The sequence below is a fragment of the Serratia sp. K-E0102 genome (assembly GCF_029962625.1).
GTDB lineage: Bacteria > Pseudomonadota > Gammaproteobacteria > Enterobacterales > Enterobacteriaceae > Serratia > Serratia sarumanii.
On sequence record NZ_CP124754.1, the window covers coordinates 3504977 to 3732401 of the forward strand.

Annotated in this window: 206 protein-coding genes, 7 tRNA genes, 1 other RNA gene and 1 pseudogene (2 of these 215 cut by a window edge); 77 read left to right on the top strand and 138 right to left on the bottom strand. The window is 60.6% G+C overall.

Annotated elements, in window-relative coordinates; genetic code table 11:
• From nrdA to yfaE, 3 genes are all read left to right on the top strand, one after another.
• Positions 1–127 carry the 3' portion of a class 1a ribonucleoside-diphosphate reductase subunit alpha gene (gene nrdA / locus SSARUM2_RS16755; RefSeq protein WP_033635301.1) on the top strand. 2162 nt of this gene lie to the left of the window's left edge, so only the last 127 of its 2289 coding nucleotides appear in the window; its start codon lies beyond the left edge, outside the window; the stop codon is at positions 125–127.
• A 67-nt stretch (positions 128–194) separates the two neighbouring features.
• Positions 195–1325 (top strand): class Ia ribonucleoside-diphosphate reductase subunit beta, encoded by a 1131-nt coding sequence (gene nrdB, locus SSARUM2_RS16760; RefSeq protein ID WP_019453694.1) that lies wholly within the window; start codon positions 195–197, stop codon positions 1323–1325.
• A 3-nt stretch (positions 1326–1328) separates the two neighbouring features.
• Positions 1329–1589, top strand: coding sequence for a class I ribonucleotide reductase maintenance protein YfaE (gene yfaE / locus SSARUM2_RS16765; protein WP_033653779.1), 261 nt, complete (start codon positions 1329–1331; stop codon positions 1587–1589).
• A 59-nt stretch (positions 1590–1648) separates the two neighbouring features.
• On the opposite strand, the gene SSARUM2_RS24375 is transcribed toward yfaE, so the two are convergent.
• From SSARUM2_RS24375 to SSARUM2_RS16780, 3 genes are all read right to left on the bottom strand, one after another.
• Positions 1649–1801: a Hok/Gef family protein gene (locus SSARUM2_RS24375; RefSeq protein WP_033648029.1), complete on the bottom strand. Its 153-nt coding sequence runs from the start codon at positions 1799–1801 to the stop codon at positions 1649–1651.
• A gap of 230 nt (positions 1802–2031) precedes the next feature.
• Entirely contained in the window at positions 2032–2154 is a 123-nt protein-coding gene (locus SSARUM2_RS16775) for a helix-turn-helix domain-containing protein (protein WP_230199872.1), read from the bottom strand.
• A 136-nt stretch (positions 2155–2290) separates the two neighbouring features.
• Positions 2291–3487 (bottom strand): nicotinamide mononucleotide deamidase-related protein YfaY, encoded by a 1197-nt coding sequence (locus tag SSARUM2_RS16780; RefSeq protein WP_060438460.1) that lies wholly within the window; start codon positions 3485–3487, stop codon positions 2291–2293.
• A gap of 245 nt (positions 3488–3732) precedes the next feature.
• On the opposite strand from SSARUM2_RS16780, the gene tyrP reads away from it, so the two are divergent.
• The gene (gene tyrP, locus SSARUM2_RS16785) at positions 3733–4941 is read left to right on the top strand and encodes a tyrosine transporter TyrP (protein WP_015378562.1); all 1209 of its coding nucleotides are present in this window, start codon (positions 3733–3735) and stop codon (positions 4939–4941) included.
• 47 nt (positions 4942–4988) lie between these two features.
• On the opposite strand, the gene SSARUM2_RS16790 is transcribed toward tyrP, so the two are convergent.
• Positions 4989–5528 (bottom strand): YfaZ family outer membrane protein, encoded by a 540-nt coding sequence (locus SSARUM2_RS16790; RefSeq protein WP_016926923.1) that lies wholly within the window; start codon positions 5526–5528, stop codon positions 4989–4991.
• A 338-nt stretch (positions 5529–5866) separates the two neighbouring features.
• On the opposite strand from SSARUM2_RS16790, the gene katA reads away from it, so the two are divergent.
• Positions 5867–7303, top strand: a complete 1437-nt coding sequence (gene katA, locus SSARUM2_RS16795; RefSeq protein ID WP_060419155.1) for a catalase KatA — start codon at positions 5867–5869, stop codon at positions 7301–7303.
• A 43-nt stretch (positions 7304–7346) separates the two neighbouring features.
• Here the strand turns inward: katA and menE are convergent, their stop codons facing one another.
• Genes menE through menD form a run of 5 tightly spaced genes read right to left on the bottom strand, consistent with a single transcriptional unit; the run spans position 7347 to position 13015 of the window.
• Complete coding sequence (gene menE, locus SSARUM2_RS16800) at positions 7347–8732, bottom strand: o-succinylbenzoate--CoA ligase (RefSeq protein ID WP_060452522.1); 1386 nt, start codon at positions 8730–8732, stop codon at positions 7347–7349.
• Positions 8720–9703: an o-succinylbenzoate synthase gene (menC, locus tag SSARUM2_RS16805; RefSeq protein ID WP_033653773.1), complete on the bottom strand. Its 984-nt coding sequence runs from the start codon at positions 9701–9703 to the stop codon at positions 8720–8722. The genes menE and menC overlap by 13 nt, the downstream gene beginning before the upstream one ends.
• On the bottom strand, positions 9703–10560 hold the full coding sequence (menB, locus tag SSARUM2_RS16810; RefSeq protein ID WP_033635308.1) for a 1,4-dihydroxy-2-naphthoyl-CoA synthase: 858 nt from the start codon (positions 10558–10560) through the stop codon (positions 9703–9705). The genes menC and menB overlap by 1 nt, the downstream gene beginning before the upstream one ends.
• 11 nt (positions 10561–10571) lie before the next feature.
• A complete protein-coding gene (gene menH, locus SSARUM2_RS16815; protein WP_060438459.1) occupies positions 10572–11342 on the bottom strand; it encodes a 2-succinyl-6-hydroxy-2,4-cyclohexadiene-1-carboxylate synthase in 771 nt (256 codons plus the stop codon).
• Positions 11339–13015 (bottom strand): 2-succinyl-5-enolpyruvyl-6-hydroxy-3-cyclohexene-1-carboxylic-acid synthase, encoded by a 1677-nt coding sequence (menD, locus tag SSARUM2_RS16820; RefSeq protein WP_060452521.1) that lies wholly within the window; start codon positions 13013–13015, stop codon positions 11339–11341. Before menD ends, menH begins: the two co-directional genes overlap by 4 nt.
• A gap of 541 nt (positions 13016–13556) precedes the next feature.
• Here menD and SSARUM2_RS16825 point away from each other — a divergent pair.
• Positions 13557–22214 (top strand): glycoside hydrolase family 94 protein, encoded by an 8658-nt coding sequence (locus SSARUM2_RS16825; protein WP_053091954.1) that lies wholly within the window; start codon positions 13557–13559, stop codon positions 22212–22214.
• Positions 22215–22250: 36 nt separating this feature from the next.
• On the opposite strand, the gene elaB is transcribed toward SSARUM2_RS16825, so the two are convergent.
• The 3 genes from elaB to idnO form a co-directional block, all read right to left on the bottom strand.
• Positions 22251–22562, bottom strand: coding sequence for a stress response protein ElaB (gene elaB, locus SSARUM2_RS16830; protein WP_025303653.1), 312 nt, complete (start codon positions 22560–22562; stop codon positions 22251–22253).
• 82 nt (positions 22563–22644) lie between these two features.
• A complete protein-coding gene (gene idnD, locus SSARUM2_RS16835) occupies positions 22645–23676 on the bottom strand; it encodes an L-idonate 5-dehydrogenase (protein WP_033653769.1) in 1032 nt (343 codons plus the stop codon).
• 22 nt (positions 23677–23698) lie between these two features.
• Positions 23699–24463 (bottom strand): gluconate 5-dehydrogenase, encoded by a 765-nt coding sequence (gene idnO / locus SSARUM2_RS16840; protein WP_033648038.1) that lies wholly within the window; start codon positions 24461–24463, stop codon positions 23699–23701.
• Between the two features lie 268 nt (positions 24464–24731).
• Here idnO and SSARUM2_RS16845 point away from each other — a divergent pair, with 268 nt between their 5' ends.
• Positions 24732–25715 carry a LacI family DNA-binding transcriptional regulator gene (locus SSARUM2_RS16845; RefSeq protein WP_060452520.1) on the top strand — a complete coding sequence of 328 codons (984 nt, stop codon included), beginning with the start codon at positions 24732–24734 and terminating at the stop codon, positions 25713–25715.
• On the opposite strand, the gene SSARUM2_RS16850 is transcribed toward SSARUM2_RS16845, so the two are convergent.
• Entirely contained in the window at positions 25695–26204 is a 510-nt protein-coding gene (locus tag SSARUM2_RS16850) for a DUF1097 domain-containing protein (RefSeq protein WP_060452519.1), read from the bottom strand. The two genes, SSARUM2_RS16845 and SSARUM2_RS16850, sit on opposite strands and share 21 nt — an antisense overlap.
• 130 nt (positions 26205–26334) lie before the next feature.
• Positions 26335–27570, bottom strand: coding sequence for an MFS transporter (locus tag SSARUM2_RS16855; RefSeq protein ID WP_060452518.1), 1236 nt, complete (start codon positions 27568–27570; stop codon positions 26335–26337).
• Between the two features lie 288 nt (positions 27571–27858).
• On the opposite strand from SSARUM2_RS16855, the gene SSARUM2_RS16860 reads away from it, so the two are divergent.
• A complete protein-coding gene (locus SSARUM2_RS16860; RefSeq protein WP_033653764.1) occupies positions 27859–28734 on the top strand; it encodes a LysR family transcriptional regulator in 876 nt (291 codons plus the stop codon).
• Between the two features lie 59 nt (positions 28735–28793).
• On the opposite strand, the gene nuoN is transcribed toward SSARUM2_RS16860, so the two are convergent.
• The 14 genes from nuoN to lrhA all read right to left on the bottom strand — a co-directional run bounded on the left by nuoN (position 28794) and on the right by lrhA (position 45512).
• Entirely contained in the window at positions 28794–30251 is a 1458-nt protein-coding gene (gene nuoN / locus SSARUM2_RS16865) for an NADH-quinone oxidoreductase subunit NuoN (protein ID WP_033635324.1), read from the bottom strand.
• A 6-nt stretch (positions 30252–30257) separates the two neighbouring features.
• Positions 30258–31787: an NADH-quinone oxidoreductase subunit M gene (gene nuoM, locus SSARUM2_RS16870; protein WP_033648043.1), complete on the bottom strand. Its 1530-nt coding sequence runs from the start codon at positions 31785–31787 to the stop codon at positions 30258–30260.
• A 95-nt stretch (positions 31788–31882) separates the two neighbouring features.
• Positions 31883–33730 (bottom strand): NADH-quinone oxidoreductase subunit L, encoded by a 1848-nt coding sequence (gene nuoL / locus SSARUM2_RS16875; protein WP_125460716.1) that lies wholly within the window; start codon positions 33728–33730, stop codon positions 31883–31885.
• Complete coding sequence (gene nuoK / locus SSARUM2_RS16880) at positions 33727–34029, bottom strand: NADH-quinone oxidoreductase subunit NuoK (RefSeq protein WP_004936014.1); 303 nt, start codon at positions 34027–34029, stop codon at positions 33727–33729. The genes nuoL and nuoK overlap by 4 nt, the downstream gene beginning before the upstream one ends.
• The gene (nuoJ, locus tag SSARUM2_RS16885) at positions 34026–34583 is read right to left on the bottom strand and encodes an NADH-quinone oxidoreductase subunit J (protein ID WP_019453717.1); all 558 of its coding nucleotides are present in this window, start codon (positions 34581–34583) and stop codon (positions 34026–34028) included. The genes nuoK and nuoJ overlap by 4 nt, the downstream gene beginning before the upstream one ends.
• Positions 34584–34596: 13 nt before the next feature.
• Positions 34597–35139: an NADH-quinone oxidoreductase subunit NuoI gene (gene nuoI, locus SSARUM2_RS16890; RefSeq protein ID WP_025160170.1), complete on the bottom strand. Its 543-nt coding sequence runs from the start codon at positions 35137–35139 to the stop codon at positions 34597–34599.
• A 14-nt stretch (positions 35140–35153) separates the two neighbouring features.
• Positions 35154–36131: an NADH-quinone oxidoreductase subunit NuoH gene (gene nuoH / locus SSARUM2_RS16895; protein ID WP_004936022.1), complete on the bottom strand. Its 978-nt coding sequence runs from the start codon at positions 36129–36131 to the stop codon at positions 35154–35156.
• On the bottom strand, positions 36128–38866 hold the full coding sequence (nuoG, locus tag SSARUM2_RS16900) for an NADH-quinone oxidoreductase subunit NuoG (protein ID WP_049234003.1): 2739 nt from the start codon (positions 38864–38866) through the stop codon (positions 36128–36130). Before nuoG ends, nuoH begins: the two co-directional genes overlap by 4 nt.
• A gap of 76 nt (positions 38867–38942) precedes the next feature.
• Positions 38943–40289 (bottom strand): NADH-quinone oxidoreductase subunit NuoF, encoded by a 1347-nt coding sequence (gene nuoF / locus SSARUM2_RS16905; protein WP_033648045.1) that lies wholly within the window; start codon positions 40287–40289, stop codon positions 38943–38945.
• Positions 40286–40837, bottom strand: coding sequence for an NADH-quinone oxidoreductase subunit NuoE (gene nuoE / locus SSARUM2_RS16910; RefSeq protein ID WP_033635327.1), 552 nt, complete (start codon positions 40835–40837; stop codon positions 40286–40288). Before nuoE ends, nuoF begins: the two co-directional genes overlap by 4 nt.
• A gap of 2 nt (positions 40838–40839) precedes the next feature.
• Positions 40840–42636 carry an NADH-quinone oxidoreductase subunit C/D gene (nuoC, locus tag SSARUM2_RS16915; protein WP_004936036.1) on the bottom strand — a complete coding sequence of 599 codons (1797 nt, stop codon included), beginning with the start codon at positions 42634–42636 and terminating at the stop codon, positions 40840–40842.
• A 96-nt stretch (positions 42637–42732) separates the two neighbouring features.
• Entirely contained in the window at positions 42733–43407 is a 675-nt protein-coding gene (locus SSARUM2_RS16920; protein WP_004936039.1) for an NADH-quinone oxidoreductase subunit B, read from the bottom strand.
• 15 nt (positions 43408–43422) lie between these two features.
• Positions 43423–43860, bottom strand: a complete 438-nt coding sequence (nuoA, locus tag SSARUM2_RS16925) for an NADH-quinone oxidoreductase subunit NuoA (RefSeq protein ID WP_025303663.1) — start codon at positions 43858–43860, stop codon at positions 43423–43425.
• Between the two features lie 707 nt (positions 43861–44567).
• Complete coding sequence (gene lrhA, locus SSARUM2_RS16930; RefSeq protein WP_033653761.1) at positions 44568–45512, bottom strand: transcriptional regulator LrhA; 945 nt, start codon at positions 45510–45512, stop codon at positions 44568–44570.
• Between the two features lie 855 nt (positions 45513–46367).
• Here lrhA and SSARUM2_RS16935 point away from each other — a divergent pair.
• Together SSARUM2_RS16935 and yfbR are read left to right on the top strand one after the other, a co-directional pair.
• On the top strand, positions 46368–47582 hold the full coding sequence (locus SSARUM2_RS16935; RefSeq protein ID WP_004936047.1) for a pyridoxal phosphate-dependent aminotransferase: 1215 nt from the start codon (positions 46368–46370) through the stop codon (positions 47580–47582).
• Between the two features lie 107 nt (positions 47583–47689).
• Positions 47690–48289 carry a 5'-deoxynucleotidase gene (yfbR, locus tag SSARUM2_RS16940; RefSeq protein ID WP_025303666.1) on the top strand — a complete coding sequence of 200 codons (600 nt, stop codon included), beginning with the start codon at positions 47690–47692 and terminating at the stop codon, positions 48287–48289.
• A gap of 27 nt (positions 48290–48316) precedes the next feature.
• Here yfbR and SSARUM2_RS16945 read toward each other — a convergent pair whose 3' ends face one another.
• The 4 genes from SSARUM2_RS16945 to yfbV all read right to left on the bottom strand — a co-directional run bounded on the left by SSARUM2_RS16945 (position 48317) and on the right by yfbV (position 52012).
• Positions 48317–50149, bottom strand: a complete 1833-nt coding sequence (locus SSARUM2_RS16945; RefSeq protein WP_049213525.1) for an SLC13 family permease — start codon at positions 50147–50149, stop codon at positions 48317–48319.
• Between the two features lie 97 nt (positions 50150–50246).
• On the bottom strand, positions 50247–50903 hold the full coding sequence (locus SSARUM2_RS16950) for a sugar phosphatase (protein ID WP_049213527.1): 657 nt from the start codon (positions 50901–50903) through the stop codon (positions 50247–50249).
• 17 nt (positions 50904–50920) lie between these two features.
• Entirely contained in the window at positions 50921–51415 is a 495-nt protein-coding gene (locus tag SSARUM2_RS16955; RefSeq protein WP_016926898.1) for a YfbU family protein, read from the bottom strand.
• A gap of 141 nt (positions 51416–51556) precedes the next feature.
• Entirely contained in the window at positions 51557–52012 is a 456-nt protein-coding gene (gene yfbV / locus SSARUM2_RS16960) for a terminus macrodomain insulation protein YfbV (RefSeq protein WP_004936061.1), read from the bottom strand.
• 358 nt (positions 52013–52370) lie between these two features.
• Here yfbV and ackA point away from each other — a divergent pair, with 358 nt between their 5' ends.
• Both ackA and pta read left to right on the top strand, forming a co-directional pair.
• Entirely contained in the window at positions 52371–53573 is a 1203-nt protein-coding gene (gene ackA, locus SSARUM2_RS16965) for an acetate kinase (protein WP_025303669.1), read from the top strand.
• A gap of 74 nt (positions 53574–53647) precedes the next feature.
• The gene (gene pta / locus SSARUM2_RS16970) at positions 53648–55804 is read left to right on the top strand and encodes a phosphate acetyltransferase (RefSeq protein ID WP_033635332.1); all 2157 of its coding nucleotides are present in this window, start codon (positions 53648–53650) and stop codon (positions 55802–55804) included.
• 65 nt (positions 55805–55869) lie between these two features.
• Here the strand turns inward: pta and SSARUM2_RS16975 are convergent, their stop codons facing one another.
• The 5 genes from SSARUM2_RS16975 to SSARUM2_RS16995 all read right to left on the bottom strand — a co-directional run bounded on the left by SSARUM2_RS16975 (position 55870) and on the right by SSARUM2_RS16995 (position 59907).
• Positions 55870–56829 (bottom strand): transketolase family protein, encoded by a 960-nt coding sequence (locus tag SSARUM2_RS16975; protein ID WP_039564982.1) that lies wholly within the window; start codon positions 56827–56829, stop codon positions 55870–55872.
• A complete protein-coding gene (locus SSARUM2_RS16980; protein WP_033635336.1) occupies positions 56822–57673 on the bottom strand; it encodes a transketolase in 852 nt (283 codons plus the stop codon). Before SSARUM2_RS16980 ends, SSARUM2_RS16975 begins: the two co-directional genes overlap by 8 nt.
• A 13-nt stretch (positions 57674–57686) precedes the next feature.
• Positions 57687–59066 (bottom strand): PTS ascorbate transporter subunit IIC, encoded by a 1380-nt coding sequence (locus SSARUM2_RS16985; RefSeq protein WP_060438453.1) that lies wholly within the window; start codon positions 59064–59066, stop codon positions 57687–57689.
• A gap of 23 nt (positions 59067–59089) precedes the next feature.
• Positions 59090–59371: a PTS sugar transporter subunit IIB gene (locus SSARUM2_RS16990; protein ID WP_025303676.1), complete on the bottom strand. Its 282-nt coding sequence runs from the start codon at positions 59369–59371 to the stop codon at positions 59090–59092.
• 92 nt (positions 59372–59463) lie between these two features.
• On the bottom strand, positions 59464–59907 hold the full coding sequence (locus SSARUM2_RS16995; protein WP_047571198.1) for a PTS sugar transporter subunit IIA: 444 nt from the start codon (positions 59905–59907) through the stop codon (positions 59464–59466).
• Positions 59908–60217: 310 nt separating this feature from the next.
• Here SSARUM2_RS16995 and SSARUM2_RS17000 point away from each other — a divergent pair, with 310 nt between their 5' ends.
• Positions 60218–61237, top strand: a complete 1020-nt coding sequence (locus tag SSARUM2_RS17000) for a LacI family DNA-binding transcriptional regulator (protein ID WP_004936083.1) — start codon at positions 60218–60220, stop codon at positions 61235–61237.
• 54 nt (positions 61238–61291) lie between these two features.
• Here the strand turns inward: SSARUM2_RS17000 and yfcD are convergent, their stop codons facing one another.
• Positions 61292–61837 carry an NUDIX hydrolase YfcD gene (gene yfcD, locus SSARUM2_RS17005; protein ID WP_004936086.1) on the bottom strand — a complete coding sequence of 182 codons (546 nt, stop codon included), beginning with the start codon at positions 61835–61837 and terminating at the stop codon, positions 61292–61294.
• A 99-nt stretch (positions 61838–61936) separates the two neighbouring features.
• Positions 61937–62488 carry a phosphodiesterase gene (gene yfcE, locus SSARUM2_RS17010; RefSeq protein ID WP_033635338.1) on the bottom strand — a complete coding sequence of 184 codons (552 nt, stop codon included), beginning with the start codon at positions 62486–62488 and terminating at the stop codon, positions 61937–61939.
• Positions 62489–62721: 233 nt separating this feature from the next.
• Here yfcE and yfcG point away from each other — a divergent pair, with 233 nt between their 5' ends.
• From yfcG to SSARUM2_RS17025, 3 genes are all read left to right on the top strand, one after another.
• Positions 62722–63351 (top strand): GSH-dependent disulfide bond oxidoreductase, encoded by a 630-nt coding sequence (gene yfcG, locus SSARUM2_RS17015; RefSeq protein WP_033653754.1) that lies wholly within the window; start codon positions 62722–62724, stop codon positions 63349–63351.
• 111 nt (positions 63352–63462) lie between these two features.
• Positions 63463–63834: a dihydroneopterin triphosphate 2'-epimerase gene (gene folX, locus SSARUM2_RS17020; RefSeq protein WP_033635340.1), complete on the top strand. Its 372-nt coding sequence runs from the start codon at positions 63463–63465 to the stop codon at positions 63832–63834.
• A gap of 16 nt (positions 63835–63850) precedes the next feature.
• Positions 63851–64765 (top strand): TIGR01777 family oxidoreductase, encoded by a 915-nt coding sequence (locus SSARUM2_RS17025; protein ID WP_033648057.1) that lies wholly within the window; start codon positions 63851–63853, stop codon positions 64763–64765.
• Between the two features lie 7 nt (positions 64766–64772).
• On the opposite strand, the gene hisP is transcribed toward SSARUM2_RS17025, so the two are convergent.
• The 15 genes from hisP to SSARUM2_RS17100 form a co-directional block, all read right to left on the bottom strand.
• The gene (gene hisP, locus SSARUM2_RS17030; RefSeq protein WP_004936098.1) at positions 64773–65546 is read right to left on the bottom strand and encodes a histidine ABC transporter ATP-binding protein HisP; all 774 of its coding nucleotides are present in this window, start codon (positions 65544–65546) and stop codon (positions 64773–64775) included.
• Positions 65547–65567: 21 nt separating this feature from the next.
• Positions 65568–66272 carry an ABC transporter permease gene (locus SSARUM2_RS17035; protein ID WP_033635343.1) on the bottom strand — a complete coding sequence of 235 codons (705 nt, stop codon included), beginning with the start codon at positions 66270–66272 and terminating at the stop codon, positions 65568–65570.
• Positions 66269–66955 (bottom strand): histidine ABC transporter permease HisQ, encoded by a 687-nt coding sequence (locus SSARUM2_RS17040; protein WP_033635345.1) that lies wholly within the window; start codon positions 66953–66955, stop codon positions 66269–66271. The genes SSARUM2_RS17035 and SSARUM2_RS17040 overlap by 4 nt, the downstream gene beginning before the upstream one ends.
• An 82-nt stretch (positions 66956–67037) precedes the next feature.
• Complete coding sequence (gene hisJ / locus SSARUM2_RS17045) at positions 67038–67820, bottom strand: histidine ABC transporter substrate-binding protein HisJ (protein WP_033635346.1); 783 nt, start codon at positions 67818–67820, stop codon at positions 67038–67040.
• A gap of 304 nt (positions 67821–68124) precedes the next feature.
• Positions 68125–68697, bottom strand: a complete 573-nt coding sequence (locus SSARUM2_RS17050) for a UbiX family flavin prenyltransferase (RefSeq protein WP_033635347.1) — start codon at positions 68695–68697, stop codon at positions 68125–68127.
• 131 nt (positions 68698–68828) lie between these two features.
• Positions 68829–70346 carry an amidophosphoribosyltransferase gene (gene purF / locus SSARUM2_RS17055; protein ID WP_019453742.1) on the bottom strand — a complete coding sequence of 506 codons (1518 nt, stop codon included), beginning with the start codon at positions 70344–70346 and terminating at the stop codon, positions 68829–68831.
• A 21-nt stretch (positions 70347–70367) separates the two neighbouring features.
• Positions 70368–70868, bottom strand: a complete 501-nt coding sequence (gene cvpA / locus SSARUM2_RS17060; RefSeq protein WP_004936119.1) for a colicin V production protein — start codon at positions 70866–70868, stop codon at positions 70368–70370.
• Positions 70869–71102: 234 nt separating this feature from the next.
• On the bottom strand, positions 71103–71840 hold the full coding sequence (gene dedD / locus SSARUM2_RS17065) for a cell division protein DedD (RefSeq protein ID WP_033648058.1): 738 nt from the start codon (positions 71838–71840) through the stop codon (positions 71103–71105).
• Complete coding sequence (gene folC / locus SSARUM2_RS17070; RefSeq protein WP_033653750.1) at positions 71841–73106, bottom strand: bifunctional tetrahydrofolate synthase/dihydrofolate synthase; 1266 nt, start codon at positions 73104–73106, stop codon at positions 71841–71843. It lies immediately after the preceding gene.
• 191 nt (positions 73107–73297) lie between these two features.
• Positions 73298–74206, bottom strand: coding sequence for an acetyl-CoA carboxylase, carboxyltransferase subunit beta (gene accD / locus SSARUM2_RS17075; RefSeq protein WP_025303691.1), 909 nt, complete (start codon positions 74204–74206; stop codon positions 73298–73300).
• A 232-nt stretch (positions 74207–74438) separates the two neighbouring features.
• A complete protein-coding gene (locus tag SSARUM2_RS17080) occupies positions 74439–75101 on the bottom strand; it encodes a DedA family protein (RefSeq protein ID WP_019453745.1) in 663 nt (220 codons plus the stop codon).
• 78 nt (positions 75102–75179) lie between these two features.
• Positions 75180–76001, bottom strand: a complete 822-nt coding sequence (gene truA, locus SSARUM2_RS17085; protein ID WP_033635351.1) for a tRNA pseudouridine(38-40) synthase TruA — start codon at positions 75999–76001, stop codon at positions 75180–75182.
• Entirely contained in the window at positions 76001–77011 is a 1011-nt protein-coding gene (locus SSARUM2_RS17090) for an aspartate-semialdehyde dehydrogenase (RefSeq protein WP_033635352.1), read from the bottom strand. The genes truA and SSARUM2_RS17090 overlap by 1 nt, the downstream gene beginning before the upstream one ends.
• Before the next feature lie 110 nt (positions 77012–77121).
• On the bottom strand, positions 77122–78243 hold the full coding sequence (gene pdxB / locus SSARUM2_RS17095) for a 4-phosphoerythronate dehydrogenase PdxB (RefSeq protein ID WP_041036078.1): 1122 nt from the start codon (positions 78241–78243) through the stop codon (positions 77122–77124).
• Between the two features lie 53 nt (positions 78244–78296).
• Positions 78297–79070, bottom strand: coding sequence for a helix-turn-helix transcriptional regulator (locus SSARUM2_RS17100; RefSeq protein ID WP_033635354.1), 774 nt, complete (start codon positions 79068–79070; stop codon positions 78297–78299).
• 117 nt (positions 79071–79187) lie between these two features.
• Here SSARUM2_RS17100 and SSARUM2_RS17105 point away from each other — a divergent pair, with 117 nt between their 5' ends.
• Positions 79188–80108 (top strand): DMT family transporter, encoded by a 921-nt coding sequence (locus tag SSARUM2_RS17105; RefSeq protein WP_060438452.1) that lies wholly within the window; start codon positions 79188–79190, stop codon positions 80106–80108.
• Here SSARUM2_RS17105 and SSARUM2_RS17110 read toward each other — a convergent pair.
• The 3 genes from SSARUM2_RS17110 to SSARUM2_RS17120 all read right to left on the bottom strand — a co-directional run bounded on the left by SSARUM2_RS17110 (position 80105) and on the right by SSARUM2_RS17120 (position 82681).
• Entirely contained in the window at positions 80105–81523 is a 1419-nt protein-coding gene (locus tag SSARUM2_RS17110; RefSeq protein ID WP_033635356.1) for a sensor histidine kinase, read from the bottom strand. The two genes, SSARUM2_RS17105 and SSARUM2_RS17110, sit on opposite strands and share 4 nt — an antisense overlap.
• Positions 81510–82184 carry a transcriptional regulator TctD gene (gene tctD, locus SSARUM2_RS17115; RefSeq protein ID WP_033648064.1) on the bottom strand — a complete coding sequence of 225 codons (675 nt, stop codon included), beginning with the start codon at positions 82182–82184 and terminating at the stop codon, positions 81510–81512. Before tctD ends, SSARUM2_RS17110 begins: the two co-directional genes overlap by 14 nt.
• 167 nt (positions 82185–82351) lie before the next feature.
• On the bottom strand, positions 82352–82681 hold the full coding sequence (locus tag SSARUM2_RS17120; protein ID WP_033648065.1) for a hypothetical protein: 330 nt from the start codon (positions 82679–82681) through the stop codon (positions 82352–82354).
• A gap of 276 nt (positions 82682–82957) precedes the next feature.
• Between SSARUM2_RS17120 and SSARUM2_RS17125 the strand changes: the two genes are divergently transcribed.
• The 3 genes from SSARUM2_RS17125 to SSARUM2_RS17135 are packed head-to-tail and all read left to right on the top strand — an operon-like array spanning position 82958 to position 85914.
• A complete protein-coding gene (locus SSARUM2_RS17125) occupies positions 82958–83938 on the top strand; it encodes a tripartite tricarboxylate transporter substrate binding protein (RefSeq protein WP_033635359.1) in 981 nt (326 codons plus the stop codon).
• 15 nt (positions 83939–83953) lie between these two features.
• Positions 83954–84385: a tripartite tricarboxylate transporter TctB family protein gene (locus tag SSARUM2_RS17130; protein ID WP_033635360.1), complete on the top strand. Its 432-nt coding sequence runs from the start codon at positions 83954–83956 to the stop codon at positions 84383–84385.
• 11 nt (positions 84386–84396) lie between these two features.
• Entirely contained in the window at positions 84397–85914 is a 1518-nt protein-coding gene (locus SSARUM2_RS17135) for a tripartite tricarboxylate transporter permease (protein ID WP_033648067.1), read from the top strand.
• Positions 85915–85948: 34 nt separating this feature from the next.
• Here the strand turns inward: SSARUM2_RS17135 and SSARUM2_RS17140 are convergent, their stop codons facing one another.
• Together SSARUM2_RS17140 and SSARUM2_RS17145 are read right to left on the bottom strand one after the other, a co-directional pair.
• The gene (locus SSARUM2_RS17140; RefSeq protein ID WP_033653746.1) at positions 85949–86578 is read right to left on the bottom strand and encodes a CatB-related O-acetyltransferase; all 630 of its coding nucleotides are present in this window, start codon (positions 86576–86578) and stop codon (positions 85949–85951) included.
• Positions 86579–86734: 156 nt separating this feature from the next.
• Positions 86735–87730: a DMT family transporter gene (locus SSARUM2_RS17145; RefSeq protein ID WP_048321839.1), complete on the bottom strand. Its 996-nt coding sequence runs from the start codon at positions 87728–87730 to the stop codon at positions 86735–86737.
• 172 nt (positions 87731–87902) lie between these two features.
• Here SSARUM2_RS17145 and SSARUM2_RS17150 point away from each other — a divergent pair, with 172 nt between their 5' ends.
• Positions 87903–89369: a PLP-dependent aminotransferase family protein gene (locus tag SSARUM2_RS17150; protein ID WP_060438451.1), complete on the top strand. Its 1467-nt coding sequence runs from the start codon at positions 87903–87905 to the stop codon at positions 89367–89369.
• On the opposite strand, the gene SSARUM2_RS17155 is transcribed toward SSARUM2_RS17150, so the two are convergent.
• From SSARUM2_RS17155 to SSARUM2_RS17170, 4 genes are read right to left on the bottom strand one after another with little or no spacing between them, the layout of a single operon-like run.
• A complete protein-coding gene (locus SSARUM2_RS17155; RefSeq protein ID WP_033648071.1) occupies positions 89366–89866 on the bottom strand; it encodes a protein disulfide oxidoreductase in 501 nt (166 codons plus the stop codon). The genes SSARUM2_RS17150 and SSARUM2_RS17155 overlap by 4 nt on opposite strands.
• The gene (locus SSARUM2_RS17160; protein WP_033648072.1) at positions 89859–90575 is read right to left on the bottom strand and encodes a DsbA family protein; all 717 of its coding nucleotides are present in this window, start codon (positions 90573–90575) and stop codon (positions 89859–89861) included. Before SSARUM2_RS17160 ends, SSARUM2_RS17155 begins: the two co-directional genes overlap by 8 nt.
• Positions 90572–92446: a protein-disulfide reductase DsbD domain-containing protein gene (locus SSARUM2_RS17165; protein WP_282488500.1), complete on the bottom strand. Its 1875-nt coding sequence runs from the start codon at positions 92444–92446 to the stop codon at positions 90572–90574. Before SSARUM2_RS17165 ends, SSARUM2_RS17160 begins: the two co-directional genes overlap by 4 nt.
• 49 nt (positions 92447–92495) lie before the next feature.
• Positions 92496–92858, bottom strand: coding sequence for a hypothetical protein (locus SSARUM2_RS17170; protein WP_060438450.1), 363 nt, complete (start codon positions 92856–92858; stop codon positions 92496–92498).
• A gap of 205 nt (positions 92859–93063) precedes the next feature.
• Between SSARUM2_RS17170 and flk the strand changes: the two genes are divergently transcribed.
• Entirely contained in the window at positions 93064–94092 is a 1029-nt protein-coding gene (gene flk / locus SSARUM2_RS17175) for a flagella biosynthesis regulator Flk (protein WP_039564954.1), read from the top strand.
• 4 nt (positions 94093–94096) lie between these two features.
• Here flk and SSARUM2_RS17180 read toward each other — a convergent pair whose 3' ends face one another.
• Positions 94097–94552: a rhodanese-like domain-containing protein gene (locus SSARUM2_RS17180; protein ID WP_060438449.1), complete on the bottom strand. Its 456-nt coding sequence runs from the start codon at positions 94550–94552 to the stop codon at positions 94097–94099.
• Positions 94553–94645: 93 nt separating this feature from the next.
• Between SSARUM2_RS17180 and SSARUM2_RS17185 the strand changes: the two genes are divergently transcribed.
• Entirely contained in the window at positions 94646–96079 is a 1434-nt protein-coding gene (locus SSARUM2_RS17185; protein WP_060438448.1) for a PLP-dependent aminotransferase family protein, read from the top strand.
• 27 nt (positions 96080–96106) lie between these two features.
• Here SSARUM2_RS17185 and SSARUM2_RS17190 read toward each other — a convergent pair whose 3' ends face one another.
• Positions 96107–97003 carry an endonuclease/exonuclease/phosphatase family protein gene (locus SSARUM2_RS17190; RefSeq protein WP_060438447.1) on the bottom strand — a complete coding sequence of 299 codons (897 nt, stop codon included), beginning with the start codon at positions 97001–97003 and terminating at the stop codon, positions 96107–96109.
• 217 nt (positions 97004–97220) lie between these two features.
• On the opposite strand from SSARUM2_RS17190, the gene pepT reads away from it, so the two are divergent.
• A complete protein-coding gene (pepT, locus tag SSARUM2_RS17195) occupies positions 97221–98468 on the top strand; it encodes a peptidase T (protein ID WP_060452517.1) in 1248 nt (415 codons plus the stop codon).
• Here the strand turns inward: pepT and SSARUM2_RS17200 are convergent.
• Positions 98465–99577, bottom strand: a complete 1113-nt coding sequence (locus SSARUM2_RS17200) for an SLC13 family permease (protein WP_060452516.1) — start codon at positions 99575–99577, stop codon at positions 98465–98467. The genes pepT and SSARUM2_RS17200 overlap by 4 nt on opposite strands.
• A 154-nt stretch (positions 99578–99731) precedes the next feature.
• Here SSARUM2_RS17200 and apbE point away from each other — a divergent pair, with 154 nt between their 5' ends.
• Positions 99732–100763: an FAD:protein FMN transferase ApbE gene (apbE, locus tag SSARUM2_RS17205; RefSeq protein WP_060452515.1), complete on the top strand. Its 1032-nt coding sequence runs from the start codon at positions 99732–99734 to the stop codon at positions 100761–100763.
• Between the two features lie 62 nt (positions 100764–100825).
• On the opposite strand, the gene SSARUM2_RS17210 is transcribed toward apbE, so the two are convergent.
• Both SSARUM2_RS17210 and fabB read right to left on the bottom strand, forming a co-directional pair.
• Positions 100826–101047, bottom strand: a complete 222-nt coding sequence (locus tag SSARUM2_RS17210) for a hypothetical protein (RefSeq protein ID WP_004936201.1) — start codon at positions 101045–101047, stop codon at positions 100826–100828.
• Between the two features lie 212 nt (positions 101048–101259).
• Positions 101260–102480, bottom strand: coding sequence for a beta-ketoacyl-ACP synthase I (fabB, locus tag SSARUM2_RS17215; RefSeq protein WP_039564934.1), 1221 nt, complete (start codon positions 102478–102480; stop codon positions 101260–101262).
• A 170-nt stretch (positions 102481–102650) separates the two neighbouring features.
• Here fabB and mnmC point away from each other — a divergent pair, with 170 nt between their 5' ends.
• On the top strand, positions 102651–104672 hold the full coding sequence (mnmC, locus tag SSARUM2_RS17220; RefSeq protein WP_060438805.1) for a bifunctional tRNA (5-methylaminomethyl-2-thiouridine)(34)-methyltransferase MnmD/FAD-dependent 5-carboxymethylaminomethyl-2-thiouridine(34) oxidoreductase MnmC: 2022 nt from the start codon (positions 102651–102653) through the stop codon (positions 104670–104672).
• Between the two features lie 40 nt (positions 104673–104712).
• On the opposite strand, the gene SSARUM2_RS17225 is transcribed toward mnmC, so the two are convergent.
• The 6 genes from SSARUM2_RS17225 to prmB form a co-directional block, all read right to left on the bottom strand.
• A complete protein-coding gene (locus SSARUM2_RS17225) occupies positions 104713–104994 on the bottom strand; it encodes a YfcL family protein (RefSeq protein ID WP_060438443.1) in 282 nt (93 codons plus the stop codon).
• 32 nt (positions 104995–105026) lie between these two features.
• A complete protein-coding gene (locus SSARUM2_RS17230; protein WP_060424372.1) occupies positions 105027–105584 on the bottom strand; it encodes an elongation factor P hydroxylase in 558 nt (185 codons plus the stop codon).
• An 80-nt stretch (positions 105585–105664) separates the two neighbouring features.
• A complete protein-coding gene (locus SSARUM2_RS17235) occupies positions 105665–106471 on the bottom strand; it encodes a sulfite exporter TauE/SafE family protein (protein WP_033635385.1) in 807 nt (268 codons plus the stop codon).
• A 3-nt stretch (positions 106472–106474) separates the two neighbouring features.
• Positions 106475–107302, bottom strand: coding sequence for a penicillin-insensitive murein endopeptidase (mepA, locus tag SSARUM2_RS17240; protein WP_060424374.1), 828 nt, complete (start codon positions 107300–107302; stop codon positions 106475–106477).
• Between the two features lie 5 nt (positions 107303–107307).
• Positions 107308–108393 (bottom strand): chorismate synthase, encoded by a 1086-nt coding sequence (gene aroC, locus SSARUM2_RS17245; protein ID WP_033635387.1) that lies wholly within the window; start codon positions 108391–108393, stop codon positions 107308–107310.
• A 65-nt stretch (positions 108394–108458) separates the two neighbouring features.
• A complete protein-coding gene (prmB, locus tag SSARUM2_RS17250; protein ID WP_033648158.1) occupies positions 108459–109391 on the bottom strand; it encodes a 50S ribosomal protein L3 N(5)-glutamine methyltransferase in 933 nt (310 codons plus the stop codon).
• Positions 109392–109561: 170 nt separating this feature from the next.
• Between prmB and smrB the strand changes: the two genes are divergently transcribed.
• Positions 109562–110092, top strand: coding sequence for an endonuclease SmrB (smrB, locus tag SSARUM2_RS17255; protein ID WP_004936226.1), 531 nt, complete (start codon positions 109562–109564; stop codon positions 110090–110092).
• Positions 110093–110159: 67 nt separating this feature from the next.
• Here smrB and sixA read toward each other — a convergent pair whose 3' ends face one another.
• From sixA to SSARUM2_RS17275, 4 genes are all read right to left on the bottom strand, one after another.
• Positions 110160–110642, bottom strand: a complete 483-nt coding sequence (gene sixA, locus SSARUM2_RS17260) for a phosphohistidine phosphatase SixA (RefSeq protein ID WP_004936230.1) — start codon at positions 110640–110642, stop codon at positions 110160–110162.
• Positions 110643–111030: 388 nt separating this feature from the next.
• A complete protein-coding gene (fadJ, locus tag SSARUM2_RS17265) occupies positions 111031–113196 on the bottom strand; it encodes a fatty acid oxidation complex subunit alpha FadJ (RefSeq protein ID WP_060438804.1) in 2166 nt (721 codons plus the stop codon).
• Complete coding sequence (gene fadI / locus SSARUM2_RS17270) at positions 113196–114506, bottom strand: acetyl-CoA C-acyltransferase FadI (RefSeq protein ID WP_041036112.1); 1311 nt, start codon at positions 114504–114506, stop codon at positions 113196–113198. The genes fadJ and fadI overlap by 1 nt, the downstream gene beginning before the upstream one ends.
• A 196-nt stretch (positions 114507–114702) precedes the next feature.
• Positions 114703–114999, bottom strand: a complete 297-nt coding sequence (locus SSARUM2_RS17275) for a YfcZ/YiiS family protein (RefSeq protein WP_072265018.1) — start codon at positions 114997–114999, stop codon at positions 114703–114705.
• A 405-nt stretch (positions 115000–115404) separates the two neighbouring features.
• Here SSARUM2_RS17275 and fadL point away from each other — a divergent pair, with 405 nt between their 5' ends.
• Positions 115405–116727 carry a long-chain fatty acid transporter FadL gene (fadL, locus tag SSARUM2_RS17280; RefSeq protein ID WP_033648086.1) on the top strand — a complete coding sequence of 441 codons (1323 nt, stop codon included), beginning with the start codon at positions 115405–115407 and terminating at the stop codon, positions 116725–116727.
• 116 nt (positions 116728–116843) lie between these two features.
• Here the strand turns inward: fadL and mlaA are convergent, their stop codons facing one another.
• The 10 genes from mlaA to ccmA all read right to left on the bottom strand — a co-directional run bounded on the left by mlaA (position 116844) and on the right by ccmA (position 124696).
• Complete coding sequence (mlaA, locus tag SSARUM2_RS17285; protein WP_033635394.1) at positions 116844–117602, bottom strand: phospholipid-binding lipoprotein MlaA; 759 nt, start codon at positions 117600–117602, stop codon at positions 116844–116846.
• A 28-nt stretch (positions 117603–117630) separates the two neighbouring features.
• On the bottom strand, positions 117631–118845 hold the full coding sequence (ccmI, locus tag SSARUM2_RS17290) for a c-type cytochrome biogenesis protein CcmI (RefSeq protein WP_049233951.1): 1215 nt from the start codon (positions 118843–118845) through the stop codon (positions 117631–117633).
• Positions 118845–119312 (bottom strand): cytochrome c-type biogenesis protein, encoded by a 468-nt coding sequence (locus tag SSARUM2_RS17295; protein ID WP_049233953.1) that lies wholly within the window; start codon positions 119310–119312, stop codon positions 118845–118847. Before SSARUM2_RS17295 ends, ccmI begins: the two co-directional genes overlap by 1 nt.
• Positions 119309–119860, bottom strand: a complete 552-nt coding sequence (locus SSARUM2_RS17300; protein WP_015378623.1) for a DsbE family thiol:disulfide interchange protein — start codon at positions 119858–119860, stop codon at positions 119309–119311. Before SSARUM2_RS17300 ends, SSARUM2_RS17295 begins: the two co-directional genes overlap by 4 nt.
• Positions 119857–121827, bottom strand: coding sequence for a heme lyase CcmF/NrfE family subunit (locus SSARUM2_RS17305; RefSeq protein ID WP_060438441.1), 1971 nt, complete (start codon positions 121825–121827; stop codon positions 119857–119859). The genes SSARUM2_RS17300 and SSARUM2_RS17305 overlap by 4 nt, the downstream gene beginning before the upstream one ends.
• Positions 121824–122318 carry a cytochrome c maturation protein CcmE gene (ccmE, locus tag SSARUM2_RS17310; RefSeq protein ID WP_004936264.1) on the bottom strand — a complete coding sequence of 165 codons (495 nt, stop codon included), beginning with the start codon at positions 122316–122318 and terminating at the stop codon, positions 121824–121826. Before ccmE ends, SSARUM2_RS17305 begins: the two co-directional genes overlap by 4 nt.
• A complete protein-coding gene (ccmD, locus tag SSARUM2_RS17315; RefSeq protein WP_060438440.1) occupies positions 122315–122551 on the bottom strand; it encodes a heme exporter protein CcmD in 237 nt (78 codons plus the stop codon). The genes ccmE and ccmD overlap by 4 nt, the downstream gene beginning before the upstream one ends.
• The gene (locus tag SSARUM2_RS17320) at positions 122548–123285 is read right to left on the bottom strand and encodes a heme ABC transporter permease (protein ID WP_004936270.1); all 738 of its coding nucleotides are present in this window, start codon (positions 123283–123285) and stop codon (positions 122548–122550) included. Before SSARUM2_RS17320 ends, ccmD begins: the two co-directional genes overlap by 4 nt.
• A gap of 119 nt (positions 123286–123404) precedes the next feature.
• The gene (ccmB, locus tag SSARUM2_RS17325; protein WP_025303731.1) at positions 123405–124064 is read right to left on the bottom strand and encodes a heme exporter protein CcmB; all 660 of its coding nucleotides are present in this window, start codon (positions 124062–124064) and stop codon (positions 123405–123407) included.
• Positions 124064–124696 (bottom strand): cytochrome c biogenesis heme-transporting ATPase CcmA, encoded by a 633-nt coding sequence (ccmA, locus tag SSARUM2_RS17330; protein ID WP_033653721.1) that lies wholly within the window; start codon positions 124694–124696, stop codon positions 124064–124066. Before ccmA ends, ccmB begins: the two co-directional genes overlap by 1 nt.
• Positions 124697–124916: 220 nt before the next feature.
• Here ccmA and SSARUM2_RS17335 point away from each other — a divergent pair, with 220 nt between their 5' ends.
• Positions 124917–125843, top strand: a complete 927-nt coding sequence (locus SSARUM2_RS17335) for a formate/nitrite transporter family protein (protein ID WP_033648092.1) — start codon at positions 124917–124919, stop codon at positions 125841–125843.
• A gap of 129 nt (positions 125844–125972) precedes the next feature.
• Positions 125973–126047: transfer RNA gene (locus tag SSARUM2_RS17340), tRNA-Arg, on the top strand.
• 94 nt (positions 126048–126141) lie between these two features.
• Here the strand turns inward: SSARUM2_RS17340 and SSARUM2_RS17345 are convergent.
• The 4 genes from SSARUM2_RS17345 to SSARUM2_RS17360 all read right to left on the bottom strand — a co-directional run bounded on the left by SSARUM2_RS17345 (position 126142) and on the right by SSARUM2_RS17360 (position 130136).
• Complete coding sequence (locus tag SSARUM2_RS17345) at positions 126142–127416, bottom strand: lactonase family protein (protein ID WP_225369080.1); 1275 nt, start codon at positions 127414–127416, stop codon at positions 126142–126144.
• 20 nt (positions 127417–127436) lie between these two features.
• Positions 127437–128237 carry a helix-turn-helix domain-containing protein gene (locus SSARUM2_RS17350; RefSeq protein ID WP_033635401.1) on the bottom strand — a complete coding sequence of 267 codons (801 nt, stop codon included), beginning with the start codon at positions 128235–128237 and terminating at the stop codon, positions 127437–127439.
• 704 nt (positions 128238–128941) lie between these two features.
• The gene (locus SSARUM2_RS17355) at positions 128942–129163 is read right to left on the bottom strand and encodes a hypothetical protein (RefSeq protein ID WP_004936288.1); all 222 of its coding nucleotides are present in this window, start codon (positions 129161–129163) and stop codon (positions 128942–128944) included.
• Position 129164: 1 nt separating this feature from the next.
• Positions 129165–130136 carry a hypothetical protein gene (locus SSARUM2_RS17360; RefSeq protein ID WP_041036124.1) on the bottom strand — a complete coding sequence of 324 codons (972 nt, stop codon included), beginning with the start codon at positions 130134–130136 and terminating at the stop codon, positions 129165–129167.
• Positions 130137–130363: 227 nt separating this feature from the next.
• Here SSARUM2_RS17360 and SSARUM2_RS17365 point away from each other — a divergent pair, with 227 nt between their 5' ends.
• The 3 genes from SSARUM2_RS17365 (at position 130364) to dsdC (ending at position 133645) form a co-directional block, all read left to right on the top strand.
• Positions 130364–131860, top strand: coding sequence for a helix-turn-helix transcriptional regulator (locus SSARUM2_RS17365; RefSeq protein ID WP_033653717.1), 1497 nt, complete (start codon positions 130364–130366; stop codon positions 131858–131860).
• Between the two features lie 134 nt (positions 131861–131994).
• On the top strand, positions 131995–132246 hold the full coding sequence (locus SSARUM2_RS17370; protein WP_033648096.1) for a CsbD family protein: 252 nt from the start codon (positions 131995–131997) through the stop codon (positions 132244–132246).
• A gap of 469 nt (positions 132247–132715) precedes the next feature.
• Entirely contained in the window at positions 132716–133645 is a 930-nt protein-coding gene (gene dsdC, locus SSARUM2_RS17375) for a DNA-binding transcriptional regulator DsdC (RefSeq protein ID WP_039564894.1), read from the top strand.
• Between the two features lie 11 nt (positions 133646–133656).
• Here dsdC and SSARUM2_RS17380 read toward each other — a convergent pair whose 3' ends face one another.
• Both SSARUM2_RS17380 and SSARUM2_RS17385 read right to left on the bottom strand, forming a co-directional pair.
• A complete protein-coding gene (locus SSARUM2_RS17380; protein ID WP_041036126.1) occupies positions 133657–133959 on the bottom strand; it encodes a hypothetical protein in 303 nt (100 codons plus the stop codon).
• Between the two features lie 213 nt (positions 133960–134172).
• Positions 134173–134463 carry a hypothetical protein gene (locus SSARUM2_RS17385; protein WP_015378635.1) on the bottom strand — a complete coding sequence of 97 codons (291 nt, stop codon included), beginning with the start codon at positions 134461–134463 and terminating at the stop codon, positions 134173–134175.
• A 397-nt stretch (positions 134464–134860) separates the two neighbouring features.
• Between SSARUM2_RS17385 and SSARUM2_RS17390 the strand changes: the two genes are divergently transcribed.
• A complete protein-coding gene (locus tag SSARUM2_RS17390) occupies positions 134861–136012 on the top strand; it encodes an autotransporter domain-containing protein (protein WP_033635409.1) in 1152 nt (383 codons plus the stop codon).
• 56 nt (positions 136013–136068) lie between these two features.
• Here SSARUM2_RS17390 and mltB read toward each other — a convergent pair whose 3' ends face one another.
• Complete coding sequence (gene mltB / locus SSARUM2_RS17395; RefSeq protein ID WP_033648101.1) at positions 136069–137157, bottom strand: lytic murein transglycosylase B; 1089 nt, start codon at positions 137155–137157, stop codon at positions 136069–136071.
• A 279-nt stretch (positions 137158–137436) separates the two neighbouring features.
• Between mltB and SSARUM2_RS17400 the strand changes: the two genes are divergently transcribed.
• Positions 137437–137892, top strand: a complete 456-nt coding sequence (locus SSARUM2_RS17400) for a DUF805 domain-containing protein (RefSeq protein WP_041036129.1) — start codon at positions 137437–137439, stop codon at positions 137890–137892.
• On the opposite strand, the gene pgaD is transcribed toward SSARUM2_RS17400, so the two are convergent.
• Genes pgaD through pgaA form a run of 4 tightly spaced genes read right to left on the bottom strand, consistent with a single transcriptional unit; the run spans position 137889 to position 144130 of the window.
• Entirely contained in the window at positions 137889–138329 is a 441-nt protein-coding gene (gene pgaD, locus SSARUM2_RS17405) for a poly-beta-1,6-N-acetyl-D-glucosamine biosynthesis protein PgaD (RefSeq protein ID WP_019453806.1), read from the bottom strand. The genes SSARUM2_RS17400 and pgaD overlap by 4 nt on opposite strands.
• Positions 138326–139660: a poly-beta-1,6-N-acetyl-D-glucosamine synthase gene (gene pgaC, locus SSARUM2_RS17410; RefSeq protein ID WP_033653713.1), complete on the bottom strand. Its 1335-nt coding sequence runs from the start codon at positions 139658–139660 to the stop codon at positions 138326–138328. Before pgaC ends, pgaD begins: the two co-directional genes overlap by 4 nt.
• The gene (gene pgaB / locus SSARUM2_RS17415) at positions 139657–141663 is read right to left on the bottom strand and encodes a poly-beta-1,6-N-acetyl-D-glucosamine N-deacetylase PgaB (RefSeq protein WP_033653711.1); all 2007 of its coding nucleotides are present in this window, start codon (positions 141661–141663) and stop codon (positions 139657–139659) included. The genes pgaC and pgaB overlap by 4 nt, the downstream gene beginning before the upstream one ends.
• A 10-nt stretch (positions 141664–141673) precedes the next feature.
• Positions 141674–144130 carry a poly-beta-1,6 N-acetyl-D-glucosamine export porin PgaA gene (pgaA, locus tag SSARUM2_RS17420; protein ID WP_072270115.1) on the bottom strand — a complete coding sequence of 819 codons (2457 nt, stop codon included), beginning with the start codon at positions 144128–144130 and terminating at the stop codon, positions 141674–141676.
• A gap of 581 nt (positions 144131–144711) precedes the next feature.
• Here pgaA and SSARUM2_RS17425 point away from each other — a divergent pair.
• Complete coding sequence (locus tag SSARUM2_RS17425; protein ID WP_060452513.1) at positions 144712–145149, top strand: antitoxin HicB; 438 nt, start codon at positions 144712–144714, stop codon at positions 145147–145149.
• Positions 145150–145706: 557 nt separating this feature from the next.
• Positions 145707–145781 (top strand): membrane protein YpdK, encoded by a 75-nt coding sequence (ypdK, locus tag SSARUM2_RS17430; protein ID WP_099782600.1) that lies wholly within the window; start codon positions 145707–145709, stop codon positions 145779–145781.
• Between the two features lie 66 nt (positions 145782–145847).
• Here ypdK and SSARUM2_RS17435 read toward each other — a convergent pair whose 3' ends face one another.
• The 3 genes from SSARUM2_RS17435 to SSARUM2_RS17445 form a co-directional block, all read right to left on the bottom strand.
• The gene (locus SSARUM2_RS17435) at positions 145848–146372 is read right to left on the bottom strand and encodes a cytochrome b (protein ID WP_033653709.1); all 525 of its coding nucleotides are present in this window, start codon (positions 146370–146372) and stop codon (positions 145848–145850) included.
• Between the two features lie 110 nt (positions 146373–146482).
• Positions 146483–147712, bottom strand: a complete 1230-nt coding sequence (gene alaC, locus SSARUM2_RS17440; protein WP_016926818.1) for an alanine transaminase — start codon at positions 147710–147712, stop codon at positions 146483–146485.
• 119 nt (positions 147713–147831) lie between these two features.
• Positions 147832–148371 (bottom strand): GNAT family protein, encoded by a 540-nt coding sequence (locus tag SSARUM2_RS17445; protein WP_060419919.1) that lies wholly within the window; start codon positions 148369–148371, stop codon positions 147832–147834.
• 168 nt (positions 148372–148539) lie between these two features.
• Between SSARUM2_RS17445 and SSARUM2_RS17450 the strand changes: the two genes are divergently transcribed.
• The 3 genes from SSARUM2_RS17450 to SSARUM2_RS17460 all read left to right on the top strand — a co-directional run bounded on the left by SSARUM2_RS17450 (position 148540) and on the right by SSARUM2_RS17460 (position 152306).
• Entirely contained in the window at positions 148540–149784 is a 1245-nt protein-coding gene (locus tag SSARUM2_RS17450; RefSeq protein WP_060452512.1) for a DUF1479 domain-containing protein, read from the top strand.
• A 99-nt stretch (positions 149785–149883) separates the two neighbouring features.
• Positions 149884–151575, top strand: coding sequence for a sensor histidine kinase (locus SSARUM2_RS17455; RefSeq protein WP_033635418.1), 1692 nt, complete (start codon positions 149884–149886; stop codon positions 151573–151575).
• Positions 151572–152306: a LytTR family DNA-binding domain-containing protein gene (locus tag SSARUM2_RS17460; protein WP_060452511.1), complete on the top strand. Its 735-nt coding sequence runs from the start codon at positions 151572–151574 to the stop codon at positions 152304–152306. The genes SSARUM2_RS17455 and SSARUM2_RS17460 overlap by 4 nt, the downstream gene beginning before the upstream one ends.
• Before the next feature lie 4 nt (positions 152307–152310).
• On the opposite strand, the pseudogene SSARUM2_RS17465 reads toward SSARUM2_RS17460, so the two are convergent.
• Positions 152311–152643 (bottom strand): annotated as a pseudogene (locus SSARUM2_RS17465) (DUF2502 domain-containing protein).
• A 397-nt stretch (positions 152644–153040) separates the two neighbouring features.
• Here SSARUM2_RS17465 and SSARUM2_RS17470 point away from each other — a divergent pair.
• Entirely contained in the window at positions 153041–154270 is a 1230-nt protein-coding gene (locus tag SSARUM2_RS17470; protein ID WP_033653703.1) for an OFA family MFS transporter, read from the top strand.
• 71 nt (positions 154271–154341) lie between these two features.
• Here the strand turns inward: SSARUM2_RS17470 and glk are convergent, their stop codons facing one another.
• Complete coding sequence (gene glk, locus SSARUM2_RS17475) at positions 154342–155304, bottom strand: glucokinase (RefSeq protein ID WP_033653702.1); 963 nt, start codon at positions 155302–155304, stop codon at positions 154342–154344.
• A 310-nt stretch (positions 155305–155614) separates the two neighbouring features.
• On the opposite strand from glk, the gene SSARUM2_RS17480 reads away from it, so the two are divergent.
• On the top strand, positions 155615–156862 hold the full coding sequence (locus tag SSARUM2_RS17480) for an ion channel protein (protein WP_033648113.1): 1248 nt from the start codon (positions 155615–155617) through the stop codon (positions 156860–156862).
• Here SSARUM2_RS17480 and SSARUM2_RS17485 read toward each other — a convergent pair.
• Together SSARUM2_RS17485 and SSARUM2_RS17490 are read right to left on the bottom strand one after the other, a co-directional pair.
• On the bottom strand, positions 156859–157551 hold the full coding sequence (locus SSARUM2_RS17485) for an aspartate/glutamate racemase family protein (protein WP_033653701.1): 693 nt from the start codon (positions 157549–157551) through the stop codon (positions 156859–156861). The genes SSARUM2_RS17480 and SSARUM2_RS17485 overlap by 4 nt on opposite strands.
• 67 nt (positions 157552–157618) lie before the next feature.
• Entirely contained in the window at positions 157619–158071 is a 453-nt protein-coding gene (locus SSARUM2_RS17490) for a multidrug/biocide efflux PACE transporter (protein ID WP_033635424.1), read from the bottom strand.
• 99 nt (positions 158072–158170) lie between these two features.
• On the opposite strand from SSARUM2_RS17490, the gene SSARUM2_RS17495 reads away from it, so the two are divergent.
• Positions 158171–159040: a LysR family transcriptional regulator gene (locus tag SSARUM2_RS17495; RefSeq protein ID WP_060452510.1), complete on the top strand. Its 870-nt coding sequence runs from the start codon at positions 158171–158173 to the stop codon at positions 159038–159040.
• Here the strand turns inward: SSARUM2_RS17495 and SSARUM2_RS17500 are convergent.
• Positions 159037–160698, bottom strand: coding sequence for a thiamine pyrophosphate-binding protein (locus SSARUM2_RS17500; RefSeq protein ID WP_049212433.1), 1662 nt, complete (start codon positions 160696–160698; stop codon positions 159037–159039). The two genes, SSARUM2_RS17495 and SSARUM2_RS17500, sit on opposite strands and share 4 nt — an antisense overlap.
• A gap of 189 nt (positions 160699–160887) precedes the next feature.
• Between SSARUM2_RS17500 and mgrA the strand changes: the two genes are divergently transcribed.
• Both mgrA and SSARUM2_RS17510 read left to right on the top strand, forming a co-directional pair.
• Positions 160888–161877 carry an L-glyceraldehyde 3-phosphate reductase gene (mgrA, locus tag SSARUM2_RS17505; RefSeq protein WP_060452509.1) on the top strand — a complete coding sequence of 330 codons (990 nt, stop codon included), beginning with the start codon at positions 160888–160890 and terminating at the stop codon, positions 161875–161877.
• Positions 161878–162101: 224 nt separating this feature from the next.
• The gene (locus tag SSARUM2_RS17510; protein ID WP_049195598.1) at positions 162102–162512 is read left to right on the top strand and encodes a DUF2502 domain-containing protein; all 411 of its coding nucleotides are present in this window, start codon (positions 162102–162104) and stop codon (positions 162510–162512) included.
• Positions 162513–162553: 41 nt separating this feature from the next.
• Here the strand turns inward: SSARUM2_RS17510 and SSARUM2_RS17515 are convergent, their stop codons facing one another.
• Positions 162554–163789 carry an Nramp family divalent metal transporter gene (locus SSARUM2_RS17515; RefSeq protein ID WP_060452508.1) on the bottom strand — a complete coding sequence of 412 codons (1236 nt, stop codon included), beginning with the start codon at positions 163787–163789 and terminating at the stop codon, positions 162554–162556.
• A gap of 377 nt (positions 163790–164166) precedes the next feature.
• Here SSARUM2_RS17515 and SSARUM2_RS17520 point away from each other — a divergent pair, with 377 nt between their 5' ends.
• A complete protein-coding gene (locus SSARUM2_RS17520) occupies positions 164167–165354 on the top strand; it encodes a NupC/NupG family nucleoside CNT transporter (protein ID WP_004936373.1) in 1188 nt (395 codons plus the stop codon).
• A gap of 269 nt (positions 165355–165623) precedes the next feature.
• On the opposite strand, the gene SSARUM2_RS17525 is transcribed toward SSARUM2_RS17520, so the two are convergent.
• Complete coding sequence (locus SSARUM2_RS17525; RefSeq protein WP_060438433.1) at positions 165624–166688, bottom strand: FAD-binding oxidoreductase; 1065 nt, start codon at positions 166686–166688, stop codon at positions 165624–165626.
• A 470-nt stretch (positions 166689–167158) separates the two neighbouring features.
• On the opposite strand from SSARUM2_RS17525, the gene SSARUM2_RS17530 reads away from it, so the two are divergent.
• The 5 genes from SSARUM2_RS17530 (at position 167159) to SSARUM2_RS17550 (ending at position 173481) form a co-directional block, all read left to right on the top strand.
• Entirely contained in the window at positions 167159–167689 is a 531-nt protein-coding gene (locus SSARUM2_RS17530) for a fimbrial protein (RefSeq protein WP_060438432.1), read from the top strand.
• A gap of 65 nt (positions 167690–167754) precedes the next feature.
• Positions 167755–168432, top strand: coding sequence for a molecular chaperone (locus SSARUM2_RS17535; protein WP_072269745.1), 678 nt, complete (start codon positions 167755–167757; stop codon positions 168430–168432).
• Positions 168433–168454: 22 nt separating this feature from the next.
• Positions 168455–170926, top strand: a complete 2472-nt coding sequence (locus SSARUM2_RS17540; protein ID WP_060452507.1) for a fimbria/pilus outer membrane usher protein — start codon at positions 168455–168457, stop codon at positions 170924–170926.
• A 223-nt stretch (positions 170927–171149) separates the two neighbouring features.
• Positions 171150–172274 (top strand): fimbrial protein, encoded by a 1125-nt coding sequence (locus SSARUM2_RS17545; RefSeq protein WP_080437544.1) that lies wholly within the window; start codon positions 171150–171152, stop codon positions 172272–172274.
• 232 nt (positions 172275–172506) lie between these two features.
• Positions 172507–173481 (top strand): fimbrial protein, encoded by a 975-nt coding sequence (locus SSARUM2_RS17550; RefSeq protein WP_060452505.1) that lies wholly within the window; start codon positions 172507–172509, stop codon positions 173479–173481.
• Positions 173482–173606: 125 nt separating this feature from the next.
• On the opposite strand, the gene SSARUM2_RS17555 is transcribed toward SSARUM2_RS17550, so the two are convergent.
• Both SSARUM2_RS17555 and SSARUM2_RS17560 read right to left on the bottom strand, forming a co-directional pair.
• Positions 173607–173682 (bottom strand) — tRNA-Ala (locus SSARUM2_RS17555).
• Positions 173683–173742: 60 nt separating this feature from the next.
• Positions 173743–173818 (bottom strand) — tRNA-Ala (locus SSARUM2_RS17560).
• Between the two features lie 308 nt (positions 173819–174126).
• Here SSARUM2_RS17560 and SSARUM2_RS17565 point away from each other — a divergent pair.
• The gene (locus SSARUM2_RS17565; RefSeq protein ID WP_041036155.1) at positions 174127–174912 is read left to right on the top strand and encodes a formate/nitrite transporter family protein; all 786 of its coding nucleotides are present in this window, start codon (positions 174127–174129) and stop codon (positions 174910–174912) included.
• Positions 174913–174978: 66 nt separating this feature from the next.
• On the opposite strand, the gene gltX is transcribed toward SSARUM2_RS17565, so the two are convergent.
• The gene (gene gltX, locus SSARUM2_RS17570; RefSeq protein ID WP_047571089.1) at positions 174979–176394 is read right to left on the bottom strand and encodes a glutamate--tRNA ligase; all 1416 of its coding nucleotides are present in this window, start codon (positions 176392–176394) and stop codon (positions 174979–174981) included.
• Positions 176395–176688: 294 nt separating this feature from the next.
• On the opposite strand from gltX, the gene SSARUM2_RS17575 reads away from it, so the two are divergent.
• The 9 genes from SSARUM2_RS17575 to SSARUM2_RS17615 all read left to right on the top strand — a co-directional run bounded on the left by SSARUM2_RS17575 (position 176689) and on the right by SSARUM2_RS17615 (position 181609).
• Positions 176689–176764: transfer RNA gene (locus SSARUM2_RS17575), tRNA-Val, on the top strand.
• A gap of 28 nt (positions 176765–176792) precedes the next feature.
• Positions 176793–176868, top strand: a tRNA-Val gene (locus SSARUM2_RS17580).
• A 38-nt stretch (positions 176869–176906) separates the two neighbouring features.
• Positions 176907–176982 (top strand) — tRNA-Val (locus tag SSARUM2_RS17585).
• 7 nt (positions 176983–176989) lie between these two features.
• Positions 176990–177065: transfer RNA gene (locus tag SSARUM2_RS17590), tRNA-Lys, on the top strand.
• Positions 177066–177140: 75 nt separating this feature from the next.
• A non-coding RNA gene (locus SSARUM2_RS17595) (RtT sRNA) lies at positions 177141–177264 on the top strand.
• 205 nt (positions 177265–177469) lie between these two features.
• Positions 177470–178477, top strand: a complete 1008-nt coding sequence (gene fepB / locus SSARUM2_RS17600) for a Fe2+-enterobactin ABC transporter substrate-binding protein (RefSeq protein ID WP_033649828.1) — start codon at positions 177470–177472, stop codon at positions 178475–178477.
• A gap of 215 nt (positions 178478–178692) precedes the next feature.
• Positions 178693–179748 carry a Fe(3+)-siderophore ABC transporter permease gene (gene fepD / locus SSARUM2_RS17605; RefSeq protein WP_033635435.1) on the top strand — a complete coding sequence of 352 codons (1056 nt, stop codon included), beginning with the start codon at positions 178693–178695 and terminating at the stop codon, positions 179746–179748.
• Entirely contained in the window at positions 179748–180785 is a 1038-nt protein-coding gene (gene fepG / locus SSARUM2_RS17610) for an iron-enterobactin ABC transporter permease (protein WP_060452504.1), read from the top strand. Before fepD ends, fepG begins: the two co-directional genes overlap by 1 nt.
• Positions 180785–181609: an ABC transporter ATP-binding protein gene (locus SSARUM2_RS17615; protein WP_225369082.1), complete on the top strand. Its 825-nt coding sequence runs from the start codon at positions 180785–180787 to the stop codon at positions 181607–181609. The genes fepG and SSARUM2_RS17615 overlap by 1 nt, the downstream gene beginning before the upstream one ends.
• A 37-nt stretch (positions 181610–181646) precedes the next feature.
• Here SSARUM2_RS17615 and fes read toward each other — a convergent pair whose 3' ends face one another.
• Positions 181647–182930, bottom strand: coding sequence for an enterochelin esterase (gene fes / locus SSARUM2_RS17620; RefSeq protein ID WP_049213199.1), 1284 nt, complete (start codon positions 182928–182930; stop codon positions 181647–181649).
• 276 nt (positions 182931–183206) lie between these two features.
• On the opposite strand from fes, the gene SSARUM2_RS17625 reads away from it, so the two are divergent.
• Positions 183207–185369 (top strand): TonB-dependent siderophore receptor, encoded by a 2163-nt coding sequence (locus tag SSARUM2_RS17625; RefSeq protein ID WP_060430752.1) that lies wholly within the window; start codon positions 183207–183209, stop codon positions 185367–185369.
• A gap of 35 nt (positions 185370–185404) precedes the next feature.
• Here SSARUM2_RS17625 and SSARUM2_RS17630 read toward each other — a convergent pair whose 3' ends face one another.
• From SSARUM2_RS17630 to budA, 3 genes are all read right to left on the bottom strand, one after another.
• Complete coding sequence (locus SSARUM2_RS17630; RefSeq protein ID WP_060452503.1) at positions 185405–186991, bottom strand: ABC transporter substrate-binding protein; 1587 nt, start codon at positions 186989–186991, stop codon at positions 185405–185407.
• Positions 186992–187133: 142 nt separating this feature from the next.
• On the bottom strand, positions 187134–188819 hold the full coding sequence (gene alsS / locus SSARUM2_RS17635) for an acetolactate synthase AlsS (protein WP_060424414.1): 1686 nt from the start codon (positions 188817–188819) through the stop codon (positions 187134–187136).
• A gap of 32 nt (positions 188820–188851) precedes the next feature.
• Entirely contained in the window at positions 188852–189631 is a 780-nt protein-coding gene (budA, locus tag SSARUM2_RS17640; protein ID WP_033635443.1) for an acetolactate decarboxylase, read from the bottom strand.
• 451 nt (positions 189632–190082) lie between these two features.
• Between budA and SSARUM2_RS17645 the strand changes: the two genes are divergently transcribed.
• The gene (locus tag SSARUM2_RS17645; RefSeq protein ID WP_060452502.1) at positions 190083–190985 is read left to right on the top strand and encodes a LysR family transcriptional regulator; all 903 of its coding nucleotides are present in this window, start codon (positions 190083–190085) and stop codon (positions 190983–190985) included.
• On the opposite strand, the gene eutC is transcribed toward SSARUM2_RS17645, so the two are convergent.
• Together eutC and SSARUM2_RS17655 are read right to left on the bottom strand one after the other, a co-directional pair.
• The gene (eutC, locus tag SSARUM2_RS17650; RefSeq protein ID WP_033654983.1) at positions 190964–191755 is read right to left on the bottom strand and encodes an ethanolamine ammonia-lyase subunit EutC; all 792 of its coding nucleotides are present in this window, start codon (positions 191753–191755) and stop codon (positions 190964–190966) included. The two genes, SSARUM2_RS17645 and eutC, sit on opposite strands and share 22 nt — an antisense overlap.
• Entirely contained in the window at positions 191752–193137 is a 1386-nt protein-coding gene (locus tag SSARUM2_RS17655) for an ethanolamine ammonia-lyase subunit EutB (protein WP_060452501.1), read from the bottom strand. The genes eutC and SSARUM2_RS17655 overlap by 4 nt, the downstream gene beginning before the upstream one ends.
• Before the next feature lie 160 nt (positions 193138–193297).
• Between SSARUM2_RS17655 and SSARUM2_RS17660 the strand changes: the two genes are divergently transcribed.
• Both SSARUM2_RS17660 and SSARUM2_RS17665 read left to right on the top strand, forming a co-directional pair.
• Positions 193298–193846 carry a nucleotidyltransferase family protein gene (locus SSARUM2_RS17660; protein WP_060452500.1) on the top strand — a complete coding sequence of 183 codons (549 nt, stop codon included), beginning with the start codon at positions 193298–193300 and terminating at the stop codon, positions 193844–193846.
• Between the two features lie 52 nt (positions 193847–193898).
• Positions 193899–194366 (top strand): FlxA-like family protein, encoded by a 468-nt coding sequence (locus tag SSARUM2_RS17665; protein WP_033649835.1) that lies wholly within the window; start codon positions 193899–193901, stop codon positions 194364–194366.
• Between the two features lies 1 nt (position 194367).
• Here SSARUM2_RS17665 and SSARUM2_RS17670 read toward each other — a convergent pair whose 3' ends face one another.
• Complete coding sequence (locus SSARUM2_RS17670) at positions 194368–195288, bottom strand: LysR family transcriptional regulator (protein WP_033654986.1); 921 nt, start codon at positions 195286–195288, stop codon at positions 194368–194370.
• 96 nt (positions 195289–195384) lie between these two features.
• Here SSARUM2_RS17670 and SSARUM2_RS17675 point away from each other — a divergent pair, with 96 nt between their 5' ends.
• Positions 195385–196383 (top strand): bile acid:sodium symporter family protein, encoded by a 999-nt coding sequence (locus SSARUM2_RS17675; protein WP_041036174.1) that lies wholly within the window; start codon positions 195385–195387, stop codon positions 196381–196383.
• Positions 196384–196409: 26 nt separating this feature from the next.
• Here SSARUM2_RS17675 and SSARUM2_RS17680 read toward each other — a convergent pair whose 3' ends face one another.
• The 3 genes from SSARUM2_RS17680 to zipA all read right to left on the bottom strand — a co-directional run bounded on the left by SSARUM2_RS17680 (position 196410) and on the right by zipA (position 199742).
• Positions 196410–196625, bottom strand: coding sequence for a DUF3820 family protein (locus SSARUM2_RS17680; protein WP_004936441.1), 216 nt, complete (start codon positions 196623–196625; stop codon positions 196410–196412).
• Positions 196625–198646 carry an NAD-dependent DNA ligase LigA gene (ligA, locus tag SSARUM2_RS17685; RefSeq protein WP_060452499.1) on the bottom strand — a complete coding sequence of 674 codons (2022 nt, stop codon included), beginning with the start codon at positions 198644–198646 and terminating at the stop codon, positions 196625–196627. The genes SSARUM2_RS17680 and ligA overlap by 1 nt, the downstream gene beginning before the upstream one ends.
• 79 nt (positions 198647–198725) lie before the next feature.
• Positions 198726–199742, bottom strand: coding sequence for a cell division protein ZipA (gene zipA / locus SSARUM2_RS17690; protein WP_060452498.1), 1017 nt, complete (start codon positions 199740–199742; stop codon positions 198726–198728).
• A 221-nt stretch (positions 199743–199963) separates the two neighbouring features.
• Between zipA and cysZ the strand changes: the two genes are divergently transcribed.
• The 5 genes from cysZ (at position 199964) to crr (ending at position 204865) form a co-directional block, all read left to right on the top strand.
• Complete coding sequence (gene cysZ / locus SSARUM2_RS17695; protein WP_033635453.1) at positions 199964–200722, top strand: sulfate transporter CysZ; 759 nt, start codon at positions 199964–199966, stop codon at positions 200720–200722.
• Between the two features lie 185 nt (positions 200723–200907).
• Positions 200908–201876: a cysteine synthase A gene (gene cysK, locus SSARUM2_RS17700; RefSeq protein ID WP_033635454.1), complete on the top strand. Its 969-nt coding sequence runs from the start codon at positions 200908–200910 to the stop codon at positions 201874–201876.
• A 398-nt stretch (positions 201877–202274) separates the two neighbouring features.
• Complete coding sequence (gene ptsH / locus SSARUM2_RS17705) at positions 202275–202532, top strand: phosphocarrier protein Hpr (protein WP_033635455.1); 258 nt, start codon at positions 202275–202277, stop codon at positions 202530–202532.
• A gap of 46 nt (positions 202533–202578) precedes the next feature.
• Positions 202579–204306 (top strand): phosphoenolpyruvate-protein phosphotransferase PtsI, encoded by a 1728-nt coding sequence (ptsI, locus tag SSARUM2_RS17710; RefSeq protein ID WP_004936461.1) that lies wholly within the window; start codon positions 202579–202581, stop codon positions 204304–204306.
• A 49-nt stretch (positions 204307–204355) separates the two neighbouring features.
• Positions 204356–204865: a PTS glucose transporter subunit IIA gene (gene crr, locus SSARUM2_RS17715; RefSeq protein WP_004936467.1), complete on the top strand. Its 510-nt coding sequence runs from the start codon at positions 204356–204358 to the stop codon at positions 204863–204865.
• A gap of 76 nt (positions 204866–204941) precedes the next feature.
• Here crr and SSARUM2_RS17720 read toward each other — a convergent pair whose 3' ends face one another.
• From SSARUM2_RS17720 to SSARUM2_RS17765, 10 genes are all read right to left on the bottom strand, one after another.
• Positions 204942–206267: an ATP-binding protein gene (locus tag SSARUM2_RS17720; RefSeq protein ID WP_049233571.1), complete on the bottom strand. Its 1326-nt coding sequence runs from the start codon at positions 206265–206267 to the stop codon at positions 204942–204944.
• A gap of 6 nt (positions 206268–206273) precedes the next feature.
• Positions 206274–206954, bottom strand: coding sequence for a response regulator transcription factor (locus SSARUM2_RS17725; RefSeq protein WP_033635459.1), 681 nt, complete (start codon positions 206952–206954; stop codon positions 206274–206276).
• A 257-nt stretch (positions 206955–207211) separates the two neighbouring features.
• The gene (gene cysM, locus SSARUM2_RS17730) at positions 207212–208093 is read right to left on the bottom strand and encodes a cysteine synthase CysM (RefSeq protein ID WP_049213203.1); all 882 of its coding nucleotides are present in this window, start codon (positions 208091–208093) and stop codon (positions 207212–207214) included.
• Positions 208094–208174: 81 nt separating this feature from the next.
• Positions 208175–209263, bottom strand: a complete 1089-nt coding sequence (gene cysA / locus SSARUM2_RS17735; RefSeq protein ID WP_033635460.1) for a sulfate/thiosulfate ABC transporter ATP-binding protein CysA — start codon at positions 209261–209263, stop codon at positions 208175–208177.
• A complete protein-coding gene (cysW, locus tag SSARUM2_RS17740; RefSeq protein WP_033635461.1) occupies positions 209253–210128 on the bottom strand; it encodes a sulfate/thiosulfate ABC transporter permease CysW in 876 nt (291 codons plus the stop codon). Before cysW ends, cysA begins: the two co-directional genes overlap by 11 nt.
• On the bottom strand, positions 210128–210967 hold the full coding sequence (cysT, locus tag SSARUM2_RS17745) for a sulfate/thiosulfate ABC transporter permease CysT (protein WP_004936486.1): 840 nt from the start codon (positions 210965–210967) through the stop codon (positions 210128–210130). The genes cysW and cysT overlap by 1 nt, the downstream gene beginning before the upstream one ends.
• Entirely contained in the window at positions 210968–211990 is a 1023-nt protein-coding gene (locus tag SSARUM2_RS17750) for a sulfate ABC transporter substrate-binding protein (protein WP_043147795.1), read from the bottom strand.
• 200 nt (positions 211991–212190) lie between these two features.
• Complete coding sequence (locus tag SSARUM2_RS17755; protein ID WP_033635464.1) at positions 212191–213090, bottom strand: Dyp-type peroxidase; 900 nt, start codon at positions 213088–213090, stop codon at positions 212191–212193.
• A 182-nt stretch (positions 213091–213272) separates the two neighbouring features.
• Positions 213273–213860, bottom strand: coding sequence for an RpoE-regulated lipoprotein (locus SSARUM2_RS17760; RefSeq protein WP_033635465.1), 588 nt, complete (start codon positions 213858–213860; stop codon positions 213273–213275).
• A 156-nt stretch (positions 213861–214016) separates the two neighbouring features.
• Positions 214017–214481: a DUF2919 domain-containing protein gene (locus SSARUM2_RS17765; protein ID WP_041036188.1), complete on the bottom strand. Its 465-nt coding sequence runs from the start codon at positions 214479–214481 to the stop codon at positions 214017–214019.
• Positions 214482–214659: 178 nt separating this feature from the next.
• Here SSARUM2_RS17765 and SSARUM2_RS17770 point away from each other — a divergent pair, with 178 nt between their 5' ends.
• Positions 214660–215058: a YgiW/YdeI family stress tolerance OB fold protein gene (locus SSARUM2_RS17770; RefSeq protein WP_049233576.1), complete on the top strand. Its 399-nt coding sequence runs from the start codon at positions 214660–214662 to the stop codon at positions 215056–215058.
• Between the two features lie 42 nt (positions 215059–215100).
• Here SSARUM2_RS17770 and SSARUM2_RS17775 read toward each other — a convergent pair whose 3' ends face one another.
• On the bottom strand, positions 215101–215526 hold the full coding sequence (locus tag SSARUM2_RS17775) for a GNAT family acetyltransferase (RefSeq protein ID WP_004936504.1): 426 nt from the start codon (positions 215524–215526) through the stop codon (positions 215101–215103).
• Between the two features lie 204 nt (positions 215527–215730).
• On the opposite strand from SSARUM2_RS17775, the gene amiA reads away from it, so the two are divergent.
• The 3 genes from amiA to SSARUM2_RS17790 all read left to right on the top strand — a co-directional run bounded on the left by amiA (position 215731) and on the right by SSARUM2_RS17790 (position 218053).
• Positions 215731–216612 (top strand): N-acetylmuramoyl-L-alanine amidase AmiA, encoded by an 882-nt coding sequence (gene amiA / locus SSARUM2_RS17780; RefSeq protein WP_049213183.1) that lies wholly within the window; start codon positions 215731–215733, stop codon positions 216610–216612.
• Positions 216613–216677: 65 nt separating this feature from the next.
• Positions 216678–217598, top strand: coding sequence for an oxygen-dependent coproporphyrinogen oxidase (gene hemF, locus SSARUM2_RS17785; protein WP_047571066.1), 921 nt, complete (start codon positions 216678–216680; stop codon positions 217596–217598).
• Positions 217598–218053 carry a YaiI/YqxD family protein gene (locus SSARUM2_RS17790; RefSeq protein ID WP_004936514.1) on the top strand — a complete coding sequence of 152 codons (456 nt, stop codon included), beginning with the start codon at positions 217598–217600 and terminating at the stop codon, positions 218051–218053. Before hemF ends, SSARUM2_RS17790 begins: the two co-directional genes overlap by 1 nt.
• A 30-nt stretch (positions 218054–218083) precedes the next feature.
• On the opposite strand, the gene SSARUM2_RS17795 is transcribed toward SSARUM2_RS17790, so the two are convergent.
• From SSARUM2_RS17795 to SSARUM2_RS17810, 4 genes are all read right to left on the bottom strand, one after another.
• Positions 218084–220324, bottom strand: a complete 2241-nt coding sequence (locus tag SSARUM2_RS17795; protein ID WP_060424426.1) for a TonB-dependent receptor — start codon at positions 220322–220324, stop codon at positions 218084–218086.
• Positions 220325–220445: 121 nt separating this feature from the next.
• The gene (locus SSARUM2_RS17800; RefSeq protein ID WP_120151024.1) at positions 220446–222572 is read right to left on the bottom strand and encodes a S9 family peptidase; all 2127 of its coding nucleotides are present in this window, start codon (positions 222570–222572) and stop codon (positions 220446–220448) included.
• 54 nt (positions 222573–222626) lie between these two features.
• A complete protein-coding gene (locus SSARUM2_RS17805) occupies positions 222627–223430 on the bottom strand; it encodes a TonB family protein (RefSeq protein WP_060424427.1) in 804 nt (267 codons plus the stop codon).
• 102 nt (positions 223431–223532) lie between these two features.
• The gene (locus SSARUM2_RS17810; RefSeq protein ID WP_060452496.1) at positions 223533–224372 is read right to left on the bottom strand and encodes a ChaN family lipoprotein; all 840 of its coding nucleotides are present in this window, start codon (positions 224370–224372) and stop codon (positions 223533–223535) included.
• A gap of 177 nt (positions 224373–224549) precedes the next feature.
• Here SSARUM2_RS17810 and mmuP point away from each other — a divergent pair, with 177 nt between their 5' ends.
• Both mmuP and mmuM read left to right on the top strand, forming a co-directional pair.
• Positions 224550–225959 carry an S-methylmethionine permease gene (mmuP, locus tag SSARUM2_RS17815; protein WP_033654998.1) on the top strand — a complete coding sequence of 470 codons (1410 nt, stop codon included), beginning with the start codon at positions 224550–224552 and terminating at the stop codon, positions 225957–225959.
• Positions 225949–226887 (top strand): homocysteine S-methyltransferase, encoded by a 939-nt coding sequence (gene mmuM / locus SSARUM2_RS17820; RefSeq protein ID WP_060452495.1) that lies wholly within the window; start codon positions 225949–225951, stop codon positions 226885–226887. Before mmuP ends, mmuM begins: the two co-directional genes overlap by 11 nt.
• Positions 226888–226937: 50 nt before the next feature.
• On the opposite strand, the gene maeB is transcribed toward mmuM, so the two are convergent.
• Positions 226938–227425 carry the 3' portion of an NADP-dependent oxaloacetate-decarboxylating malate dehydrogenase gene (maeB, locus tag SSARUM2_RS17825; RefSeq protein ID WP_033635475.1) on the bottom strand. 1792 nt of this gene lie beyond the right edge of the window, so the window shows 488 of its 2280 coding nt (coding positions 1793–2280); its start codon lies off the right edge, out of view; it ends in the stop codon at positions 226938–226940.

Genomic DNA, 227425 nt, shown 5'->3' on the forward strand with positions numbered 1-227425 from the left:
CTACAAGTTCGGCGTGAAAACGCTGTACTACCAAAACACCCGCGACGGTGCGGAAGACGCCCAGGAAGATTTGCAGCCTGCCAAGGCCGGCGATGACGACTGCGAAAGCGGCGCCTGCAAGATCTAAAGTTTGACCTAGCGGGCCGGAATTTTCCGGCCCCTTCATTTAGCCACGTTACGATGGATTCAGGCTTATGGCTTACACCACTTTTTCTCAGACCAAAAACGACCAGCTGCAAGAGCCGATGTTCTTCGGCCAGTCGGTAAACGTTGCGCGTTTCGACCAGCAAAAGCATGAAATCTTCGAAAAGCTGATCGAAAAACAGCTCTCCTTCTTCTGGCGCCCGGAAGAAGTTGACGTCTCCCGCGATCGCATCGATTACCAGGCGCTGCCGGAGCACGAGAAGCATATCTTCATCAGCAACCTGAAGTATCAGACGCTGCTGGATTCCATCCAGGGCCGCAGCCCTAACGTCGCTCTGCTGCCGCTGATCTCGATCCCTGAGCTGGAAACCTGGGTGGAAACCTGGTCATTCTCCGAGACCATCCACTCCCGTTCTTACACCCACATCATCCGCAATATCGTCAACGATCCGGCGCTGGTGTTCGACGACATCGTCACCAACGAAGAGATCAAAAAGCGCGCGAAAGACATCTCCGGCTACTACGACGATCTGATCGAGATGACCAGCTACTATCACCTGCTGGGTGAAGGCACCCACCAGGTGAACGGTAAAACCGTCACCGTCAATCTGCGCGCGCTGAAGAAACAGCTGTACCTGTGCCTGATGAGCGTGAACGCGCTGGAAGCGATCCGCTTCTACGTCAGCTTCGCCTGCTCCTTCGCGTTCGCCGAGCGCGAACTGATGGAAGGCAACGCCAAAATCATCAAGCTGATCGCCCGCGACGAAGCGCTGCACCTGACCGGCACCCAGCACATGCTGAACCTGATGCGTTCCGGCGCCGACGATCCGGAAATGGCGGAGATCGCCGAGGAATGCCAACAGCAGTGCTACGATCTGTTCGTGCTGGCTGCCCAGCAGGAAAAAGAGTGGGCGGAATACCTGTTCCGCGACGGCTCGATGATTGGCCTGAACAAAGACATCCTGTGCCAGTATGTGGAGTACATCACCAATATCCGCATGCAGGCGGTCGGCCTCGGTCTGCCGTTCGAAACCCGCTCCAACCCGATCCCGTGGATCAACGCCTGGCTGGTGTCCGACAACGTGCAGGTGGCGCCGCAGGAAGTGGAAGTGAGCTCCTACCTGGTTGGCCAGATCGACTCGGAGATCAACGCCGACGACCTGAGCGACTTCGAACTGTAAGCGATGGCGACGCCAATCGTAACGCTGCGCGCCGCCGGCACGCAGCTCTCCTGCCCCAACAGTGAAAACTGCCTGCTCGACGTGCTGGAACTGCACGACGTGCAGGTGGAGTACCAATGCCGCTCCGGCTATTGCGGCGCCTGCCGCCTGAAGCTGGTGAAAGGCGAAGTGGCCTACCGCCAACAGCCGCTGGCGTTTATCAACGCCGGCGAGATCCTGCCCTGCTGCTGCATGCCGCTGACGGATATCGAGCTGGAAATGTAAAGTCGGGTGCCGGAAACCGCGCCTGGAGACCAGAAGGCGGGGTTGCCCCCGCCCTATGATTACCGCTTCACCTCACACGCCAACCTGATCAGGATAGTGATATTTTCCTGGTAGATTTTCAGCTCGCACAACGAGTCTCTTATCATCCAGATAAATAACAAAACCGTAATACATACAACGGTTAGCGAATGAAGCACATGCCTTAAGCGCATGCTTGCCTCCTTGCTGTGAAGGGGCTACCATAACGGTGTCTAGGCGTTAGGGCAGCCCCATTCTGATTGAGAGTCAGTTTGGGGCTTTCATCTATCCGCCTTGTCACACAATGCCCAAGACGAACAGTCTCAAGCACCCGCCAAAAGAGTAACAGCATTCCCTCGCCGCGAATATCCCCTATAAGATTATGATTAATCAGGGATATATAACTATCCTCAAAGTATTTCGCTTAACGCCCCTTTCCTGCCGACGCGGAAAAATAACGCGCCGGGGGATCGCCAAAGGCTTTGCGAAACATGGCGATAAAATTACTCGGCGAGGCATATCCCAGCGTTTCCGCTATCTGCAGCACGGTTTCGCCGCGCAGGCGCTCAAGGACTATGGTGCAAGATCTGCAAACGCGGGGCGCGGCGGCGATACACCTTTCACGTCTGGCGTCCGAACGGCTGCTGCAAAGCCGTGACGCCGGCAACTCGGCGCCATGACCGTCACTCGATAATTTCCACCACCTCCAGCCAGGCGTTTTTACCGCACGCCTGGCCCCCATTCAGCCAGCGGCGCAGCATATCCAGCGCCAGCATCGCCACCGACTCCTGACGCAGCCGCAAGCCGTGGCGCGACGCACGATAACGAACGGTCTGGCCAATCCCGCCGCGCGGCGTATGCAGCGCAATGCTCACCTGATCGTCGCACATGGCGCTGACCGCCAACGCCAACGGCGCGCCGGTCAATTCCGCCAGAGAGCGGGCGCGCGCCAGCGTGGTTTCCAGCGTTTCGATGCAGTGCGCCGGCAGCAGTTCTCCCCCCGCCAGCGGCGCTCCTTCGCTCTGCAACTGCAGATTGATCAACCCGGCGCTGAACTGCTCGCTCAACGCCAGCTTCAGCCCTTGCTGATTCAGGCGCTGCGTCAGCGTCGACGGCAACCCGATAGTGCCTTCAAAGATGCAGTTGTCCCCCGCCACCTCGCGCACACGCCGCCAGGCCAGCTCCATTTCCGCACGCCGGCTTTCCGGCCCGGTCAGCTTCAGCTCGATGATCGGGCTGGAGGAACGGTAACCCAGCACCACATCCGGCGGCAGCGGCATACCGTCCAGTTCGGCGGCCAGATCGCTCTCGGAGGTGCCGAAGGTGGTCAGGCGCAGGCAGAGTGGCGGCGTCGGCAAGGTGAAGCGCTGGCGTAGACGCGGCACGATCTGCTGTTCGACCATCACTTTGAATTCCGACGGCACGCCGGGGGTGAAGAACATCTGACATCGGTTCAGCTGCAGCGCGAACCCGCAGGCGGTGCCCACCGGGTTATCCAGCATTTCCGCGTTGGCCGGGATCTGCGCCTGCTTGCGGTTGGAAGGGGCCATCGGCCGCCCGCGCTCGGCGAAATAGGCTTCCATGCGCGCCAGCCAGTCGGCCCGTTCGACCAGCTCTACGCCACAGGCTTTGGCGGCGGCCAGCGCGCTGAGATCGTCGCTGGTCGGCCCCAGGCCGCCGTTGACGATCAGCACATCGGCGATATGGCTTCTTTCCTGCAGGATCTCGATCAACGCAGAGAGGCTGTCCCCGACCGTTTCCCGCCCGCTCATCGGCACTCCCTGCTGGAACAGGTAGTCCGCCAGCCAGGCGGCGTTGGTATCAATAATTTGCCCGTGCAGCACCTCATCGCCGGTGCTGAGCATCTCCACCCTTAACATTGATCTCTCCCACATTTTTTGGTCATTCCACTATAGAAGCCCGTAAATAACTTTTCACTAGCCGCCTGCGGATAATTTCAGCCATGGGTCCGTTCCTCATGTGCCATGTAGCTCGCCGCAATGTAAACATTACTGTACACCATGCGTAACGTCGATTTGACACAAATTAGGGCTTCCACTATCCTGCCATCCTCATAAATCGTTACCTATAATTTTCAAAATCTTTCGGCTGGTAGAGAAAAAACGTGAAGAATCGCACTCTTGGCAGTGTTTTTATCGTGGCGGGCACCACCATTGGCGCCGGGATGCTGGCGATGCCGCTGGCGGCGGCCGGCGTCGGCTTCGGCGTCACGCTGGCCTTACTGGTCGGGCTGTGGCTGTTGATGTGTTACACCGCGCTGCTGCTGGTAGAGGTTTACCAGCATGAGCAGGCGGATACCGGTCTGGGCACCCTCGCCAAACGTTATCTCGGCGGCGGCGGCCAGTGGCTGACCAGCTTTAGCATGATGTTCCTGATGTACGCCCTCACCGCCGCCTACATCAGCGGCGCCGGCGAACTGCTCGCCACCAGCATCAGCCAGTGGACGTCGCAGGACTTCCCGGTGTCGCTCGGCGTTCTGCTGTTCACCCTGGTGGCCGGCGGCGTGGTGTGCATCGGCACCCACTCGGTCGATTTGTTCAACCGCATCCTGTTCAGCGCCAAAGTGGTATTTCTGGTGGTGATGCTAGGCCTGATGTTGCCGAATATCCACCAAACCAACCTGATGACGCTGCCGCTGGAGCAAGGCCTGGCGCTGTCGGCTATTCCGGTGATCTTCACCTCTTTCGGCTTCCACGGCAGCGTGCCGAGCATCGTCAACTATATGGGCGGCAACATTCGCAAACTGCGCTGGGTGTTTATCATCGGCAGCGCTATCCCGCTGATGGCCTACATCTTCTGGCAGCTGGCAACGCTGGGCAGCATCAGCTCCGACACCTTCGTCGGCATTCTGGCGCAGCAGGCCGGGCTGAACGGTCTGTTGCAGGCGGTGCGCGACGCGGTGGCTTCGCCGCACGTTGAACTGGCGGTGCACCTGTTCGCCGATCTGGCGCTGGCGACCTCGTTCCTCGGCGTCGCGCTCGGGCTGTTCGATTTCCTGGCCGATCTGTTCAAGCGGCAAGACAACGTGCGTGGCCGCCTGCAAACCGGTGCCATCACCTTCCTGCCGCCGCTTGCCTTTGCACTGTTTTATCCTCGCGGCTTCGTGCTGGCGTTGGGATTCGCCGCCATCGCTCTGTCGGTGCTGGCCCTGCTGTTGCCTTCACTGCTGGTATGGAAAACGCGCCAAAAACATCAGGCACAGTATCGCGTCTGGGGCGGTACGCCGGCGCTGGCGTTGGTGTTTGTCTGCGGGGTGACGGTGATCGCCATTCAACTGGGCATCGCCAGCGGCATGCTGCCGGCGGTAGGGTAAGCGGAACAGAAAGAACAAAGGGGCCTGAAGGCCCCTTTTTCACAGCGTCAGAAGCTCAGACCCACGCCGACGTAAGGGCCATCGGCCAGCGTGTTGTCGCGACGCCCGTCTTTGCCTTCCATTTGCATGTAACGGTAGCCCACGTCCACGCTCAGCGGACGGAACTTCCAGCGCAGGCCGCCGCTGGCTTCGTTATAGGCTTTCACGCCGCTGGTGAAGGATTCAGGGGCAAAGTACCCTTCGCCGTGCAGGCTGAAGTAACGGTTGATCTCCCACTCAAGGCCGCCGCCCAGCGCCACCGCCCCGCCGCTCTTCCCGTCTTTCGGGCTGAGGTACAGCGCTTTGGCGCCCACGGTCGCCGTCAACGGCCCCAGCGGCACGCCGAAGTTCAGCCCCAGGCTGCCGACGTTACCGTCGTGGTCGCTGCGCGCCCAGTTGCCGGTCAGGCCCAGACCAGAAGAGCCGGTGCTCATGCCAACGCCCAGGTTGGTGTAGTGCTGCCCGGCTTCGCCCGACACGCTGATGGCGTTCGCCGCGCCGGTCACCAACAGCAATCCTGCCGCGCACGCGACCCAAGTCTTTTTCATCATCTTTCCCTCTGGTTTGTCATCCGTACCGAATGATCGAATCAACGCATAATAATAACGTCACGAGTCTATACCAAAGCGCAATGAGTATTTAAGGGATAAAAGCGAAAAAATTCTTCAATAATCAAATAAATGTAAATATTTGCAAACAAGATTCTATATTCGTCAAGGCAATGCCAACGATAACCGAGACCTATTTGCCGCCGCTCGGCAATAGAGCTACAACTAGTAGTGGCTTTGACCAAGGTCAGGGGAAGAAGCCCCGCCAAAGGACTATGCTGATGAACGCTTAAACCGCCCGAGTCTTTACTTAACTGCACTACGATAAGGAGCAAGTGATGAGCAAGAAAGGACTGACCACCGCAGCCGGCGCCCCGGTTGTCGATAACAATAACGTAATCACCGCAGGCAAACGCGGCCCGATGCTGTTGCAGGACGTGTGGTTCCTGGAAAAACTGGCCCACTTCGACCGTGAAGTCATCCCCGAGCGCCGCATGCACGCCAAGGGATCCGGCGCTTACGGTACCTTTACCGTCACCCACGACATCACCCGCTACACCCGCGCCAAGATCTTCTCCGAGGTCGGCAAACAGACCGACATGTTCATCCGCTTCTCCACCGTCGCCGGTGAACGCGGCGCCGCCGACGCCGAACGCGACATTCGCGGCTTCGCCATGAAGTTCTATACCGAAGAAGGCAACTGGGATTTGGTGGGTAACGATACGCCGGTGTTCTACCTGCGCGATCCGCTGAAATTCCCCGATCTCAACCACGTGGTGAAACGCGATCCGCATACCAACCTGCGCAACCCGGTCTACAAATGGGACTTTTTCTCCCACCTGCCGGAATCGCTACACCAGCTGACCATCGACTTCAGCGATCGCGGCATTCCGAAGTCCTATCGCCACATGCACGGCTTCGGCAGCCACACCTTCAGTTTTATCAATGCCGCCAACGAACGTTTCTGGGTGAAATTCCACTTCCGCTGCCAGCAAGGCATTGAAAACCTGATGGATGACGAAGCGGAAGCGATCATCGCCAAGGATCGCGAAAGCTCACAGCGCGATCTGTTCGACGCGATCAAACGCGGCGACTTCCCGCGCTGGAAGCTGCAAATTCAGATCATGCCGGAACACGAAGCCTCGCAGACGCCATACAACCCGTTCGATCTGACCAAGGTGTGGCCGCACGGCGACTATCCGTTGATCGACGTCGGCTATTTCGAGCTGAACCGCAACCCCGACAACTATTTCTCCGAGGTTGAGCAGGTGGCGATGAACCCCGCCAACGTGGTGCCGGGCATCAGTTTCTCGCCGGATAAAATGCTGCAGGGCCGTCTGTTCTCCTATGGCGATGCGCACCGCTATCGCCTGGGCGTCAACCACCACCAGATCCCGGTGAACGGTGCCAAATGCCCGTTCCACAACTACCATCGCGACGGCGCGATGCGCGTGGACGGCAACAGCGGCAACGGCGCCACCTACGAACCAAACAGCTTCGGCCTGTTCCAGGAGCAGCCGGACTTCAGCGAGCCGCCGCTGAGCATTGAGGGCGCGGCCGACCACTGGAACCATCGTGAAGACGACGATTACTACAGCCAGCCACGCGCGCTGTTCAACCTGCTGAGCGCCGAAGAGCACCAACGCATGTTCACCCGCATCGCCGGCGAACTGTCGCAGGTGCCGGAGCAAATCCAGCGCCGTCAGGTCGAGCTGTTCACCAAGGTGCACCCGGACTACGGCGCCGGCGTCGCCAAGGCGCTGGGGCTGAAATAACCCCCTGCCGTCATCCACTCAGCCGCCCTTTCGGGCGGCTTTTTTATGCCTGAGAGAGGCGCTGCGCCACCCATTGCTGCAACTGGCGGCGCGAAATCTTGATGCCGCCGTTTTTCAGCTCGTCAGGCAGCGGGAGCAGCGCCGCCGGGCGTTGGAAATTGGCCAGCTTGTCCTGCGACCAGGCGAGCAACGCCGCCAGCGACAGCGACGGATCGCCGTCGATTACCGCCACCGGCCGCTGGCCGAACTCGACGTCCGCCGCCGGCACCACAAACGCCTGCGAGATCTGCGGGTGCGCCGCCAACACGCGTTCGATATCCTCCGGCTGCACCCCTTCGCCGCCGCTGAAAAACAGGTTGTCCAGCCGGCCCAAAATGCGCAGTTCCCCCTCGGCCATCGCGCCGCGATCGCGGGTCGCGAACCAGCCCTGTGCATCCGCCAGCGGCTGCAGCTGGCCATGACACCAGTAGCCGAGCGCCAGGCTGTCGGCGCGGATCCAGACCTCTTCGTCCACCAGTTTTACCTCGCGGCCGCTGAGCGGCAGGCCGACGCCCGGCCGCGCATCGGCGCGCTTGGCGCACACCGTGGAAGCCAGTTCGGTCAGCCCATAGCCGCACCAGCAGTGGATCCCCGCCGCTTCCGCCCGTTCGGTCAGCGCCACGGGGATCATCGCACCGCCGAGCAGCACCTCTTTCAGCGTCATGCCCGTCAGCGGTTGCGCCAGCAGCCGCCAGAGCTGTGTCGGCACCAGCGAGGCGTGCGTGCAGCCTGCCAATGCCTCGGCCAGCGGATGCATCTCGCGCACCGCCAGCCGCGCACCCGCCGCCAGCCAGCGCCAGACGATACCCTGGCCGGAGACGTGAAACAGCGGCAGTGACAGCAGCCAGCAATCCTCGCGCTGAAAATCCATCAGCCGCAACACCCCGGCGGCGCTGGCCAGATGGTTGGCGTAGCTGTGCGCCGCCGCCTTCGGCAGGCCGCTGGAGCCCGAGGTCAGCGTCAGCGTCGCCAGACGTTGCGCATCCCACATCGGCAAGTTCGGCCAGCGCGGCTCGGTCGAGGGCGGCGTCAATCGAATCACCTCTTCCGGCAGCGCCGGCAACGGATCCGGGCCGAAGGCAAAGGTGATGTCCAATTCGGGTAGCAGCTGTGCCAGCAGCGGCGTCGGCAAGGCAGGATTGAGCGGCAACAGGCGCGCGCCGCATTGCAGCAGCGCCAGATAGGCCAACAGCAGCGGGTAGCTGTTTTTACCGCACAGCGCCACGCCGCAGCCCGGCTCCACGCCCTGGTGCTGAAAATCCGCCGCCAGCTCATCCACCTGGCCTTGCAACGCCAGCCAGCTCAGCGGCTGTTCGCCGAGCAGCAACGCCGTCGCCTGCGGCTGAAGGCGTGCCCAGTGTCGCCACGGCCAATCGCTTAACGGCGCCATAGGCACTCCAGCGCCGAGGCATCCAGCAGCGGCAATGCGCTGCCCGGCCAAGGCCGCAGCACCTGCGCCTGCATCAACCCCAGCGTATCCAGCCCCGGCACGGTGTCCGGCGTCAGCCAGCGGGCGATGCGCGCCAGCTGGGTTAACCCCAGGCTGGACTCGATGCTGGAGCTGATCACCGCCGTCAGCCCCGCCGCGTGCGCCTGCGCCACCAGCGCCTGGCAGCGCGCCAGGCTGCCGACCAGCGTCGGCTTGATCACGATGGCTGCCACGCCCGGCTCGGCCTGGACTACAAAGTCCGCCTCGCGCACGCTCTCATCCCAGGCGATGGCGATGCCGGTCGCCCGGGCGAAATCGCGCGATTCATCACGGGTCTTGCAGGGCTCTTCCAAAAAGGCAATGCGATCGCGCCACGCCGGGTTGACATATTTGGCGAAGCCGTCGGCTTTGGCGCGGGTCCAGCTGCGGTTGGCGTCCAGCCGCAGCCGCAGATCCGGCAGCGCCTCCAGCAGCACGTTGACGATCATGCCGTCGCGCACCGCCTCATACAGCCCCACCTTCACCTTAGCGACTTTCTCGCCCGGCAAGGCGCTCAATGTCTCGAACAGCTCGTCCGGATCGCCGGTACACAGCGGCGCCTTGCGGAAATCCGCCTGCGTCGGCAAGCGCTGCTCCAGCTCGGCCTGCGCGCAGCTGAGCCCAAAGGCCACCGAGGGCAGCGCGCTGTCATCCGGTTCGTTGCCCGCCAACCAGGCCTGCAGCCAGTCCAACGCGGCCTGTTCGGCCTGCGCCAGCGTTTCCCGGCTGAATTCCGGCAGCGGCGCGATCTCGCCCCAGCCTTCACGCTCGCCCTGACGCAGCTGCACCACCCATCCGTCACGCGTTTTCAACCGCTGATTGCGCAGCACCACGCCCGCCTCCATCGGCAGGCTGTAACGGTAAAGCGCCGCGCTGCGGTTTACCCCGTTCATTACGGGTTACGCTTGAATTTGCTGAAGTCCGGCTGACGCTTCTCGTTGAACGCGTTGCGCCCTTCCTGCCCTTCGTCGGTCATGTAGAACAGCATGGTGGCGTTGCCCGCCAGCTCCTGCAAACCGGCCTGGCCGTCGCAGTCGGCGTTCAGCGCCGCCTTCAGGCAGCGCAGCGCCATCGGGCTGTTCTGCAGCATTTCGCGGCACCAGCGCACCGTCTCTTTTTCCAGATCGGCCAGCGGCACCACGGTATTGACCAGCCCCATGTCCAGCGCGGCGGCGGCATCGTACTGGCGGCACAGGAACCAGATTTCGCGCGCCTTCTTCTGGCCGACGATGCGCGCCATGTAAGACGCGCCCCAGCCGCCGTCGAACGAGCCCACTTTCGGGCCGGTCTGGCCGAAGATGGCGTTATCCGCCGCGATGGTCAGATCGCACATCATGTGCAGCACGTGACCGCCGCCGATCGAATAACCGGCCACCATCGCCACCACCGGTTTCGGGCAGGTGCGGATCTGGCGCTGGAAGTCCAGCACGTTGAGGTGATGCACGCCGCTGTCGTCGCGATAGCCGCCGTAATCGCCGCGCACTTTCTGATCGCCGCCGGAGCAGAAGGCCTTATCGCCGGCGCCGGTCAGAATAATGACGCCGATGCCGTCGTCGTAACGGGCGTTGGCCAGCGCGTCGATCATCTCTTTAACCGTTTGCGGGCGAAACGCGTTGCGCACCTGCGGCCGGTTAATGGTGATTTTGGCGATGCCGTCGGCGGACTTGTGATACAGAATGTCTTCGAAATCGCCGGTGCAATCCTGCCAGGCGATAGCGGCATACAGCTGTTCTTCATTCGGATAAAGCATGTTCGGTTCCTTTAACCAGGGTTAACGAGAAAGGTCTGCAGCTCGGCGACGAAATCCTGCGGATTGGCCAGGTGCGCGTTGTGCCCGGCCTGCGGCACGATGCGCAACGGCAACCCGGCGTCGCGCGCCAGCCGTTGAAATTTGGGGTCGTTCTCACCGCACAGCACCCGCAGCGGCACGGTCAGTTGGCGCAGCTGCGGCGCCAGATAGGGCTGCCGCCCGAGCGACGTGGCTTCGAGCATGTCGGCGATCGCCGGGCCGCTGTTGACCGAGCGCGCGGCGATCAGCGCCTGGCGGTGCACGTGGCTGAGCTCTTTGAACACCGGTTGCTGATACCAGTCCGCCAGGACCTCGGCGATCGGCTCACTGCGAAAACGCACCGCCCACAGCGCATCCTGTTCGCAGCGCCGGCGGCGCTGTTCTTCGTCCTCCAGCCCCGGATTACCGCCCTCGACGATCACCCCCTGGAGGCCGGCATGGTGGCCGTGGCAGGCGTGATACATGGCGATGCGCCCGCCGAGCGAGTAGCCCACCAGCCAATAGCGTTCGATATTGCGCAGCTGCAGCGCGGCGGCGATCTGCGCGCTGATGTCGTCGAAGCCGTGGCAGCTCACCGCCACGGAATCGCCGTGGCCGGGCAGATCGATGGCCAGCGACGGCCATTCCGGGCTACGCGCGGCGATCACCCGCCATTCATTGTTGTTGCCAAGCAGGCCATGCAGCCACACCAGCCACGGGCGGCCCGCCTCGCCCTGTTGCAAAATTCGCGTCGCCAGCATCATTGCACCGCCATCTGTTGCACCAGGTATTGCAGGCTTTCGGCCCCCGCGCTCGGTGGCACCTGCAGTTCGACAAGCGTGGCGCCGCCGCGCCGCCAGCCTTGTTCAACCGCCTGTTGCAGCTGGCTCCAGTTCTCCGGCCGCGCGTAACCCAGCTGGAACATCGCCGCCGCGTGGCTGAACTCGACGTTCTGCGGCATGCAGTAAAAGCGCTGACGATCCTCTTCCGGCGTCGGCAGCAGCGAGAAAATTTGGCCGCCGTTGTTGTTGACGACGATCAGCACCGTCGGCGCCGAGCTCTGGCGCAGCAGCGCCAGCGCATTGAGGTCATACAGAGCGGAAAGATCGCCCACCACCGCCAACGTCAGTCTGGCGGTGGCGCGCTGCACGCCGGCAGCGGTGGAGATCAGGCCGTCGATGCCGCTGGCACCGCGGTTGCTGAATACCGGGTAGGCGACGGGCAATGGCGTTAGCGCGTCGATGAGCCGCACTACCAGGCTGTTGCCGAGAAACAGTTGGCCGTTCTCCGGCAGCAGTTCCGGCAGGCGATGCGCCAGCTGCGCTTCGCCAAAGTAATCGTGCAGATGCGTGGATGCCGCCGTCAGCGCTTTATCCGCCAGCACGGCCAGCCCGGCGGCCCAAGGCTGGCGCGGCTGCGCCGGGTGCTGCGCCAACCACTGAGCCACGCCGGCACGCAGGCGCCGCCCCCGGTGCTGGGCCGGATCGAGCCGCCCCGGCAGCTCGTCGATGATCCAATACTCTTCAGGCCGGCACTGCGCCTGCCACTGCAGCAGGCGTTTGCCGGTCAGGCTGCCGCCGAACTGCACCACCAGCTGCGCATCTTGCAGTACGCGCTGCGCCTGCGGGTGAGCGAGCCACAAATCGGCGCAGGGCAGCGGTTGCCCGGTCTGCGACAGCACGTCGCCGATCAGCGGCCAGCCCAGCGTTGCGGCCCATTCGGCCACCTGCGCGCCCTCTTGCGCGCTCATGCGCCCGGCCAACACCACGCCGCGCTTTTGCCGCCAGAAGAACCAGTCCGGCTGCGGCAATGGCGCCGTACGCGTCTCGCTTTCCTGCAGCCACGGGCGATCGCTCTGCCACCAGTCGCCCAGCGCGGCGGACCAATCGGCATAGTGACGTTCGTCGCCGCCGTACAGCGGCTCGGCGAACGGGCAGTTGATGTGCAAAGCGCCGTGTTGCAGGCGCGCCATCGCGCTGTCGACGCTGGAGGCCAGCCACGCGGCCGGAATATCCGGCGTAGGACGCGGCAGATCGATCGCCAGCGTCGGGTGGCTGCTGTAGAGGCCGTTTTGACGGATCGCCTGATTGGCACCGCAGTCGATCAACTCCGGCGGCCGATCGGCGGTGAGAAACACCAGCCGCTCACCGGTCAGGCCGGCTTCGATCAGCGCGGGATAAAGGTTGGCCGCCGCGGTGCCGGACGTGACGATCACCGCCACCGGCTCACGCGCCGCCTTCGCCAGCCCAAGCGCCAGATGGCCGAGCCCGCGCTCGTCAAAATGGGTATGACAGATAAACGATCGGTTAGCCGCGGCGGCCAGCGTCAGCGGCGTGGAGCGCGATCCCGGAGCGATACAAACATGCCGCACCCCATGGCGGGCCAGCGCCTCGAGCAGCACAGCCGCCCACCGGCGATTAAAAACACTTGTCGACATAGTTCGCTCACAAGTCAGTTAACAGAGATCGTCTCCGGCGCAGCCGACGGACGCCGCGCCTGTAGTTACGCTCTGTATTATATGAGGTGTTATTTTCACGGCTTTTGCGCCAGCGCAAGAACGCCGTATATCCCTGGGCGTTTACACCAGATAATTATTTGATTTAGAACAAAAAACAAACAATAAAAACACAAATACTTTACACCTGCGACATTCTGAGCTCAATCCGCCCATACAAAAATCAGGGAAATACCCAGTGAGTTTATCCTGACGGATCTTCCCGCCACAGCAAGTCAACCTCCATGACATACCGTTGCTGATCGGGCATAGGTCAGAACGCCCCGCCTCGACAAATGTTTATTAAAATTAAACAATACGATTAAAAAACAGACACATCTCATTCTGAACAGCTATACTGGAAAGGTCTGTTCCTTCCTGCAACAAATCCACGCCATATGTTCCCGGCGCCAGATACAGGATGTTCACGCACTCCCAGCGGGTTTACCGGCTGCCCTTTTGGTCAGAAGTGAGGAGCTTTTGTGTGAAAGAAAAACTTATCAATTGGTTAAGAAGTCAACGCAAAAACAGCAAAATAAAGCCGCTCGCCGCCAGAAGCGCTAAAGGCGAACCGGAACCGCTCGGCGGCACCATCAAGGCCGAGCTGTTTTCCGTCGATCAGATGGAACGCTACGGCCAGCGTCTGGCACGCTCTCACAAACTGGCGACGCGTAAGACCCCCTACTATTTGCTGAAGCGGCTGGATCACAACGAACGGGTGCTGGCTGAGAGCTGCCGCCAGCTCAGCAACGGCAAAAAAAGCAGCATGACGCCCGCCGGGGAGTGGTTGCTCGATAATTACTATTTGATCGAAGAGCAAATCCGCGTGGTGCGACATCACTTGCCTAAGACCTTTGGCCGCGGCTTGCCGCAGCTGACTGCACCGCACAACTGCCCGCGCATTTACGACATCGCCGCCGAAGCCATCACCCACGGCGACGGGCGCTGGGACGCAGAGAGCCTGACGCGCTATATCGCCGCCTATCAAAAGGAAACCAATCTGACGCTGGGTGAACTGTGGGCGCTGCCGGGCATGCTGCGTCTGGCGCTGATAGACAACCTGCGCCGCGTCAGCGTCGAGGTAGCGCAGGCTCAGCGTGAACGCAACCTGGCCGATGACTGGGTCAATAAAATGCTCGAATCGGCGGAAAACGATCCGGCCAATTTGATCATCGTTATCGCCGACATGGCGCGATCCAATCCGCCGCGCACCAGCGCCTTCGTCGCCGAGCTGGTGCGCCGTCTGCAGGGCCACGGCACCATGCTGGCGCTGCCGCTCACCTGGGTGGAACAGCGTCTGGCGGAGGTCAGCATGACCTCCGATGAACTGATCCACCGCTTCAACCAACAGTTGGCGGTCAGCCAACTGTCGGTCAGCAACAGCATCGCCGGCCTGCGCCAGCTGAGCGAAATGGATTGGGCGGAATTTGTGGAAACCATGAGCCTGGTAGATCAAACGCTGCGTCAGGATCCGGCTGGGGTGTATCCGATGATGCACTTCGACACCCGCGATCACTATCGCCACGTGATCGAAATGCTGGCCCGCCACAGCCCGCACGACGAGGTACAGGTTGCGCGACACGTGCTCAACATGGCGCGAGTGGCGGCGGAAGATCCCGTCGGCGATGCGCGCAACCATCACATCGGCTACTACCTGATCGACGACGGCAGACCGGCGCTGGAACAGCAGTTGGCGGTACGCCTCAGCCGCATTACCCGGGTGCGCCACGCGCTGAACCAGGCGCCGCTGCTGTCCTGGCTCGGCAGCCTCAGCCTGCTCACCACCGCCAGCTGTGCGGAACTGTTGCGCCACGCGGCGGGCAGCGGCATCAGCTGGTGGGGATTGGCGCTGCTGTTTTTCCCGTTGGCGATCGTCGTCAGCCAATTCGTGCTTAACCTGCTCAGCGAAGTTACGACCCGCAGTCGGGAACCCCGACCTTTGCCGAGGCTCGATTTCTCCTGCGGCATTCCGGCCGAGTTCCGCACATTGGTGGTGATCCCCACCCTGCTCGACGAGAAAACCGGCATCGACCGGCTGCTCAACGCGCTGGAGGTCTGTTATCTGGGTAATGCGATGAAGCACCTGCATTTCGCGCTGCTCACCGACTTTAACGACGCCCCGCATCAGCGGCAGGCTGACGACGCCGCGTTGCTGGCTTACGTCAGTGAAAAAATCGGCGCGCTGAATGCACGCTATCCCTGTGAAGGGCCGGGCCACTTTTTCCTGTTCCACCGCGATCGGCAGTGGAATGACAAACAGGGCGTGTGGATGGGGCTGGAGCGCAAACGCGGCAAGCTGAATGCGCTTAACGACTGGCTACGCAACCGCGACAACGCCTTCTCCAGCCTGGTTGGCGCCGGCCTTGAGGCTCTGAAAAACGTCAAATACGTCATCACCCTCGACAGCGATACCGTATTGCCGCGCGACACCGCTCACCAGCTGATCGCCGCCATGGCGCATCCGCTCAACCAGCCGCAGTATGACGAAAACAGACAGCGCGTGGTGGAAGGCTACGCCATTTTGCAGCCGCGCATGGCCGAAGAGATCCCGCGTTTTGGTCAGGGACGTTACGCCGCCTTATGCAGCAGCACGCCGGGCAACGATCCCTATACGCGCATGGCGTCGGACATTTATCAGGATCTGTTTGGCGAAGGCTCATTCATCGGCAAAGGCATTTACGACGTGGACGTGTTTGCGCGCAGCCTGCAAGGCACCTGCCCGGAGAATTTAGTGCTGAGCCACGATCTGCTGGAAGGTTGCTATGCCCGCTCGGGGCTGTTGAGCGATGTGCTGTTGTATGAGCAATATCCCAGCAACTATCTGGTCGACGTGGCGCGCCGTTCGCGCTGGATCCGCGGCGACTGGCAGTTGCTTAACTGGCTGCTGCCGCGGGTGAAAAAAGCGGACGGCTCACGCTGCGCCAACCCGCTGAGCGCGCTGTCGCAGTGGAAGCTGTTCGACAACCTGCGCCGCAGCCTGGTGGCCCCCAGCCTGTTGCTGCTTTTATTCTGCTGCCTGACAGGGTTGCCCAACACCGGTTACTGGCTGGCGGTGGTCTTTATCCTTCTGCTGCTGCCTTCCGCGCTGGCGCTGCTGCAGGACATCGCGCGCAAACCGCCACGCCGCCCGTTTCTCCAGCATGTGCGGCTGGCGCTGAAGGGCACGCTGCACCGGTTGGCACAAATCGGCCTGCGCCTCGCGGCACTCCCGCACGAAGCGCTGTACAGCCTGAAAGCGATCGCCGTTACCCTATGGCGCCTGCTGTTCAGCCAACGCAATCTGCAAGAGTGGACCAGCTACGCCCAGAGCAAAACGCGCCTGCGGGTGACGCCGACCAATTTCTATCGCGCCATGTGGGTCAATCCGCTGGCCGGGGCGGGGTTGCTGCTGCTCACCGCGTGGCATAACCCGATGGCGCTCGTCGTCGCCTTGCCGCTTTCCGCGCTGTGGGTATTCGCGCCGTTCTTGCTCTACTACCTGAGCCGCGAGCCGCAGCGCAGCAAAACGGCGATCGATGAGGAGCAACGGCGTTTCCTGCGCCATACCAGCCGCCAGACCTGGGACTTTTTCAACACCTTCGTCAATGCTCAGGAGAACTGGCTGCCGCCGGACAACTATCAGGAAATACCGGAACCGGTGATAGCGCACCGCACCTCGCCGACCAATATCGGTTTGTCGCTATTGGCCAACCTCACCGCCTGCGATTTCGGCTACCTGACGCTGTGCGAGGCGCTGCGCCGCATTGAACTGACGCTCGATACGCTGGATCGCATGGAGCACTATCGCGGCCATCTGTACAACTGGTACGACACGCGCACCTTAGAGCCGTTAAACCCGCGCTATATTTCCAGCGTCGACAGCGGCAACCTGGCCGGGCATCTGCTGACGCTCTGCGCCGGGCTGCCGGCGCTGGCCCAACAGCCGGTCATCGATCCGCAGCGGATAGTGGCCGGTCTGGGAGACAGCCTGGAACTGCTGGAACAGCAGTGGGGAAACGCAGCGCCGAAAAACCTGGCCAAACTGCGCCAACATTGGCAACAGGCGCAAAACAGCCCGTACGCCGCGCTGCTGCTTGAATTGGACGCCATGCGCAACTACAGCAACGGGTTGCAGGAGCCGGCGTTAAACCACGGCGAAGAAACTAAACGCTGGGCCGGCGCGCTCCATCAGCAACTTAATGAACTCTGTGCGGAATGGGCGCAATGGTATGGCTGGCTGAGCGATGCGCCGCCGGATCTGGCGCAGCCGCCCAGCCTGCGCTGGTTGGCCGACGCCCCGGCGAACCTGGGGCTTTCGGCCGAGCAACAAAGCCGGCTCGATGCCGCCGCCGCGCTGGCGCAACAGCGCCTGGCGCAACTCGGCAGCCTGCGGCAGCGGCTGGAAAAAATGGCGCAGATGGACTTCCACTTCCTGTATGACGAATCGACCCACCTGCTGAGCGTCGGCTTCAACTGCGACCATAACCGCATGGACAGCAGCAAATACGATCTGCTGGCGTCGGAAATCCGTCTGACCAACTACGTGGCCATCGCGACCAATCAGGTGCCGCAGCGCAGCTGGTTCGCCCTTGGCCGGCTGTTCACCGTCATCGACAAGGAGCCTGCGCTGATGTCGTGGAGCGGGTCGATGTTCGAATACCTGATGCCGCAGTTGGTTATGCCCGCCTATCCCGATTCGCTGCTGGTGCAGATGTGCCGCGCGGCGGTGGCGCGCCAAATCGCCTGGGGTAAGGAGCGCGGCGTCCCCTGGGGCGTTTCCGAATCCGGCTATTTCGGCTTCGACGCGCAGCAAAATTATCAATATCACGCCTTTGGGGTGCCCGGTTTGGGGCTGCGGCGCGGCCTGGCCGACGATATGGTGATCGCCCCTTACGCGACGCTGATGGCACTGATCGTTGAGCCCGTCGCCGCTTGCAATAACCTGCTGACGCTGGAACACAACGGCGCCAAAGGGCGATACGGTTTTTACGAAGCGCTCGATTACACCACCGCACGCCTGAGCCGCGGGCAACTGTACACGATCGTCCGCTCCTACATGGCACACCACCAGGGCATGGGGTTCCTGGCGCTGTCGCACCTGCTGCTGGATGCGCCGATGGTGGCGCGTTTCGCCCGCTATCCCGCCTTCCAGTCAGCGCGCCTGCTGCTGCAGGAACGCGTGCCGGACGCAGTCGAGCTCTATAGCCCGCGTCGTCATTTCGAAACCCACGAAGGCACCATCCAGCCGGCCAGCTTCAGCGCGCGTGAATTCACCCGCGTCGATACGCCGATACCCGAAGTGCAACTGTTGTCCAACGCCAACTATCATCTGATGCTGTCGCAGGCCGGCGGCAGTTACAGCCGGTGGCAAAACCTGGCGCTGACCCGTTGGCGCGAGGACGCCACCCGTGATAACTGGGGCGCTTTCTGCTACCTGCGCGATCCGCAAACCGGCGAAGTGTGGAGCAATACCTGGCAACCGATCGGCGGCGGCGGCGCCAAAGACTATCGCGCGGTGTTCAACGACGCCGGCGCCGAATTCCAGCGCCATCTGGGCACGCTTTCGGTCAAAACGCAGGTGGTGGTTTCGCCGGAAGATGATATCGAACTGCGCCGCCTGACGCTCATCAACCGCGGTAAACAGCCGCGCATCCTTGAGATCACCAGCTATGCCGAAGTGGTGCTGGCACCGGCCGGGAACGATCTGGCGCACCCGGCCTTTAGCAATCTGTTCGTGCAAACCGAGCTACTGCCAGACCAGGAAGCGATCCTGTGTCATCGCAGACCGCGCGAGCCCAAAGAGACGTGCCCGTGGCTGCTGCACATGATGACGGTACAGGGAAACAGCGCGCAAACCTCGTTCGAAACCGATCGCGGCATATTTATCGGCCGCGGCCGCACGCCGGCCAATCCGCAGGCGTTGTACCACAATGCGCCGCTGACCAACAGCGCCGGGCCGGTTATCGATCCGATCATCGCCATCCGCCAGCGCGTGGTGCTGGAACCCAACGTTCCGCTGACGCTGGATGTGTTTTACGGCGTTTGCGAGGATCGCGCCTCCTGTCTGGCGATGCTGGAAAAATATCGCGATCGCCACTTGGCGGATCGCGTCTTCGAACTGGCCTGGTCACACAGCCAGGTGGTGTTGCGCCAACTGAACGCCAATGAGGAAGACGCCAATCTGTTCAACCGTCTGGCCGGCGCCGTGGTGTTCCCGGCGCAGGAAATGCGCGCCGGCGGCGGTGAAATCATCAGCAACCGCCGCGGCCAGTCCGGGTTATGGGGGCATTCGATCTCAGGCGATCTGCCGATCGTGCTGCTGACGGTCAGCGACGCGGAGAATATCGCGTTGGTGCAGCAGCTGATCCAGGCACACAACTATTGGCGCCTTAAGGGGCTGCAGGTGGATCTGGTGATCCTCAACGAAGACGTCGGCGGCTACCGCCAGGATCTGCAAAATCAGATCATGGGCTTGATCGCCGCCGGCATGGAATCCACCCTGACCGACAAGCCGGGGGGCATTTTCGTGCGGACCAGCGAACATATGTCGCCGGAAGACCATCGTCTGCTGCTCAGCGTGGCGCGCATCTATCTCGACGACCGACGCGGCGGTTTGGCGGAGCAGCTCAACCAACGCCTGCAGCTGCCGCAAACCCTGCAACAGCCGCTGTCTCCGGTCACCGCGTCGTCGAAGCTGGCGACGGTAGACAACCTGCCGCGCAACCTGCATTCGCCGCAGTTGCCCGCCATCGAAGACCTGCAATTCTTTAACGGGCTGGGCGGATTCTCCAGCGACGGACGCGAATATGTCATTGCGATGAACGAGAACAAGATCACTCCGGCACCCTGGTCAAACGTTATCGCCAACCCGCTGTTTGGCACGGTTATCTCAGAAAGCGGTCAGGCCTATAGCTGGTACGAAAACGCTCACGAGTACCGGCTGACGCCGTGGGATAACGATCCCATCAGCGATCGCGGTGGCGAAGCGTTTTATCTGCGCGACGAGGAAAGCGGCCACGTCTGGTCCCCCACGCCGCTGCCGGCCCGCGGTCGCGGCCACTATTTGACGCGCCACGGCTTTGGCTACAGCGTGTTCGAGCACCGCGAAGGCGGCATCGACAGCCAGCTGACGATGCTGGTGGCGCAGGACGCGCCGGTGAAGCTGTTTTTGCTGACGCTGACCAACGGTTCAGGCCGCACGCGCAAACTCTCCGCCACCGGCTACATGGAATTCATCCTCGGCGATTTGCGCAGTAAAACCGCCATGCACGTCGTGACACAGGCCGCGACGACGACGGGCGGCTGCGGCATTCTGGCCACCAACCATTACGGCGGCAACGGTTCCGAGCGCACCGCCTTTTTCGGCGTTACCGGCGCCCACTGTTCCATCAGCGGCGATCGGCGTGAATTCCTCGGCCGCAACGGCACGCTGGCCAATCCGGCGGTGCTGAAACTGCGCCGGCTTTCCGGCAGGGTCGGCGCCGGGCTGGATCCGTGCGGCGCGGTACAGTCGGCGCTCAGCCTGATCGACGGCGATCAGCGCAGCCTGGTGTTCGTCCTGGGACTGGGACAAAACGCCGACGAGGCCGACATGCTGCTGCAGCGCTACCTGGATGAAGATCGCCTGCAAGACGAACGGCAACAGGTCGCCGCCTATTGGGACGGCATCCTGAATAAGGTGCAGATCGGCACGCCGCATCCGGCGGTCGATCTGCTGGCTAACGGCTGGCTGCTGTACCAAACTCTCTCCTGCCGCATTCAGGCACGCAGCGGCTACTACCAATCCGGCGGCGCCTTTGGCTTCCGCGATCAGCTGCAGGACACGCTGGCACTGACCCACGCCGCGCCGCAACGGCTGCGCGAACAGATCCTGCTGTGCGCCTCACGCCAGTTTATCGAGGGCGATGTGCAGCACTGGTGGCATCCGCCGCAGGGCAACGGCGTGCGCACCCGCTGTTCCGACGACTATCTGTGGCTGCCGCTGGCGATGTGTCATTATTTGGACGCCACCGGCGACGAGAGCATTTTGACCGAACAGGTGGGCTATCTGGAGGCGCGCCAGCTGGCGCCCGGCGAAGAGTCCGCCTATGAACAGCCGGCGCAGAGCGCAGTGCGGGAAAGCCTGTACCAGCACGGCGCGCGCGCGCTGAAACACGGCCTGACCTTCGGCGAGCACGGGTTGCCGCTGATGGGGGCCGGCGACTGGAACGACGGCATGAACAGGGTCGGGCTGGAAGGCCGCGGCGAAAGCGTCTGGCTCGGCTTCTTCCTGTTTTCCATCCTGCAGCGCTACGGCGATCTGGCGGAACGCCACCACGATGACGACCTGGCCGCACAGTGCCGCCGCCAGGCCGCCGCCCTGAAGGACAACCTGCACAACCATGCCTGGGATGGCGAATGGTACCGCCGCGGCTATTTCGACAACGGCGAACCGCTCGGCTCACACCTGGCCGCAGAGTGCCGCATCGACGCCATTGCGCAAAGCTGGTCGGTGCTGTCCGGCGCCGGCGATCCGCAGCGCAGTCGGCAGGCGATGCAGTCATTGGATACACATCTGGTCGACCCGCAGGCCAGGCTGATCAGACTGTTGACGCCGCCGTTCGACGGCAACGGTCCCGATCCCGGCTATATCCGCGGCTATCTGCCCGGCGTGCGGGAAAACGGCGGCCAATACACCCACGGCGCGGTATGGGCGGTGATGGCCTTCGCCGAAATGGGTGACATCGAACGCGCCTGGCAGCTGATGGCGCTGATCAACCCCATCAACCACAGCCTGGACAGCGCCGCCGCCGAACGTTACAAAGTCGAACCTTACGTGGCGACCGCTGATGTCTACGCAGTTGAGCCGCATATCGGCCGGGGTGGCTGGAGTTGGTATACCGGCTCGGCAGGCTGGATGTATCGCTTGATTCTCGAGTCGTTGCTGGGCCTGAAACGCCGCGGCGATCGGCTGACGATCGATACGCGTCTGCCGGCCGACTGGCCGCAATTCACGATCAACTACCGCGAAGGCGCCAGCGAATATCAGCTGGTCGTGCGCCAGGGAGAAGGCGAAACGCAGATCATCGTTGACGGCATCCCTCAGTCGGAGCCGACGATCGCGCTGCGGGACGACGGCAGGATCCATCAGGTGGAAGTGATTTTGGGGAAAGAAGATACGTAGCTGTCGGGCGGCGGCGCAGGCCGCCGCCCGACGTCGTTATTTTCTGGCCAGCAGCAGCCCCAGCACCAGCCCTACGGTGGCGCCGATGCCTACGCTGTGCCAGGGTTTATCCCGCACGTAGTCGTCGGTGCGGTGTACCGCTTCTTTGGCGCGCGCATAGTAGGATTCGCCGGTGTTCGCCCAGCGCGCCTTAACCTCACTCAGCGCCTGCTCGGCGTGCGACTTGATGTCGATGTAGGCCTGATCCGCGCGATCGCCGGTATATTGCAGCACTTCTTCCAGCGTCTCGGTCAGCATTCTCAGATCGTCATCCAGCGTAGTTTGCTCAGCATCCGTATGTCTTGCCATAGTGAGATCTCCGTGGTTGAAAAAATTAAGCGTTCCTACACTATAGACAAGGATCGCCGCCTGCGGCCATCGGACTTTTACCCTAAAACACCAATTGCACCTTGGCGGCCTGGCGCTTATCGCCGGCAAACTCCAGCGCCTGCGCCAGTTGCCCGCTGGCGAACTCCGCCGACAGCAACGGCAGCGGATCGACCACGTCGTCGGCCAGCCACGCCACCGCCAGCGCAAACTCCGCCACGAAGCGGAAGGATCCGAGCAGGTTCAACTCCTTGGCGATCAACAACATCAGCGGAAAATCGGGGAAGCTGGCGCCCATCCCCACCTGCACCACGGTGCCTTTGGCGCGGGTGATCTCCAGGCAGCGCTGCAGCGACTGCGGATGCCCCGCCACTTCGAAGGCGACGTCGAAATACCCTTTGTCCTGCTGATAACCGCTAACATCGTCGTCCGCAGCATGCAGGCACCGATCGGCCCCCATTTGCCTGGCGATCGCCAGGCAGCGCGGGCTGAGATCGGCACAGACAATCTCGGCGGCGCCCAGCGCTTTCAGCGCCGCCACCAGCAGGCAGCCGATCGGGCCGACGCCGGACACGAAGATCTTTTTCCCCGTCACGTCGCCGGGCTGCTTCGCCGCGTGGATCGCCACCGCCAGCGGTTCAGCGAACACCATTACCCTGTCGTCGCGATCGGCGCCGTAAGGAATGCACTGCGCGCTATCCACCACTTTGTATTGGGTAAAGGCCCCGTCGACGTGCGGAAAATACATCGCGCTACCGAAAAAGCGCATCTCGACGCATTGATTGCTTTGCTGCGCCAGACAGTATTTGCACTGCCCACAGGGTTTGCTGGGATTGAGCGCCACCTTCTGCCCGACCGGCAGCTGCGGCGAATCGCTGGCGACCACCTCGCCGATCACCTCATGGCCCAGCACCATCGGCTGGCGCACCTGAAAATTGCCGACCCTGCCTTCCTGAAAGTAATGCAGATCCGAGCCGCAGATGCCGCCGCGGCTGATTTTCACCAGCGTTCCCTGCCCACGGTAATCCACTTCTTGCGCAATCACCGCCACGTCGCGTTTGCCATTGACCACGCAGGACTGGGTTTGAATTTTCATCTCAACACTCCACGAAAAAAGGTTACACCGCCGCCGACATGCCGCCATCGACAAACAGCAGTTGCCCGTTGACGAAGGCGGAGGCGTCGGCGGCCAGGAACACCGCCGCGCCGATCAACTCCTGCGGATCGCCCCAGCGTGCGGCGGGCGTGCGTTGGGTCAGCCAGGCGGTGAAGGCCGGATCGTCGGCCAGCGCCTGTGTCATCTCGGTTTTGAAGTAGCCGGGGGCGATGCCGTTGACCTGAATGTTGTAGCGCGCCAGCTCCACGCACATGCCGCGCGTCAGCATTTTCACCGCGCCCTTGGAGGCCGCATAAGGGGTAATGGTGTCCCGCCCCAGCTCGCTTTGCATCGAGCCGATGTTGACTATCTTGCCGCGCCGGCGCGGCACCATATAACGCGCCACGGTTTGCGACACGATGAAAACCGCCTTCTGGTTGACGGCGATGATGTCGTCCCAGTCTTGCTCCGGAAACTCGGTGAACGGGTGGCGGCGCTGGATGCCGGCGTTGTTGATCAAGACGTCTATCGCGCCGATATCCGCTTCGATACGATCGATGGCGGCATGCACCGCCTGGGAATCGGTGACGTCGAACGCCGCCGCATCGGCGCGCAAGCCCTCTTCGCGCAGGCGATCGGCGGCGTGTCGGGCATGTTCGTCGGTGGTGGCGTTGACCAGAATATGCGCGCCTTGCTGCGCCAGGCCGCGCGCCAGCAGAAAACCGATGCCGCGCGAGGCGCCGGTGATCAAGACAATTTTGTTATCCAGTGAAAACAGGTTGTTCATGGTGATTCCCGGCCATCAGGCCTCCAATCGGACAGGCCTCTATCTCAGCCGATTGTTACCGGTAAAAACGTGATGGAAATCACTGAACATCATGTTACGAAACCCTGTTACCCTTAACGTGATCTCACGCAGGCAGCAAGCGGGCAAAAAGCAGTTATCCAATTGAAAAATAGCTATTTTTAATAGGATCGCATTCATTGTTATCGCCAAATCGATTTGTTAACATACCGCTATCCGCCCTTGCCGCGCCGCCCGTGAAGGCCACCGAATGAAACACCCTCGCGTTACGCTACAGGACATTGCGCAATTGGCCGGCGTGACCAAAATGACCGTCAGCCGCTTCCTGCGCACGCCGGAAAAAGTGGCGGCCGACACCGCCGAACGCATTGCGCAGGTCATGCGGGAGCTGAACGTCACAGATGCCGATGCCGCACAGGCCGGCAGAAAACCGCGCATCGGCGTGCTGATCCCCTCCTTCAACAACCAGATCTTCGCCGATCTGCTGGCCGGCATCGAATCCGTTACCCAAGCGCGGGGTTACCAAACGCTGGTGGTGAACTACGATTACAGCCCGCAGCGGGAAGAAGAGCAGATCGCACAGCTGTTGAGCTACCCGATCGCCGGGCTGATCCTCACCGACTCTGCGCATACCTTGCGCGCAGAGACCTACCTCGGCGCCGCCAAAATCCCCCTCGCGCAGGTGATGGATCTCGACGCGCCGCCGGGGCGGATTGCGGTGGGGTTTGATAATGAACAGGCGGGGTATGACATGACCGAAGCGCTGCTCGCCAGCGGCAAACGGCATATCGTTTACTTTGGCGCCATGTCGGACGCCCGCGACAATAAACGCTATCGGGGGTACTGCCGCGCCATGGCGGCTCAGGGGCAAACACCGCGCCAGATCACGCCGCATCGGGTCTCTTCGGTTTCGATCGGCGCCGACATGCTGGCGATGGCGCGCGAACGCTACCCGCAGTTGGACGGTATCCTGTGCACCAACGACGATCTGGCGGTGGGCGTGTTGCAGGCCTGCCTGCGTCTCGGCGTGCGCGTGCCGCAGGAGATTGCGCTATCGGGTTTTCACGGCCTGGATATTGGCCAGGCGACCACGCCGGGCATCGCCAGCGTGATCACGCCGCGCTTTGACATGGGGAAAACCGCCGCTGAAATGCTGCTGCTGCGGATCGCGGGCGAACCCTGCGCCGAGCGCCACGATCTGCACTACCGCCTCTCACTCGGCGGCACCGTTTGAGCCGGCATTCGGGCTGACCGGCTGTGCGGCACGGGCTTTTTCGCTGCGCGCCGCCCACCACAGACCGCTGTTTTTCATCGCATAGCCAAACAGCAAGCCCACCAACAGAGAAAGCGTCACCAGCGGCCAATCTCCGCCGCCGGCGAAGGTCGCACAGGCGCCGATAAAGGTGCCGGGCACAAACCCCAGCCACTGCTGTTTGGCCTGAATGCACATCAGGAATGCCACGACGCCGGTCAGCAGATACCCCAGCAAATTCCACTGCGGCGCCAGTTCGCTGCCGTGGATGATCGCCATTGCCCAGAAGACGCCGCTGCAACAGGTCAACGCGCCGATCACCAGCCCTTTCAACCCACCCTGCGGGCAGGCGAAATACGCCGTGCAGCCGAGAAAACCGGCCCAACCGATCAGCCCCAGGCTGACGGCAACCCAGCCCCACACGCCGGAGAGGATCCCGGTAGTAACGGCAATGGCGAAAAGAACGTTCATAAAGTGACCCGCGACAAAAAGAAAGCGCGCAGTTTACCCGAAAGCCGGTTATTTCATGTGATTAAAATCACAATATAAATGCAATTAAAGAATAATTAATTAAATAAAAGAGACTTAAATCACAAAATTATTAACGTGGGAACCCTACACGTACCGTCATCCATGCCAACAACAGGCATACCGTGGTGCTGCTCAGGAACAGCAGATGGGTTGCCTGCTGCAGATCGACACGGTCGACCACGATCCCCAGCAAGATCGGCACCCAGTTGGCGATATAAGCGATAACGTAAAACAGTGAAAGCAAACGCGCATGGCTGGCCGGCGGCGAAATCAGGTTTACCAGGGTCGCGCTGCCGACGAAAATGGCGCCGTAAGCATAGCCGGCCACCACCAGGCCCGCAGCCGCCAGCCACAGTGAATGCCATTGGATCGCCGCAGCGAATACCACCGCCGCCAGCACCTGCGCCAGGCAACCGAACAACAGCGAATGACGGGCGTTAAGGCGGCGGCTCAGGATCTGGCTAATACCGGCGATCAACAGATACACCGCAATCGCATAGCCAAAGACGCCCCGCTGGTGCATGCCTAACAGCGTTTCCGCCACGCTGGGGCCAATAGCCAAAATGCTGGCGGCCAGAGCCCAACAGATAAACAGCGCCCCGGCACAGACAAAGAATTTACCGCCGGTGATACGCAGGCCATCGAGCAGCGTGCTTTTTTCTGTCGCCGTCGGCGCAGCGCGGGTCGGCGCCGCGACCACGCCACGCGGCCACGAGAACATCACGCCCAACGCCGCCACAGCGGCAATGACCATGATGAAAACGAACGGCAGCGTCGTGGGATGAAAACCGGTCTGCAAAGCGATGCCGCTGAAGATCGGGCCCAGCGCCAACCCTGTGGTAAAGGACAACGTGGCGATCAGCGCGGCGTTTTTACCGCCGTCTTGTGGCCCAAAACGCACCAGGGCGATGTTTGCCGCCCCGGTCAATGCCCCGGTGCCCACCCCGGCCAGCAGTCGCGCCATGAGCATCATGACAAAGGTATCCGCCAGCGCAAACAGCAGCGCACCGCTCAACACCACCAGCAATGCCGGCACGATCACGCTGCGCAAATCCTTTACTTTGCCGGCCAGATTGCCGACGCCGAACAAAGAGATCAGTACGCCGGCGGCGTAGGCACCGTAAACGACGGTCAGGCTGACGGAACTCAGCGCAAACTGCTGCTGATACAGCGGATAAAGCGGCGTCGGCGCACTGCTGTTCAGCAATGCCGACATCAAAGCCAGCGCCAAGAACAATAAAATGGTCCTGCGCGACGCCTGAGCATTTTGCGGCGCCGCGATCTGGCTGGCGGTATTTTCTGACATGTTTCAACTCCCAAAGTCGGCAGACGGCGGCCTGCCATCGACATCTTTCTCACCCGGCGGGCCGGGAACGGCGCTTATCATAGCGTTACGGCGGCGGGCGAAGTATCGTCAAGAATGAATCACCCTGATGCATTCTTGCATCACCGGAGAAATAACCGCCGATGTGCAGGCCGCTAGCCGCCTTTCTCTCCCCCAGGGCAGAGCAACGCTTTATGATATAACCCGTTATCATTCGTCCGGCCCGGCCTGTTTCCTACGGCGCCGACAAATCTGCAGAGAGGAAATGGCATGATAAATTGGGACGACGCGCGCTTCTTTTTGGCCGTCGCGCGCTGCGGCACGCTACGCAAAGCCGCCAGCCAGCTGCATGTCGATCAGGCGACCGTCGGTCGACGGCTGTCCGCTTTCGAGGATGCGCTCGGCTCCAAGCTGTTTATCCGCACGCCGAAATCCTTCGCCCTCAGCCCGCTGGGGGAGCAAATGCTGGCGGACGTGATGAAGATGGAAAATGCGGTGCAGGCGATCAACCGCAAAGCCGCCAGCGGTGACGAAAGCCTGTGTGGCAACGTGCGCATCGCCACCACCGATACCCTGGCCGAAGCCTTCGTGATGCCGGCGCTGCAAGATCTGCGGGAACGCTACCCCGCCATCACCGTCACGCTGTTGACGGCGGTCAACATCGCCGATATTTCTTACCACGGCGCGGATCTGGCGATCCGTGGCGCCCGCCCCGATGACGATGAGCTGATCATCAAACGCTTAGCCACCATCGAAATGGGTCTGTACGCCAGCCCACACTATCTGGCACGGCGCGGCATGCCGCTCAGGGGCGAGCAGCTGCGCGGCCACGATCTGCTGATGTTCCCGCGCGATCTGGTGCCGCGCCACTGGAACAATTTCTGCGGCGAGGCCCTGCACGAGCCCAACGTGGTGCTGCAATGCAATTCGCAGCTGCTGCTGCGTTCCGCCACCCGCAGCGGGCTGGGCATCGGCCTGCTCTCCGCGTTTTTGGCGGACAAAGACCCGGAACTGGTGCGCCTGTTGCCGGAGAACAAAGACTGGGTGGATATCTGGCTGGTGTTGCATCCCGATTTGCAACGCGCCGCCCGCGTGCGCGCGGTAGTGCAGGCGCTGGAAACCTCGTTTAGCGCCCATTACGGCTGAGTGCCGTTTCCCCATAAAAAAAGGCCGCCGAAGCGACCTTTTTATCGTTTGAAGCGTTGTCAGAATGTCGGCTGCGCCATCTGCACCAGCGAAATCAGCGGCTGCGGGTAGACGCCCAGCAGCAGCACCAGCGCGGCGGAGATCAGCACCACGACGCCACCGGCGGTCAACGCCCAGTTGTTCGGGGTATCGCGCTGCAGCGATTCCGGCGCGCTGAGGAACAGGCTGACGGTCACGCGCAGGTAGTAGTACAGGCCGATGGCGCTGCCTACCACAACCGCGCCGGTCAACCACCACAGGTGTGCGCTGACGCCCATCGCGATCACGAAGAACTTACCGATAAAGCCCAGCGTCATCGGGATACCGGCCAGCGACAGCATCATCACCGTCATCACCGCGGACAAGATTGGCTTATGCCAGAACAGACCGCGATAAGAGAACAGTGAATCCGCATCCGGGCCGCGGTACGGGCTGGACATCAGGCTGACCACGCCGAAGGCGCCCAGGCTGCTGAACAGGTAACCGGCCAGGTAAACGCCGGCGGTTTCCAGCGACAGCTGATGGGTTTGCACCGCAATCAGCGCCACCAGCAGGTAGCCCAGGTGAGCGATCGACGAGTAGCCCAGCAGACGCTTGATGTTGGTCTGGCTGATGGCCATCAGGTTACCGAACAAGATAGAGCAGAACGCGATGATCGACAGCACCATGCGCAGCGCTTCGTTGTCGGCGGCCGGGGCATACAGGAACAGACGCATCACGACCGCGAAGATCGCGATCTTGCTGGCGGTCGCCAGGAAGGTCGAGACCGGCGCAGGCGCGCCCTGATACACGTCCGGCGTCCACAGTTGGAACGGCACCAGCGACAGCTTGAAGCCCAGACCGACGATCATCATGCCCATACCGGCCAGGATCAGCGGTTGGTGCATCATGTTTTCCTGCAGGCTCTTGCCGAGGCCGGCCAGCGACAGATCGCCGGATTCGGCATACAGCAGCGCCATGCCGAACAGCAGGAACGACGACGCGGCGGCGGACAGCAGCATGTACTTGATGGCGGCTTCCAGCGGGCGCTTCTGGCGGTAGGCGTAGCCCACCAGGCCGAACAGCGGCAGCGAGATCAGCTCGATACCGATGAACAGCGAAGCCAGATGGTTGGCGCTCGCCAGCAGGATGCCGCCCATGGCGGCGATCAGCACCAGCAGGTAGAACTCTTCGCGGTTATCCGGATAGCCGACCAGCCACGGATAGGCGAAGGTGCAGGTCGCCAGACTCGCCAGCAGCACCAGCCCGGTGTAGAACATCGAGTAACCGTCAACCCGCAGCAGCGGGGTGACGTCCATTGGGCCTGCCTGGCCGACAAAGTACAGCGAAAGCAGCGCCAGGTTGAGACCGATCACGGTCAGGGTGGCGTTGATAAAGTGGTCGCGTCGCCACGCAATGCCTAGCATCACAACCACCACCGTCAATCCGACGATCAACAGCGGCAGCAGTGCGATCAGTTGTTGAGGAGTTATTGTCATGGCGAATTACGGCCTTGTTGTTGAAATTGCTGAAACTGACGAACCAAACCAGTGTTGCACGTTGCTCATCGCCGCGTTGGAAGTATCCAGAATCGGCTGCGGGTAAACCCCCAGCAGAACCAGCAACACCACCAGCAGCAGAATGATGAACAGTTCGCGCGCGGTCATGCCCTGCAGCGGCTGGTCGGATTTAGGCGCACCGTAGTAAGCGCGCTGCATCATGATCAGCGAGTAAACCGAAGCGAACACCAGACCGAAGGTAGAAATCACGGTGATCACCGGCACCACCTGGTAGCTGCCGAACAGAATCATGAATTCGCCGACGAAGTTACCGGTACCCGGCATCCCCAGCGTAGCCACGGCGAAGAACAGCGACAGCGCAGGGATGAACTTGATACGCCCCCACAGGCCGCCCATCTGACGCATGTCGCGGGTATGCAGGCGCTCATACAGCTGGCCGCAGATGATAAACATACCGGCGGCGGACAGACCGTGCGCGATCATCTGGATCACCGCGCCCTGATAAGCCAACTGGCTGCCGGTGTAGATGGCGATCAGCACGAAGCCCATGTGCGAAACCGAGGTGTAGGCGATCAGACGCTTGATGTCGGTCTGCGCGAACGCCATCCAGGCGCCGTAGAAGATGCCGATCACGCCCAGCCACATGGCGATTGGCGCAAACTCGTGCGAAGCCTCAGGGAACAGCGGCAGGCTGAAACGCAGCAGGCCGTAGGCCGCGGTTTTCAGCAAGATGCCCGCCAGATCGACGGAACCTGCGGTCGGCGCCTGGCTGTGCGCGTCCGGCAACCAGCCGTGCAGCGGCACCACCGGCATTTTCACCGCGAAGGCGATGAAGAAGCCCAGCATCAACAGATATTGCACGTTGTGGGACATCGGCGTTTGCAGCAGGTCTTCGTAATCGAAGGTCCACACGCCGGTGGCGTTGTAGTGCACGAACACCAGGCCCAGGATCGCAATCAGCATCACCAGACCGCTGGCCTGGGTGTAGATGAAGAACTTGGTCGCCGCGGTGATGCGGGTTTTACCGTCCGACGCCTTGTGGCCCCACAACGCGATCAGGAAGTACATCGGCACCAACATCATTTCCCAGAAGAAGAAGAACAGGAACATGTCGATGGCGAGGAACACGCCGATAACGCCGCCCAGGATCCACAGCAGGTTGAGGTGGAAGAAGCCCTGATACTTCTGGATTTCACGCCAGGAACAGAGGATCGCCAGCACGCCCAGCAGACCGGTCAACACCACCATCAGCAGCGACAGGCCGTCCAGCGCCAGGTGGATGGAGATACCGAAGCGCGGGATCCACGGCAGCAGGAATTCGCTCTGCCACTGCGGAATGCCTTTCGGCGTGGTCAAGGTATAGCCGCCCTGCAGCCACAGCTGCAGAGAGAGCGCCAACGTCAGCCCCATTGCGATCAGCGCTATCCAGCGCGGCACCTTAGTACCGAAGCGCTCAAGCTGCCAGCACAGCAGACCGCCGATAAAGGGGATAAGAATTAGCCAAGGTAATAGCATGGCGTTTTGTGTCCCTTATACGAATAATTTCAAACTTTGTACGTAGCGCCTGCCCGGCGCTACGCCCGAAAAATGCGTCTGTTTAAATTATTCAATTAAACCAAAATCAACAGAGCCAATACGACCACTGCACCCACACCCATAGACGCTATATACCAACGCACCTGACCGTTCTCGCTCACCGTCAGACCGCGGTTCCCCCAGCGGGAGAAGACGGCCGGCAGGTTCATCAGCGAGTTCAGCGGATCGCGCTGCAGCAGCTTCGCAATGCCCAGGTACGGCTTGACGAACACTTTGTCATACAGCCAGTCGAAGCCCCAGGCATGGAACCACCAGGTCGAGAAGAAACGCCCCGGCGCGCTGTTGGCGATGCTGTTGACCAGGCTGCGTTTGCCCAGCCACAGCGCGGCCGCCAGCAGAATGCCGACGATAGCCACCACGCCGGAGGTGATTTCCAGCGTCAGCACGCTGCCGTGCGCCAGCTCGGTCGTGTCCGGCAGCACGCCCTGCAACGGCGGCACGATCATCGCGCCGACGAAGGTGGACAGCACCAGCAGAACCAGCAGCGGCAGGTGGTGAGTGATGCCTTTACCGGCATGCGCTTTGATTTTCTCTTCGCCGTGGAACACGATGAAAATCATACGGAAGGTGTACAGCGAGGTCATGAACGCACCGACCAGGCCGGCCACCATCAGATTGATGTGGCCGTTGGCCATCGCGCCCGCCAGGATCTCGTCCTTACTGAAGAAGCCGGCCGTGACCAGCGGCAACGCAGACAGCGCCGCGCCACCCACCAGGAAGCAGACGTACACCAGCGGGATGCTCTTGCGCAGGCCGCCCATCTTGAAGATGTTTTGCTCGTGGCGGCAAGCCAGGATCACCGAACCGGACGACAGGAACAGCAGCGCCTTGAAGAACGCGTGGGTCATCAGGTGGAAGATCGCCGCGTCCCATGCCTGCACGCCCAGCGCCAGAAACATGTAACCGATCTGGCTCATGGTGGAGTAAGCGAGCACGCGCTTGATGTCGGTCTGCACCAGCGCGGCGAAGCCGGCCAGCAGCAGGGTGACCGCACCGACGATGCCCACCAGGTGCAGCACTTCCGGCGCCATCAGGAACAGGCCGTGCGTACGGGCGATCAGATAGACGCCCGCGGTCACCATGGTCGCCGCGTGGATCAGTGCGGAAACCGGGGTTGGGCCCGCCATCGCGTCCGCCAACCAGGTTTGCAACGGCAGCTGCGCCGATTTACCAACCGCGCCGCCCAGCAGCATCAGGGTTGCCCAGGTGATGGCCGTATCGCCCACCGCCAGTTTCTGCGGCGCCAGGATCATCAGCTCGCGGATGTTCAGCGTGCCCAGCTCGTTGTAGAGAATGAACAGCGCGAACGCCAGGAACACGTCGCCCACGCGGGTCACGATGAAGGCTTTCATCGCCGCCGCGCCGTTGGCCGGATCTTTGTAGTAGAAGCCGATCAACAGGTAGCTGCACAGGCCCACGCCTTCCCAACCCAGATACATCAGCAGCAGGTTGTCCGCCAGCACCAAGACCACCATGCTGGCGATAAACAGGTTGGTGTAAGCGAAGAAGCGCGAGTAGCCCTCTTCACCGCGCATGTACCAGGAGGCGAACATGTGGATGAAGAAGCCGACGCCGGTGACCACCGACAGCATGGTCAGCGACAGGCCGTCCAGCACCAGGGTCACGCCGATATTGAAGTTGCCGACGGCCATCCAGGTCCAGAGGCTTTGCTCAAACAGCTGCACGCCGGCGGCTTTCTGGGCGAAGAAATCCATCGCCACATACACCGTGACCAGCGCAGCCAGGCCGATAGAGCCCACGCCGACGGTAGCCGCCGTGTTCTCAGACCAACGACCGCGGGAAAATGCCAACAGCAGGAACCCGATCAGCGGTAGCAGAATTGTTAAATATAATAGGTTCATCCGCGCATCTCACTGACAGTATCAATATTCAGGGTATGACGACGACGGTAGAGCTGCAGCAGCAGCGCCAGGCCGATACTGGCCTCGGCTGCCGCCAGACTGATCGCCAGGATGTACATCACCTGCCCGTCCGCCTGGCCCCAGTAGCTTCCCGCCACGATAAACGCCAACGCCGCAGCGTTGATCATCACTTCCAGGCTGATCAGCATAAACAGCAGGTTGCGGCGCACCAGCAGCCCGGTCAGCCCGAGCACAAACAGGATAGCCGCCAGGATCAGGCCGTGTTGAAGAGGGATCATGCTTGCTCCTCCGATTTTCTTCTCGCCATTTCGCCACTCGCCGGCGCGTTGCTCAGCACCTCGCCAGGCTTGTGCTCGCGGCCGATATGGAAGGCGACAACCAGACCCGCCAACAGCAGCATTGAAGCCAGCTCAACCGCCAATACGTAAGGCCCGAACAGGCTGATGCCCACCGCCTTCGCGTCGACCATCTCGCCGCTGATACCCTGGTCGGATACGCTGCGGATCGCGACGATCAATACCACCAGCAGCGCCAGCGACAACAGGCCAGGCCCGATCCACACCGTCGGCTTCATCCAGTCGCGCTCTTGCTGCTGCACGTTGCCGAGGTTCAGCATCATCACCACGAACACGAACAGCACCATGATGGCGCCCGCATAGACGATGATTTCCAACGCGGCGGCAAAGTAGGCGCCGAGCGAGAAGAAGACTGCCGAGATCGCCAATAACGAGACGATCAGATACAGCAGCGCATGCACAGGGTTGGTATGGGTGATCACGCGAATCGTCGCGGCCACCGCAATCAAACCTGCCAGGTAAAATGCAATTTCCATGCTTGCTGGCTCCTTAGGGCAACAGACCTTTGACGTCGATCGGTTTGGCTTCGTTTTCGGCTTCGCCTTTGGCTTTGCCGTCAATCGCCATACCGGCCATCCGGTAGAAGTTATATTCCGGATATTTACCCGGCCCCGAGATCAACAGATCTTCTTTTTCGTACACCAGATCCTGACGCTTGTACTCACCCAGTTCGAAATCCGGCGTCAGCTGGATAGCGGTGGTCGGGCAAGCCTCTTCGCACAGGCCGCAGAAGATGCAGCGCGAGAAGTTGATGCGGAAGAACTCCGGATACCAACGGCCGTCTTTCTGCTCCGCTTTTTGCAGCGAGATACAGCCGACCGGGCAGGCAACCGCACACAGGTTACAGGCGACGCAGCGCTCTTCGCCGTCCGGATCGCGCGTCAGCACGATGCGGCCACGGTAGCGCGGCGGCAGGTAAACCGGTTCTTCCGGATACATCTGGGTTTCGCGCTTGGCGAAGGCATGCATGCCAATCATCCAAATGCTGCGCACCTGGGTGCCGAAACCAACCACTAACTCTTTCAATGTCATGGTTTATTCACCCCTTATTGAGCGTTGTACAAAATGACCGCGGCGGTTGCCAGCAGGTTCAGCAGCGTCAGCGGCAGGCACACTTTCCAGCCGAAGGACATCACCTGGTCATAACGCGGACGCGGCAGCGCGGCACGGATCAGGATGAACATCATCATGAAGAAGGCCGTTTTCAACGCGAACCAGATGAATGGCGGCAGGAACGGACCCTGCCAGCCGCCGAAGAACAACGTCACAATCAGGGCGGACACGGTGACGATACCGATGTATTCCCCCACGAAGAACAGACCGAACTTCATGCCGGAATATTCGATGTGGTAACCGTCGGCCAGTTCCTGCTCGGCTTCCGGCTGGTCAAACGGGTGACGGTGACACACCGCCACGCCGGCGATCGCGAAGGTCACGAAGCCGAAGAACTGCGGAATGACGTTCCAGACGTGCGCCTGGGATTCAACGATGGCCTGCATGTTGAACGAATCCGCCTGCATCACCACGCCCATCAGCGACAGGCCGATGAACACTTCGTAGCTCAGGGTTTGCGCGGAGGCGCGCATCGCGCCCAACAGCGAGTATTTGTTGTTGCTCGACCATCCGGCGAACAGCACGGCGTACACCGCCAGGCCGGCCATCATCAGGAAGAACAGAATACCGATGTTGAGATCGGACACCGCCCAGGTCGGGCTGACCGGCACGATGGCAAATGCCAGCAACAGGGAAGTAAAGGCGATCATCGGCGCCAGGGTGAAGATCACCCGGTCGGAGAATCTCGGCACCCAGTCTTCCTTGAAGAACATTTTGATCATGTCGGCGACCAGCTGCAGCGAGCCGCCCCAGCCTACGCGGTTCGGTCCGTAGCGGTTCTGGAACAGGCCGAGCAGGCGGCGTTCGCCAAAGCTCATGAATGCCCCGCACGCCACGACCACCAACAGGATCACGACCGCTTTAAGAATGGCGATCAGAATGTCGATCACCTCAGGGGTAAACCAGCTCATCGTGCCGCCTCCCGCAGATTGTCTACCTTAGCACCCACCAAGATCGGCGGGATCCCTGGCAAGCCGAGCGGCAAACCAACCTGGCCCTGGGTCAGGGTTTCACTCAGACGCACCGGCAGACGCAGGGTCTGGCCCGCACAGCTGAACTCCACCAGGCTGCCCGCGTTGACGCCAAGCGTCGCCGCGTCGGCCGGGTTGACCATCACGTAGGCTTCCGGCATGCGCTGCTGGATCACGTGAGAGCGCTGCGACATTTCGTCGCTGCCGAACAGGTGGTAGTACGGCGCGACACGCCAGCCGTCGTTCGGATTGAACGCGGCAGGCACGCGGTCGAAGTAACCGAGGCTGCCCTCCCCCGCTTCGATCAGGCGCACGCCCGGATCACCGTGGCGCAGTTTGCCGCCCACTTCTGCCTGGAACTTGTTCCATGCCTGCGGTGAGTTCCAGCCTGGCGCCCAGGCGAACGGGATCTGCTGACGATCGGCCAGCGGGCTGTTGTTCCCTTCCATCGAGAAGGCGAACATGGTGTCTTTATCCTGCGGCTGACGCGGCTCGTGCACGCTGATGTTGGCGCGCATGGCGGTACGGCCGCTGGAGCGGTGCGGCGAACGCGCCAGCTTCTGACCGCGAATGCGGAAAGTCGCGTCCGGCGCGGCGTCGACGATGCCCTGCAGCTGCGGCAACGCGGCGACGCAAGCGGCGATCACGTCATCGAGCTGGGTCCAGTCCACGTGGCGGCTGGTGTAGGTGGAGTGCAGCGAGTGCATCCAGCGCCAGCTTTCCAGCATCACGGTGAACTGATTTTTCTTGGCGTCGTCGTAGTAAGCCGGATCGTATACCTGGAAGAAGCGCTGCGCGCGGCCTTCCTGGTTGATCAGCGTACCGTCACTCTCGGCGAAGCTGGCCGAGGAGAGGATCAGGTTGGCTTTGTCCATGATCGCGGTGCGCTGGTGGTCGGCGACGATCAGGTTATTAACCTTGGCCAGCGCCGCGTCCACCTGCGCCGCCGGCGCATGACGATAGAGATCGTTTTCCATCACGATGGCGGTATCGGCTGCGCCGCTCGCCAGCTGTTCCAGCGCCTGATCGAGCGAACCGCCGCCGATCATCGCCAGGCCCATGCTGTTGGCTGCGCCCGCCACGAAGGTGATGCCGACGTCGGAACCGCGGCCCTTCAACGCTTTGGCAATGTTGGCCGCCGCTTCGATGATGGCTTCGCTGCCGGCGTTGCTGCCGGTAATAATCAGCGGTTTGCGTGCGCCGGTCAGCGCCTGCACGATGATATCGACTTTCTTGTTCAGGCCTTCAGCCAGATCGTTCACCGCCGGCGCCGCGCTGTCCAGCGCGTGAGCGATGGCGAAGCCGAAGCGCGCCTGCTCGTCTACCGGCGCGCGGTAGTTCCAGGCGGCGATGTCGTCCAGGCGGGTGTTGTCGACGTTGGTAGTGAACAGCGGGTACTTGGCGTGCTGGCCGATGTTCTGCACCGCCGCGATCTGCCAGTCGGCCACGCGTTGCGCCGCCGCCATCGCGCGGGCTTTGCCCTTGACGGCCTGGCGCACGGACAGCGCGATGCGCGCGCCGGTTTGCGTCAGGTCTTCGCCCAGCACCAGCACCGCGTCGTAATCTTCGATCTCACGCAGCGCCGGCGTATGGACACCGCCGTTCTTCAGCACGTTCAGCATCAGCGCCAGGCGCGATTGCTCCGCCTGAGCGATACCGGTGTAGTAGTTCTCGGCGCCGACCAGCTCGCGTAGTGCGAAGTTGCTTTCCAGGCTGGCGCGCGGGGAGCCGATGCCGATGGTTTTCTTCGCCTGACGCAGGATGTCCGCCGCGCCCTGCATCGCCTGCTCGGCGTTCAGGGTGATCCAGTCATCGCCGCGCAGCTGCTGCGGTTGACGCGGACGATCTTTCTGGTTGACGTAGCCGTAACCGAAGCGGCCGCGGTCGCACAGGAAGTAGTGGTTCACGCTGCCGTTGTAACGGTTTTCGATACGGCGCAGCTCGCCATAGCGCTCGCCCGGGCTGGTGTTACAGCCGATGCTGCACTGCTGGCAAATGCTCGGCGCGAACTGCATGTCCCATTTACGGTTGTAGCGCTCGGAGTGCGTTTTGTCGGTGAATACGCCGGTCGGGCACACTTCCACCAGGTTGCCGGAGAACTCGCTTTCCAGCGTGCCGCTTTCCGGGCGACCGAAGTAGACGTTGTCGTGCGCGCCGTACACGCCGAAGTCAGTGCCGTCCGCATAGTCTTTGTAGTAACGCACGCAGCGGTAGCAGGCGATGCAGCGGTTCATCTCGTGCGAGATAAACGGCCCCAGCTCCTGGTTGTTGTGGGTGCGCTTGGTGAAGCGGTAGCGGCGGAAGCTGTGGCCGGTCATTACCGTCATATCCTGCAGGTGACAGTTACCGCCTTCCTCACAGACCGGGCAATCGTGCGGGTGGTTGGTCATCAACCACTCGACCACGCTTTCACGGAACTGCTTCGCTTCGCCGTCATCGATGGAGATGAAGGTGCCATCGGATGCCGGGGTCATACAGGACATCACCAAACGGCCGCGCGTATCTTCCGCGTTTTGGTATTGCTTTACCGCACATTGGCGGCAAGCGCCGACGCTTCCCAGCGCCGGATGCCAGCAAAAGTAAGGAATATCAAGGCCGAGGGAAAGACAAGCCTGCAGCAGGTTGTCCGCTCCGTCTACCTCATACTCTTTGCCGTCTACATGAATCGTAGCCATAGTCAGCATGCTTCCAAGTGGCCTGCCTTGCGGCAGGCGTTAATCAAAAATTCTGGCCGTGTTCGGGCGAGTCGGCTTACCAGCGCTGCTTCAGCAGATTGTTCGGCTGAATGCCGCCAATCGCATGGGCGTTGCTGAAGTGCTGCACGGCGATGCCCGCCTCGAACTCTTCACGGAAATATTTAATCGCGCTTTGCAGTGGCTCTACGGCACCTGGCGCGTGGGCGCAGAAGGTTTTGCCCGGGCCGAGGGAACGGCACAGCTGTTCGAGGGTTTCGATATCCCCCGGCTGCCCTTCGCCGTTTTCCAACGCACGCAGGATCTTCACGCTCCACGGCAGGCCGTCGCGGCATGGCGTACACCAGCCGCAGGACTCGCGGGCGAAGAACTCTTCCAGGTTACGCACCAGCGGCACCATGCCGATCTCGTGGTCTACCGCCATCGCCAGCGCGGTGCCGAGACGGCTGCCGGCTTTGCCGATTGCGCCGTATTCCATCGGCAGATCGAGGTGATCGGCGGTCAGGAAGTCGGTCCCCGCGCCGCCTGGCTGCCAGGCTTTGAAGCGCAGACCGTCGCGCATGCCGCCGGCGTAGTCTTCCAGGATCTCGCGCGCGGTGGTGCCGAACGGCAGCTCCCAAACGCCCGGATTTTTCACCCGGCCGGAGAAGCCCATCAGCTTGGTGCCTTTGTCCTCACTGCCGGAGATGCCGGTGTACCACTCCACGCCGTTCGCCAAAATGGCCGGCACGTTGCACAGCGTTTCGACGTTGTTGACGCAGGTCGGCTTGCCCCACACGCCGGCGCTGGCCGGGAATGGCGGCTTGGAGCGCGGGTTGGCGCGGCGGCCTTCCAGCGAGTTGATCAGCGCGGTTTCTTCGCCGCAGATGTAACGGCCGGCGCCGGTGTGCACGATCAGCTCGAAATCAAATCCGGTGCCGAGAATGTTTTTGCCCAGATAGCCGGCTTCGGTGGCTTCCGCGATGGCGCGACGCAGATGCGCCGCCGCTTCGATGTACTCACCGCGCAGGAAGATGTACCCACGGTAGGCTTTCAGCGCGAACGCGGAGATCAGCATGCCTTCCACCAGCAGGTGCGGCAGCTGCTCCATCAGCAGGCGGTCTTTATAGGTGCCCGGCTCCATCTCATCGGCGTTACACAGCAGGTAACGGATGTTCATGGATTCGTCCTTCGGCATCAGGCTCCACTTCAAACCGGTGGAGAAGCCCGCGCCGCCGCGGCCCTTCAGCCCGGAGTCTTTCACCAGGCCGACGATCTCGTCCGGTGCCAGGCCTTTGAGGGCCTTTTCCGCGCCGGCATAGCCGTTTTTGCTGCGGTATTCGTCCAGCCACAGCGGCTGCTTGTCATCACGCAGCCGCCAGGTCAGCGGATGCGTTTCGGGAGTGCGTACAATGTGCTTGGTCATTGATACTGCTCCAGTAGCGTCTCGATATCTTCAGGCTTCAGCTGACTGTGAGTGTCGTCATCAATCATCATGGTCGGCCCTTTATCGCAGTTGCCCAGACAGCAGGTCGGCAGCAGCGTGAAGCGGCCATCAAAAGTGGTTTGACCCGGCTTGATGTTCAGCTTCTTCTCGATAGCGGCCTGAATGCCCTGGTAACCGGTGATGTGACAAACAACGCTGTCACAATAACGGATCACGTGACGTCCTACCGGCTGACGGAAAATCTGGCTGTAGAACGTGGCCACGCCTTCTACGTCGCTGGCGGGGATGCCCAGCACTTCCGCGATGGCGTAAATCGCACCGTCCGGAACCCAGCCGCGCTGCTTCTGCACAATTTTCAGTGCTTCGATGGAAGCGGCGCGCGGATCCTCGTAATGATGCTTTTCGTGCTCGATCGCATCACGTTCTTCCGCACTCAGTACAAATGCATCAACGCCGCTCTGAGGAGCGGCTGCGTTGATGGGCTCGAGCGCATCATTGACTGCGTGATTGTCTTTTTGAGAGTGCATAATTAGCGGTCCACATCTGACATAACAAAATCGATACTACCCAGATAGACGATCAGGTCGGAAACCAGGCTGCCACGGATGACCGATGGGATCTGCTGCAGGTGCGCAAAGCTCGGCGTACGTACCCGGGTGCGGTAGCTCATGGTGCTGCCGTCGCTGGTCAGGTAGTAGCTGTTGATCCCTTTGGTGGCTTCAATCATCTGGAATGATTCGTTGGCTGGCATCACCGGGCCCCAGGAAACCTGCAGGAAGTGGGTGATCAGCGTTTCAATGTGCTGCAGCGTGCGCTCTTTCGGCGGCGGCGTAGTCAGCGGGTGATCGGCCTTGAACGGGCCTTCCGGCATGTTGTTCAGGCACTGTTCGAGGATGCGCAGGCTCTGGCGCAGCTCTTCCACCTTCAGCATCACGCGGGTGTAGCAGTCGCTGGTGCCGTCGCCGACCGGCACTTCGAAGTCGAAGTTCTCGTAGCCGGAGTACGGACGCCATTTACGCACGTCGAACTCGACGCCAGTGGCGCGCAGGCCGGCGCCGGTCACGCCCCACTCCAGCGCTTCTTTGGCGTTGTAAGACGCTACGCCGATGGAACGGCCTTTCAGGATGCTGTTCTTCAGCGCCGCTTTCACGTAGGAGTCCAGACGCTTCGGCATCCAGTCGAGGAATTCACGCAGCAGGCGATCCCAGCCGCGCGGCAGATCGTGCGCGACGCCGCCGATGCGGAACCAGGCCGGGTGCATACGGAAACCGGTGATCGCTTCCACCAGATCGTAGATTTTCTGACGGTCGGTAAAGGCGAAGAACACCGGGGTCATCGCGCCGACGTCCTGAATGAAGGTGGAGATGTACAGCAGGTGGCTGTTGATGCGGAACAGCTCGGACAGCATCACGCGGATGGTGTCGACGCGCTCCGGCACCTTGATGCCGGCCAGCTTCTCGACCGCCAGCACGTAAGGCATTTCGTTCACGCAGCCGCCGAGGTACTCGATACGGTCGGTGTACGGAATGTAGCTGTGCCAGGATTGGCGCTCGCCCATCTTCTCGGCGCCGCGGTGGTGATAGCCGATATCCGGCACGCAGTCGACGATCTCTTCGCCGTCCAGCTGCAGAATGATGCGGAACGCACCGTGCGCGGACGGGTGGTTCGGGCCGAGGTTGAGGAACATGAAATCTTCGTTCTCGGTGCCGCGCTTCATGCCCCAGTCTTCCGGCTTGAAGGTCAGCGCTTCCATCTCCAGATCTTCTTTCTGCTTGGTCAGCACGAAAGGATCGAATTCGGTGGCGCGCGCCGGGTAGTCCTTGCGCAGCGGGTGCCCTTCCCAGGTCTGCGGCATCATGATGCGCGACAGGTGCGGGTGGCCGTCGAAGGTGATACCGAACATTTCCCAGGTCTCGCGCTCGTACCAGTTGGCGTTCGGGAACACCTTGGTCGCCGTCGGCACGTGCAGGTCTTTTTCAGACAGCGCCACCTTCAGCATGATGTCGCGGTTGCGTTCGATGGAAATCAGATGGTAGAAAACGGAGAAATCCGCAGCGGGCAGGCCATCGCGGTGGGTGCGAAGACGTTCGTCCACGCCATGCAGATCGAACAGCATGACATACGGCTTCGGCTGTTTTCTCAGGAACGTCATTACTTCCAGCAACTGGTCAGGTTTAACCCATACCACGGGCATGCCGGTACGGGTGGCCTGAACAGTAAAGGCTTCCGGCCCAAAACGGTTGCGCAGTTCGCCGATCACCGGGTCGTCAAGGTGATCTCGGGTCTGCCAGGCAGGCAAGGCGTCGTGCGTCGTCAAATCTGTCATAATTTTTTTTCACCACACTAAAGGGTTATTCGCCGCAAGTTTCACTTTTCGCTGTGTTAACCAATAGCGCACTAAGATGGACGTTAAATGAACGTCTTAAATCTCGTCAGGCGTCCGGAGGTTGGTCACCGCGATGCGCTCGCCGTGTTTACGCTCTCTTTCAGACTGCATATTGGCGCGGTAAACGCCCTGATCGCCGACAACCCACGACAGCGGGCGACGTTCTTTGCCGATGGATTCCTGCAGCAGCATCAGCGCTTGCATGTAGGCTTCCGGACGCGGCGGGCAGCCGGGAATGTACACGTCGACCGGCAGGAACTTGTCCACGCCCTGCACCACGGAATAGATGTCGTACATGCCGCCGGAGTTGGCGCAGGCGCCCATCGAGATCACCCACTTAGGTTCCAGCATCTGCTCGTACAGGCGCTGGATGACCGGGGCCATCTTGGTGAAGCAGGTACCGGCCACCACCATCAGGTCAGCCTGACGCGGGGAGGCGCGCAGTACTTCCGCACCGAAACGCGCCACGTCGTGAACGGCGGTAAACGACGTCACCATCTCCACGTAACAGCACGAAAGGCCGAAGTTATACGGCCAAATAGAGTTTTTACGCCCCCAGTTCACCATGTCATGCAGCGCATGTTCGAGTTTACCCATGTAAACCGTGCGGTGGACCTGTTGTTCCAGGGGATCGGCGACGATCTCCTGTTTTTGCAGGGGATAACGGTCGTTCTCACCGTTCGGGTCTATGCGGGTGAGCGTATAGTCCATCTTAATGCCTCGCTGTTACTGCGGATGACTGTTGGTGTTAGTGATCGTGCTCGGTTTGCTGCGGCGTTGGGAACGCGCCGGAGTCCAATCCAACGCGCCGATGCGCACCAGATAAACCAGACCGGCCAATAGCACCAAAATGAAAATGGCGGCTTCGATAAAGCCTACCCAGCCGCTCTCGCGAACCGAGACCGACCAGGCGTACAGGTATAAGGCTTCAACGTCGAAAATAACGAAGAACATGGCCACCAGGTAGAACTTGGCGGACAAGCGCATGCGCGCCGTACCGACCGAGTCGATGCCTGATTCAAACGGGGTGTGTTTGGCGCGCGCCCGGGCTCTCCCGCCCAAGAAGAACGCACCCAGCAGCATTAAGCCGCAGAGCCCGATAGCCACGACGAGAAATACGGCGAGCGCCCAGTGATGAGCGATAACTTCAGTGGTTGTTGACATACTCTATGCTTACTCATCAAAAGTGGCGTCGATCGCGCTGCTCTTGTCACCGGCAGTTAGTGCGCCACATCGATTTAAGGGAAGGATAAATAACCACACAAACAAACTGCTTTTACAGCGAGTTAGGCAGCGTTTTTCTGTGGGCTTTTTACTCCTTTCTATAACCTTTTGTCAACTTTGACAAAAGTATCTACACACTAGTTTACATACGTATCATTTGATTAACATTTGATGCGCCAGGGGCTGGCTAAATCGTGTCAGTTAATTTTTGTGTAGAAACAGATAGATATAAACCAACGTGCACATTTCAGTTTTACTATACCATTGTCTCAGGAATTCCCTGTTCTTCCACTCACTACCTAGGGGTATTTTTTTGATCCAGGACACGTTTTCAGCATAAATCCTCAAAAAAAGTGTGGCCCTTTAACAATTTTCCTCAAATTAAGCCGCAAAAACGGCCGCTATAAGCTAACAAAATAACCCTGCTATTACCATGCCTTTAACCCATTCAATCTTATTGCTCAAAAAACAAACTCAGCGTCTTAAACCCGGCCAAACTCTCTTTTCAGTAACGCTTAAAAGTTAATAAAACAGTCAACTCATAACAAAATCGTCATTAAATCCCTATAACAGTAAAAATCGCCAAAAAAAGGACAAAAAAAACCTCCGCCGAAGCAGAGGTTTTCATCAGATCTAACGCCGCGGCGTTATTCTTCCTCGTCCACCAGGCTGGCGTCATCCTGATCGCCCTGGAGACCGGCTTCCGCGCCGTTGAAGCCATAACCGTCATTGCCGCCCTGCATGGCGCTGAAGATGGCCATCGCCAATTCGTTGCTGCACTGCGCATTTTTGCACAGCGCATACTGGGTATCCGGCAGCGGCGGCAAACCTTCCACCGCCCCCAGCACCCGCAGGTCGGGGCTCATCATCTCGATCGGCCGCGCGGTCACGCCCAGGCCGGCCTTACAGGCCGCCCGCACCGCGGACAGCGTGGAGGCAACGTAGGCGATGCGCCACGGGATACCGGCTTCGTCCAACTGCTTGATCGCCAGCGCACGGAACGGGCTTGGCTCATCCATCACCACCAGCGGGATCGGTTCGCCGGCCTGATAGTGATAATCGGCGGCGCAGTACCACAGCGTCGGCGATGTGCGCAGCACGATGTGCGGGTGCCCGGCCGGATCGGCCGTGGTCACCGCCAGATCGATCTCGCCCTCTTCCAGCAGATCGACCATCGTCGTGCTGCGCTTTACGCGCACGTCAATGGACAGCTTCGGATAGATGGCGGTCACGCGGTTCAGCAGGAAAGGCAGAATGGTATCGGCGGTGTCGTCGGAAGCGCCGATGGTCAGAACACCTTTAATATTGTTGTACATCAGCGAGGTACAGGCTTCGTCGTTAAAGCGCAGGATCTTCCTGGCATAACCGAGAAGCTGAATACCATGCTCAGTCAGGAGTTTGTTGCGCCCATGGCGGGCAAACAGTTCTTTGCCGACCAGTTGCTCTAATCGCTGCATTTGTTGACTGACGGCTGATTGAGTACGGCATACGGCGACGGCCGCCGCCGCGAAGGTATTCAAATCAGCAACCGCAACAAAGGTTCTTAGCAGATCGAGGTCGAGATTAAGTATCGGACGATTTGCAGTTGTCATAGTGTATTCTTCACTTTTTTAAATTCTAATTTACGAACTACTACCCTGGTGTGTTTCTCAGACGCCGTTGAAAAGGACGGAGCCTGTTATGACAGTACCCCACTCATAAGTGGAGGGCAAAAAAATTACTTATGATTCGTTACCTCTATCGCTTTTTAAAATGCGATCTATCGATGGTGCTTATAGAACGCGGGGGGCTGAATATCGGTAGAAAGGGAAAACCCCCACCGAACCTGAGATTTTACTCATTCATACTGCCTAATTTCCACTCCATTCGTGCTACTGAGAACCCTTATCAACCGGCGTTCAGACTGCATTACAGAGCAAAACAGATAAATAATTAACGCTACCGACTTCGTGTTACTACTCAATGAATTTAATAAATTCAATCAGTAAGATTTTTACTTTAAATAATAATCCTATAACCACATAAACAATGCTTAAGCTAAAATATAAAGTAAAGCTAATGTAAATATGCCATTTTCTTAGTGTGGTGCGCTAACCGACAACCCGCTATCAGACAACTCCGGTATTATCGTTCCTTTACAGTTTATTGAAGCCCATTCTCACTTTCGGCTTATCAGTTCACTGCTGCCGGCCGCGATCGCCGGCACGTCGCGTTTATCGATGCGGGATTTTACAGAACAAAACCCTAGTAAAATTATAGTTCATGAAATTATGAACCACAAAATAACTTTACCTTTGCTTATCATAACTAAAATCTCCCGTTACGACATGCATTTGCACCAAAGGCGTGCAAAACCCTTCAAAAGCAACTACGCCAGGAGTACATTGGGCGGGTTGCGGCGTCCCATGGTAGGAGCGCCCCTATCCCAGCAAAAGGCTCAACTTTTTATGTCCCCCATTGAGAAATCCAGCAAACTGGACAACGTCTGCTATGACATTCGCGGCCCGGTGCTTAAAGAAGCTAAACGTCTTGAAGAAGAAGGCAACAAAGTCCTGAAACTGAACATCGGCAACCCTGCCCCGTTCGGTTTCGACGCCCCTGACGAAATCCTGGTCGACGTGATCCGCAATCTGCCCACGGCGCAAGGCTATTCCGACTCCAAGGGCCTCTTCTCGGCGCGTAAAGCGATCATGCAGCACTATCAGGCGCGCAACATGCGTGACGTGACCGTTGAGGATATCTACATTGGCAACGGCGTCTCGGAACTGATCGTCCAATCCATGCAGGCGCTGCTCAACAGCGGCGACGAAATGCTGGTGCCGGCGCCGGACTACCCGCTGTGGACCGCCGCGGTATCGCTGTCCGGCGGCAAGGCCGTGCACTACCTGTGCGATGAGCAGGCCGGCTGGTTCCCGGATCTGGACGACATCATCAGCAAGATCACCCCGCGCACCCGCGGCATCGTGATCATCAACCCGAACAACCCGACCGGCGCGGTTTACAGCAAAGCGCTGCTGGAACAGATCGTCGAGATCGCCCGTCAACACAACCTGATTATCTTCGCCGACGAGATCTACGACAAGATCCTGTATGACGAAGCCGAGCACCATTCGATCGCCGCGCTGGCGCCGGATTTGCTGACCGTCACCTTCAACGGCCTGTCGAAAACCTACCGCGTGGCGGGCTTCCGCCAGGGCTGGATGGTGCTGAACGGGCCGAAGAAGCACGCCAAAGGATATATCGAAGGGCTGGAGATGCTGGCTTCGATGCGCCTGTGCGCCAACGTGCCGATGCAGCACGCCATTCAGACCGCGCTGGGCGGTTATCAGAGCATCAGCGAGTTCATTCAGCCCGGCGGCCGCCTGTACGAACAGCGCAACCGCACCTGGGAGCTGCTCAACGACATCCCGGGCGTCTCTTGCGTGAAGCCGCAGGGCGCGCTGTACATGTTCCCACGCATCGACGCCAAGCGCTTCAACATCCACGACGACCAGAAACTGGTGCTGGATCTGCTGCTGCAGGAAAAAGTGCTGCTGGTGCAGGGCACCGCGTTCAACTGGCCTTATCCGGATCACGTGCGCATCGTCACCCTGCCGCGCGTAGACGAACTGGAAATGGCGGTCGGCAAGCTGGGCCGCTTCCTGGAAGGCTACCACCAGTAATCGCCTGGGGCGCAGCGCCTTGTTGCGCCCTTCTCTCACTGCCCGGTTGCAAAATTCGCCGTCACTGCTTCACAATGGGGCCCTCACTTGCCGTTAAAGAGAGCACCATGAGCCAGAGCCATTTCTTCGCCCATCTGTCCCGCCTGAAACTGATCAACCGCTGGCCGCTGATGCGCAACGTGCGTACCGAGAACGTTTCCGAACACAGTCTGCAGGTGGCTTTTGTCGCCCACGCGTTGGCGGTGATCAAAAACCGCAAATTCAACGGCAACCTCAACGCCGACCGCGTTGCGCTGCTGGCGATGTACCACGACGCCAGCGAAGTGATCACCGGCGACATGCCAACGCCGATCAAGTACTACAATCCGCAGATCGCCCACGAATACAAGAAGATCGAAAAAATCGCCCAGCAAAAGCTGCTGGACATGATCCCGGCGGAGCTGCGCAACGATTTTCGCACCATTCTCGATGAGCACTACTACAGCGAAGATGAAAAGCAGGTGGTGAAGCAGGCGGACGCGCTGTGCGCCTACCTGAAATGCCTGGAGGAACTCTCTGCCGGCAACAACGAATTCACCCTGGCCAAGGCGCGGCTGGATAAAACCCTGGAACAGCGCCGCAGCCCGGAAATGGACTACTTCATGGACGTGTTCATCCCCAGCTTCAGCCTGTCATTGGACGAAATCAGCCTCGACAGCTCGCTGTAACCCCGCCGGCGCAGCCTCGCTGCGCCGTTAAAAGCCGTAGAGCCACGGCACCACAATCACGCTGACCGCCATCACCAGCAGGGTGAACGGCACGCCGAGACGCACGAAATCGCCGAACTTGTAATTGCCCGGCCCCAGCACCAGCGTATTGACCGGTGAAGAAACCGGCGTCATAAAGGCGGCGGACGCGGCGATGGCGATAATCATCGCGAACGGGTATGGCGAAACGTCCATTTCGCGCGCGGCGGCGATGGCGATCGGCGCCATCAGCACCGCCGTCGCGGTGTTGGAAATAAACAAGCCGATGGTGGCGCACAAGACGAACAGGCACAGCAGCATCACGCGCGGCCCCGCGCCGCCGGCGACGTCCATCAGCCCGCTGACGATCAGATCCACCCCGCCGGTCTTTTGCAGCGCCTGCGCGAACGGCATCATGCCGACGATCAAAATGATGCTCGGCCAATGGATCGATTTATAGGCGCTCTCCATATCGATACAGCGGAACTTGCCCATCAGCAGACAGGCGATCAGCGCCGCGATCGGGTTGGGGATTTCGTCGGTCAGCATCATCGCCACCATCAGCGCCAGGCAAAACAGCGCGTGCGGCGCCTGCGTGATGGCCGGCGCCACTTCGTCCACCTCGGCCGGTAGATTGAGCACGATAAAGTCGTGGGTTTTGGCCTGCAGCTGACGGATCGCCTTCCAGTCGCCGATCACCAGCAAGATGTCGCCCAGCTCCAGCGGCTCGTCCACCAGCTTGCCGCCCAGCGTCTCGCCGTGGCGGCGGATGCCCACCACGTTGAGATCGTAGCGGCTGCGGAACGCCGCTTCGCGCAGGCTTTTGCCCAGCAGCGCCGAGTCCGGGATCAGCGACACCTCCGCCATGCCGACGTTGCGCGACTGTTCAGAGAAGTAATCACCGCGCAGCACCATCGGCTCCAGCCGCTGCTCGCCGCAGAATTCGCGCAGATCGACCTGGCTGTCCGACATGTCGATCAAGAGGACGTCGCCCTCGCGCAGCTCGGTGCTGCCGGAAGCGCTGACCATCACCCGCCGGAAGCGTTTCCAGCGCTCAATGCCCACCACGTTGGCGCCATAGCGCGCGCGCAGGTGCAGCTCATCCAGCGAACGCCCGATCAGCGGCGAAGCGCTGCGGACAGCCAGCCGCCGCGCGCGGCCGGTCAGCTTGTAGTCGCGGATCAAATCGCGGAAGGTTCGGCGCTGCCAGTCATCGCCGGCTTTGCCCGTGTCACCGCTACCCAGCCAACGCCGAGCGATCAGCATGTAACCGACGCCCAGCGCCAGCACCGCCAGACCGATGGGCGTCACGCTGAAGAAACCGAAACCATGGATGCCTTCACGCACCAGTTCGCTGTTGACCACCATGTTGGGCGGCGTGGCCACCAGCGTCATCATGCCGCTGATGAGCCCGGCGAAGCTGAGCGGCATCATCAGCCGCCCCGGCGCAATCTTCATTCTCGCCGTCACGCTGAGCACCACCGGGATAAAGATCGCCACCACGCCGGTCGAGCTCATGAACGCGCCCAGCCCGGCGACCGTCACCATCAGCAGCATCAACATTTTGGTTTCGCTGCTGCCGGCCACTTTCACCAGCCAGTCGCCGACCTGATAGGCCACGCCGGTGCGCACCAGCCCTTCGCCGATCACGAACAGCGCGGCGATCAAAATCACGTTGGGATCGCTGAAACCGACCGTCGCCTCCTGCAGGCTGAGCGTGCCGCTCAGCACGAAGGCGATGATCACCAACAGCGCCACCACGTCCATACGCAGCTTGTTGGTGGTAAACAGCACGATGGCAATCAGCAGTAAACTCAGCACCCACAGTAATTCGCTGTTCAAAACGGCCTCATCCGGCAAATGTCCAAGGGCCTAAAAAATAGCATAAAAAAACCCCGCCGAAGCGGGGTCTAATCAATTAGGGTAAAGATAATGCCGCTCAGGCCAGCCGGCGAACGATCGCGCCCTGCGCCGTTTTATCGACGGCGATCTGCGCCAGCGAATCCAGCCGCAGGTCGACCTGCTCCAGCTTCGGCGCATCCGCCGGCGCGTTGACCGCGATCACCTGGCAGCCCGCGGCCAGGCCGGAGAGAATGCCGGCCGGCGCGTCTTCAACCACCACGCACTCGTGCGGCGCCAGCCCCAGGCGCTCGGCGCCCAGCAGATAGGCGTCGGGCTGTGGCTTACCGTGTTTAACCTGCTCGGCGGTGATGAACACCTCCGGCTGCGGCAAACCGCCGGCCTGGCGGCGAGCGCTGGCCACCGGCACCGAACCGGAGGTGACGATCGCCCAAGGGATGCCGAGCGCGTTCAGGCGCTCCAGCAGCGCAATCGCGCCCGGCAGCGCGCGAACGCCGTCGGTATCCTGCGCTTCCACCTGCTCTAGCAACTCGAACTCGCGCTGAATTTCCGCTTCGCTTTCGCCCGGCATAAAGTGGCGCAGAGAAGTAATGGCCTGTTTACCGTGAATGAAGTCCAGCACCGCTTGCGGGTTGACGCCGCGGCGTTCGGCCCAGTGCGTCCAGGCGCGCTCTACCGCCGGCAGCGAATCCACCAGGGTGCCATCAAGATCGAACAGAAAACCCTTACACTCCACAGAAAACCTCTTCTTAATCAAGCATTGATGATTTGCGCTATCTCAACGGCGCTCAAGTGATACTGGCGCGGACAGGCCAACCAGATCGCCAGCATGCGCTGGTATTTTTCCCACATTTTGGTCTGGGCGTTGAAACCGTGGCTGCCGGAATCGAAGTGAGTATAGCGCCCCTCGGTGCTGACCAGGAAACGCACGTAGCTCAGGTAGCGCGCCTCGGTGGCGGCGTCGAAGCCGAGAAACGCCAGGCGGCGCTCGTCCAGATCCTGCTTCTCTTTCAGGTTGCCCCAGGAAACCTGCAGCGCATGGTGCATCTCCATCACGTTGATGATGGTGCGGCACACCTCTTCACTCAGTTCGCCGAAGTCGCGATCCAGTTCGCGCATTTGCAAACCGAAGCCGCGTTCGACGATGGTTTGCAACCGGCGATAACGGTCGCCGTTGTCCGGATCGAGCAGGGTCATCATCTTGTACTGGTTCGACAGGATCAGCCGCTGGGCGTTGGTCATTTCCATCAGGATTTCCTCATTTCTGTGTGATGGCGGGAGCATCGCACAGCGCAAGAACGCAGGAAATCACAACTCGACCGTTCTTTGATTTAAACCGGGGTTATTGGCGCTTTGACGAGAAAGGCCGCACAACGCGGCCTTTTTCATTTACAGATCGTCGAGGAAAGTTTTGTCCAGCTGCTTGAAAGCGCGCTTGAGCAGATCGGCCAACGTCTGATAGGTCGGCGTGCCTTCGAGCGGCGCCACCGCCTGCCCGGCTTCCGTCAGCTTGTTGCGCACCTCATGGAACCATTGCAGCAGCGTCGGCGGCAGCGGCGTGACCGAACGACGCCCCAGCCACCACAGCCCCTGCATCGGCAGGCTGCAGGCGAACAGCGCGGTGGCGATCGCCGGGCCGAGCTGGCCGCCGAGCGCAATCTGCCAGGTCAGCGTGAAAATCGCCAACGGCGGCATGAAACGGATAGCGAAACGGGTGGCACGCGCAACGCGGTTCTCCGGAAAGACCGGTGCCAGACGTTTGTCCGACGGCCAGGTTTTCATATAATGCTGCCCGCGCTGGAAGACCTGAAACCAGCTTACGGAACCGGACGGTTTGCTCGTCATTGCGTACCTCAACGTCACGTAAAGAAACTAAAAGCGTGCTGCCAGAGACCATACTAAAAAATTTGAAGCTTTAAATTTATTTTGTGTTTACACCGGGCTATCGGTATCCTAAGCCGGCCTTGTGGCCGGTAGAAGATGACGCAAACTTTGTCAACTTTTAGCCCTATAAAAATCAAGATTATTTAAACCGCAGAGAAATCATCAGTTTTTCCATCATCCTGTGATTTGTGCACGTCACATGATGTTAATCATAAATGTCATCGGCACTATGCGCTACGCTTGTTGTCTGATTGACGATTAATTCACCACGTGTTTTCGATTTTCTTTTAACAACACGACTATTTAAGTAGGTACTTCCATGTCGAGTAAGCTAGTACTGGTTCTTAACTGCGGCAGTTCTTCTCTGAAATTCGCCATCATCGATGCCGTTAACGGCGACGAATTCCTCTCCGGTTTGGCCGAGTGTTTCCACCTGCCTGAAGCTCGCATCAAGTGGAAAATGGACGGCGCCAAACACGAAGCTGCCCTGGGGGCCGGCGCTGCACACAGCGAAGCGCTGAACTTCATCGTTAATACTATTCTGGCACAAAAACCAGAGCTTTCCGCGCAGCTGACCGCCATCGGCCACCGCATCGTGCACGGCGGCGAGAAGTTCACCGCTTCCGCCGTGATCAACGACGAAGTTCTGCAGGGTATCAAAGATTCCGTGCCGTTTGCACCACTGCACAACCCGGCTCACCTGATCGGCATCGCGGAAGCGCTGAAATCCTTCCCTAACCTGGCCGACAAGAACGTTGCCGTGTTCGACACCGCGTTCCACCAGACCATGCCGGAAGAATCTTACCTGTACGCCCTGCCGTACAGCCTGTACCGCGACCACGGCGTTCGCCGCTACGGCGCGCACGGCACCAGCCACTTCTACGTGACTCAGGAAGCCGCGAAGATGCTGAACAAGCCGGTGGAAGAAGTGAACGTGATCACTTGCCACCTGGGCAACGGCGGTTCCGTTACCGCAGTGCGCAACGGCCAGTGCGTTGACACCTCGATGGGCCTGACCCCGCTGGAAGGCCTGGTGATGGGCACCCGCAGCGGTGACATCGATCCGGCTATCATCTTCCACCTGCACGATTCTCTGGGCATGAGCGTTGACCAGATCAACAAGATGCTGACCAAAGAATCCGGCCTGCTGGGCCTGACCGAAGTCACCAGCGACTGCCGTTACGTTGAAGACAACTACGACAGCAAAGCCGACGCCAAACGCGCCATGGACGTGTTCTGCCACCGTCTGGCCAAATACGTCGGCGCATACAGCGCGCTGATGGAAGGCCGTCTGGACGCGGTGATCTTCACCGGCGGCATCGGCGAGAACGCCGGCATGGTGCGTGAGCTGACCCTGAACAAACTGGGCCTGCTGGGCTTCGAAATCGACCACGACCGCAACATGGCCGCTCGCTTCGGCAAATCCGGCGCCATCACCAAAGACGGCAGCCGCCTGGCGCTGGTGATCCCGACCAACGAAGAGTTGGTCATCGCGCAGGACGCATCCCGCCTGACCGCGTAATGCTCTCAAAACACCGTCAGCCCAGGCTGACGGTGTTGTTTTAGCCTCATGTTAATCGTGAAGAGGACTATTCTGTGTCACGTACTATTATGTTGATCCCCACCGGCACCAGCGTCGGCCTGACCAGCGTCAGCCTGGGTGTCATCCGCTCCATGGAGCAAAAAGGCGTTCGTCTGAGCGTGTTCAAGCCTATCGCTCAACCGCGCACCGGCGACAACGCGCTCGACCAGACCACCACCATCATCCGCAGCAACTCCACCATCCCGGCGGCCGAACCGCTGCGCATGGACTACGTTGAGGGCCTGCTGAGCTCCAACCAGCAAGACGTGCTGATGGAAGAGATCGTGGCGCGTTACCACGAGAACACCAAAGACGCGGAAGTGGTGCTGATCGAAGGCCTGGTGCCGACCCGCAAGCATCAGTTCGCCAACGCGCTGAACTACGAGATCGCCAAAACCCTGAACGCCGAGATCGTCTTCGTGCTGGCGCTGGGCAACGACTCCCCGGCGCAGCTGAAAGAGCGCATCGAACTGGCGCGCACCAGCTTCGGCGGCAGCAAGAACAAAAACATCACCGGCGTGATCATCAACAAGCTGAACGCACCGGTCGACGATCAGGGCCGCACCCGTCCTGACCTGTCCGAAATCTTCGACGACTCCACCAAAGCCAGCATCGCCCACGTCGATCCTGCGCAGCTGTTCGCCAACAGCCCGCTGCCGGTTCTGGGCTGCGTGCCGTGGAGCTTCGATCTGATCGCCACCCGCGCCATCGACATGGCTCGCCACCTGAAGGCCCGCGTGGTCAACGAAGGCGACATCATGACCCGCCGCGTGAAGTCCGTGACCTTCTGTGCGCGCAGCATCCCGCACATGCTGGAACACTTCCGCCCGGGCTCTCTGCTGGTGACCTCCGCAGACCGTCCTGACGTGCTGGTCTCCGCCTGCCTGGCGGCGATGAACGGCGTGGAAATCGGCGCCATCCTGCTGACCGGCGGCTACGCCATCGACGAGCCGATCAAGAAGCTGTGCGAACGCGCCTTCCAGACCGGCCTGCCGGTGTTCATGGTCGATACCAACACCTGGCAGACCTCGCTGAGCCTGCAGAGCTTCAACCTCGAAGTGCCGGCGGACGACCACCAGCGCATCGAGAAAGTGCAGAACTACGTGGCCAGCCACATCAACACCGAATGGATCGACTCGCTGACCGCCACCTCCGAGCGTTCACGCCGTCTGTCTCCACCGGCGTTCCGTTACGAGCTGACCGAGCTGGCGCGTAAAGCCGGCAAGCGCATCGTGCTGCCGGAAGGCGACGAGCCGCGCACCGTGAAAGCGGCGGCCATCTGCGCCGAACGCGGCATCGCGGAATGCGTGCTGCTCGGCAACCCGGAAGAGATCCAGCGCGTCGCGGCAGCGCAAGGCGTTGAGCTGGGCAAAGGCATCGAAATCGTCGATCCGGTCGCCGTGCGTGAAAACTACGTGCCGCGTCTGGTTGAGCTGCGTAAGAGCAAGGGCATGACCGAAGTGGTCGCGCGCGAGCAGCTGGAAGACAACGTGGTGCTTGGCACCCTTATGCTGGAACAAGGCGAAGTCGACGGTCTGGTCTCCGGCGCGGTTCACACCACCGCCAACACCATCCGCCCGCCGTTGCAGCTGATCAAAACCGCGCCGGGCAGCTCGCTGGTGTCCTCCGTGTTCTTCATGCTGCTGCCTGACCAGGTACTGGTCTACGGCGACTGCGCGATCAACCCGGATCCGACCGCCGAGCAGCTGTCTGAAATCGCCATCCAGTCTGCGGATTCCGCCGCGGCCTTCGGCATCGAGCCGCGCGTGGCGATGATCTCCTACTCCACCGGCAACTCCGGCGCGGGCAGCGACGTCGAGAAAGTGCGAGAAGCGACCCGTCTGGCGCAGGAAAAACGCCCGGATCTGATCATCGACGGCCCGCTGCAGTACGACGCCGCCATCATGGCCGACGTTGCCAAGTCCAAGGCGCCGAACTCACCGGTAGCCGGCCAGGCGACCGTGTTCATCTTCCCGGATCTGAACACCGGCAACACCACCTACAAAGCGGTACAGCGTTCCGCTGACCTGGTCTCCATCGGGCCGATGCTGCAAGGCATGCGCAAGCCGGTGAACGACCTGTCGCGCGGCGCACTGGTTGACGATATCGTCTACACCGTCGCGCTGACGGCGATCCAGTCTTCCCAGGCTGACGCTGCCGCCAAGGCCTGATACCCTTCGGGGTAGGTGATAAAAAAAACGCCGGTCATTGACCGGCGTTTTTCTTTTTATCCTCTCTAACGCGCCAGCAGCTGCCCGGCGGCCTCCAGAATATGCTCGGCGGTCAGGCCATACTCCTGTTGCAAGAACGCTTGGGTGCCCACCTGGCCGTAACGCTCCTTCACCCCCACGCGCCGCATCGGCGTCGGGCACTCTTCCGCCAGCACCTCCGCCACCGCCGATCCCAGCCCGTTATGAATGCTGTGGTTTTCACAGGTGACGATGCGCCCGGTCTTGGCCGCGTAAGTTTTGATCAGTTCACGGTCGATAGGCTTGAGGGTGAACATATCGATCACCGCCGCGCTGACGCCCTGCTGCGCCAGCCTCTGCGCCGCCTTCAGCGCCTCCGCCACCATGATGCCGTTGGCGATCAGCGTAATGTCGTCGCCGTCGCGCAGCAGGTTGCCCTTGCCGATGGTAAAGCGCGAGCCCTCCTGATAGATGCGCGTCGCCTGCTTGCGAATGGTGCGCACCCAGTAGAAGCCGCGCAGATCCATCAGCTGGCGCAGAATGTCGGCGAACATGGTGGCGTCGGTCACCTCCAGCACCACCGAATGCGCCAGCCCGCGCACGATGCCCATGTCCTCGAACGACATGTGGGTGCCGCCGTTGTGGCAGGCGCTCACCCCGGCGTCGGAGGCGATCACCTTGACGTTGTTGCGCTGATAATCCAGCGACATGAACAGCTGATCGAAACAGCGGCGGCTGGCGAAGGCGGTAAAGGTATGCACGAACGGCACCCGGCCGGTGAGCGACAGCCCGGCGGCGACGCCGATCACATTGGCCTCCATGATGCCGCAGTTGATCACGTGCTGCGGGTGATCCTTGTGTACGCCGTCCATCGCCATCGAGCTCATCAGATCCGCCTCCAGCGCGATGATCGGTGCGCCCGCCTCAATCTGCCGACGCACCGCGCCGGCGTAGACTTTGCGCATTTCGACGGCGTCGTTTTCCAACTGCGTCACTACGTTAAACATGGGCGGCCTCCAGTTCGGCGATGGCTTTTTCGATTTCCTGCTGCACGTCCGGCGTCAGGCGCAGGTGGTGAGAGTTCGACAGGTTTTCCAGATAGGCAACGCCCTGCCCTTTGATGCTGTCGAGCACGATCGCCAGCGGCCGCTGTTCACCGCCGCGCGCCGGCGCCACCGCCGCCAGCAGCGCCGCGATGTCGTCACCCTTGATGGTCTGCACCTCAAAGCCGAAGGCGCGGAACTTGGCGGCCAGATCGAACGGTTGGATCACCTCGTCCAGCGCGCCGTCCAGCTGTTGCTTGTTGTAATCGATGAACAGCGTCAGGTTGTTCAGATTGTGGTGGGCGATAAACTGGAACGCCTCCCAGCACTGCCCTTCGTTCAGTTCCCCATCGCCGAGGATGCTGAACACCCGATTGCGGCGCCCCGCCAGCCGATGGGACAACGCCATGCCGGCGGCGATCGACACGCCCTGCCCCAGCGAACCGGTGGTGGCGTCCACGCCGCGCGTGCGCAGCCGGTCCGGATGGCTCGGCAGACGCGTGCCGTTCTGGTTGAGGGTCTTCAGCTCCGCCAGCGGGAAGTAGCCCTTGATCGCCAGCGTGCTGTACAGCGCCGGGCCGGCGTGTCCTTTCGACAGCACAAAGTCATCGCGCTCCGGCCAGTCCGGATCCGCCGGATCGATGCGCATCACGCTGCCATACAGCACCGCCAGCGTCTCCACCACCGACATGCAGCCGCCGTAGTGGCCGAAGCCCAGCCCGGTCAGCGCTTTCAGCGTTTCCAGGCGGATCGCGCGCGCCAGGGCATGCAGCTCTTCAATTTCCGTTTCGCTCGTTGTGTAGTTCATCAGTCTGCCCTCGTTATTTCTCGACGCGGTCAGCGGCCGGCGCGCCTTTGCGTTTTCTCAGGAAGTTATGCGCCACCAGCAGCGCGAACACGGCGACGATCGCCAGCATGATCATCTCTTTCGACATAAAGCGCGCCATATTGCCCAGCAGGATGCCGATCGCGCCGAAGTCGGCGTCGGAGAAGGTGGTGTTGGCAAAGCCCAACGCCCCCAGCACCGGCAGCAGCAATACCGGCAGGAAGGTGATCAGCAGCCCGTTGGCGAAGGCGCCCAGCATCGCGCCGCGCCGCCCGCCGGTGGCGTTGCCGAACACCCCAGCGGTAGCGCCGGTGAAGAAGTGCGGCACCACACCGGGCAGGATCAGCACCATCTTCAGCTGCCCCAGCAGGAACAGCCCGGCCAATCCGCCAAGGAAGCTGAACAGGAAGCCGATCAGCACCGCGTTGGGGGCATAGGGATAGACCACCGGGCAATCCAGCGCCGGCCGCGCGTTAGGCACCAGCTTTTCCGAGAAGCCGGTGAACGCCGGCACGATTTCCGCCAGAATCAGGCGCACGCCCTGCAGGATGATGAACACCCCGGCGGCGAAGGTGATGGCCTGAATGATCGAATACACCAGGTAGTTCTGGCCGCCGCTGAGATCGCTTTCCACATAGGCCCGCCCGGCGCAGATCGCCAGGATCAGGTAGATGACGATCATGGTCATCGAGATCGAAATGGAGCTGTCGCGCAGGAAGCTGAGGTTTTTCGGCAGGTTCATCTCTTCGGTCGAGCGCGAGTTTTTACCCACCTTCGAGCCGATCCAGCCGGACAGCACGTAGCCCAGGGTGCCGAAGTGGCCGAAGGCGATATCGTCATTGCCGGTGATGCGGCGCATATAGCGCTGGGCGATCGCCGGGAAGAACGCCATCACCAGCCCCAGGGTCAGCGCGCCGGTAAACACCAGCTGCACGCCCTCGAAGCCCGCCACCGTCAGGATGATGCCGATCATGCAGGCCATGTAGAAAGTGTGGTGGCCGGTCAGGAAGATGTATTTCAGCCGGGTGAAGCGTGCCACCACGATATTCGCCACCATGCCGAACGCCATGATCAGCGCGGTGGAGGCACCGTATTTCTCCAGCGCGATGGAGACAATGGCTTCGTTATTCGGAATGATGCCCTGAATATTGAACGCATGTTCGAACATGCCGCCCAGCGGATTGAGCGACCCGACCAATACCGTGGCGCCGCCGCCTAAAACGATAAAGCCGAGAATGGTTTTTACCGTGCCTTTCACCACGTCGGAAAACGATTTCTTTTGCGCCAGCAAACCGATCAGCGCAATAAGCCCGACCAGCACCGAAGGCACCTTTAATATATCCACCACAAACTTAAGCGTTTCCTGGATAAACATATCCACCTCGCCAATCGTTTTATTCAGATGATTGAGTGGGCTTCGAAGTAAGCGCGCAGCTTGGCTTCCAGCTCATTAATGTCGATGATGTTGCTGATCACCACCAGCTGCTCGGCCGGTACGCTGGCGCTGTCGGCGATGTCTTTCGCCATCACGAACACGTCAGCGGCGCCGGGGGTGGCGGACGACAGATCGGAGTGTTCGACCTCGGCCTCCACGCCCATCTTTTTCAGCACCTTTTTAATGTTCATTTCCACCATAAAACTGCTGCCGAGACCGGAACCGCAAATCGCCATGATTTTCATAATATCCACCTGTTGAATTTAGCGTGTAGGGTAGTGCCGCCGGTCATATTCCCGGCGTTGTTAGCATTAATCGTGTTCCTGGTGATTAAACGTTAATAGCGGGCGATAATATCCTCGATTTGCCGTTTATCTTTGGCGTGAAATAACGCCGCCATGGCCTGATTGTCTGAGAATAATTCCGCCAGTTGCGAAATCAATTCGATGTGGCTGTCGCCGTCGGGCGCCGAAAGCATCACCACCACCTGAACCGGATCGTTATCTGCGGAATGAAAGTTCACCCCCTGATGGATCTTCAACAGCGATAATCCCAACGCGTTGGCGCCCTCTTCGGGCCGGGCGTGCGGCATGGCGATGCCCGGTGCCAGGACGAAGTAAGGGCCGAGCTTCTCCTGCTGATCAAAGATCGCCGTCAGGTAATTCGGCGTGATCACGCCGTCTTGCAGCAGCGGCTGCGCGCTCAGCGTGACCGCCTGGCGCCAGTCCTCCACCCGTTCGCACAGCTGTATATGATCGGCGGTCAGCCACTCTTTCAGCACGTTACCCTCCTAAAGGTTGATGGTTTCGGCCGGTGATTAATTCACCGACGACGGTAAAACTTTAATCAACCCCTCCCGGCCACACAGTGATGGATATCACAAAGATAGCGCTACCAAAGCGCTATCATGCAGATCTGTGATAGCGCTATCAAAACGCCGCGCCGCGGCATGGCGTTAACCACAATTTTTTCTCGCTCTTTCGGGTAACGGGGTAGAATGTGCCGCATACGGGGATCGTCGAAGCCGCGCCGTCGGCTTCCCGCCCTCACCATTTTTATGCGCCGCGCGCGCATTTCAGTCGGGATTAGGCATGTCGATCGGTAAAAAACGACGCAGCACGGGCAGGGTGACGTTGGCTGACGTAGCGCAGCTGGCGGGCGTCGGCACCATGACGGTGTCGCGCGCGCTGCGCACGCCGGAGCAGGTTTCAGACAAACTGCGCGAGAAGATTGAAGCCGCGGTAAGCGAACTGGGGTATCTGCCCAACCTGGCCGCCAGCTCGCTGGCGTCGGCCTCGTCCTACACCATCGCCATGGTGGTGCCCAGCCTGTCCGAATCCGGCTGCGCCGAGATGTTCGCCGGCCTGCAGAAAGTGCTGCAGCCGGCCGGTTATCACATCATGCTGGCGGAATCGCAGCATCACCTCGAACGGGAAGAGAAATTGCTGGAGACCCTGCTCTCTTACAATCTGGCGGCGGCGGTGCTGCTCAGCGTCGAGCATTCGCAAAACGCCCGCAACGCGCTGATCGCCGCCAACATTCCGGTGGTGGAGATCGGCGCCGTACGCGCCGATCCGATCGACATGAGCATCGGCATCGACTACGTGGCGGCCATGTATCAGCTGACGCAAACGGTGATCGCCAGCGGCTATCAGAACATCGGGCTGCTGTGCGCCAACCAGGAACAGTGGATCTTCCAGCAGCACCTGCAGGGCTGGCACAAGGCGCTGCTGCGCAACCATATGTCGCCGCATCGGGTGATCAACGCCGCGCAGCCCGCCAGCTTCAGCACCGGCGCGCAGCAGCTGCCGGAATTCTTGCTGGCCTGGCCGGAGCTGGACGCGCTGGTGTGCGCCTCGGACGAACTGGCCGGCGGCGCGCTGTATGAATGCCAGCGGCGGCGCATCAAGGTGCCGGACAATCTGGCGGTGGTGGGGTTCGGCAACAGCGAGTTCAGCCGGGTGTGCCAGCCGCCGCTGACCACCATGACCATTCCGCATCGCGACATCGGCATTCAGGCCGGCCAGGCGCTGCTGGCGCGGCTGAACGAGCAGCCCTGGCAGCCGGCAGGCTCCCTGCCCGCCACGCTGTGCCGCCGCGACAGCTGCTGAATCCGCACCATAAAAAAAGCCGGTCGATGACCGGCTTTCTTACGCGTTGGCGTCTCAGTGGTTGTCGAGCGGCTTGCCGTAATCCTGTTCGTTGTTGCGCGTCAGCCACAGCGACAGCGCCTTCAGCGAATCCGGAGTAAACTCGTCGCAGCGCGCGGTGATCTCTTCCGGCGTCAGCCAGCACACCTCGGCCACTTCTTCTTCCTGCAGCGCGAACGGGCCGTGCGATACGCAGCTGAACAGCGCGCCCCACACCCGGCACTGCTCTTCTTCGAAGTAGAACAGACCGTGTTCGGCGAAAGGCACGCCGGCGATGCCCAGCTCTTCTTCCGCCTCGCGGCGCGCCGAGTCCAGCACGTTTTCACCGCTTTGCACCACGCCGCCCGCCGTCGCGTCCAGCCAGCCCGGGTAGAAGTCTTTGATCTCGGTGCGACGCTGCACCAGAATTTTTCCCATCCCATCATGCACCACAATATAGGTAGCACGATGACGCAGCCGCTCCGCCCGCATCTGTTGACGACTGGATTGCGCAATCACCTCGTTTTGCTCGTCGACGATATCAACCCATTCGGTATCTGCAGCCTGACCCTGTTCCGCCATCCTCTAAAACCTTCTATTTTGGCGCGATGCATCCCGCGCGCTGGTTAATCAATGAGTGCTTTTCAAAGATTTTTATTGTGTGTGTATAAATTAGTGCGTTTAGCGTGTTAACGCCACTTCCGCGACGACCTTGCCGTCGTCGAGCGTCAGCACGCGCAAAGTGCCCCGATCCAACATGCCGTAGCTGGCCGGAAAGCCCCCTTTGGGGATGCTGACCGAGCCCGGATTGAAGCAATAGATCTCACCCTGCCGCTCCGCCTGCGGCAGATGCGTATGGCCGTAGGCCAGGACGTCACCGCGGGATAACGGCGGCAGTGCCGAGGGATGATAAAGGTGACCGTGGGTCAAAAACAATCGTCTTTTTTGCAGTAAAACCTGTTGCCAGGGCGCCTCGATGGGAAACGTCAGCAGCATCTGATCGACCTCGCTGTCGCAATTGCCGCGAACGGCGATGATCTTGTCGCTATAGCGATTCAATCGTTCGGCAACCTGAGCAGGCTGATAGCCGGCGGGCAGCGCGTTGCGCGGGCCGTGATTCAGCAAATCACCCAGAAGAATCAGCCAGTCGGCGCCGTTTTGTGCGAACAATTCCAGCACGCGTTCGGTGGCCGGCAGCGAGCCGTGGATATCCGAGGCGAACATCAGCTTCATAACCTTGTCCTATAGAGGGAAATAAGCGCCATTTTACCGCGCCGGCGCCGTGCGGCAAACCGCCGCCCGCCCCGATGGAGAATTGTGATCCAGCCGCGCAGATAGCATCGGACGAATCCCACATAGCCTGCTATCCTTAGCTGCTATTGTTGGATCTCTGATATACCTTTGTGCGCGGCGAAGACCGCAGCAACGTGTAATGAATTACAGATCACCTTACCGCAGGAGGCAACATGATTGACCTGTATTACGCGCCTACTCCCAATGGTCACAAGATCACCTTGTTTTTGGAAGAGGTCGGCTTACCCTACCGTATCCATCGCGTAAACATCAGCGCCGGCGAGCAGTTCAAACCGGACTTTCTGAGCATTTCTCCCAACAACAAAATCCCGGCGATCGTCGATCAGCAACCGGTGGACGGCGGCGAGCCGATCAGCCTGTTCGAGTCCGGTGAAATCCTGCTGTATCTGGCGGAGAAGACCGGCAAACTGCTGAGCAAGGGCCTGCGCGAACGCGCCGCCACCCTGCAGTGGCTGTTCTGGCAGGTGGCCGGGTTCGGGCCGATGCTCGGGCAGAATCATCACTTCAACCACTACGCGCCGCAGCCGGTGCCTTACGCCATTGAGCGCTACCAGCTGGAAACCAAACGGCTGTATGGCGTGTTGGAAGCCGAACTGCAAAAACATCCGTACCTGGGCGGCGACAACTACAGCATCGCCGATATCGCCACCTACCCGTGGGTGGTGTCGCATCCGCGCCAGCGCATCGATCTGGCGGATTACCCGGCGGTGCGCAACTGGTTCGAACGCATCAGCAACCGCCCGGCGACCGAGCGCGCCTATAAGCTGGCCGAACAGGGCTAATCCCGCTCCCCGACTCCCCGTCGACCGGGGAGTCACATCGTCCCTGCGTTATCATTTCCCTACTTTCCGTGTATTCTGAACGCCAATAATCAGACCTATGGAGAATCTCTGATGTCTTTCAGTCAACCCGACGCCGTTATTCGCATTAAAAATCTGCGGCTGCGCACGTTCATCGGTATCAAGGAAGAGGAAATCAACAACCGACAGGACATCCTGATCAACGTGGTGATCCACTACCCGGCGGACAAGGCGCGCAACAGCGAAGACATCGCCGATGCGCTCAACTACCGCACCATCACCAAAGCGATCATCCGCCATGTGGAAGATAACCGTTTCGCGTTGCTGGAAAAATTAACGCAGGATGTGCTCGATATCGTAAAAGAACACGCCTGGGTGACCTATGCTGAAGTGGAGATAGATAAACTTCTGGCTCTGCGCTACGCCGATTCTGTCTCCATGACCATGAGCTATCGCAGGGACTAACTCAGGGAGGTCGACCATGCGGATCCTGATCACCGGCGCAACGGGATTGATCGGCAGCAGCCTGACGGCCAGGCTGCTGGCGCTTTCTCACCATATTACGGTACTGACGCGAGACGAACGGCGGGCCCGGGCCCGGCTCGGCGACCAGCCGAGCTATTGGCGCACGCTGGACGACCGGCAGTCGCTGGATGACTTCGATGCGGTGATCAATCTGGCGGGCGAACCTATCGCCGACAAGCGCTGGAGCGCACAGCAGAAGCAGCGGCTGTGTCATAGCCGCTGGGATCTGACCGAACGCTTGGCGCAGTTGATCAAGGCCGGCAGCACGCCGCCCGGCGTGCTGATTTCCGGTTCCGCCGTCGGCTACTACGGCGATCAGGGGCAGGCGGTGGTCACCGAAGAGGAGCCGCCGCACGACGAATTCACCCACCAGCTGTGCCAACGCTGGGAAGCGCTGGCGCTGCAGGCGCAGAGCGACGCTACCCGCGTCTGCCTGCTGCGCACCGGCGTGGTGCTAGCGCCGCAGGGCGGCGCGCTGGCCAAAATGCTGCCGCCGTTCCGCTTCGGGCTGGGCGGCCCGATCGGCGACGGCCGCCAATACCTGCCGTGGATCCATCTCGACGACATGGTCAACGGCATTATTTATCTGTTGGATCACGCCACGCTCACCGGCCCGTTCAACATGGTCGCCCCCTACCCGGTGCATAACGAGCAGTTCGCCGCCCAATTGGCCAACGTGCTCGATCGCCCGGCGTTTCTGCGGGTGCCGGCGTTCGTCATGCGTTTGTTGATGGGGGAAGCGGCGGTGCTGGTGCTCGGCGGCCAGCGGGCGGTGCCGAAGCGGCTGGAGGAGGCCGGCTTCCACTTCCGCTATCTGGAGCTGGAGCAGGCGCTGGATGACGTGATTAATCAGCGGGCCGAAGCCCGCTGATCTGAAGTTACTTCAACGCGCCGGACAGGAACTGCTGCAGGCGCGGGCTTTTGGGGTTGCCGAACAGCTCGGCCGGCGGCCCCTGTTCTTCAATCAACCCTTTGTGCAGGAAGATCACGTGGTTGGAAACGTGGCGCGCAAACTCCATTTCGTGCGTCACCACCACCATGGTTTTCCCCTCCTCCGCCAGCTTCTGCATGATGCGCAGCACCTCGCCCACCAGCTCGGGATCCAACGCTGACGTCGGTTCGTCAAACAGCAGCACTTCCGGCTCCATCGCCAACGCGCGGGCGATAGAAACGCGCTGCTGCTGGCCGCCCGACAGGTGCACCGGGTATTTGCCGCGCGCCCGCTCATCGATGCCCACCTTATCCAGATAACGCACCGCGCGCTCGTGCGCGTCGGCCTTGCTCAGCCCCAGCACCTGCACCGGCGCCTCCATCACGTTCTCCAGCACCGTCATGTGGCTCCACAGGTTGAAATGCTGGAACACCATGGTCAGGCGGGTGCGCAGCAGCTGCAGCTGCTTCTTGTCGAACACCTTCAGCTGGCCGTCTTTGTCGCGCACCATGCGGATGTCTTCGTTGTTCAGGCTGATCGAGCCCTCGCTCGGCTTCTCGAGGAAGTTGATGCAGCGCAGAAAGGTGCTTTTGCCGGAGCCGGAGGAGCCGATGATGCTGATCACATCCCCGGCGTTGGCCGCCAGCGAGACGCCCTTCAGCACTTCGTGGTCGCCATAGCGTTTGTGCAGTTCCGTGACGGCTAATTTATTCTCAGACATGGTTTTTCTTCCCGTCATTTATCAGTGACTAACGTGTGCCATCCAGCGTTTTTCAGCCTTGCGGAACAGGCTGATTAACACGTAGGAGATGATCAGGTACAGCACCGCCGCGATGCCGAAAGCGTAAAACGGCTGATAGGTCGCGGCGTTGATGTCGCGCGCAATCTTCAGCAGATCCGGCACGGTGGCGGTAAACGCCAGCGCGGTGGAGTGCAGCATCAGGATCACTTCGTTGCTGTAGGCCGGCAGCGCGGTGCGCAGCGCCGAAGGCAAAATGATGCAGCGATACATCTTGAAGCGCGAGAAACCGTAGGCGTTGGCGGCCTCGATTTCACCGTGCGGCACCGAGCGGATCGCCCCGGCGAAGATCTCGGTGGTATAGGCGCAGGTGTTGAGCGTCAGCGCCAGGATGGTGCAGTTGAGCCCGCTGCGGAAAAACGCATTGAGAAACTCGCTACCGCGCACGATCTCAAGGCTGTACATGCCGGAGTAGAACACCAGCAGCTGCACGTACAGCGGCGTGCCGCGAAACACGTAGGTATAGAGCCACACCGGGAAACGCACCCAGCGGATGGAAGAGACGCGCGCCACCGCCATCGGGATCGCCAGCAGCCCGCCCATCACCACCGAAGCGATCAGCAGCCACAGCGTTACCGCCACGCCGGTGAAACGGTAGCCGTCGCTCCACAGCAGCGACTGCCAATACTGTTGCAAAATCTCGATCATAGCTCGGCCCTCTTGACGCCCAGTGAGTAACGCCGTTCAAGCCACAGCAGCACGCCGTTGGAAACGGTCGTGAAGATCAGGTACACCACGCCGGCCACGATGGCGAAGAAGAACGGCTGATAGGTGCCTTTCCCCGCCAGCTGAGTGGCTTTCACCACGTCGTTCAGGCCGAGGATCGACACCAGCGCCGTCGCCTTCAGGATCACCTGCCAGTTGTTGCCGATGCCCGGCAAGGCGAAACGCATCATCGCCGGGAACAGAATGCGCCGGAAGATCTGCGCGCCGCTGAAGCCGTAGGCCGTCGCCGCTTCGATCTGCCCTTTCGGCACCGCCAGATAGGCGCCGCGGAAGGTCTCGGTAAAATAAGCGCCGTAGATAAAGCCGAGGGTAATGATGCCGGCGCCGAGCGGATCGATATCGATCTGCGAGAAGCCCAGCAGCGTAGTGATATTGTTCAGCGCGATTTGCAGACCGTAAAAGATCAGCAGCATCAGCACCAGATCGGGCACGCCGCGGATCAGCGTGGTGTAAGCGCCGAACAGGCCGGAAATAAGGGGGTTGTGGGAGAGTTTGCCGCCGGCGCCGATCAACCCGATCACCACCGCCAACAATACGGAACTGAGGGCCAACTCCAGCGTCACCAGAGCCCCCTCGAAAATCAGTTGGGAATAGCCTTGCAGCATCTACTTCACCCTGTGGTCTAGGATCCGAACCATCGGGGCCGGCGCACCGGCCCCGCAGTCACAGCATGGAACGGTTAGCGGATTACCCGCCGTAGACGTCAAAGTCGAAGTACTTTTTCGCGTATTTATCGTAGGTGCCGTCTTTGCGCATTTCGGCGAAGGCTTTATCCAGCGCGGCTTTCAGCTCGGTATCGGCTTTGCGCAGCCCCATGCCGGTGCCGACGCCGAAGAATTTGTCATCCTTCACCGATTCGCCGGCGAACGCGTAGTCTTTGCCCGGCGGCTGTTTCAGGAAGCCGTCGCTGCCCGCCACTTCATCCTGGAAAGCGGCGTCGATGCGCCCGGACGCCAGATCGGCGTAGACCAGATCCTGGTTCTGGTAAGGCACCACCGTGACGCCCTTCGGCTGCCACATGGCGTTGGCGTAGGCTTCCTGGGTGGTGCCCTGCAGCACGCCCACGCTCTTGCCTTTCAGGGCGTCCACGGTAGGCAACAGCTTGGAGCCCTTCGGCGCGATCAGACGCGCGTTGGCGGCATACAGCTTGTCGGTAAAGGCGATTTCCTGCTGGCGTTTTTCAGTGATGGACAGCGAAGAGATGATGGCGTCGATTTTCTTCGCCTTGAGTGATGGGATCAGCGCGTCAAAGTCGCTCTCCACGAAGGTGCATTGGGTATTTATGCGTTTGCACAGCTCTTTGGCCAAATCGATATCGAAGCCGACCAGCTCGCCTTTGGCGTTTTTGGATTCAAACGGCGCATAAGTCGGATCGGTGCCGATCTTCAATGTCGATGGGATAGCGGCGAATGCGCTGTTTGCGGCCGCCAAAGCCAAGACTAAAGGAAGAACCTTAACCAGCTTTTTCATAAATTACCCTCAAATTGATTTTTTTGATGCCACTACGGGCATTACTTTTCCCCACCAAATCAATTTGCAGTAATCGTGCCACATTAGGTGCTACGGGCGGAGGGAACGGCTCCGGCCTTCACAATACTGTTTCCTGGGACGATAACCGCAAAATTAAATCGGCCGCTCGGGGCCGCGCCACTGGCAGCCGCGACAAGGCGGCACCATGAAACAGTGAACGTGATGAAGTAGGATCATTATGGTGCATGCGCCGCCCTAATTCAGTGCGGTGTTGCACAAATGTGCCAATTTGGGGATGAAAATGTTAACTAACGCCCTGCCAACGGGTGAACAGATCGGCAGGCAGTTCGATATCAAACTGATCGATCACCCGATTGACGGTCTGATCGATGATGTCTTCCACGCTTTTCGGCTGGTGATAAAACGCCGGCACCGGCGGCATGATCACCGCCCCCATCTCCGCCGCCTGGGTCATCAACCGCAGGTGACCCAAATGCAGCGGCGTTTCACGCACGCACAATACCAGGCGACGGCGCTCTTTGAGCACCACGTCGGCGGCGCGGGTCAGCAGCCCGTCGCTGTAGCTGTTGACGATGCCGGACAGCGTTTTGACTGAGCAAGGTAAAATCGCCATGCCCAGGGTTTTGAAGGAGCCGGAGGAGATGCCGGCGGCGATGTCGCGCGCATCGTGCACCACGTCGGCCAGCGCCTGCACTTCACGCAGGCTGTACGGCGTTTCCAGCGCCAGCGTTTGTCTTGCCGCGTTGCTCATCACCAGATGGGTTTCCACCTCTGCGACGTCGCGCAAAACCTGTAACAGGCGCACGCCGTAGATGGCGCCGCTGGCGCCGGAAATGCCGATGATGAGTCGTTTCATGGAAAATGGCCTCTGCCGTAAAAAGTAAGATCAGGCAGACTTTGCCGCAATGGCGAGGGATAAGCAAGTCAGAGGAGCAAGGCGCACCGCCGCAGACGCGGCGATGCACCCTGATGGATCAACGCAGGCGGTTAGCCTTCGTTATGCAGTTCCAGATTTTCCGCTTCGGTTTGCACCCGCAGCGCCTTGGCGTCGTCGCTACGCAGCGACTCCAGGTATTCCAGATAGCTTTGATCGACGTCTTTGGTCACGTAGATACCGTTGAACACCGAGCATTCGAACTGGGTGATGTCCGGGTTCTCTTCGCGCACCGCTTCGATCAGATCGTCCAGATCCTGGAAGATCAGCCCATCGGCGCCGATAATCTGGCGGATTTCATCCACTTCTCGCCCGTGGGCGATCAGTTCGTTGGCGCTCGGCATGTCGATGCCGTAAACGTTCGGGAAACGCACTTCCGGCGCGGCGGAAGCCAGGTACACCCGCTTGGCGCCCGCTTCGCGCGCCATCTCGACGATCTGTTCCGAGGTCGTGCCGCGCACGATGGAGTCATCCACCAGCAGCACGTTCTTGTCGCGGAACTCGGCGCGATTGGCGTTCAGCTTGCGGCGCACCGACTGACGACGCGCCTGCTGGCCCGGCATGATGAAGGTGCGGCCGACGTAGCGGTTCTTCACAAAGCCCTGGCGGTAGGGCTTCTCGAGAATGCGCGCGATCTCCAGCGCGATGTCGCAGGAGGTTTCCGGAATCGGGATCACCACGTCGATATCCAGATCTTCCCACTCGCGGGCAATCTTCTCGCCCAGCTTCTGGCCCATGCGCACGCGGGCGCTGTAGACCGAGATCTTGTCCATAAAGGAGTCCGGGCGCGCGAAATAAACGTATTCGAACAGGCACGGGTTAGTTTTCGGGTTCTCTGCGCACTGGCGAGTGAACAGCTGGCCCTTGGTGGTGATATACACCGCTTCGCCCGGCGCCACGTCGCGCAGGAACTCAAAGCCCAGGGTATCCAGCGCCACGCTTTCGGAAGCCACCATGTACTCGCTGCGGCCATCCTCCAGCGTGCGCTTGCCGATCACCAACGGGCGAATGCCGTTCGGATCGCGGAACGCCAGCAGACCGTGGCCGATGATCATCGCCACGCAGGCGTAAGCGCCGCGCAGTTGCTGATGCATGGCGGCGACCGCGGTAAAGATGTTGTCGGCCTCCAGCGGGTAGTGCGGGAAACGGTCCAGCTCGCTGGCCAGCACGTTCAGCAGGATTTCCGAGTCGGAGGTGGTGTTGACATGGCGGCGGCCGCTTTCGAACAGCTTTTGGCGCAGCTCATGGGCGTTGGTCAGGTTGCCATTGTGGGCCAGCGTAATGCCGAACGGCGAGTTGACGTAGAAAGGCTGGGCCTCAGAGGCGCTCGAGCTGCCGGCCGTCGGGTAACGCACATGGCCAATGCCCATGTTGCCCTGCAAGCGTTGCATATGGCGCGCCTCAAACACATCCTTCACCAGGCCGTTGGCTTTACGCAAACGGAACCCGTTATGGGCGTCAATGGTGACGATGCCTGCGGCATCCTGGCCACGGTGCTGAAGCACCGTCAGCGCATCATAAATCGACTGGTTTACCGGCATGAAACCGGCGATACCGACAATACCGCACATGTTGTCTTTTCCTCATCAGCGCTACCGCCCCGGCAATTGGGTCGGCAAGAAACTCGACGTGCTCTGCAGGTAGTCAAAGAACCACCTGATGACGTAACTGAACTGGGGAATGAGCTGCGACTGTTTCCAGTCGGCACTCTGTGAAAAGCCAGTAAAGGTATCCAGGAAGAACAGGATCGCCGCGACGATCAATACTCCGCGCAGCGCGCCGAAGCAGATGCCCAGCACCCGATCGGTGCCCGACAACCCGGTTTTCTCTACCAGTGAGCTAATCACATAGTTAACAATAGCCCCTACGATCAAGGTCGCGATGAACAAAATCGCGATCGCGATGCCGTTTCGCACCAGTTCATCTTCAAAACGAGTGAAATAGACCGCAAGGTAAGAGTAGAAATGGCTGGCAACAAAAAACGCACATCCCCATGTCACAAGTGACAATGCTTCGCGAACAAACCCTCGGATCAGGCTCACCAGAGCCGAAAATCCAATTACCGCTATAATGACGTAATCAATCCAGACCATGAACTATTCCAATGATGAATCGCCCCTGCATCCAATTCGCGGCGAATTCTAACAGAAAAAGAAAACGTTTGCGTAGGGGATTTCCTACCACGTTACAAATAAAAAGCGGCGATCAAAAAATTCTCAATCGCCGCGCCTACATAGGTGATTTCGCCTGTAAAAGGCGCGGTTTTTCTCGCTTTCTCTCCACCACTCCTTCATTCAGGGGCGCATCGTGCTGCGCCCCTGCGGGGTTTAACGGCCGTACGGCTTCACCTGCCCGCTCAGCCCGCTGATCGAGTTCAGCGACGGCAGCGCCGCCTGCAGCTTCTGCCTGGAGGCGTCCGGGCCGACGTAGATACGGGTTATCTGCCCCTGCACCGGCGTTGACGGCACGGTAAAGGCGCGGTAGCCCGAGAGGCGCAGCGAGGCGACAATCTCGTTCGCCTTGGCGGCGTTCTTCAGCGCCCCGAGCTGCACGACATAGGCTTGCCCTGCCGGCGCTTTTTCTTCCGCCGGTTTCGGCTGCGGCGCCGGCTCAGGTTTCGGCGTCGGCTCCGGCTTCGGCACCGGCTTCACTTCCACCGGCTTCGGTTGCGGTGCCGGTTTCGGTTTCACTTCCACCGGTTTGGTTTCCACCGGTTTCGGCTTGGGCTGCGGCACCGGCTGAGGACGCGTCTCGACCGGCGGCGGCGCCACCTGCGTCGGCTGCTGAGCGCTCTGCCGTACCGCCTGTTGCGCCGCCGCTTCATTGGCCGCCTGCTGCTCGACCAGCGCGCCCGCCCCTTCCGGCGGCTGCGCCGGCAGCGGTTGCGTCACCGGCGGCAGCACGTCGTTCTCCTCGACGTCGCCCGGTTTCGGCACCAACGGAATGGCCGCAAATTCATCCTCGTAATGCTTCTTTTTGCCGTCCAGCAGCCCTGGCAGGATGATCACCCCCAGCGCCACCAGAATCACGGTTCCGACCAGTCGGTTCTGAAATTTACTCGCCACTCACACTCCCCGCATCTCGTCTAACGCCGCCATCACCTGCGCCACGGTGTGGAACGATCCACAGACGATCACAATATCCTGTTTATCAGCATCCTGCATAGCCTGCCGCCAGGCAGTTTCGACATCATTAAAGCGGCGCGGTTCCTTCAGATGTTGCGCCAGCTGTTCGACGCTGGCGCCGCGCGGCCCGTCGAGCGGCGCGCAGTACCATTCATCCACCTGCTCGCTCAGGCAGGCCAGCGTGCCGGCGATATCCTTATCCGACAGCATGCCCACCACCGCGCGCACCTTGCCGCCTTCGCGCGGCAGTTTGGCCAGACGCCCGGCCAAATAGCCGGCGGCGTGCGGGTTGTGCGCCACGTCGAGGATCAGCGTCGGCTCTCGCCGCACGATCTGGAAACGCCCCGGCAGCGTCGCCTGCTGCAGCCCGGTGAAGATCGCGCGTTCGTCGATTTCCAGCGGGGAGCAGTTCAGCGCCGCCAGCGCGGTAGCGGCGTTGGCCAGCGGCACATTCGGCGTCGGCAGATCGGTCAGCAGCGTGTCGCCGCCCTGCCACTGCCAGCGATCGCCCTGCTCGCTGAAGCTCCAGGCTTCGCCGCGGCGATACAGCGGCGCGCCCAGCGTTTCGGCGACCTGACGAATGCTCTCCGGCATGTCGGGTTCGCCCACCACCGCCGGCTTGCCGCTGCGGAAAATGCCGGCCTTCTCGCGGCCGATGCTTTCGCGATCGTTGCCCAGCCAGTCGGTGTGATCGAGCGCGATGCTGGTAATCACCGCCACGCTCGGATCGACGATGTTGGTGGCGTCGAGACGCCCGCCCAGGCCCACTTCCAGGATCACCACGTCGAGCCGCGCCTGTTTGAACAGCTGCAGCGCCGACAGGGTGCCGAATTCGAAATAGGTCAGCGACGTTTCGCCGCGGCCGGCCTCAATGGCGGCGAACGAGCGGCTGTGCTCCGCTTCGCTCAGCTCTTCCCCCTGAATGCGCACGCGTTCGGTATAGCGCACCAGATGCGGCGAACTGTAGACGCCGACGCGCAGGCCAGCGGCCAGCAGAATGGCTTCGAGGGTGCGACAGGTGGTGCCTTTGCCGTTGGTGCCGGCAACGGTGAACACCGTGGGGGCGGGGGTCAGTAAATCCAGATGCGCCGCGACGCGCTGTACGCGCTCAAGGCCGAGTTCGATCGCCTGGCTGTGCAGACGTTCCAGATAATAAAGCCACGAGCTCAATGGCGACGTGGCTTGGGGAATTTGGTGGTTTTGCATGAGTCCCATCACTGAACTTGGGTTCATTAATCCATCAGGGCACCACCCTCACCGCGGTAAAGGCGATGCGCTTCGTGACTGCCGCCAGCCTGCAAACCGCAGCGAGATAGGCCACGGCCGGCAGGGAACGGGCATCAGCCGTCACTTAGCCACAAAGTGGCGGCTGAACCCGGGCGGGATCTGTCTTTGCCTCAGGCGTCGGCCTGCGGCTCCGGCTCAATGACCGGCGCGGCCTCATCGAAATGCGGCTGCGGCTGGTTGGTCAGCTTGGACAGAATGCTCGCCAACGTTTGGCGCATTTCCGGACGGCGAACGATCATGTCGATCGCGCCTTTTTCGATCAGGAACTCGCTGCGCTGGAAGCCCGGTGGCAGTTTCTCGCGCACGGTCTGCTCGATGACGCGCGGGCCGGCAAAGCCGATCAGCGCTTTCGGCTCGGCGATGTTGATGTCGCCCAGCATCGCCAGGCTGGCGGAAACGCCGCCCATGGTCGGGTCGGTCAGCACGGAGATGTACGGCAAGCCGCGCTCCTGCATCTTGGCCAACGCCGCGCTGGTTTTCGCCATCTGCATCAGCGACATCAGCGCTTCCTGCATGCGCGCGCCGCCGCTGGCGGAGAAGCACACCAGCGGACAGTTGTCCTCCAGCGCCTGCTCAACCGCACGCACGAAACGCGCGCCGACCACGGAAGACATCGAGCCGCCGATGAAGGCGAATTCGAAGGAGGCCGCGACGATCGGCATGCCGTACAGCGTGCCCTTCATCACCACCAGCGCGTCTTTCTCGCCGGTCGCTTTCTGTGCGGCGACCAGACGATCTTTATAGCGCTTGGAATCCTTGAATTTCAGAACGTCCTTCGGCTCCAGATCGCTGCCCAGCTCCACTTCGCTGCCTTCGTCCAGCAGGGTATGCAGACGCGCGCGCGCGCCCATGCGCATGTGGTGGTCGCACTTCGGACACACTTCCAGATTACGCTCCAGCTCGGCGCGGTAGAGGACCTGGCCGCAGCTGTCGCATTTGGTCCAGACCCCTTCAGGAATGCTCGCCTTACGGGTTTGTGTGATATTGCTCTTGTTAAGAATTCGTTCAATCCAGCTCATCGATGACCTTTCTGTTTGAACCTGGCACACGCCAGTCCGCTGTTCATGCTTTAACAATCCCCCTGAAAACACCCCAATGAAAAAATGCCCGTTCGCGGCGCGGCAAGCGCGGCGACTGAGGCATCGGCTTCAGGGTTGTTCGCAGGAACAGACCATAATGTCGCTCATTAAACCATATCGGCCCGACGCTGTGGACAAAAAACTGGTCGAACCGACAGGTTAAGCGATGTTTTTACTGTTTTTGCTGGCGGGCGGCCGCGCGCTTGTGGCGCCAAATTTCAATCACGCCCGGCAGAATCGAAACAATGATGATCCCGACGATCAACAGTTTCAGGTTCTCCTGCACCACCGGCAGATCGCCGAACAGGTAGCCAGCATAAGTGAAGAGCAGCACCCAAACCAGTGCGCCAATCACGTTGTAGGCGGCGAAGTGGCGATAGGACATATGCCCCATACCGGCGACGAACGGCGCAAAAGTACGCACGATCGGCACAAATCGCGCCAGAATAATCGTTTTTCCACCGTGCTTCTCATAGAACTGGTGCGTCTTGTCCAGGTAGCTGCGGCGGAAAATTTTCGAGTTCGGGTTGCTGAACAACTTCTCGCCGAACAACCGCCCGATAGTGTAGTTCACCGCATCGCCGAGGATCGCCGCCACCACCATCAACGCCACCATGGTGTGCACGTTCAGATCGTTGGTCGGCAACGCCGCCAGCGCGCCGGCGACAAACAGCAAAGAATCCCCCGGCAGGAACGGCGTTACCACCAGACCGGTTTCGCAAAACAGGATCAGGAACAGAATAGCGTAGACCCACATGCCGTATTGTGCGACCAGTTCGGCCAGGTGCACATCAATATGCAGAATGAAATCAATAATAAACTTGATGATGTCCATAAATTCTCTCATTGATACCGGGTGTTTCAATCACCCGGCAGAAGCACAAGGGAGCGACGCGTTCAGGCGTGCCGGCGTTTAATCGTCGGGCAAAAACAGCGGCCCCATCGGCGGCCGCGGTAGACCAAAGTGGTCGGGATAATCCACGGCAACCAGATACAGCCCCTCGGCTCGCGCCGTCGCCGCCGCCAGATTGCGATCCTTCAACGCCAACAATTCGGCCATCCAGTTCTCATCCTGATTGCCGCAGCCGATCTCCATCAGGCTGCCGACGATGTTGCGAACCATGTGATGCACAAAGGCATTCGCCTTGATATCTACCACAATATATTCGCCGTAGCGCGTAACCTTAACGTGTTTTACGCAGCGCCACGGGGTGCGCGACTGGCACTGCACCGCGCGAAACGAAGTGAAGTCGTTCTCGCCCAGCAGCGCCTGCGCCGCCCGGTGCATGCGATCGGCGTCCAGCGGGTGATAAAAGTGCGTCACCCCCTGTTGCAGCACCGCCGGCCGGTAGCGATGGTTGAAAATAATATAGCGGTAGCGGCGCGCGGTGGCGCTGAAGCGCGCATGGAAATCGTCGGCGACGGGGCTCACCCAGCGCACCGCGATGTCCGGCGGCAGATGGGTGTTCACCCCCATCGTCCAGGCGGCGTCCTTGCGGCGCGCGGTGGTTTCGAAATGCACCACCTGCCCGGTGGCGTGCACTCCGGCGTCGGTGCGCCCGGCGCACAGCACGCTAATCGGCGCATCCGCCACCTTGCTCAACGCCTGCTCCAGGCGTTGCTGCACGCTGGCCACTTCTTGCTGCCGCTGCCAGCCGTAGTACCGGCTGCCGTCATATTCGATGCCCAGCGCGATCTTCAGCGTCGGCTGAGCGGGCGAGACCACCTCAGACATCAGTACATCTGCTCCTGCACCAGACGCTCGGCGGTTTCGACAGCCATCAACGCGCCGCCGAAGCGCACGTTGTCCGCCACCGTCCAGAACTGCAGCAGCTCGGGGATGCCGTAATCGTTACGCAGACAACCGATGCTGAGCGCATCGCTGCCGGAGGCGTCGGTGACCTGAGTCGGGTAATCGTCCTCTTCGCTCAGCTGAATGTCCTCGACCTCTTCCAGCTCGCTGCGCGCCTCTTCGGCGGACAGAGGGCGCAGCGCTTCCAGGTGCACCACCTGCGCGTGGCCGTAAAACACCGGCGACTGAACGCAGCTCACCGAAATCGGCAGCCCTTCATCCTGCAGCACCTTGCGCACCTGATCGACGATCAGGCGTTCTTCGCGCACGCTGCCCTGCTCGTCGGCAATCAGCGGCAACAGGTTGAACGCCAGCTGCTTGCCGAAAACGCCTTCCTCCGCCGGGATGCCGTTCAGCAGGCGCGCGCTCTGGCCGGCCAAGTCGTCCACCGCCGCCTTGCCGCGCGACGATACCGACATCAGCGTGGTGACGTGCAAACGCGACAGCCCCGCCTGTTCGGTCAGCGGCTTGATCGCCGTCAGCAGCTGGCTGACCATGCTGTCGGCCACCGCCACAATGTTGCGGTTGCGGTAATCCGCCAGCACCTGCGGGTTGACGCCCGGCACCACCAGCGGCACATCCGGCTCCATGGCGAACAGGCCGCTGGTGTCGATCACCAGGCAGCCCATGTTGCCGGCTTCTTCGGCATAGCGCGCGGAAGCGTCGCTGCCGGCGACGAAGAAGGCCAACTGCGCCTGCGACCAGTCGAACTCTTCGGCGTTTTGCACCAAAAGAGACTTGCCGTTGAAGCGCACATTGGCGCCCGCGCTGCGTTCGCTTGCCAGAGGATAGAGCTCACCCACCGGGAACTGGCGATCCTGCAACAATTCCAGCAACGCTTCACCTACCGCGCCAGTGGCGCCGAGCAGCGCGATATTCCAGCCGTCAGACATCGGGTTTTCTCCAGAGTATTTCATTCATAAAAGCAGACGGGCAGTGCAGCCACCGCCCGATAATCTTTGCCGCTCACTGTAGCGGCGTTGGCTTAAGACAACCTTACGCGCTATGCCACGCTGAAGCCCAGCTTGCCGAGCAGCTCGGCGCTGGCGCTGTCATCGCATTGCACGGCCAGCGAAGACCACTCGCGGCGCTCCTGGTAGTGCTTGCGCAGGCGATCGAATTCGCCCGGTTGCCCGGCGACTTTGCGCAGCGGCGCATCATCGCGGCGCACATCATACACCAAGTGCATCAATCGTTTTAACCGCGCTTCATCCAGCGGCCCGTTGAGTCGGATCTGGCTGAACTCCGGCACCGGCAGCAGCGAGGCCAGCGCCACCTGCTGCGGCTGCCCCAAATGGCGGCTGAACGCCTCGAACACTTGGGTGGTGCCGCGCGCCTTGCCTTCCAGCGTATACCCGGCGATGTGCGCGGTGCCGATATCCACCCGCGCCAGCAGCGGCAAGGAGAGATCCGGCTCCGGTTCCCACACGTCCAACACCGTGCTCAGCTTTTTGCCTTTTTCCAGCGCCTGCAGCAGCGCGGCGTTGTCCACCACCGGCCCGCGGCAGGCGTTGATCAGAATGCGGTTGTCAGGCAGCGCCGCCAACAGCTCGGCGTCCGCCAGATGCAGCGAATGGTATGGGCCGGATTTATTCAGCGGCGTATGGAAGGTCAGCACGTCGGCCTCGGCCACCAGCTTCTCCAGCGGCCAAAACTCCCCGGCGTCGCCGCGATCGGCACGCGGCGGATCGCACAGCAGCGTGCGCACGCCCAGCGCCTTGAGGCGCGCGTCCAGGCGGGAACCGACGTTGCCCACGCCGATGATGCCGACGGTTTTATCCCGCAGGTGGAAGCCGTCGCGTTCGGCCAGCAGCATCAAGGCAGAGAACACATACTCGACCACCGCAATGGCGTTGCAGCCCGGCGCGGCGGAAAAACCGATGCCCTGCCGTTGCAGCCAGGCGTCATCGACGTGATCGGTGCCGGCGGTGGCGGTACCGACAAAGCCGATGCGGCTGCCGGCCAGCAAGGCTTCATTGACCTTGGTGACCGAACGCACCATCAGCGCATCGGCATCCGCCAGCGCCTCGCGCGGGATCGGGCGGCCCGGCACCGCCTGCACGTCGCCCAGGCGGCTGAACAGCTCGGCCGCGTACGGCATATTTTCATCAACCAGAATTTTCACTGCGTTCTCCGACGGTTTACGGCTATTTGTCTGCGAAATAGTGTGCCACTGAATCATGCACGGCGAAAGCGCTCAGGGGTGGTGCCGGCGATCTGCTGGAACATGACGATAAAGGCCGACGCGGAGCTGTAGCCGACGTCCAGCGCCACGTCCTGCACCGTCTTGCCCTGCTCGAGCAGCGACACGGCGTGCAGGAAACGCAGACGCTGGCGCCATTCGCTGAACGACATGCCCAGATCCTGCTGGCAGCGGCGCGACAGCGTACGCTCGGTGGTGTAGACCCGAGCCGCCCACGCCGCCAGCGAGGTGTTGTCCGCCGGGCAATGTTCCAACGCTTCCAGCACCGGCGCCAAAAACTTGTCGTCCGACGACGGCAGATAGGTTTGCTGGCGCGGCGACAGACGCAGCTGGTCGATCAGCACCTGACACAGGCGCAAATCCTCCTCCGCCTGCGGAATGTACTGTTTGCGCGCATAGAAATCCTCGGCGATGGCACGGAAGATTGGCGTCACGCTCACCAGGCAGGGATCGGCGGGCATGCCGGCGCACAGTGCCGGCGTGATGTCCACCATGCGGCACTGCGCCAGCCGTTGGTTGTAACAGGAGTGTTCGATGCCCGCCGGCGCCCACAGCACGAACTCCGGCGGCGCCAGAAAGCGCTGCCCGCCGATGCGCAGCACCATCACCCCGGCTTTAACCCACATCAACTGGCCCCAGGTGTGGCTGTGCGGCTGGAATTCGGTGCGCGCATTGAACTCCTCGCAGCGGAACTGCACCGGGTTGGGTGCCGGGATCAGCGACTCGGGAAAATGGCGGATTTCTGGCATGGTTTCGTCCCGTGATTTGTCTTGTTTACGCCAATTTTTGTCTGGATATCGCTATATATGATAAACCGGACACGCGTAGACTAGCCAGCATGTTGGACGTTATTGAGAATAATTATCATGAATATGCTTTTCCCGCTGTTGGCCGTGCTGATTTGGTCGATTAACGCCGTCGTCAGCAAACTCTCCGCCACCGCCATCGATCCGGCGGCCATCTCGCTCTACCGCTGGCTGCTGGCGTTGATTGCCCTGACGCCGTTCGTGCTGCCGGGTGTGCTGCGCAACTGGGCGCAGGTGCGCGCCAACTGGTGGAAATTGATGATCCTCGGTTTGCTGGGCATGGTGCTGTACCAAAGCCTGGCGTATTACGCCGCACACAGCGTCAGCGCGCTGTTTATGGGCATCATCGTATCGCTGATCCCGCTGCTGACCATCCTGATCAGCATCGTACTGCTGCGCATTGCGCCAACCGTCGGCGTGCTGCTCGGCAGCATACTCTCCTTCTGCGGCCTGATCTGGCTGGTCAGCGGCGGTCAGCCCGGCGTGCTGCTGCAGCACGGTATCGGCAAGGGGGAATTGATGATGCTGCTCGCCACCGCCTCTTACGCGCTGTATGGCGTGTTGACCAAACGCTGGGCCATCGCGCTGCCGAACTGGCAATCGCTGTACGTGCAGATCCTGTTCGGCGTGCTGCTGCTGCTGCCTAATTTCCTGATGGCGCAGGATGTCGGCTTGAACGGCCATAACCTGCCGCTGGTGCTGTTCGCCGGCATTCCGGCTTCGATCATCGCCCCGTTCCTGTGGATCCAGGGCGTGATGCGCCTGGGCGCCAACACCGCCTCGATCTTCATGAACCTGGCGCCGGTGTTTACCGCCGCTATCGCCGTGCTGTTCCTGCATGAGCAGCTGCACGGTTACCACCTGATCGGCGGCGGCATCACCCTGCTGGGCGTTATCCTGTCGCAGCGGCTGCGCACGCCGCTGACGCGTAAAGCCAAAGCCCCGGCGGCCAACGTCGAGTCCTGCAAAGAACAGGCTTAAGGCAGCAGCCTAAATCGCACCCGCACCAACAGGCCGCCCAGCGCGGCGGAGCTCAGCAGCTCCGGGCGGGTGCCGTGATAGGCGGTGATGTCCTTCACCAGCGCCAGCCCCAGGCCGGCGCCCGGCTGATCGCCCACGTTGTCCAGCCGGTGAAACGGCTGCAGCGCCAGCGCCTTATCCTGCAAGGCGATGCCGGGGCCGCTGTCTTCAATCTCCAGCACGCCTTCCCCCGCCGCCTTATCCTGAGTGAGGCGGGCGGTCACTATCCCCTGACGCGGCGTGTATTTCAGCGCATTGTCCAGCAGATTGGCGCACAGTTCGGCCAACAGCAGCGGCTCCCCCGCCACCTGACACGCCGCCTCGCCTTCGAAACCCAGATCGATCTGTTTGCTGCGCGCCTGCGGCAAGCGGGAAAAGCAGGCGTCGCGCAGCACCTGCGCCAGATTGACCGGCTGCAGCTGGCGCTCGGCCTGGTGCTCGCTGGCCTTCAGGCGTGAGAGGTGCAGCAGGCGATCGGTCAGCGCCACGGTATTATCCAGCGTCGCGCTCATCGCCTGCAGGCTTTCACGCCACTGCTGCGGCCGATCGCTGGCCAGCGCCACCCCGACCTGAGTCTTCAACACCGCCAGCGGCGTGCGCAGCTGGTGGGAGGCGTCGGCGCTGAAACGTTCCTGACGCGCCACCATCAGCCGCAGCCGTTCGATGTAACGATTGAACGCCACCAGCAGCGGCTGCATCTCCGACCACGGCAACACCCGCGGCAAGGGCGTCAGCTCGCCCGGATCGCGCCGCAGCATGATGCCGGAGAGTTTACGCATCGGTTTCAACACCCGCTTGAGCAGCGCGAACGCCAGGATCAGGGTCAACACCACCACCGTGCCCTGGCTCAACAGCGCCGCGATCATCATCTGCCGCGCCAGGTAACGGCGCGACTCCAGGGTTTCCGCCACCAAAATGGTCGCCATGCCGCTCACCCCCGACTCGTTGACCGGTTGAAACAGCGCCGCCACGCGGATCGGCCGGCCGAGGTATTCCGCATCGTAAAAATGCACCAGCGCCGGGTAGAGCGTGGAACGCGGGATATGGGGCGGCAAAGGCGGCAAATCGTCATAGCCCGAAATGCTTTTCCCCTGCGGCGAAATCACCTCGTAATACAGCTGATCGTTCATGTTGCGCTCGAAGCTGTCGAGCACCACATAGGGCACATCGACCGCCAGCTTGCCTTCGCGCACCACCAGCCGCTCCGCCACGGTGCGCGCCGACGCCAGCAGCGTGCGATCGTAGGCCAGGGTGGCGGCGCTCATGGCGCTGAAATAGTGGGTGTAGATAGAGATGCCGCCCAACGCCAGCAACGGCAGGCCAAAAAACAGCAGCAGTTGATAGAACAGCGAACGCGGCGCGTTAAACCACCGCATTGCACAGCTCCAGGCTGTAGCCCAGGCCGCGCAGCGTGACGATCGCCACGTCGCTGCCCTGCAGCTTTTTCCGCAGGCGGTGTACGTAAAGCTCGATGCTCTCCGGGTTGGCTTCGTCGGACAGCGTGAACACCTGTTCGAACAGCTGTTGCTTGGCCACCGGGCGGCCGCGCCGGTGCATCAGCGCGGTCAGCACCGCCAGTTCGCGCGGCGTCAGCGCCAGCGGCTTGCCCTCCAGCAGAAAATAGCCTTCGTCGTGATAGGTCAACGCGCCGTATTGCAACGCCGGCTGCGGGGCGCCGACGCTGCGGCGCAGCAGCGCCCGGATGCGCGCTTCCAGCTCGTCCAGTTCGAACGGCTTGGTGAGGTAATCGTCCGCCCCCAGATTCAGGCCTTTCACCCGGTCGGCCACGTCGGTGCGTGCCGTCAGCAGCAGCACCGGCAGATCCTGCCCGCGCTTGCGCAGGCGCGCCAGCAAATCCAGGCCGTTCATACGCGGCAGCGCCACATCCAGCACCGCGAGCGCATAGCGTTCGTTGAGCAGCAGGTGATCCGCCGCCACGCCGTCCGGGGCGACGTCAACGGCAAAGCCGGCGCCGGTCAGCGCCTTTTGCAACCAGTGAGACAGCTCGGGGTGATCTTCAACCAATAACAGTCGCATGTTCCCATTCCATTGATTTACCTGAACAACCTGGCGCCGACACGGCGCCTGTTAACAGGCCGATAACAGAGAATGGCATGGAAAATAAGGGGATAAAAGAGCGCCGCGCCGCCAGTTTTGGGAGCTGGCACACAATTATGCGTATGGGGCGCGATCGCAGGGCGGTGTCAGATCAGCGGAATGGGGCTATCGGCAACGGCAATGTCCAGCACCGGGCGCAGTTTGTCGGCTGTAAACGGTGAAGATACCAGCACGGAGCGGTTGTTGACGGCAAACACCAGATCGATGCCGGTCACGCAGGCGGTCATCTGGCAAGCATATTTTTCACCGTCGGCGTTGACGAAATGCAGCTCAAAAACGCCAACGTCGGCACGCAGTCGCTTTAAACGGCACTGCCCGGCTTTTCCCGTCATTTCAGCGTAAACCTCAGGCAACCGTTTAATCGCACCTACTTTGGCGCTGTCCCTGCCACCAAACAATTTCCCTAACGAAAACATATCACTGCGTCTCTATTCATTTCACCGATCGTGATTTTATCGCGAAAGCAGAACGGCAAACCTGATATTACGCAGGATTTTGCCCGGTTTTGCGCCCTGTTCTTGCCTGCTTTTCTATGGTAGCGCATCCGTTATTCGCCGGCGACAAGAGACCCTAATCACAGACTGGAAACTTTTCCGGCCACTGAAAGGTAAATGAAAGGTTGTTGTTTTAACAATCCTGCAACCGCACCCGGCGGGATTTCACAATCAGAACAATACCGAGGGCAAGTCACAATGAAAAAAATAATGACCCGTACCTTTACCGCCGCCGCCCTGCTGCTGGCAGCCAATCAGGCCTTTGCCGTGGAAGCGCCCAAACGCACCGAATGCATCGCGCCGGCCAAGCCCGGCGGCGGCTTCGATCTGACCTGCAAGCTGATTCAGGTGTCGCTGCAGGACACCAAGGCCATCGATAAACCGATGCGCGTCACCTATATGCCCGGCGGCGTCGGCGCGGTGGCCTACAACGCCATCGTCGCGCAGCGCCCGGCGGAGTTCGGCACCGTGGTGGCCTTCTCCGGCGGTTCGCTGCTCAATCTGGCCCAGGGCAAGTTCGGCCGCTACAACGTGGACGACGTGAAATGGCTGGCGGCGGTCGGTACCGACTACGGCATGATCGCGGTGCGCGCCGACTCGCCTTACAAAACCCTGAAAGACCTGATGGACGCCTTCCAAAAAGATCCCAACAGCGTGGTATTCGGCGCCGGCGCCTCCATCGGCAGCCAGGACTGGATGAAAACCGCGCTGCTGGCGCGCGAAGTCGGCGTGGATCCGCGCAAGATGCGCTACGTGGCGTTCGAAGGCGGCGGCGAGCCGGTCACCGCGCTGCTCGGCAACCATATCCAGGCGGTCTCCGGTGATCTGAGCGAGATGGTGCCTTACCTGCAGGGCGACAAGATCCGCGTCCTGGCGGTGTATGCCGAGCAACGTTTGCCGGGCCAGCTGGCCGACATTCCGACCGCCAAAGAACAGGGATACAGCCTGGTGTGGCCGATTATTCGCGGCTTCTACGTCGGGCCGAAAGTCAGCGATGAAGAGTATCAGTGGTGGATCGACACCTTCCAGAAAATGATGGCGACCGACGAATTCAAGCAGCAGCGCGATCTGCGCGGCCTGTTCGAATTCAACATGACCGGCAAAGAGCTGGACGCCTACGTGAAGAATCAGGTTGCCCAATACCGTGAGCAGGCGAAAGTGTTCGGCCTGGCCAAATAACCGCAGGGGAAAACCATGAGCGATCGTATTTTTGCCGGCTTTTGGCTGCTGCTGTGTATCGGCGGGCTGTTCATCGGCTGGGGCATCCAAAGCGAATACAGCTATGAACCGCTGGGGCCGCGCCCGTTCCCGCTGGCGATCCTCAGCCTGATGGCGCTGTGCTCGGCCCTGCTGTTGCTGCGCCGCCCGCAGGCGGTGGAGTGGCCGCACAACAAGGTGCTGCAGCGGCTGTTGGTGCTGGTGATCACCCTGGTGCTGTATGCCTGGGGCTTTGAATGGCTGGGCTTCCCGCTGGCGACCGCGCTGCTGACGTTCAGCATCGGCCTGCTGTTTCAGGCCAGCCTGCCGGCGGCGGCGATCTCCGGCGTCGTCATGGGCGCAGTGCTGTATTACGCCTTTGACCGCCTTCTTGATGTCACACTGCCGCTCGGCGCCTGGCTGAGCTAACGGGAGCGATGATGGATACCTGGATGTATTTGACCCAAGGGTTCGAAGTGGCGCTGGTGCCGCAGAACCTGATTATCGCCCTGATCGGCTGCTTCGTCGGCACCATCGTCGGCCTGCTGCCGGGCCTCGGGCCGATCAACGGCGTGGCGATCCTGCTGCCGCTGGCGTTTGCCCTCAAGCTGCCGGCCGAATCGGCGCTGATCCTGCTGGCGACGGTGTATATCGGCTGCGAATACGGCGGGCGCATCTCGTCGATTCTGCTCAACGTGCCGGGCGACGCGGCGGCGATCATGACCGCGCTGGACGGCTACCCGATGGCGCAGCAGGGGCGCGCCGGCGTGGCGCTGTCCATCTCGGCGGTCAGCTCGTTCGTTGGCTCGATGATCGCCATCGGCGGCATCATCCTGTTCGCGCCGCTGCTGGCCCGCTGGTCGCTGGCCTTCGGCCCGGCGGAGTATTTCGCCCTGATGGTGTTCGCCATCGCCTGCCTCGGCAGCATGATGAGCCAGAACCCGCTGAAATCGCTGCTGGCGGCGCTGATCGGCCTGGGGCTGGCGACGGTGGGCGTCGACGCCAATACCGGCGTTTACCGCTTTACCTTCGACAGCGTGCACCTCTCCGACGGCGTGCAGTTTATCGTGGTGGTGATCGGCCTGTTCTCGGTCAGCGAAATCCTGCTGATGCTGGAAAGCACCAGCGCCGGACAAAAGCTGGTGCGTAAAACCGGCCGGTTGCTGTTCAACCGCAAAGAGGCGGCGCAGTGCGCAGGCCCTACCCTGCGCTCGTCGGTGATCGGCTTCTTCGTCGGCATTCTGCCGGGCGCCGGCGCCACTATCGCCAGCGCGCTGACCTACATGACCGAGAAGAAAATCAGCGGCAACAGCGACACCTTCGGCAAGGGCGACATCCGCGGCGTAGCGGCGCCGGAAGCGGCCAACAACGCCTCTGCCTGCGGTTCGTTCATTCCGATGCTGACGCTGGGGGTGCCGGGTTCCGGCACCACGGCGGTGATGATGGGCGCGCTGACGCTGTACAACATCACCCCCGGCCCGGCGATGTTCACCGAACAGCCGGATATCGTCTGGGGGCTGATCGCGGCGCTGCTGATCGCCAACGTCATCCTGCTGATCATGAACCTGCCGCTGGTCGGCCTGTTCACCCGCATGCTGACCATCCCGCTGTGGTTCCTGGTGCCGGCGATCGCCGCGGTTTCGGCGGTGGGGGTTTATGCGGTGCACAGCACCACCTTCGACCTGCTGCTGATGGTCGGGTTGGGCGTGTTCGGCTACATCCTGCGGAAAATGCACTTCCCGATGTCGCCGCTGATTCTGGGCTTCGTGCTGGGTGAGATGCTGGAGCAGAATCTGCGTCGCGCGCTGTCGATCAGCAACGGCGAGTTCGGCATCCTGTGGAGCAGCAGCATCGCGCAAACGCTGCTGGTGCTGGCGGTCGCGGTACTGGCGCTGCCGCCGCTGCTGCGCCTGATGCGCAAACGCCGCCAATCGGCGATCGAGGCCAAGGCCGAGTAACGCGAAACGGGCGGGGAATCCCCGCCCGTTGCGTTTAACGGCGCAAGGCCGCAATTCCCCTTTCCAACGCATCGATATCGCCATCGGCGAGCAGGGGCTGAATCACCGTAAAGTCCGCCTCGGACAAGTCATAGAGGCGCAAGGCAAGCAACCGCGCGATGACTTCCGGCGCGAACCGCCAACGGATAAACCTCGCCGGATTACCGCCGACGATGGCATAAGGCTCAACATCGCCGGCCACCACGCTGCCGGCGGCGACGATCGCCCCCTCACCTATCGAGATTCCCGGCATCAGCATCGCCCGCATGCCGATCCAGCAACCGTCGCCCAGCCGGGTATCGCCTTTGGGGCGGTACGCCTGCTTGATGGTTGCCATAAACGGATACAGGCTCAGCCAGTCGATGCGATGGGTATGGTTGCCGCCCATCAGGATCACCGCTTCGGCCGCGATGCACACGTAATCGCCGATCAGCAGGCGGTCTATGTCGCCCAGCGGCTGCCATTGCCGGCTGACCGCGTCGCCGTGCAGATAGCGCACTACCGAGCGTTCGAAGCCGTTATCCCAACAGTCGCTGTAGTAGCTGTGGGTGCCTTTGACGATAATGTTCGGGTTGGTCACCGTCTGATGCAGCAGCTCGGTGTTGGACCAGTGTTTTTCGGACATGGCGTATTCTCTGGTTACGGGAATAAAAGCCACGGAACGGAATGTCTGTGGCCGTGTTGTCGTTCACTCAACACGGCCATTCAAGCGATAAGCGCTCGTTTCAATCTCGGGTTATTCATCATTACGGCCTCTCTTGCGAGGCGTAATGGTAGCCGATCACGCCTCGGCGGTCTTGCTTTTCAACAGCAGCACCCCGCCCATCACCAGCGCGCTGCCCAGCAGCTGCAGCTGATTCATGCTCTCCCCCAGCAGGAAATAGGCGATCACCGCGGTGAACACCAGCTCCAGCGACAGGATCAGGTTGGCCACCGCCAGCGGCAGCGTTTTCAGGCTGATATTGTACAGCCCGAAGCCCAGCAGCGTCGGCCCGGCGGCCAACGCCAGCAGCAACAGCCAGCCGCTCCATTGAATGCCCTGCGCACCGTGCGACAGGAACCACAGAGAGCCGGCCATGCCGTGGAACGCCGCCAGCGGGAACGCCGTCAGCGCCGCGTTGAACACCAATTGGTACAGCGCCGAAAAACCGAACACGTACAGGATGGTGTTCCACACCGGATAGCCGCGTTCGCTGGCCACCCGCCCGCCGAGGGTATACAGGGTATAGCCGATGCCCGACAACATCCCCACCAGCAGCCCCAGCAGATCGAAGTGGCTGTTCCCCATACTGTCGCCGTTGCTGACCAGGAAGCAGCCGCCCAGGCTGATGGCGATCACCAGCAATTGGCGCAGCGTCAGGCGTTCGCTGTACATCACCCAGCCGAGGAACACGGTAAAACCCACCGAACAGTAGGTCAGAATGGTCGCCACCGATGCGCCGTTCAGCGCCACCGACAGCGTCCACAGGCTGTTGAACAGCGCCAGCAACAGCCCGTAAAGCGCGTAGAAAGCCACCTGTTTACGGCGCAGGCGCGCCCACTGCGGTTTCACCAGCAACAGCAGCGGCAACAGCACCAGCGCCACCAGCGCCGCGCGCCAGAACGCCAGCACGAAGGTCGGCAGGTGATAGTACTCGGTCAGCGCGCGGATGATGATGGCGGTAAAGGCCAGCAGCATCGCGCTGATAATGGCGATGGCGTAACCCTGGCTGCTGCCCTGAAAAAGACGCGCGCCGGGCAGCGCCGGCCGGGCGGAAACGCCTGACGGTAATGACATGAGATCCTCGGAAAAATGGCGACATAAATGCTCAGGCGCACAGTGTAACGCGGCCATTTTTTCTCACTATAGCCACTTTGCGGCGTTGTCATGCAGGCCACTTTTCTGCGCTTGAAGCCCTGTTGACATGGGGTATAGTAAAAACCTCTCTCCATAACCGGGCCAATTTCCCATGCATATCCCGTTGGATCGCGAGCAGGACGTTCCGCTCTATTTACAGATCGAAGAAGCGCTGCGGCGCGCCATCCTCACCGGCGTGTTTGTCGATGGCGACAAACTGCCCTCGACGCGCACGCTGGCGGCCGAACTGGCGGTCAGCCGTTTAACGGTGGATAACGCCTACGCCGAACTGGCGGCCAAGGGCTTTTTGCATCAGCGGCGCGGCAGCGGCGCCTATGTCGCGCATCCGCAGATGCAGGCACGCCCGGCCCGGCCGAGCAGCGATGCCCCTTTCCCGCTGGAAAGCTTCACCACCCTCACCTCGCGGCTGGACGGCTACGCCGACGCCCCGCTGCCGGAGGGGCTGATCAACTTCGCCGCCGGCGTCGGCAGCCCTAAGGTGTTTCCGCTGGAGGCGTTTCGCAAAGTGCTGCTGTCGGTGCTCAGCCGCCACGCGGAAGAGGCCTTCAGCTACGGCGAATACTGCGGCTACTACCCGCTGCGCGATACGCTGAGCCGCATTCTCAGCGCGCAGGGCATCCCCACGCAGGCGGAACAGGTGCTGATCACCAACGGCTCGCAGCACGCCATCAGCCTGGTGGTGCAAAGCCTGCTGGCGCCGGGCGATACGGCGATCGTCGAAGAGCCGACCTACGCCGAAGCGCTGGGCCTGCTGCGCCAGCACCGCGTCAATATCGTCACCGTACCGGGCGACCGACACGGCATGCGGGTGGATTTGCTGCCGGAATTGTTAGAACGCCACCGTCCCAAACTGATCTACACCATCCCCAATTTCCACAACCCGACCGGCCGCTGCCTGAGCGAGGCGCGTCGGCGACGCCTGCTGGCGATCGCTCAACAGGCCGGCGTGGTGATCCTGGAAGACGACTTCGTCGGCGATCTGCGTTATCAGGGCAAACAGCTGCCGTCGCTGCGCGCGCTGGCGCAGCCGGGCGCGGTGATCTACGTCAGCACCTTCTCCAAAATGCTGCTGCCCAGCATGCGCATCGGCTATCTGGTGGCGGACAGCGAACACTATCAGCGCTTCGCAAGGCTGAAGCACGTCGACAGCTTCACCAGTTCCAGCCTGATCCAGCGGGCGCTGGACGCTTTCGTCACCGTCGGCCGTTACGACAAGCAGCTGCGGCGCGCCGGGCGCGTCTACCGCCGCCATCTGGAGGTGATGATTGACGCCTTGCAACGGCGGCTGCCGTCGGGATGCCGCTTTGAAACGCCGCAGGGAGGCTTGTTTATCTGGCTGACGCTGCCGGCATCAATGACCACCGCCGAGCTGATGCCGGTCGCCTGGCGATACGGCGTGACCTTCGCGCGCGGCGAATGCTTTTATGCGCAGGAACATTTGGGCGCGCACGGCCTGCGGCTGAATTTCGCCGCCAACTCGCCGCCGCAGATTGAAGAAGGTATCGCCCGGCTATGCCGGGCGATTGAGGAGGTGATAACGGAGAAAAACGCCGGTTAGACGGCGGCCCACCACAGCCGCAGCTTCATCCCCCAGTAGCTGGTCCAGCCGGTGGTGGTCTGCACCACCTTGCCCTGCGAGACCACCACGAAGGTCGGCGTCACGCCAATCTGCCACTGCGCCGAGAGCGTACCGGCCGGATCGTTGACCACCGGCAGCGCCAGCCGTTTGCGCGCCAGCCATTGTTTCACCTGGGCATCGTCGCCCGAGCGCAGCGCGACGGTCAGCACGTTGCCGCCCGCCGCCTGCAAACGGGCGACGTCCGGCGTGGTGAAACGGCAGACGCCGCACCAGCTGGCCCAGAAGTAAACCAGCAGCGGCCGCTCATGGCTGAGCTGCGCCAACGACACACTCTCGCCATCCAGCGTGGTCAGGGTCTGGGCATCGAAGGCCGGCGGCGCCTGCGGCGCGTTCAGCCAATCCATCACCGTCACCACCGCCAGCGCGATCAGCGCCAGCAGCAGCAACTCGCGCCCCCAGCGCTTGAGCTTAGCCATTGTTGGCCTTCGCCAACTGCTGTTTCACCATCGCTTCCAGCTCTTCATAGGATACCGCCCCCGGCAGCATCCGATCGCCGATCAGCGTCGCTGGCGTCCCCTGCACGCCCAGTTGCTCCGCCAATTCCATGTTGGTGCGCAGCGTGGTCATGCTCTGCTCGCTGGGCGCCACCGCCTTGACGCCGGTTTTCTCTTGCGCGGCGGCGATGCTGGCGTTGTCGTGGAAGCCCTTTTTCGCCATCAGCCGCTGGTGCAGGGCCCAGAATTGATCCGGATGTTGCTGCCAGGTGGTGAGCGCCACGCGCGCCGAACTGACCGAGCTTTCGCCCTTGAACGGCAGCAGTTTCACCACCAGCGCCACGTCCGGGTATTGCTTGACGATCTTCTCCAGCATCGGATCGAAACGCTTGCAGTACGGGCAGTTATAGTCGGTAAAGGTCACCAGCGTCAGCTTGGGGTTGGCGGCGCCCAGGCGCGGGCTGGCCGGATCCTGATACAGCGTTTTGGCGTTCTGCTTGATAGCCTGGCTGATCTGCTGGCCGGCGGTTTGCTGCTGCCAGGCGTCCACCGCCTGCGCCAGAATGTCCGGGTTAGACACCAACGTTTCGCGGATCATCTCTTTGATACGCGCCTCTTGTGCCGGAGTGAAAGGCTCGGCGGCCCACACCGGGGCGGCGATGATCATCAGTAAAATCAGTAGCTTTTTCATTGTTCGGTTCCTTTGGCATGGGAAAGGGATTGCAGCACGGCGTCACGGGTCAACAGCGGGGATAACACCTCGCCCTCCGGACTGCCGGGGCCATAGATTTGGTTGAAAGGCACGGCGACGCTGCCGCGCTTTTGCAGGAAGGCGCTGATGTCGGCCGACGGGCGGCTCCAGTCGCCGCGCAGCGCGACCACGTCGTCGGCGCTCAGCGCGCGCTGCACGTCATCGCGCAACAGCACATTGAATTTGTTGGCTTTACAGGTCACACACCAGTCGGCGGTCACGTCGACGAACACCCGCTTATGCTGGGCCAGCGCTTCGGTAATCGCCTGTTCGCTCAGCGGTTGCCACTGCACCCGATCCTGCAACGGCTGGCGCCACAGGCCGGCGGTCAGCGATCCGGCCAGCAAGGCCACGCCCGCCAGCACCAACGTGCCCGCCGCCAGCTTGGCCGCCAACCGTGCGCCCTGTTGACGCCACACCGCCAGCAGCAACGCCAGCAGCGCCAACGCCCCCAGCCACAGCGTGGCCTGCACGCCGATATGGTTACTCAACAGGCTCAGCAGCCACAGCGACGACGCCAGCATCAGCAGCCCCATCGCCAGCTTGACGGTATTCATCCAGCGGCCGGGGCGCGGCAAGCGCAGCGCCAGCGACGGCCAGGCGGCGATCAGCAGCCACGGCAGGCTCATGCCGATGCCGAGCGCGATGAACATGCCCCACAGCACCGGCAGCGACGCCGCCAGCGCGAAGGCCACCGCCGTGCCGAGAAACGGCGCCGAGCACGGCGTCGCCAACAGCGTGGCGAACGCGCCCTGCCAGAAATGGCCGCTCAGCCCCTGCCCGTTATGGGTGGCCAGCGACGTGTTTAGATCGGACGAGAGGCGCAGGTGGAACAGGCCAAACAGGTTGGCGCTGAACAGCAGCGTCACCAGCACCATAAAACCGATAAACCACGGATTCTGGAACTGAATGCCCCAGCCGAGCGCATGGTTGCCGAGCCGCAGCAGCGTCATCAACAGGGCCAGCGCCATAAACGAGGCGACGATACCCAGCGACGACGCCAGGAACTGCAAACGCACGCTGCGCCGATCGCGATGCTCCACCTGCAGGATGGAGCCGAGCTTGATGCCCAGCACCGGCAGCACGCACGGCATCAGGTTGAGGATCAACCCGCCCGCCAGCGCCATCAATACCGCCTGCCACAGCGGGAACGCCGCACCGACGGGCGCGGCCAACGGATCGCCAATCGGCAGCGTAATCTGCTGCGCCATGCCGCCGTCGTCGATCACCAGCGTCAGCGTTTTGCCGCGCAGATCCGGCGCCGCATCGCCCCAACCGTCGCTGACCGGCACCCCGGCGGCGATCGGCACCTGCCCCATCGCCTGCGCGAAGTCGTGGTTAAACTGCGGATCGTTCGGCGTCGTCAGATCCAGACTGAACGGGTAGTCGGTCAGAATGCAGACGTTGCTGCAGGTGGACAGCGTCAGGGTGCCCGCCAGCGGGCCGGATACCGGGCCTGACATCACGATCGGCAGCGTGACCCGATCGTGATAGCCCTGGGTGGAAATGCCGGCCACTTCGAAACGCTGCGGCGTCGGCCAGTGCCAGGTCGCCGGCGGCGGGTTGCCCTGCCAGACGATAGCCGGCGCGATGCCGCCTTCGCCAGGGGAACGCCAGTAGGTTTTCCAGCCCTTTTGCAGCTCGACCGACAGCAGCAGGCGGGTCTCCCCCGGCTGTGACGTGTCGGCGCGCAGCCGCACCTTGGCATGATCGTTGGCCGGATTTTGCAGCCAGCCGCTGTCCGCCGCCTGCAAGGCAGGTAGCCACAGCATAAACAGGCAAGCGCAGGCCAGCCTGATAATTTTCAACATGTTAATTCTCCATAAATGATTAAATCACCGCGAAAAACGGGCGATTAACTCATTCACGGAAGACGCATAATCGAAGGTGCACCCTGAGGGTGGGGGGTGAAATGGCGCGGAGAGGAGGAATGCGCAGGCGCGCGGCGATGGTCGGCGCCAACAGCGCCAGCAGCAGACCCAGCCCGAACAGCACGGTTTCGAACATCACCGGCGGCGCGGCCAGCAATGACTTGGCGCTCAGCTCACAGGGCGTCGGCTGCGCTTCGGCGGCGGTATCACCGGACTGAACGGCAGTGGCCGCCGGGATCCCCAGCGTTTGCTGCAGCGCATGCAGGCCCGCCATGCGCTGGGTCATGCACGTCAGCACCACCAGGCAAGCCAGGCATAAAAACCATTTTGCAATCCGCTGCCGTTTAACCATGCCATCCTCACGTTCGGGTCTGGGGCTATCTTAGCGGCGCGGGCGCGATTAGCAACGTTTTGTCGGTAAAGAAATGTCTGAGCGGCGGTATTGATGGCGGCGATTTACAGGTATCATAGTGGGTAAGCCTGCGCTTTTCGCCGGGTACGATGATGATTCTCTCCTCCAGGCATTCTGCGGGGATACACAGCGAAGGACTGGTGATATGCAACCTTTGAGTGGGCCGGGCACCCCAATCGCCGGCGAACGCCCTCCCTCCCCGGGCAAAACGGCGGCCACTGACGATCAACCCCTCTCTCCGGCGCAGCGCACGACGCTGGAAAAGCTGATCGTGAAAATCATGACGCTCAGCCCGGCAAAGCCGGCGGAGATCTGGGCGACTCTGCGTCACGATCTCGGCGCCGATAACGGCGGTGAACTGCTGGCGCGTCATTTTCAACCGGCGGAACAGCTGCTGCAAACGCGCCTGACGCAGGCGCAGCAAAACCATGCCGGGCGCCAGCTGTTGCAACAGCTGGCCGAATTGCTGCCGCAGGGCAACAATCGCCAGGCGGTCAGCGACTTTATTCGCCAGCAGTTCGGCCACACGGTACTGAGCCAGCTGAGCCCACCACAGCTGCAGCAGGTGCTGAATCTGTTGCAAACCGGCGGCCTGGCCATTCCCCAGCCGCAGCAAACCGCCACCAGCGATCGCCCGCTGCTGCCCGCAGAGCATCAAAGCCTGCAGCAGCAGGTCACCAAACTTAGCGCGGCCACCGGTGAAGCGCCGGCTAAAATCTGGCAAACGCTGTTTGATTTGGCGGGCGTGAAAACCAACGATCCGCTGCCGGCGCGCCACTTCCAGCTGCTGAACCAATTCTTGCAGGTGAAGGTGGCCCTCAGCCCGCAGAGCGCGCCGACGCTGAACAATCTGCTGGCGGCACTCAAGCAGCCGGCGGACGAGCAAGAGCTGCAGCAGATGAACGACTATTGCCAGACGCGCTTCAACTGCGGCGCCAATGCGCCTCTGACGCATCCGCAAATGAGCGACGCCATTCATCAGCTGTTTGCCCGCCGCCTGGAGAAGGCCGGCCAGGCGCAGCCGATCGTCAGCCAGCCCGTCGAGCCGCAGCCGCTGCTCAACCCGCTGATCGCCGCCCTGCCGCTGCCGCTGCAAAAAGCGCTCAGCAAGCCTGCCGCGGCGCTGATCCTGCTGCTGGTGGCGCTGGCGATCGTACTGGCGCTGGTGTTTTAACACCTCAGGCGCAGCCGCAGTCCTCAGCAGCCGCCCGATCGCGCAGCGATCCCGGCTGTTCGTCGATGGCCAACGGATGGCCGTCGCGCAGCCAGAAATCCAGCCCGCCGATCAGCTCCTTCACCCTGAATCCCTGCTTCGCCAGTTTGTAGGCGCCTTTGGTGGAACCGTTGCAGCCGATGCCGTCGCAGTAGGTCACATACACCTTTTGGCGATCCAGTTGCGCCGTGCCGGCTTCATCCATCAGGCGATGCGGCAAGCTGATCGCCCCGGGGATATGCCCGGCGGCGTACAGCGCCTCTGCGCGGGTGTCGATCACCACTATCCCGTCCACGCCGTTGCGCAGATCTTCCGCCACGTCCCAGGCATCCGCATAGCGGCTCAGCTTGGCCGCCAGGTAAGCCAGGCTCTCTTCCGGCGCCGCCGGTGGAAAAGCCAGCACCAATGATTCTTTCGACATACCACTCACTCCCGTGCATCAAGACAGATGACAATAGTGCCTCATTTTGGTCTTATGATTGATACCCATTTTCCATAAATCATAAGGCCAATTATGCGGCACTCGCTGGTCACGCTGTTTCAGCAATCGCCCCACACCGCCGGCACGCTGCGCGATCGCCTGTGCGGCGCACTGCGGCAGGCCATCCATCAAGGGGCATTGAACGTTGGGCAACGCCTGCCTTCCAGCCGGGTGCTGGCCAGCGATCTGGGCCTCTCGCGAGTGACCGTCGAAGCGGCCTACGGTCAGTTGGAGGCGGAGGGATATCTGCAGCGCCGCGTCGGCCAGGGCACCTTTGTGGCGATTACCATCGCCAAATCACCGCCGCCGGCAGCCGGATCCGGCATGCCGCGCCTTTCGCAGCGCGGCCAACAGATCGTGCAAACCGGCGGCTGCCGCGATCCGCAGCAGCCACAGGCGTTCGCCGCCGGTTCACCGGACCTGCGCGCGTTTCCGCTGGCCTTGTGGAAGCAGCTGACCGCACAGCGCCTGCGGCTACAGGGAGAAAGCCTGCTGCGCTACGGCGACCCGCAGGGCTATTTACCGCTGCGTGAGGCGATTGCCGCCCACGTCAACCAAACGCGCGGCGTGATCTGCGATGCACGTCAGGTTATCGTGCTGACCAGTTCGCAGCAGGCGCTGCAGCTGATCGCCACGTTGCTGCTGGACAGCGGCGACAGCGTCTGGATGGAAGAGCCGGGTTACACCGGGGCAAGAAACGCCTTTATCAGCGCCGGCGCCGCCCTGACGCCGGTCGCGGTGGACGGCGACGGCCTGCGTGCTGAATCCTCCTTGCCGGACCCACGTTTGATTTATCTGACCCCCTCACACCAATACCCGACCGGCGCCGCGCTCAGCCTGGCGCGCCGATTGGCGTTGCTGGCGCTGGCAGAGCGGCAACAGGCCTGGATCATCGAGGACGATTACGACAGCGAGTTTCATTACGACGGCCTGCCGATACCGGCGATGCAGGGCCTGGATCGCCGTGGGCGGGTGCTGTACCTCGGCACCTTCTCCAAGTCGCTGTTCCCTTCACTGCGGTTGGCGTATCTGATCGCCCCGCCCGCGCTGGTTGAAGCGTTCGTCACCGCGCGTACGGTGTATGACGGCCACAGCGCGCAGCTGATGCAGGCGGTCACCGCCGAATTCATCCACCAGGGGCACTTCGCCGCGCATATCCGCTACATGCGCCAGCTCTACCGCAGCCGGCGCGATGTGTTGCTGGCGGAAGTACGCGAAAAACTCGGCCACTTCGCCACGCCCGCTCCCGCCACCGGCGGCCTGCAGCTCAGCGTCTGGCTGCCGCCCGGCCAGGAGGCGGCGCTCAGCCGACAGGCGCGGCGGCTCGGCATCCTCACGCCCAGGCTGAAGGCGCAATACCAGACGGCGCAGGCGCAGCGCGACGGCTGGCTGCTGGGCTTTTCGGCCCTGACGCCGGGCGAGATCCGCAGCGCCGTCGAGCGGCTGGCGCAGATCGCCGTGGCTTAACGCGGCCTCAATGGGATGCCCATCCGCTTATTGCTCGGTCAGGCGCATCTCCGCCACCAGCGGCAGGTGGTCGCTCACCGCCGGCCAATGCACGCCGTTCCAGTCGCCGCTGGCGTTCGGCACCGTCAGGCTGTCCAGATGCCAGCGCTGCGCGTTACCGGTGAAGATGTAATCCACCTTGATCTCGGCGTTTTCCGCCGGCCAACTGCGGCCATCCTGGCCGTCAGGCATGATGTCGTTCCAATAGCGGCTCAGCTCCAGCCAGGTCACGCTGCCCGGCACATCGTTCATATCGCCGAACAGCAGCTTGATGCCGCGCACTTCGATGGCGCGATCGTTCAGCTCCCGCACCTGATCCAGGCGCATCGTCGGATCTTCCTTGGTATCGAGGTGGGCGTTGAACAGGGTGATCGGCGCCGGGAACTCCGGCACGTCGACCTTGGCGCTGAAGGCGATGCGCTGTTCGCGCTGGCCGGACGGCAGCGGATAGATCACGGCATCGTGCAGCGGATACTTCGAGAGAAACGCCAGGCCATATTCGCCGCCGTCGTAATCGATCGCCCGGCCAAACACCGCCTGCATGCCGGTCAGCTTCGCCAGCTCCGCCGCCTGATCGACCCGGCCGCTGCGGGCGGTGAGTTTATCCACCTCTTGCAGCGCCACCACGTCGACGTTCATCGCGCGAATTGCCTTGGCGATGGCGGTCATGTCGCTGACCTTGCCGGCGGCGATATTGAAGCTGGCGACGCGGATCTTCGGCGCCTGTTCTAGTTCATAGGTTTTATTTTTCAGGCCACCCAACGCGCTGGCCACTTCGCGGCTGTTGGCGTTGCTGTTGGCATGGCCGGCATCGGCAGAGGCCCAGGCGCTGTGAGAGAGGCCCAGGGACAGTAAGGTGATAAGCAGAGCGTGACCGGTGTGCATGAATTCTCCTTGAGGGACAGATAAGTGTTATGTAGGCGCTTCCCGGCCCACAGCTAACACCGATTTTGCCGCAGAAACCTGCGACTATTTCCTAGTTGCACCGCTATTTTTCGTTTCTGCGCGATGCTTCGCATTCTGGCGGTTTACGCATTGCACCGTTGGACAAACGGCTGATTTCGTTTTAAAACCGGTAGATTGCCAACCGCGAGGAGTTCCGATGACCAGCCCGATTGCCGAACAGCTTACCGAACGTTTCTTCCGCTACCTGGCGGTCACCAGCCAGAGCAACGCCGCCGCAACCGTCCTGCCCAGCACGCCGGGGCAGCATGAAATGGCGCAGCTGCTGGCGGAAGAGCTGCGCCGGCTCGGCCTGGCCGACGTGCAGATAGACGACCACGCCACCGTCACCGCCCGCAAGCCCGGCACCCAGCCCGGCGCGCCGCGCATCGGCTTCATCACCCATATCGACACCGTGGACGTCGGCCTGTCGCCCGAGATTCGCCCGCAGCGCCTGCGCTTCACCGGCGAAGATGTATGCCTGAACGCCGAGCAAGACATCTGGCTGCGGGTCGCCGAACACCCGGAGATCCTGCCCTACCGCAACGAAGAGATCCTGTTCAGCGACGGCACCAGCGTGCTGGGCGCCGACAACAAGGCGGCGGTCACCGTGGTGATGACGCTGCTGGCCAACCTGGCCGCCGCCGATCGCCACGGCGATATCGTGGTGGCGTTCGTGCCGGATGAAGAGATCGGCCTGCGCGGCGCCAAGGCGCTGGATCTGCAGCGTTTCCCCGTCGATTTCGCCTACACCATCGACTGCTGCGAACTGGGTGAAGTGGTTTACGAGAATTTCAACGCGGCGGCGGCGGAAATCCGCATCGAGGGGGTGACCGCGCACCCGATGTCGGCGAAAAACGTGTTAATCAACCCGATACGCATCGCCAACGACATCATCAACCGCTTCGACGTGCAGGATACCCCGGAACACACCGACGGGCGCGAGGGCTATTTCTGGTTCACCGATCTGGCCGCCAATGCCAATCAGGCGACGCTGAAGGTGTCGATTCGCGACTTCGATAGCGCGGCGTTCGAGGCGCGCAAAGCCCGCCTTGAGGAGACGGTGCGTCAGGTGGCGGCCGGCTATCCGCGCGCCAACGTCAGCTGCAGCATCAGCGACATCTACAGCAACATCAGCAACGCCATCGGCGAAGATCGGCGCGCCATCGATCTGATCTTCGGCGCCCTTGCCGCCCACGGCATCCCGCCGAAGGTGATCCCGATGCGCGGCGGCACCGACGGCGCGGCGCTCTCGAGCCGCGGCATCCTGACGCCCAATTACTTCACCGGCGCGCATAACTTCCACTCGCGCTTCGAGTTTTTACCCGTCAGCGCCTTCGTGAAATCCTACCAGGTGACCCGCAGCATTTGCCTGCTGGCCGCCCGGCAGAGCGGTAATCAGAGTTAGCTCAATAGCCAGCCGACCAGCGCGGCCCACGCCAGCAGCGGCAGCGAGTAATAGTGGAAGCGCAACCAGATCTTGCGCTCCCCCGCCATGCGCAGCGCAATCAGGTTGGCGAGCGATCCGATCGCCAACCCGAAGCCGCCGGCATTGACCGCATAGGCCAGTTGCGTGCTGGAGGGCGCATAGTTAAGCAGCAAAATGGTGGCCGGCACGTTGCTGACGATCTGCGACAGCCCAACGCCCAACGCATACACCACACCGTCGCTCAGCCCGGCGATGGCGGCAAACGCCGGCTGAAGCGGCGGCAGGCGGGTAAACAGGCCAACATCGATAAACATGGCGGCGAACACGAAAATCAGGCTCCAGTCGATCTGCAACAGCACCCGGCGCGCCAGCAACAAAAAGCCGGCGAACACCGCCAGCAACCCATACAGCGGCAGGCCGATATCCAGGCACAGCAGGAAGATCGCATACAGCCCCACGCAGCTCAGCAACAGCGGCCGTTGATAGGGGTAGCCCTCGGTATTCGGCGTTTTCACGATGCCGCGCGCCGGGAAACTGAACCAGGTCAACGCCAGCAGGCTCAGCATCATCGCGGCGCCAAACGGCGCCATCTGGCCGATGAAGCCGAGGAAAGAAAGGCCGGAGCGGCTCCACAGCAGGATATTTTGCGGGTTGCCGATCGGCGTCAGCAGCGAACCGGCGTTCACCGCTAGCGCCTGAAAGATGATCAAACGGCCAACCGGCAGCGCCGACAGCTTTTTCAGCGTGATGGTGAGCGGAATGACGATAAACAGCGCCACGTCGTTGGTCAGAAACGACGACAGCAGCGCGGCGGAAAACACCAGGAACAGCGCCAGCCGCCGTTCGCTGTGCAACCGGTTGATAATCTTGCGGCCAACGAAGTCGAAGTAGCCGCTGACCTCGACGCCTTTGGTCAGCAGCATCAGCCCCAGCAGAGTAATGAGGGTGCGGACGTCGATGAAACCGCCCAGCGCCGCCAGCGGCTGCGGATCAAAGGCGAACATCGCTGCGCCGGCCAGCAACAGCACGTGCAGGAAACGGTCTTTGACAAAGGGGTGGATAAGCCGGGAAATGGCGGTTGAACTCATGGTGGCAGCTTGAAACCTCAGCGAAAAGCATGAGCGAGACGTTAGCTCAGGCGCAGCATCTACGCCAGCAAAATGCTATTTTACCTTTATCCGCTTTCCATTTGCCGCGCTTTACTTTATTTGTAGCGGCTTTCTCGTTTTCAAAGGACATGTTATGGCTTCCCTGTTCGCCAAAGGAGCGTTGCTCAGCGCCTTATGCGCCCTGCTCGCCGCCTGCGACGATGCCGCCTCCCGCCCGCAAATCGATATCGACGGCAAGACCATGGGCACCTTCTACAGCGTTAAAGTCAGCGGTGACGTCGCGATCGGCAAGCAAGAACTGCAGCGGCAGATCGACGCGGTGCTCGAACGGGCCAACGACGATATCTCCACCTACCGCGCTGACTCGGTGCTGTCGCAATTTAACCGCAGCACCGGCCTCGAACCGCAGCCGATCCCGCGTGGCATGGCAGACATCGTGCTGATGGCCCAGCGCATCGGCCGCGATACCGGCGGCGCCATGGACATCACCGTCGGCCCACTGGTGAACCTGTGGGGGTTCGGCCCCGACAAGCACCCGGTCAAAGTGCCGGAACAGGCGCAGATCGACGCGGCGAAGCAGCGCACCGGCCTGCAGCACCTGAAGCTGATCAGCGACAATCGCGGGGAGTGGCTGCAAAAAGATCTGCCGGACATGTATGTCGATCTCTCGACGCTGGGCGAAGGCTACGGCGCCGATGAACTGGTGCGCCTGATGAACCGCAACGGCATTACCAACTACCTGGTGTCGGTCGGCGGCGCGGTCTCTTCACGCGGCGTCAACGGCCAGGGCAAACCCTGGCGGGTGGCGATCCAAAAGCCGACCGACAGTGAAAATGCGGTGCAGGCGCTGGTGGATCTGCACGGTTACGGCATCAGCACCGCCGGCAGCTACCGCAACTACTTCGAACAAAACGGCCAGCGCTACTCCCATGTCATCGATCCGACCACCGGCAGGCCGATCAACCACCGCCTGGTTTCCGCCACGGTGATCGCCCCCACCGCGCTCGAGGCCGACGGCTGGGATACCGGCCTGATGGTTCTGGGCACGGAGAAAGCGTTGAAACTTGCCGAAGAGAAAGGGCTGGCGGTCTACCTGATCAGCAAAACCGACGACGGTTTCAGCGCCGTGATGACGCCGCAGTTCAAGGCGTTTTTGGTGCAGTGAAATTAAAAAGCCCGGCGCGCGATGGCCGGGCTGGTTGCATGCGCCCGCAGGCGCTGCGCCAATCACTTGGTCAGCGCGATGATGCCGAGAGTCAGGCCGGCAACCGCCGCCGCGCCGCCGGCGATCGCACCCGCGGTTTCCCAGTTATCCTGAGTGGTGCCCTTCATGCAGGTGTTGGTGTGCACCAGGCGCCCCTGGTCATCGTAGACCGGCACGCAGGGAGAATCGGTGGCGCATCCGGCCAACACGGCCGACAGTAACCCAACCGCAATTAACTTTTTCATACTTCGTGCCTCAATGTTCGATCACTTTGGAAAACTACGCCGAGCGATAATCACGCTACCCGGCTATTGTATGCCCAACGCGTGTAATGGCGAGGTAATGATGTGTCAGGGGATGTGATTTGGGAAAACTCCGAACGCCCGGCCGGCGGGCTTCGGCCAGTAAAAAGCCCGCGAAAACGCGGGCTTGATAGCGAGGTGAGACTCAGGAGGGATTATTTCGCCAGTTTGCGCATCACCAGGGTGGCGTTGGTGCCGCCGAAGCCGAAGCTGTTGGACATCACGGTGGTCAGCTCGCGCTGAGTCGGCTGAGTCACGATGTTCATGCCGGCCGCCTGCTCATCCAGGGTTTCGATGTTGATGCTCGGCGCGATAAAGCCGTGCTCCAGCATCAGCAGGCTGTAGATCGCTTCCTGCACGCCTGCGGCGCCCAGCGAGTGACCGGTCATCGCCTTGGTGGAGGAGATAGCCGGGGTATTGTCGCCGAACACTTCGCGAATCGCGCCCAGCTCTTTCACGTCGCCTACTGGCGTGGAGGTGCCGTGCACGTTGATGTAGTCGATCGGCGCATCCAGATCCTGCATCGCCATCTTCATGCAGCGCACCGCGCCTTCGCCCGATGGCGCTACCATGTCGGCGCCGTCAGACGTTGCGCCGTAGCCAACGATTTCCGCGTAGATGTGCGCACCGCGCGCCAGCGCGTGTTCCAGTTCTTCAACCACCACCATACCGCCACCGCCGGCGATGACGAAACCGTCACGATCGGCGTCGTAAGTACGGGAGGCTTTTTCCGGCGTGTCGTTGTACTTGGTGGACAGCGCGCCCATCGCGTCGAACTCGCAGGCCATTTCCCAGCACAGCTCTTCGCCGCCGCCGGCGAACACGATGTCCTGTTTGCCCAGCTGGATTTGCTCAACCGCGTTACCGATGCAGTGTGCGGAGGTCGCGCAAGCGGAGCTGATGGAGTAGTTCACGCCGTGGATTTTGAACGGCGTCGCCAGGCAGGCGGAAACGCCGGAAGCCATAGCTTTGGTGACCACGTATGGGCCAACCGCTTTCAGGCCGCGCGGGCTGCGCATCGCATCGGCGCCGAACACCTGGAAGCGCGGAGAACCACCGCCGGAACCGGCGATCAGGCCCACGCGCGGGTTGTTTTGATACTCTTCTTCCTTCAGGCCGGAAGAAGCGATCGCTTCTTGCATCGCCAGGAAGGCATAGATGGAAGCATCGCTCATGAAACGCACCACCTTGCGGTCGATCAGGCCGGTCGTGTCGAGCTTAACTTGCCCCCATACGTGACTACGCATGCCGGAATCTTTCAGCTCCTGGGAGAAAGTGATCCCAGAACGTCCTTCCTGCAGGCTCGCCAGGACCTCCTGCTGGTTATTACCAATGCTGGAGACAACTCCCAGGCCAGTAATCACTGCACGTTTCATTCAATACCTCTTCCACTATTTACCTACGGGATTTTGCATCGCACTTTAGCGTACAGATGTAAGCCGAACAAGTCCGATCAGCGTTTTTCAGCTTTATTGTTGTCCAGTTTGCGCCAGGGCGCCAGCGCCGTTAGAATTCGCGGCATCCCTTGAATTTCGAGCTATTGACCGTGAACCACGCCCCCATCCAAACCGCAACGCTAACCTGGAACGAACAGGGTACACCTGTTTCGAAACAGTTTGATGACGTCTATTTTTCCAATCAGGATGGGCTGGAAGAAACCCGCTATGTCTTTCTGCACGGCAACCGGCTGCCGCAGCGTTTCGCCACTCACCCGCGCCCGCTGCTGGTGGTGGCGGAAACCGGCTTCGGCACCGGGCTCAATTTCCTTACGCTGTGGCAGGCCTTCGCGGGCTTCCGCCAGGCCGAGCCGGACGCCGCGCTGCAACGCCTGCACTTTATCAGCTTCGAGAAATTCCCCCTGCAGCAGGCCGATCTGGCGGCGGCGCATGCGCGCTGGCCGGAGCTGGCTCCCTATGCCGATGAGCTGCGCGCCCAATGGCCGCTGCCGCTGCCGGGCTGCCATCGCCTGCTGTTGGCCGAAGGCCGCATTACGCTCGATCTGTGGTTCGGCGACGTCAACGAACTGCTGCCGCAGTTCGACGCCAGCATGAATAACCAGGTCGACGCCTGGTTCCTCGACGGCTTCGCACCGGCCAAAAATCCCGACATGTGGACCGAGCAACTGTTCGCCGCCATGGCGCGTTTCGCCCGGCCGGAAGGCAGCTTCGCCACCTTTACCGCCGCCGGCTTCGTGCGCCGCGGCTTGCAACAGGCCGGTTTTCAGGTCAACCGTTGCAAAGGCTTCGGCCAAAAGCGTGAGATGCTCGCCGGCTGTCTGCCGGCCGATGCGCAGCCCACGCGCCACCCGGCGCCCTGGTATCGGCGTCCGGCGGCGGACAACACCGCCGACATCGCTCTGATCGGCGGTGGCGTCGCCAGCGCGCTCACCGCGTTGGCCCTATTGCGGCGCGGCGCCACCGTCACGCTGTACTGCGCCGACGAGCAGCCGGCCGCGGGCGCATCCGGCAACCGTCAGGGGGCGATTTACCCCCTGCTGAACGGCAGCGGCGACGCGCTGGAGAGTTTCTTCAGCGCCGCGTTTCCTTTCGCCCGCCGCCAATACGACGCCCTGTTGCAACAAGGCGTCGCCTTTGATCACCAGTGGTGCGGCGTCAGCCAGCTGGCCTACGACGAAAAGAGCGGCGCCAAGATCGCCAATATGCTGAAAACCGACTGGCCGCCGGCGCTGGCGGCGGCAGCCGACCGCGAAACGCTCAGCGAACTGTGCGGCGTCGATACCGGCTTTGGCGGCATCACCTACCCGCTAGGCGGCTGGCTCTGCCCGGCCGAGCTGACGCGCGGCGCTATCGCGCTGGCGCAGCGTCAGGGCTTGGTCTGCCAATACCGGCACGATGCACAGAGGCTGACGCAGGAAGAAAACGGCTGGCGCATCGATTTCGCCCACGGCGAAAGCCGCCGCCATGCGACGGTGATCCTGGCCAACGGCCACCGGTTGGCCGAGCTGGCGCCGACGCAAGCCCTGCCGCTGTATGCGGTGCGCGGGCAGGTGTCGCACATCCCAACCTCGCCGGCCCTCGGTCAACTGAAACAGGTGTTGTGCTACGACGGCTACCTGACGCCGGTCAACGCCAACAACGGCCAACACTGCATCGGCGCCAGCTACCAGCGCGGCGACACCGCCACCGACTACCGCGAGCAGGAGCAACAGGAAAACCGCGAGCGCCTGCTGCGCTGCCTGCCGGAGCAGGCCTGGCCACAGCAGGTGGACGTCAGCGCTCATCAGGCGCGTTGCGGCGTGCGCAGCGCCACCCGCGATCATCTGCCGATGGTCGGCGCGCTGCCGGACTATCAGGCCACGGTGACGCAGTATCAGGATTTGCAGCGGCGAAACCAGCGCGGCGAAACCGTCGCCGATGCGCCGGTCTATCCCGGCCTGTTCGCTATCGGCGGGTTGGGATCGCGCGGGCTGTGCTCGGCGCCGCTGGCAGCGGAAATTCTGGCGGCGCAGCTGTTCGGCGAACCGCTGCCGGGCGATGCGCGCCTGCTGGCGGCGTTGAATCCAAATCGGATGTGGGTGAGGAAGCTGCTGAAAGGACGTACGGTTTAATCAACCTTGAGGGGCGCGGCGGCGCGCCCCGGCATGGCGGTCAGACGGCAGGGGTAGCGGCCTGATAAAGGTTTTCCCACATGCCGCGCACCAGGATCTGATCCGGCGGCGAGAGTTCCCCGGCGGCAATCGCTTTGTGCAGGCTCTCTTCCACCCGCGCTTTCAGCGCTTCGGCAGTGTGCTCGCCCTGCTCTTCCGCTTCGGCCACCGCCAGCGTCAGATGACCGCGCAGGTAGCCACCGGCAAACAGTTCATCATCGCTAGCGTGCTCTACCATGTCATCAATCAGCGCCAAAATGCGCGCTTCGAATTCTGCGATCATCAAATTTCCTCATTAAATAACGGGCTGTGGCGTCAGTTGAGATCTTCCGGATACGGAAAATGCTCGGCCGCCAACGGTGGCGTATTGTAGAACGATTGCAACGCCTGAATAAAGCGCGCAGGCCGTGTGGGTATTCCCTGCTCCAGCAGCGTCAATACCCGGTCGCGCACCTTGCGCTGGAACGCGATGCGATCCGGCTCGCAGTCGCCGTTCAGGTTGTCGCAGCTGACGTTAAACGGGAAACCGGCCGCCACGCAGAACATCCACTCCAGCGCCTGCGGTTTGATCTCTACCGCTTCGAATTCACTCTGGGTTTGCGCGTCGCGCCCGTCCGGGCAATACCAGTAACCGAAGTCCACCCGTTGGCGGCGCGCTTCGCCGGCGATGCACCAGTGCGAGATTTCGTGCAGGCCGCTGGCGTAGAAGCCGTGGGCGAATACGATGCGGTGATACGGCAGTTCGTCGTCGGCCGGCAGGTAGATCGGCTCGTCGTCGCCCTTCACCAGGCGGGTGTTGTAGTCATCGCTGAAGCATTGATTGAAGATCTCGATCAGTTGCTCATAGTGATGGCGGGTCTGTGTGTCTGACATAAAAACTCTATAACCACAAAAATAAAGAGGCCATTATACCCGATAAGACAGGGCGCGTAAGCAACGCCCTCTCTTCATCTTTAACCGTGCACCAGGGCGCTCAACCACTGCTGAATTTCCGCGCCGTGATTGTCGTACAGCAGCTTGAGGCTCATCACCAGCGAGACGATCACGATCATCGGCCGAATCAGCTTCTGCCCGCGGGTCAGCACCATGTGGGCGCCCAAACGCGCCCCCAGCACCTGCCCCACCAGCATCACCAGACCGATGCTCCACACCACCTTGCCGCCGATGATGAACAGCGCCAACCCGCCGACGTTGGAGGTGAAGTTAAGCACCTTGGCGTGCGCCGTGGACTTGGCAAGGTTGAAACCGCACAGCGTCACATAGGCCAGCGCGTAAAACGATCCGGCGCCGGGGCCGAAGAAGCCGTCGTAAAACCCGACGCAGCCGCCGGCCACCAGCCCGAACGGCAAGGCGCCGAGACGGCGTTGACGATCTTCCTCACCCAGCCGCGGCATCAGCAGGAAGTAGAGGCCGATGCCGATCACCAGCAGCGGCAACATCTGCCGCAGCAAATCGGCGCGCATATGCTGCACCAGAATGGCGCCGGCGATCGAACCGATCAGCGTCAGAAAGATCGTCAGCTTCTGGTCGTTGAGGTTCACCGCCCGCCGACGAATAAAGTACAGGCTGGCGGAGAAGGAACCGCCGACCGACTGCAGTTTGTTGGTCGCCAGCGCCTGCGCCGGGGGAACCCCCACCGCCAGCAGGGCCGGTACCGTCAGCAACCCGCCACCGCCGGCGATGGAGTCGATAAACCCCGCCAGCAGCGCTACTGCAAACAACACCCCGAGCATCTCGGGGCCGATGACGAACCAGTCCATGTATTATTCCGCTGCGAAGTGATTATCCAGCAATGCCTGACAGGTCGGCGGTAACGGCGGCGGCACCGGTTTACCCGGTTTGGCGTTCGGTTGATGCGGCACGAACCAGCTCGCCAGTTCGGCGCCGCAGCCGTCGCCCGGCGGCGGCGTATCCTGCTCTTTACATTCAAGGCTGTCGGCCGGGCAACGCAGGCGCACGTGCATGTGCGCGCGATGGCCGAACCACGGCCGCACCTTGTGCAACCAGGCGCGATCGGCGCCGGCGTCCAGGCACAGGCGCTGTTTGATGGCCGGGTTGACGAAGATGCGCGTCACGTCCGCATCCTGCGCCGCCAGCTTGATCAGCGACTCGATCTGCGGCTGCCATTGGCGCGCCACTACCTGCTTGCCGTCCCCTGACACCAGATCGATCGGCTGCGGCTTCAGCAGCTGCTGCGCGCTCCAGCGTTGACGCGGCAGCTGCAGCCAGATGTCGACGTCGAGCCCCGACTGGTGGCTGGCGTGGCCGCTGCTGAAGCGCCCGCCAGCCGGCATCGCCATATCGCCGATCAGCACCGTGCCCAGCGCTTTCTGATTCGCCTGGCTGCTGAGGCGCTGAATGAACGCCAACAGATCCGGGTGGCCGAAATAACGGCGCTGGTCGGTACGCATCACCTGGTAGTTCGGTGAGTTCAGCGGCAACGGCTGGGCGCCGATGACGCAGCCGTTGGCGAAACCGCCCACCGCCTGCGGCGCGCCGGCCACCGGATGATCGATTTTCTGCCACGGCGTCAGCGCCATGGCGGAGGCGGAGGCCGTCAGGGCCACCAGGCCCAACATCCAGTTTCTCATGGCGATTACCAGCGCGGCACGTCGGAAACCACATCACCGTTTTGCGCACGCTGGCGCAGCAGGTGATCCATCAGCACGATCGCCATCATCGCTTCGGCGATCGGCACGGCGCGGATACCCACGCACGGATCGTGGCGGCCGCGGGTGACCATTTCCACCGCTTCGCCCTGGCGATTGATGGTGCGGCCCGGCACCATGATGCTGGAGGTCGGCTTCAGCGCCAGATGCGCCACCACCGGTTGGCCGCTGCTGATACCGCCGAGAATGCCGCCGGCATGGTTGCTCTGGAAGCCTTCCGGGGTGATTTCATCGCGGTTTTCGCTGCCGCGCTTGGTCACCACGGCAAACCCGTCGCCGATCTCCACGCCTTTCACCGCGTTGATGCTCATCAGCGCGTGCGCCAGATCGGCGTCGAGGCGGTCAAACACCGGCTCGCCCAGGCCAACCGGCACATTTTCAGCAATCACGCTGACCTTGGCGCCGATGGAGTCGCCCTCTTTTTTCAGCGCGCGCATCAGTTCGTCCAGCGCTTCCAGCTTGTCCGGATCCGGGCAGAAGAACGGATTCTGCTCAACCTGATCCCAGTCTTTCAGCTCGCAGGTCACGTCGCCGATCTGCGCCAGATAGCCGCGCACCTGCACGCCGAACTTCTGCTGCAGGTATTTCTTGGCGATAGCGCCCGCCGCGACGCGCATCGCGGTTTCACGCGCCGAAGAACGGCCGCCGCCGCGGTAATCGCGCAGGCCGTATTTCTGTTCGTAGGTGTAGTCGGCATGCCCCGGGCGGAACACGTCTTTGATGGCGCTGTAGTCTTGCGAGCGCTGATCGGTGTTTTCAATGATCAGACCGATGCTGGTGCCGGTAGTCACGCCTTCGAATACGCCGGAGAGAATGCGCACCTGATCCGGTTCGCGACGCTGGGTGGTGTAACGCGAGGTGCCCGGACGACGGCGGTCCAGATCGTGTTGCAAATCGGCTTCGGTGAGCGGGATGCCGGGCGGCACGCCGTCGACGATACAACCCAGCGCCACCCCGTGAGATTCACCGAAGGTGGTGACGCGGAAAATCTGCCCAATACTGTTTCCTGCCATCACGGCTCCTTACCGTTAGTCTTTTATCGTTATGAGGCCCGCCGTGCGGGCCCTGGAAATGCGGTTTAGCTGCGGTAGAGGCTGAAGTGTTCCTTGCAATCCACCAGCTGCTGTTTGGTCAGCATGAACACGCCGTCGCCGCCGTTTTCGAACTCCAGCCAGGTGAACGGAATGTCCGGATATTGATCCATCAGGTGTACCATGCTGTTGCCCACTTCACAAATCAGCACGCCGTCGTCGGTCAGGTAGTCCGGCGCGCAGGCCAGGATGCGGCGCACCAGCTTCAGGCCGTCGCTGCCCGCCGCCAGGCCCAGCTCCGGCTCAAAGCGGAACTCCTGCGGCAGATCGGACATGTCTTCCGCATCGACGTACGGCGGGTTGGTGACGATCAGATCATACTGGATCGCGGGAACGTCGCGGAACAGATCGGAACGGATCGGGATCACCTGGTGTTCGACGCCGTGCGCCTGAATGTTGCGCTCGGTCACCGCCAGCACCTCGCTGGAGATGTCCACCGCGTCCACTTCCGCCTCCGGGAAAGCGTAGCCGCAGGCGATGGCGATACAGCCGCTGCCGGTGCACATGTCGAGGATATGGCGTGGCGGGTGTGGGATCAGCGCGCTGAAGCGATCGTTGATCAGCTCGCCGATCGGCGAACGCGGCACCAGCACGCGCTCGTCGACGTAGAATTCCATGCCGCAGAACCAGGCCTTGTTGGTCAGGTAGGCGACCGGGATGCGCTCGTTGACGCGGCGGATCACACGCTCAACGATGCGATGGCGCTCGCTGGAGGTCAGACGGGCGGTGTGCATGTCCTCCGGAATATCCAACGGCAGGAACAGGCTTGGCAGCACCAATTGCACCGCTTCGTCCCACGGATTATCGGTTCCGTGACCATAATAGATATTGGCGGCGTTGAAACGGCTTACCGTCCAGCGCAGCATATCTTGAATGGTGTGCAGTTCGTTCACTGCTTCGTCGACGAAAATTTTGTCCAATTTGCCCTCCGGCAGGCGCTGTGTTTCATGATTTAGCCGCATAGTTTGCCATGAAGCCCGCGACAAATCACGCTTGCCCCTCGCGCTTTTCACTCTGGCCCGAGTTTTGCGTCGACAGCGCTCGTTCACAAGGTAAACTAGCGAAATAAACGATTTCCGGTGAATGAAGCATGAAGAACAAGCCCCCTCTGAGCAAAGACGAACAACAGCTCTTCAGAGAGTCGGTGGCGGGCGCGAAAAAGCTGCGCCAGGACACCATCGTCCACCGCCCGCCGAAGCCCAAGGTCAAACAGATTGCCCCGCAGCGGCTGCTGCAGGAGCAGGTCGATGCCAGTTATTATTTTTCAGATGAATACCAGCCGCAGCTGGAAGAAGAAGGCCCGACGCGCTACGTGCGCCCCGGCAGCAGCCCGTATGAGCTGAAGAAGCTGCGACGCGGCGATTACTCGCCGGAGCTGTTTCTCGATTTGCACGGCCTGACCCAGCTGCAGGCCAAGCAGGAGCTGGGGGCGCTGATCGCCGCCTGCAAACGCGAACACGTGCACTGCGCCTGCGTGATGCACGGGCACGGCAAGCACATTCTCAAACAGCAAACGCCGCTGTGGCTGGCGCAGCATCCCGACGTGCTGGCGTTTCATCAGGCGCCGAAGGAATGGGGCGGCAACGCCGCCATCCTGCTGTTGGTGGAGCTGGCCGAGTAGACCCGCAGAAACGACTCAGGGCGATGTCAGACATCGCCCTGAGTTTATTCCGCACCGCATCCGCGGTTCACACTTTGGCCATCACCTGCGACGGGCTGACCTGCCATTCAAACTTGCCGTAGCTGCCGTCCGCCGGCAGATCGACGTTGGCAATCGCCGAGGTCGCGAACATCGGCGGGCACTCGCCCGGGCACAGTTCGGCCACCAGATAGCCCACCAGCGGCAGGTGCGACACGATCAGCACCGAGCTCACCCCTTGCATCGCCAGCGCCTGCAGATAGCTGCCGACCTGTTCGGCGTTGCCGCCCGGCGTCAGCTCGGGCAACACTTCTTCGCCCTCCGGCAGCGTCAAGGCTTCACGCACCGTCGCCAGCGTCTGTTCGGCCCGCAGATAGGGGCTGACCAGCACGCGTTCAATATCCACAGACTTGGTGTTCAACCAGGCCGCCATCTGACGGGACTCGTCGCGGCCGCACAGGGTAAGGGGCCTTACCGCATCGCTGGCTGCCTCGAGCGCCGCCTCTCCGTGACGCATAATCAAAACTTGCATATTGCACCGCTGTTGTTGACAAAGTAACGCTATACAGAAACGCCGTGCGTGCTGTACCGCCGAGTTTTACAACCCAAAGCCAAAGCTTTAAAACGATAACGCGCCGTCTCTTTATGGCGGCCGGGCATTTTGCCTGAAAGTTTGCCTAAAGAAAACGCTGTTTTTTACAGCAATCCTCCCCGGGCAAACCTCGATTGCTCACAGAACAATCAATTCAACGGGTTAAATTTTAACCTTTCCGCCATGAAATTTATTGATGGCGGTCAAGCTAACTTACCGCTGCCGCAGCCTCGCTGTACAGCCTCACCGGCTGACGCTGTCGCAAGGAGTGATGGCGATCACAACGCGACCCTGTTGCAACTATAGTGCAAATCGGGCCGCCCTGCGTTCAGCTCCCCAGCGGGTAAAAGCGCTCGCCCAGCTGCGCCATGCGCTGCAGGCGTTCGCACGGGGCGAAATGCTCGCCGTGCTGCTGACGCAGGTAGTCCAGCGTCTTCACCACTTTCTCGGCGCCGAGCTCGTCCATATAGCGGAACGGGCCGCCGAGGAACGGCGGGAAGCCGATGCCGAACACCGCGCCGATGTCGCCGTCGCGCGCGCTGCGGATCACGCCTTCGTCCAGGCAGCGCGCCGCTTCGTTCAGCATCATCATCACGCAGCGTTGAGCGACGGTCGCCGGCAGCATGTGCGCCTTCGGCGTGACGCCGAGCAGCGTATACAATGAGGTATCCGCACGTTTGCGCCGCTGCCGCTGCTGCCCTTCGCTCGGGTAGAGATAGAAGCCGCGGCCGTTCTTGCGCCCTTTGCGCCCGTCTTTCAGCACCGCATCGAACGCGGCAGGCGCGGCGAAGCGCGGCCCCAGCGCCTCGACCAGCACGGGAATGATCTTGGTGCCGACGTCGATGCCCACTTCATCCAGCAGGGTGATCGGGCCGACCGGGAAACCGAAGTCCACCAGCGCCTTGTCCAGCGACTCAATCGGCTCGCCTTCCAGCAGGCAGCGCGCCGCTTCGTTGATGTACGGCGCCAGGATGCGGTTGACATAAAAACCGGCGCTGTCGCCCACCACGATGGCGGTTTTACCCTGCTTGTGCGCCAGCGCCACGGTGGTGGCGATGGTCTCTTCGCTGGTGCCGGCGTGCGGGATCACTTCCACCAGCGGCATCTTGTCCACCGGGCTGAAGTAGTGCAGGCCGATCACCTGCTGCGGCCGCTGGGCCTTTTCGGCGATGCGGCCGATAGGCAGCGAGGAAGTATTGGAGGCGAACACGGTATGCGGCGCGCAGTTGGCTTCTACCTCGGCCACCATCTGCTGCTTCAGCGCCAGATCTTCGAACACCGCCTCGACCACGATATCCACCTGTTCAAAGCCGGTGTAATCGGTAGAGCCGGAGATCAGCATCATCTGCTTTTGCCGTTCCGCCGGGCGCATGCGCTTGCGGCGCACCCGCTTGCCGAGCACGTCCCAGCTGTATTTCAGCGCATGGTTGATACCGGTTTCATTGATGTCTTTGATGCGAACCGGCAATCCGCCGCGGGTGGCGGTGACGCAGGCGATGCCGCCGCCCATCAGGCCGCCGCCGAGAATGCCGACGCGATGCAGGGCGTGCGGCTGGGCATTGCCGCCCCGCTCCTTTTTCAGCGCGGTGGAAGCGAAGAACAGGCTGCGCAGCGCCGCCGACTGCGGCGTCATCGCCAGCTCGCCAAAGGCGCGCGCTTCAGCCTCATAGCCGCTGGCGCTGCCGTGATCCAGCCCGGTGCGCACCACCTGAATGATGCGCTCCGCCGCCGGGTAGTTGCCGTGGGTTTTCGCCAACGTTTTCTTGCGCACGATGCTGAACAGCAGACTTCTGCCCAGCGGGCCGTTGAGCAGGCGATCCTGCCACGGCAGCTCGCGCTGATGCTTCCAGCCCTGCTTCACCCGCTCGATGGCGGTCTGCAACAGAATCGACTGCGGCACGGCGTCGTCCACCAACCCCATGCGCAGCGCCTGGCGGGCGCGAATGTGCTTGCCGGTCAGGATCATGTCCAGCGCCTTGGCGGCGCCGACCAGGCGCGGCAGGCGCTGCGTGCCGCCGGAGCCCGGCAGCAGGCCCAGCTGCACTTCCGGCAGCCCGAGCGCGGTTTTGTCATCCAGCGAACAGACGCGGCCATGGCAGGCCAGCGCCAGCTCCAGGCCGCCGCCCAGGCAGGCGCCGTGAATGGCCGCCACTACCGGCACCGGGAACGCGGCGATCTGCGCCAGCGTGCTCTGCCCTTTCCTGGCCAGCGTTTCCGCCTCTTTGGCGCTGGTGCAAGCGGCAATCATAGTGATGTCGGCGCCGGCGATAAACGAGTCCGGCTTGCCGGAAACGATCACCAGCCCTTCCAGCGCGCTATGCTGCTGCGCCCGGATCAGCACGTCGTTGACCTGTTCGACGAACTCGGCCTTGAGCGTGTTCACCTTGTCGCCCGGCACGTCGATGGTGATCACGCCGATGTTGTCGGGGCGAATCGTCAGCTGAAAGGCCGACGGTTTGGCGCGCTGTTCATGCAATGCGTTTTCGAAGCTCATCATTCCACCTCCACGATCATCGCGGCCCCTAACCCGCCGGCGGCGCAGGCGGTGGTCAGGCCCAGCCCGCCGCCGCGGCGTTTCAGCTCATGCAGCGTCTGGGTGATCATGCGCGCGCCGGTGGCGGCGAACGGGTGGCCATAGGCGATGGAACCGCCCAAGACGTTGAATTTGTCCATGTCCACCTCGCCGATCGCCTGGCTGCGGCCAAGCTTCTCGCGGGCGAACTCTTCGCTGGCGAACATCTTCAGGTTGGCCAGCGTTTGCGCAGCGAAGGCTTCATGCATGTCGATGAGCGTCAGATCGGCCAGACCGATGCCGGCGCGATCCAGCGCCAGCGGCGTAGCGTAGGAAGGCCCCAGCAGCATGTCTTCCCACACGTCGATGGCGGCGAAGGCGAAGCTGCGCAAATAGCCCAGCGGCTGCAGCCCCAGCTCTTTGGCGCGCGATTCGCTCATCATCAGCACCGCCGCCGCGCCGTCGGTCAGCGGCGTGCTGTTGGCCGCGGTGACGCTGCCATGCTTGCGATCGAACGCCGGCTTCAGCTTGGCGTAGGAAGCCAGGCTGGAATCTTTACGGATGTTGTTGTCTTCAGAAAGCTGCGCGCGGTAAGGCGGCACATAGGCGGTCATCACCTCGTCGCGCAACCACCCTTCCCGCCAGGCCTTGGCCGCCAGCTCGTGGGAACGGTGCGCCAGCGCATCCTGCGCCTCGCGGGTGATGCCGTGGCTCTTCGCCATCTGCTCGGCGGTATCGCCCATGCGCAGGCCGGTGGAATACTCCGCCACCGCCGGCGGCACCGGCATCAGATCGCGGAATTTCAGCCGGCTGAACAGTTTGAGGCGCTGCGACAGCGTGCGCGCCTTGTTGACGTCCACCAGCGTGCGCGCCAGCGCCTTGCTGACGCCGATCGGCAAGACGGAAGAAGAATCCGCCCCGCCGGCGATGCCAACGCTGATGCTGCCGGCCATGATGCTCTCCGCCACGTTGGCGATCGCCTGGAAGCTGGTGGCGCAGGCGCGCGACACGCTGTAGGCGTCGGTATGGACGCTCATGCCGGTGCCGAGCACGATTTCACGCGCGATGTTCGGCGCCTCGGGCATTTGCACCACCTGGCCGAACACCAGTTGTTCGATAAGCTGCGGATCGATGCCGCTGCGCGCCAACAGCTCGCTCACCGCCGTTTTCCCTAAATCCACCGCCGGAATGCCGTGATAGGCAGTCGCCTGTTTGGCAAAGGGGGTACGCAGTCCATTCACAATCGCAATGCGGTCACCATGACGGGTCACCAACGGCAGTGCCTTACTCATAAATGCTCCTGAAGAAAATAACGTCAGCGCAATGGGCAGAAAGAGGTCTGACCTGATGAGGTCATTGTTAACCAAACGGTTACATTTGGCAAACCGGCAGAGATCAAAACTGCGAGCAGGCGCACTTTCTATCGGGGGCGGTGTGGGGAAAGGCAATCCCCGGCACGCGGCAGGCGGCGCCGGGGTAAAACGGGGATTAACGCAGGCCGAGCTGGAAGATCAGGGTTTCCGCCTGGCAGGCGAAGGTAAAATCGGCCGCCAACTGCACGCCGCCGTCAACCGGTTTAATGCTACTGCTGATGTCACAAGGGTCGGATTCTACCGCGCGCGCCTTTTCGCTCAGGGCGGCCAGCATCGCCTCCGCATCTTGTTGATTGCTGAACACCTGGCTGTAGGACGCGGTGCAATCGGTGTTATCCATCACGGTGCCGACATCCACACAGCAACACGCGGCGGTTTCCTGGGCGCTGCATTTATTAATTGCATCTGACATGATTGGTTCTCCTCAAAGGCCTCGGTTATCAGCCCAAATTGCCGTTTTACTCACCGGCACAAAGCCACAAAATTCTGCAGGTATTTTACGCTTCCACGCCGGCAATCACTAGCACTTACTTTTAATGGGTGTTTTAAGTGATGGAAATCACAAATAAAAATGAGCGCCTGCTAAGGAATGGTAAGAATTTTGTTATTTACCGCTGGCGTTTTGTTAAGCAGATCTCTTTTTTGATATCAGGTTGGAAATATTTCAAAAACAAACTTGCAACATTTTCACAGGTCAGACCTATACTTCAGCCACTGGTCTGATTTGTCTGAACGATAACGGACCCTACAATCCCGCGCTCCTTGTTACTTCGTGTAACAATAGTTTAAATAATAAACACATAATGAGGTTTTGGTCATGAGCCAGAAAAACCTATTGACTAAATCAGCTCTCGCAGCTGCAGTGGCAATTATCTCTTCAAACGTGTCTGCCGCAGGATTCCAGCTGAATGAGTTCTCATCAGCTGGTTTAGGACGTTCGTATTCTGGCGAAGGCGCCATGGCGGATACGGCGGCCTCGGCAAGCCGCAACCCGGCGTTGCTGATGATGTATACCCGCCCGGAACTTTCTTTCGGCGCGGTCTTCATCGACCCGGACGTTGACATTACCGGTCAATCCCCTTCCGGCGCCAGTTTGGATTCGAAAAACATCGCGCCGACCGCCTGGGTGCCGAACCTGCATTATGTTCACCCGATTAACGATCAGTTCGCCGTAGGCGGCTCGGTCACCAGCAACTACGGTCTGGCGACAGAATTCAACGACGGCTATACCGCCGGCGCTTACGGCGGCAAGACCGATCTGACCACCCTCAACCTGAACCTCAGCGGCGCATACCGTCTGAATCAACACTTCAGCTTCGGTCTGGGCTTCGATGCGGTGTACGCCAAAGCCAAACTGGAACGTTACGCCGGTGAACTGCCGAAGCTCATCGCCGGTTCCGGCCAATTACCGCCGCAGCTAGCCGGCCCTGTTTCGCAGATCCCGGCAGATACCCAGATTTCGCACCTGAAAGGCGACGAATGGGGCTTCGGTTGGAACGCCGGTATTCTGTACGAAGTGGATGAAAACAACCGTTACGGCCTCACCTACCGCTCTGAAGTGAAAATCGACTTCGACGGTGACTACAAGAGCAGCCTGCCTTCAGCCTTCAACCCGCTGCTGGCCTCTCAAGGTCTTCCGTGGGGCACCAACGGCAACACCATTCCGGGTTCTCTGAGCCTGCACCTGCCGGAAATGTGGGAGCTGTCCGGTTACAACAAAGTGGCGCCGCAGTGGGCCATTCACTACAGCCTGGCCTACACCAGCTGGAGCCAGTTCCAGGAGCTGAGAGCCACCGGCAACAACGGCCAAACGCTGTTCGAGAAGCATGAAGGCTTCAAAGACGCTTACCGCATCGCGCTGGGTACCACCTACTTCTACGACGACAACTGGACCTTCCGTACCGGTATCGCCTTCGATGACAGCCCAGTGCCAGCACAGAACCGTTCGATTTCCATTCCGGATCAGGATCGCTTCTGGCTGAGTGCCGGTACCACCTATGCGTTCAACAAAGACGCGTCGGTCGACGTCGGCGTTTCCTACATGCACGGCCAGAAAGTCACCATCAAAGAAGGCCCTTACACCTTCAACTCTGAAGGTAAAGCCTGGCTGTACGGCGCCAACTTCAACTACCGCTTCTAATCTCGCCTGAGATGGATGCCAAAGCGCCCCGCGGGGCGCTTTTTCTTTGCCTGCCGCGTGCCGCCGGCATAAAAAACCCGCCTGCCGGCGGGTTTTCATTGGCGTGACGCCCGTGATTACTGCGAGTCGATCTCGTCCAGTTCGCCCTGAATCGCCTTGGCGTTCGGGTTCTCTTCCGGCTTGAGCGAGCCGCCGTTGGCGATGAAGTCGTGGCGCTGGAAGTAAGCTTCGCGCACCATGATGTAAGGATCGGAGGAGTTGCGCAGCAGGCCGTCGGAATCCAGCAGCTGGGCGCGGGTTTCGATCCCCTCGACGACCCATTTGCCCGCCGACATCCAGAAGGTGAGGTAGCTCAGCATCGGATACAGCGTATCCGCAAAGTCGCCGCCGTCTTCACGCAGGGTGAAGCTGCCGTAGCCCGGCAGCATCACGTACGGGCCATAACCCACATCGTAATGCCCCAACGTGCTGCCGAAGCGGTTCGGCTCTTCGCGCGCCAGTTTCGGGTTGGCCATGCCGGCCACATCGATCAGGCCGCCCATCCCGAGCAGGGTGTTCAGGAAGAAGCGGTTGAAGTGAATCATCCCGCGGTAAGGGTCGCCCTTGAGGAAGGCGTTGACCATGCTGGCCGGCTCTTCCAGGTTGGAGGTGAAGTTGCTGATGCCGTTACGCGCCGGCATCGGCACGTAGTCACGCCAGGCCACCGCGACCGGACGCAGGATATAGGGATCCAGGACGTTGTAGTTGAAGTCGAACATCGTCCGGTTGAATCCTTCCAGAGGATCGGAACGCCCTTGCGGATCGTTGTCTGGCGCGCTGGCACAGCCCACCAGTAATACCGTTGCGAATGCCACCCCAGTCAGGCGAAAGTTCATATTTTTCTCCATAAAAACACGTTCGGTCTTATTTTTCAGTGACCTGCTTGTTTATCTGAACGCTAACCTGCTCTTTACCGCTGAATGTCTGCAGCGAGCTTTCGCCGAACCAGTCCCCCGGCTGCGGCGTGGCCAATCCGTCCTGTGAGAGGCGCACACGCACCTGCACCTGATGCTGCGCCGAGAGCAGACGCTCGGGCATCATGGCGTTGCCGTCATCCAGTGAGAAAGACAGCGGAAAACGGCTCAGCGGCAATTGTTTTACCGCCACCGGCACCGGGCTAACGCCGTCAGTGACCGAAATGACCAGCGTCCCCTGCGGCGGCAAGGCTTTCGCCGCCTGCGGTGACAGCGAAACGGTCACATTCAGTTTAACATTTTCTCCGCCTGCCTGGGCTTTTGCTTGTGCAATGCTGCGCTTTATCACTTCCGCGCGCGGATCGTTGGCCGGCAGCAGCTGCAGCATCACCTGCCAGGCACCGATCGCCTGCTTGAAATCGCCCTGTTCGAAGGCATTGAACGCCAACAGGCTCAGCACCCGCGGATCGCCGTGGTTTTCCGCGATCATGCGCCGCAGCAGCTGCGTCGCCTGCTTGTTATCCTCCGGATCGTTGGAGCGCGTCAAGACCTCGGCATAGCCGAGCCGCACTTCCAGACTATTCGGATCCAATTGATAAGCATGGGCAAACGCCTGCGTGGCGGTGGTGGCGTTGTTCAACGCCATGCCGACGCGCCCCAGCATCATCCAGTCGTTGATGTTGCGATCGTCCTGCTGCAGCGCGGTGCGCAGCCCCAGCCCGAGGCGGGCGATCTCTTCCATGCTCAGCGGTTTGGCGCGCTCATTGGCAACGCGCTCGCGCAATTCCGGCATTTGCGCCTGCACCAGACGCCAGTCCAGCACCTGCGCCAATCCGCCGGTTTTCAGATAAAAGCCAACGGTCACCGCCAGCAATAACAGCACGCCCGGCACCAGCGCCCAACGATTGATCGGTTTCGCCTGCGCCGCTTGCTCGGCCGGGATGTCGTTCAACAGGTTCTGTTGCAGCTCTTTCACCAGCTCCGGGCGCTCGGCCACCACGCCCTGCTGCTCGTCCTGCGCCAGCTCGCTAAGACGATCCTGATAAAAAGCCTTGTTCAACGCATCGCGCGTGGCGGCGCTCTGCTTGCCGTGGCGCATTGCCGGCACCACCAGCAACGCGGCGGCGCCGGCCAGCAACACGCAAATAATCAGCCAAAAAGCCATTAGGGTTTCTTCCTGTCAGTCTCTTGCAACAGCGCCGCCAGGCGCTGCCGTTCCCGTTCGGAGAATGCATCGTCCACTGCCGCGTCGGGCCGGCGCCGGGTGCGCAGGATCACCACCGCCCCGCCGATCAGCACGAACAGCAGCGGGCCGATCCACAAGATCAGCGTCGCCGGCGTTACCGGCGGCTCGTAGGTGACGAAATTGCCGTAGCGCGCCACCATGTAATCGATGATCTGCTGCTTGCTTTGCCCCTGCATCATCAGCTCGTACACCTTGGTGCGCATGTCGGCGGCGATAATGGCGTTGGAATCGGCAATGCTGTTGTTTTGGCATTTCGGGCAGCGCAGCTGTTCGGTCAACTCGCGATACTGCTGCTCCTGCTCGACGGAGTTGAAGCGATAGGTATCGATCGCCGCTGCGGCGCTCCAGCTCAGCAGCGCGGCGCACAGCAGGACAATCAGCCTCATGCCTCACCTCCGTACTTTTTATACAGCGGCAGCACTTCCTGCTGCCAGACGCGCTCGTTCATGTCGCCGGCGTGGCGATAGCGAATAATCCCCTGGCCGTCGATGAGAAAGGTCTCCGGCGCGCCGTACACCCCGAGATCCAACCCCAGCATGCCGTCGCCGTCGTACAGGCTGAGGGCATAGGGATTGCCGAGGGAATTCAGCCAGGTCACCGCCTTGGCGCGATCGTCTTTGTAGTTCAGGCCAACCACCCGCACGCCGCGCGCCGCCAGCGTGTTGAGATACTGGTGTTCCGCGCGGCAGGTCGGGCACCAGGTGGCCCAGACGTTGAGCAATATCGGCTTGCCGTCGCGCAGCACCGCCTGATCGTAGGTTTTGCCGGGCTGATCCAGCGATTCCAGCCTGAAGGTCGGCACCGGTTTGCCGATCAGCGCCGATTCCAGCATGGTCGGATCTTCGCCGCCGGCGTTGCGCGTCAGCTGCACCATCAGCGCCGCCACCAGCAGCAGGAAGAGTACCAACGGGATAAACAGCAGCTTGCGCTTCATGGTTGCGTCTCCAGCTTGCCTTCGCGCTTGAGTTTTTTGCTCATGCGGTAACGCGGGTCGAGGATGCACAGCAGGCCGCCGATCGCCATAAAGACGCCGCCGAACCAAATCCAGCGCACAAAGGGTTTGTAATACAGGCGCACCGCCCAGGAACCGTCCTCCAGCTCCTCGCCCAGCGCCGCATACAGATCGCGGCTGAAACCGCCGTCGATCGCCGCCTCGGTCATCATGCTGCGCGCCACGCTGTAATAGCGTTTCTCCGCGCGCAGCGTCGCCTCCGGCTTGCCGTTGCGCGTGACGTCGATGATGCCGACGCCGCCGCTGTAGTTCGGGCCGCGAATGTCGTGCACGTCGCGGAACACGAAGTGATAGTTGTGGATATCCACGCTGTCGCCGGCCTTCATCCGCACGTCGCGCTCCACGCTGTAGTTCTGGCTGAAGGCGATGCCGATCACCGTCACCGCCACGCCGAGGTGGCCGAGCACCATGCCCCAGTGGCTGCGGGACAGCTGCCGCAGGCCGCGCCAGAAACCGTGACGGTGGGTGGCACGCTCATGCAGTTCCATCAGCGTCAGAATGATCACCCACAGCGCCATGATCAGGCCCACCACCGTCATGCCGGCGATACTGTCCTGCAGCAGCCACGGCAGCAGAATCGACAGCGCCAGCGTCGCCAACAGCGCCACGCCGAGGCGGCGCCACAGCTTGCTCGGCTCATCGCGGCGCCAGCGCACCAGCGGGCCGATGCCCAACAGCAGCGCCAACGGCGCCATCAGCCAGGTGAACATGGTGTTGAAGAACGGCTCGCCGATCGAAATGCTGCCCAGCCCCAGCTGTTTGTGCACCAGCGGCAGCAGCGTGCCCAACAGCACCACCAGCATGGCGGCGATCAGCAGCACGTTGTTGCCCAGCAGGAAGGTCTCGCGCGAGAAGGTCTCGTGCTGCACCCGGCTTCGCACCTGGCCGCCCTTGACCGCGTACAGCAGCAGCGAACCGCCGATCACAATCACCAGATAGGCGAGGATAAACATGCCGCGCGCCGGATCGGAGGCGAAGGAGTGCACCGAGACCAGCACGCCAGAACGCACCAGGAAGGTGCCCAGCAGGCACAGCGAAAAGGCGGTGATCGCCAGCAGCACCGTCCAGGCTTTGAAGGTGCCGCGTTTTTCGGTCACCGCCAGCGAATGCATCAGCGCAGTGCCGGCCAACCACGGCATAAAGGAGGCGTTTTCCACCGGATCCCAGAACCACCAGCCGCCCCAGCCCAGCTCATAGTAGGCCCAGGCCGATCCGAGCACGATGCCCAGCGTGAGGAACACCCAGGCGGCGGTGGTCCACGGGCGCGACCAGCGCGCCCAGGCGGTGTCGAGCCGGCCGGCCATCAGCGAGGCGATGGCGAACGCGAAGGCGACCGAGAAGCCGACATAGCCCATATACAGCAGCGGCGGGTGGAAGATCAGGCCGATATCCTGCAGCAGCGGGTTGAGATCGCTGCCGTCGATCGGGAAGTTCGGCAGCGTGCGGGTGAACGGATTGGAGGTCATGATGATGAACAGCAGGAAACCGGCGGTGATCATCCCCATCACCGACAGCACCCGCGCCACCGCATCCTGCGGCATCGCCCGGCTGCACAACGCCACCGCCAGCGACCAGCAGCTCAGCAGCAGCACCCACAGCAGCAGCGAACCTTCATGCGCCCCCCAGGTGGCGGCGATGCGGTAATACACCGGCAGTTGGGTATTGGAGTTGGTGGCCACGTAGGCGACGGTAAAATCGTTGACCACGAAAGCGTGCACCAGGCACAGGAACGCCAGCGCAATCGCGGCGAACATGCCGTAGGTCAGCGGCCGGGCCACCGCCATCATGCGGCTGTCCTGCCGCGCCGCGCCCCACTGCGGGTAAATGCTCAGCAGCAGCGCGATCGCCAGCGCCAGGCACAGCAGAAAACTGCCCAGTTCCGGTATCATGACTTGGCGCCCTCCGCCTGCGGCGCGTTATACGCTTCCGCCGGGCCTTTGTGGTTCTCTTTCATCGCGTCGGCCACTTCCGGCGGGGTGTATTTCTCGTCGTGTTTGGCCAGCACTTCGCGCGCGTTGACCACGTTGCCCTCACCCAGCACGCCCTGCGCCACCACGCCCTGCCCTTCGCGGAACAGGTCCGGCAGAATGCCGGTGTAGGTCACGCCGATCGCGCCGCGCGCGTCGTAAATCTTGAAGCTGACCTGCAGCGTATTGGGATCGCGTTTCACCGAGCCCGGCATCACCATGCCGCCGATGCGCAGCCGCTGGCCGACCTCGGGCTTCTCATGATTTTCGCCCTTGCCCTGCAAAATTTCACCCGGGGTATAGAACAGATCGATATTGGAGCGCAGCGCGTACAGCATCAGGGTCGCGGTCAGCGCGATGCCGATCAGCACAACGATCGCCAGATAAAGGCGGCTTTTACGACGTGGATTCACAATGATTTCTCCCGCGGTGCGGCGGATTCTTGTTTTGATTGTTGCGCATGGCGAATGCGCCGCTCGCGCGCCTGACGGCGGCCGATCTCGGCGAGCAGCTGGCGCCGTTGCCAGACGGTGTGCGCCACCAGCCCCAACAGCGAAATCAGCGTGGCGGCGACCGCCAGCCAGACATAGAAGGCGTAACCGCCCATGGCGAAAAACGCCGACCAGGAATCGAATGCGGCATTCATGACTGACGCTCCTTATTCACCAGCCCGGCGACCCACGGGCGCTGGCGTTCCTGGAACAGGATCAGATTGCGCAGGCGCATCAGCGTCAGCGTGACGAACAGCAGCAGGTAGCCGAGGATCGCCCAGCGCAGCGGGGTGCGCATGCTGGGCGCGATGGACTGCTGCATGTTGGTCGAGCCCTGATGCAGCGTATTCCACCATTCGACCGAGAAATGGATGATCGGGATATTCACCACACCCACCAGCACCAGAATCCCGGCGGCGCGGCCCGCCAGGCGGCGGTCTTCGAAAGCGTTGTACAGCGCGATGACGCCCATATAGAGGAACAGCAGCACCAGCTCGGAGGTCAGACGCGCATCCCACACCCACCAGGTGCCCCACATCGGCTTGCCCCAGGCGGAGCCGGTCACCAGCGCGATAAAGGTGAACACCGCGCCGATCGGCGCCATCGCCGCCACCACGGTATCGGACATTTTCATCTGCCACACCAGGCCGATAAACGCCGCCACCGCCATCGAGGCGTAGATGCCCATCGACCACATGGCCGCCGGCACGTGAATATAAATGATGCGGAAGCTGTCGCCCTGCTGATAATCCTTCGGCGCGAAACCAAAGCCCCATGCCCAGCCAAGCAGCAGGCAGGCCGCCGCCGCCAGCCCCAGCCAGGGGATAAAGCGGCCGCAGACGTGATACAGCCGTTCAGGCCGCGCCAGTTGATGTAACCATTTCCACATTGTCGTCAGTGCTCACGGTAATTTTTATGCGTCGGCCGCCCCGAGGGTTCGAAACGGCGAAAATCTTCTGCGGGGTACGCTCTTGTCGGCCTTGCCCGTCTGTTCATTCAATACGTTAGCTAGTGCACGCTCACTCGCAGCGCCGCCGCGGTGGCAAACGGCGCCAAAGTCACGCTGCCCGCCAGCATCGCGCCGAGTATCGCCAGGTAACCGTCGATCGGCATGCCCATCGAAGCGGCGTCGATCGCCCCGGTGGCGAAGATCAGCACCGGAATATACAGCGGCAGCACCAGCAGGCTGAGCAGCACGCCCCCTTTGCGCAGGCCGACCGTCAACCCCACGCCGATAGCGCCGATCAGGCTCAGCGTCGGCGTGCCGAGCAGCAGCGTCCCCGCCACCGCCAGCCAGGTCTGCATATCGAGCGACAGCAGCAGCGCCACCAGCGGCGACAGGATCAGCAGCGGCAGACCCGTCACGACCCAGTGAGCACACACTTTGCCCAGCACCGTCATCGGCAGCGGCGTCGGCAGCAGCAACAGCTGCTCCAGCGAGCCATCGAGGAAATCATCGCGAAACAGCCGCTCCAGCGACAGCAGCGAGGCCAGCAGCGCCGCCACCCACACGATGCCCGGCGCAATGCGCGCCAGCAGCTGCGGCTCCGGGCCAATCCCCAACGGGAACAGCGTGATCACTATCAGGAAAAACCACAGCGGGTTGACGATCTCCGAGCCTTTACGGCAGGCGATCTTCAGTTCGCGGCGCACCAGGGTCAAAAACATCACAAACTCCCCGCGTCGTGTTCCGCCAAACGAACTTTGCCCACCGTTTGGCCGACGCCGGCCAAATCCTGATGGGTGGTCAACAATACCATGCCGCCCCGCTGCGCATGTTGTTCAAAAAGGCTAATCAACTCGGCCACGCCCTGTTTGTCGATCGCCGTCAGCGGTTCATCGAGGATCCACAGCGGCGCCGCGCTGAGCCACAGCCGCGCCAGCGCCACGCGCCGCTGCTGCCCGGCGGAAAGCTGCGCCACCGGCAGATCTTCGTAACCCACCAGCCCCACCTGCTCCAGCGCGCGCCAGATGGCCTGATGCTCGGCCGCGCCGCGCACCGCTTGATAAAACTGCAGATTTTCGAAGGGCGTCAATACGGCTTTGATGCCGGGCTGATGGCCGATAAACAGCAAATCTTGCTGGTAATTCGCGCGATCGCGCAGCGTGTTGCGCCCGCGCCAGCACACCTCGCCGCCGTCCGGCCGCGCCAGGCCGGCGAGAATGCGCAGTAAACTGGTCTTGCCCGCGCCGTTCGGCCCTTCTACCTGAATGATATCGCCCGGCTGAACTGAAAAGCTTAGCTCGCTAAACAGGATGCGCTCATCGCGCACGCAACTCAGACTTTTGGCTTCCAGCATCGGGGAACTCATATTTTTCTTTGGGATAGCGAATCATAGCATAAGCCTTTCCCCGCACGCAGCCCGCGGCGGGCGCGCCGACGGGCCAATATGGCGAGCAGGATCAAGAATGCGTGGAAAAAATCGGCGGATTTTAACTCTTGTTACCTTTTTCTGTATTTCGCCGCATTTAACTACGCTTAATGACGTGAACTCACCCTTATGAAGCAGGAGCGACAGCATGAACGAACAGCGACGCCAGGAGCACGAGCCGGATGAGACGATGCAGGTAGAGAGCAAAGAACAGGAACAGGGCAAGCGCGAAATCGAAGTCAGGGAAGAAAATCTGCCGTCGCGCGCGGCGGCGGTGCATGAACAGATCCGGATGGAAGGCGAAAAAGAGCTGGAGCGCGACTGGCTGGCATTGCTGTGGTCGGCGATCGCCGCCGGGCTGTCGATGGGTGCCTCGCTGGCGGCAAAGGGCATTTTCCACGCCCGCCTGCCGGACGATCCCAGCCGCTTTTTCATCGAGAACCTCGGCTACACCTTCGGTTTCATCATTGTCATCATGGCGCGCCAGCAGCTGTTTACCGAAAATACCGTCACGGCGGTATTGCCAATCATGCATAAACCCACGCCGCGCAACCTGCTGATCCTGCTGCGCCTGTGGGGCGTGGTGCTGCTCGGCAACCTGATCGGCACCGGGCTGGCGGCGCTGGCGTTTACCCATATGCCGCTGTTCGACGCCGAGACGCGCGGCGCCTTCATCAGCCTGGGCGAAGAGGTGATGCGCCATACGCCGGGAGAAATGTTCGCCAACGGCATCCTGGCCGGCTGGATCATCGCCACCATGGTGTGGATGTTCCCGGCCGCCGGCGCGGCGAAAATCTGGGTGATCGTGCTGATGACCTACCTGGTGGCGATTTGCGATCTGACCCATATCGTGGTCGGTTCGGTCGAGATCCTCTATCTGGCGTTCAACGGCGCGATTGAATGGCAAGAATTCATTTACCCGTTCGCCCTGCCGACGCTGGCGGGCAACATCATCGGCGGCACCTTTATCTTTGCGCTGATAAGCCACGCGCAGATCCGCAACGATTTGAGCGCCAAAAATCGGGCGGCGCGCCTGCAAGAGGAAAAACGGCGCCACGGCGGGGAAAAACCGTGATCGCCGTCGGTTAGCCGAGGAAATTTCGGCATGAACTGGCGAGGTATTGAGCAAACGCGCCGCTAAGCGCTTATTCTGCGGGTAAAAAAAGGTATAATGCCCCGGCAGCTTCGGTTGCCGGCCCGCAGCGTCCCCGTAGTTAAACGGATATAACAAGCCCCTCCTAAGGGCTAGTTACTGGTTCGATTCCAGTCGGGGACGCCATTCTTTCTCATCCAGCCATTCCCCGTCATCTGCACCCGCAATCCGCCCTTTTCCCCCGTTCAGATTCGATTTCCCCCGAGCGTTATGATTGGCATTAATTAAAAAACTTAATATCCGTCGGAGTAGAAACCGTCGTCGCCTGCCCTCTGGCCTGCAACTCGCCCTTTTCATCATCGAAATCGAACAACATAACGGTATTGGTAAACACATTCGTCACATAGAGATGGTTACCGCCGGCATCGAAAGCGAGCGCACGCGGTTCAATACCGCCGGCTTCATAGCGCGTTGGCACATCTGGCAGCCCATCCTCGCCAATTTTTAATACCAGCAGGTGGTTATCGGCACCGCGATTGGTGGCAATAAGATATCTGCCGCTCGGGCTGAGGATTATTGCCCCACCGCTTTTCGCCTCCGCTGAATCCTGCCCGCCGTTCAGTTTCACCTTCCCTTGCCGCGTCAATCGATGGTCGCTGACGGCAAACACCTCGATTTCACTCGCCATTTCAGTGATGACGTAGGCGTATTCCCCTTCTGGCGAGAACGCCATGTGCCGTGGGCCGGCGCCGGGTGCGAAGGCGACATCGCGCGAAGCATCCGCTTGCAAAGGCTGCGCGTTGCCCGAGCGATAGCGGTAGGCGCGCAGCTTGTCCCCGCCGAGATCCGCCGCGTACAGATATTGGCCATCGCGGCTGAAGGTGGTGGAGTGCGCATGGCCCCCTTCCTGGCGCCCCTGCACGACGCCGGAGCCGGGCGTGAACGGAAAATGCTGCCCCCGTTCCCCCAGTTTGCCGTCGCCGCCAATCGGTAATACCGTCACCCCCGCGCCGCCTTTGGCGACGGAGTAGTTGGCGACAAACAGAAACTTGCCATCCGGGCTGAGGGTGGCATGCGTCGGCTGCCGGCCCGCGCTGCTCACCGTATTCAGCACCCGCACGGCGCCGTCTTTGTCTATCGCCAAGGCAGTGACCGTTCCCGCGTTCTCCTCATTGGTGACATAGGCGAAACGGCCATCGCGAGATTTTACGATCCATGACGGGCTTTTCATTTTAATCACGTCGAGCAGCGTTAATGTGCCGTCGCCATTAACCGCCAGACGATAGAGGCCTTCACTGGGGTGCGCCGGTTTCTGCACCGCAGGCGCATCCGGAATATGGGTCCAGGTGCCGACTAACGCTATTTGCTGATGCTCCCGATTATTTGCCATCGCATTTCCTGAAAACATGAAAAGAGTTAATGCCAACGCGAATTGAATGGCCTGTCTGGCTAAACCGGCCACGCTCGCTCCGCCAGACACAGACAATGTCAAAGGTAGCATACGGCGCGCATAATGACGCTTATTCATCGAATCGGTGGATTTCTCTATACTCATGATGTTTCCTTTTCTCAACGCTACGCCACAGGAATAAGTATATCGACATTGACGACGCGACTGTGTAAATGCTCATGTCTATATAGTTCGATAAAAAAACTTTCTCTCACCTTGACATTGATAGCCGGCAGATAGGCGTCATAGATATCTGCAAAAAAATCAATGTACTCAGACAACTCACCCATAAAGGGGATGACAATATATTTCCCTCTGGGTATGTAGAAATTGAAGATAGAATGAAAAACCTCTTGCTCCTTACCGTTTGAATGCCATTTTCCCGCTCTGTTGTTTTCCGCACGATAAGCCTTCCCATGCTTGCTTAACCATTTCTCATTAGTCTGCGTAATGTCACCGGCATCTCTGTATTTCCTTATGGAGTGGAAGATCAATGCCTTGTACTGCTTTAACAGCTCGATATCATCCGGCATGACCGTGTGATAAAAATAGGGTTTCTTGTCAATGCCATACGGTGGGATCTGGGTGGAAAAATCCCATCCCCGGCTGTTCCTAAAGCTGTTGGGCGTTTCGCCAAAGAAACGTTTAAACGCCCGCGTGTAACATTGCTGAGAGGCAAAGCCCGATGCCAAGGCGACATCCAATATGTTCCCTTGATGTTGTTTAAGCAAGATTGCGGATCGGCTCAGCTTTCTGTTTCTGATATAAGTCCCTAACGTAATGCCAAAATAATGTTTAAACAGCCGCTGTAAATGCCATTTAGAGTAACCCGAGATAATAGACACTTTCTCAACGGAAAGTCCCTCTATAATATTCTTCTCCATATACTCTAACACCTGTAAAAGAATATCTTTTCGATAGTCCATGCGCGCTCCTTGCTTTTATAAAAATCGTGTCCTTTTCATTAAAATCGTTAACCAACCAAATCAAGTCATTAAGATTAATCCTAAAAAAAATCACCCTGACAACGCCATTTTTACGGCATGGGAAAAGTCATCATATAAATAACTGAAAATGATCATGTTATATAAATACGCTTGCGAAAAACACGTGAATAAAAAATGTGCCACGCAAAGTGCATCCATTAAAGATGCATTTGCCCCGCCGTGGAAAATCACACTTTATGTTAATTGTTTTATCTTAAAGTGTTTTTTTGCATCCCAATTGCATGACCAAATAGGAATTTCATCATTGCAAATTAAAATGCATTTTATAATCAGGCTGACTGATAAAACTTATTGAGACTAATAAATAAAATCATGAGCAGCGTTTGAAAAGAAGATAGGGACAGGCTCATTTTCTGAACATCGGGCCAGAAAATCACAGATCGTAATAGGGAGCCTCTTTTATCTTTTTCCTGCGCTGAGAAGAACCGATGTTTTAACACATCTTGCTCGATGCCCTATTTTACCCTCCACGCCAATTGGGGCGCTACTTTGCCCACCGTGAACCGCCGGCCCTCCAACGTAAAAGCCTCATGCCGACTCGCACCGTGCGTTGTTGCCAGAATAGCCTGATTGCCCAGTAAAAAGCCCAGCCTATAAGGCCGGGCCTTTCATTAACGGCCTGATTAATCAGCCAGGTTGTCGATCTCTGCGGATCTGTGCTTGCGCAACAGATACAGCAGCAAAGATACCCGCCGCTCGGTGCGTTCCGGGGTATCCGGCGGCAGGTTGTAGCGCAGGGTGTAGCGCTCGTTATTCTCGTTGCAAAAATCGATGACGAGCACGGGAGCAGAGGCCCCCGCTACTTTTCGATAATTCAGCGAGATGCACGACAGGTTTTTTTTCATCTCAACTTACCGCGACAGTGCGGCGGGTTGATTCGGCAATCCGCCCCACGCCGGCGCTCAGCGCAGCGCCCAACAGCAGCATCAACAGCGAACCCCAAGCGGCGCGCGACAGCTGTTTGGCCGCTTCGTCGGCCGCTTCACGCGCTTTCTGCTCGGCCTCGGCCTTGAGTTTTTCCACTTTCTGCACCGCCTGCTGGTAAGCCTGAGCATAGTTATCGACGATTTGGCTCGCTTCATCGCGGCTTTTGCCGGTGCGCGCCGCAACGATATTCACCAGCGCATCCTTGTCGGCGGCGCTCAACGTCGGCTCACCGGACTGCTTGACGCGGTCGAACCACTGCTTGAGCTCGGAGGCGGCCTGCGCCGGATCGGCAGCCGCGTCCATGGCCGATTGCTTGCCGTCGGCGGTCGCCCTATCGGCCTTCTGTTCCAACCGAGCCGGATCCAGTTCCGGCTTGCCGGTCTGCTTGAGCGTGGCGTTCAACTGGTTTTCCAGGCTTCCCCAGTCAAGGCTGATGCCCTTTTTATCCAGCTGTTGCTTGAGGCCTTCGCCCACGTTTGGCGCCGCCGCCGCCAGGCCGCTGCCCGCCAGCGAAAGCCCTTTGCCCACCGCGCTGCCCGCCAGCCCCACCACGCCACTCGCCAATGAAACCACCAGCCAGGTGGTCAGCAAGGTGGTGATCGCCCAGCTCAGCAGGCCATGCAAGCCGCCGCGGTTCGGTGCGGTGCGGCCGGCGACGAACGCGCCTGCGGCCAGCGACGCCAGCGTTGAAACCAGCAGCCAGATCCCGGTGCCGGTGCCAAAGCCGCTCAGCGGGTTACCCTTTTGCATCATATCCACGGCCTGGGCGCCGATAGCCGTGCCCAGCACGCTGAAGATCAGATAAGTCACCAGCGCCACGGCACTCCCGGCCAATATCGAGCCCCATGACACCTGAAACGCAAAGCGATTTGATTCATAGACAGTGGTCATCGTTGTTCCTTATATTTTCTGGACAAGTGATTGCACGCACGGCGGATAACCGCGCAGACAGATGCAGTCTGCCGCGCGGCGTCGTCGGCCGTCCCGGTTCATTTGCGCCAGAATGACTAGTGCATTCACACCCTGCGAATACGCACGTTATGCACTAAGCTGCTCAGCGAGTAGCGTAACCCGCGGCCCCGGTCAGAGGCCGCTCCCTTCTGTCTAGCGGAGAACACATGAGCCAATCCGTCCTGGCCAGCGAAACCCACCGCGGCCACCTGCAGCAAATCATCTCCGGCTTGTCCGACGGCGTGATCCTGACGGATACCGATCGAACGCTGCTCTGGGCCAACGAGGCCGCGTTGGCCATGCATGGCGTGAGTCATCAGAAAGCCCTGGGGGCCAATGCCGGCGAGTACGCGGCGCGTTTTGCCCTGCGCTATCGCAACAATCATCCGCTGGCTTTGGAACAGTATCCGCTGAACCGGGTTGCCGATGGCGAGACCTTCACCGATGTGGTGGTGGAGGTTCGGCAGGCCGACGATCCGGACAGCTTCTGGGTGCACCGCCTACGGAGCCTGATTATCACCGATGCGCAGGGGCAACCGGAGCTGCTGGCGCTGATCCTGAGCGACGCGACGGAGTGGGCCAGCGCCGAACAGCGCTTTGAAAAAACCTTCAACGCCAATCCGGCGCCGGCGGTCATTTGTCGGCTAAGCGACCTGCGCTACGTCAAGGTCAATCAGGGGTTCCTGGATATGACCGGTTACCAGCGTGAACAGGTCATGGGGCGTTCGGTCTATGAACTCGACGTGTTGGAACAGGCGGAGCACAAAGATCTGGCGATACAGCGCCTGGGGGAAGGCGCCACCATTCCGCAAATGGAGGCCGAGCTGAAACTGCCCGGTGGCGGAAGCAAGCTGGTGGTGGTTGCCGGCCAACCGCTGGACATCAATGAAGACGACTGCATGCTGTTCACTTTTACCGATCTCGAACCCCGGCGCCAGGCGGAATCGGCGCTGCGGGAAAGTGAAGAGCGGTTCGCCAAGGCATTTCGCCTGAGCCCGGTGCCGACGTTGCTGTGTACCGCGCACGAGCGGCGCGTGCTGGACGTCAACGAAGCCTTTACCCGCACCACCGAGTACGACGCCGAAGCCTTGATCGGCAAGACGATCGATGAGATCCCGTTTATTGACGATCCCGAGGCGAACCGCCGTTTGTTTGCCGCGCTGGAAAAAAGCGGCAACGTCGAAGGGCTGGACATCCGGGTACGCAAGAAAGGGAGCGAGTCGATCGACTGCGTGGCCTCGGCGGATGCCGTCAGCATCCACAATGCGCCCTGCTACCTGCTGGTGCTCATGGACATTACCGAACGCAAACGCTCGGAGCTGGAGCTGGTCAGCGCCATCGAAGAAGTGATGCAGGACGCCTCCTGGTTCAGCCAAACCCTGATTGAAAAACTGGCCAACGTGAAAAGCATCAACCGGCCCGACCAGGCCGGATTGACCGCCAGCGATCTCACGCCGCGCGAGCGCGATGTGCTGGAATTGATTTGCGAGGGGCTGCCGGACAAGAAAATCGCGGCGCGTCTCAATCTGGCGCTCAACACCATTCGCAACCATGTCGCGACGGTCTATTCCAAGCTTGGCGTGCACAGCCGCAGCGAAGCCATCGTCTGGGCCAGAGAACGCGGGCTGTTTACCGGCGGGCTGGCCGCCAGGAACGGCAAGTAGCCTGCAAATGCACTATCCGCACCGATGCAAACGCCCCTTATAGGCTCAAAGTGAAGTGCATAACATGGAGGTGCAAATGCAGGCTTTCGCCCTGTGCGGAAGCCAAACGGATCGAACCTTAGGAGCGCATCACAATGAACAGCGAAAAAGCCAATGGCATGATGGAAAAAGTGGCGGGCAAGGCGCAGGAAATGGCGGGCGACGTCACCGGAAACCCACGTTTGCAGGCCGAAGGCGCCACGCGCTATGCAGCGGGCGCGCTGCAAGAAAAATACGGCGACGCCCTGAGCTGCGCCGGCAGCATGATGAAGAAAAACCCCCTCGCCGCATTAGCCCTCATTGCCGGCGCTGGCCTGTTGACCGGCCTGCTGCTGCGCCGCCGTTGATACGCGCCGGCGAGCAAACCGCTTTTCCCTGAGCGCCGCGCCCGGTTAACAGCAACCGGGCGCGGTGCCATCGGCCAACGGGCAATGCCGTGCGGGCATATGGCCTTATCGATTTATTCATCCGTTACGCCGACAATGATGATTAACGGCTATTCAGCGGCATCGGATTATTATGGCGAAACGGCGATATCCCTCATGGAATAGGCGGCATTCTTTTTCATACCGTCGCACGCCGCCTTTACTCACTGCTTAACGACAGCCATTTTATTTTCCTCGCGTATTCCTGATTTTTATCGTCTTCTCAACCCAAACCCCTCGGCGGTTATTTACGGTCTTGGTGCAATAAATCGGCTTACCCTCAACATCATTAAAACCATCAGGTTAAAATTCGACTCCATTCGTCAACCTGGGTTTATCCTCCTCTCCATTAAATGTTAAGATCGCTGTATTGCGCGCACGGAGAAATAGCATGTTCCCCACTAAAAAACATTCACAGCGGGCCACCCCGCTGACCAGCTATCAATTTTCCCGGCTGCATACTTTCGAATGCGTCGCCCGTCATTTATCTTTTGCGCTGGCGGCGCAAGAATTGTCGATCACCCCCAGCGCCGTAAGCCACCGCATTAATTTGCTCGAAAAGGAGTTGGGTTTTCTGCTATTCCAGCGCTTTCATCGCAGAATTACCCTGACGCCGGAGGGCGAGCGCATGCAATGGGCGCTGGACAGCTCCTTCAACACGCTGAATCAGGAAATTCTGGACATCAAGAATCGCGAGCTGACGGGCACCCTGACCCTCTACTCGCATCCGTCTCTGGTGCAATGCCTGTTGCTGCCGCGCATCGGCGACTTTATCGCCCAGCACCCCACCATTCACCTCAACATTCTGACCGGGCAAGAGATCATCAACCTGGCCAACCGCGGCGTGGACTTGGCGATGTACTTCGGCAAACTGCCCTCGGGGCGGCATCTGGACGAGGCCTTTATGCAGGAATCGATGGTGCCGATCTGTACGCCGCAGTACGCCGCCGCACATAGCCTGTACGATGCGCCGGAAAATTTGGCCCACTGCACGCTGCTGCACGATCGCTACAACTCCGGCGAAGACGAGTGGCAAACCTGGTCGCAACACTTTGCGCTGGGGCTGGATACCGACAGCAAAAGCATGGAGTTCGACCGTTCCGATCTCGCGGTGCTGGCCGCCACGCGGCACCTTGGCGTCGCCATGGGGCGGCTCAATCTGGTGCAGGACTGGATCAAAAGCGGCGAGCTGATCATTCCGTTCACCGACATGACCGTGCCCTGCGAGCACTGCTATTTTACCTCGACCATCTCCGAGCGGCAGTGGCCGAAAATCCTCGCGTTTAAGCAGTGGATCATGAAAATCGCCCCTCTGGTCTGATGGCCGGAGGGCTAGCGCATTATTTTAGGGGAATAAGAAAAATTCAGCGCGCAGGCGTAGAGCCGGCCGGCCTTTGAATAAGAGATATATTTGCGGTTTTTATCCCAGGCCAGCAGGGAGTTATTGGCAAAATAATAAACCTCCAATTGCATCCCATTAGCCAACCTCGACCAGCCTCGGCTTCGTATCACGGTAAAATCACCGTTATCGCCGAGCGTAATCAGCGGCACGCCCCAGGCATAGCGGGATATTTGCAGCTGAATAATGAATTGGCTTTCGCAGCTTATTTGGTAGTTCTGTACATCAACATCCATAATTTATATTTTTGGTGCCACCCTTCGATAAAAATAAATAAGATAAGAACAACTCACCACGCTTAACACCAGCGCGATCAGCAAACAGGCGCACAGCGTGGCGCGATCCCAGGTGAAGCGCTGGCCGCGGCGGCAGCCCTGCCGTCGATTCCGATTCTCGCATTCATAATAGGGTTCTCGCCGCCGCGAGAATAATAACAGGCTACCGTCGCGTTATTCTTTGTACACCACGATTTCCTGATAAAGCTTAATCACCTCACCATCGCTGTCGACGGAGTCGGTATATTCGGTTTGCTGCGCCAAATGAATCACCTTCCATCCTTTGCGTGCTAATTCGGGGATCGTCAGGCGCCCCACGCCGCGGCAGGAAAACAGGGTATCGTCAGACAACCTGAGCTTGCTAACCTCTGCATAATCATAGGCTTGAGAATGGCAAACGTGCGACTCCGCCGCCATCGCCGGCAGTGAAAACAGCCCCACTAACAACATTAACAGGTTTCTCATGGCGACCTCCCAATCGCTTATTCATGCCGGCCGATTACGCAGACAAAGGCTGGCGTTAATACGCCGGCGAAAGGCTCGAATTAATTCTCTCTTGCACGGCTGAAATTACAGGCTGGCGCCGGTGACTGACAAATGAAAAATATAAACCTTGGCGTTAGATGAATTCATCCGAATCGCCAGACATGCGCAACGGCCCTTTTCACCGCACGAAATGGTTAAAAACCGGTCGATAATTAGCAAGAAAAGTAATTCTTTATGTCACTGTTTATGTTACAAATGCCGCCCGCCGCTAACACACCAAAAAAAACCGTCAAAATGCGTGAAAACGCAGCGTTCTGCGCAAAACATCGGCATGGCGGCGCTGATGGGGCGGTCATACATAAAACAGGGATAACACATGGCAATCAAATTGCGCGTATTGACTCAAGCGGTGGCGCTGGGTCTGGCGATCGGCAGCGCGTCGTTCGCCGCTCAGGCGGAAATCACCCTGCTGAAGCAGGATCCGCAGGCCGGCGATCCGCTCAGCCGCCTGAACTTCACCGTTGGCGGCAGCATCCGTCCACAGTTCAACAACATGACGGGCGACGGCGACAAGGGCTCCTACAAGCGTAACGGCTTCGACGGCGGCACCCGCTTCCGTTTCGCGGCGGACTACTACCTGTTCGACGATATCAGCTGGATCAGCTACTACGAGCTGGGCGTGAACATTCCGGCGCTGTTCGACTGGGATCACCACTATGCCGACGGCGCGAGAAACACCAGCCGCCGCATGCTGTACACCGGCCTGAAAAGCAACACCTGGGGCCAGATGACCTTCGGCCAGCAGAACAGCGTTTACTATGACGTGGTGGGCGCCAAGACCGATATCTGGGACTACGACATGCTGGCCCAGGCGCCGGGCAACGGCATCAACGGCGACTACGACGGTTCTTACCGTTCACGCAAAATGCTGAAGTACAAGAACCGCTTCGGCGATGCGGACGTTTATGCCTCGTACCTGTTCAGCGACAGCGACTACCTGCCGGGCAACGGCCTGCGCTATAAGCGCAAAGGCGGCGGCTCACTGGGCGTGGATTACCACATCACGCAGGATCTGACCTGGGGCACCGCCTGGAACTACACCCGCGCCGAAATGCGCAATCCGTCCACCAGCGGCAGCAAGAGCTACGATCAGCACATCGTCGGCACCGCCCTCAGCTGGAAACCGGACAACTGGACGCTGACTTTCGGCGGCGGTTACTACCACGACTTTCTGACCACCAAGAAAACCGACATCAACAATTACTTCGCCGGCGATGCCTGGGGTATCGAATACCTGGCCGGTTATACCGTGCCGGTGGGCCAGTACGCGGTGAAATCGGTAATGCCGTACTTTATGGGCGATCGCCTGGAATACATCAGCGGCCGCAACTACCAGCGCATCGACAACGGCCTTGGGGTTACCGTGCAGTTTGACTACGGCTTCCGCGTTGACGTAGAGCACGTGCTGACATCGAGCACCGACAACCTCGGCGATATGACCGTGGTGCGTCTACGCTACGATTTCTGATTGTTCCGCACGTAAAAAAGGCCGCGCAAGCGGCCTTTTTCGTTATTGAAGCAGCGTCAGAAGCCGCCGCGCGCCGAACGCCCTACCGCTTCGCCCAGCTGCCATACCGCCATGGCGTAGTGGGTGCTGTGGTTATAGCGGGTGATGACGTAGAAGTTCGGCAGGCCGTACCAATACTGGTAGCCGGTGCCGACGTCCAGCCGCAGCAGGCTGGCTTCCTGATTGTCGCCGAGCGAACCCTGCGGGCTTAGGCCGGCTTCCGCCAGCGCAGCGACCGAGTAGCGGGTCTTGAAGCCGTTTTCCAATCCCGGCGCCTGGCCGTTGGCCTGAATCGCGACCGGCTCGCCTTTGGACCAACCGTGCGCCTTGAAGTAATTGGCCACGCTACCGATGGCATCGACCGGATCCCACAGGTTGATATGACCATCGCCGTTGAAGTCGACCGCATAGCTCTTGAAGGAAGACGGCATGAACTGCCCATAGCCCATCGCGCCGGCGAAGGAGCCGCGCAGTTCGAGCGGATCGTCGCCCTCGGTGCGCGACATCAGCAGGAAGGTTTCCAGCTCGCCGGCGAAGTAATCGGCGCGGCGCGGGTAGTTGAAGGCCAGCGTCGCCAGTGCATCGATAATGCGGGTTTTACCCATTACGCGGCCCCAGCGGGTCTCCACGCCGATAATCCCCACGATGATCTCCGGCGGCACGCCGTACACCTGCCAGGCCCGCTGCAGCGCATCCTGATATTGATTCCAGAACACCACGCCGTTTTGCACGTTATCCGGCGTGATGAACTTGTTGCGGTAGCGCAGCCAGGAACCGTTCGGGCCGGTAGGCCCCTGGGTAGACGGTTTCGGCGCCTGCCTGTCCATCAGCCGCAGCACCGAATCCAGGCGCCGAGCCTGCGCCAGCACGTCGTGCAGCTGCTGTCGATCAAAGCCGTGTTCCCGCACCATCTTATCGATAAAGCGTGCGGTATTCGGGTTATTGGCGAAATCTCCACCCAGCGGCGCGCCGCTGTGCGCCGGGCTCAGCAAAAAGCCGCCCTTTACCGGGGTGCCCTGCGGCGTAGCGGTGGTACTGGGTTTCGGCGTGCTGCTACAGGCAGCAAGCAAGGTAATCAGCGGTAAAAGCGCAACCAGGTGACGCATCGGATATCCATATAGCCATGCAAGAGATAAGTGGGAGTTATGTTAATGCATTGTTCAACGCGAACAAACAGGATTATGCCGCCAATTACCGCGCCAGGTAGCCAAACGTGCCAAATTGTGACGTTTTGCACGGTGAAAGGACGCCCGGTGCGGCCGCGCGGAATCTCAACCGCGACTAAATGAGAAAAATTATCACCTTGACGCCCCCTTTTACCCCGATAAAATGCCCGGCTGCTTGCCATCCGGCTATCGCCGCAATGATCACGACAATGGACTGTAATGGAATCTCTCGGACAACTCGCCAAAGATCTTTACCGTGGGCGCATCTCGCGCAAACCCTTTGTTTTCTCGCTGGCGATCTTCGCCGTTGGCATCGTGCTGCTGTCGTTTCTGTCGACCTATCTGGACAAAAACCATTTTCGCGCCCATGCGCACGGCGATACCGAGGAATTCGTCTCAGTGCTGCTGTATCTGCTGTGCATTATGGTCTGGGCGCTGTTCTGTTTCGGCCTGGTGGCGTGGTTCATGGCCAAAACCGCGTTCCGGCTCAACGATATCGGCCTGCCCGGCTGGGCGCTGGCCGTAACATGCTACGTTTGCTCGGTGCTCAACAACTACTCCCCCGGCCCGGTGGCGCGCTGGCTGCCGCTTTTCAGCCTGGCCGTCATGATCTGCGCTCTGCTGTTGCCGCCGGGCGGGCTGCGCCGCAGGCCGGACGGCAACGCTGACGACTAACGCAGCTGCACCACCTTGTTCGCCGCCGGTTCGGCCGCCGTCAGCCTGCCGCTGACCTGGCTGATGCCGCCGCCGCTGTTATGGGACACCACGGCGATCGGCAAACGCCGCAGCTGCCGGGTCAGCTCCGGCGTGATATAGCCGATGTGGGTGTTCTGTTGCTGTTTCCGCCAGCGGCCGGCCGCCCTACGGCGGGAGAAATACTGGTTGTATTTAGCCCAGGCGATCAACGTGACGGCATTGAACAACGCCACAATGATGTACAGCGAGATCACCTCCAGCAGCGACAGGGCCGACCCCACCCCGTGCTGATCCATCACCGACATCAGGCCGCGGCTGAACAGATAAAGGAAGCCGCACCAGGCGAAAAGCGTCAGCAGGCTGTCTACCACGCGCGGCAACAGGCCGCGTTCGGAATAAATCAGGACGTCCGTCATTCTTTGATCCTCCCAATGCCCCGGTCGGGGCTGATCCAGCGCGCACGCCCGCGCCGAGCTTTCAACATCACTTTGGAAAACGCCACCAGCGTGGTCAGCAGGCTGAGCAGCCAATACACCAGCGGATACCAGATGATCCAGAACAGCGAGCGGCCGAAGCCCTTCTCATAGCGCTTCTCCAGCAGCAGGCTGACGGTGAACTGCAGCAGGCACACCACGCCCAGCACCAGGCCGGTAAACGCCGGCGTCAGCAACGAGTGAATGCGGATGCCCTCCGGCAGCGGCACCGCCAGCCCGACCAGGAAAATCAGCACGCTGACCAGGTAAGTGAACGCCCACAACGTGGAGAGGCAATACTCGGCGAACAGCAGCCACATATGCCGGTGCTCCCAGGCCCACAGGTTGCGCAGATTCTTTAAAAACACCTCGGCGCCGCCCTGCGCCCAGCGCAGGCGCTGCTTCCACAGCCCGCGCAGGGTCTCCGGCATCAGGATCCAGCACAACGCCCGCGGTTCGAAGAAGATAGCCCAGTGCTTGAGCTGCAGTTTCCAGCTGATGTCGATGTCTTCGGTGATCATGTCCTGGCTCCAGTAACCGACATCGGTAAGCGCTTGCTTACGAAACGCGGCCACCACGCCGGAGATGGTGAACAGGCGGCCATAAACGCGCTGCGTGCGCTTGATAAGGCCGATGATCGATGAAAACTCACCGACCTGGATGCGGCCGATCAGCGTGGAGCGCGTGCGGATGCGCGGGTTGCCGGTCACCGCGCCGACGTGCGGATTGGCCAACAGCGGCGCCACCAAATAGGCCGCCGCATCGCGATCCAGCAGCGCATCGCCGTCGATGCACACCAGATACTCGCTGCGCGCCGCCGCCGCGCCCGCCTGCAGCGCGATCGCTTTGCCCTGATTTTGCGCCAGATGGATCACCCGCAGCCGGGGGAACTCCAGCGTCAACTGATCCAGCACCTCGGCGGTGTCATCGCTGGAGCCGTCGTTGATGGCGATCACTTCGATATTTTCATAGCGCTGCGCCATCGCCGCCGAAATGGTTTCACGCGCGTTCAACCCTTCGTTGAAACAGGGGATCAGCACGCTGATCGACGGGTTGCCCGGCAGCACCGGCGCGGGCATGTCCGGGCTCCAGCGCCAGTGGCGCTCGCGGTGCAGCCAGAAATAGATGCCACCGGCGATCCAGATACCGGACATGAACAGCGGCCAGAAAAACACGAAGTTGAGCAGCACTTCGCCGGTAAACAGCAGGACGATGCCGAAAGGCACGCTCAACACCAGACACAGGATGAATAAGGCAATTAAACGATCGGTCATGGCAGTGGGAACCAGGCTGAGGACAACACCGGGCGAACGGCATCCAGCTTAGGCCGATCGTCGAGGAAGTTGTCGGGGTAATAACCAAAGCTCTGAGCGCCATTGCGCTGCAGGCGACGCATCCATTCGGCCAGCAGTTGACCGTCATCCAGGCTGATCCGGCGCTCCTTGCGCCAGTCGACGGCCTGCAACTCAAACACCGTTTTATCGAGCGCGCCGGGGTAAGCGGCCACTTTGCCCACCAGTTGATCCAGCCAGCGGCCGCTGTCGGCGCGCGGCACGTTTTCCATCAGCGGCATCGCCATCGGCGCCACCCAGTCGTAGGCCTGCAGGAAATCCGCCAGATTCTGGCCAAACCAGGCTTCGCTGGCGGGATCGAGCACCGGCATCGCATAGATGTTGCGCGCGGTTTGCACCTGCGGGCCGCGGATCGCCCGCACCCGCTCGGTCAGCGACTGGGTAAATTCGATCAGCGCCCGGCTCTTGAAGCGCGTCCAGCGCGCCATCGCCTGCGGATCCTGGCGTATCGCCGCCACCGAATCGGCGAAGCCGGCCTGGCGGTAGGCCGCAGCGGCGTCGGGGCCGGCATCTTCGAAGTCCGACAGCAGGGCATCGTCGTGGAACAGGATCCCTTTGAAGGTGGCGTGAGCCGCCAGATCCTCGTAGATCTCACCGATGCGCTGGCGCGCCACCGGGCTGAACGGGGACAGGCGGCGGTACTGCTTGTCGTCTACCGACAACTGCCCGTTTTGCGGATCGAGGCGCTGTACGCGCGGCACGTCAGATCCCAGCTCGAACGCCAACACCGGCATCCAGGCATACACGGCCACGCCGGTGCGCGAAGAGAGCTGCCAGGAGACCCGGTTGAACAGGTCGGCCTTCATCGGCAGCCAGCGGTTGGGGAAATAGAGCTCGCGCACGTTGCCGTCGCCTTTTGGATCGGCGAACGCCTGCAGGAAAACGGTATTGATGCGCAGGTCGTAGATGCGCTGGATCAGCTTGTCGAGGTTTTTGGCCTGCTGCTGCGGATCGGGATCGTAAAGGTAGTCGAGATCGACGTGCGCCACCCGCATGATCTGCCGGTTCTGTATCTGCGTCAGCTGCTGGGCGAAGCTCGTCAGCGACGGGTTGCCGGCCACCAGCATGCGCGGCACGTTCTCAGGCGCGTTGACGTCTGCCAGCCCGTTCTCCAGCGTCAGCGCCATGCGGTAACCGTGCTTGCGCGCGATGTCCAGCGCCACGCCGCCGGCCGCGCCGTACGGCCAGACCCAGACGCGCGGCGCCTTGCCGGTGGCGGCGGTGATGCGCTGGGTGATCAACGCCACGTCCTTCTCGATGCGTTGGCGATATTCCGCCTCGCTTTCGTAACGGCCCTGTTTGGCGTCATACAACCGATTGGCAACCGCCGGTTCGGTATTGCCCTGCGGGTTGGCGATGCCGCCGTAATGCGAAGCGTAGGTGTGCGCGCCGATCTCCACCAAGCCGGAGTCCGACACTTCCCGCACCTGCTGCCAGGTGAGGAAGCGATCGCGCGGCGTCATCAGGCCGCCGAAATCGACCGGCTTGTCGGCCGGCGCATCCAGCCAGACGCCGACCGGCGCCAGCACCGCCGGCCAGTTGTAGGCCTTCAGCAGCGGGAAGACCCGGCTGTAGAAGCTGCGGTAGCCGTCGTCGAAGGTCAGCAGCACCGCCTTGTTCGGCAACGCCGGGCCGCCGTTTTGCGCCTGCAGGATCTGCTCGACCGACACCGGCTGGTAGCCGTTTTGCTTCAGCCAGGCGAACTGTTCATTGAGCGCGCTGGTGCGCACCGACATGTAGCGCTGGTCCGCCGCGCCGTCTTCCACGTCGTGATACGCCAGCACCGCGTAACGGTTGGCCGGCCACGGGCGTTCCATCGGCCCCACGGGCCGCTCCGCCGGCGGCGTGAAGCGCGGCACGTCCGCCTGGCTGCAGGCGGTGGTCAGCAACGCGGCCAACACGAAAAGCGAAGATCGAATAAGCATGATTATTCCTTTAAAAACGATAATTCAGATCAAACGTCACGCCGATGTTCCGCTCGCGCTTGCCGTCGTAAGGATGCTTCTCAAACTGCAGCATCGCGCCGGCGTCCAGCACCCCGTTCCAGCTGATGCGCTGGCCGTAACCCAGTTGGGTGATCGGCTTGCGCGCATAGTCCCGCTGCCAATAGCTGCCGGCGCCGGCCTGGAACTGCTGGCTCCACTCGGTCTGATAATGGCGATACAGAGTGTGATCGAGCGTTAACGACGGCAGCAGCGTGAAGTCGCGCTTCGGGTTGTAATACGGCACGTTCTCCTGGCTGTTGCGGCTGCCGGACAGCGTCAGGTTCATGTCCAGCCGATAACGGGCGCCGGCGAGCAGCCGTTGCCGCCCTTCCAGGCCATATTCCAGCCGGTTGTTGCCGTCCGAGAAGTGCGAAGGCGCCACGCTGGCGCGCAGCTCGCGGCTTTCGTTCTGCTGCCAACGCAGCCAAAGGTTGCCGCCGTTGGCGCTGATGCCGTTGGTCAACGCGCGCAGCGGCGTCTCGGCCGACAGGCGCGCCACCGAACCGCCGAGGCGCCATTGATCATTCAGGTCATACCAGGATGAAAGGCGCAGGCCGAGCTCATTGCCGTGGCCGTAGTTGCGGTTGGCCACCTCGGCTTCCAGCCACAGATCGCGCGAGCGCCACTCGGCGCCGGCGCTGAGATCGCGGTTGATGCCCTTGCCCTCGTCGAACTGGCCGGTGTTGAATCCCCAGCCGGTGAACAGCCGCCAGTTGTCGTCGATCGGCGGTGAATAGAGCGCGGCGTGAATGCCGAAATCGTGGCTGCCGCTGACCGGCCCGTCGGAATCGATGCCCTGATTGCCGCTGATGCGCAGTTCAGACATGTGGTGAATGCGGCGCGAACGCTCGAGCTGCTGAGCGGCGACGCTTTCCGGCGCGCGTTGGATGACGTCGTCGGCCAGCAAATCCAGCTGCCGCCACTCCTGCAATTCCTGCGCGACATAGCCCTGCTGGATCTCCAACGGCAGGCTGCGCGGCTCCAGCCCTTCCACCTGCTTCAACTCGTCCTCGGCGCGGCGCGGCCAGCCGCGCGCCAAATAAACGCTGGCCAATGAGATGCGCAGCCCCTGATTGCCCGGCGCCGTGCGCGCCAGATGGGTCAACTGCCGTTCGGCCTCGGCCAGATCGCGTTGATAAACCCGTGACTGCGCCAGCAGCGATTGGCCGACCAGCCAGTCATCGTTGTAGGCCAGCGTCGGCAGCTGGTACAGGTGGGTCGCGTAGGGATAGCGCTGGCTGACGCGCTGCGCCAGCAACGCCGCCCGATCGATGCGTTCGTCCTCCGCCTGCGCGTAAAACAGATCGGTTTCGTCTTCGGCGGTCACCGCCTGCGGCGCGGCGGCGTTCAGGCGGCTGAAAATGGCCTGCGCCTTATCCGGCTGCTGCAGGTAGAGGTAGGCGGACGCCGCCCAGCGCTGGGCATAATCCGGCACCGTGCGCCCTTCCGCCTGCAAGGTTTGATACTCGCTCACCACATCGGCCATGCGATAACGCGCCAGCAGCGCGCCCAGGCGATCGATACGCGCCTGCTGGTAGCTGTCCTGCGCCTCCGGCAGCGGCCGCCACTGCGTCAGCAGTTGGTCATAGCGCGCCAGCGCGCGGTCGGCGATGACGAAGCGTTCCTGTTCGCCACGAGCATCGATAAACGACAGCCGCACCAGTTCGGCGGCTTCATCCGCCTGCAGGCGCCGCTGCTGCGCGGGCGGCAATGCCAGCCCCTGGCTTGCACGCAGCGCCGGATCCGCGACCCGGTTCGCCGCCAGCAGCGTCACGTAATAAGCCTGAATGCCGGCGTCGGACGGCGCCAGCGCACGGGCGCGGGTCACGTTTTCCAACGCCGCCCAGCTGCGGCCGGCGGCCTGATCCACATAGGCGCGCGTCAGATACCACGTCGCCGGTTCCAGTAACTTCTCCGCTTTGGCCGCTTCCGTTTGCGCCTGCGCATCCCGCCCGGCATCCGCCAGCGTCATCACGTAGCCACGCTGCAGGCCGCCGTCGGCGGGAGCGAGCTGCAACGCCGCTCGCCACAGGCGCAGCGATGGTTGCCACTGCTTAAGATTGCGGTAGGCGCGGGCCGCCGTCGCCAGGCTGGCGCTATCCCGCTGCAGCGCGGCGCCGTCGGCACGCCAGAGTGCGACCACCTCTTCGTCATGGCCGGCCCAACCGGCCACCTGGATATAATCGGCTCGCTGCTGCAGGCTCAACCCCTCCCGAGCGCGCCGCTGCGATAAATACGCCAGCACCGGCGCGGTATCGCCCGATCTGGCCTGACGGATCAGCGCGTCATAGCGCTCATCCGCCAGCGCGGCGGCCGGCAGGGATAAACCGATAAACAGCAATGACGCCGCATATTTGGTGACGTGGCGTTCGGTAAAGCGTAATGAACGCGAGTTAACTTTAGGCACGAGGTATTCCTTTAATCCGTGAGCTGCTGTCCTGGCAGAGTGCAAATGCGAGCAGGCACCCGAAAAGTCGGCTAGAGCCGTCGGGTAATAAGCATGGAGTAATGAATATTTCTGTCTGGCGCAAACATAAAGAGAATCGAATGCGCCTTTGCCTAAAAAGAGTATTTTATAAAGCTGCCGGTGAATACCGCAGCCAGGTGATATCTGCCTGAAACTGGAATTTCACAATTGTTAATAAGTGAAATAATAAAAATTAAACCACCACAAATCAAACACATGAACTTTTATCATGATCAATATTCTTATTTTCACCCTTCCGTGTGAAATTGTATAAAAACCGGCGTGATATTTGATTTTAATTCTCATTATCACCCATCAACAGGGATATTAATCCAAACACCTAATTAAATAATCTTTCTTCCCGGAAAAAATAATAAGAATATTGCTCACAAGGAAATTAAATTTGCCTGCTAATAATTATTATTTTCAATTTAAATTCCCCCACGGCTGCGTTCATGCTGGCTATCTCCCGGGCATGCCGTCACAATAGCGCCTCATTCAGGCCTCAATCAGGGATTGCCATGTACAGCCACTACCCCGCCCATTACACCTTCGATCGCGACAGCGATGCCTGGCAGATCGGTTTTCACGACTTCCCCGAGTGGCAATCTGCCTGCTATAAACGCGAAGACATCGAGCTGGAAGCGCAGGAAAGCCTGCTGGCCGCCATCGCCGCCGCGATGGACGAAGGGCTGCCCCTGCCCGCCCCTTCCCCTGTGCAAACCGATGATCTGAGAGTACATCTGCCGACGCTGGTGGCGCTGAAGATCGAGCTGCACAACGCCATGCTGCGCAAAAACACCGGCAAAGCGGCACTGGCGCGCAAGCTGGGATTCAACGGCGGGCAAATGGAGCGGTTGCTGGATATCGGCTACGCCTCGAAGGTTGAGGCGTTGGAGCAGGCGCTGTATCTGCTGGGCTACGAAGTGCGCGTGACAATAAGCGAAGTTTGCCAATAGGTTAGCGGCAGGTAAGCGAAATATTATCCAACGGGGCTAAATTTTCCCCGTTTTGCGCCGATATGATCGCTACCTAATCACTTGTCGCAACAACGAAGGCTAAAAATGGAGTGGAGTCGCCGTCATATTTGGGCCGTTATTCTGCTGTCTTGTCTCGTTTTTTGGGTCATTTTGGCGACCGGCATCAACGCCGTCGCCTGAGCGCCTGCCGCCGCATTGCAATACCTCGATTTTATAGCCCGCTGCGGCGGGCTACTTCCTGGCGCTTGCCCATAAAAAGCGTTATAAAACAGTCCGCGCTGTGCAAAAAACAGCCAAAAATTGTGATCAAAAACACAGTATTGAAATCAGACCAGTATTGAGAGTACATTAGCGCCGATCCTGTCGCGGTTCGGATTTTACCTCACGGAGCATGAGGCGCGACAACCGGACAACCCGCGCTCGAGGACGTTGTTCTTTCGCTTGGAAGAATCCGCCCGACAAGCAGGTTGCCCATAAAATACTCAGCACAACAATCGGGATCATTGCTGGCGAGGACTCCAGACAGGAGTTGTTCAGTGAAATATTTTTTGATGGGCGTGTCATTCATGCTGGTTGCCTGGGTTGGCACCTTCATGTTGATGGTTGCCTGACAGCAGCCTGACCGGGAACACAGCCAAAGGGACGCGCAAGCGTCCCTTTGTCGTTTCGGCTAGCGATCATTTGCCCGGCATCATGCGGCGCAGGGTGTCGTCCTTGCGCAGATAGTGATGATACAGCGCCGCCAGCGCATGCGCGCCAATGATAAAGTAGCCAACGTTTGCCAGCGTCTCATGCACCGTTTTGACCAGCCGGCGCATCACCGGATCCGGCGTCATCCACTGCGGCACCGGCCAGCCCAGCAAAGACCACGATTTGCCGCCGTAGGCCAGGGTTAACATACCCAGCAGCGGCAACATCAGGAAGACCACGTACAGCAGCCAATGGAAGATCTTGGCGCCCACTTCCTGCCATTCCTCCAGCGGGGGCGTGATCGGCGGCGCAGCGTGGAAAGCGCGCACCGCCAACCGAATCAGCATCAGGGCAAAGACCGATACCCCGAAATTAAAGTGCAGATTTTTGACCACCGGCCCCCACGCCTCCGGCATCGAATCCTTCAGCAACATCGCCGAATAGGTGAGGATCACCAGCAGCAGCGTCAGCCAATGTAAAACGATTTGCGATCGCGCGTAGCGGTTGCTCATACACTCAATCCAAAAAATAAAACTCAGCGTAGTCGAGCATAATGGGGAAATGATGAAGAAAACCTTGGGACGGAAAAAATAAGGCCGGGCGAACGCTCGGCCTGACAGGATTATTTGGCGCTGCCCGCCTTGCCCGGCTTCAACAGCCCGTCCGCGCGGAACATCGCCTTGATGCCGCGCACCGCCTGGCGGATACGGTCCTGGTTCTCGATCAGCGCGAAGCGCACGTGGGTATCGCCGTAGTCGCCGAAGCCGATGCCCGGCGAGACGCAGACCTTGGCTTCCGCCAGCAGGCGTTTGGCGAACTCCAGCGAACCGAGGTGGGCATAAGGCTCGGGAATTTTCGCCCACACGTACATCGACGCCTTCGGATTTTCCACCATCCAGCCGGCCTCATGCAGCCCCTTCACCAGCACGTTGCGGCGCTGCCGATACTGCTCGGCGATATCGCGCACGCACTGCTGATCGCCTTCCAGCGCGGCGATGGCCGCCACCTGCAGCGGCGTAAAGGTGCCGTAATCGTGATAACTCTTGATGCGCGCCAGCGCGCTGACCAGTTCAGGGTTACCGACCATGAAACCGATGCGCCAGCCGGCCATGTTGTAGCTTTTCGACAGGGTGAAGAACTCCACCGCAATGTCTTTCGCCCCCGGCACCTGCATGATCGACGGCGCTTTCCAGCCGTCATAGACGATATCGGCATAGGCCAGATCGTGGATCACCAGCACGTTGTACTGCTTGGCCAGCGCCACCACCCGCTCGAAGAAATCCAGCTCCACGCACTGTGCGGTCGGGTTGGACGGGAAGCCGAGGATCATCATTTTCGGGCGCGGGATGGTTTCCCGAATGGCGCGCTCCAGCTCACCGAAGAAATCCACGCCGTCCACCAGCGGCACCGAACGCACCTGGGCGCCGGCGATCACCGCGCCGTAAATATGGATCGGGTAGCTGGGGTTCGGCACCAGCACGGTATCGCCGTGATCGAGGGTCGCCAGCATCAGATGCGCCAGCCCCTCTTTCGAACCGATGGTGACGATGGCTTCGCTTTCCGGATCGATATCCACCTGATAACGATCGGCATACCAGCGCGAAATGGCGCGGCGCAGGCGCGGAATGCCGCGCGAGGTAGAGTAACCATGGGTGTCGTCGCGCTGGGCGACGGCGCACAGTTTTTCCACGATGTGCGGCGGCGTCGGGCCGTCGGGGTTACCCATGCTGAAGTCGATAATATCCTCGCCGCGACGGCGTGCGGCCATCTTCAGTTCGGCGGTGATGTTGAATACGTAAGGGGGAAGGCGTTCAATGCGCGTGAAACGGCGCTGTGGACTGTTATCAGCCATAGGGGATTCCTCGATAGACGTTAGCGCCCGGACCGTCCGAGCGACGCAGGCCAGCGAACTGACCGAATATCGAACATAGCGCAGCGCCGACGAGCTTGTCGATACCCGGCGCGATATTTTTATTTGCCGCCCTGAAACTCCGCCGCCAGCAGCCCGAACAGCCAGTCGTCGCACCACTGCCCCGCCAGACGGTAGTTGTCGCGCAGCGTGCCTTCCAGCTGAAAGCCGCACGATTCCAGCAGGCCGCGCGAAGCGAGGTTGCCCGCGGTCACGGTGGCGGTCAGCTTGTGAAAGCCGCAGGCGTTCACCGCAAAATCCAGCACCGCCCGCAGCGACTCCTTGCCATAGCCCTTGCCCTGCCCGGCAGGCAAACTCCCGTATCCCACTTCCGCCTGCCGATACGGCACCCACTGCGGGCGAAAACCGGTAATGCCCACTGCCTCTGCGCTGTGCTTCTCACGCATCACCAGGCACAGCCACTGCTCGCCGTGTTTGTCCCAGGCCGGCAGCCGCTCCTCGAACCGGGCGCGGATCTCCGCTTCGCTGCGCGGATCCGAGATGTAACGGATCACCTCGGGATCTTGGTACAGGCGCAAAAACAGCGGCCAATCCTCGGCGGTTATCGACTGCAAGCTCAGACGTTCAGTGACCAGCTTCATAAAATCTCCGAAAAACGAAAAAGAGGAACTTACGAATGAAAGATATCTCTTTATTTTCCCCGATTGGTTGCCGATAATCATTCACGTTAAAACCACAAAACCATAACGTCTTGCCCGATTCCCTACAACCGCTCGCCGCAGTCACTCACGCGGCACGAGGAGAACACCATGGCCTCTTTAGTCATCGACGATATTCCGCAGACGATCGTTAACGTCAAACGCCAGCTGCGCCAGGCATTGCCGAACTACCGCGACGTATTTCTGGCGCTGGAAGAGAACATCCGCAGCCAGGTCGAACAGATCCGCCGCGAGCTGGCCGCCGGCCACAATCCGGTGCCGCAGATCGACGCGGAAGATATCCTGCAGCAACGCGTCAGCGAGCAGCAGATAGCGCTGATCAAACAGCGCGGCGCCTGCGCCATTCGCGGCGTGTTTCCCCGCGCCAAGGCCGAGGGCTGGAACCGGGAAATCGGCGACTACCTCGAGCGCAACAACTTCGTCGAGCGGTTGAAAAACGCCGCCGAAGACAACTATTTCGGCAAGCTGGCCGCCAGCAAACCGCAGATCTACGGCATCTATTGGTCGAAACCGCAGGTCGAGGCGCGGCAGGATGCGCGCATGCATGCGGTGCAGGTGTTCCTCAATAGCCTGTGGGCCACCGAGAGCAACGGCAAACAGCATTTCGATCCGACCCGCGTCGCCACCTATGCCGATCGTACCCGCCGCCGCCCGCCGAACTCCTCGTCGCTGGGTCTGTCGCCGCACGTCGACAGCGGCACCATCGAGCGCTGGCTGGACGAAAACTTCCGCTATGTGTATCGCCACGTTTTCTCCGGCGACTGGCAGCAGTACGATCCCTTCGCCGCCGACGGCCGCACCGAGGTGCGCGAGATAGCCTCGCCGGCGGTCTGTTCGATGTTCCGCACCTTCCAGGGTTGGACGGCGCTGACGCCGCAGCGCACCAATGCCGGCACGCTGAACCTGGTGCCGATCGCCAATGCCATGGCCTATGTGCTGCTGCGCGCGCTGCAGGACGACGTCGCCGACGACGATCTGTGCGATGCGGCGCCGGGCCGCGCGCTGTCGATCTCGGAAAAATGGCATCCCCTTTTATTAAGTGGGATTTCCCCTATTCCCGATCTGGAGCCGGGCGACACGGTATTTTGGCACTGCGACGTGATCCACGCGGTGGAGAACGAGCATAACGGTGAGTTCGACAGCAACGTGATGTACATCGCCGCCGCGCCGGGCTGCGAGAAAAACGACGCCTATCTGCAGCGCCAGCTGCCGAGCTTTATCGACGGCAGAACGCCGCCGGACTTCGCCCCCGACGACTTCGAGGTGGATTTCGACGGCCGCGCCACCGCCGACCTGCTGACGCCGCTGGGCAAAGCGCAGCTCGGCATGGGCTGATCCCCCGCCCGTGGCGCGCGCCACGGGCCCCTTTCGCTGTGGTATACTGCCGCCATCCGTAGGCCGCAGCGAGAACCCGTCGTGCACCCTTTTTTTGAAATGCTGTTGGCGGTGTTTGATCGCGCCGCGCTGATGTTGATCTGTCTGTTTTTCCTGACCCGCACCCGGCTGTTCCGCCAACTGCTGCAAAAAGAAGACCATACGCCGCTCGAGCTCGGCATCGTCACGGCGATCTTCTCGCTGTTCGCGCTGTTCAGCACCTACTCCGGCATCAACGTCGAAGGGTCGCTGGTCAACGTGCGCGTCATCGCCATCATGGCCGGCGGCATCCTGTTCGGCCCCTGGGTGGGCATCGTCACCGGCATCGTCGCCGGGGTGCACCGCTATCTGATCGACATCGGCGGCATCACCTCGGTGCCTTGCCTTATCACCAGCATCATCGCCGGCATCAGCGCCGGCTACATCAACCTCAAGGTGAAAAAAGAGCAGCGCTGGCGCGCCGGCATCGTCGGCGGCATGCTGTGCGAATCCCTCACCATGCTGCTGATCGTGCTGTGGGCCAAGCCGACCGAGCTTGGGTTGGACATCGTGTCGCAGATTGCCCTGCCGATGATCCTCGGCACGGTGTGCATCGGCCTGATCGTGCTGCTGGTGCAGAGCGTCGAGGATGAAAAAGAGGTGATCGCCGCGCGCCAGGCCAAGCTGGCGCTGGATATCGCCCACAAGACGCTGCCCTATTTCCGCAACATCAACAGCGAATCGCTGGCCACCATCTGCGATATCATCCGCCAGGACATCCGCGCCGACGCGGTGGCGATCACCGATACCCACCAGGTGCTGGCCTACGTCGGCGTAGGGCGCGAAGCCTACCCGATCGGCCGCGAAGGGCTGAGCCGCGTCACCCGCGAAAGCATTCGTCACGGCAAAATCATCATCAAGAACAACCTGGAAAACCCGGCCGCGCCGCAGATCCATTCGCAGCTGGTGGTGCCGCTGTGGGAAAAAGGCGAAGTGACCGGCGCGCTGAAAATTTACTACTGCCACGCCCACCAGATCACCAACACGCTGAAGGTAATGGCGGTCGGGCTGTCGCAGATCATCTCCACGCAGATCGAGGTTTCCCGCATCGAGCATCTGCGCCAGATGGCGGACAAAGCCGAAATGCGCGCGCTGCAGAGCAAGATCAACCCGCACTTCCTGTTCAACGCGCTGAACGCCATCTCTTCCTCTATTCGCCTGAATCCGGACACCGCGCGCCAGCTGATCATCAATCTGTCGCGCTACCTGCGCTACAACCTGGAGCTGAACGACGAACTGATCGATATCCGCAAGGAGCTGCATCAGATTCAGGACTATATCGCCATCGAACAGGCGCGCTTCGGCGCCAAGCTGACGGTGATTTACGACATCGACGACGACGTCTCGGTGCGCATTCCCAGCCTGCTGATCCAGCCGCTGGTGGAAAACGCCATCGTGCACGGCATCCAGCCCTGCAAGGGTAAAGGGGTGGTGGTGATCGCGGTGAAAGATCAGGGCGATCGGGTGAAGATTTCGGTGAAGGATACCGGCCACGGCATCAATCAGGAAACCATCGACCGGGTGGCGCGCAACGAGATGCCGGGCCACAATATCGGCCTGCTCAACGTGCACCACCGCGTGTCGCTGCTGTATGGTGAAGGGCTGCATATCCGCCGCCTGGAGCCGGGCACCGAAATCGCGTTCTACATCAGTAAAAACGGCGGCAAGCTGCATCAGGAACCGAGCGCGCCACCGGTCGGGGAGGCCTCATGAAAGCCATCATCGTGGAAGACGAATTCCTCGCGCAGGAAGAACTCAGCTACCTGATCAAGAAACACAGCAATATCGATATCGTCGCCAGCTTCGAGGACGGCCTCGACGTCCTGAAATACCTGCAAACCCACCAGGTCGACGCCATTTTCCTCGACATCAATATCCCGTCGCTGGACGGCGTGCTGCTGGCGCAAAACATCAGCAAGTTCGCGCATCGCCCGTCGATCGTGTTCATCACCGCCTATAAAGAGCACGCGGTGGAAGCGTTCGAGATCGAGGCGTTCGACTATATCCTCAAGCCCTATCACGAAACGCGCATCGTCACCATGCTGCAAAAGCTGGAGGCGCTGCATCAGCGCCCCGCCGGCGCGGCGGAACCGGCCAACGCGCCGAGCCGCGGCAGCCACAGCATCAACCTGATCAAAGACGAGCGGATCATCGTTACCGACATCAACGACATCTACTACGCCGCCGCCGATGAAAAGGTGACGCGGGTCTATACCCGCCGTGAAGAGTTCGTGATGCCGATGAACATCACCGAGTTTTACGGCCGGCTGCCGGAAGCGCATTTCTTCCGCTGCCATCGCTCTTACTGCGTTAACCTGGCGAAGATCCGCGAGATCGTGCCCTGGTTCAACAATACCTACATTCTGCGGCTGAGCGATCTTGAGTTTGAAGTGCCGGTCAGCCGCAGCAAGGTGAAAGAGTTTCGCCAGCTGATGCGCCTGTAAGCGCTTACCAGCGCGGGCCCGGACGGTAGTAATAGCCGGGCGGCGGCGGTGGCGGCATGCGGTAATGCGGCCGATCTCACCAGTCGCGCCGCGGCGGCCCGTAGTAAATCACCCGTGGCGGCGGGCCATAATAGTACCCGCGCGGGCGTTCATACCGGTGGTGATCGGCCCACCAGCGCGGATCGCGCCAGCGATAGCCGTCCCAGTAGTGGCCGCGATTATCGCGATCGCCGATATGCAACGACAGGCCCGGCACGTTCACACCGATGGACACGTCGGCCTGGCTCGCCAGCGGCAGCGCCAGCAGCGCGGCCAGTAACAACAGCGTTTTTTTCATTTCATGGACTCCTGCAGAGCGGACCTCGTCCGATCGCAGATAACATAGTCCCGCGCTCATCGCCGCTCTATAGGCGCAATGCCGATTTACGCCATTCAGACGCATCCTTCACAATTTCACCACAATCGTTCACCGGCAGTTAACAATAAATCGTTGATATCTTTGATGTAGATCACGTGTCACCCACGGCATTTCACGCGCTTTTCGGCGCTAAAACGGCAACTCACGCCGCATAACATGCATTTCATTCCTTCCGCCGTGCAACTCATTCCCGATCCGCCGCCCGCTGGGGGGGCCGGCCATATAATAAGCCCATACCGCGGGAACACAGCTTCACCCCGCAAATTTCAGCCAGCGGCTCACGCCCGGCAACGCACACACAGGAAGGAGACCGGCCATGAACACCAAACCGGCAAATCGCAGCTTAATCGTTCTCGGCACCATCATCTGTCAGATGGGCCTGGGCACCATCTACACCTGGAGCCTGTTCAACCAGCCGCTGGTCGACAAGTTCCACTGGGGGCTGGCGGACGTCGCCACCACCTTCTCCATCACCAGCTTCTTCCTGGCCTTCGCCACGCTGTTCGCCGGCAAGCTGCAAGAACGCTTCGGCATCCGCAATCTGACGCTGTGTTCCGGCATCCTGGTCGGCCTGGGCCTGATCGCCAGCGCCCACGTCAGCTCGCTCGACATGATCTACCTGCTGGCCGGCGTGGTGGTGGGCTTTGCGGTCGGTATCGCCTACATCTCCACCCTGTCCAACCTGATTAAGTGGTTCCCGGCCAATAAAGGCCTGATTTCCGGCATCTCCGTCGGCGCCTTCGGCAGCGGCAGCCTGCTGTTCAAATACGTCAACGCCGCCCTGATCGCCGACGTCGGCGTTTCCGGCGCCTTCTTCTACTGGGGTGCCATCGTGATGGGTCTGATCGTCGTCGGCTCCCTGTTGCTGAAAGAGCCGGTGCTGGCGACCAACGCCGCGCAGCAAGGCGCCAACGGTCTGGGCAACGACTTCAGCGTGCGCCAGATGTTGGCCACCAAAGAAGCCTACCTGCTGTTCACCATCTTCTTCGCGGCCTGCATGAGCGGTCTGTACCTGATTGGCATCGTGAAAGACATGGGCGTTCAACTGGCCGGGATGGATTTGGCCACCGCCGCCAACACCGTGTCCGCCGTCGCCATCTTCAACACCGCCGGCCGCATCATCCTGGGTACGCTGTCCGATAAAGTGGGCCGCATGCGCGTCATCAGCTTCACCATGCTGGTTACCGTGCTGGCGATTGTCGCCCTGAGCTTCATGACCCTGAACCACACGCTGTTCTTTATCTGCGTCGGCGCGGTGGCCTTCTGCTTCGGCGGCAACATCACCGTGTTCCCGGCGATTGTCGGCGACTTCTTCGGCCTGAAAAACCACAGCAAGAACTACGGCATCATCTACCAGGGTTTCGGCCTGGGCGCGCTGGCCGGTTCGTTCGTCGCCAAATACTTCGGCGGCTTCCACGCCACCTTCATGGTGATTGGCGTCCTGTCCGCCGCCTCCCTGCTGATTACGCTGTTCATCAAAGCGCCGAAAGCGGTGGAAGCGGAAACGGCAGAAACCGCCCAGACGGCGGAGCTGGCCAAAGCCTGATCCCCCGCGAAAACGACAAGGGGCGCAACCTGCGGGTTGCGCCCCCTTTTTTTATCGTGCTGCCGCGTTGCTTACAGCTGCATGCCCAGCGTCTGGCGCAGATGCGCGCCGGCCCCCAGCAGGCCCGGCTGACCGTGCGTTATCATGAACACCGGGATGTCTCGCACATAGTCGCGGAAGCGCCCCTTGTCTTCGAAGGCGGCGCGGAAGCCCGAGGCCTTGAAGAATTCCATAAAGCGCGGCACGATGCCGCCGGCGATGTACACGCCGCCAAAGGTGCCCAGATTCAGCGCCAGGTTGCCGCCGAAGCGCCCCATGATCACGCAAAACAGCGACAGCGCGCGGCGGCAATCGATGCAGCTGTCGGCCAGCGCCCGCTCGGTGATGTCCTTCGGCTCCCATTTTTCCGGCAGGCGGTTGTCCGCCTTGACGATGGCGCGATACAGATTGACCAGGCCCGGCCCGGATAGCACGCGCTCGGCGGAAACGTGCCCCACTTCACCGCGCAGCACCTCCAGAATGATGTCCTCTTCTTCGCTGTTCGGCGCGAAATCGACATGGCCGCCCTCGCCCGGCAGGCTGACCCAGCGGCGATCGACGTGCACCAGGTGGGCGACGCCCAGCCCTGTGCCGGCGCCGTACACCGCGATCGGTTTGCCCGGCTGCGCATCGCCGCCGCCAAACTGCAGCACATCGTCCGGCGAAAGCATCGGGATCGCCATCGAGACGGCGGTGAAATCGTTGATCACTTCCAGGTGGCTCAGCCCCAGACTGGCCTTCATTTCTTTGATCGAGAACGCCCAGCTGTGGTTGGTCATCGCCACCCAGTCTTCGGTCACCGGGCAGGCGATCGCGATACAGGCGTCCTGCACCTCGATATCGCACGCTTTCAGGTATTGGCGGATCACCGCCTCCAGGCTGTCGAACTCCAGGCCGGAATAGGTTTTCGCCTGGGTAATTTCACCCGTCGCAACAGTGCACAACGCCAGGCGGGCATTGGTGCCGCCAACATCACCCACGAGGGCATAGGTCATTGATTTCGTCTCCGCAAAATGAAAAATAAAAAGCTGCCCACACTGTAAAATCCTGCTGCGAAAACAACAATCACCCGCCCCGGATCTGCACCCCAATAGCGATCCGGATCACAAAAAACGGTTCAGCTTGCCCGCGACGCCGCGCCTTGAAACAAATTGCGGCAAAAAACGCCCCCCGGCGACTGTTAACCGTCATCGCCGCCGGGCAATATCAATGCGTGCCTGCGCGCCGATAGTCTGGCAAGCTGTGGCCACAGCCCAACCACCCGCTCTCCCTGCCCTGCAGGGAGGCATCGACAAGGGATTACCCATGCTGCATCCGCGCGCCAATGCCATGTTGGCCTTTGCTTTGCCTGCGCTGATTATCGGTTCCGCTTCCAGTCTGGTGCTGCTGCTGGTGATGAAAGTCGCCGCCGCGCTGCAGCAATTACTGTGGGTGACGCTGCCCGATGCGCTGAGCCTGGATGCCCAGTCCCCCTGGTGGCCGGTCGCGATGCTGACGCTGACCGGCGTGGCGGTGGGCCTTATCGTGCGCTATATGCCGGGCCACGCCGGGCCGGATCCGGCGACGGAATCGCTGATCGGCATGCCGCTGCCGCTCTCCGCCCTGCCGGGGCTGGGGTTGGCGCTGATCGTCGGCCTGGCCGGCGGCGTCAGCCTGGGGCCGGAGAACCCGATCACCGCCATCAATATCGCGCTGGTAGCGGCCGCCGGTGCGCGCCTGCTGCCGAAGGTGCCGCGCATGGACTGGATCATCCTGGCGGCCGCGGGCACCATCGGCGCGATGTTCGGCACGCCGGTCGCCGCCGCGCTGATCTTCTCGCAAACCCTGGCGGGCAATAACGAAACGCCGCTGTGGGATCGCCTGTTCGCCCCGCTGGTGGCCGCCGCCGCCGGCGCGGTCACCACCCAGATGTTCTTCGTGCCCAATTTCGCCCTGCAGCTCGACGCCTACGACGTGACGCGGCTGCCGGACATCTTCAGCGGCGCCATCGTGGCGCTGATCGCCATCGCGCTCGGCATGGTGGCGCTGTGGTGCTTCCCGCACGTTCACCGCCTGTTCCATTCGATGAAGAACCCGGTGTTGATGTTAGGGCTGGGGGGGTTTGTGCTGGGCCTGCTGGCGCTGGTGGGCGGAGAGATTACCCTGTTCAAAGGGCTGGATGAAATGAAGCGCCTCGCGCAAGACGACGGCTATTCGGTGCCGGCGCTGTTGGCCATTACCCTGACCAAGCTGGCGGCGCTGGTGATCGCCGCCGCCAGCGGCTTTCGCGGCGGGCGCATCTTCCCGGCGGTGTTCGTCGGCGTGGCGCTGGGGCTGATGCTGCACCAGCACGTTCCGGCGGTGCCGGCGGCGATCACCGTCTCCTGCGCCATCATGGGGCTGGTGCTGGTGGTGACGCGCGACGGCTGGCTCAGCCTGTTCATGGCGGTGGCTGTGGTGCCGGATCTGCACCTGCTGCCGGTCTTGTGCATCGTGATGCTGCCCGCCTGGCTGGCGCTGGCGGGCAAACCGCTGATGCTGGTGAACCGCCGGCAACCGCCGCACGACGATTAGGCCAGCGCGAACGCCGCGGCGGCGCGGGCGTGGATCGCGGTGGTGTCGAACACCGGCACCGAGGCATCCTGCTCGCTCACCAACAACCCTATCTCGGTGCAGCCGAAAATAATCCCCTGCGCGCCCTGCTGCTCCAGATCGCTGATGATCCGGCGATACTCGTCGCGCGAGGCGTCGCGAATTTTACCGAGGCACAGTTCGTCATAGATGATGCGGTGTACGATGTCGCGATCGGCGCTGACCGGCGTCACCACCTCAATGCCGTGCAATTCCTGCAGGCGGCCACGGTAGAAGGTCTGCTCCATGGTAAAGCGCGTGCCCAGCAGCCCGACGCGGCGAATGTTTTTTTCCCGCACCTGCAGCGCCGTGGCGTCGGCGATGTGGATCAGCGGCAGGCCGCTGGCCTGCTCGACCGCCTCCGCCACCTTGTGCATGGTGTTGGTGCAGATCACGATGGCTTCGGCGCCGGCGGCGCGCAACGCCACCGCGGCGGCGGCCAGCAATCGGCCGGCGCCGTCCCAATCGCCCTGATGCTGCAATCGCTCGATCTCCTGAAAATCGACGCTGTAGAGCACGATTTTGGCCGAATGCAGCCCGCCGAGGCGCGCCTTTACCTGCTCGTTGATGGTGCGGTAATACGGAATGGTGGATTCCCAGCTCATGCCACCCAGCAAGCCCAACACTTTCATTTTTCTTTCCTCAGCCTGTTGCGACAATCCTCTGACCTTACCTGAGAATCGCCGGGCTGACGACGCCTTATTCAGCGCCGGAATTGATCGGCTGGCGCGCTTCGAACCAGCGCTGGCGCAGCGTGTCGTACAGCCAGTTATAGGCCATGGTGTACGGCAGGAAGAACAGGAAGAAACCGATCTCCAACATAAAGGCCTGCAATACGGAAATATTCAGCATCCAGGCGGCGATCGGCACGCCGATCAGGATAAAACCGGCTTCAAAACCGACGGCATGCAGCACACGCACCTTCAGGTTGCGGACGACCCGGCTGACCGGCCACAGACGGTCGAATACCGTGTTGTAAACCATATTCCAGACCATGGCGATGGTCGCCAAGGCCACCGCCAATGCGCCGATTTGCACCATCGAACGATTAAGCAGCCATGCCCCCAGCGGAGAAACGATCATCACGGCAATCACCTCGAAACCGACGGCGTGGACGATACGTTCAATGAGAGACTTGTTTTGCAGTTGCATACATCACCTTTTTTCCGACAGTTGTTGCGAAAGTCAGGTGATTATCATCGCTTTTTTGGGTAGATTAAAAATAGATACCATCGATAAAGTAGATAGTTTATGCACTATTCCCCGGAAGCGCTGCACGCGTTTGTCGAAGCCGCCGCCCTCGGCTCGTTTTCCGCCGCCGCGCGCAAGCTGCGCAAAAGCCAATCCACCATCAGCACCGCCATCGCCAATCTGGAGGCCGACCTGGCATTGACGCTGTTCGATCGCAGCGCGCGCCAGCCGGTGCTCACCGCCGCCGGCCGCAAAGTGCTGGGGCATGTGCAGGCGATCCTCGCCGCCAGCGAGCGGCTCGACGCGCTGAGCATTCAACTGGCGGGCGACGTCGAACCGCGCCTGAGCATGGTGTTCTCCGATACCTATCAACCCAAGCATCACGATCAATTGATGCAACAATTCGAACTGCGTTACCCGGAGATTGAGCTGGAGTGGATGATCGCCGAAGATGGCGACGTTATCGATCTGCTGCAAAGCGGCCGCGCGCATTTGGGCATGGTGGAAGTGCAAAAAAGCTACCCGCCGGATATCGCCTTCTCTCGTTTGCCGGAACAAACCGACATGGGGCTGTTCGTCGCCCACCAGCATCCGCTGGCGCAGGCCGCCGCGCCGACGCCGGAGCAGTTGTCCAGCACCCGACAGCTGATCCTGAACACCTACACCGGCGCCGAAGCGGCCAGACAAGGCGGCCTGGTTTGGTCGGCGCCCAGCTATCTGCTGCTGCTGGAGATGGCGGAACAGGGGTTCGGCTGGGCGGTGTTGCCGCACTGGCTGGTGCAACAATACGGCCACAATATGCTGACCGAGCTGCGGCCGCGCGGCTGGCCGAAAATGATCTCGGTGGATGCGGTATGGTCAAAACTGACCCCGCCGGGCCCGGCGGGGTTCTGGGTGCTGAAGCGCCTGCTGGGCGATTCCCTGCCTTAAGCGGCGGCGTTGCGCGCCTGGATGGCGCGCGAAACGGTGTCGAGCAGCTCGGGAATGTCCATCTTCGGCAGCATCACTTCAATGAAGGCCAGCCGATCGCCGTCGGCTACCTCGCGCAGCGCCTGGCGCAAGCCGTCCGAATCGCTGACCCGCAGCGCCTTCACCGGCCGCTCGCCGGCCAGCGCAGGCGGCAGCTGCGTCCAGTTCCAGCGCGCGATGTCGTTATAACGTTGCTCCGGCCCGTGGATGGCGCGCTCGACGGTATATCCCTGATTATTCAGCACGAAGATCACCGGTTTAAGCCCGTCGCGCAGCATCGAACCCAGCTCCTGCACGGTCAGCTGCGCGGCGCCGTCGCCAATCAGCAGCACTGCCCGGCGCTGCGGTTCGGCGGTCTGCACGCCGAACGTCGCCGGCAGGGTATAGCCGATCGATCCCCAGAGCGACTGCACGATCAACCGGCAGCCGCGCGGCAACGTCAGCGCCGCCGCACCAAAACAGGCGGTGCCCTGATCGGCCAGCACGATATCCCCGGGCCGCAGGAAATCCTGCATCTGCCGCCAGAAGGCGTGCTGATCCAGCCCTTCCCCATCGCCTTCCGGCAGCGCCGGGCGGACGATCGGCGGCAACGGCCAACGCGACGCCAGCGACAGGCTCAGGCGATGCAGCGCCCGCACCGCCTCGCGCATCGGAATGCGGCTAAAGCGCTGCCGCCCGACCCAGGCTTCGAACGGCTGAATGTCGATGCATTTTTCCACCGGCAGATGATGCGTGAAACCGGCGGTAATGGTGTCGGTCAAACGCACGCCGACGTTGATCACCACATCGGCGTTTTCGATAAGCTGTTTCACCGCCGGATCGCTGGCACCGCCGCAGTAGGTACCGACAAAACCGGCGCGGTTCTCATCCAGCACGCCTTTGCCGAGCAGCAGCGTAGCGTGCGGAATGTCGACCTCCTGCAGCCACTCGTCCAGCGCCGCTTCGGCGCCGAAGCGATCGGCCAGGAAGTCCGCCAGCAGCGATACCCGCCGCGCCGACAGCAGCTTTTCGCGCGCCGCGGCGATAAACGCCTGCAATGCGCTGCGCGACAGTTTGGCCTGGCGCAGCATCAGCGGCGCCGGTTTACTCGGCAGCGGCGCCTGTGCGACGTCGCTGGGCAACATCAGGTAAACCGGGCGATGTTCCAGCAAGGCGACGCCGATCAGGCGGTCGATCTCCTCTGCGGCGTTGTCGGCGGTCAGGTCGGCCTGCGCGACGGTCACCTCTTTGGCTATCCGGGCGAAGTGGGTGAAGTCGCCATCCCCCAGCGAATGGTGCAGCAAATCACCGGCGCGCTGAGCGCGCTGCGCCGGCGTGCCGACCACGTGGATCACCGGCAGGTATTCGGCGTAGCTGCCGGCCACCCCGTTCAACGCGCTCAGCTCGCCGACGCCAAAGGTGGTGAGCAGCGCGGCCGCCGGTTTGCAGCGCGCATAGCCGTCGGCGGCGTAGGCGGCGTTCAGCTCGTTGGCGCAGCCTACCCAGGTGATTTGCGGATGGGCGAGGACGTGATCGAGGAATTGCAGGTTGTAATCCCCCGGCACGCCGAAGAAATGACGGATGCCGATTTGGGCCAGACGATCGAGCAGATAATCGGCCACCGTATAGGTCTGAGTCATGATCATCACCTGTCTGCAGCTGGAGCGATTACCTTTAAGTATCGAAGATGCTGTTCAAATTTCGAACAAGGATTCCTGCATCGATCGGCAACCTGGCGTTACATGCCGACGCTGTGATCGCTCCCCCGACAGCGCGGTGTGAAAGCGTATACACTCAAAGCACTTCACCTCTCGCCGACAAGGATAACTATGTCCTACCCCGCCTCCCCCTCACGTTATCAAGACATGGAATACCGGCGCTGCGGCCGCAGCGGGCTGAAGCTGCCCGCCGTCTCGCTCGGACTGTGGCACAATTTCGGCGACGCCACGCTGTACGACAACGCCCGCGGCCTGATCCGCTGCGCCTTCGATCGCGGCATTACTCATTTCGATCTGGCCAATAACTACGGCCCGCCGCCCGGCGCCGCCGAGGAGAACTTTGGCCGCATACTCAACGCCGATCTGCGGGCCTGGCGCGATGAGCTGATCGTCTCATCCAAAGCCGGTTACACCATGTGGCCCGGCCCCTACGGTGATTGGGGCTCGAAAAAGTACCTGGTCGCCAGCCTCGATCAGAGCCTGAGGCGCATGGGGCTGGAGTATGTGGATATCTTTTATCATCATCGGCCGGATCCACAGACGCCGCTGGAAGAAACCATGGCGGCGCTGGATTTGTTGGTGCGCCAGGGCAAAGCGCTGTATGTCGGCCTGTCCAACTACCCGGCCGAGCGCGCGCGGCAGGCATTCGACATTCTGCAGCGGCTCGGCACGCCGTGCGTGATCCACCAGCCGAAGTATTCGATGTTGGAACGCGGGCCGGAGACGGCGCTGCTGGATACGCTGGCGGAGCATGGCGTCGGCTCGATCGCCTTCTCGCCGCTGGCGGGCGGCCTGCTGACCGACCGCTACCTGCACGGCGTTCCGCAAGATTCCCGCGCCGCCAGCGGCAGCCGCTTCCTGCAGCCGGAGCAGTTGACCGCCGAGCGGCTGGACAAGGTGCGCCGCCTCGATGCGCTGGCGCGGCAACGCGGGCAGAAGCTGTCGCAAATGGCGCTGGCCTGGGTGCTGCGCGGCGATCGCGTTACCTCGGTGCTGATCGGCGCCAGCAAGAATGCGCAGATAGAAGACGCGGTGGGCATGCTGGCCAATCGCCACTTCAGTGACGAAGAACTCGCGCAGATCGAGAAAATCTTATTGTAATCGCTTACAAATTCCGCCGCTCAATCGAGCGGCGATCCCCCAGAAAAATCTCAAATCTTGGCCTTCGTCGCCGTTTTCAGAGTGGCTCTCAGATTCAACCCTATGCGCCGGCGCTATGATGCCGATATTGCAGCAAAAATAACGATAAGGCCGCTTTTTTAAACTGATGAACGCGCTTCATAAAGTGACAAACGGCCAGGCCGCGCAAGCGGAAAGGAGAAGTCATGTTTAAACCTCTGCTCTTGGCCGCCATCTTGGCGGCGACGGTACTGCCCGCCGCACAGCAGGCGCACGCCGAAGGGATCAGCATCGATCTGATGCCGGGCGTTTCACTGCGCATCGGCGATCGGGACAATCGCGGCCGTTACTGGGACGGTTACGACTGGCGCGATCGCGACTGGTGGCAAGGCCATCAGGGGCGCTATCTCGGCGACCGCAGCCGCCGCGGTTACTACTGGGACGGCTATCGCTGGCGCGACCGCGACTACTGGCGCAAACACTATTACTATCATGAAGGACGCTATCGTAAATACGACAGGCATTACGATAAGCACCACTGGAAGAAAGAGAAAAAGCACCACCACGATCATGACCGCGATCGCTGGCGCCGCCACGGCGATGACGACCGCGATTAACGACGACGGGCCGGCGCAATGCCGGCCCGCGCTATTTTCGCCTACAGCACGCTGCCGATCAGCAGGTAGCCGTTCAATCCCAGCACCACCAGCACGATCAGCTTGCCCAGGTTTTGCACCACAGGACCGTTGACCATCTCCCCCATCAGCGCCCGATTGCCGGTGAAAGCCAGCAGCGGCACCAGCGCCAGCGCAATGCCGAAGCTGAGCAGCACCTGGCTCAGCACCAGAATGCGCGTGGCGTCCATCCCCAGCATGATGACGATAAACGACGGCAGCATGGTCACCGCACGCCGCAGCCACAGCGGAATATGGAAATGCACGAACCCCTGCATCACCACCTGCCCCGCCAGCGTGCCCACCACGGTAGAGGAGAGGCCGGCGGCCACCAGGCTCAGGCCAAACACGGTGGCGGCGGCTTGCCCGAGCAGCGGTTGCAGCGTCAGGTAGGCCACGTCGAGATCGGCGATGCCGCTGTGGCCGCTGAAATGAAACGCGGCGGCGGCGGTGGCCATCATCGCCAGATTAACAAAACCGGCAATGGTCATGGCCACGGCGACGTCGACTTTGGTGGCGGCATAGCGCTCCGCCTTGTCGTGCTCGCCGCCGATTTGGGTGAGCGAGGAATGCAGGTAGATCACGTGCGGCATGATGGTGGCGCCCAATACCCCGGCGGCCAGAAATACCGCATCGCCGTTGGGCAGATCGGGCAGCGCCATGCCCTTCAGCAGCGGCGCAAGCTGCGGCTGAGAGAACGCCAGCTCGACGATGTAAGCGGCGGCGACGAACAGCAGCAGGCCACCAATCACCAGCTCTAGCGGCTTTTGCCCGCGCTTTTGCAGCATCAGAATTAAAAAGGTGGCGATGCCGGTCAGCACGGCGCCCTGCAGCAGGGAAACGCCGAGCAGCAGCTTGAAGCCGATCGCCGCGCCGATAAACTCGGCCAGATCGGTCGCCATGGCGATGATCTCCGCCTGCACCCAATAGGCCCACACCGCCGGCCGCGGAAAGCGATCGCGAATGTGCTCGGCCAGATTTTTCCCGGTGGCGATGCCCAGCTTGGCGGACAACAGCTGGATCAGCATCGCCATCACGTTGGCCCAAACCACCACCCACAGCAGGCTGTAGCCGAACGAGGCGCCGGCCTGGATGTTGGTGGCGAAGTTACCGGGATCGATATAGCCGATAGCGGCGATGAAGGCAGGCCCCATCAGCGAGAGTTTGATTTTTCTGGCGGAGCGACCGGAGGTGGTTTCAACCACGCGACTGTTCAGCATATGTTGAACCCTTACTGAAATTACGTTTATCTCCACTCTATATAAATGATAATAATTATCAAGCGCATTTAGAGCGGTAAAACTTATCTCTGTAATAGCCAACATTAACGGTTTTATCGAAGGGTTCAGCGCGGAGCTTGCCGATTTCCGTGCTTTTCTGATGGGATTTTGGCTGCAATACCCCTGAAAGACAGGTTAGCACAAGAATACGAATTTCCTATTGCCGATTTAACGTCTTGATTTTTTATGCTTTTGCGCAACACTTTAGGAGAACTCCCGCTATGATTTTCCATATTTGCAATAGAAGTCTCGTTTTTAAACGTAGCGTTACATAAAATGACAGCCGAAATTCAGCCTGCCTCAAATTTGGAGCAAACATGTCCCATATTGCGCACTTTGCGTTGGCGATAGTGGTGGTGGCGATCCTGGCCCTGTTGGTGTGCCGCGATCGCAAAAGCATCCGCATTCGCTATGTTATTCAATTACTGGTTATCGAAGTACTGCTGGCCTACTTTTTCCTGCATTCGGAAGCGGGTTTGGGCTTCGTAAAAGGATTCGCCGCGCTGTTTGACAAACTGCTCGGGTTTGCGGGACAAGGGACTGATTTCGTGTTCGGCGGCATGGGCGACAAAGGCCTGGCATTCTTCTTCCTGAAGGTGCTGTGCCCGATCGTCTTCATTTCGGCGCTGATCGGTATTCTGCAGTACATCAAGGTGCTGCCGTTCATCATCCGCATTATCGGTACCGTGCTGTCGAAAGTGAACGGCATGGGCAAGCTGGAGTCATTCAACGCCGTCAGTTCGCTGATCCTCGGCCAATCCGAAAACTTCATCGCCTACAAGGATATCCTGGGCAAGATGTCGGAAAAGCGCATGTACACCATGGCGGCGACCGCGATGTCTACGGTGTCCATGTCCATCGTCGGCGCCTACATGACCATGCTGGACGCCAAGTTCGTGGTGGCGGCGCTGGTATTGAACATGTTCAGCACCTTTATCGTGCTGTCGCTGGTCAACCCGTACGACACCAATAAAGAAGAAGAGCTGCACCTCGGCAACCTGCACGAAGGCCAGAGCTTCTTCGAAATGCTGGGTGAATATATCCTGGCCGGCTTCAAAGTAGCGATTATCGTTGCCGCGATGCTGATCGGCTTCATCGCCCTGATCGCCGCGCTCAACGGTGTGTTCAGCGCCATCTTCGGCCTGAGCTTCCAGGAAATCCTCGGCTACTTCTTCTATCCGTTCGCCTGGATCATGGGCATTCCTAAGCACGAAGCCCTGCAGGTTGGCAGCATCATGGCCACCAAGCTGGTTTCCAACGAGTTCGTGGCAATGATGGAGCTGCAGAAAGTGTCTGCCGAACTGTCGCCACGCAGCCTGGGGATCCTGTCGGTGTTCCTGGTGTCCTTCGCCAACTTCTCTTCCATCGGTATCGTGGCCGGTGCGATCAAGGGCCTGAACGAACATCAGGGCAACGTGGTGTCGCGCTTTGGCCTGAAGCTGGTGTACGGCTCTACGCTGGTCAGCATCCTGTCCGCTTCGATCGCAGGCCTGGTGCTGGGCTAAGTTCAGCGTCGCCACAAACATACAAAGGCGCCTGCGGGCGCCTTTTTTATGCCGGTATCCTGACCGCCTACAATGGCGCATGCTGACAGAAAATAAGCATTCGCCGCTCGGTTAAACTTCCCCCAATAATAATGCTTCTGCATAAAATGGAATGGCTGTGACAACACTCTGCTTAGTCAACGCAGGCCGATTTTTGTCCGTATAACAGAACGCCTTTGACACGCCATAGGGCGCGGCATTTAACTGCGCAAGCGCCATGGAACAAACAATCAGTTAATAATCAGCGTTAACAGCGTTGTGATCTCCTCCGCAACAGCAGGTGAGGCATTGTAGTAGGAGTCCACACTTTCAACGACGACTATCTTTTTATTGTCATCACTCACTGTCCAGCATGGAATCACTGACCTGGCATCTTCAGAAGAGACGCCACATGAGCTAATTGAAAATATCGAACTGGACATTACGTCGATTTTACTTCTTGATAAATAAGCATCAATGTTTAAATTCCGCACCAATACCTCTGCCGATTGGGGGAAATGAACATCCATGCCAACCCTGATAACACGTCCATCGACAGAGGGTACGAGCGATATATTAAACTCATTTTCAGAAATCCATATGGGCTGTGTTAAATGGCCGATGGCGTCTGACAGATAAAAGTCTTTAAAAATCGTTTTAGCCTCGACATCTACGGCCTCGAAAGAACTCATCTCATTGATTTTAAAATCATTTGTAAACTTAACCACGATATCATACAGATGTTTCTTTTCGTCAACAAAAATCACACCGCCTTCAATACTACCTAATCCACCAATATTTTTATTTCTGAAAACATTCACGCTCGTGAAAAACGCCAATTCATCACTAAAATATGAAAATATTTCAGCCACGTTAAGTAAAATAGAGTCATAACTCACGAAGATAAATTTATTCTTATAATCAAGGAAAGGCGGCAATACAATTGACTCTTCATCGCCACAGTTTTTCACTTCATAGGGTAAATTATACTGCTCATACAATTTTATCAGCCGGTTGAGTTCCGCACGTTCAACCACGCGTACCATTCTTTCTTTGCGGCCAAACTCACCGCTAGAGGCCAAAATAAATTTTTCCCATATCCATTGAGACTGGGCCGCAAATCGGCTCAGGCGCATATTATCTTCATGAACGCTTCGCCATAAACAATGGTTACCCAAAGAGGTCTTAAACTCATCGTAATCCATCTCATCGAGAAAAAAATCAACGGAGATCCCTTTCCTCGCACAGGCCAAGGCCGTCATCACAGCCGTTACCCCGCCACCACCAACAATTGCGATATTTTTATTTTTTTTCATGGATAACCTCATCCAACGATGGTGAAACAATGACAATAGTTTCATCAAGAAAACAATATCAATGTCAACACATACCCATCATCAACATTAATTAGCACATTAACAATCACAAGATTAATCAGAGGATCAAACTATTAGGATTGCTTAAATTCAGGATACACACTCAAACCAATAGCATAAAAAACCACAAACACAGAATTTAACTCTAAAAATAGCACTTTTTATGATCTTTAACACTGAATAGTTTTTTTTCATATAGACTAAATTTCGTTAACAAATAGCGGCCGGAGAAAAACCACCTGGCAGCATTAAAAACCAACAAAAGTGAGAATTGCAGTTTTCAAATTCAAACTAACACACACTCAAAAGCATCAATCACCTGAAAAAGGGAGTTTTAACGCGTATTCAATAACCATAGGGATTGATTTAAAAAACTATGATTTACATACAGTTATAAAAGGATAGAGAATATGAAATTACGCACACAGAGAACGATGCTGTTAGCTGGAGCATATCTAGTCATATCGTCTGCATCATACGCTGCAGACGGTACTATAAACTTTACCGGCACGGTGACCGACCAAACCTGCACGGTTGAGGCGGGCAGCGCCAACCAGACAATCCCAATGGGCAATGTCAGTGCCAAAGCGTTTAGAAGCGTTGGCGATACAGCGCTACCGACAAAATTCAATATCGCCTTAGTCAGCTGTCCGGACACGGTCAAAAAAGCGTCTATCAAGTTCGATGGCATTTACGCAGATGGCAACACAACTCTGTTGTCGCTCAATAAAGAGACTAACGCCGCTACAGGCATCGGCGTTGCGCTCTATGAGGCCGATGGCACAACGCAAATCCCGGTTGCGTCATTCTCTAATGCGCAAAGCGTGCAAAAAGACATCAGGAACGTCTTTACTTATGTCGCTAAATATATGTCTACATCCGGCACGGTTACCGTCGGCCCGGCAAATGCCACGACACAATTCAGCATCTCATATAATTAATAAGGTGCTCTTATCGGGCCGGCAACAACGCCGGCCCGATAATTAAAACCGCTACGGGAATAACGATGATTAAAAAAAGAATCCTTTGCTTTCTGCTATTATTTTCTTTTAATACTGTCGCCAGCGTAACCTTGGGAGGAACGCGAGTTATTTATGAGGAAAATAAAAAAGAATCGAATATTTCAGTAAGCAATCAAGACAGCAATTCACCGGTACTCATCCAAACCTGGGCAGAAAATTTTCGGGCCGAGGATAGCAGTGAAGTCCCATTCATTGTTACCCCGCCATTGTTCAGGCTGGAGCCAGAGCAGGATAATATTATTAGAATCATCCATTCTGGCGGCGTTTTGCCACAGCATGAAGAAAAAGTATATTGGCTTAGCGTAAGATCGATACCTTCAACCAAAAGAACCAAGGAAAACAAACTCCTTATTACAGTACAAAACAGAATAAAAATAATCTATCGCCCCAGTTCTTTATCAAAGAAAGAGGCAGGTGACGCATACAAAAAAATAAAATTCTCTCGAGAAAGAAACATGTTGGTTGTGAGTAACCCAACGCCATTTTATGTCTCTTTTTACTCTCTCTCTGTAGGTGAAAAAGAGCTTAAAGAAGCCGACATGGTCGCACCAAAAAGTAAAAAGCAATGGGCTATGCCAAACGGAATACGCAGCACTGTAATAAAATGGCAAGCCATCAACGACTATGGAGGCGTGACCGAGGAAATAAAAGCATCGTTATAAGAATATGTAAAGGGATGCAAAAATGACTATGCCAAGTATCGCCAACAACAAAAAGTCGGTGCTGTTTTTCTGTTTTTTATCCTCACCGGTTGCACTGGCAGAGGACTACTTTGAGCCTTCTGCATTAAACAGAAATTATCAAAACGTGGCTGACTTGTCCCATTTCAACAATCCGAGCGATCAATTGCCTGGTGAGTATTGGGTGGATATCTATCTAAACAACGCTTTTTTCGCTAATCAAAAAGTGGAGTTTTTTCACGTTGCCGGTGCTTTGCAACCTCGCATCCATCGAAACGATCTTGAAAATTTCGGCATCCAACTTGACGCATTAAAGGCAACGACGAGCGAAAACAGTCTAACCGATCATCCCATCAATGAGATTATTCCGGGCAGCTATGCAAAGTTTGACTTCAATCGCCAAAGATTAGATTTAAATATTCCTCAGGCTTATCTTAAAAACCAGCCGCGGGACTGGGTAAACCCGACGCTTTGGGATGACGGCATAAACGCCTTCCTGATGGATTACAGCTTCAGCGGCACCGAATCATGGCAAAATGGGAATGCAAAAACGGGTGATAATCAATATTTGAACCTGCGCAGCGGCGCAAACTTCGGCGCCTGGCGTTTGAGAAACTACTCCACCTACTCAAGCCAAAACAGCACCAAATGGAAAAGCATCAATTCCTATGCTGAGCGCGGTCTTAGAGACAGTAAAAGCACCTTGATCGTGGGTGACAGTTCAACTTCTGGCGACGTCTTTGACAGCTTTCAATTTCGCGGCCTGAAACTCGCGAGCGATCCCTCCATGATCCCTGACAGCCAGCGGGGCTTCGCCCCCACGGTGCGAGGCGTCGCGCAAAGCAATGCCGAAGTCATTGTGAAGCAAAATGGCTACATCATTTATCAAACTCACGTGCCCGCAGGAAGTTTTGAAATAACCGATATTTACCCCACCACCTCCAGCGGTGGACTGCAAGTAATCATCAAAGAGGCAGATGGCTCAGAACGCAGCTTCTTTCAACCCTTTTCCGCAGTGCCCATCATGCTGCGAGAAGGCATGAAAAAAAATGAATTAACGCTAGGCGAGTACCGTGCCGCGCAACGCGATAAATCTAAATATAAATTTCTTCAACAGTCATTAATTTATGGTCTTAGAGACGATAAAACGCTCTATGGGGGCGTAATCATCTCAGAAAAACACCAGGGAATTTCTTCCGGCATCGGCAGCAGCTTGAAAAAGTTCGGATCATTTTCAGCCGATGTCACCCATACCAAAAGCCGGCTCATTACGGGCACTTCCCGTTCAGGGCAACAATATCGGCTCCAGTATGCAAAAAACCTTGAAACTACGGGTACAAACTTCACGCTTGCAGGCTATCGATATTCAACATCAGGCTATTTAAATTTTTCTGAATTTAGTGACATGAATACCAATCTTGAGAAAAAGTGGCTGGCGCGTGACATAAAAAGAAGCAAGCTGGTTCTCAATATTAATCAGCCCCTTCACGATTTCGGTAGTTTCTACCTCAACGGTTATCAACAGAACTACTGGCATAACAGCAGCGTTGAGAAGAATTTTCTGCTTGGGTTCTCAACCAGCCAGCGTGGTATTAGCTACAATCTTGCTTTGAGTTACAATAGCGGCCCTTATACGGATAAACCCGACAAGATTGCCACTCTTAACGTTCAGATCCCGCTGAACAAATGGCAATCGAACAGCTGGGCTAACTACACCGCCAGCAAGAACAGCAAGGGCAAGTTCAATCAGCAATTAGGTGTGAGCGGAACGGCTCTGGAAAATAACCAGCTCAGTTATAACGTCTCGGCCTCCCAAAGCAGCATCAGATCCGGACCATCCGGCAACGGCTCCGCCTATTATCGCGGCGGGTATGGCGAGGCCGGGGCCGGATACAGCTTTGATCAAAATATGCAGCGGGTTAATTACAGCCTACGCGGCGGCGCCATCGCCCATGGCGACGGCATTACATTATCGCAATCGCTGGGGGATACTGTGGCTTTAGTTAAGGTACCCAATGCCCACAATATTGAAGTGATTAACAGTGTCGGCGTCAAAACTGACTCTCGAGGCTATGCGGTAGTACCTTACATCAGCAGTTATCATAAGAATCGGATTGCCTTAAACCCGCAAAGCTTTGGCGATGACGTTGAAATAGCAAAGAACAGCAAGATTGTTATCCCGACAAAAGGCGCTGTTGTATCCGCTCACTTTAAATCTAACATCGGCAATAGAATTATCTTAAAGCTGCAACACAATACCAACGCAATCCCTTTCGGCGCTGTCGCTACGCTGCAAGGTGAAGACAAAACGACAGGGATCGTAGGAAATGATAATAGCGTTTATATGAGCGGTATGCCGAATTCAGGAACGGTGTTGGTTCATTGGGAGGGGAAGCAACGCTGCCAAGGCAGTTATGCCATTACAGCTAAAGAGTCTGAGTCAAAAATAAAAATACTCAATATGATATGTAAATAGCATTGAATTATTGATAAACGCACATAGCATAATATGCAGGATCTTTCCTGCTAAATGTCGACCAACTGGCAATGAGCTAAACATTAGGCAACCAAGGCATGTTTGTAATTAAACAGCACAGCGTAGAGGAACGACATGATAAAAGCAGTCGTAATTATTTACATACTGGTGTTCGCATCTGCTCTGTTAATATTATCAAATATAAACACTGACTGGTTTTGCGATGAATCCTGCAATCCCATTGAAGACAAAAAAAATGATGCACAAGAACCCAATCGAAGCTTCATGTCAGGCGAACCTTTGTTATCTTCATCACGGCATGGTAAACACTTCATTAGCGGTTGAAAGGAAAAAGACAATGATAGGAAGAAAATCACTAGATAAAGCAAAAATAATATTGCATGGGATTATTTCGCTTGCTCTGGTATTTTTATACTCCGCGAAAACTTATGCCGGAGATGAAGATTGCCGGGCAATGTATCATATACCGCCATATATTAGCCAGAGTCCGATCGTTGTTCCGGCAGATGCGTCAAACGGGGCAGTTCTGGGGCAAGGCGAATTGGATTTTTCCGTTAAGGTACTGTCAAATGGCGAAGCGATTTTCGGATACGGACATTTCGTGGTACAACCGTTCACCTACCTGACCTTAACCGGTTTTAAACACAATGGCATCCCCGTCTATAAAACCTCCTGGGAAGGCATTGGCATTGCAATGTCATTAAATAACCATGCCGGTATTCCAGAGTTTTCTGGACCGAACCCAACGCCGCCTTATTATATACTTTCGGCAAATTTTAAATACTATCTCGTAAAAACCGGAGATATTAAACCGGGTGTGATGCCGCAATTTGAGCCATTCCTGATGAACTATGCGTGTTTGCGGATCGCCGGTAGGGCCTTTAGACTCGGTCATCCAAAGTTTCCCGCTACCAACGTTTCAGTGGAAGGTTGCCGATTAACCACGCCAATCAAATACGTCCATTTGGGAGAAGTGAATAGAAAAGAATTCTCCGGTATTGGAAGTACCGCTGGCGAAACGCCGTTCGATATTACTTTAGAATGTAACTCAGATGCCAAAGTAGACCTGGAAATCAGAGGGCAAACGGTGAGTGGCAACAGCCAGGTATTGGCGATTAATCATACTGACGAAGCGGCCAAAGGCGTCGGATTGCAGATTCTGCGCAACGGCGTTCCATTTGATTTAGGCAACAAAATTAATGTATTAGATACAACGCTGCTCGGACAGAATTCGCTTTCTTTTCTGGCAAGATTTTACCAAACGGAGGCGAACATAACGCCGGGAGACGTGAGCGCCATCGCCCAATTCACCGTTTCATATCGATAGCCCTTTGTGGAATAAGAGGGGCTCCAAGCCACATTGGCACATAAACGACGCCTCTGTTCCGTGCACCCAGTGCTTCAGTATGCAATATCAGTCATATCAAAAATATTCATACAACTAACGCTAGAAAACTACATGATGGCCGAAGGATGAGCGCCCATCGTTTATATAAAAAATTGATAGATAAAAATAACACTATGTGCAGTTCGAGCAATATCTAATAGGAAAAGTGAATATGTCAACGCTATTTAAAACAACAGCTATAGCCAGGATCGCTGGCATCCTGGTCTTATTATTTTCCTTTTCAGCCCAAAGTGAGGGCGATTGCTATGCGATATGGCATCATCCGCTAAAAATCGAGCAATCCGGCATTACCGTCCCGGCAGGCGTTAAAGTCGGCGATCTTATCGGTCGTGGGGAATCTTACTTTTCCGTCAGGCTGTTGGCTAATGCCATACAGTTCTCCTTTGGCGAACCCGGCGATCTGGTGTTGCAAGCCTATACCCACTTGAGTGCGACAGCATTACAATACCACGGTATTCCCGTCTATCAGACTGGTTGGCAGGGGGTCGGCATTGCCATGTCGCTCAATGACCAACCGGGGCTTTGGGATATTTATGCGCCGCGTAATACACCCGTGAACTATGTTCTTGGCGGAAACTTCAAATATTATCTGGTCAAGACCGGCGACATACAATCTGGTGCCATGTCTGCATTTTCCCCTTTCTCCTTTAACTATACCTGCTTGAGAGCAACCAACGCCAGACGGCTGGGTGAGACCTATTTTCCTGCCATCAATATCGCAGTGGAAGGTTGCCGCCTCAGCACGCCGTCGAAACAGGTTTTCCTGGGAAAAATCAACCGGCGGACGCTTTCTGGTATAGGGGCCACGGCGGGAAATACCCCTTTTAACATCGCGATGGAGTGCAATGTCAACACTAAAGTCGATCTGGAGATACGCGGTGACATGGTTAATGGCAATCGTCAGGTATTGGCCGTTATCCCATCAAAAGAGGCGGCCACCGGCGTTGGTCTGCAGATACTGCGTAACGGCATTCCCTTTGAGTTGGGGACGAAAACCGGCATGCTAAACCAGACGCTGGTAGGGATGAACGAAATCCCGCTCAGCGTGCAATATTATCAAACGGAAGAAAAAGTTACGCCGGGAGAAGTCAATGCCGTGGCTCAATTCACCGTGTCATATCGCTAGTTTTGGTGAGCTGGCGGCATAACTCCGAACTATCGGAAAGCCAGAGTCATTTTTCCAAGCGTCAGGCAAGCATTAGACGCACGCATAAAGCAAAAAGCCGACCCTAAGGTCGGCTTTTTAAATGGTGGTGGAGCTAGACGGGATCGAACCGTCGACCTCTTGCATGCCATGCAAGCGCTCTCCCAGCTGAGCTATAGCCCCACAAAAGTGGTACGCGTTGACCGGCGTTACGGTATTCCCCAACCTCTCTGAGAAGAAGTTTGGTGGAGCTAGACGGGATCGAACCGTCGACCTCTTGCATGCCATGCAAGCGCTCTCCCAGCTGAGCTATAGCCCCGTTCCACAATCACTTTGTGCTGTGAACGGGGCGCATAATATGAAACCCGCTCAAAGCTGTCAACGGCTAAATTGAATTACTGAATCAAGCGTTGAAAAAGCCGCCAAATCAGCATCTTTGGCGCCAAAAAATCATCACTTTGCGCAGAGTTCATCCATTTTGCGCGCTACATCTCAAAATGGCAAAAGACCCTGCATATCACATTGATTTTTAATTAATGGAATGTTAACGAAATGCGCTTGAGTCGGACTCCCGAGCGGCATAGACTGCCCGCGCCATAAACTTCATTACTATAAACCGAGTCCGTCATGTCTTTGCATTCACCAAAAGAAATCGCCGCCCTCGCCGTTCAGGCCGGGGTAAACAAAAGCCGCGCCCCGCTCGCTAATCTGCTGATTCTGGGCTTTCTCGCCGGCGCCTTTATTGCCACCGGCTTTCTGCTGGATATTCACGTCATCGGCACCCTGCCGGCCGAATGGGGCTCTTTCGGTGCCCTGTTGGGTGCCGCGGTCTTTCCTATCGGTTTGATCCTGACTATTCTGGCCGGCGGCGAACTGCTGACCGGCAACATGATGACCTTGCCGATGGCCTGGTTTGCCCGCGAAATCCCCGCCATCGCCGTGCTGCGCAACTGGTTTTGGGTCACCCTGGCCAACCTGGCCGGCAGCCTGGCCGTCGCCTACTTCTTCGGCCATTTGCTGGGCCTGACCGAAGGCGCATTCTTGCATAAGACGCTGGCGATCGCGCAGGCCAAAGTGGATGCGGACTTCCTGCACGCCTTCATTTCCGGCGTCGGCTGCAACTGGCTGGTGTGCCTGGCGGTGTGGTTAGCCTTCGCCAGCAAGGATGTGCCGGGCAAAGTGATCGGCATGTGGTTCCCGGTCATGGCTTTTGTCGCCATCGGCTTCCAGCACGTGGTGGCGAATATGTTCATCATCCCGGCGGCCATCTTTGCCGGCGGCATGGGCTGGGAGCAGTATCTGCCCAATTTCGTCGCGGTATTTCTCGGCAACGCGCTGGGGGGCGCCGGTTTTGTCGGGCTGATGTATTTCCTCGCCTACCGCCCGGGTTTGCCGGCCGGCGAGCAAGCCTGACACACCGCCATGAAAAAAGCCCCGGGATCGCTCCACGGGGCTTTTTCTTTAAGGCGTATCAGCAAATCAGGCTTGCGCTTCGCGCTCGGCGATGTAAGCCAGCGCCATGTCGATGCGCTGCAGCGAACGCTTCTGGCCGATCGCATGCACGGTCACGTCCATGCCCGGCGACTGACCGGCGCCGGTCACCGCAACGCGCAGCGGCATGCCGACTTTGCCCATGCCGACACCCAGCTCATCCGCCGTGCCCTGAATGGCGTCGTGCACGTTTTCCGGCGTCCAGGCGGTGATGGCGGCCAGCTTGGCGCGCACCGCTTCCAGCGGCTGACGCGCCACCGGGCGCAGGTGCTTCTTGGCGGCGTCTGCATCGAACTCGCTGAAGTCTTCATAGAAGTAGCGGCAGGACTCCGCCATTTCTTTCAGCGTTTTGCAACGCTCGCCCAGCAGCTTGACGATGTCTTTCAGTTCCGGGCCGTTGCGGGTTTCAAGGCCCAGTTGCTCAACGTGCCACGCCAGATGCACCGCCACTTCTTCCGCCGGCATATGGTTGATGTAGTGGTGGTTCAGCCACTGCAGCTTCTCGGTGTTGAACGCGCTGGCGGATTTGTTGATCGCTTCCAGCGTGAAGAACTCTTTCATCTCATCGATGGAGAAGATCTCCTGATCGCCGTGGGACCAGCCCAGACGCACCAGGTAGTTCAGCAGCGCCTGCGGCAGATAGCCGTCGTCGCGGTACTGCATAACGCCCACGGCGCCGTGACGCTTGGACAATTTTTTACCGTCGTCGCCGAGGATCATCGACACGTGTGCGTATTCCGGCACCGGCGCGCCCAGCGCTTTGAGAATATTGATCTGGCGCGGGGTGTTGTTGATGTGGTCTTCGCCGCGGATCACATGAGTGATTTCCATGTCCCAGTCATCGACGACGACGCAGAAGTTATAGGTTGGCGAACCATCGGTACGGCGGATGATCAGATCGTCCAGCTCCTGATTGCTGAATTCGATCGGGCCGCGAATTTTATCATCGAAGATCACCGAGCCTTCCTGCGGGTTGCGGAAGCGCACGACGTGTGGCTCGTCGTCGGTGTGGCTGCACTGGCTGTCGCGGCAGTGGCCGTCGTAGCGCGGCTTCTCGCCGTTTTCCATCTGCTTCTCGCGCAGCGCTTCCAGACGTTCCTTGGAGCAATAACATTTATAGGCAGTGCCCTGCTCCAGCATCTCGTCGATGACCGCGTTGTAACGATCGAAACGCTTGGTCTGGAAATACGGGCCTTCATCCCAATCCAGGTTCAACCAGTTCATGCCATCCATAATTGCGTCGATCGCGTCCTGGGTAGAGCGTTCCAGATCGGTATCTTCGATACGCAGAACGAACTCACCGCCCGCATGGCGGCTGAACAACCAGGAATAAAGTGCGGTACGCGCGCCGCCGACGTGAAGATAGCCGGTCGGGCTCGGTGCAAAACGGGTTTTGATTTTCATTGGGTTCACTGCCTTATTACGCAACGCGTGTCGGCGGTTGCCGACGATTGCTCGGAATTGAAAAAAGAGTGGACGACATTGTATCACCACGCGCTAATTCCTCAACGCCGACACGATATTGCACCGGTCGATTTCGCGCGTTTTGCGGCGAGTTTCGCATAGCGTTGCGCAAAGAATCGGCGCCGTTGGCGATAATTATCGCGCCCTGCCTAAATTTGCGGCGAACGATTGAAATCATTTTAAAAACCGTTGACTCACTTTGAACTATCCCTATAATGCGACTCCAACAAGACGGGGCGATTAGCTCAGTTGGTAGAGCATCTCCTTTACACGGAGGGGGTCGGCGGTTCGAGCCCGTCATCGCCCACCATCTTGTTGAGAAAAATGAGAACGAATGAGGGTGATTAGCTCAGTTGGTAGAGCATCTCCTTTACACGGAGGGGGTCGGCGGTTCGAGCCCGTCATCACCCACCATCATTCTCTCGTTTAGCAGTGCCTGGAAGTCCTGAAGTGGGTGATTAGCTCAGTTGGTAGAGCATCTCCTTTACACGGAGGGGGTCGGCGGTTCGAGCCCGTCATCACCCACCACTTCTGCGGGTCGTTAGCTCAGTTGGTAGAGCAGTTGACTTTTAATCAATTGGTCGCAGGTTCGAATCCTGCACGACCCACCAATTCAGAAAAAAGCGCCTTTGGGCGCTTTTTTCGTTTCTGCGCCACCCAACTCTGACTTTATCTTCTTGCAGGCATAGTTTACCGAGTCGTGAAGGATGAAGAGCCGTAGAGGTTCGAGCATCGCGCAGCGATACGACAACGCGCAGCGTTGCCCGCAGGGTGAGGCCAAAGGCCGAATCAATCCTGCACGACCCACCAATTCAGAGAAAAGCGCCTTTTGGCGCTTTTTTCGTTTCTGCCGCACTCACCTCCACTTTCTCCTTATTCTCACTATTCACCACGCGCTGAGATACGAATGGTTATCATTTTGCCGGCTTGGATGGTAAATTAGCGGGCATCCACCACGCAGCCAATCCGCCGCCGGATTGATAAGCCTTAGTTCAAGGAAAGAAAGAGCCCGCTCATGACCCTATCCTTACGCCAGCTGTTCATTGCATTTATCGCCACTTCCAGCCTGCTGCTCAGCGGCTGCGGCCCGGACGACCAGAGCGACGGGCAGAAACCGTCCGCCCCCGCTGCCGACAGCAGTTGGCCGCGCACCATCGACAGCGTCAAAGGGAAATTCACGCTGGAAAAACCGCCGCAGCGCATCGTGTCCACCAGCGTCACCATCACCGGCACGCTGCTGGCTATCGACGCCCCGGTGGTCGCCAGCGCCGCCACCAGCCCAAATCCCCTGGTGGCCGATAAGCAAGGCTTCTTTACCCAGTGGAGCGAAGTGGCCAAACAGCGCCACGTCGAACGGCTGTACCAGGTGGAGCCCAATGCCGAAGCCGTCGCCGCCGCCGCACCGGATTTGATCGTCGTCGCCGCCACCGGCGGTGATTCGGCGTTGAAGCTGTATGACCAGCTGTCCGCCATTGCGCCGACGCTGGTGCTCGACTATGGCGACAAGAGCTGGCAGCAGCTGGCCAGCGAGCTCGGCGAGATCACCGGCCATGAAGCCGGCGCCAAACAGGCGGAGGATCGTTTCGAACAGCGCGTGGAGCAAGTGAAGCAGGCGATCGCGCTGCCGCCGCAGCCGACCACTCCGCTGGTGTATGCCGACAACGGCCGCGAGGCCATGCTGTGGACGCCGGGTTCCGCCCAGGGCAAGCTGCTGACGCAGCTCGGCTTCCAGCTGGCCACCCCGCCGGAAAGCGCCAAAGGCAACACCAGCATGGGTAAACGCCATGACATCATCCAGATCTCCGGCGAAAAGATGGCCGAGGGCCTGAACGGCAAAACGCTGATCCTGTTCGCCACCAACGAGCGCAAAGTGCAAGAGGTGCTGACCAACCCGTTCCTCAAACATCTGGAGCCGGTGGAACAGCGGCACGTCTATGCCGTCGGCAACGACACCTTCCGCCTCGATTACTACAGCGCCACCAACATGCTGAACCAAATCGAACGGCTGTTCAAAAAGCCCTGAACCACGCCGTCGGCGGGTCAGCCTCCTGCCGACGTTTGCCATAAACAGGCCAACCGTTCACATTCAATCAATTGAAATATCAATAGTTATTAACATCGTCAACGCACCTGCGCCACCAACCGGCGGGTGCATGCGGGCGTAAACTCGTGCTACTATTGGCACCCCGCATGAACGCAAATAACAATGAGAATAAAAATCATACAGGAGTTACCGGTGTGAACGTACCCACTCCGACTGAGCGGACGCTTTCGTCCGCACCGCACGCAGCTTACGCCAGTGGCTTCAAACGCATCGCCGGGTTCGGTATCGGCTTGGCGCTGTTGCTGCTGTGTATCATTGCCAGCCTGATGCTGGGTTCCAAAGCCATCCCCTTCCACACCGTCTGGCTCAGCCTGCAGGGCGCCGCGAGCGGTTCCGACAGCACCATCATTCTCAACGCCCGGGTGCCCCGTACGCTGGCGGGCATCTTGGCCGGCATGGCGCTCGGCGCCGCCGGCGCGCTGATTCAGGCCTTGACGCGCAATCCGTTGGCCGATCCCGGCGTGCTCGGCATCAACGCCGGCGCCAGCTTCGCCGTGGTCATCGGCATCATGTTTTTCGGCGCCGCCACCACCGAAAGCTATATGGCCTACGCCTTTGTCGGTGCCGCCCTCACCACTCTGCTGGTCTACCTGATCGGCACGCTGGCGGGCGGGCGCATCAACCCGGTGCGGCTGACCCTGGCCGGCGTGGCGATCGGCGCGGTGCTGCTCGGCATCACCACCGGGCTGTCGCTGATCGATCCGCAAACCTTCGATCAACTGCGCTTCTGGCAGGCCGGCACGCTGGATATCCGCACGCTGTCCACGCTGCCGGTCACCGCCCCCGCCATTTTGCTCGGCTGCCTGCTGACGCTGCTCATCGCCCGGCCGCTGAATACCATCGGCATGGGGGAAGATCTGGCTATCGCGCTCGGCGCGCGCGTGGTGCTGACTCAGGTCATCGCGGTGATCGCCATCACGCTGCTGTGCGGCGCGGCAACCGCCACCGTCGGCCCAATTAGCTTTATCGGCCTGATGGTGCCGCACATCGCCCGCTGGTGGGTCGGCCCCGACCAGCGCTGGATCCTGCCCTACTCCATGCTGCTGGCGCCGATTTTACTGCTGTGCGCCGACGTGGTCGGCCGTCTGCTGGCGGCCGGTGAGCTGCGGGTTTCCATCGTGGCGGCCTTCATCGGCGCGCCGGTGCTGATCTGGCTGGTGCGCCGCAAGAAAACGCTGGGGGGGCTGTGATGAGTCTGCCCCACACGTTGCATATCGGCCGCCCGGACGGCGTCATCAACTGGCGCATGCCGCTGCGCCTGCTGCTGGTCAACCTTTCGCTGCTGGCGTTGTGCCTGGCGATGGCCGTTGCCGCGCTGTGCTACGGCACGCTGCAGCTCTCGCTGGAGCAGGTCTTTGCCGCGCTCAGCGGCGAGGCGCCGAAAAATCTGGTCACCGTGGTTACCCAATGGCGCTTGCCGCGTATCGCCATGGCGCTGCTGTTAGGCGCCGCGCTCGGCATGAGCGGCGCCATTTTCCAGTCGATTATCCGCAACCCGCTCGGCAGCCCGGACGTGATTGGCTTTAACATGGGGGCTTACACCGGCGCGCTGATCGCCATCACCCTGTTCAACGGCGGCTATTACTACATCGCCGGCGGCGCGCTGGCCGGCGGCATTCTCGCCGCGCTGGCCATCTACCTGCTGGCCTGGCGGCAAGGCATCGCCGGCTTCCGGCTGATCATCGTCGGCATCGCCATCAGCGCGGTATTGGTCTCCACCAATACCTGGCTGATCATCACCGCCTCGCTGGAGCGCGCCATGGACGCCGCCATGTGGCAGGCCGGTTCGCTCAACGGCATGACCTGGCAGAAAGCCCAACCCGCCACGGCGTTCATCGTGCTGGCGGCCGCGGCCGCGCTGCTGATGAGCAAACGGCTGAAGCTGCTGGAAATGGGCGACGATACGGCGCGCGCGCTGGGCGTGAACGCCGAAGGCAGCCGGCTGTGGCTGATGCTGTTCGGCGTCACCCTCACCGCCGCCGTCACCGCCACCGCCGGGCCGATTTCCTTTATCGCGCTGGCGGCGCCGCAGATCGCCCGCCGCCTGGCCGGCCAATCCTCGGTCACCCTGACGTCCTCGGCGCTGATGGGTGCGGCGCTGCTGCTCGGCGCCGACGTAGTGTCCCAACATCTTTTCGCACCGATCCAACTGCCGGTCGGGGTCGTGACCGTCTGCATCGGCGGCCTGTACCTGATTTGGCTGCTCATCCGTGAGGCCCGCAGATAATGAAGAATGACAATGCCATGAGCCACCGCCTGCACGCCTCGCATCTGAAGCTGGGCTACGACAATAAAATCATCGCTGACGATCTGAGCGTGGCGATCCCCGACGGCGCCTTCACGGTGATCGTCGGGCCGAACGCCTGCGGCAAATCGACGCTGCTGCGCGCCCTGTGCCGCCTGCTGAAACCCAGCGCCGGCGAGGTGATGCTGGACGGCAAGAACATCAGCAGCTTCGCCACCAAGGCGCTGGCGCGCGAGCTTGGGCTGCTGCCGCAAACCTCGATCGCACCGGACAGCATTACCGTGGCGGATCTGGTGTCGCGCGGCCGCTACCCGCACCAGAGCCTGCTGAAACAGTGGACGCAAGCCGACAAACAGGCGGTGGAAGCCGCCATGGCGGCCACCAACGTCGGCCAGCTGGCGGACCGCAGCGTCGACGAGCTGTCCGGCGGGCAGCGCCAGCGCGTCTGGGTGGCGATGGCGTTGGCGCAGCAAACGCCGCTGCTGCTGCTGGATGAACCGACCACCTATCTGGACATCGCGCATCAGATCGAGCTGCTGGATCTGTTCCGCCAGCTCAACCGCGAGCACGGCCAAACCCTCATCGCGGTGCTGCACGATCTCAACCACGCCTGCCGCTATGCCGATCACATCATCGCTATGCGCGACGGCAAGATCATGGCGGAGGGGAAACCGGCGGAGATCATCACCGCCGAGCTGGTGGAACGGGTATTCGGCATGCCGTGCATGATCATCGACGATCCGCTGTCCCACACGCCGCTGGTGATCCCGCGCGGCCGCTACCACTGCGACACGCCGCAGGCATGAAAAAGGCCGGGTTAGCCCGGCCTTCGTTTATCCATGACTAGGGAGCCAACAGCGCCCGCAATCCGTCGAGCAAACCGCCGCGCCAGCAGACGGCATCATGCCCGCCGGCGAACACGCGATAATCGACCCGATGCCCCGCCTCCACCAGCGCCCGATGCATTTGGCGATTGACCTGATGAATATCCCTCTCCCCTTCACCGGCTTCCTGAAAGACGCGCAGCGGCGTCGCGGCGCACAAGCCCCGCCGCACCTGTTCAGTCAACCAGCCGACGTCGGCGTCATACTCCTCAGCCGGGTTAATCATCGCTTCAATATGCGGCCACCAGAAAGAACCCGACTGGGTCAATACGCAGCCGAAACGCTGCGGCCAATGCAACCCGGCATACAACGCCGCCAACCCGCCGTAACTCTGCCCCGCCACCACCGTGCGCTGCGGATCGTCGCTGTAAGGCGCACGCTCCGCCACCTGCGGCAGCAGCTCCTCTTGCACCGCCCGCCAGAAAGCCGCATTGCAGGCCAATTCTTCCGCACGCCGCGCCATGTCTATCACGTCGATAAACAGATAAAGCGCCGACGGCAGCCTTCCGTTAAGCGTCTCGGCGTCCAGTGCGGAAAAAATCGGTATGCCATGCAGCCAAAATTGCCCGTCCAGCAGTACGACTAACGGGCGGTCTTCCCCTGCGCCGGTGGCGTACAGCCAGATGTTGCGTCGGTTAGCCAATCGTTCGCTGTGCCAAAAGAAGTGCTGCAAACGCCCAGACGCGGCGGGCAATGCTTGCCCGGCGTCCAACGCCCGCCACGCTGATTGATCCGGCGCCGCCGGCAAATGTATCGCAGACAACGGGAAGCCGCGGCTGCTGCAGTGCGGCGCCACCGGATTGAGCGGATCATGGCGCATCAACGGAAACAACGAACACCACCACTGACGCTGCTGCTGCCGACGCTGAGCCGCATCGCCGGTAAAAGCGGGCGGCAGTTGCGCCGTCTCAATGGGTATAAAACTGTAACTGCCTCGCCAATCTTCGCGAACAGTGAACTGCCACCACCAAATATCGCTACCCGGCCGGCGTTCCAGACTCTGTGGCGAAGGGCTGTGATGGTCGGTCACGCAGTTGATATCGACATACACCTTTTTAATCGGCGAGCGCCGTTCATCGCCCCACGGGTCGCGCCAGAAAAAGGTAACGCGCACCTGCGCTGCGGGCAGCGATTCGACGAGCGGCGTTCCCAACTCCGCGACCTGACGCCACCAATCTTTTCCGCCGAGATCGGGCCTTTGCAGCAGGTTGAGCACCAGGCCATCGGCATGAAGCGAATGCATTTTTCCTTTTTCCCCTGTTCACCGCACCCGGCGTTTTTTGTTTTCTTGAATAATGCAAATGGTATTGAGAATCATTTGTATTTTCAATAAAATGTAACCAATTATAAATCAACGCGCCTGAGGTCAACAAGGCCACTTCGAAGCGTGGCTCTGCAAAACGGTAAGCGATTCGTCCACCGTTCATTATGGCAAGGAACTGCGCAGCCCTTCTCGGCGGCGCCAAATGAAAAAAGACAGCAATAGCTTGATATAAAATTGTTTTTTAAGGGATGAAAAATGTCAGAACACCCCCAAAATACCGCCAATCAACCTCTGCGTCACCCAGTCGCCAAGCTCTTGCTGACCTCAGCCATGCTGCTGGCGCCGGGCGTACAGGCCGGAACCGACAACGTTGAGCGTGATATCACCGTCGTCGCCGGCGCACAGGAAAACGTCACCGCGCCGCTGCAGGGCATCGTCGCCAAAGAAAGCGCGGCGGGAACCAAAAGCGCCGCGCCGTTGGTAAAAACGCCGCAGGCCATCACCGTCGTCACCCGCGATCAAATGGATCAGCAGGATGCGGCTTCCGTCGCTCAGGCGCTGCGATACTCCAGCGGCGTCGTGGCGGAATACCGCGGCACCTCTAACCGCAGCGACGAAGTGATCGTACGCGGCTTTCGTTACGCCCCAAAATATCTGGACGGCCTGAGCTATCAAAGCGGCCAGATCGACCCCTGGCTGCTTGAACGCGTTGAGGTGGTGCGCGGCCCGGCTTCTGTGCTGTACGGCCAGGCCAACCCGGGTGGGCTGGTGGCGATGACCAGCAAGCGGCCCGTCGCCCAGGCTATTCGCAAACTGCAATTGAGCGCGGGCAACCTGCATCAAGGAGAGGCCGCTTTCGACTTCGGCGGCGCATTGGACGAAGATGCCAAACTGCTGTATCGCCTTAACGGCATCGCCGGCACCAAAGAGACCGGCATCAAAGATCACAAGGAAAAACGCTTCGCCATCGCACCGGCGCTGACCTATATCGCCAATGAAGACACGACGTTCACCCTGTTGACCAGCTATCAAAAGGAACCGGAGAACGGCTACCGCAACTTCCTGCCGACCTCCGGCGTGGCGATCAAAAGCAGCGCCGGCTATCTGCCGTATGATTTCAACGTCAGCGATCCCGGTTTCAACCAGGCTCGCCGCGAACAAACCTCGTTCGGCTATATCTTCGAGCACTATATTAACGACGTTTTCTCTTTCCAGCAGAACATGCGTTACACCACGGTGGATGAACGTTACAAATATCTGGTGTTCATGTCGCAAGCCAAAAACAGCACGCTGCTGCAGCGCCGTCCGCAAAAAGATATCGTCAAATCCCATGAGCTGGGGTTGGATAACCAACTGAAAGCGCAATTCAGCACCGGCGACGTCGAGCACAGCGTGTTGACCGGCCTTGACTACAAGTGGAGCAAGGTCAATACCCAAAACTGGCGCGGCGACAGCGCGGGCTATTTCCTCGACTGGACTCGGCCGGTTTACGGCATGCCGGTCAACGAAAGCGCATTGCCGAAGGTCACCGATAACCGCAAGGTGCTGGACCAACTCGGCGTTTATCTGCAGGATCAGATGAGCTACGGCGGTTGGAATTTGTTGTTGTCGCTGCGCAACGACTGGACCGAGCTGCGCACTCAGGACATGTTGAGATCCAGCGACAGTCAGCAAAACGACACCAAGCTGACTGGCCGCAGCGGCCTGCTGTACGCCTTTGACAACGGCATTGCCCCGTACATCAGCTACAGCACATCGTTTGAACCCAACCTCGATACCGGCGCGCCGGGCACCGATCCGTTCAAGCCCACCACCGGTGAACAAACCGAAATCGGCGTGAAATTCCAGCCGAAGAACAGCAACACGCTGATGACGCTGGCGTTGTTCGATCTGACGCAGAAAAACGTCAGCTCCACCAACCCGGTAACCAAATACAAGGAGCAGATCGGCAAAGTGCGTTCCAAGGGGCTGGAAGCCGAAGTGCATTCACAGCTCACCCCGGCCATCGCGCTCATGGCGGCCTACACCTATACCGACATCGTTACCAAAGAAACCTATGTCGACGATCAGCGCGGCAAGACGCTGGTGATGGTGCCGACGCACGCCGCCTCCGCCTGGGGAACCTACAGCTTCCTGCAAGGGCCGCTGAAAGGCTTCTCCACCGGCGCTGGGGTACGTTACAACGGCGCCAGCCAAGGCGATGCGACCAACACCTACAAAGTGCCGGCCTTTACGCTGTATGACTGGATGGCGCGCTACGAATTGGCAGAAGTGGCTCCGAGCCTGGCAGGCGCCGCGCTGCAGGTTAACGTCAACAACCTGACCGACAAGCATTACGTTTCGTCCTGCGGCGGCGTGGACGCCTGTTTCTACGGCAGCGGCCGCACCGTCACCGCCACGGTCAGCTACAGCTGGTAAAACCTTTGGGCGCCGCATTGCCGCGGCGCCCTGCTTTATTTCTCCAGCGATACCTGCTTGAAGATGTGTTTGCCGAACGGGTCTATCTCGTAGCCTTTCACTTCCTTGCGCACCGGTTCGAAGATGGTCGAGTGCGCGATCATCAGCGCCGGCATCTGATCGTGCATCATCACCTGCGCCTGCTGGTACATCGCCACCCGCTTGGCGCGATCGTTCTCCTCGCGCGCCTGCAGGATCAGCTGGTCGAACGGTTTATAGCACCATTTCGCCGAGTTCGAACCACCGAGCGAAGCGCAGGTGAACAGCGGCCCGAAGAAGTTGTCCGGATCGCCGTTGGCGGTGGTCCAGCCCATCAGCGCGGTCTGATGCTCGCCGTTTTTAATCCGCTGCAAATATTCGCCCCACTCGAAGGTGACGATTTTGGCGCGCACGCCGATTTTGGCCCAGTCGGCCTGGATCATCTCCGCCATGCGCTTGGCGTTGGGGTTATAGGGCCGCTGCACCGGCATCGCCCACAGATCGATGTCGAACCCCTGCCCCAGCCCAGCCTCCTGCAACAGCTGCTTCGCCCGCTCCGGCGAATACGGGTAATCTTCAAGCTGCGCGTTGCTGCCCCACTGGGTCGGCGGCAGCAGATTCTTGGCCGGCTGGCCGGCGCCGTGGAACACCGCCTCGATGATCGCCGGCTTGTTGACCGCCAGCGCCAACGCCTGGCGCACCTTGACGTTATCCAACGGTTTCTTCTGGGTGTTGAACGCCAGGAAGCCGATATTCAAGCCGGATTTTTCCATCACCTGAAGGTTGCCGTCCTGCCGCATGCGCGCCAGATCCGCCGGATTGGGGAACGGCATCACCTGACACTCGTTCTTTTGCAGCTTGGCATAACGCACCGTCGCATCCGGCGTGATCGAAAACACCAGCCGGTCGATCTTCGGTTTGCCTTCCCAGTAACGATCGAACGCCTTGTAGAGGATTTTCGCGTCTTTCTGATACTGCATCAGCTGGAACGGCCCGGTGCCGATCGGATCGTTATCTACCCGCTGCGGCGTACCGGCCTTCAGCATCGCGTCGGCATATTCCGCCGAAAAAATGGTGGCGAAGTACATGCCCAGATCGGCGACGAACGGCGCCTCGGCGCGGGAGAGCTCAAAGCGCACGGTGTTGTCGTCCACCTTGACGATCCGGTCGATCAGCGTGCCGAACTCCATCGACTCGAAGTTGGTGTAGGCACCGTTGGAGACCTTGTGATACGGGTTGTTGGCGTCCTTTTGCCGCATAAACGAGAAGATGACGTCATCGGCGTTGAAATCGCGGGTGGGCGTGAAATATTTATTGCTCTGGAATGCCACGCCCTTGCGCAGGTGGAAGGTATAGCGTTTGCCGTCCTCGCTCACCTCCCAGCTTTCCGCCAGGCTGGGTTGCAGCTCGACGGTGCCGGGTTTGAAGTCCACCAGCCGGTTGTAGATCGCCGCCGAACTGGCGTCCACCGTGGTGCCGGAGGTGAACAGCTGCGGGTTGAAGCCTTCCGGCGAGCCTTCGGAACAGTAGACCAGCGTATTGGCCCGCGCGCCGCCGGCAATCGCCAACGCCAGCAGCCCGATCGTTATTGCTTTTCTTTTCATTGCGCTATCCCCAGTGGTGAAAAAACAGCCCAACGGTTAGCAATAAATCATGCGGTTAGCGATGTAAAGGACAAATTCCGCGCATAAAAACGGGCAGGCGCGCATGCGGCCTGCCCGGTGAAACGGCGCGAGGATGATGAAATTAAATCATCTGGCTGAAGTTCATCTGCGCCATCAGCTTATAGTTGTCGGCGTAGTCGACCGGAATGGCCACCACCACCGGCCCCTGGATCGCCATCGCCTTGCGCAGCATCGGCCGCAGATCGTCCACCGACTGCACGGCGAAACCGACCGCGCCGCAGGATTCCGCGTAGGCCTTGAAGTCGATCGGCCCAAACTCCACGCCGGATTTGCGTTGGTATTTGTTCACTTCCTGCATCTCCACCATGTTGTAGGCGTTATCGACCCAGATGACGTGCACGATGTTGTTTCTCAGCCGCACCGCGGTCTCCAGCTCCATGCTCGACTGCATGAACCCGCCGTCGCCGGAGATAGACACCACTTTATCGCCAGGGCGCACCAGCGCCGCGCCGATGGCCCACGGCAACGCCACCCCCATGGTTTGCTGGCCGTTGGAGATCAACAGCTGACGGGCGCGGAAGCTGTACAGGTAGCGGGCGATCCAGATGTGGAAGCTGCCCATGTCCACGCACAGGGTTACGTCGTCGCTGACGATGTCCTGCAGCTCCTTGACGATGCGCAGCGGGTGGATCGGCATGCCGCCGCGGCGGGCGGCGCGCTCCGCCAGTTCCGTGCGCTGGCGGCCGAGATCGGTGAGGATCAGCTCCACCTCCGGCGGCACGCAGACCGCCTCAGTGAACGTTTCGGTCATCATGTTCAGCGTGGCGCTGATGTTGCCCACCAGCTCGACGTCCGGCCGATAGCAGGTGTCGATATCCGCCGGCAGCACGTCGATGTGCACCAGTTTCAGCCGCCCGTGGCTGTTCCACATGCAGGGATCGTATTCGATCGGATCATAGCCGACGCTGACCACCAGATCGGCCTTCTGCAACAGCTGATCGGCCGGCTGGTTGTTGAACAGGCCGACGCGGCCGGCGAAACGGGCGAAGTGGTTGACGTCGATCACCCCCGCCGCCTGATAGGTGCCGACCACCGGCATATGGGTGCGGTACAGCAGATGGCGCACCGCCTCGCTGTTCTCCGGCCGGCTGGCCTGCAGGCCGAGCAGCAATACCGGGCATTTGGCCTGGCGGATCAGTTTCACCGCCGCCTGAATGTCGTCCGCCGCGGCGGCCCCCATGCGCGGCAAGCGGCAGCCGGCCAGCACCGGCGCGCTCACCGGTTCATTGACGATATCCATCGGCAAGCTGACGAACGACGCCCCCGGCCGGCCGAACTCGGCGCGGCGAAAGGCGTTGGCGATCACTTCGGAAATCGCCGAACCGGCATGCACTTCGGCGCAATACTTGGTCACCGGCCGGAACATGCTGACGGTATCCATGCTCTGGTGCGTCTGCTTCAGGCTGTCGGCGCGCTTCACCGCCCCGCCGAAGGCCACCACCGCGTCCCCTTCCGAAGTGGCGGTGGCCAGCCCGGTTATCAGGTTGGAGCTGCCCGGCCCGGAGGTAACCAGCGCCACCCCGGCTTTGCCGGTCAGGCGGCCGACCGCCGCCGCCATAAAGGCCGCGTTGGCCTCATGCCGCACCACCACCGTTTCAATCGATGGCGCGTCCTCCAGCGAGTCGAACACCCGATCGATCTTGGCGCCCGGAATGCCGAAAACGTGTTTGACGCCCTGCGCTTCCAGGTTTTTCACCACCAAATCGGCGCCGCATTGCCAGTCATTGCCTGTTTTTTCCTGTGCCATGGTTCCACCTCCTAAGAAAACGATCGCCGGGGTTAGCCCTCGGCGGAACGAATCGCGCGATCCAAATCCTCTGGACAGAGGTTGGCGCGCAAGAAATCCGCATCATGCGGCAACTGAAGATTGAGACGCGTGATGACGCCGAACTGCAGACGGCCATGATCGAGCTGGTAGTCCAGCACGTGGCCGCCGCCGCTGCGGTCGTCGGTAACGAAGTGTTCGTGATAGCCGGCCACGCCGATGCCCTGCATGTAATCTGGCGAGCGGAAGCCGACCAGCGTGCCGCGCCGCTGATGGAACGAGAAGGTCGGCTGCTCTTCTATCGCCTCCAGCATCGGGCGGTAGGGCCGCTCCTGGCGCGGCACGGTGCGGGTTTCCACGTGGCTGAACTCACCGTCGACCCGCACCGCGCAAAACAGGTTCGGCGAAGCGACCTGCTCGTCGATGCACTGGTGCAGCTGCGCCTTGGTGATCGGCCGGTCGAACTGCTGGCTGACGCTGGGCTGGAAAAAGGTGACGACGGCGAAGGGGGTTTGCTGTTGCAGGCCGGCCGGCCGGGCGCTGCCGTCGGCGCGCAGCTGGTGTATTTCCTGGTCGAAAGCGATCAGTTCGCCGTCCAGGTGATTGAAGGTGCCGAGGCCGAAATCGCCGTGCTTGAGCAGCTCGGCAATAGTTGTTTCACCCTCGTAGACCCCGTCGATGAGCGCGCTCATCAGCGAGATTTGATAGATTTCGCCCTCCCCGGCGTTGATCGACTGCCTGGCAAAACCCTGCGCCAAATGGCGCGCACAGGCACACCCGTGTTTTTCGTTCATGACTGACTCCTCCACCAGCGCGAAACCGCGGTTCCGCGCGTTCAAAAGACCCACCGACGGTGAGCCAAGATGCCCCCCAAGGCGCGTTCATCAGTTGGAACGATTCAGCCTGAGGCGACAAAAAAACCGGCACGGCTGGCCGGCCGATAACCAGGCATCAGATCAGAATGAGATAAAGTAAAGGCTTACTAATCATTAAGACTGAACCGGTTATCAAATTGAACGGTTAATCTGGTGTTGGAGCGGCAATCAACTCCGCAGGCGGCTCACGCGGCCTGGGAAAAACATCTGCTATTTGGTGCTAAGCGCCGCGAGGTTTATGCGTTTTCTCTCTATGCGGCCGGGATGGGACGGCGCCGAAGCCCGTCGTCAACCCGCAGCCAGAGTAGCCGCCGCGCCGCCGGCAGAGAAGCGGGTATTCATAAGAAACGCTTTTGCATATAATGCAAAAATGAATGACGCCCGCTATGTAGAACATCTGCCAATTTTTCTCGACGTCGCCCGCCTGGGCAGCTTTTCCGCAGCTGCGCGCCGGCTGGGCATGGTGCCCTCCTCGCTGGTGCGCCACATCGATGCCCTGGAAAGCGCGCTCGGCGCCGCGCTGTTCGTGCGCTCCACCCGTGGCCTGCTGCTGACCGACGCCGGCGAACTGCTGCTGACGCGCGCCGCCGCGCTGATGACGGACATCACCGGCCTTCGCGCCGAGCTGAGCGCGCTGAACGAAACGCCGCAGGGCACGCTGCGCATCAGCTGCCTGCCAACCTTCGGCAAAACCTATGTGCTGCCGCTGCTGCCGACGCTGGCGGAACGCTACCCGCAGCTGTCGGTCGACCTCGATCTGACCGAACGCCAGACCGATCCGACGCAGGAGCGGCTCGACGCCGCCCTCCGCATCGGCGAACAGAAGGACAGCGCGCTGTATGCCAGCCGCATCGCCACCCAACGCTGGGTAATGTGCGCCAGCCCCGCCTACGTCGCCCGCTATGGCCTGCCGGCCGATCTGGAAGCGCTGCCGCAGCATCGGCTGATCGCCCGCTACCACAAGCAGCAGCCGGCCTGCTGGGCGCAGATCCTCGACGCGGCGCTGATGAACCGCTGCACCATGGCGCTGCGCTGCGACGACTTCACCGCGCAGCGCCAGGCGGCGCTGCTCGGGCTCGGCATCGCCTTTCTACCCAACTGGGTGGTGGGGCCTGACGTGCAGCACGGGCAACTGGTGCAGATACTGGAAGATCCGCGCCATGAGCAGCAAGGCATCTATCTGCTGCGCCCAATGGCGAAGGTGTCCGCCCGGCTGGCGGCCTTCACCGCCCTGCTGCAGCAAACCCTCGGTCAGCCGCCCAACTGGGGGTAAAGCGGCGTTACCCGGCCGCGCAGCGCCGGGTTGTCACTCTCGTCTTTCAGTTCGACGCCGGTCAGCCGGCGCTGGAACGCCTGCTCCAGCAGCCAGGCCAATTTGAACGCCGCCTGCGGGTAATCCAGCCCCTCGGGGCGCACGTTGGAGATGCAATTGCGCTCGGCGTCCGTTCTGCGCGCGTTCGGCCCCCAGGTCATATAGACACCCAGGCTGTCCGGCGACGACAGCCCCGGCCGTTCGCCAATCAGCACCGCCACCGCCCGGGCTTGCAGGCATTCGCCGATCTCATCCCCCAGCGCCACCCGCGCCTGATGCGCCAGCACCACCGGCGCAACGGTCAGCCCCAGCGTATCGAGATAGGGCCGCAGCGCCTGCAGCAGCGGCAGCGCCTGGCGGTGCACCGCCTTGGAGGAGAGGCCGTCCGCCACTATCAGCAGCAGATCGACGCGGCGCGATGGCGAACCGAGCAGCAGGCTGCGGCTATCCGACGCCAACCGCCGCCCCAGATCCGGCCGGCGCAGATAGGCGGCGCGGTCGGCGGCCTGGCTGTGCACCGCCAGCGTGGGCCAACCGGCATCGTGCAGATCCGCCGCCAGCCGCTCGCTGTCGAAAGGCTGATGCACCGCGTCGCGCGCCTGGGCATGAGCCAGGCCGAAGCGCAGCAGTTCGTCGGTCGGCAGGCTGGCGCCGGTGCGCCCCAGCGCGATGCGCGCATCGGTAAAGGCGCGCAGCGCGTCCCAGCTGTTGACGTGAACCGGTTTGCTCATGTGCGTTCTCCCTGCAGCGCCAGCAACAGCGGATGATTGGCGGCGGCATCGCGCAGCCGCCCGCGTTCGTCGGTAATGTTCATCGCCGCCAGCCAGGCGGCGAACTCTGGTGCGTGCTTCAGCCCCAGCAGCTCGCGGATATAGAGCGCGTCATGGAACGACGTGCTTTGGTAGTTGAGCATGATGTCGTCCGCGCCCGGCACGCCGATCAGGAACGTCAACCCGGCGGCGGCCAACAGCGTCAGCAGCGTGTCCATGTCGTCCTGATCGGCTTCGGCATGGTTGGTGTAGCAGACGTCGCAGCCCAGCGGCAGCCCGAGCAGCTTGCCGCAGAAGTGGTCCTCCAGCCCGGCGCGGATAATTTGCTTGCCGTCATACAGGTATTCGGGGCCGATAAACCCTACCACGGTGTTGATCAGCAGCGGCGAGAAATGGCGCGCCACCGCATAGGCGCGCGCCTCGCAGGTTTGCTGATCGACGCCGTGATGGGCGTTGGCCGACAGGCAACTGCCCTGCCCGGTTTCGAAATACATCACGTTGTCGCCCAGCGTGCCGCGCCTGAGGCTCAGCGCCGCCTGCTGCGCTTCCTCCAGCAGCGCCAGATTAATGCCGAAGCCGCGATTGGCCGCTTCGGTACCGGCGATCGACTGAAACACCAGATCCACCGGCGCGCCGCGCTCTATCAGCCGCAGCGTGTTGGTCACGTGGGTCAGCACGCAGGATTGGGTGGGAATGGCAAAGCGCTGGATCACGTCGTCCAGCATGTAGTTGAGCTTTTCCAGCAGCGGCAGGCTGTCGCTGGCCGGATTGATGCCGACCACCGCGTCGCCGCTGCCGTACAACAGGCCGTCCAGCATGCTGGCGGCGATACCCTGCAGGCTGTCGGTCGGGTGATTGGGCTGCAGCCGCACGCTGAGGTGGCCCGGCAGGCCAATCGTATTGCGAAAGCGCGTCACCACCCGGCACTTCTTGGCCACCAAAATCAGATCCTGATTGCGCATGATCTTGCTCACCGCCGCCGCCATCTCCGGCGTGATGCCGGCCGCCACCTGCGCCAGCATGGCGCTGTCCGCCTGCTCGCTCAACAGCCAGTCGCGAAAATCGCCGACCGTGAGGTGCGAGATGGGCTCGAAGGCGGCGGCATCGTGGCCGTCGATAATCAGGCGTGTCACCTCGTCCTGTTCGTAGGGCACCAGCGCCTGCTGCAGGAACGTCTTGAGCGGCAAGTCTGCCAGCGCGAGGCGCGCCGCCATGCGCTCTTCGGCGCTGTGCGCCGCCACCTCCGCCAGATAATCGCCGGAACGCGCCGGCGAAGCCTTCGCCATCAGCTGAGGCAGATCGCCGAAGCGATAGCCGCGTTGGCCCACCGTTGCCTGATACATAGCCCCCCTCCCTTGCCCCGAGTGACGAGATAAAAGCCCTACACCAAGTGTAGTCAGTGAGAGAAGAAAATTAATTTGCCTGCGATCGCCGTCATCGCGCTTCCCGCCATTTCACCCGCCGCCGCTTCGGGTTACAGTAGCCGCGAAAACAGGAGGGGTGATGGATCCGCAACGGCAAATTATCGACTGGCTGCAACAAGATGACGCGCGCATGGCCGCCCTGCGCACCGTGCGCCGGCTCGGCCTGAATGACTGGTGCCTCGGCGCCGGCTTCGTACGCAATCTGGTGTGGGATCGGCGCCACGGCTATGTGGAGCCCACGCCGCTCAACGATATCGACGTGATCCACTTCGATGCAGAGCGTGCGGACGCCGAGCGCGATCGCATGCTGGAGGCGCGGCTGCAGCAATGGCTGCCGCAGCCGTGGTCGGTCAAGAATCAGGCGCGCATGCATCTGCGCGGCGGCCGGGCGCCTTACCGCAACAGCGAAGAGGCCATCAGCTTCTGGACCGAAGTGGAAACGGCGATCGGCGCGCGCCTGAACGCCGACGACAGCCTCACGCTGGTTGCTCCCTTCGGGCTCGCGGCGCTGTTCGGCGACACCATCACCTTCAACGTGAAAAACGGCGATCGCGCTGCCTATGCCCAGCGGGTGCTCGACAAAGGCTGGCTGCAGCGCTGGCCGCACCTGCGGGAGGTAAAGATTTAGCCGCCGCTGCCGATACCCTGAACAGCGATATACCGACTCAGGGAGAGCATCCATGTCGACCAGCATCACCATGATCGTACCGATCAAAAATACCGTTCCCGGCGTCAGCAACGTCTTCAGCGCGCCGGGCCATCAGGGCGAATTGCTGATGGCCAAACCGGTCAACAACCAGCCGGAAGGCGGCAAGGCGAAGAAAAGCGAAGGCGCCAACGGCAATGACGAACCGGCAAATCTCAACGAAAGCCGCGCCTCGGCACGCATCAAGGCGCTGAACCGGCAGATTCAGGCTCTGCAGCAAAAGCTGGTGGAGCTGAAGGACTCCAGCGCCGATCCCAAAGAGATCGAGAAGCAGAAACAGCTGATCGAAGCGCAGATCAAGATGCTGCAGGCCGAAATCGCGCGCATCCAGAAAGAAGAAATGGAAAAGCAGCAGCAGGAGCAAATGGAAAAAGCCGCGGCGCAAGCCGGCGACGGCGTAAACCGCCCGACGCCGCTCAACGCGGTGGACGTCTATATCTGAGTCAATATTCCGCGTTTTCCTGCCGGCGCTGGTGCAGCAGCGCCGCCTGCTGACGCGCGACCTGCCAGATGGCCTCCGCCGCCGGCGTCAGCGAGCGATTTTTACGCCGCACCAGCATCAGCGCGCGATTGATCTCCGGCACCAGCCGCCGCACCCGGAGCCGCCCCCCTTCCGGCAGCGGCAGCGCCAACGCCGGGAAGATGCTGATGCCAATCCCCTCCGCCACCATCGGGAACAGCGTGGCCGGATGGCCGATTTCCTGCACCACCTGCGCCTCGACGCCCTGCTGCCTCAGCGCGCTGTCGATCAACGGCCGGCTGCCCGACGCGTAATCCTGCAACACCAGGCGGCAGCCGTTTAACGCCGACCAACGCACCTCTTGCTGCGCAGCAAACGGGTGGTCGTCGCGGCACAGCAGCAGGAACGGTTCATGCAGCACCGCTTCGCACTCCAGATCCACCGCCTGCACCGGATCGACCACGATGCCGAAATCCACCTCGGCGTTGCGCACGCTGTGCAGTACCTGCTGCTGCGCCTGATCGCGCAGCATGATGCGGATCTCCGGGTATTCGCGTTCGCCGGCGGCGATGCACTGCGGCATCAGATGGGCGGAAATGGTCTGGCTGGTCGCCACCCGCACCGTACCGCTGCGCTGTACGCCAAAGCTGCGCGCATCCAGCAACGCGGCCTGCAGTTCGTCCAGCAGCCGTTCGACCCGGTTGGCCAGCCGCAGGCCGGCATCGGTCAACACCACTTCACGCGTGGTGCGATCCAGCAGGCGCACGCCGACCTCCGCCTCCAGCTCTTTCACGCTGTGGCTGACCGCCGATTGCGTCAGGCCGATCGCCTCGCCGGCGCGGCTGAAGCTGCCGTGGCGGGCGACAGCGACGAACACCCGCAGCTGTTTGAGTGAGTAATTCATGTGTTTTATTCATATATAAATTAAATAAATCAATTTAATTATTATATGCCCACGCGGGAGAATAGCCCCATCGATTTTCTACCCGAGCGCATCGCCATGAGATTCCTGCCCGATCGTTTTACCCTGACGCTGATCGCCACCGTGCTGCTGGCTTCTTTCCTGCCGGCGCGCGGCGAGTTCGTCGGCTGGCTCAACGTCCTGACCATCGCCGCCATCGCCCTGCTGTTCTTCATGCACGGCGCCAAGCTGTCGCGCGAGGCCATCCTGGCCGGCAGCAATAACTGGCGGCTGCATCTGTGGGTGATGTTCAGCACCTTCATCATTTTTCCGGCGCTGGGGATGCTGTTCGCCTGGTGGGCGCCGATCGACGTCAGCCCCGAGCTGTACGCCGGTTTCATCTACCTGTGCATCCTGCCCGCCACCGTGCAATCGGCCATCGCCTTCACCTCGCTGGCGGGCGGCAACGTGGCGGCGGCGGTGTGCAGCGCCTCCGCCTCCAGCCTGCTGGGGATCTTCGTGTCGCCGCTGTTGGTTGGCCTGCTGATGAACGTGCACGGCGATACCGGCAGCCTGCGGCAGGTGGGCTCGATCGTGCTGCAACTGCTGGTGCCGTTCGTCGCCGGCCACCTGCTGCGGCCGCTGATCGGCGGCTGGATCGAGCGCCATCGCCCGCTGATCGGTAAAACCGACCAGACCTCGATTCTGCTGGTGGTGTACGCAGCCTTCAGCGAGGCGGTGACGCACGGCATCTGGCATCAGGTGGGGCTCGGTTCGCTGGCGTTTATCGTCGGCGGCAGCATCGTGCTGCTGGCGATCGTGCTGGTGGTGAACACCTATATGGCGCGCTGGCTGGGGTTCAGCAAGGCGGACGAGATCACCATCGTGTTCTGCGGTTCGAAGAAAAGCCTGGCGAACGGCATTCCGATGGCCAATATCCTGTTCCCGGCGGCGACGGTGGGGATCATGGTGTTGCCGCTGATGGTGTTCCATCAGGTGCAGCTGATGACCTGTGCGGTGCTGGCGAAAAGGTATCAGCGCAAGCAGCGGGCGCAACAGGCGGTGCCCAACGCCAACGCGCAGGCCTCGCGCGGGTAAAAAAAGACGGGCCAAGGCCCGTCAGTTCAGCTTTTCTTCAGCGGCTTGACCAGGTGGTCAAGCCCTTCGATTTTAATCGCCAGCGTCATCTCCATCAGCATGCCGAGCTTGCCTTTGGGGAATTCGCCCTTGCGGGCGAACCACAGCAGGTACTCTTCGGGCAGATCGATCAGCACCCGTCCCTGGTACTTGCCGAACGGCATCACGGTATTGGCGATCTCCAGCAGGTTTTCCTTTTCCATCAGTCACCCAGCAGGCGGATCATCTCCGCTTCGTCGATCACGGCGATACCCAGCTCCTGCGCCTTCACCAGCTTGGAGCCGGCCGCTTCGCCGGCGATCACCAAATCGGTTTTCTTCGACACGCTGCCGCTGACCTTGGCGCCCAGCGCCGTCAGGCGATCTTTGGCCTCGTCGCGCGACAGCTGGCTCAGCGAGCCGGTCAGCACCACGGTTTTGCCGGCGAACGGGCTGTCTATCTCTTCGGCGACCACCACCACCGGCGCCGGCCAGTGAATGCCGATCTCGGCGCCCACCAGCTCGTTGATCACCTGCTGATTGAGCGCTTCATCAAGGAAATTGCGGGTGTGTTTGGCCACCACTTCGCCGACGTCCGGCACCTCTTTCAGCGCCTCGATATCGGCGGCGAACAGCTTCTCGAGCGATCCGAAATGCGCCGCCAGGTTGGCGGCGGTCGCCTCGCCAACCTCGCGAATGCCCAGCGCATACAGGAAACGGGCGAAGGTGGTCTGCTTGGATTTCTCCAGCGCATTGACCAGATTCTGCGCCGATTTCGGCCCCATGCGATCCAGGCCGGTCAGAATGCCGGCGGACAAGCGGAACAGATCGGCCGGGTTCTTCACGTACTCTTTGTCCACCAGCTGCTCGATGATCTTGTCGCCCATGCCTTCAACGTCCAGCGCGCGGCGGGAAACGAAGTGCTTCAACGCCTCTTTGCGCTGCGCGCCGCAGATAAGACCACCGGTGCAGCGCGCTACCGCCTCGCCTTCCACGCGCTCAACGTCGGAGCCGCACACCGGGCAATGCAGCGGGAACACCACTTCGCGCGCATCCTGTGGCCGGCGGTCTTCCAACACCCCCACCACCTGCGGGATCACGTCGCCGGCGCGGCGCACGATCACCGTATCGCCGATGCGCAGCCCCAGACGCTCAATTTCATCGGCGTTGTGCAAGGTGGCGTTGCTGACGGTCACCCCGGCCACCAGCACCGGCTCAAGACGCGCCACCGGCGTAATCGCGCCGGTGCGGCCAACCTGAAACTCCACTTCGCGCACTACGGTGATCTGCTCCTGCGCCGGGAATTTGAACGCCGTCGCCCAGCGCGGCGCACGCGCCACGAAGCCCAGCGTTTCCTGCAGATCGATATCGTCAATCTTGATCACCACGCCGTCAATGTCGAAACCGAGCTGCGCGCGGTCCTGCTCGACCTGGCGATAAAACGCCAGCACTTCCTCGCTGCCGGTGCGGCGCTGGGCGCGATCGCTGACCGGCAGGCCCCAGGCCTTGAACTGCATCAGGCGCTCAAAGTGGCTGCGCGGCAGTTCGCCGCCTTCCAGCAGGCCGACGCCGTAGCAGAAAAAGGTCAGCGGGCGTTTGGCGGTAATGCGCGGATCGAGCTGGCGCAGCGAGCCGGCGGCGGCGTTGCGCGGGTTGGCGAACACCTTGCCGTCTTTGCGCCGGGCTTCTTCGTTCATCTGTTCAAAACCGGCCTGCGGCATGAACACTTCCCCACGCACTTCCAGCCGGCGCGGGATGTTGTCCCCGGTCAGGCGCAGCGGAATGGCGCGAATGGTGCGCACGTTGGAGGTGATGTTTTCGCCGGTGGTGCCGTCGCCGCGCGTCGCCGCGCGCACCAGCTCGCCGTCTTCGTACAGCAGGCTGACCGCCAGGCCGTCCAGCTTCAGCTCGCAGCAGAAGGTCAGCGGATCGCTGCTTTTGAGCCTGTCCTGCACGCGCTTGTAAAACGCCAGGAAGCTTTCTTCGTCGAACACGTTGTCCAGCGACAGCATCGGCACTTCGTGGCGCACCTGGTCAAACGCCGCCAGCGGTGCGGCGCCCACGCGCTGGGTCGGCGAATCGGCGGTGATCAACGCCGGATGCGCGCTCTCCAGCTCGCGCAGTTCGCGCATCAGGCGGTCATATTCCGCATCCGGCACTTCCGGCGCATCCAGCACATGATACTGGTATTCATGATGGCGCAATGTGGCTCGTAGTTGATTGATTTGTTGGATTATCGATTCCATGGCTCACCATCAAAGATAAAAAACCCCCGGCTAGCGGGGGCTTTGTTGTTACGGATGTTCTGTGCGCGCGGCAACCCGGTCAGGCGTTGTTTTCCAACACTTCACGGATGCGCGCTTTGTAGGTTTCCAGCTTCTGCGGCGTCATCATGCGGCGCTCGTCGTCCAGCACCACGCCGCCCACGTCGTCGGCGATGCGCTGTGCCGACTGCAGCATCAGCTTGAAGTTCTGATTGGCGTCGCCGTAAGACGGCACCATCATGAACATCGACACGCCCGGCGTGGAGAAGTCGGACATCATGTCAGGATCGAACGATCCCGGCTTGACCATGTTCGCCAGGCTGAACAGCACCGGGCCGCTGCCGGCCGGGCTGATATGGCGGTGGAAGATGCCCATTTCGCCAAACTGGAAGCCGGCCTGCAACACGCTCTGCAGCAGCACTTCGCCGCCGATCACGCCGCCCTGGTGGGCCGCGACGTGCAGCACCAGCACGGTCTCTTTCAGTTTAGCCTGAATTGGCGCAGCCGCCGGCTGCGGTGCAGGTTCCGGCGCAGGCTTCACTTCCGGCGCTGGCTGCACAGGGGCCGGCTCGGCGTGGAATGCCGGTTCCGCCACCTGCGGCGCCTCATGTTCATGCGGCAGATCGTCGACGCGCGGCTCACGGCGCGCGGCCGGTTGCGGTTGCTGCGGTTCGGCCGGTTCTTCGTCCGGCGCGTAGTTGTTCAGCAGGATGTCATCATACTCCGGCCGCTGAGACAGCGGAGGCGGCGTCTGATGGGCAGCCGGCTGAACGGCGCGGGGCGCTGGCGCAGCCGCCTGAGCGGGCTTCGGCGCGGCCACGGGTTCTTCGCGTGCGGCATCGAAATGACCGAATGACGGCTCGTCTTGCGGGTGAGCGGCGCGTACGCGCACCTCACCGACGCCTTCTTCGAGATCGTCGATCGGAGTTTGTTCACGTTCCTTTTGGGAACGTTTGGCTGGGCGATCGCGGAAGAGCGCTGACCGTTCTTTGCGACTGGTCCACAGACCGTGCAATAACAGCGCTATTATGGCGATCGCGCCAACAACGATTAATATCAGACGCAAATCCTGCATCATTGCTATCTCTGTTGTTCCAATACATTGCCACCGCGGCAAACATTCACTCTTTAACTCTATTTGCCCGCGCACACAAGTGCAAGTCCGTGCTGAACTTTATGCCAATAAAGATGATTATACTGCCTTTTTCTGCTGGTTTTTCAGCCAACCCTACCCTAGCCAGTGGAAAATCATCCCTATATGATAATGATGCCTGTTCAGACAACGAGATAACTTAAGATATGTCCTATACGCAGCCCCCTTCCCGTTCGACCAGCGGCATTCACTATTTCGCCGAGGGTTGGCGCCTGATTTCGCGCCCGGGGATTAAACGCTATGTGGTCCTGCCGTTGCTGGTCAACGTGCTGCTGATGGGTTCCGCTTTCTGGTGGCTGTTCAGCCAACTCGGCGACTGGATCCCGGCGATGATGAGCCACGTTCCCGACTGGCTGCAATGGTTGAGCTACCTGCTGTGGCCGCTGGCGGTCATTTCGGTGCTGTTGGTGTTCAGCTATCTGTTCAGCACCATCACCAACCTGATCGCCGCGCCGTTCTGCGGCCTGCTGGCCGAGCAGCTCGAAGGCAGCCTGACCGGCAAACCGCTACCGGACACCGGCCTGCTCGGCATCGCCAAAGATTTGCCGCGCATCATGGCGCGCGAATGGCGCAAGTTGATGTATTACCTGCCGCGCGCGCTGCTGCTGCTGGCGCTGTACTTCGTGCCCGGCATCGGCCAGACGGTGGCGCCGGTGCTGTGGTTCCTGTTCAGCGCCTGGATGCTGGCGATCCAGTATTGCGACTACCCGTTCGACAACCACAAGGTGAGCTTTGCCGACATGCGCCGCGCCTTGCGCCAGCACAAACCCGCTAACCTGCAGTTCGGCGCGCTGGTCAGCCTGTTCACCATGATCCCGATCCTCAACCTGGTGATCCTGCCGGTCGCCGTCTGCGGCGCCACCGCCATGTGGGTCGATCGCTACCGCTCACAGTTCGTCCGATAACCGCCGCTTTTTACCGCCGATAGCGCGGGAATTTTCGACAGGGCGCGCATTTCGCGCCCTTATCATTGTGCTTAAAACTTATTTCCTAATAACATATAGATATACCAATTCTTTACTTCCCTGCCGGTACTGTTAGCGTATGCTTTCGATGTTCCCCACATTTTCATAGAGTTAAAGGACGGGCTATGAGCAAGATATATGAAGACAACTCATTAACAATCGGCCATACGCCGCTGGTTCGTCTGAACCGTATCGGCAACGGACGCATTCTGGCCAAGGTTGAATCACGCAACCCGAGCTTCAGCGTCAAATGCCGCATCGGTGCCAATATGATTTGGGATGCGGAACAACGCGGCGTGTTGACCGCCGGCAAAGAGCTGGTGGAGCCGACCAGCGGCAACACCGGCATCGCGCTGGCCTTCGTTGCCGCCGCACGCGGTTACAAGCTGACGCTGACCATGCCGGAAACCATGAGCATCGAGCGCCGCAAGCTGCTCAAGGCGCTGGGCGCCAATCTGGTGCTGACCGAAGGGGCGAAAGGCATGAAAGGCGCCATCGCCAAAGCGGAAGAGATCGTCGCCACCGATCCGAATCGTTACCTGATCCTGCAACAGTTCAGCAACCCGGCCAACCCGGCGATCCATGAAAAAACCACCGGCCCGGAAATCTGGGAAGACACCGACGGCGACGTCGACGTATTCATCTCCGGCGTCGGCACCGGCGGCACGCTGACCGGCGTCAGCCGCTACATCAAGAACACCAAAGGCAAGGCCATCACCACCGTGGCGGTCGAGCCGACCGACTCGCCGGTCATCAGCCAGGCGCTGGCCGGTGAAGAGCTGAAACCGGGCCCGCACAAGATCCAGGGCATCGGCGCCGGCTTCATTCCGGGCAACCTCGATCTGGACCTGGTGGATCGCGTCGAGAAAGTCTCCAACGACGAGGCCATCAGCATGGCGCGCCGCCTGATGGACGAAGAAGGCATCCTGGCGGGCATTTCCTCCGGCGCAGCGGTCGCGGCGGCGGTGAAACTGGCCGAAGAACCGGCGTTCGCCGACAAGACCATCGTGGTGATCCTGCCCTCTTCCGGCGAACGTTACCTGAGCACCGCGCTGTTCGCCGATCTGTTCACCGAGCAGGAATTGCAGCAGTAATTCCGCCACTGCACAAATCGCTAAAAAAGCACCCTGCGGGGTGCTTTTTTGTGGACTGGATCAAACTTTATAGCAGTCCAAGATTGCTTTTGCCCGCCGGCTTTAGTATTTAACGGTGCATTATTTCGATGCGCAAAATTAATCCCCCCTGAGCCCGGTCAAGGCTGAATCGATTTACTCATCTGTCGCCGACGCGGCGAATCGGGCATAATGGGGAGCGGATTGGAACGACGTCTAAAGCCGAGTTTTTTGATCTGAAGTGCCTAACGCGTCGTTTTCTGTTGCATCAACGTTCGCCCCTGTCCATAGTCAGGCGCTATAACCAGACAAGCTAAAGTCAGGCCCCTGGGCTAAACTTTAGCTCCACAACATTAATCCAATAAGTTGGGGAAACATCAATGTTCCAGCAAGAAGTTACTATTACCGCTCCGAATGGTCTGCATACTCGCCCTGCCGCTCAGTTCGTTAAAGAAGCCAAAGGCTTCGCGTCTGACATCACCGTGACCTCCAACGGCAAAAGCGCCAGCGCTAAAAGCCTGTTCAAACTGCAAACTCTGGGGCTGACTCAAGGGACCGTAGTGACAATCTCCGCTGAAGGTGAAGACGAGCAGAAAGCCGTTGAGCACTTGGTAAAACTGATGGCAGAGCTTGAGTAATCGGCCCGTCTTTTTAGTTAACACCAGTCAAGAGTAAGGTAGGGTTATGATTTCAGGCATTTTAGTATCACCGGGCATCGCTTTTGGTAAGGCTCTCTTGCTGAAAGAAGACGACATCGTCATCAACCGGAAGAAAATCTCTGCTGATCAAGTAGAGCAGGAAGTCTCGCGTTTTCTGGCCGGCCGCGCGAAAGCGTCCGAACAGCTGGAAGCGATCAAGACCAAAGCTGGCGAAACCTTCGGCGAAGAGAAGGAAGCTATCTTCGAAGGCCACATCATGTTGCTGGAAGACGAAGAGCTTGAGCAGGAAATCATAGCCCTAATCAAAGACGATCTGGCCTCCGCAGACGCCGCCGCCTACACCGTGATCGAAGGTCAGGCGAAAGCGCTGGAAGAGCTGGACGACGAGTACCTGAAAGAACGCGCCGCCGACGTGCGCGACATCGGCAAGCGCCTGCTGCAGAATATTCTGGGCATGCCGATCGTCGATCTGGGCTCCATTCAGGACGAAGTGATCCTGGTGGCCACCGATCTGACCCCGTCCGAGACCGCGCAGCTGAACCTGGACAAAGTGCTGGGCTTCATTACCGATCTCGGCGGCCGGACTTCCCACACCTCTATCATGGCGCGCTCCCTGGAGCTGCCGGCGATCGTCGGCACCAGCGACGTGACCAAGCAGGTGAAGAACGACGACTACCTGATTCTGGATGCGGTTAACAACCAGATTTACGTTAACCCGACTGCTGACGTTATCGATCAGCTGAAAGCCGCCCAGAACCAATACATCACCGAGAAAAACGATCTGGCCAAGCTGAAGGACCTGCCGGCGATTACGCTGGACGGCCATCAGGTTGAAGTCTGCGCCAACATCGGCACCGTGCGCGACGTCGCGGGTGCAGAGCGCAACGGCGCGGAAGGCGTCGGCCTGTATCGTACCGAATTCCTGTTCATGGACCGCGACTCGCTGCCGACCGAAGACGAGCAGTTCCAGGCTTATAAAGCCGTGGCGGAAGCCATGGGCTCGCAGGCCGTGATCGTCCGCACCATGGACATCGGCGGCGACAAAGACCTGCCGTACATGAATCTGCCGAAGGAAGAGAACCCGTTCCTCGGCTGGCGCGCCATCCGCATCGCGATGGACCGCCGTGAAATCCTGCACGCCCAGCTGCGCGCCATCCTGCGCGCCTCGGCGTTCGGCAAACTGCGCATCATGTTCCCGATGATCATCTCCGTGGAGGAAGTGCGCGATCTGAAAGGCGAAATCGAGACGCTGAAGGCGCAGCTGCGCGAAGAAGGCAAGGCGTTTGACGAGAGCATCGAAGTGGGCGTGATGGTGGAAACACCGGCTGCGGCGGTCATCGCTCACCACCTGGCGAAAGAAGTCGACTTCTTTAGTATTGGGACAAACGATCTAACCCAGTATACTCTGGCGGTAGATCGCGGCAACGAGCTGATTTCTCATCTCTATAACCCGATGTCCCCATCAGTGCTAGGCCTGATCAAACAGGTTATTGATGCATCTCACGCGGAAGGCAAGTGGACCGGCATGTGCGGCGAACTGGCTGGCGATGAGCGTGCTACACTGTTGTTATTGGGCATGGGGCTGGATGAGTTCAGCATGAGTGCGATTTCAATCCCGCGCATCAAGAAAATTATTCGTAACACGAATTTCGAAGATGTGAAGGCGTTGGCAGCGCAGGCCTTGGCACAGCCAACGGCACAAGACCTGATGAATTGCGTCAATAAATTCATCGAAGAAAAAACGCTCTGCTAAACTTCCACGACACTGGAACGCCGCCCAATTTAATGCTTAGGAGAAGATCATGGGTTTGTTCGATAAACTGAAATCTCTGGTTTCTGATGACAAGAAAGACACGGGCACTATCGAGATCGTCGCTCCCCTTTCTGGCGAAATCGTCAATATCGAAGATGTGCCGGACGTAGTGTTCGCTGAAAAAATCGTTGGCGACGGTATCGCCATCAAACCGGCCGGCAACAAAATGGTTGCTCCGGTTGACGGCACCATCGGCAAGATTTTCGAAACCAACCATGCATTCTCTATCGAATCCGACAGCGGCATTGAGCTGTTCGTCCACTTCGGCATCGATACCGTAGAACTGAAAGGCGAAGGCTTCAAACGCATCGCCGAAGAAGGCCAGCGCGTCAAGAAAGGTGACGTGGTTATCGAGTTCAACCTGCCACTGCTGGAAGAGAAAGCCAAGTCTACCCTGACGCCGGTCGTTATCTCCAACATGGACGAGATCAAAGAGCTGATCAAACTGTCCGGCAGCGTGACCGTTGGCGAAACCCCGATCATCCGCATCAAGAAGTAAGCGCGGATGAGCAAGAAAAACGGCGCCCTCGGCGCCGTTTTTTTTATCCCCTTCGTCGTATCCCAATTTCGCTACGTTATGACGGCCAGCGCGGGATACGCAGGGTAATGACCAGGCCTTCTTTATCGCCGTTGCGCGCCTCAACCTGGCCGCCGTGCGCCAGCACCACCTTGCGGGTAATCGCCAGCCCCAGGCCGTAGCCCTTGCCCGACAGCGCCGACTTCACGCGCACGAACGGATCGAAGATGCTCGACAGCTTCGCCTCCTCGACCCCCGGCCCCTGATCGCTGACGGCGATCTGGAACTGGTTATCGACGCGCGTCAGCGCTACCGTCACCCGCTGGCCGTGGCTGGAAAAGCGCAACGCATTGCGCACGATGTTGTCCACCGCACGCCGCATCAGCTCCGCATTGCCCTTGACGGTGTACTCCACGTCCGATTCGGCCTGCAGCACGATCTCCACACCGGGCACCTGCGCCTCGTAGCGCGCATCGCTCACCACCGCGTCCACTAACCCATAGAGATCGAAATACTCTTCGTCCGGCAGGCTGCTGTGTTCGGTACGCGACAACGCCAGCAGCTCGCCGATCATTTTGTCCAGCCGCCCCGACTCGTGTTCGATGCGCTTGAGCGAGGTTTCGACATTGCCGGCATTCTGCCGCGCCAGACCGATCGCCAGCTGCAGGCGCGCCAGCGGCGAACGCAGCTCATGCGAAACGTCGTGCAACAGCTGCTCGCGGGCGCTGACCAGCAGCTCCAGCCGCTCGGCCATGGTGTCGAAATCGCGCGCCACGTCGGACAGCTCGTCATGGCGGCGCCGCATTTTCGGAAACAGCCGCACCGAGAGATCGCCCTGCGCCACCCGATCCAGGCCGCCGCGCAGCTGACGCATCGGCCGGGTCAGGTTCCAGGCCAGCACGGCGCTGAACAGCAAACCGCCCAGCCCGCCGACCCACAGCATCGGCGCAGGAATGTTGAAGAAGTGGGAACGCCGCTCCGGCCGATACTCTTCCCGCAACGCGCGCACGTTATAACTCAGCCAGTATCCCTGCCCTTCCCCGGTCTGCACCCAGGCAGAGATCTCTTTCGGCATCCGCCGCCCTTCAAACGCCTGTTCTTCCGGCGCGGGCGGCGGCGGTTGGGTCATCGGCGTCACCGACAGCAAACGCCTGTCGTCCTCGGGCCAGTCGCGCATCAGGGCTTCCAGCGCCGGCATGCCACCGCTGCGCAACTGGGTGGCGGCCGCGGCCAGCTGCAGGCCGATCACCCGCCGCGCCATGGCGTTCTCCGGCGGCACATAGCGATCGCCATAGAGAGAAAACGCCACCCACAGCGCCTGCGTCATGATGAGGAAAGTCAGCCAAAAGCCGAGCAAAATTTTCCAGAACAGTCTTCCACGCATATCAGGTTACCGAATGCGATAGCCGATGCTGCGCACCGTCTCGATAATGAGCTTACTGCCGGCCAACGCGCTCAGCTTCTGGCGGATATTGCTGATGTGCACGTCCACGCTGCGGTCATAGGCCTCGCGCGGGCGCCCCAGCCCCTTCTCGGACAGTTCGTCCTTCGACACCACGCGATCCGGCGCACGCAGCAACAGCTCCAGCAGATTGAATTCCGAAGCGGTCAGATCAAACGCCTTGCCGCGCCATTCGCTGCTGCGGGTTGAAGGGTTCAGCGTCAGCTCGCCGAAGCTGATGGCGGCCTCGTCGTCCGCCTCCTGCGGCCGCTCTTCGAACCGGCGCAGCACCGCGCGCAGACGCGCCACCAGTTCGCGCGGGTAGCACGGCTTGGGCATGTAATCGTCGGCGCCCATCTCCAGGCCAATCACCCGATCGATGTTGTCGCCTTTGGCGGTCAGCATGATGATCGGCAGCCGGCTCTTTTTACGCACGTCGCGCAGCACGTCGATGCCGCTCATGTCCGGCAGCATGATATCGAGGATCATCGCGGTATAGTCGCCCGACAGCGCGCCCTCTACTCCCGCCTTGCCGGTCAGCACCAGCGTGGCGTCGAAGCCTTCGCCCGTCAGGTATTCGCTCAGCATGGTGCCAAGCTCCAGGTCATCGTCGACCAGTAAAATTTTCATGCCTTGCTCCTTCACCGATTTTCGTTATTTTCCCGCCAATTCCGCCGGCCCGCAGCCGGTTTTACTCAATCCTTACACATCGCCGTTCGCGTCTCGCCACCGTTAGTGTGGCTGCTGTCGCGCGATTTCTCTACTTCTGTCAGGGCATTGGCATGCAGGCAGGCGCCAGCCGCCATGCTGGCGGGGCGGATATGCCGTCGGTCAAAAGGGAAGTGCGAAGGGGTTTCCCGGCGGAACGCGCCGCCGGGAGGGCACATTCAGTCGAACACGCCGGTGGAGAGGTAACGGTCACCGCGATCGCAGACGATCGCCACCACGACGCTGCCGGGGTGGGCCGCCGCGACGCGCAGGGCGCCGGCCACCGCGCCGCCGGAGCTGACGCCGCAGAAGATGCCTTCACGCTGTGCCAGCTGGCGCATGGTCTGCTCGGCATCGCGCTGCTCGATATCCAGCACCTGATCCACCAGCTCCGGGCGGAAAATGCCCGGCAGGTAAGCGGGCGCCCAACGGCGAATGCCGGGGATGCTGCTGCCTTCCGCCGGCTGCAGGCCGATGATCTGCACCTGCGGATTCTGGCTCTTCAGGTAACCGCCTACGCCGGTAATGGTGCCGGTGGTGCCCATGCTGGAAACAAAGTGGGTGATGCGCCCTTCGGTCTGGCGCCAGATCTCCGGGCCGGTGGTGGTGAAGTGGGCGTAGGGGTTGTCGAGGTTGTTGAACTGGTCCAGCACCTTGCCCTGCCCCTGACGCTGCATCTCCAGCGCCAGATCGCGCGCCCCTTCCATTCCCTGCTCACGGCTGATCAGGATCAGCTCGGCGCCGTAGGCGCGCATCGCCGCCTGCCGCTCCAGGCTCATGTTCTCCGGCATCAGCAGCTTCAGCGTATAGCCTTTGAGCGCGGCGATCATCGCCAGCGCAATGCCGGTGTTGCCGCTGGTGGCCTCGATCAGCACGTCGCCGGGCTTGATCTCGCCGCGCAGCTCCGCCTGCTGGATCATCGCCAACGCAGCTCGATCCTTCACCGAGCCCGCCGGGTTATTGCCTTCCAGTTTGACCCATACCTCGCTGCCCGCCTGGGCGGCCAGCCGTTGCAGTTGTACCAGCGGGGTATTCCCGATGCATTGTTCGAGCGTTGTCACGATCTTTGCCTGTGTGTTGGTGTGCGTAAAGTAAAAAGGCAACCCGGGGGTTGCCTTGAATAAAAGGGCAGCTAAAACCTATCAGGCGCTTTTGGCTAACGCAACAGGTTGCAGCAGTTGATCGCCGGCATACAGCCGCGCATTGAGGCTGCCGACGTAATAACGGCCGCCGCGCACCGGGGTTGGGTTGCCTTCCGGCAACACCACGCCGATCGGCTCCTGATGCCAGCCGATTGGCTGCACCGTCAACTGCCAGAAGTGGCCACGCGGGCTGACTTCCAGCACCTGCACCGGCAGCGGGCAGCGCTCGCTGCTTTCGGTCGCCACTTCCATTTCCCACGGGCGCAGGAACAGATCGACGCTGCCCTGGTGCATCGGCTGGAACGACAGCGGCCACTGGTGCGCGCCGACGAACAGCTGGGAGCCGCGGATCTCACCGTTCAGGCGGTTCACTTCCCCCATGAACTCCAGCACGAAGCGGCTGGCCGGTTCGCGCATGATCTCTTCCGGCGAGCCTACCTGTTCGATATTGCCCTGGCTCATCACCACGATGCGGTCGGCCACTTCCATCGCCTCTTCCTGATCGTGGGTGACGAACACGCTGGTGAACTTCAGCTCTTCGTGCAGCTGACGCAGCCAGCGGCGCAGCTCTTTGCGCACCTGCGCATCCAACGCGCCGAACGGTTCGTCCAGCAGCAGAATTTGCGGTTCCACCGCCAGGGCGCGCGCCAACGCCACGCGCTGTTTCTGGCCGCCGGACAGCTGCGACGGATAGCGGTTGGCCAGGTGGGCCAGCTGCACCATTTCCAGCAGCTGGGTGACTTTCTGTTTGATCGCCGCGGCGTTCGGGCGCTCGCGACGCGGCAGCACGGTCAGGCCGAAGGCGATGTTGTCGAACACCGTCATATGGCGGAACAGCGCATAGTGCTGAAACACGAAGCCCACGCGCCTGTCGCGCGCGTGCATGTGGCTGACGTCAGTGCCGTGGAAGCCCAGCTTGCCGCCGCTCTGGCTTTCCAGCCCGGCGATAATGCGCAGCAGCGTGGTCTTGCCGGAGCCGGACGGCCCGAGCAGCGCCACCATCTCGCCGGAAGCAATATCGAGCGAGATATCGTTCAATACCTTGGTGCGACCGAAGTACTTGTTGATGCCGTTAATCTCAATGCTCATGATTTTCCTCCCGCTCGAGACGCGCATTTTGACGTTCCAGACGCCACTGCAGCGCGCTCTTCAAAAATAGGGTAACGATCGCCATCAGGGTCAACAGCGCGGCGGCGGTAAAGGAGCCGACGGTGTTGTAATCCTGCTGCAACAGCTCGACCTGCAGCGGCAGGCTGTAGGTTTCGCCGCGAATCGAACCGGACACCACCGACACCGCGCCGAACTCGCCGATGGCGCGCGCGTTGGTCAGCACCACGCCATACAGCAGCGCCCAGCGAATGTTGGGCAGCGTCACGCGGCGGAACATTTGCCAGCCGGACGCCCCCAGCAGAATGGCGGCCTCGTCTTCCTGGCTGCCCTGGCTGAGCATCATCGGCACCAGCTCGCGCACCACGAAGGGGCAGGTGACGAAAATGGTCACCAACACCATGCCCGGCCAGGAGAACATGATCTGGATGTTATGCGCATCCAGCCAGCCGCCCAGCAGGCCGTTGCTGCCGTAAAACAGCAGGTAAATCAGCCCCGCCACCACCGGTGAAACGGCGAACGGGATATCGATCAGCGTCAGCAGCAGCTGGCGGCCGGGGAAAGTGAAGCGCGTCACCAGCCACGCCAGCAACGTGCCGAACACCAGGTTGAACGGCACGGTGATCAGCGCGATCAACACCGTCAGCCAAATGGCGTGCAGCATGTCCGGATCGAGCAAGTTGCTCCACATCGCGCCGAATCCTTTGGAAAAGGCCTCGGCGAAAATCGATATCATCGGCACCACCAGCAGCAGCACCGAGAACAGCGCGCCGATGGCGATCAGCGTCCACTTGCCCCAGTTGACGCGCGGGCGCTCGGCGCCGTTGAAGGCGGAAACATCAGCCATCAGTGCCCTCCTCCCAAACGTCTGCCGAAGCGGCTTTGCAAGACGTTAATGCTGAACAGCAGCAGCAGCGACGCCGCCAGGATCACCGAGGCGATGGCGCTGGCCGCCGGGTAATCGAACTCCTGCAAACGCACAAAAATCATCAGCGAGGTCACTTCCGTCTTCCAGGCGATGTTGCCGGCGATGAAAATCACCGCGCCAAACTCGCCCAGGCTGCGGGTAAAGGAGATGGCGGTGCCGGCCAGCAGCGCCGGCGCCACCTCAGGCAATACCACACGGCGGAAGCTCTGCCAGCGCGTGGCGCCCAGCGTCTCGGCCGCCTCTTCGTATTCCGGCCCCAGCTCTTCCAGAACCGGTTGCACGGTGCGCACCACAAACGGCAGGCTGGTGAACGCCATCGCTACCGCGATCCCAAGCCAGGTAAAGGTGACCTTGATGTCGAAGTGCGCCAGCCACTGACCGTACCAGCCGGTGGTGGAAAACAGCCCCGCCAGCGTCAGGCCGGCCACCGCGGTCGGCAGCGCGAACGGCAGATCGATCAGGCCATCCAGCAGCGAGCGGCCGGGAAAACGGTAGCGCGTCAGGATCCAGGCCATCAGCATGCCGAACACCGCGTTGAACAGGCTGGCGACGCCGGCCGCCAGCAGCGTCACTTTATACGCCGCCACCACCTGCGGGTTGGAAATCACTTCCCAGTATTGCGCCAGGCTCATCTGCGCCAGCTGCATCACCAGCGCGCTGAGCGGCAGCAGCAGGATCAAACAGGTATAAAACAGGCTGCTGCCGAGGCTGAGGCCAAATCCGGGCAGCACCCGCTTACTGGACGACAACGCCAACATTTACTTGCGCCCTGCCGCTAACAGCTGATCCAGCTCGCCGCCGGTGGCGAAGTGGGCTTTCATCACCTGCGGCCAGCCGCCGAATTGATCTTCCACGCGGAACAGTTGGGTGTCCGGGAATTGCCCCTTCGCCGCCGCCATCGCTTTCTGGTCATACACGCGATAGTAGAAACTGGTGATCACCTGCTGCGCCGCCGGGCTGTAGAGATAGTTCAGATAGGCTTTGGCCGCCTGTTCGGTGCCGTTGCGCTCGACGTTTTTGTCGATCCAGGCCACCGGGAACTCCGCCAGAATATCGACCGGCGGCACGATCACTTCGTACTTGTCTTCACCGTATTGCTTGCGGATGTTGTTCACTTCGGACTCGAAGCTGATCAGCACGTCGCCCAAGCCGCGCTCAACGAAGGTGGTGGTCGCGCCGCGGCCGCCGGTATCGAACACCAGCACGTTTTTCAGGAAGCGGGTCATGAAGGCGCGGGTCTTGGCCGCGTCGTTGCCGTCGGCCTGGCTGGCGGCGCCCCAGGCGGCCAGATAGGTGTAACGGCCGTTGCCGGAGGTTTTCGGGTTCGGGAACACCAGCTTCACGTCGTCGCGCACCAGATCGTTCCAGGTGTGGATGCCCTTCGGGTTATCCTTGCGCACCAGAAACGCCATGGTGGAATAGAACGGCGAACTGTTGTTCGGCAGGCGCGCCTGCCAGTCCGCCGGGATCAGCTGCCCGCGATCGTGCAGGATTTGCACGTCGGTGACCTGGTTATACGTCACCACGTCGGCGCGCAAACCCTGCAGGATCGCCAGCGCCTGCTTCGACGAGCCGGCATGCGATTGTTTGATGGTCAGCTTATCGTTCGGATGCTGTTGATTCCACTGCTGTTCAAAGCCGGGATTCAGCGCGACGAACAATTCACGGGAAACGTCATAAGAGCTGTTCAGCAATTCCGCCGCCGACGCGGCGCCGCTCGCCAACAGCGCAGCCGCCAGCCAACCTTTCAGCACGAGATTTTTAACCCGGTTTTGTTTCATTCTGCACCTTATCACTGAGTCATTCCTTCAGGCTTTCGCCTTATTGACGACCAGTGTATTTATAACTCGGTGCGGAGCTGTAACGCTTTTATATACCGTTTAGTGATTTACAAGCATCAAACGCTATAAGGCAGGGAATGCGAGGCGTTTTGGGGCGGGGAAACGGACCGAAGCCGGGCGAGCCGGCTTCGGCAACGGCGTCAAAGTGACAGCAGGCGCGTCAGCGATGGCGCGAAGTAGTAGCTGCCGGTCACCGCACGGCTGAAACGCAGCATCGCGTCGCGTTTGCCGTCCAGATCGCCGAACATGCTCAGCAGCTGCTGCTCGATATTGTGCAGGCGCGCGCAATAGGCGATGAAGAACAGGCCGTGCTTGCCGCTGGCAGTGCCGTAAGGCAGGCTCTGGCGCAAAATTTTCAGGCCTTTGCCATCCTCTTTCAGATCGACGCGGCTGACGTGCGAGGTATCCGGACGCTGGTCGGCCGGCAGCTCTTCGCTGTCGTGCTTGGTGCGGCCGATAATCTGTTCCTGTTGTTCGGTGGTAAAGCGCTGCCACTGGCGCAGGTTGTGCTCGTAGCGCTGCACCAGCACGTAGCTGCCACCTGCGTCCTCTTCGCCTTCGGCAATCGTCGCCACTGCCGGGCGCTGCTCGCCCTGCGGGTTTTCGGTGCCGTCGATAAAGCCACTCAAATCGCGCTCTTCCACCCAGCGGAAGCCGTGAGTTTCTTCTTCAATCTTGATGGCGTTGCCGAACGCCGCCAACGCGGCCTGCGCCAGCGTGAAGTTGACGTCATGGCGCAGCGACTGGATGTGGATCAGCATGTCGCGCTGGGTGGCCGGCGCCAGCCCTTTGCCGAGCGGCGTGAACGGCTTCAGCTCTTGCGCGCCCTGGCCGCTGGAGAGATCGTGCCAAACGTCGTAGCCGAAAGCGATCACCGCGCCGAGGCGCGCATCGGGGAACTGCTGCTGCAGCTCGCTCAGCGTCTGACAAAACTGCTTGCAGCCCTGGCGCAAGTCGGCGAACTCGCCCTGTACGCTGGCTTCCATAAAAATGGCGAAACGGCAGTGCTCCAGCAGAATGCCGCTCTGAACCTGTGTCATGTTGTTATCCTCAATACCAGAATCCGGCAACAGGTAAGGTATGGCGGTTGACGCGCGGGTTCCCTGTTACAAACGCGCGCTATCATACCGCAAGCACGGGCGATTGCCTTGCAGCAGCGCAAAGAAAATAGGGGTAATGGCTTGAAAAGACAGGCGCCGCGAACCGACGCCCGTTGAACGCGTTACTGCTGCGGCTTGGCGTGCCAGATGATTTTGCTGACCGTCCAGCTTTTCAGGGTGTCGTCCGGCGGGATGATATCCTGCGCCCCGGCCCACTTGCCGCTGAAGATGTAGGTGACGTACTTGCTCTGCTCCGCCACGCACTCCACTTTACCGGCGTCTTCGCCGCTGCCCGGTTTACAGGAACCGAACGCCTTGCTGTACATGTCGCCGAACGGCGTGCCGAGCTTGTTGCCCCACTCCGTCGCCACTTGCGGATCCAGCACGTCTACCCGCTGCAGGCGCCCTTTCGGTTCGCCGGTGATCACCAGCTTCACCTCGTCGCCGGACAGCGCCTGGTAATAAGAAACGATCTGGCCGTTGCTGGTCGCCATGCCGCCGCGCAGGCGGTAGTTGCCGTCCAGCCCGTCGTTGATGGCGCTTTCCGACATCGGCGTGCCGGCGTTGAGCTTGCCGACGCCCTTGGCGCCGACCTCCAGGCTGCTGCCGAACCAGTTGAACGGCGACAGGCTGGACCAGGAAAAATTGGACATGCTCGAACAGCCGGTCAGTAACAGCGGAAGCCCTAACAGCAGGGGGCGAATATTCATCTCTAGCTCCTTAAACATCAATGGCACGGGGCGGTAACCCGCCCCCGCCGCACTCGGCATTTTGCTGCGTGCCAGCCTCTCACAACGGCCCGCACTACGCCAACGGTTGCCAGCTTGGAGTGCGGAAAATGCGAAAAGTGCCGCACTTCTCGGCAATTAGTCGGCATGCTCCGCCGGCGCAAAGCAGGCTTTCAGGCGCGCATTCAACAACAGATAGCTTAGCGCCAGCGCATCGAGCAGCGCCAACGCCAGCTCCAGCCCCGGCGCATCGCCGTCCTGGCGCCACAGACTGAACAGCGAGCCGCCGAGCGACGCCAGCAGGGAGACAGCCAGCCCCCAGCGCCAGCCGCGCCACAGCCGCGGCCATTGGTGGCGGCGGCCGCTCAGCAAAAACGCCAGCGCCGCCGGCAGGCCGAGCAGCATGCCGTACCAAAAACGTTGGGTATCCGGATAAAATAGCGCCAGCAAGCTTTCGCCCTGCTCGCGCGAAGCGCCGGCCATCACGAACAGCAGCCAGGTGCGCGCCTGCAAAATCAACACGGCCCAAAATCCCAGCGGCAGCCGCAGCGCGCCGTGCTGGTCGTAATCGTCCGGGGAAAACCGGGGTGAGAATGGCTTCAACGATCGTTCCTTGCCAACAGAATAAAGACTATGGCTACAGATGGGCGCCGGCGGCGGGAATTTCAATGCGTCGGCTTAAGAAGCTCTTAAGATCGGTGTGTTTTAATCCTTAGCACTTAACAAGCAGCCCGATATCAGCGGGATGTGATTTTCGATAACGATGATAAGGAAGCGCAACATGAAAAAACTGACTCTGGCCGCTCTGATCGCGCTGTGCAGCGCACCGGTACTGGCGCAACAAGGCGGGTTCCTCGATCCGGCCGCGCCGCAGGCCCAAACGCAACCCGCTCCTCAGGGCGGTTTCTCCGGCCCCAGCGCGGCGCTGACCACCGTGGACAAGGTGAAATCGCTGAGCGATGACACCTGGGTGATGCTGCAGGGCAATATCGAGCAGCGCATCGGCGACGACACCTATACCTTCCGCGATGCCACCGGCACGCTGACGATCGAAATCGATCGCAAGCGCTGGAACGGCCAAACCGTTACGCCGAAAGACAAGGTGCAGTTGGAAGGCAAAGTGGATAAAGACTGGAGCAGCGTCGAAGTGGACGTGAAAACCGTCAAAAAGCTGCCGTAATGCACTGCGGCGGGCGGTGCAACGCCGCCGCCCGCCGCCCGCTCAATATTCCTGATCTTCGATCAACCGCTTGCCCAGGCTGGTGATGCCCTGGATCTCGTAGCCGAGCTTCTCGTACATCTCGACCACCGTGTCGTTGTCTTCGCGCACCATAATCTGGATTTTCGGGCAGCCACGGGCGATCAACTTCTTCTCCAGACGGTTGATCAACGCATTGGCGATGCCGCGCCCGCGATAGTCGGGATGCACCCCGAGGTAATATGCCGAGCCGCGGTGGCCGTCATAGCCGCCCATCACCGAACCGACCACTTCGCCGCCGACTTCCGCCACCAGGAACAGCTCCGGATCGTGGTTCAGCTTGCGCTCGATGTCCATTTCCGGATCGTTCCAGGGCCGCAGCAGATCGCAGCGCTCCCACAGGGTAATGACTTCTTCAAAGTCGTCTTGTCGAAATACGCGAATTTCCATCGATGTTGGCCGCTGTTAATTAAGGTGTTTATCTGATTATCGCGTGATTATTCACTTACGCAATATCAAACTGCGATTTACCGCGCTATTTGCCCAGAAATCGCCGGTAACAGGCGTAATAAATGGAAATAGTTATCGGGTCGATTAATGATTATCAATACGATATAACGTCGCAAAATAGAAACGTCGACGGAGCGTTGCGTAATGAAAAAGCAGGGTAAACCCTTCCTCAATTTTAAACCGCTTGCCGTTTCCCCGACGCGACGCCAACTTTTGCTTTCCGGCCTGGCGGTGGCGCTGCTCGGCGTGAAAAGCCAACGCGCCAGGGCGGAAGGCCTGCTGCGCAATCAGCACAGCAAACCGGCGGCGAAACCGGCCGGCGGCAAAAAACTGGTGATGATCGATCCCGGCCACGGCGGCATCGACTCCGGCGCGGTCGGCCACGAAGGCTCGCAGGAAAAACACATCGTGCTGGAAATCGCCAACCACGTGCGACGTTTTCTGCATGAGCGCGATCACGTCGAGGCGCGCCTGACGCGTGAAGAAGACGAGTTCATTCCGCTGTTCCAGCGGGTGGAGATCGCCCACCAGCACCAGGCCGACCTGTTCATTTCGATTCACGCCGACGGCTTTACCAGCCCGTCGGCCTCCGGCGCTTCGGTGTTCGCCCTGTCCAACCGCGGCGCCAGCAGCGCCATGGCGCGCTACCTGTCCAACCGTGAAAACGCCGCCGACGACGTGGCGGGCGGCAAATACAAGGATCAGGACAACTACCTGCAGCAGGTGCTGTTCGATCTGGTGCAAACCGACACCATCAACAACAGCCTGACGCTCGGCCGCCACGTGCTCGGCCAAATTCGCCCAGTACACCACCTGCACAGCGACAGCACCGAACAGGCGGCGTTTGCGGTGTTGAAATCGCCGTCCATTCCCTCGGTGCTGGTGGAAACCTCGTTCATCACCAACCCGAACGAAGAGCGGCTGCTGGGCACCACCGCGTTTCGCGAGAAGATTGCCCGCGCCATCGCGGACGGCATCGTTAACTTCTTCGACTACTTCGACGCCCACCAACGCAAACCCCGCTGATGCCGCGGGCGGCGAATAAGAGTATACTCAGCGCCTTGTTCAGCCAGACGCTATAAAGACCCCGCATGAGTTTACCTAACATCGCTGAAGTAAAATCCTTCCTGCTGGCGCTGCAGGATCACATCTGCGCGCAACTCGCCCAGGCCGACGGCGGCGCCGCGTTCACCGAAGACCAATGGACGCGTGAAGAAGGCGGCGGTGGCCGCAGCCGCGTGCTGACCAACGGCGCGGTGTTCGAACAGGCGGGGGTCAACTTCTCGCACGTCTCCGGCGCCACCCTGCCGGCCTCGGCCACCGCGCACCGTCCGGAACTGGCCGGGCGCAGCTTCCAGGCGATGGGCGTCTCATTGGTTATCCACCCGCTCAGCCCCTACGTGCCCACCAGCCACGCCAACGTGCGCTTTTTCATCGCCGAAAAGCCGGGCGAGGCGCCGGTGTGGTGGTTCGGCGGCGGCTTTGATCTGACGCCGTTCTACGGTTTCGCAGAGGATGCCGTGCATTGGCACCGCACCGCGGCCGAGCTGTGCGCGCCGTTCGGCGACGAGGTCTACCCCAAATACAAACAGTGGTGCGACGATTACTTCTTCATCAAGCACCGCAACGAAGCGCGCGGCATCGGCGGCCTGTTCTATGACGATCTGAACACCCCGGACTTCGACCACTGTTTCGCCTTCACCCGCGCGGTGGGCCAGGGCTTCCTCGACGCCTATCTGCCGATCGTGGAAAAACGTAAGGCCTTGACCTGGGGCGAGCGCGAGCGTCAGTTCCAGCTGTATCGCCGCGGCCGCTACGTGGAGTTCAACCTGGTATGGGATCGCGGCACGCTGTTCGGGCTGCAAACCGGCGGGCGCACCGAGTCCATTCTGATGTCGATGCCGCCGTTGGTGCGTTGGGAATATAACTACCAGCCGGACGCCGATAGCCCGGAAGCGGCGCTAGCGCGCGATTTTCTGCCGGTGCGCGACTGGCTGCAGGAGCCGAAATGATGCAGATTTGGGTCGATGCGGACGCCTGTCCGAACGTGATCAAAGAGGTGCTGTTCCGCGCCGCCGATCGTACCGCCATCACCGTAACGCTGGTGGCGAACCAGCCGCTGCGCACGCCTCCGTCGAAGTACATCCGTTCGCTGCAGGTGGCGGCCGGCTTCGACGTGGCCGACAACGAGATCGTGCGCCGCTGCGAAGCGGGCGATCTGGTGATCACCGCCGACATTCCGCTGGCGGCGGAGGTGATAGAGAAAGGCGCGGTGGCGCTGAACCCGCGCGGCGAACGCTACACGCCGGACACCATCCGCGAGCGCCTCAACATGCGCGATTTTATGGATACCCTGCGCGCCAGCGGCATCCAGACCGGCGGCCCGAACGCCCTGAACCAGCGCGACCGCCAGCAGTTCGCCAACGAGCTGGACAAATGGCTCCTGCAGGCAAAGCGGGCGCAGTGATGAATGAACTGCGCCCTGCTCTGCTGCGGTTTAGAAGCGCAACTCCCCCCCGAAGATATAAGTCCGCCCACGGGCGGTGTTGGTCGGCGTGAAATCTTGTGACTGCGAAGGCAGCGAATTCATCTTGTTCAGCGCGTCCGAGTAGTCCTTGTCCATCAGGTTTTGCACGCTGAGCTTCAGCAGCAGATTGCGATTCACCTGATAGGTGCCGTACAGATCGATAATGGTCGGAATATGCGGCGCCGGCTCCTTCATCAACTGTTCGTTTTCATCGAGAGTGGAATCAGGCGACAGGCGCACCGATTTGCCGGTGTATTTCACCACCCCGCCCAGCGTCAATGTCTCGTCCAGCAGGCGCACCCCGCTGTCCAGCGTGAAGTAAAACTCCGGCAGTTCGCTGACATCACCCGCGCCGAACACGTTGCTGGCCTGGTTGGTCGGCTGGGAGGTATGCTCCTTGCTTAACGACAGCTTGGTAAAGGCGAAACCGGCGTCGTACAGCGCTTCGAGCTCCACCCCGCGCATTTTGACCGGTTCTGGGGCGTTGCTGTACATGGTCATGCTGACGTTGACGTCCGCGTTATCCCACTCTTCCTGCGTCGCCTGCGAACGGTTGCATTTCTGGCGGTTTTTACACACCAGGTAGGTTTGGCTGGATATGTAGTTTTTGATCCTGGTTTCGAAATAGACCGCTTTCAGTTGGAAGCTGTCCTGCTTGAACAACAGATCGTGGGCATTGGCGTTGAAACCGCCCTGCCAGGTCTCCGCTTTTTCGCCCTTCAGGAACGGGTTCATCGACTGGCCGCCGCTGTTGGCGAAGAACACCTCCTGGATATTCGGCCCGCGCATCGACTTGCTGTAGCTGACGAACGGCTGCAGCCACGGCGTCACCTGCGCCGACAGCATGACCGACGGATTGAAACCCTGTTCATTGCGAGTGATATTGCTGGCGCCCTGCGGGAAGCACTCTACGCGTTCGTCACAGGCCGGCTTATAGCCGGAGAGGCGATAGGCGGTGTAGTTCAGATCGAAATTCCCCTGCCAGATGCCGTAGTTGGCCTGCAACCCACTGTACAGGCTGGAGATATCTTGTTTGCCGGCAATGCCCACCGGCATGCTTTCCGCCTGATTGTCATCCGTCACCAAACCGGAGGCCTTTTTCTTATACTCATTGCGCACCAGCTTGCCGCCGTAGCTGAAGGCGAAATCGACATCCTGCAGGCTGAAACGGCTGGTGTTGTTGATATCCAGCGCATCGGAGATGTTTTTCGCCGTGCTGTCGCTGAATCCCGCCATGTTGTCGGACATAAATTGCTGTTTGCCGCGGCTGGTGCTGGCGGTCAGGTTGAAATCAATCAGTTCCGAGAACGGCGCGTAGTGGTATTTAAGGTAGAAATCGTCGCTGTCGATGTGGCGGCGGGTGATTTTATTCTGGTAGCTGCGCGCCGACAGTTCGATGCTGTTGAAGGCATCCGGCTTGATGTCCACCTTGAACAGCTGGGATTTCGGGTTCTGACGATAGGTTTTATCGACGTTGAACACCTCGCTGTCGAAACCGGCGCCGTTTTTGTAGTTGGAGGTGATGGAGCTGCCGCTGATCGCCGCCATCGCCCCCAGGCTGCCGCCATCGGCAAAGGCGGCGGTTTTGGCGCCCACGGCGATCATGCCGCTGCGGCCGATGCCGTTATTGCCCACCGAGAATTTGGTGCGCACGCCGAACGGGTTATCGGAAAATACTACGTCGTCCACGCCGATAGTGCGGAAGTTGGCGCTGCCCGCCAGGGCGTTCACCCCAGCGGAGCCGGTGGCATTGCCGCGCGCCACGTCGACGCCGACGATAAAGTTAGGATCGATCAGCGCCCCGAACTGGCTGGTGGGCAATCCCCCGTGCGCTGCGTCGCTCGGCGAGTTGCCGTAGTAGTTTTGCGTGATGCCGTCGACCATGGTGTTGACCCGGCCAAAGCCGCTCAGGCCGCGGATATTGACGCTGACCGATCCCTGGCCGGGATCGATCTGGGTATAGGTGCCCGGCATGCTGCGCAGAATGCTGTCCACCGACTCCAGGTTCTTGTTTTCGTCGCGCGAGCTGAACGCACCTGGCCTCGCCAACGCGTCTTTTTCGCTGCTGTTGCCGCTGTCGGCGGCCGAGACGTTGAGCGGGCTGAACGCCACGCTGCCTTTATTATTTTCCGCCTGTTCCTGTGCGGCCGCAGCCGGCCCGTACAGCGCCAGTCCCGCGCCGATCAGGCTCGCTATCATTTTGATTTTCATATATCCCCAGAAATAGCCAATAAGGTTTGATGGCCGACAATGCCCAGCAAAAAGCCCGCCGAAAGCGCGGTAAAAGATTGTTATTGTTTTATTGCGCCGCAGCGTGCCGCGGCGCTGAAGGTTATTTCTGCGCCTGCCGATCCGCCGCCAGAATAAAGGCGTACTCCAGCGCGCCGTTTTCCAGCCGCGCCAGGCGGCCCGATTTGCCGCCGTGGCCGGCGGTCATGTCGGTGGAAAGCAGCAGCAGCGAATCGCCCTGCTTGAAGCGCCGCAGCTTCGCGACCCATTTGGCCGGCTCCCAATACTGCACCTGCGAGTCGTACAAACCGCTGGTAACCAGCAGGTTCGGGTAACGCTGCTTGCGCACGTTGTCGTACGGGCTGTAGGACTTCATCAGCGCATAGGCGGCCGGCTGGTGCGGGTTGCCCCACTCCTCGTACTCCCCGGTGGTGAGCGGAATGCTGTCGTCCAGCATGGTGGTCACCACGTCGACGAACGGCACCTGCGCCACCACCGCGTTGTACAGCTGCGGCGCCTGATTGATTACCGCCCCCATCAGCAAGCCGCCGGCGCTGCCGCCCATGGCGTAGATGCGCCCCGGCTGGCCGTAGCCGTCTTTGATCAGCGCCTGGGTAGCGTCGATGAAATCGTTGAAGCTGTTCGGTTTGTGCGTCAGCTTGCCCTGCTTGTACCAGCTCTGCCCCAGCTCCCCGCCGCCGCGCACGTGGATCAGCGCATAGACGAAGCCGCGATCCAGCAGGCTGATGCGGTTGGCGCTGAACGCCGGATCCATGCTCATGCCGTAAGCACCGTAGCCGTACACCAGCAGCGGGTTATGCCCGTTTTTGAACAGCGATGTGCGGTACACCAGCGAGACCGGCACCTTCACGCCGTCGCGCGCCGTTACCCAGATGCGCTCGCTGTGATACAGGCTCGGATCGACGCCTTTCACCTCTTGCTGCTTCAGCAGGGTGCGCTCGCCCTTGTTCAGATCCCACTCATAGGTGCGGGTCGGCGTGGTCATCGCCGAATAGCCGTAGCGCAACCGATCGCTGTCCGGCTCGGGGTTATAGCCCAGCCAGGCCATGTAGCTGGCGTCGTCGAACGGGATGGCGCGCTCGGTTTTGCCGTCCCAGCTGATTTGCCGCAGCTGCACCAGCCCGTTGGCGCGCTCCTGCACCACCAGCCAGTCGCGGAACAGGCTGAAGCTCTCCACCTCGTGCTGCGCCTGCGGCGCGATCAGCGTCTGCCAAGGCTTGCCCGCCGCCGCCGTGCGGTACAGGCCAAAGTTCGGATCCTGATGGTTGGAACGCAGATAGAACTCGCCGCGGTAGTGATCGAGGTAATACTCGCGGCCGTTCTGCCGGGCGGCGAACAGCTGCGGCTCGCGCTGCGGCTGATTGGCGTCGATCAGGCGCACTTCGGAGGTGGTGTTGCCGCTGATGGTCAGAATCAGGTAATCGCGCGAGGACGAGCGGCCGAGGCTGAGGTAGAACGCCGGATCGTTTTCCTGGTACACCAGCTTATCTTCTGCCGTCGGCGTACCGTACTGATGGCGATAAACCTGGTATGGCAACAGCGTTTGCGGGTGGTTGCGCACGTAGAACAGGGTTTGGTTGTCGTTGGCCCACACCATGTTGCCGGAGGTGTTTTCCAGCGTTTCCGGCGACCAGCGTTCGCTGCCTATCTCGCGCAGGGAGATGCGGTATTGGCGGCGGCCCTGCAGATCTTCGGCCACCGCCAGCCGGCGGTTGTCCTGGCTGACGTCCATCGCCCCCAGGCGATAGTAGGCGTGGCCGGCCGCGCGCTGATTGGCGTCCAGCAAGGTTTGCCACGGCGCGTCGGCGGTGAGCGCCTGGCGCTGATACCGCGCGAAATCTTTACCGGCGGCGTAGCTTTCCTGATAGCGATAGCCGTTGAGCTGATACGGCACCGAACGATCGTCAGGGTTCATGCGACCCAGCATCTCCTGATACAGCGTGGCGCGCAGCTTCTGGTACGGCGCCATCATCTGCTCGGTGTAGCGGTTCTCCGCCTTCAGGTAATCCAGCACCTTCGGCTCTTTTCGGCTGTCGTCGCGCAGCCAGTAGTAATCGTCGGTGCGCGTCTCGCCGTGCGCCGTCAGCGCTTTCGGCGCGCGTTCCGCCAACGGCGGCTGTGGTTGCGCCAGCGCGGCGCCGGCGACGCCTAAAGAAAGCCAGAGCGCGGCCGCGATGCGACGGCGCGGGGTGGATAACAGCGGATTCATAATCCCTCACGAAGTTTGAAAAGGCGGACGACGGCGATGCGGCGCCTGCGGGCATTAACGGCGGGCATTCAGCTCCGCCAGATTGAAATCGATCGGCATCGTCACCCTGACGGCCCCCTGCTGCAGCATCTCCGGCGGCGGCGGCGGCAACGGCTGAGCGCGCGACACCACCGCTACCGCTTCCCGATCCAGCGACGCAGTGCCGGAGCGCACCAGCAGCGTAACGTTCGAGACCCGCCCCTGCGCGTCGACGCTGAAACTGACCTGCGGCATGCCGCTGCGCCGGCGGCTGCGGGCATCCAAAGGGTAATCCTTGATGCGGTTCAGTTTGCCTTTCACCAGGCTCTCCCACGACAGTTTGGCCTGCGCGTTGCTGTTGGCGTCGCTGTTGATCGGTGCGGCGGTCTGGTGAGAGAGCGTCTGCGCCTGCGGCGCGGCGGCGCTGGACGCGGCGGCGTTGCGCGTCTCTTTGGCCTGTTCCTGCGGCTTAGGCTGCGGCTGCGTTTTTTGCGGGGGGCGGCGTTCGGCGCGCTTCTTCTCCGCCGTCACGATTTTCGCTTTCTCGGCGCGCGCCAGCTTGGGCAGATCCGGCTGTTGCTGCTGCTCCGCCGGCTGCGCCGCAGCGGATTCCGCCTGCTGCACGCCCAGCGGCAGCGGCTTGCTTTCCGGCGCTTCAATCTGCGCCGCCCAGCTCATCATCACCGCCGGCGGTGGCAACACCACCGGCTCCAGCGCCGTCTGCGGCCAGTAAAACAGCAGCACCAACGCCGCGTGCGCCGCCAGAGCGAGCAGCAGGCCGCGCGCCCAGCGCGGCTGCGGCAGTTCAAAGGCCGGGAGGGAGTAAGACTGACTTAACATAGGGGCATTAGCTTGCTTAATTGCGAATGATTGCAGATCACATTTACTAATGATAATCATTTGCAACTATAATTAACACCCCTTTTCACTCTCTTAACGTATTCATTTCACTGATGGTGTGATCCACAGGTAGTCTGCGGTGTTCGCATCGACCTGTACGCCCGGCTCCGCCAGCATCAGCACCGTCAGCGCCGCCGCCGGTTGCAGATCCCGCACGTGCAGCGGCACCCCCACCGATTTGGCGGCGTGATAGCCACCGGCGATCAACAGCGCGGGCGTGGGCGCCGCCAGCAGGCGCTCAGCCATGCGCCGGTCGCGCTGCTGCTGGATCGCCAGCATCGCACGCAACTGGTCGGCCTCAATCTTGCCGCCGTGCGAAGTGCGGATGGTCTCTTCCAGCGCCTTGCGCACCGCCGGCTGCGCCGATAGCTGCCCCGCCGGGAATTGCGGCTGCTGATAGAACGCAGTAATCTCGCTGCGATCCAGGTTGGCCGACCACAGCGGGTAAGGCGCGCGCATCGCCGCCATCGTCACCCCGCCATACAGCTCCCACTTCCAGCCCGGCTGCCAGGCGATCAGCTCCGCTACGCGGCCGTCGCGCACCGTCGGATCGCTCTGCAACCACTGCTTGACCTTGTCGATCTGCGCCTGTTGGTTCGGGTTGATCATCTCCATCAGCACGCTGCCCTGCGGCCGCCGCTGCGGCAGTTGCTGCACCAGCCATTGCTCAATCTGATGGTGGTAAGGATTGTCATGTTTCTCACCCAGGATCACCCGCGGCTGCTGCGCCAGTCGCGTCAACAGCTGCTCCGGCGTCAGGGTCGCGCCGCTGTGCAGATCGGTGATGCTCCCCAAACTCGCGACGTCGTTGGCCGGCGCCTTCACCGGCGCCTGGCTGCAGGCGCCGAGCGCCAACGCCGCCAATAAAATCAGGTATCTCATCATGTTGCCCCATTATCGAAAATGGCGACATTATAGATAATAATTATCATTTGCATATAGATCCGGCTTAACGATTTTTTTACGCGCCGAACGCCGGCTGCGCATTGCGTTGAAAAAGCATTGCGGGTATAACCAATAGCCATTCAGATATTTAGACGTCTATACGGATAGATTATTATGCAACCATCGGCACCCGCCGCAGGACAGTTCAAACGCAGCATGAAGGCCCGGCACCTGGTGATGCTGTCGCTGGGCGGCGTGATCGGCACCGGGCTGTTTTTCAACACCGGCTACATCATCTCCACCACCGGGGCGCTCGGCACGCTGCTGGCCTACCTGATCGGCGCGCTGGTGGTGTATCTGGTGATGCTGTGCCTGGGCGAGCTGTCGGTGGCGATGCCGGAAACCGGCGCCTTTCACGTCTATGCTTCGCGCTATCTGGGGCCGGCCACCGGCTATACCGTCGCCTGGCTGTATTGGCTCACCTGGACGGTGGCGCTCGGCTCCAGCCTGACCGCCGCCGGATTCTGCATGCAGTACTGGTTCCCGCAGTCGCCGGTGTGGCTGTGGTGTTTGATCTTCTGCGTGGCCATTTTCCTGCTTAACGTGGTGACCACCCGCTTTTTCGCCGAAAGCGAATTCTGGTTTTCGCTGATCAAAGTGGTGACCATTCTGGCGTTTATCATTCTGGGCGGCGCCGCCATGTTCGGCCTGCTGCCGATGAAAGACGGTACCCCGGCGCCGTTCCTGCATAACCTGACCGCTTCCGGCTGGCTGCCGCACGGCACGCTGCCGATCCTGATGACCATGGTGGCGGTGAACTTCGCCTTCTCCGGCACGGAACTGATCGGCATCGCCGCCGGCGAAACCGAGAACCCGGAAAAAGTCGTGCCGCTGGCGATCCGCACTACGGTGATCCGCCTGATGCTGTTCTTTATCGGCACGGTCTTCGTGCTGGCGGCGTTGATCCCGATGGATCAGGCGGGGATCGTCAAAAGCCCGTTCGTGCTGGTGTTTGAACGCATCGGCGTGCCTTACGCCGCCGATATCTTCAACTTCGTGATCCTGACCGCCATCCTGTCGGCGGCCAACTCCGGCCTGTACGCCTCGGGGCGCATGCTGTGGTCGCTGGCCCACCAGCGCACCCTGCCGGCCTACTTTGCGCGCGTCAATGCGCGCGGCATTCCGATCAACGCCCTGACCTTCAGCATGCTCGGCGGCGTGCTGGCGCTGCTGACCAGCGTGATCGCGCCGGACACGGTGTTTGTCGCCCTGTCGGCGATCTCCGGTTTTGCGGTGGTGGCGGTGTGGCTGAGCATCTGCGCGGCCCACCTTGCTTTCCGCCGCGCCTACCTGCGCAGCGGCCAGCCGATAAGCGGCCTGAAATACCGCGCGCCCGGCTACCCATTGACGCCGATCCTCGGCTTTGCGCTGTGCCTGCTGGCCTGTATCGGGCTGGCGTTCGATCCGGAGCAGCGCATTGCGCTCTACTGTGGGCTGCCGTTCGTCGCCCTGTGCTACCTCACCTATTTCCTGACCCGGCGCGCCGGGCAAAAAACCGCTTTGGGAGAACAACATGTCGGTTAACAACCCCGTCGCCCGCCTGCTGGCCGAACATCCCACGCTGATCCTGGACGGCGCGCTGGCCACCGAGCTGGAAGCGCGCGGCTGCGATCTGACCGATCCGCTGTGGTCGGCCAAGGTGCTGCTTGAAAATCCCGAGCTTATCTATCAGGTGCATCTCGATTATTTCAACGCCGGCGCCCAATGCGCCATCACCGCCAGCTATCAGGCCACGCCGCAGGGCTTCTTGCGCCGCGGCCTGGATCAGGAGCAATCGCTGGCGTTGATCGCCAAAAGCGTGCAGCTGGCGCAGCGGGCGCGCCGCGATTATCTGGCCGAACACCCGCAGGCGGCGCCGCTGCTGATCGCCGGTTCGGTAGGCCCGTACGGCGCCTATCTGGCCGACGGCTCGGAATACCGCGGCGATTACCGGCTGGCGCAGGATGACATGATGGCCTTCCACCGCCCGCGCATCGCCGCCCTGGCGGCCGCTGGCGTCGATCTGCTGGCCTGCGAAACGCTGCCGTCGTTCGCCGAACTGCAGGCGCTGCTGACGCTGCTGCAGGAATTCCCGACGCTCGGCGCCTGGTTCGCCTTGACCCTGCGCGACAGCCAACACCTCAGCGACGGTACGCCGCTGACGGAGGTCCTGTCCGCGCTGCGCGGCAACCCGCAGGTGTTGGCCATCGGCATCAACTGCATCGCGCTGGACAAGGTCGCCCCGGCGCTGCGTCAGCTGAACGCGCTGGCCGACAAGCCGCTGCTGGTTTACCCGAACTCCGGCGAGCACTACGATGCGGTGAGCAAAACCTGGCACGCCTGCGGCGGCGAGCACGGCAGCCTGGCCGATCAGGCGACGGAGTGGCGCGCGCTCGGCGCACAATTGATCGGCGGCTGTTGCCGCACCACCCCGCAGGATATCCGCGCCATCGCTGCGCGCTGCAAGGCATAAAAAAAGCCCCCGGCGCCAGCGGCGCAGGGGGCCAGTCACTCAACCCGGGCTTACAGCGGCTGGGTCTGGGCTTCCACCACCGCCAGCGCCACCATGTTGACGATGCGGCGCACCGAGGCGATCGGCGTCAGGATGTGTACCGGCTTGGCGACCCCCATCAGCACCGGCCCGACGGTCACCCCTTCCGAGCAAGAGACGCGCAGCAGGTTGTAGCTGATGCGCGCCGCTTCCATGTTCGGCATGATCAGCAGGTTGGCCGAGCCTTTCAGCGGGCTGTCCGGCATCAGATCGTGACGGATGCTTTCCACCAGCGCGGCGTCGCCGTGCATTTCGCCGTCGATCTCCAGCTCTGGCGCCAGCTCGTTCACCAGCTCCAGCGTTTTGCGCATCTTGCGCGCCGCCGGGCAGTCGGAAGAGCCGAAGCTGGAGTGAGACAGCAGCGCCACCTTCGGCTCGATGCCGAAGCGGCGCACGGTTTCCGCCGCCATCAGGGTGATCTCCGCCAGCTGTTCCGGGGTCGGATCGTCGTTTACGTAGG

Excerpts from the sequence above, each read along its gene's own strand:
- mltB (WP_033648101.1), bottom strand. The coding sequence starts at position 137,157 with ATGCGTCACCTGGTTGCGCTTTTACCGCTGATTACCTTGCTTGCTGCC.
- SSARUM2_RS17360 (WP_041036124.1), bottom strand. The coding sequence starts at position 130,136 with ATGACCACTGTCTATGAATCAAATCGCTTTGCGTTTCAGGTGTCATGG.
- cysA (WP_033635460.1), bottom strand. The coding sequence starts at position 209,263 with ATGAGCATTGAGATTAACGGCATCAACAAGTACTTCGGTCGCACCAAG.
- SSARUM2_RS17485 (WP_033653701.1), bottom strand. The coding sequence starts at position 157,551 with ATGAAAGTGTTGGGCTTGCTGGGTGGCATGAGCTGGGAATCCACCATT.
- SSARUM2_RS16850 (WP_060452519.1), bottom strand. The coding sequence starts at position 26,204 with ATGAACGTTCTTTTCGCCATTGCCGTTACTACCGGGATCCTCTCCGGC.
- accD (WP_025303691.1), bottom strand. The coding sequence starts at position 74,206 with ATGAGCTGGATTGAACGAATTCTTAACAAGAGCAATATCACACAAACC.
- tctD (WP_033648064.1), bottom strand. The coding sequence starts at position 82,184 with ATGCGACTGTTATTGGTTGAAGATCACCCCGAGCTGTCTCACTGGTTG.
- nuoE (WP_033635327.1), bottom strand. The coding sequence starts at position 40,837 with ATGCACTCTCAAAAAGACAATCACGCAGTCAATGATGCGCTCGAGCCC.
- mmuM (WP_060452495.1), top strand. The coding sequence starts at position 225,949 with ATGTCGGTTAACAACCCCGTCGCCCGCCTGCTGGCCGAACATCCCACG.
- SSARUM2_RS17760 (WP_033635465.1), bottom strand. The coding sequence starts at position 213,860 with ATGAATATTCGCCCCCTGCTGTTAGGGCTTCCGCTGTTACTGACCGGC.
- SSARUM2_RS17125 (WP_033635359.1), top strand. The coding sequence starts at position 82,958 with ATGAAAAAAATAATGACCCGTACCTTTACCGCCGCCGCCCTGCTGCTG.
- SSARUM2_RS17130 (WP_033635360.1), top strand. The coding sequence starts at position 83,954 with ATGAGCGATCGTATTTTTGCCGGCTTTTGGCTGCTGCTGTGTATCGGC.
- SSARUM2_RS16845 (WP_060452520.1), top strand. The coding sequence starts at position 24,732 with ATGAAACACCCTCGCGTTACGCTACAGGACATTGCGCAATTGGCCGGC.
- SSARUM2_RS17190 (WP_060438447.1), bottom strand. The coding sequence starts at position 97,003 with ATGCACACCGGTCACGCTCTGCTTATCACCTTACTGTCCCTGGGCCTC.
- elaB (WP_025303653.1), bottom strand. The coding sequence starts at position 22,562 with ATGGCAAGACATACGGATGCTGAGCAAACTACGCTGGATGACGATCTG.
- dsdC (WP_039564894.1), top strand. The coding sequence starts at position 132,716 with ATGTTCCCCACTAAAAAACATTCACAGCGGGCCACCCCGCTGACCAGC.
- mepA (WP_060424374.1), bottom strand. The coding sequence starts at position 107,302 with ATGAGAAACTGGATGTTGGGCCTGGTGGCCCTGACGGCCTCCGCCTCC.
- SSARUM2_RS17470 (WP_033653703.1), top strand. The coding sequence starts at position 153,041 with ATGAACACCAAACCGGCAAATCGCAGCTTAATCGTTCTCGGCACCATC.
- zipA (WP_060452498.1), bottom strand. The coding sequence starts at position 199,742 with ATGATGCAGGATTTGCGTCTGATATTAATCGTTGTTGGCGCGATCGCC.
- lrhA (WP_033653761.1), bottom strand. The coding sequence starts at position 45,512 with ATGACAACTGCAAATCGTCCGATACTTAATCTCGACCTCGATCTGCTA.
- SSARUM2_RS17300 (WP_015378623.1), bottom strand. The coding sequence starts at position 119,860 with ATGAAGCGCAAGCTGCTGTTTATCCCGTTGGTACTCTTCCTGCTGCTG.
- SSARUM2_RS17510 (WP_049195598.1), top strand. The coding sequence starts at position 162,102 with ATGTTTAAACCTCTGCTCTTGGCCGCCATCTTGGCGGCGACGGTACTG.
- SSARUM2_RS17295 (WP_049233953.1), bottom strand. The coding sequence starts at position 119,312 with ATGAGGCTGATTGTCCTGCTGTGCGCCGCGCTGCTGAGCTGGAGCGCC.
- fepG (WP_060452504.1), top strand. The coding sequence starts at position 179,748 with ATGAGTCTGCCCCACACGTTGCATATCGGCCGCCCGGACGGCGTCATC.
- alsS (WP_060424414.1), bottom strand. The coding sequence starts at position 188,819 with ATGGCACAGGAAAAAACAGGCAATGACTGGCAATGCGGCGCCGATTTG.
- cysW (WP_033635461.1), bottom strand. The coding sequence starts at position 210,128 with ATGGCTGATGTTTCCGCCTTCAACGGCGCCGAGCGCCCGCGCGTCAAC.
- SSARUM2_RS17145 (WP_048321839.1), bottom strand. The coding sequence starts at position 87,730 with ATGTCATTACCGTCAGGCGTTTCCGCCCGGCCGGCGCTGCCCGGCGCG.
- yfcG (WP_033653754.1), top strand. The coding sequence starts at position 62,722 with ATGATTGACCTGTATTACGCGCCTACTCCCAATGGTCACAAGATCACC.
- SSARUM2_RS17090 (WP_033635352.1), bottom strand. The coding sequence starts at position 77,011 with ATGTCTGACGGCTGGAATATCGCGCTGCTCGGCGCCACTGGCGCGGTA.
- SSARUM2_RS17660 (WP_060452500.1), top strand. The coding sequence starts at position 193,298 with ATGGATCCGCAACGGCAAATTATCGACTGGCTGCAACAAGATGACGCG.
- nuoN (WP_033635324.1), bottom strand. The coding sequence starts at position 30,251 with ATGACAATAACTCCTCAACAACTGATCGCACTGCTGCCGCTGTTGATC.
- alaC (WP_016926818.1), bottom strand. The coding sequence starts at position 147,712 with ATGGCTGATAACAGTCCACAGCGCCGTTTCACGCGCATTGAACGCCTT.
- SSARUM2_RS17670 (WP_033654986.1), bottom strand. The coding sequence starts at position 195,288 with ATGAATTACTCACTCAAACAGCTGCGGGTGTTCGTCGCTGTCGCCCGC.
- SSARUM2_RS17210 (WP_004936201.1), bottom strand. The coding sequence starts at position 101,047 with ATGAAAAAGTTAATTGCGGTTGGGTTACTGTCGGCCGTGTTGGCCGGA.
- SSARUM2_RS17645 (WP_060452502.1), top strand. The coding sequence starts at position 190,083 with ATGAATGACGCCCGCTATGTAGAACATCTGCCAATTTTTCTCGACGTC.
- SSARUM2_RS16975 (WP_039564982.1), bottom strand. The coding sequence starts at position 56,829 with ATGTTTAACGTAGTGACGCAGTTGGAAAACGACGCCGTCGAAATGCGC.
- SSARUM2_RS17565 (WP_041036155.1), top strand. The coding sequence starts at position 174,127 with ATGTCTTTGCATTCACCAAAAGAAATCGCCGCCCTCGCCGTTCAGGCC.
- menD (WP_060452521.1), bottom strand. The coding sequence starts at position 13,015 with ATGTCGACAAGTGTTTTTAATCGCCGGTGGGCGGCTGTGCTGCTCGAG.
- SSARUM2_RS17530 (WP_060438432.1), top strand. The coding sequence starts at position 167,159 with ATGAAATTACGCACACAGAGAACGATGCTGTTAGCTGGAGCATATCTA.
- SSARUM2_RS17770 (WP_049233576.1), top strand. The coding sequence starts at position 214,660 with ATGAAAAAACTGACTCTGGCCGCTCTGATCGCGCTGTGCAGCGCACCG.
- SSARUM2_RS17495 (WP_060452510.1), top strand. The coding sequence starts at position 158,171 with ATGCACTATTCCCCGGAAGCGCTGCACGCGTTTGTCGAAGCCGCCGCC.
- cysK (WP_033635454.1), top strand. The coding sequence starts at position 200,908 with ATGAGCAAGATATATGAAGACAACTCATTAACAATCGGCCATACGCCG.
- SSARUM2_RS17180 (WP_060438449.1), bottom strand. The coding sequence starts at position 94,552 with ATGTCGAAAGAATCATTGGTGCTGGCTTTTCCACCGGCGGCGCCGGAA.
- SSARUM2_RS17385 (WP_015378635.1), bottom strand. The coding sequence starts at position 134,463 with ATGAGAAACCTGTTAATGTTGTTAGTGGGGCTGTTTTCACTGCCGGCG.
- gltX (WP_047571089.1), bottom strand. The coding sequence starts at position 176,394 with ATGAAAATCAAAACCCGTTTTGCACCGAGCCCGACCGGCTATCTTCAC.
- SSARUM2_RS17450 (WP_060452512.1), top strand. The coding sequence starts at position 148,540 with ATGGCCTCTTTAGTCATCGACGATATTCCGCAGACGATCGTTAACGTC.
- SSARUM2_RS17080 (WP_019453745.1), bottom strand. The coding sequence starts at position 75,101 with ATGGACATCATCAAGTTTATTATTGATTTCATTCTGCATATTGATGTG.
- SSARUM2_RS17550 (WP_060452505.1), top strand. The coding sequence starts at position 172,507 with ATGTCAACGCTATTTAAAACAACAGCTATAGCCAGGATCGCTGGCATC.
- SSARUM2_RS17810 (WP_060452496.1), bottom strand. The coding sequence starts at position 224,372 with ATGAGATACCTGATTTTATTGGCGGCGTTGGCGCTCGGCGCCTGCAGC.
- fepB (WP_033649828.1), top strand. The coding sequence starts at position 177,470 with ATGACCCTATCCTTACGCCAGCTGTTCATTGCATTTATCGCCACTTCC.
- amiA (WP_049213183.1), top strand. The coding sequence starts at position 215,731 with ATGAAAAAGCAGGGTAAACCCTTCCTCAATTTTAAACCGCTTGCCGTT.
- nuoG (WP_049234003.1), bottom strand. The coding sequence starts at position 38,866 with ATGGCTACGATTCATGTAGACGGCAAAGAGTATGAGGTAGACGGAGCG.
- SSARUM2_RS17425 (WP_060452513.1), top strand. The coding sequence starts at position 144,712 with ATGTACAGCCACTACCCCGCCCATTACACCTTCGATCGCGACAGCGAT.
- SSARUM2_RS17545 (WP_080437544.1), top strand. The coding sequence starts at position 171,150 with ATGAATCCTGCAATCCCATTGAAGACAAAAAAAATGATGCACAAGAAC.
- ccmB (WP_025303731.1), bottom strand. The coding sequence starts at position 124,064 with ATGTTTTTGACCCTGGTGCGCCGCGAACTGAAGATCGCCTGCCGTAAA.
- nrdB (WP_019453694.1), top strand. The coding sequence starts at position 195 with ATGGCTTACACCACTTTTTCTCAGACCAAAAACGACCAGCTGCAAGAG.
- cvpA (WP_004936119.1), bottom strand. The coding sequence starts at position 70,868 with ATGGTCTGGATTGATTACGTCATTATAGCGGTAATTGGATTTTCGGCT.
- SSARUM2_RS17790 (WP_004936514.1), top strand. The coding sequence starts at position 217,598 with ATGCAGATTTGGGTCGATGCGGACGCCTGTCCGAACGTGATCAAAGAG.
- SSARUM2_RS17235 (WP_033635385.1), bottom strand. The coding sequence starts at position 106,471 with ATGGACTGGTTCGTCATCGGCCCCGAGATGCTCGGGGTGTTGTTTGCA.
- SSARUM2_RS16790 (WP_016926923.1), bottom strand. The coding sequence starts at position 5,528 with ATGAAAAAGACTTGGGTCGCGTGCGCGGCAGGATTGCTGTTGGTGACC.
- SSARUM2_RS17520 (WP_004936373.1), top strand. The coding sequence starts at position 164,167 with ATGTCCCATATTGCGCACTTTGCGTTGGCGATAGTGGTGGTGGCGATC.
- yfbV (WP_004936061.1), bottom strand. The coding sequence starts at position 52,012 with ATGACGAGCAAACCGTCCGGTTCCGTAAGCTGGTTTCAGGTCTTCCAG.
- SSARUM2_RS17355 (WP_004936288.1), bottom strand. The coding sequence starts at position 129,163 with ATGAAAAAAAACCTGTCGTGCATCTCGCTGAATTATCGAAAAGTAGCG.
- SSARUM2_RS17540 (WP_060452507.1), top strand. The coding sequence starts at position 168,455 with ATGACTATGCCAAGTATCGCCAACAACAAAAAGTCGGTGCTGTTTTTC.
- mgrA (WP_060452509.1), top strand. The coding sequence starts at position 160,888 with ATGTCCTACCCCGCCTCCCCCTCACGTTATCAAGACATGGAATACCGG.
- cysZ (WP_033635453.1), top strand. The coding sequence starts at position 199,964 with ATGTCCTATACGCAGCCCCCTTCCCGTTCGACCAGCGGCATTCACTAT.
- SSARUM2_RS16955 (WP_016926898.1), bottom strand. The coding sequence starts at position 51,415 with ATGGAAATGACCAACGCCCAGCGGCTGATCCTGTCGAACCAGTACAAG.
- SSARUM2_RS17625 (WP_060430752.1), top strand. The coding sequence starts at position 183,207 with ATGTCAGAACACCCCCAAAATACCGCCAATCAACCTCTGCGTCACCCA.
- idnD (WP_033653769.1), bottom strand. The coding sequence starts at position 23,676 with ATGAAAATTCAAACCCAGTCCTGCGTGGTCAATGGCAAACGCGACGTG.
- SSARUM2_RS17105 (WP_060438452.1), top strand. The coding sequence starts at position 79,188 with ATGAATATGCTTTTCCCGCTGTTGGCCGTGCTGATTTGGTCGATTAAC.
- SSARUM2_RS16855 (WP_060452518.1), bottom strand. The coding sequence starts at position 27,570 with ATGTCAGAAAATACCGCCAGCCAGATCGCGGCGCCGCAAAATGCTCAG.
- menH (WP_060438459.1), bottom strand. The coding sequence starts at position 11,342 with ATGATGCTGGCGACGCGAATTTTGCAACAGGGCGAGGCGGGCCGCCCG.
- ccmA (WP_033653721.1), bottom strand. The coding sequence starts at position 124,696 with ATGCTGGAAGCCAAAAGTCTGAGTTGCGTGCGCGATGAGCGCATCCTG.
- SSARUM2_RS17435 (WP_033653709.1), bottom strand. The coding sequence starts at position 146,372 with ATGAGCAACCGCTACGCGCGATCGCAAATCGTTTTACATTGGCTGACG.
- SSARUM2_RS17615 (WP_225369082.1), top strand. The coding sequence starts at position 180,785 with ATGAAGAATGACAATGCCATGAGCCACCGCCTGCACGCCTCGCATCTG.
- ackA (WP_025303669.1), top strand. The coding sequence starts at position 52,371 with ATGTCGAGTAAGCTAGTACTGGTTCTTAACTGCGGCAGTTCTTCTCTG.
- pgaC (WP_033653713.1), bottom strand. The coding sequence starts at position 139,660 with ATGACCGATCGTTTAATTGCCTTATTCATCCTGTGTCTGGTGTTGAGC.
- SSARUM2_RS17050 (WP_033635347.1), bottom strand. The coding sequence starts at position 68,697 with ATGAAACGACTCATCATCGGCATTTCCGGCGCCAGCGGCGCCATCTAC.
- flk (WP_039564954.1), top strand. The coding sequence starts at position 93,064 with ATGCAACCTTTGAGTGGGCCGGGCACCCCAATCGCCGGCGAACGCCCT.
- SSARUM2_RS17525 (WP_060438433.1), bottom strand. The coding sequence starts at position 166,688 with ATGAAAAAAAATAAAAATATCGCAATTGTTGGTGGTGGCGGGGTAACG.
- SSARUM2_RS17035 (WP_033635343.1), bottom strand. The coding sequence starts at position 66,272 with ATGATCGAGATTTTGCAACAGTATTGGCAGTCGCTGCTGTGGAGCGAC.
- SSARUM2_RS16980 (WP_033635336.1), bottom strand. The coding sequence starts at position 57,673 with ATGAACTACACAACGAGCGAAACGGAAATTGAAGAGCTGCATGCCCTG.
- SSARUM2_RS17000 (WP_004936083.1), top strand. The coding sequence starts at position 60,218 with ATGTCGATCGGTAAAAAACGACGCAGCACGGGCAGGGTGACGTTGGCT.
- pgaB (WP_033653711.1), bottom strand. The coding sequence starts at position 141,663 with ATGCTTATTCGATCTTCGCTTTTCGTGTTGGCCGCGTTGCTGACCACC.
- nuoA (WP_025303663.1), bottom strand. The coding sequence starts at position 43,860 with ATGTCAACAACCACTGAAGTTATCGCTCATCACTGGGCGCTCGCCGTA.
- SSARUM2_RS17135 (WP_033648067.1), top strand. The coding sequence starts at position 84,397 with ATGGATACCTGGATGTATTTGACCCAAGGGTTCGAAGTGGCGCTGGTG.
- nuoM (WP_033648043.1), bottom strand. The coding sequence starts at position 31,787 with ATGCTATTACCTTGGCTAATTCTTATCCCCTTTATCGGCGGTCTGCTG.
- fadI (WP_041036112.1), bottom strand. The coding sequence starts at position 114,506 with ATGAGTAAGGCACTGCCGTTGGTGACCCGTCATGGTGACCGCATTGCG.
- SSARUM2_RS16990 (WP_025303676.1), bottom strand. The coding sequence starts at position 59,371 with ATGAAAATCATGGCGATTTGCGGTTCCGGTCTCGGCAGCAGTTTTATG.
- SSARUM2_RS16860 (WP_033653764.1), top strand. The coding sequence starts at position 27,859 with ATGATAAATTGGGACGACGCGCGCTTCTTTTTGGCCGTCGCGCGCTGC.
- smrB (WP_004936226.1), top strand. The coding sequence starts at position 109,562 with ATGAAGAACAAGCCCCCTCTGAGCAAAGACGAACAACAGCTCTTCAGA.
- pgaD (WP_019453806.1), bottom strand. The coding sequence starts at position 138,329 with ATGACGGACGTCCTGATTTATTCCGAACGCGGCCTGTTGCCGCGCGTG.
- hisP (WP_004936098.1), bottom strand. The coding sequence starts at position 65,546 with ATGTCTGAGAATAAATTAGCCGTCACGGAACTGCACAAACGCTATGGC.
- yfcD (WP_004936086.1), bottom strand. The coding sequence starts at position 61,837 with ATGGCGGAACAGGGTCAGGCTGCAGATACCGAATGGGTTGATATCGTC.
- SSARUM2_RS17445 (WP_060419919.1), bottom strand. The coding sequence starts at position 148,371 with ATGAAGCTGGTCACTGAACGTCTGAGCTTGCAGTCGATAACCGCCGAG.
- hemF (WP_047571066.1), top strand. The coding sequence starts at position 216,678 with ATGAGTTTACCTAACATCGCTGAAGTAAAATCCTTCCTGCTGGCGCTG.
- SSARUM2_RS16985 (WP_060438453.1), bottom strand. The coding sequence starts at position 59,066 with ATGTTTATCCAGGAAACGCTTAAGTTTGTGGTGGATATATTAAAGGTG.
- ligA (WP_060452499.1), bottom strand. The coding sequence starts at position 198,646 with ATGGAATCGATAATCCAACAAATCAATCAACTACGAGCCACATTGCGC.
- SSARUM2_RS17795 (WP_060424426.1), bottom strand. The coding sequence starts at position 220,324 with ATGAAAATCAAAATGATAGCGAGCCTGATCGGCGCGGGACTGGCGCTG.
- nuoF (WP_033648045.1), bottom strand. The coding sequence starts at position 40,289 with ATGACCAAGCACATTGTACGCACTCCCGAAACGCATCCGCTGACCTGG.
- SSARUM2_RS17460 (WP_060452511.1), top strand. The coding sequence starts at position 151,572 with ATGAAAGCCATCATCGTGGAAGACGAATTCCTCGCGCAGGAAGAACTC.
- nuoC (WP_004936036.1), bottom strand. The coding sequence starts at position 42,636 with ATGACAGATTTGACGACGCACGACGCCTTGCCTGCCTGGCAGACCCGA.
- folX (WP_033635340.1), top strand. The coding sequence starts at position 63,463 with ATGTCTTTCAGTCAACCCGACGCCGTTATTCGCATTAAAAATCTGCGG.
- SSARUM2_RS17380 (WP_041036126.1), bottom strand. The coding sequence starts at position 133,959 with ATGGATGTTGATGTACAGAACTACCAAATAAGCTGCGAAAGCCAATTC.
- cysT (WP_004936486.1), bottom strand. The coding sequence starts at position 210,967 with ATGTTGGCGTTGTCGTCCAGTAAGCGGGTGCTGCCCGGATTTGGCCTC.
- SSARUM2_RS17350 (WP_033635401.1), bottom strand. The coding sequence starts at position 128,237 with ATGGACTATCGAAAAGATATTCTTTTACAGGTGTTAGAGTATATGGAG.
- ccmI (WP_049233951.1), bottom strand. The coding sequence starts at position 118,845 with ATGGCTTTTTGGCTGATTATTTGCGTGTTGCTGGCCGGCGCCGCCGCG.
- eutC (WP_033654983.1), bottom strand. The coding sequence starts at position 191,755 with ATGAGCAAACCGGTTCACGTCAACAGCTGGGACGCGCTGCGCGCCTTT.
- nuoK (WP_004936014.1), bottom strand. The coding sequence starts at position 34,029 with ATGATCCCTCTTCAACACGGCCTGATCCTGGCGGCTATCCTGTTTGTG.
- SSARUM2_RS17755 (WP_033635464.1), bottom strand. The coding sequence starts at position 213,090 with ATGACACAGGTTCAGAGCGGCATTCTGCTGGAGCACTGCCGTTTCGCC.
- nuoJ (WP_019453717.1), bottom strand. The coding sequence starts at position 34,583 with ATGGAAATTGCATTTTACCTGGCAGGTTTGATTGCGGTGGCCGCGACG.
- SSARUM2_RS17775 (WP_004936504.1), bottom strand. The coding sequence starts at position 215,526 with ATGGAAATTCGCGTATTTCGACAAGACGACTTTGAAGAAGTCATTACC.
- SSARUM2_RS17185 (WP_060438448.1), top strand. The coding sequence starts at position 94,646 with ATGCGGCACTCGCTGGTCACGCTGTTTCAGCAATCGCCCCACACCGCC.
- fadL (WP_033648086.1), top strand. The coding sequence starts at position 115,405 with ATGAGCCAGAAAAACCTATTGACTAAATCAGCTCTCGCAGCTGCAGTG.
- truA (WP_033635351.1), bottom strand. The coding sequence starts at position 76,001 with ATGTCTGAGGTGGTCTCGCCCGCTCAGCCGACGCTGAAGATCGCGCTG.
- fadJ (WP_060438804.1), bottom strand. The coding sequence starts at position 113,196 with ATGAGCTTCGAAAACGCATTGCATGAACAGCGCGCCAAACCGTCGGCC.
- SSARUM2_RS17170 (WP_060438450.1), bottom strand. The coding sequence starts at position 92,858 with ATGGTTAAACGGCAGCGGATTGCAAAATGGTTTTTATGCCTGGCTTGC.
- yfcE (WP_033635338.1), bottom strand. The coding sequence starts at position 62,488 with ATGAAGCTGATGTTCGCCTCGGATATCCACGGCTCGCTGCCGGCCACC.
- SSARUM2_RS17160 (WP_033648072.1), bottom strand. The coding sequence starts at position 90,575 with ATGAAAAAGCTACTGATTTTACTGATGATCATCGCCGCCCCGGTGTGG.
- apbE (WP_060452515.1), top strand. The coding sequence starts at position 99,732 with ATGGCTTCCCTGTTCGCCAAAGGAGCGTTGCTCAGCGCCTTATGCGCC.
- crr (WP_004936467.1), top strand. The coding sequence starts at position 204,356 with ATGGGTTTGTTCGATAAACTGAAATCTCTGGTTTCTGATGACAAGAAA.
- mmuP (WP_033654998.1), top strand. The coding sequence starts at position 224,550 with ATGCAACCATCGGCACCCGCCGCAGGACAGTTCAAACGCAGCATGAAG.
- SSARUM2_RS17535 (WP_072269745.1), top strand. The coding sequence starts at position 167,755 with ATGATTAAAAAAAGAATCCTTTGCTTTCTGCTATTATTTTCTTTTAAT.
- SSARUM2_RS17720 (WP_049233571.1), bottom strand. The coding sequence starts at position 206,267 with ATGCGTGGAAGACTGTTCTGGAAAATTTTGCTCGGCTTTTGGCTGACT.
- folC (WP_033653750.1), bottom strand. The coding sequence starts at position 73,106 with ATGCAAAACCACCAAATTCCCCAAGCCACGTCGCCATTGAGCTCGTGG.
- menE (WP_060452522.1), bottom strand. The coding sequence starts at position 8,732 with ATGGCGCCGTTAAGCGATTGGCCGTGGCGACACTGGGCACGCCTTCAG.
- SSARUM2_RS17675 (WP_041036174.1), top strand. The coding sequence starts at position 195,385 with ATGAGATTCCTGCCCGATCGTTTTACCCTGACGCTGATCGCCACCGTG.
- SSARUM2_RS17120 (WP_033648065.1), bottom strand. The coding sequence starts at position 82,681 with ATGTTTTCGTTAGGGAAATTGTTTGGTGGCAGGGACAGCGCCAAAGTA.
- SSARUM2_RS17365 (WP_033653717.1), top strand. The coding sequence starts at position 130,364 with ATGAGCCAATCCGTCCTGGCCAGCGAAACCCACCGCGGCCACCTGCAG.
- sixA (WP_004936230.1), bottom strand. The coding sequence starts at position 110,642 with ATGCAAGTTTTGATTATGCGTCACGGAGAGGCGGCGCTCGAGGCAGCC.
- SSARUM2_RS17320 (WP_004936270.1), bottom strand. The coding sequence starts at position 123,285 with ATGTGGAAATGGTTACATCAACTGGCGCGGCCTGAACGGCTGTATCAC.
- SSARUM2_RS17040 (WP_033635345.1), bottom strand. The coding sequence starts at position 66,955 with ATGCTGCAAGGCTATTCCCAACTGATTTTCGAGGGGGCTCTGGTGACG.
- menC (WP_033653773.1), bottom strand. The coding sequence starts at position 9,703 with ATGAACGGGGTAAACCGCAGCGCGGCGCTTTACCGTTACAGCCTGCCG.
- ptsH (WP_033635455.1), top strand. The coding sequence starts at position 202,275 with ATGTTCCAGCAAGAAGTTACTATTACCGCTCCGAATGGTCTGCATACT.
- SSARUM2_RS17370 (WP_033648096.1), top strand. The coding sequence starts at position 131,995 with ATGAACAGCGAAAAAGCCAATGGCATGATGGAAAAAGTGGCGGGCAAG.
- katA (WP_060419155.1), top strand. The coding sequence starts at position 5,867 with ATGAGCAAGAAAGGACTGACCACCGCAGCCGGCGCCCCGGTTGTCGAT.
- SSARUM2_RS17335 (WP_033648092.1), top strand. The coding sequence starts at position 124,917 with ATGAACGAACAGCGACGCCAGGAGCACGAGCCGGATGAGACGATGCAG.
- SSARUM2_RS17750 (WP_043147795.1), bottom strand. The coding sequence starts at position 211,990 with ATGAAACAAAACCGGGTTAAAAATCTCGTGCTGAAAGGTTGGCTGGCG.
- SSARUM2_RS17165 (WP_282488500.1), bottom strand. The coding sequence starts at position 92,446 with ATGTTGAAAATTATCAGGCTGGCCTGCGCTTGCCTGTTTATGCTGTGG.
- SSARUM2_RS17680 (WP_004936441.1), bottom strand. The coding sequence starts at position 196,625 with ATGGAAAAGGAAAACCTGCTGGAGATCGCCAATACCGTGATGCCGTTC.
- aroC (WP_033635387.1), bottom strand. The coding sequence starts at position 108,393 with ATGGCAGGAAACAGTATTGGGCAGATTTTCCGCGTCACCACCTTCGGT.
- SSARUM2_RS17800 (WP_120151024.1), bottom strand. The coding sequence starts at position 222,572 with ATGAATCCGCTGTTATCCACCCCGCGCCGTCGCATCGCGGCCGCGCTC.
- fabB (WP_039564934.1), bottom strand. The coding sequence starts at position 102,480 with ATGAAACGTGCAGTGATTACTGGCCTGGGAGTTGTCTCCAGCATTGGT.
- SSARUM2_RS17150 (WP_060438451.1), top strand. The coding sequence starts at position 87,903 with ATGCATATCCCGTTGGATCGCGAGCAGGACGTTCCGCTCTATTTACAG.
- SSARUM2_RS17345 (WP_225369080.1), bottom strand. The coding sequence starts at position 127,416 with ATGAGTATAGAGAAATCCACCGATTCGATGAATAAGCGTCATTATGCG.
- SSARUM2_RS17200 (WP_060452516.1), bottom strand. The coding sequence starts at position 99,577 with ATGAGTTCAACCGCCATTTCCCGGCTTATCCACCCCTTTGTCAAAGAC.
- SSARUM2_RS17630 (WP_060452503.1), bottom strand. The coding sequence starts at position 186,991 with ATGAAAAGAAAAGCAATAACGATCGGGCTGCTGGCGTTGGCGATTGCC.
- fes (WP_049213199.1), bottom strand. The coding sequence starts at position 182,930 with ATGCATTCGCTTCATGCCGATGGCCTGGTGCTCAACCTGCTGCAAAGG.
- nuoH (WP_004936022.1), bottom strand. The coding sequence starts at position 36,131 with ATGAGCTGGTTTACCCCTGAGGTGATCGACATTCTGATCGCCATTCTT.
- SSARUM2_RS17455 (WP_033635418.1), top strand. The coding sequence starts at position 149,884 with ATGCTGTTGGCGGTGTTTGATCGCGCCGCGCTGATGTTGATCTGTCTG.
- idnO (WP_033648038.1), bottom strand. The coding sequence starts at position 24,463 with ATGAACAACCTGTTTTCACTGGATAACAAAATTGTCTTGATCACCGGC.
- SSARUM2_RS17725 (WP_033635459.1), bottom strand. The coding sequence starts at position 206,954 with ATGAAAATTTTACTGGTCGACGATGACCTGGAGCTTGGCACCATGCTG.
- SSARUM2_RS17805 (WP_060424427.1), bottom strand. The coding sequence starts at position 223,430 with ATGTTAAGTCAGTCTTACTCCCTCCCGGCCTTTGAACTGCCGCAGCCG.
- SSARUM2_RS17480 (WP_033648113.1), top strand. The coding sequence starts at position 155,615 with ATGCTGCATCCGCGCGCCAATGCCATGTTGGCCTTTGCTTTGCCTGCG.
- SSARUM2_RS17390 (WP_033635409.1), top strand. The coding sequence starts at position 134,861 with ATGGCAATCAAATTGCGCGTATTGACTCAAGCGGTGGCGCTGGGTCTG.
- yfbR (WP_025303666.1), top strand. The coding sequence starts at position 47,690 with ATGAGCCAGAGCCATTTCTTCGCCCATCTGTCCCGCCTGAAACTGATC.
- nuoL (WP_125460716.1), bottom strand. The coding sequence starts at position 33,730 with ATGAACCTATTATATTTAACAATTCTGCTACCGCTGATCGGGTTCCTG.
- SSARUM2_RS17100 (WP_033635354.1), bottom strand. The coding sequence starts at position 79,070 with ATGCCAGAAATCCGCCATTTTCCCGAGTCGCTGATCCCGGCACCCAAC.
- SSARUM2_RS16935 (WP_004936047.1), top strand. The coding sequence starts at position 46,368 with ATGTCCCCCATTGAGAAATCCAGCAAACTGGACAACGTCTGCTATGAC.
- ptsI (WP_004936461.1), top strand. The coding sequence starts at position 202,579 with ATGATTTCAGGCATTTTAGTATCACCGGGCATCGCTTTTGGTAAGGCT.
- SSARUM2_RS17665 (WP_033649835.1), top strand. The coding sequence starts at position 193,899 with ATGTCGACCAGCATCACCATGATCGTACCGATCAAAAATACCGTTCCC.
- SSARUM2_RS17490 (WP_033635424.1), bottom strand. The coding sequence starts at position 158,071 with ATGCAACTGCAAAACAAGTCTCTCATTGAACGTATCGTCCACGCCGTC.
- SSARUM2_RS17155 (WP_033648071.1), bottom strand. The coding sequence starts at position 89,866 with ATGGCTAAGCTCAAGCGCTGGGGGCGCGAGTTGCTGCTGCTGGCGCTG.
- SSARUM2_RS17230 (WP_060424372.1), bottom strand. The coding sequence starts at position 105,584 with ATGTCAGACACACAGACCCGCCATCACTATGAGCAACTGATCGAGATC.
- SSARUM2_RS17400 (WP_041036129.1), top strand. The coding sequence starts at position 137,437 with ATGGAATCTCTCGGACAACTCGCCAAAGATCTTTACCGTGGGCGCATC.
- budA (WP_033635443.1), bottom strand. The coding sequence starts at position 189,631 with ATGAACGAAAAACACGGGTGTGCCTGTGCGCGCCATTTGGCGCAGGGT.
- SSARUM2_RS16920 (WP_004936039.1), bottom strand. The coding sequence starts at position 43,407 with ATGGACTATACGCTCACCCGCATAGACCCGAACGGTGAGAACGACCGT.
- SSARUM2_RS24375 (WP_033648029.1), bottom strand. The coding sequence starts at position 1,801 with ATGCGCTTAAGGCATGTGCTTCATTCGCTAACCGTTGTATGTATTACG.
- SSARUM2_RS17110 (WP_033635356.1), bottom strand. The coding sequence starts at position 81,523 with ATGCGGTGGTTTAACGCGCCGCGTTCGCTGTTCTATCAACTGCTGCTG.
- SSARUM2_RS17225 (WP_060438443.1), bottom strand. The coding sequence starts at position 104,994 with ATGATCGCAGAATTCGAAGCGCGCATTTTGGCGCTGATTGATGACATG.
- SSARUM2_RS17515 (WP_060452508.1), bottom strand. The coding sequence starts at position 163,789 with ATGCTGAACAGTCGCGTGGTTGAAACCACCTCCGGTCGCTCCGCCAGA.
- ccmD (WP_060438440.1), bottom strand. The coding sequence starts at position 122,551 with ATGAATGCCGCATTCGATTCCTGGTCGGCGTTTTTCGCCATGGGCGGT.
- hisJ (WP_033635346.1), bottom strand. The coding sequence starts at position 67,820 with ATGAAAAAGCTGGTTAAGGTTCTTCCTTTAGTCTTGGCTTTGGCGGCC.
- yfaE (WP_033653779.1), top strand. The coding sequence starts at position 1,329 with ATGGCGACGCCAATCGTAACGCTGCGCGCCGCCGGCACGCAGCTCTCC.
- purF (WP_019453742.1), bottom strand. The coding sequence starts at position 70,346 with ATGTGCGGTATTGTCGGTATCGCCGGTTTCATGCCGGTAAACCAGTCG.
- SSARUM2_RS17275 (WP_072265018.1), bottom strand. The coding sequence starts at position 114,999 with ATGTCAGATGCAATTAATAAATGCAGCGCCCAGGAAACCGCCGCGTGT.
- pepT (WP_060452517.1), top strand. The coding sequence starts at position 97,221 with ATGACCAGCCCGATTGCCGAACAGCTTACCGAACGTTTCTTCCGCTAC.
- SSARUM2_RS17305 (WP_060438441.1), bottom strand. The coding sequence starts at position 121,827 with ATGATACCGGAACTGGGCAGTTTTCTGCTGTGCCTGGCGCTGGCGATC.
- SSARUM2_RS17025 (WP_033648057.1), top strand. The coding sequence starts at position 63,851 with ATGCGGATCCTGATCACCGGCGCAACGGGATTGATCGGCAGCAGCCTG.
- SSARUM2_RS17655 (WP_060452501.1), bottom strand. The coding sequence starts at position 193,137 with ATGTATCAGGCAACGGTGGGCCAACGCGGCTATCGCTTCGGCGATCTG.
- SSARUM2_RS16780 (WP_060438460.1), bottom strand. The coding sequence starts at position 3,487 with ATGTTAAGGGTGGAGATGCTCAGCACCGGCGATGAGGTGCTGCACGGG.
- nuoI (WP_025160170.1), bottom strand. The coding sequence starts at position 35,139 with ATGACATTGAAAGAGTTAGTGGTTGGTTTCGGCACCCAGGTGCGCAGC.
- menB (WP_033635308.1), bottom strand. The coding sequence starts at position 10,560 with ATGCTTTATCCGAATGAAGAACAGCTGTATGCCGCTATCGCCTGGCAG.
- mlaA (WP_033635394.1), bottom strand. The coding sequence starts at position 117,602 with ATGAACTTTCGCCTGACTGGGGTGGCATTCGCAACGGTATTACTGGTG.
- glk (WP_033653702.1), bottom strand. The coding sequence starts at position 155,304 with ATGACCTATGCCCTCGTGGGTGATGTTGGCGGCACCAATGCCCGCCTG.
- SSARUM2_RS17140 (WP_033653746.1), bottom strand. The coding sequence starts at position 86,578 with ATGTCCGAAAAACACTGGTCCAACACCGAGCTGCTGCATCAGACGGTG.
- SSARUM2_RS17500 (WP_049212433.1), bottom strand. The coding sequence starts at position 160,698 with ATGACTCAGACCTATACGGTGGCCGATTATCTGCTCGATCGTCTGGCC.